The organism is Microtetraspora malaysiensis (assembly GCF_050947145.1).
Taxonomy (GTDB): domain Bacteria; phylum Actinomycetota; class Actinomycetes; order Streptosporangiales; family Streptosporangiaceae; genus Microtetraspora_A; species Microtetraspora_A malaysiensis.
In genome coordinates this window covers 7,303,950-7,530,635 of sequence record NZ_CP191998.1, presented here as the reverse complement: position 1 = coordinate 7,530,635, position 226,686 = coordinate 7,303,950, and the positions used below count along the sequence as shown (strand labels likewise).

General features: G+C 71.2%; 208 protein-coding genes, 2 tRNA genes and 5 pseudogenes (2 of these 215 running past the window's edge). 99 read left to right on the top strand and 116 right to left on the bottom strand.

The annotated features are described in order from the left end of the window. Positions 1–146, top strand: a pseudogene (locus tag ACQP1V_RS35195) (IS110 family transposase) (its annotated part extends 268 nt beyond the left edge of the window); the annotation flags it as partial. A 91-nt stretch (positions 147–237) separates the two neighbouring features. Beyond that, the gene (locus ACQP1V_RS35190) at positions 238–405 is read left to right on the top strand and encodes a TetR/AcrR family transcriptional regulator C-terminal domain-containing protein (protein WP_387413601.1); all 168 of its coding nucleotides are present in this window, start codon (positions 238–240) and stop codon (positions 403–405) included. 366 nt (positions 406–771) lie between these two features. On the opposite strand, the gene ACQP1V_RS35185 is transcribed toward ACQP1V_RS35190, so the two are convergent. Next, the gene (locus ACQP1V_RS35185; RefSeq protein ID WP_433414724.1) at positions 772–5,625 is read right to left on the bottom strand and encodes an Lhr family helicase; all 4,854 of its coding nucleotides are present in this window, start codon (positions 5,623–5,625) and stop codon (positions 772–774) included. A 529-nt stretch (positions 5,626–6,154) separates the two neighbouring features. Here ACQP1V_RS35185 and ACQP1V_RS35180 point away from each other — a divergent pair. The 5 genes from ACQP1V_RS35180 to ACQP1V_RS35160 all read left to right on the top strand — a co-directional run bounded on the left by ACQP1V_RS35180 (position 6,155) and on the right by ACQP1V_RS35160 (position 9,775). Then, a complete protein-coding gene (locus tag ACQP1V_RS35180) occupies positions 6,155–6,349 on the top strand; it encodes a DUF3046 domain-containing protein (protein WP_084258879.1) in 195 nt (64 codons plus the stop codon). A gap of 111 nt (positions 6,350–6,460) precedes the next feature. After that, complete coding sequence (locus ACQP1V_RS35175) at positions 6,461–6,907, top strand: RrF2 family transcriptional regulator (RefSeq protein WP_387413606.1); 447 nt, start codon at positions 6,461–6,463, stop codon at positions 6,905–6,907. Between the two features lie 80 nt (positions 6,908–6,987). Next, entirely contained in the window at positions 6,988–8,169 is a 1,182-nt protein-coding gene (locus ACQP1V_RS35170) for a globin domain-containing protein (RefSeq protein WP_433414722.1), read from the top strand. A 170-nt stretch (positions 8,170–8,339) separates the two neighbouring features. Beyond that, positions 8,340–8,738, top strand: a complete 399-nt coding sequence (locus ACQP1V_RS35165; protein ID WP_433414720.1) for a nuclear transport factor 2 family protein — start codon at positions 8,340–8,342, stop codon at positions 8,736–8,738. Between the two features lie 32 nt (positions 8,739–8,770). Further along, positions 8,771–9,775, top strand: a complete 1,005-nt coding sequence (locus tag ACQP1V_RS35160) for a zinc-dependent alcohol dehydrogenase family protein (RefSeq protein ID WP_433414718.1) — start codon at positions 8,771–8,773, stop codon at positions 9,773–9,775. Here ACQP1V_RS35160 and ACQP1V_RS35155 read toward each other — a convergent pair. Further along, entirely contained in the window at positions 9,737–10,072 is a 336-nt protein-coding gene (locus ACQP1V_RS35155; RefSeq protein WP_433414716.1) for a hypothetical protein, read from the bottom strand. The two genes, ACQP1V_RS35160 and ACQP1V_RS35155, sit on opposite strands and share 39 nt — an antisense overlap. A gap of 82 nt (positions 10,073–10,154) precedes the next feature. Between ACQP1V_RS35155 and ACQP1V_RS35150 the strand changes: the two genes are divergently transcribed. The 4 genes from ACQP1V_RS35150 to rny all read left to right on the top strand — a co-directional run bounded on the left by ACQP1V_RS35150 (position 10,155) and on the right by rny (position 14,719). Continuing rightward, on the top strand, positions 10,155–10,373 hold the full coding sequence (locus tag ACQP1V_RS35150) for a hypothetical protein (RefSeq protein WP_433414714.1): 219 nt from the start codon (positions 10,155–10,157) through the stop codon (positions 10,371–10,373). A 183-nt stretch (positions 10,374–10,556) separates the two neighbouring features. Continuing rightward, a complete protein-coding gene (gene recA / locus ACQP1V_RS35145; protein WP_387413615.1) occupies positions 10,557–11,654 on the top strand; it encodes a recombinase RecA in 1,098 nt (365 codons plus the stop codon). Between the two features lie 8 nt (positions 11,655–11,662). Further along, a complete protein-coding gene (recX, locus tag ACQP1V_RS35140; protein WP_433414713.1) occupies positions 11,663–12,712 on the top strand; it encodes a recombination regulator RecX in 1,050 nt (349 codons plus the stop codon). 384 nt (positions 12,713–13,096) lie between these two features. Then, positions 13,097–14,719: a ribonuclease Y gene (gene rny / locus ACQP1V_RS35135; RefSeq protein ID WP_433414711.1), complete on the top strand. Its 1,623-nt coding sequence runs from the start codon at positions 13,097–13,099 to the stop codon at positions 14,717–14,719. Between the two features lie 110 nt (positions 14,720–14,829). On the opposite strand, the gene ACQP1V_RS35130 is transcribed toward rny, so the two are convergent. Next, the gene (locus ACQP1V_RS35130) at positions 14,830–15,720 is read right to left on the bottom strand and encodes an SDR family oxidoreductase (protein ID WP_433414709.1); all 891 of its coding nucleotides are present in this window, start codon (positions 15,718–15,720) and stop codon (positions 14,830–14,832) included. A gap of 42 nt (positions 15,721–15,762) precedes the next feature. Between ACQP1V_RS35130 and ACQP1V_RS35125 the strand changes: the two are divergent. Then, a pseudogene (locus ACQP1V_RS35125) lies at positions 15,763–16,332 on the top strand (TetR/AcrR family transcriptional regulator); the annotation flags it as partial. Then, positions 16,287–16,931 (top strand): annotated as a pseudogene (locus tag ACQP1V_RS35120) (IS5 family transposase); the annotation flags it as partial. The pseudogenes ACQP1V_RS35125 and ACQP1V_RS35120, both read left to right, overlap by 46 nt. Here the strand turns inward: ACQP1V_RS35120 and ACQP1V_RS35115 are convergent. The 7 genes from ACQP1V_RS35115 to ACQP1V_RS35085 all read right to left on the bottom strand — a co-directional run bounded on the left by ACQP1V_RS35115 (position 16,932) and on the right by ACQP1V_RS35085 (position 23,458). Beyond that, positions 16,932–17,207, bottom strand: a complete 276-nt coding sequence (locus tag ACQP1V_RS35115; protein WP_433414707.1) for a DUF2079 domain-containing protein — start codon at positions 17,205–17,207, stop codon at positions 16,932–16,934. It lies immediately after the preceding pseudogene. A gap of 72 nt (positions 17,208–17,279) precedes the next feature. Continuing rightward, positions 17,280–19,181, bottom strand: coding sequence for a S9 family peptidase (locus ACQP1V_RS35110; RefSeq protein WP_433414705.1), 1,902 nt, complete (start codon positions 19,179–19,181; stop codon positions 17,280–17,282). 93 nt (positions 19,182–19,274) lie between these two features. After that, on the bottom strand, positions 19,275–20,012 hold the full coding sequence (locus tag ACQP1V_RS35105; protein WP_433414703.1) for a glutamate-binding protein: 738 nt from the start codon (positions 20,010–20,012) through the stop codon (positions 19,275–19,277). 153 nt (positions 20,013–20,165) lie between these two features. Next, on the bottom strand, positions 20,166–21,035 hold the full coding sequence (locus ACQP1V_RS35100; protein ID WP_433414701.1) for an amino acid ABC transporter permease: 870 nt from the start codon (positions 21,033–21,035) through the stop codon (positions 20,166–20,168). Next, positions 21,032–21,700: an amino acid ABC transporter permease gene (locus tag ACQP1V_RS35095; RefSeq protein ID WP_387413626.1), complete on the bottom strand. Its 669-nt coding sequence runs from the start codon at positions 21,698–21,700 to the stop codon at positions 21,032–21,034. Before ACQP1V_RS35095 ends, ACQP1V_RS35100 begins: the two co-directional genes overlap by 4 nt. Before the next feature lie 81 nt (positions 21,701–21,781). After that, complete coding sequence (locus tag ACQP1V_RS35090; RefSeq protein WP_067132705.1) at positions 21,782–22,642, bottom strand: glutamate ABC transporter substrate-binding protein; 861 nt, start codon at positions 22,640–22,642, stop codon at positions 21,782–21,784. Positions 22,643–22,702: 60 nt separating this feature from the next. After that, a complete protein-coding gene (locus ACQP1V_RS35085; protein ID WP_387413628.1) occupies positions 22,703–23,458 on the bottom strand; it encodes an amino acid ABC transporter ATP-binding protein in 756 nt (251 codons plus the stop codon). Between the two features lie 212 nt (positions 23,459–23,670). Here ACQP1V_RS35085 and ACQP1V_RS35080 point away from each other — a divergent pair, with 212 nt between their 5' ends. Then, positions 23,671–24,315 carry a hypothetical protein gene (locus tag ACQP1V_RS35080; protein WP_433414698.1) on the top strand — a complete coding sequence of 215 codons (645 nt, stop codon included), beginning with the start codon at positions 23,671–23,673 and terminating at the stop codon, positions 24,313–24,315. A 9-nt stretch (positions 24,316–24,324) separates the two neighbouring features. On the opposite strand, the gene ACQP1V_RS35075 is transcribed toward ACQP1V_RS35080, so the two are convergent. From ACQP1V_RS35075 to ACQP1V_RS35060, 4 genes are all read right to left on the bottom strand, one after another. Beyond that, positions 24,325–24,966, bottom strand: a complete 642-nt coding sequence (locus tag ACQP1V_RS35075) for a response regulator (RefSeq protein ID WP_433414696.1) — start codon at positions 24,964–24,966, stop codon at positions 24,325–24,327. Next, a complete protein-coding gene (locus ACQP1V_RS35070) occupies positions 24,938–27,076 on the bottom strand; it encodes a sensor histidine kinase (protein ID WP_433414694.1) in 2,139 nt (712 codons plus the stop codon). The genes ACQP1V_RS35075 and ACQP1V_RS35070 overlap by 29 nt, the downstream gene beginning before the upstream one ends. Before the next feature lie 72 nt (positions 27,077–27,148). Next, positions 27,149–27,787, bottom strand: a complete 639-nt coding sequence (locus ACQP1V_RS35065; protein WP_433414693.1) for a GOLPH3/VPS74 family protein — start codon at positions 27,785–27,787, stop codon at positions 27,149–27,151. Positions 27,788–27,911: 124 nt separating this feature from the next. Continuing rightward, complete coding sequence (locus ACQP1V_RS35060; RefSeq protein ID WP_433414691.1) at positions 27,912–29,306, bottom strand: APC family permease; 1,395 nt, start codon at positions 29,304–29,306, stop codon at positions 27,912–27,914. A 278-nt stretch (positions 29,307–29,584) separates the two neighbouring features. On the opposite strand from ACQP1V_RS35060, the gene miaB reads away from it, so the two are divergent. Beyond that, on the top strand, positions 29,585–31,072 hold the full coding sequence (miaB, locus tag ACQP1V_RS35055) for a tRNA (N6-isopentenyl adenosine(37)-C2)-methylthiotransferase MiaB (protein WP_433414689.1): 1,488 nt from the start codon (positions 29,585–29,587) through the stop codon (positions 31,070–31,072). Positions 31,073–31,173: 101 nt separating this feature from the next. Here the strand turns inward: miaB and ACQP1V_RS35050 are convergent, their stop codons facing one another. After that, a complete protein-coding gene (locus tag ACQP1V_RS35050; RefSeq protein ID WP_433414687.1) occupies positions 31,174–32,049 on the bottom strand; it encodes a hypothetical protein in 876 nt (291 codons plus the stop codon). A gap of 272 nt (positions 32,050–32,321) precedes the next feature. On the opposite strand from ACQP1V_RS35050, the gene ACQP1V_RS35045 reads away from it, so the two are divergent. Together ACQP1V_RS35045 and ACQP1V_RS35040 are read left to right on the top strand one after the other, a co-directional pair. Beyond that, positions 32,322–32,897, top strand: coding sequence for a hypothetical protein (locus ACQP1V_RS35045; protein ID WP_433414685.1), 576 nt, complete (start codon positions 32,322–32,324; stop codon positions 32,895–32,897). 58 nt (positions 32,898–32,955) lie between these two features. Then, complete coding sequence (locus ACQP1V_RS35040; RefSeq protein ID WP_433414683.1) at positions 32,956–33,684, top strand: class III extradiol dioxygenase subunit B-like domain-containing protein; 729 nt, start codon at positions 32,956–32,958, stop codon at positions 33,682–33,684. Positions 33,685–33,700: 16 nt separating this feature from the next. Here ACQP1V_RS35040 and ACQP1V_RS35035 read toward each other — a convergent pair whose 3' ends face one another. Next, entirely contained in the window at positions 33,701–34,624 is a 924-nt protein-coding gene (locus ACQP1V_RS35035) for a ribonuclease Z (RefSeq protein WP_433414681.1), read from the bottom strand. Between the two features lie 100 nt (positions 34,625–34,724). Here ACQP1V_RS35035 and ACQP1V_RS35030 point away from each other — a divergent pair, with 100 nt between their 5' ends. Then, positions 34,725–35,252, top strand: a complete 528-nt coding sequence (locus tag ACQP1V_RS35030; protein ID WP_433414680.1) for a methylated-DNA--[protein]-cysteine S-methyltransferase — start codon at positions 34,725–34,727, stop codon at positions 35,250–35,252. A gap of 89 nt (positions 35,253–35,341) precedes the next feature. Here ACQP1V_RS35030 and ACQP1V_RS35025 read toward each other — a convergent pair whose 3' ends face one another. Beyond that, on the bottom strand, positions 35,342–35,569 hold the full coding sequence (locus tag ACQP1V_RS35025; RefSeq protein WP_433414678.1) for a hypothetical protein: 228 nt from the start codon (positions 35,567–35,569) through the stop codon (positions 35,342–35,344). Between the two features lie 81 nt (positions 35,570–35,650). On the opposite strand from ACQP1V_RS35025, the gene miaA reads away from it, so the two are divergent. From miaA to ACQP1V_RS35010, 3 genes are all read left to right on the top strand, one after another. After that, on the top strand, positions 35,651–36,550 hold the full coding sequence (gene miaA / locus ACQP1V_RS35020) for a tRNA (adenosine(37)-N6)-dimethylallyltransferase MiaA (protein ID WP_433426062.1): 900 nt from the start codon (positions 35,651–35,653) through the stop codon (positions 36,548–36,550). A 63-nt stretch (positions 36,551–36,613) separates the two neighbouring features. Next, complete coding sequence (dapF, locus tag ACQP1V_RS35015) at positions 36,614–37,432, top strand: diaminopimelate epimerase (RefSeq protein WP_433414676.1); 819 nt, start codon at positions 36,614–36,616, stop codon at positions 37,430–37,432. Between the two features lie 82 nt (positions 37,433–37,514). Next, complete coding sequence (locus tag ACQP1V_RS35010) at positions 37,515–39,797, top strand: tetratricopeptide repeat protein (RefSeq protein ID WP_433414674.1); 2,283 nt, start codon at positions 37,515–37,517, stop codon at positions 39,795–39,797. Between the two features lie 99 nt (positions 39,798–39,896). Here ACQP1V_RS35010 and ACQP1V_RS35005 read toward each other — a convergent pair whose 3' ends face one another. Continuing rightward, positions 39,897–40,478 carry a helix-turn-helix domain-containing protein gene (locus tag ACQP1V_RS35005; protein WP_387413650.1) on the bottom strand — a complete coding sequence of 194 codons (582 nt, stop codon included), beginning with the start codon at positions 40,476–40,478 and terminating at the stop codon, positions 39,897–39,899. Between the two features lie 88 nt (positions 40,479–40,566). On the opposite strand from ACQP1V_RS35005, the gene ACQP1V_RS35000 reads away from it, so the two are divergent. Beyond that, entirely contained in the window at positions 40,567–41,874 is a 1,308-nt protein-coding gene (locus ACQP1V_RS35000) for a benzoate/H(+) symporter BenE family transporter (RefSeq protein ID WP_433414672.1), read from the top strand. Between the two features lie 60 nt (positions 41,875–41,934). Further along, positions 41,935–42,705, top strand: a complete 771-nt coding sequence (locus ACQP1V_RS34995; RefSeq protein WP_433414670.1) for an HNH endonuclease family protein — start codon at positions 41,935–41,937, stop codon at positions 42,703–42,705. An 82-nt stretch (positions 42,706–42,787) separates the two neighbouring features. On the opposite strand, the gene ACQP1V_RS34990 is transcribed toward ACQP1V_RS34995, so the two are convergent. The 9 genes from ACQP1V_RS34990 to aceB all read right to left on the bottom strand — a co-directional run bounded on the left by ACQP1V_RS34990 (position 42,788) and on the right by aceB (position 52,398). After that, positions 42,788–43,846 carry a CU044_5270 family protein gene (locus ACQP1V_RS34990; RefSeq protein ID WP_433414668.1) on the bottom strand — a complete coding sequence of 353 codons (1,059 nt, stop codon included), beginning with the start codon at positions 43,844–43,846 and terminating at the stop codon, positions 42,788–42,790. Continuing rightward, the gene (locus tag ACQP1V_RS34985) at positions 43,843–44,472 is read right to left on the bottom strand and encodes an RNA polymerase sigma factor (RefSeq protein WP_433414666.1); all 630 of its coding nucleotides are present in this window, start codon (positions 44,470–44,472) and stop codon (positions 43,843–43,845) included. The genes ACQP1V_RS34990 and ACQP1V_RS34985 overlap by 4 nt, the downstream gene beginning before the upstream one ends. A 164-nt stretch (positions 44,473–44,636) precedes the next feature. Continuing rightward, positions 44,637–45,308 (bottom strand): hypothetical protein, encoded by a 672-nt coding sequence (locus tag ACQP1V_RS34980; RefSeq protein WP_433414664.1) that lies wholly within the window; start codon positions 45,306–45,308, stop codon positions 44,637–44,639. Positions 45,309–45,405: 97 nt separating this feature from the next. Next, positions 45,406–45,621 (bottom strand): DUF2277 domain-containing protein, encoded by a 216-nt coding sequence (locus tag ACQP1V_RS34975; protein ID WP_433414662.1) that lies wholly within the window; start codon positions 45,619–45,621, stop codon positions 45,406–45,408. A 57-nt stretch (positions 45,622–45,678) separates the two neighbouring features. After that, the gene (locus ACQP1V_RS34970; protein ID WP_433414661.1) at positions 45,679–46,413 is read right to left on the bottom strand and encodes an IclR family transcriptional regulator; all 735 of its coding nucleotides are present in this window, start codon (positions 46,411–46,413) and stop codon (positions 45,679–45,681) included. A 22-nt stretch (positions 46,414–46,435) separates the two neighbouring features. Continuing rightward, positions 46,436–47,677, bottom strand: a complete 1,242-nt coding sequence (locus tag ACQP1V_RS34965) for a (Fe-S)-binding protein (protein ID WP_433414659.1) — start codon at positions 47,675–47,677, stop codon at positions 46,436–46,438. Between the two features lie 2 nt (positions 47,678–47,679). After that, complete coding sequence (locus tag ACQP1V_RS34960; RefSeq protein ID WP_433414657.1) at positions 47,680–48,957, bottom strand: FAD-binding oxidoreductase; 1,278 nt, start codon at positions 48,955–48,957, stop codon at positions 47,680–47,682. After that, positions 48,957–50,414 (bottom strand): FAD-linked oxidase C-terminal domain-containing protein, encoded by a 1,458-nt coding sequence (locus ACQP1V_RS34955; protein WP_433414655.1) that lies wholly within the window; start codon positions 50,412–50,414, stop codon positions 48,957–48,959. The genes ACQP1V_RS34960 and ACQP1V_RS34955 overlap by 1 nt, the downstream gene beginning before the upstream one ends. Before the next feature lie 397 nt (positions 50,415–50,811). Next, entirely contained in the window at positions 50,812–52,398 is a 1,587-nt protein-coding gene (gene aceB, locus ACQP1V_RS34950; RefSeq protein WP_433414653.1) for a malate synthase A, read from the bottom strand. A 172-nt stretch (positions 52,399–52,570) separates the two neighbouring features. On the opposite strand from aceB, the gene ACQP1V_RS34945 reads away from it, so the two are divergent. Continuing rightward, positions 52,571–53,251 carry a DUF4097 family beta strand repeat-containing protein gene (locus tag ACQP1V_RS34945; RefSeq protein WP_387413672.1) on the top strand — a complete coding sequence of 227 codons (681 nt, stop codon included), beginning with the start codon at positions 52,571–52,573 and terminating at the stop codon, positions 53,249–53,251. A 45-nt stretch (positions 53,252–53,296) separates the two neighbouring features. Here the strand turns inward: ACQP1V_RS34945 and ACQP1V_RS34940 are convergent, their stop codons facing one another. Then, positions 53,297–54,682, bottom strand: a complete 1,386-nt coding sequence (locus ACQP1V_RS34940) for an FAD-binding oxidoreductase (protein ID WP_433414651.1) — start codon at positions 54,680–54,682, stop codon at positions 53,297–53,299. 169 nt (positions 54,683–54,851) lie between these two features. On the opposite strand from ACQP1V_RS34940, the gene ACQP1V_RS34935 reads away from it, so the two are divergent. The 7 genes from ACQP1V_RS34935 to holA all read left to right on the top strand — a co-directional run bounded on the left by ACQP1V_RS34935 (position 54,852) and on the right by holA (position 67,262). Beyond that, positions 54,852–58,226 carry a BTAD domain-containing putative transcriptional regulator gene (locus ACQP1V_RS34935; protein WP_433414649.1) on the top strand — a complete coding sequence of 1,125 codons (3,375 nt, stop codon included), beginning with the start codon at positions 54,852–54,854 and terminating at the stop codon, positions 58,224–58,226. Between the two features lie 87 nt (positions 58,227–58,313). Further along, positions 58,314–59,717, top strand: coding sequence for a GTPase HflX (gene hflX, locus ACQP1V_RS34930; RefSeq protein WP_387413677.1), 1,404 nt, complete (start codon positions 58,314–58,316; stop codon positions 59,715–59,717). Between the two features lie 602 nt (positions 59,718–60,319). Next, a complete protein-coding gene (gene hutI, locus ACQP1V_RS34925; RefSeq protein ID WP_067132626.1) occupies positions 60,320–61,528 on the top strand; it encodes an imidazolonepropionase in 1,209 nt (402 codons plus the stop codon). An 83-nt stretch (positions 61,529–61,611) separates the two neighbouring features. Beyond that, entirely contained in the window at positions 61,612–62,466 is an 855-nt protein-coding gene (locus ACQP1V_RS34920) for a DegV family protein (protein WP_433414647.1), read from the top strand. Positions 62,467–62,859: 393 nt separating this feature from the next. Then, on the top strand, positions 62,860–63,579 hold the full coding sequence (locus ACQP1V_RS34915; RefSeq protein WP_433414645.1) for a helix-hairpin-helix domain-containing protein: 720 nt from the start codon (positions 62,860–62,862) through the stop codon (positions 63,577–63,579). Beyond that, positions 63,576–66,071: a ComEC/Rec2 family competence protein gene (locus tag ACQP1V_RS34910; RefSeq protein WP_433414643.1), complete on the top strand. Its 2,496-nt coding sequence runs from the start codon at positions 63,576–63,578 to the stop codon at positions 66,069–66,071. The genes ACQP1V_RS34915 and ACQP1V_RS34910 overlap by 4 nt, the downstream gene beginning before the upstream one ends. 228 nt (positions 66,072–66,299) lie before the next feature. Next, positions 66,300–67,262, top strand: a complete 963-nt coding sequence (gene holA, locus ACQP1V_RS34905; RefSeq protein WP_387413684.1) for a DNA polymerase III subunit delta — start codon at positions 66,300–66,302, stop codon at positions 67,260–67,262. Positions 67,263–67,273: 11 nt separating this feature from the next. On the opposite strand, the gene ACQP1V_RS34900 is transcribed toward holA, so the two are convergent. The 6 genes from ACQP1V_RS34900 to ACQP1V_RS34875 form a co-directional block, all read right to left on the bottom strand. Continuing rightward, positions 67,274–67,957, bottom strand: coding sequence for an ABC transporter ATP-binding protein (locus tag ACQP1V_RS34900; protein WP_433414641.1), 684 nt, complete (start codon positions 67,955–67,957; stop codon positions 67,274–67,276). After that, positions 67,954–68,874, bottom strand: a complete 921-nt coding sequence (locus ACQP1V_RS34895; RefSeq protein WP_433414640.1) for an ABC transporter ATP-binding protein — start codon at positions 68,872–68,874, stop codon at positions 67,954–67,956. Before ACQP1V_RS34895 ends, ACQP1V_RS34900 begins: the two co-directional genes overlap by 4 nt. Next, complete coding sequence (locus tag ACQP1V_RS34890; protein ID WP_433414638.1) at positions 68,858–71,371, bottom strand: FtsX-like permease family protein; 2,514 nt, start codon at positions 71,369–71,371, stop codon at positions 68,858–68,860. Before ACQP1V_RS34890 ends, ACQP1V_RS34895 begins: the two co-directional genes overlap by 17 nt. After that, positions 71,368–74,004, bottom strand: a complete 2,637-nt coding sequence (locus ACQP1V_RS34885; protein ID WP_433414636.1) for an FtsX-like permease family protein — start codon at positions 74,002–74,004, stop codon at positions 71,368–71,370. The genes ACQP1V_RS34890 and ACQP1V_RS34885 overlap by 4 nt, the downstream gene beginning before the upstream one ends. A gap of 374 nt (positions 74,005–74,378) precedes the next feature. Continuing rightward, positions 74,379–74,651: a 30S ribosomal protein S20 gene (rpsT, locus tag ACQP1V_RS34880; RefSeq protein ID WP_433414634.1), complete on the bottom strand. Its 273-nt coding sequence runs from the start codon at positions 74,649–74,651 to the stop codon at positions 74,379–74,381. Positions 74,652–74,810: 159 nt separating this feature from the next. Next, positions 74,811–75,803, bottom strand: a complete 993-nt coding sequence (locus tag ACQP1V_RS34875) for a hypothetical protein (protein WP_433414632.1) — start codon at positions 75,801–75,803, stop codon at positions 74,811–74,813. A gap of 122 nt (positions 75,804–75,925) precedes the next feature. On the opposite strand from ACQP1V_RS34875, the gene lepA reads away from it, so the two are divergent. The 3 genes from lepA (at position 75,926) to hemW (ending at position 79,553) form a co-directional block, all read left to right on the top strand. Beyond that, the gene (gene lepA / locus ACQP1V_RS34870) at positions 75,926–77,752 is read left to right on the top strand and encodes a translation elongation factor 4 (protein ID WP_433414630.1); all 1,827 of its coding nucleotides are present in this window, start codon (positions 75,926–75,928) and stop codon (positions 77,750–77,752) included. A gap of 177 nt (positions 77,753–77,929) precedes the next feature. Next, positions 77,930–78,250 (top strand): hypothetical protein, encoded by a 321-nt coding sequence (locus tag ACQP1V_RS34865; RefSeq protein WP_433414628.1) that lies wholly within the window; start codon positions 77,930–77,932, stop codon positions 78,248–78,250. Between the two features lie 85 nt (positions 78,251–78,335). Further along, the gene (hemW, locus tag ACQP1V_RS34860) at positions 78,336–79,553 is read left to right on the top strand and encodes a radical SAM family heme chaperone HemW (protein ID WP_433414626.1); all 1,218 of its coding nucleotides are present in this window, start codon (positions 78,336–78,338) and stop codon (positions 79,551–79,553) included. A gap of 24 nt (positions 79,554–79,577) precedes the next feature. Here the strand turns inward: hemW and ACQP1V_RS34855 are convergent, their stop codons facing one another. The 3 genes from ACQP1V_RS34855 to ACQP1V_RS34845 all read right to left on the bottom strand — a co-directional run bounded on the left by ACQP1V_RS34855 (position 79,578) and on the right by ACQP1V_RS34845 (position 81,987). Beyond that, complete coding sequence (locus ACQP1V_RS34855; RefSeq protein WP_433414624.1) at positions 79,578–80,318, bottom strand: DUF4870 domain-containing protein; 741 nt, start codon at positions 80,316–80,318, stop codon at positions 79,578–79,580. A gap of 73 nt (positions 80,319–80,391) precedes the next feature. Then, positions 80,392–81,201: a DUF3097 domain-containing protein gene (locus ACQP1V_RS34850; RefSeq protein WP_387413701.1), complete on the bottom strand. Its 810-nt coding sequence runs from the start codon at positions 81,199–81,201 to the stop codon at positions 80,392–80,394. Positions 81,202–81,291: 90 nt separating this feature from the next. Continuing rightward, complete coding sequence (locus ACQP1V_RS34845; protein ID WP_433414622.1) at positions 81,292–81,987, bottom strand: hypothetical protein; 696 nt, start codon at positions 81,985–81,987, stop codon at positions 81,292–81,294. Positions 81,988–82,148: 161 nt separating this feature from the next. Here ACQP1V_RS34845 and hrcA point away from each other — a divergent pair, with 161 nt between their 5' ends. The 3 genes from hrcA to ACQP1V_RS34830 are packed head-to-tail and all read left to right on the top strand — an operon-like array spanning position 82,149 to position 85,067. Then, positions 82,149–83,162 carry a heat-inducible transcriptional repressor HrcA gene (gene hrcA / locus ACQP1V_RS34840; protein ID WP_067132599.1) on the top strand — a complete coding sequence of 338 codons (1,014 nt, stop codon included), beginning with the start codon at positions 82,149–82,151 and terminating at the stop codon, positions 83,160–83,162. Further along, entirely contained in the window at positions 83,163–84,296 is a 1,134-nt protein-coding gene (gene dnaJ, locus ACQP1V_RS34835; RefSeq protein WP_387413703.1) for a molecular chaperone DnaJ, read from the top strand. Positions 84,297–84,323: 27 nt separating this feature from the next. Beyond that, the gene (locus tag ACQP1V_RS34830; RefSeq protein ID WP_433414619.1) at positions 84,324–85,067 is read left to right on the top strand and encodes a 16S rRNA (uracil(1498)-N(3))-methyltransferase; all 744 of its coding nucleotides are present in this window, start codon (positions 84,324–84,326) and stop codon (positions 85,065–85,067) included. A gap of 18 nt (positions 85,068–85,085) precedes the next feature. Here ACQP1V_RS34830 and ACQP1V_RS34825 read toward each other — a convergent pair whose 3' ends face one another. Both ACQP1V_RS34825 and ACQP1V_RS34820 read right to left on the bottom strand, forming a co-directional pair. Beyond that, positions 85,086–85,787, bottom strand: a complete 702-nt coding sequence (locus ACQP1V_RS34825; RefSeq protein WP_387413705.1) for a hypothetical protein — start codon at positions 85,785–85,787, stop codon at positions 85,086–85,088. After that, positions 85,784–86,263, bottom strand: coding sequence for a SigE family RNA polymerase sigma factor (locus ACQP1V_RS34820; RefSeq protein ID WP_067133127.1), 480 nt, complete (start codon positions 86,261–86,263; stop codon positions 85,784–85,786). The genes ACQP1V_RS34825 and ACQP1V_RS34820 overlap by 4 nt, the downstream gene beginning before the upstream one ends. Positions 86,264–86,510: 247 nt before the next feature. Between ACQP1V_RS34820 and ACQP1V_RS34815 the strand changes: the two genes are divergently transcribed. The 7 genes from ACQP1V_RS34815 to era all read left to right on the top strand — a co-directional run bounded on the left by ACQP1V_RS34815 (position 86,511) and on the right by era (position 92,119). Continuing rightward, positions 86,511–86,855, top strand: coding sequence for a histidine triad nucleotide-binding protein (locus ACQP1V_RS34815; RefSeq protein WP_387413706.1), 345 nt, complete (start codon positions 86,511–86,513; stop codon positions 86,853–86,855). Between the two features lie 53 nt (positions 86,856–86,908). Beyond that, positions 86,909–87,928, top strand: a complete 1,020-nt coding sequence (locus ACQP1V_RS34810) for a PhoH family protein (RefSeq protein WP_433414617.1) — start codon at positions 86,909–86,911, stop codon at positions 87,926–87,928. 61 nt (positions 87,929–87,989) lie between these two features. Continuing rightward, entirely contained in the window at positions 87,990–88,466 is a 477-nt protein-coding gene (gene ybeY, locus ACQP1V_RS34805) for an rRNA maturation RNase YbeY (RefSeq protein ID WP_433414615.1), read from the top strand. A gap of 7 nt (positions 88,467–88,473) precedes the next feature. Continuing rightward, positions 88,474–89,763 (top strand): hemolysin family protein, encoded by a 1,290-nt coding sequence (locus tag ACQP1V_RS34800; protein WP_433414613.1) that lies wholly within the window; start codon positions 88,474–88,476, stop codon positions 89,761–89,763. A gap of 457 nt (positions 89,764–90,220) precedes the next feature. After that, on the top strand, positions 90,221–90,880 hold the full coding sequence (locus tag ACQP1V_RS34795) for a hypothetical protein (RefSeq protein ID WP_433414611.1): 660 nt from the start codon (positions 90,221–90,223) through the stop codon (positions 90,878–90,880). Beyond that, positions 90,877–91,212, top strand: a complete 336-nt coding sequence (locus tag ACQP1V_RS34790; RefSeq protein ID WP_387413714.1) for a cytidine deaminase — start codon at positions 90,877–90,879, stop codon at positions 91,210–91,212. Before ACQP1V_RS34795 ends, ACQP1V_RS34790 begins: the two co-directional genes overlap by 4 nt. 1 nt (position 91,213) lies before the next feature. Beyond that, entirely contained in the window at positions 91,214–92,119 is a 906-nt protein-coding gene (era, locus tag ACQP1V_RS34785; RefSeq protein ID WP_433217818.1) for a GTPase Era, read from the top strand. A gap of 195 nt (positions 92,120–92,314) precedes the next feature. Here era and ACQP1V_RS34780 read toward each other — a convergent pair whose 3' ends face one another. The 6 genes from ACQP1V_RS34780 to ACQP1V_RS34755 all read right to left on the bottom strand — a co-directional run bounded on the left by ACQP1V_RS34780 (position 92,315) and on the right by ACQP1V_RS34755 (position 99,741). Further along, positions 92,315–92,794 carry a hypothetical protein gene (locus ACQP1V_RS34780; protein ID WP_433414609.1) on the bottom strand — a complete coding sequence of 160 codons (480 nt, stop codon included), beginning with the start codon at positions 92,792–92,794 and terminating at the stop codon, positions 92,315–92,317. 131 nt (positions 92,795–92,925) lie between these two features. Beyond that, entirely contained in the window at positions 92,926–95,250 is a 2,325-nt protein-coding gene (locus ACQP1V_RS34775) for a DUF4132 domain-containing protein (RefSeq protein WP_433414608.1), read from the bottom strand. Positions 95,251–95,415: 165 nt separating this feature from the next. Further along, positions 95,416–95,808 (bottom strand): hypothetical protein, encoded by a 393-nt coding sequence (locus ACQP1V_RS34770; RefSeq protein ID WP_067132563.1) that lies wholly within the window; start codon positions 95,806–95,808, stop codon positions 95,416–95,418. Positions 95,809–96,049: 241 nt separating this feature from the next. After that, positions 96,050–98,347, bottom strand: a complete 2,298-nt coding sequence (locus ACQP1V_RS34765) for a glycoside hydrolase family 6 protein (protein ID WP_433414606.1) — start codon at positions 98,345–98,347, stop codon at positions 96,050–96,052. Between the two features lie 40 nt (positions 98,348–98,387). After that, entirely contained in the window at positions 98,388–99,371 is a 984-nt protein-coding gene (locus ACQP1V_RS34760) for a GNAT family N-acetyltransferase (RefSeq protein ID WP_433414604.1), read from the bottom strand. Between the two features lie 124 nt (positions 99,372–99,495). After that, entirely contained in the window at positions 99,496–99,741 is a 246-nt protein-coding gene (locus ACQP1V_RS34755; protein WP_387413725.1) for a DUF2630 family protein, read from the bottom strand. A 267-nt stretch (positions 99,742–100,008) separates the two neighbouring features. Here ACQP1V_RS34755 and leuA point away from each other — a divergent pair, with 267 nt between their 5' ends. Further along, on the top strand, positions 100,009–101,733 hold the full coding sequence (gene leuA / locus ACQP1V_RS34750) for a 2-isopropylmalate synthase (RefSeq protein WP_433426060.1): 1,725 nt from the start codon (positions 100,009–100,011) through the stop codon (positions 101,731–101,733). 221 nt (positions 101,734–101,954) lie between these two features. Here the strand turns inward: leuA and ACQP1V_RS34745 are convergent, their stop codons facing one another. The 3 genes from ACQP1V_RS34745 to ACQP1V_RS34735 are packed head-to-tail and all read right to left on the bottom strand — an operon-like array spanning position 101,955 to position 104,254. Next, positions 101,955–102,887, bottom strand: a complete 933-nt coding sequence (locus ACQP1V_RS34745) for a nucleotidyl transferase AbiEii/AbiGii toxin family protein (protein ID WP_433414601.1) — start codon at positions 102,885–102,887, stop codon at positions 101,955–101,957. Continuing rightward, positions 102,817–103,512 carry a type IV toxin-antitoxin system AbiEi family antitoxin domain-containing protein gene (locus tag ACQP1V_RS34740; RefSeq protein ID WP_433414599.1) on the bottom strand — a complete coding sequence of 232 codons (696 nt, stop codon included), beginning with the start codon at positions 103,510–103,512 and terminating at the stop codon, positions 102,817–102,819. The genes ACQP1V_RS34745 and ACQP1V_RS34740 overlap by 71 nt, the downstream gene beginning before the upstream one ends. A 43-nt stretch (positions 103,513–103,555) precedes the next feature. Continuing rightward, positions 103,556–104,254, bottom strand: a complete 699-nt coding sequence (locus ACQP1V_RS34735) for a TetR/AcrR family transcriptional regulator (RefSeq protein WP_067132545.1) — start codon at positions 104,252–104,254, stop codon at positions 103,556–103,558. A 113-nt stretch (positions 104,255–104,367) separates the two neighbouring features. Between ACQP1V_RS34735 and ACQP1V_RS34730 the strand changes: the two genes are divergently transcribed. Together ACQP1V_RS34730 and ACQP1V_RS34725 are read left to right on the top strand one after the other, a co-directional pair. Next, entirely contained in the window at positions 104,368–104,715 is a 348-nt protein-coding gene (locus ACQP1V_RS34730; protein WP_433414597.1) for a YrdB family protein, read from the top strand. A gap of 129 nt (positions 104,716–104,844) precedes the next feature. Continuing rightward, a complete protein-coding gene (locus tag ACQP1V_RS34725) occupies positions 104,845–105,231 on the top strand; it encodes a hypothetical protein (RefSeq protein ID WP_433414595.1) in 387 nt (128 codons plus the stop codon). Here ACQP1V_RS34725 and ACQP1V_RS34720 read toward each other — a convergent pair whose 3' ends face one another. Both ACQP1V_RS34720 and ACQP1V_RS34715 read right to left on the bottom strand, forming a co-directional pair. Continuing rightward, a complete protein-coding gene (locus tag ACQP1V_RS34720; protein WP_433414593.1) occupies positions 105,232–106,095 on the bottom strand; it encodes a hypothetical protein in 864 nt (287 codons plus the stop codon). Position 106,096: 1 nt separating this feature from the next. Further along, positions 106,097–106,426, bottom strand: a complete 330-nt coding sequence (locus tag ACQP1V_RS34715; RefSeq protein ID WP_433414591.1) for a PadR family transcriptional regulator — start codon at positions 106,424–106,426, stop codon at positions 106,097–106,099. A 66-nt stretch (positions 106,427–106,492) separates the two neighbouring features. On the opposite strand from ACQP1V_RS34715, the gene ACQP1V_RS34710 reads away from it, so the two are divergent. Then, positions 106,493–107,410, top strand: a complete 918-nt coding sequence (locus tag ACQP1V_RS34710) for a Gfo/Idh/MocA family protein (protein ID WP_433414589.1) — start codon at positions 106,493–106,495, stop codon at positions 107,408–107,410. Positions 107,411–107,449: 39 nt separating this feature from the next. Here the strand turns inward: ACQP1V_RS34710 and ACQP1V_RS34705 are convergent, their stop codons facing one another. The 3 genes from ACQP1V_RS34705 to ACQP1V_RS34695 all read right to left on the bottom strand — a co-directional run bounded on the left by ACQP1V_RS34705 (position 107,450) and on the right by ACQP1V_RS34695 (position 111,124). Beyond that, a complete protein-coding gene (locus ACQP1V_RS34705; RefSeq protein WP_433414587.1) occupies positions 107,450–108,460 on the bottom strand; it encodes an acetamidase/formamidase family protein in 1,011 nt (336 codons plus the stop codon). Further along, positions 108,457–109,878, bottom strand: coding sequence for an APC family permease (locus ACQP1V_RS34700; protein ID WP_067132522.1), 1,422 nt, complete (start codon positions 109,876–109,878; stop codon positions 108,457–108,459). The genes ACQP1V_RS34705 and ACQP1V_RS34700 overlap by 4 nt, the downstream gene beginning before the upstream one ends. Before the next feature lie 142 nt (positions 109,879–110,020). Beyond that, entirely contained in the window at positions 110,021–111,124 is a 1,104-nt protein-coding gene (locus tag ACQP1V_RS34695) for a substrate-binding domain-containing protein (RefSeq protein ID WP_433414585.1), read from the bottom strand. A gap of 147 nt (positions 111,125–111,271) precedes the next feature. Here ACQP1V_RS34695 and ACQP1V_RS34690 point away from each other — a divergent pair, with 147 nt between their 5' ends. After that, entirely contained in the window at positions 111,272–111,787 is a 516-nt protein-coding gene (locus tag ACQP1V_RS34690; RefSeq protein WP_433414583.1) for a MarR family winged helix-turn-helix transcriptional regulator, read from the top strand. Between the two features lie 100 nt (positions 111,788–111,887). Beyond that, positions 111,888–113,468, top strand: a complete 1,581-nt coding sequence (locus ACQP1V_RS34685; protein WP_433414581.1) for an alkaline phosphatase D family protein — start codon at positions 111,888–111,890, stop codon at positions 113,466–113,468. Here ACQP1V_RS34685 and rocD read toward each other — a convergent pair. The 3 genes from rocD to ACQP1V_RS34670 all read right to left on the bottom strand — a co-directional run bounded on the left by rocD (position 113,455) and on the right by ACQP1V_RS34670 (position 116,117). Beyond that, the gene (gene rocD / locus ACQP1V_RS34680) at positions 113,455–114,666 is read right to left on the bottom strand and encodes an ornithine--oxo-acid transaminase (RefSeq protein WP_433414579.1); all 1,212 of its coding nucleotides are present in this window, start codon (positions 114,664–114,666) and stop codon (positions 113,455–113,457) included. The genes ACQP1V_RS34685 and rocD overlap by 14 nt on opposite strands. Beyond that, entirely contained in the window at positions 114,663–115,514 is an 852-nt protein-coding gene (ddaH, locus tag ACQP1V_RS34675) for a dimethylargininase (RefSeq protein WP_387413746.1), read from the bottom strand. Before ddaH ends, rocD begins: the two co-directional genes overlap by 4 nt. Before the next feature lie 162 nt (positions 115,515–115,676). After that, entirely contained in the window at positions 115,677–116,117 is a 441-nt protein-coding gene (locus tag ACQP1V_RS34670; RefSeq protein ID WP_387413747.1) for an Lrp/AsnC family transcriptional regulator, read from the bottom strand. A gap of 357 nt (positions 116,118–116,474) precedes the next feature. On the opposite strand from ACQP1V_RS34670, the gene ACQP1V_RS34665 reads away from it, so the two are divergent. Next, positions 116,475–117,386: a LysR substrate-binding domain-containing protein gene (locus ACQP1V_RS34665; RefSeq protein ID WP_387413749.1), complete on the top strand. Its 912-nt coding sequence runs from the start codon at positions 116,475–116,477 to the stop codon at positions 117,384–117,386. A gap of 30 nt (positions 117,387–117,416) precedes the next feature. Here ACQP1V_RS34665 and ACQP1V_RS34660 read toward each other — a convergent pair whose 3' ends face one another. Next, complete coding sequence (locus tag ACQP1V_RS34660; protein ID WP_433414576.1) at positions 117,417–118,244, bottom strand: helix-turn-helix domain-containing protein; 828 nt, start codon at positions 118,242–118,244, stop codon at positions 117,417–117,419. 366 nt (positions 118,245–118,610) lie between these two features. On the opposite strand from ACQP1V_RS34660, the gene ACQP1V_RS34655 reads away from it, so the two are divergent. Then, on the top strand, positions 118,611–119,096 hold the full coding sequence (locus ACQP1V_RS34655) for an ATP-binding protein (protein WP_084258867.1): 486 nt from the start codon (positions 118,611–118,613) through the stop codon (positions 119,094–119,096). Positions 119,097–119,170: 74 nt separating this feature from the next. Here ACQP1V_RS34655 and ACQP1V_RS34650 read toward each other — a convergent pair whose 3' ends face one another. Together ACQP1V_RS34650 and ACQP1V_RS34645 are read right to left on the bottom strand one after the other, a co-directional pair. After that, positions 119,171–119,884 (bottom strand): DUF5941 domain-containing protein, encoded by a 714-nt coding sequence (locus ACQP1V_RS34650; protein WP_387413751.1) that lies wholly within the window; start codon positions 119,882–119,884, stop codon positions 119,171–119,173. Beyond that, entirely contained in the window at positions 119,881–121,470 is a 1,590-nt protein-coding gene (locus ACQP1V_RS34645; RefSeq protein WP_433414574.1) for a CDP-alcohol phosphatidyltransferase family protein, read from the bottom strand. Before ACQP1V_RS34645 ends, ACQP1V_RS34650 begins: the two co-directional genes overlap by 4 nt. A gap of 231 nt (positions 121,471–121,701) precedes the next feature. Between ACQP1V_RS34645 and recO the strand changes: the two genes are divergently transcribed. Both recO and ACQP1V_RS34635 read left to right on the top strand, forming a co-directional pair. Further along, complete coding sequence (gene recO, locus ACQP1V_RS34640; protein WP_433217766.1) at positions 121,702–122,553, top strand: DNA repair protein RecO; 852 nt, start codon at positions 121,702–121,704, stop codon at positions 122,551–122,553. Positions 122,554–122,584: 31 nt separating this feature from the next. Then, entirely contained in the window at positions 122,585–123,361 is a 777-nt protein-coding gene (locus tag ACQP1V_RS34635) for an isoprenyl transferase (RefSeq protein WP_433414572.1), read from the top strand. On the opposite strand, the gene ACQP1V_RS34630 is transcribed toward ACQP1V_RS34635, so the two are convergent. The 6 genes from ACQP1V_RS34630 to ACQP1V_RS34605 form a co-directional block, all read right to left on the bottom strand. Continuing rightward, positions 123,358–123,906 (bottom strand): CGNR zinc finger domain-containing protein, encoded by a 549-nt coding sequence (locus tag ACQP1V_RS34630; protein WP_387413758.1) that lies wholly within the window; start codon positions 123,904–123,906, stop codon positions 123,358–123,360. The genes ACQP1V_RS34635 and ACQP1V_RS34630 overlap by 4 nt on opposite strands. Positions 123,907–123,988: 82 nt before the next feature. Further along, on the bottom strand, positions 123,989–124,381 hold the full coding sequence (locus ACQP1V_RS34625; RefSeq protein WP_387413759.1) for a Fur family transcriptional regulator: 393 nt from the start codon (positions 124,379–124,381) through the stop codon (positions 123,989–123,991). Then, entirely contained in the window at positions 124,378–125,211 is an 834-nt protein-coding gene (locus tag ACQP1V_RS34620; RefSeq protein ID WP_067132486.1) for a metal ABC transporter permease, read from the bottom strand. Before ACQP1V_RS34620 ends, ACQP1V_RS34625 begins: the two co-directional genes overlap by 4 nt. Next, entirely contained in the window at positions 125,208–126,002 is a 795-nt protein-coding gene (locus ACQP1V_RS34615; RefSeq protein ID WP_387413834.1) for a metal ABC transporter ATP-binding protein, read from the bottom strand. Before ACQP1V_RS34615 ends, ACQP1V_RS34620 begins: the two co-directional genes overlap by 4 nt. A 25-nt stretch (positions 126,003–126,027) precedes the next feature. Next, a complete protein-coding gene (locus ACQP1V_RS34610; protein ID WP_433414569.1) occupies positions 126,028–126,963 on the bottom strand; it encodes a metal ABC transporter solute-binding protein, Zn/Mn family in 936 nt (311 codons plus the stop codon). 113 nt (positions 126,964–127,076) lie between these two features. Continuing rightward, positions 127,077–127,538 (bottom strand): DUF6703 family protein, encoded by a 462-nt coding sequence (locus ACQP1V_RS34605; RefSeq protein ID WP_433414567.1) that lies wholly within the window; start codon positions 127,536–127,538, stop codon positions 127,077–127,079. A gap of 70 nt (positions 127,539–127,608) precedes the next feature. On the opposite strand from ACQP1V_RS34605, the gene ACQP1V_RS34600 reads away from it, so the two are divergent. Together ACQP1V_RS34600 and ACQP1V_RS34595 are read left to right on the top strand one after the other, a co-directional pair. Further along, positions 127,609–127,920, top strand: coding sequence for an antibiotic biosynthesis monooxygenase family protein (locus tag ACQP1V_RS34600; protein WP_067132482.1), 312 nt, complete (start codon positions 127,609–127,611; stop codon positions 127,918–127,920). A gap of 161 nt (positions 127,921–128,081) precedes the next feature. After that, entirely contained in the window at positions 128,082–129,467 is a 1,386-nt protein-coding gene (locus tag ACQP1V_RS34595; RefSeq protein ID WP_433414565.1) for a glycine--tRNA ligase, read from the top strand. Positions 129,468–129,568: 101 nt separating this feature from the next. Here ACQP1V_RS34595 and ACQP1V_RS34590 read toward each other — a convergent pair whose 3' ends face one another. Continuing rightward, positions 129,569–131,065 carry an alpha/beta hydrolase gene (locus tag ACQP1V_RS34590; protein WP_433414563.1) on the bottom strand — a complete coding sequence of 499 codons (1,497 nt, stop codon included), beginning with the start codon at positions 131,063–131,065 and terminating at the stop codon, positions 129,569–129,571. A 372-nt stretch (positions 131,066–131,437) separates the two neighbouring features. On the opposite strand from ACQP1V_RS34590, the gene ppdK reads away from it, so the two are divergent. The 3 genes from ppdK (at position 131,438) to ACQP1V_RS34575 (ending at position 136,842) form a co-directional block, all read left to right on the top strand. After that, the gene (ppdK, locus tag ACQP1V_RS34585) at positions 131,438–134,074 is read left to right on the top strand and encodes a pyruvate, phosphate dikinase (protein ID WP_433414561.1); all 2,637 of its coding nucleotides are present in this window, start codon (positions 131,438–131,440) and stop codon (positions 134,072–134,074) included. A gap of 158 nt (positions 134,075–134,232) precedes the next feature. Next, on the top strand, positions 134,233–135,504 hold the full coding sequence (locus ACQP1V_RS34580; protein ID WP_433414559.1) for a deoxyguanosinetriphosphate triphosphohydrolase: 1,272 nt from the start codon (positions 134,233–134,235) through the stop codon (positions 135,502–135,504). A gap of 111 nt (positions 135,505–135,615) precedes the next feature. Next, positions 135,616–136,842 (top strand): NAD(P)/FAD-dependent oxidoreductase, encoded by a 1,227-nt coding sequence (locus ACQP1V_RS34575; protein ID WP_433426057.1) that lies wholly within the window; start codon positions 135,616–135,618, stop codon positions 136,840–136,842. Between the two features lie 105 nt (positions 136,843–136,947). Here the strand turns inward: ACQP1V_RS34575 and ACQP1V_RS34570 are convergent, their stop codons facing one another. Further along, positions 136,948–137,868 carry a M23 family metallopeptidase gene (locus ACQP1V_RS34570; RefSeq protein ID WP_433426055.1) on the bottom strand — a complete coding sequence of 307 codons (921 nt, stop codon included), beginning with the start codon at positions 137,866–137,868 and terminating at the stop codon, positions 136,948–136,950. Between the two features lie 139 nt (positions 137,869–138,007). On the opposite strand from ACQP1V_RS34570, the gene dnaG reads away from it, so the two are divergent. From dnaG to ACQP1V_RS34550, 4 genes are all read left to right on the top strand, one after another. Further along, positions 138,008–140,011: a DNA primase gene (gene dnaG / locus ACQP1V_RS34565; RefSeq protein ID WP_433414557.1), complete on the top strand. Its 2,004-nt coding sequence runs from the start codon at positions 138,008–138,010 to the stop codon at positions 140,009–140,011. Between the two features lie 178 nt (positions 140,012–140,189). Then, positions 140,190–141,293, top strand: a complete 1,104-nt coding sequence (gene rpoD / locus ACQP1V_RS34560; RefSeq protein WP_387413771.1) for an RNA polymerase sigma factor RpoD — start codon at positions 140,190–140,192, stop codon at positions 141,291–141,293. A 594-nt stretch (positions 141,294–141,887) separates the two neighbouring features. Continuing rightward, entirely contained in the window at positions 141,888–143,132 is a 1,245-nt protein-coding gene (locus tag ACQP1V_RS34555) for an MGH1-like glycoside hydrolase domain-containing protein (RefSeq protein WP_433414555.1), read from the top strand. A 42-nt stretch (positions 143,133–143,174) separates the two neighbouring features. Then, positions 143,175–143,699 carry a hypothetical protein gene (locus tag ACQP1V_RS34550; RefSeq protein WP_433414553.1) on the top strand — a complete coding sequence of 175 codons (525 nt, stop codon included), beginning with the start codon at positions 143,175–143,177 and terminating at the stop codon, positions 143,697–143,699. 56 nt (positions 143,700–143,755) lie between these two features. Here ACQP1V_RS34550 and ACQP1V_RS34545 read toward each other — a convergent pair whose 3' ends face one another. Continuing rightward, a complete protein-coding gene (locus tag ACQP1V_RS34545; protein ID WP_067132459.1) occupies positions 143,756–144,070 on the bottom strand; it encodes a hypothetical protein in 315 nt (104 codons plus the stop codon). Positions 144,071–144,225: 155 nt separating this feature from the next. On the opposite strand from ACQP1V_RS34545, the gene ACQP1V_RS34540 reads away from it, so the two are divergent. Next, positions 144,226–144,301 (top strand) — tRNA-Asn (locus tag ACQP1V_RS34540). Positions 144,302–144,428: 127 nt separating this feature from the next. Then, complete coding sequence (locus ACQP1V_RS34535; protein ID WP_433414551.1) at positions 144,429–145,232, top strand: enoyl-CoA hydratase-related protein; 804 nt, start codon at positions 144,429–144,431, stop codon at positions 145,230–145,232. Between the two features lie 186 nt (positions 145,233–145,418). Here the strand turns inward: ACQP1V_RS34535 and galK are convergent, their stop codons facing one another. Beyond that, a complete protein-coding gene (gene galK / locus ACQP1V_RS34530; protein ID WP_433414549.1) occupies positions 145,419–146,540 on the bottom strand; it encodes a galactokinase in 1,122 nt (373 codons plus the stop codon). Between the two features lie 72 nt (positions 146,541–146,612). Between galK and ACQP1V_RS34525 the strand changes: the two genes are divergently transcribed. Then, positions 146,613–147,485: a 1-aminocyclopropane-1-carboxylate deaminase/D-cysteine desulfhydrase gene (locus tag ACQP1V_RS34525; protein WP_433414547.1), complete on the top strand. Its 873-nt coding sequence runs from the start codon at positions 146,613–146,615 to the stop codon at positions 147,483–147,485. A gap of 50 nt (positions 147,486–147,535) precedes the next feature. Further along, entirely contained in the window at positions 147,536–148,312 is a 777-nt protein-coding gene (locus ACQP1V_RS34520; protein ID WP_433414545.1) for a maleylpyruvate isomerase family mycothiol-dependent enzyme, read from the top strand. Positions 148,313–148,324: 12 nt separating this feature from the next. Here the strand turns inward: ACQP1V_RS34520 and ACQP1V_RS34515 are convergent, their stop codons facing one another. From ACQP1V_RS34515 to ACQP1V_RS34480, 8 genes are all read right to left on the bottom strand, one after another. After that, the gene (locus tag ACQP1V_RS34515) at positions 148,325–148,828 is read right to left on the bottom strand and encodes an HAD domain-containing protein (protein WP_387413784.1); all 504 of its coding nucleotides are present in this window, start codon (positions 148,826–148,828) and stop codon (positions 148,325–148,327) included. Positions 148,829–149,005: 177 nt separating this feature from the next. Further along, complete coding sequence (locus tag ACQP1V_RS34510; protein ID WP_387413786.1) at positions 149,006–149,416, bottom strand: VOC family protein; 411 nt, start codon at positions 149,414–149,416, stop codon at positions 149,006–149,008. 75 nt (positions 149,417–149,491) lie between these two features. After that, positions 149,492–149,974: a hypothetical protein gene (locus ACQP1V_RS34505; protein ID WP_433414543.1), complete on the bottom strand. Its 483-nt coding sequence runs from the start codon at positions 149,972–149,974 to the stop codon at positions 149,492–149,494. Then, positions 149,971–150,699, bottom strand: a complete 729-nt coding sequence (locus tag ACQP1V_RS34500; protein ID WP_433414541.1) for a DUF433 domain-containing protein — start codon at positions 150,697–150,699, stop codon at positions 149,971–149,973. Before ACQP1V_RS34500 ends, ACQP1V_RS34505 begins: the two co-directional genes overlap by 4 nt. Positions 150,700–150,703: 4 nt before the next feature. Next, on the bottom strand, positions 150,704–151,654 hold the full coding sequence (locus ACQP1V_RS34495; protein WP_433414539.1) for a helix-turn-helix domain-containing protein: 951 nt from the start codon (positions 151,652–151,654) through the stop codon (positions 150,704–150,706). 106 nt (positions 151,655–151,760) lie between these two features. Next, positions 151,761–154,031 (bottom strand): protein translocase subunit SecD, encoded by a 2,271-nt coding sequence (secD, locus tag ACQP1V_RS34490; RefSeq protein ID WP_433414537.1) that lies wholly within the window; start codon positions 154,029–154,031, stop codon positions 151,761–151,763. Positions 154,032–154,276: 245 nt separating this feature from the next. Continuing rightward, entirely contained in the window at positions 154,277–154,741 is a 465-nt protein-coding gene (locus ACQP1V_RS34485) for a hypothetical protein (protein WP_433414535.1), read from the bottom strand. A gap of 177 nt (positions 154,742–154,918) precedes the next feature. Further along, entirely contained in the window at positions 154,919–156,565 is a 1,647-nt protein-coding gene (locus ACQP1V_RS34480; RefSeq protein WP_433414533.1) for an AMP-binding protein, read from the bottom strand. A gap of 355 nt (positions 156,566–156,920) precedes the next feature. Between ACQP1V_RS34480 and ACQP1V_RS34475 the strand changes: the two genes are divergently transcribed. The 6 genes from ACQP1V_RS34475 (at position 156,921) to ACQP1V_RS34450 (ending at position 162,110) form a co-directional block, all read left to right on the top strand. Further along, positions 156,921–158,132 carry an alpha/beta hydrolase family protein gene (locus tag ACQP1V_RS34475; RefSeq protein ID WP_433414531.1) on the top strand — a complete coding sequence of 404 codons (1,212 nt, stop codon included), beginning with the start codon at positions 156,921–156,923 and terminating at the stop codon, positions 158,130–158,132. Positions 158,133–158,425: 293 nt separating this feature from the next. Further along, entirely contained in the window at positions 158,426–158,608 is a 183-nt protein-coding gene (locus tag ACQP1V_RS34470) for a hypothetical protein (RefSeq protein WP_433414529.1), read from the top strand. Between the two features lie 153 nt (positions 158,609–158,761). After that, complete coding sequence (locus ACQP1V_RS34465) at positions 158,762–160,966, top strand: carbon starvation CstA family protein (protein ID WP_433414527.1); 2,205 nt, start codon at positions 158,762–158,764, stop codon at positions 160,964–160,966. Continuing rightward, positions 160,963–161,148, top strand: coding sequence for a YbdD/YjiX family protein (locus tag ACQP1V_RS34460; RefSeq protein WP_387413799.1), 186 nt, complete (start codon positions 160,963–160,965; stop codon positions 161,146–161,148). Before ACQP1V_RS34465 ends, ACQP1V_RS34460 begins: the two co-directional genes overlap by 4 nt. A 69-nt stretch (positions 161,149–161,217) precedes the next feature. Further along, complete coding sequence (locus ACQP1V_RS34455; protein WP_433414524.1) at positions 161,218–161,724, top strand: MarR family winged helix-turn-helix transcriptional regulator; 507 nt, start codon at positions 161,218–161,220, stop codon at positions 161,722–161,724. Positions 161,725–161,759: 35 nt separating this feature from the next. Next, complete coding sequence (locus ACQP1V_RS34450) at positions 161,760–162,110, top strand: MmcQ/YjbR family DNA-binding protein (protein ID WP_433414522.1); 351 nt, start codon at positions 161,760–161,762, stop codon at positions 162,108–162,110. Positions 162,111–162,149: 39 nt separating this feature from the next. Here the strand turns inward: ACQP1V_RS34450 and ACQP1V_RS34445 are convergent, their stop codons facing one another. Beyond that, entirely contained in the window at positions 162,150–162,461 is a 312-nt protein-coding gene (locus ACQP1V_RS34445; protein ID WP_433217710.1) for an ArsR/SmtB family transcription factor, read from the bottom strand. Positions 162,462–162,521: 60 nt separating this feature from the next. On the opposite strand from ACQP1V_RS34445, the gene ACQP1V_RS34440 reads away from it, so the two are divergent. Beyond that, a complete protein-coding gene (locus ACQP1V_RS34440) occupies positions 162,522–163,535 on the top strand; it encodes a hypothetical protein (protein ID WP_433414520.1) in 1,014 nt (337 codons plus the stop codon). A 111-nt stretch (positions 163,536–163,646) separates the two neighbouring features. Here the strand turns inward: ACQP1V_RS34440 and ACQP1V_RS34435 are convergent, their stop codons facing one another. Next, positions 163,647–164,765: an RNA repair domain-containing protein gene (locus ACQP1V_RS34435; protein ID WP_433414518.1), complete on the bottom strand. Its 1,119-nt coding sequence runs from the start codon at positions 164,763–164,765 to the stop codon at positions 163,647–163,649. A gap of 14 nt (positions 164,766–164,779) precedes the next feature. After that, positions 164,780–166,567: an RNA ligase family protein gene (locus ACQP1V_RS34430; protein WP_433414516.1), complete on the bottom strand. Its 1,788-nt coding sequence runs from the start codon at positions 166,565–166,567 to the stop codon at positions 164,780–164,782. A 254-nt stretch (positions 166,568–166,821) separates the two neighbouring features. Between ACQP1V_RS34430 and ACQP1V_RS34425 the strand changes: the two genes are divergently transcribed. Continuing rightward, positions 166,822–167,328 (top strand): DinB family protein, encoded by a 507-nt coding sequence (locus tag ACQP1V_RS34425; protein ID WP_433414514.1) that lies wholly within the window; start codon positions 166,822–166,824, stop codon positions 167,326–167,328. Between the two features lie 696 nt (positions 167,329–168,024). Here the strand turns inward: ACQP1V_RS34425 and ACQP1V_RS34420 are convergent. Then, positions 168,025–169,125, bottom strand: a complete 1,101-nt coding sequence (locus ACQP1V_RS34420) for a DUF222 domain-containing protein (protein WP_433414512.1) — start codon at positions 169,123–169,125, stop codon at positions 168,025–168,027. Positions 169,126–169,337: 212 nt separating this feature from the next. Next, complete coding sequence (locus ACQP1V_RS34415) at positions 169,338–169,538, bottom strand: hypothetical protein (protein WP_433414263.1); 201 nt, start codon at positions 169,536–169,538, stop codon at positions 169,338–169,340. A gap of 1,830 nt (positions 169,539–171,368) precedes the next feature. On the opposite strand from ACQP1V_RS34415, the gene ACQP1V_RS34410 reads away from it, so the two are divergent. Next, positions 171,369–173,579: a transglycosylase domain-containing protein gene (locus tag ACQP1V_RS34410; protein WP_433414508.1), complete on the top strand. Its 2,211-nt coding sequence runs from the start codon at positions 171,369–171,371 to the stop codon at positions 173,577–173,579. Positions 173,580–173,643: 64 nt separating this feature from the next. Here the strand turns inward: ACQP1V_RS34410 and ACQP1V_RS34405 are convergent, their stop codons facing one another. Together ACQP1V_RS34405 and ACQP1V_RS34400 are read right to left on the bottom strand one after the other, a co-directional pair. Beyond that, positions 173,644–175,260: a GMC family oxidoreductase gene (locus ACQP1V_RS34405; RefSeq protein ID WP_433414506.1), complete on the bottom strand. Its 1,617-nt coding sequence runs from the start codon at positions 175,258–175,260 to the stop codon at positions 173,644–173,646. Positions 175,261–175,368: 108 nt separating this feature from the next. Continuing rightward, positions 175,369–175,689 (bottom strand): hypothetical protein, encoded by a 321-nt coding sequence (locus tag ACQP1V_RS34400; protein WP_433414504.1) that lies wholly within the window; start codon positions 175,687–175,689, stop codon positions 175,369–175,371. A 140-nt stretch (positions 175,690–175,829) separates the two neighbouring features. Between ACQP1V_RS34400 and ACQP1V_RS34395 the strand changes: the two genes are divergently transcribed. The 10 genes from ACQP1V_RS34395 (at position 175,830) to ACQP1V_RS34350 (ending at position 185,022) form a co-directional block, all read left to right on the top strand. Further along, a complete protein-coding gene (locus ACQP1V_RS34395) occupies positions 175,830–176,411 on the top strand; it encodes an RNA polymerase sigma factor (RefSeq protein WP_387417893.1) in 582 nt (193 codons plus the stop codon). After that, the gene (locus tag ACQP1V_RS34390) at positions 176,408–177,493 is read left to right on the top strand and encodes a CU044_5270 family protein (RefSeq protein WP_433414501.1); all 1,086 of its coding nucleotides are present in this window, start codon (positions 176,408–176,410) and stop codon (positions 177,491–177,493) included. The genes ACQP1V_RS34395 and ACQP1V_RS34390 overlap by 4 nt, the downstream gene beginning before the upstream one ends. 110 nt (positions 177,494–177,603) lie before the next feature. Continuing rightward, on the top strand, positions 177,604–178,185 hold the full coding sequence (locus ACQP1V_RS34385) for a hypothetical protein (RefSeq protein ID WP_433414499.1): 582 nt from the start codon (positions 177,604–177,606) through the stop codon (positions 178,183–178,185). A 104-nt stretch (positions 178,186–178,289) separates the two neighbouring features. Further along, a complete protein-coding gene (locus ACQP1V_RS34380) occupies positions 178,290–179,825 on the top strand; it encodes a cobyric acid synthase (protein ID WP_433426053.1) in 1,536 nt (511 codons plus the stop codon). Positions 179,826–179,870: 45 nt separating this feature from the next. Continuing rightward, positions 179,871–180,242, top strand: a complete 372-nt coding sequence (locus ACQP1V_RS34375) for a nuclear transport factor 2 family protein (RefSeq protein ID WP_067144219.1) — start codon at positions 179,871–179,873, stop codon at positions 180,240–180,242. A 166-nt stretch (positions 180,243–180,408) separates the two neighbouring features. Then, the gene (locus ACQP1V_RS34370; RefSeq protein ID WP_433414497.1) at positions 180,409–181,782 is read left to right on the top strand and encodes an aminotransferase class V-fold PLP-dependent enzyme; all 1,374 of its coding nucleotides are present in this window, start codon (positions 180,409–180,411) and stop codon (positions 181,780–181,782) included. Positions 181,783–181,932: 150 nt separating this feature from the next. Then, on the top strand, positions 181,933–182,358 hold the full coding sequence (locus ACQP1V_RS34365; RefSeq protein WP_433414495.1) for a hypothetical protein: 426 nt from the start codon (positions 181,933–181,935) through the stop codon (positions 182,356–182,358). A gap of 101 nt (positions 182,359–182,459) precedes the next feature. Continuing rightward, the gene (locus ACQP1V_RS34360; RefSeq protein ID WP_433414493.1) at positions 182,460–183,578 is read left to right on the top strand and encodes a PLP-dependent cysteine synthase family protein; all 1,119 of its coding nucleotides are present in this window, start codon (positions 182,460–182,462) and stop codon (positions 183,576–183,578) included. Beyond that, the gene (locus tag ACQP1V_RS34355; protein WP_433414491.1) at positions 183,575–184,843 is read left to right on the top strand and encodes an MDR family MFS transporter; all 1,269 of its coding nucleotides are present in this window, start codon (positions 183,575–183,577) and stop codon (positions 184,841–184,843) included. Before ACQP1V_RS34360 ends, ACQP1V_RS34355 begins: the two co-directional genes overlap by 4 nt. Positions 184,844–184,893: 50 nt before the next feature. After that, on the top strand, positions 184,894–185,022 hold the full coding sequence (locus ACQP1V_RS34350) for a hypothetical protein (protein ID WP_433414489.1): 129 nt from the start codon (positions 184,894–184,896) through the stop codon (positions 185,020–185,022). 18 nt (positions 185,023–185,040) lie between these two features. Here the strand turns inward: ACQP1V_RS34350 and ACQP1V_RS34345 are convergent, their stop codons facing one another. Beyond that, complete coding sequence (locus ACQP1V_RS34345; protein ID WP_433414487.1) at positions 185,041–185,565, bottom strand: ArsR/SmtB family transcription factor; 525 nt, start codon at positions 185,563–185,565, stop codon at positions 185,041–185,043. Between the two features lie 57 nt (positions 185,566–185,622). Between ACQP1V_RS34345 and ACQP1V_RS34340 the strand changes: the two genes are divergently transcribed. Beyond that, a complete protein-coding gene (locus ACQP1V_RS34340; RefSeq protein WP_433414485.1) occupies positions 185,623–186,582 on the top strand; it encodes a cation diffusion facilitator family transporter in 960 nt (319 codons plus the stop codon). 85 nt (positions 186,583–186,667) lie between these two features. Further along, the gene (locus ACQP1V_RS34335) at positions 186,668–187,150 is read left to right on the top strand and encodes an inorganic diphosphatase (RefSeq protein ID WP_387417904.1); all 483 of its coding nucleotides are present in this window, start codon (positions 186,668–186,670) and stop codon (positions 187,148–187,150) included. A gap of 250 nt (positions 187,151–187,400) precedes the next feature. Here ACQP1V_RS34335 and ACQP1V_RS34330 read toward each other — a convergent pair whose 3' ends face one another. Both ACQP1V_RS34330 and ACQP1V_RS34325 read right to left on the bottom strand, forming a co-directional pair. Next, positions 187,401–188,318 carry a serine hydrolase domain-containing protein gene (locus ACQP1V_RS34330; RefSeq protein WP_433414482.1) on the bottom strand — a complete coding sequence of 306 codons (918 nt, stop codon included), beginning with the start codon at positions 188,316–188,318 and terminating at the stop codon, positions 187,401–187,403. 31 nt (positions 188,319–188,349) lie between these two features. Beyond that, positions 188,350–188,643 (bottom strand): hypothetical protein, encoded by a 294-nt coding sequence (locus ACQP1V_RS34325; RefSeq protein WP_433414480.1) that lies wholly within the window; start codon positions 188,641–188,643, stop codon positions 188,350–188,352. Positions 188,644–188,874: 231 nt separating this feature from the next. Here ACQP1V_RS34325 and ACQP1V_RS34320 point away from each other — a divergent pair, with 231 nt between their 5' ends. Then, on the top strand, positions 188,875–190,035 hold the full coding sequence (locus ACQP1V_RS34320) for an MFS transporter (protein ID WP_433414478.1): 1,161 nt from the start codon (positions 188,875–188,877) through the stop codon (positions 190,033–190,035). A gap of 78 nt (positions 190,036–190,113) precedes the next feature. On the opposite strand, the gene ACQP1V_RS34315 is transcribed toward ACQP1V_RS34320, so the two are convergent. Together ACQP1V_RS34315 and ACQP1V_RS34310 are read right to left on the bottom strand one after the other, a co-directional pair. Then, positions 190,114–191,364: a sensor histidine kinase gene (locus tag ACQP1V_RS34315; RefSeq protein ID WP_433414477.1), complete on the bottom strand. Its 1,251-nt coding sequence runs from the start codon at positions 191,362–191,364 to the stop codon at positions 190,114–190,116. Further along, entirely contained in the window at positions 191,355–192,017 is a 663-nt protein-coding gene (locus tag ACQP1V_RS34310; protein ID WP_433414475.1) for a response regulator transcription factor, read from the bottom strand. Before ACQP1V_RS34310 ends, ACQP1V_RS34315 begins: the two co-directional genes overlap by 10 nt. Positions 192,018–192,316: 299 nt before the next feature. Between ACQP1V_RS34310 and ACQP1V_RS34305 the strand changes: the two genes are divergently transcribed. Next, a complete protein-coding gene (locus ACQP1V_RS34305; protein ID WP_433414473.1) occupies positions 192,317–193,723 on the top strand; it encodes an alpha/beta fold hydrolase in 1,407 nt (468 codons plus the stop codon). A 174-nt stretch (positions 193,724–193,897) separates the two neighbouring features. Here ACQP1V_RS34305 and cydB read toward each other — a convergent pair whose 3' ends face one another. The 10 genes from cydB to ACQP1V_RS34255 form a co-directional block, all read right to left on the bottom strand. Next, the gene (gene cydB / locus ACQP1V_RS34300) at positions 193,898–194,893 is read right to left on the bottom strand and encodes a cytochrome d ubiquinol oxidase subunit II (protein ID WP_387417908.1); all 996 of its coding nucleotides are present in this window, start codon (positions 194,891–194,893) and stop codon (positions 193,898–193,900) included. Between the two features lie 10 nt (positions 194,894–194,903). Next, a complete protein-coding gene (locus ACQP1V_RS34295; RefSeq protein ID WP_433414470.1) occupies positions 194,904–196,295 on the bottom strand; it encodes a cytochrome ubiquinol oxidase subunit I in 1,392 nt (463 codons plus the stop codon). Between the two features lie 83 nt (positions 196,296–196,378). Continuing rightward, positions 196,379–197,077, bottom strand: a complete 699-nt coding sequence (locus tag ACQP1V_RS34290) for an ABC transporter ATP-binding protein (protein ID WP_387417910.1) — start codon at positions 197,075–197,077, stop codon at positions 196,379–196,381. Further along, entirely contained in the window at positions 197,064–198,185 is a 1,122-nt protein-coding gene (locus ACQP1V_RS34285; RefSeq protein ID WP_433414468.1) for an ABC transporter ATP-binding protein, read from the bottom strand. Before ACQP1V_RS34285 ends, ACQP1V_RS34290 begins: the two co-directional genes overlap by 14 nt. Next, positions 198,182–199,075, bottom strand: a complete 894-nt coding sequence (locus tag ACQP1V_RS34280) for an ABC transporter permease (protein WP_387417912.1) — start codon at positions 199,073–199,075, stop codon at positions 198,182–198,184. Before ACQP1V_RS34280 ends, ACQP1V_RS34285 begins: the two co-directional genes overlap by 4 nt. Beyond that, a complete protein-coding gene (locus ACQP1V_RS34275) occupies positions 199,075–200,073 on the bottom strand; it encodes an ABC transporter permease (protein ID WP_387417913.1) in 999 nt (332 codons plus the stop codon). The genes ACQP1V_RS34280 and ACQP1V_RS34275 overlap by 1 nt, the downstream gene beginning before the upstream one ends. Further along, positions 200,055–201,614: an ABC transporter substrate-binding protein gene (locus tag ACQP1V_RS34270; RefSeq protein ID WP_433414465.1), complete on the bottom strand. Its 1,560-nt coding sequence runs from the start codon at positions 201,612–201,614 to the stop codon at positions 200,055–200,057. The genes ACQP1V_RS34275 and ACQP1V_RS34270 overlap by 19 nt, the downstream gene beginning before the upstream one ends. A 137-nt stretch (positions 201,615–201,751) precedes the next feature. Continuing rightward, positions 201,752–202,828: an LCP family protein gene (locus tag ACQP1V_RS34265; protein WP_433414463.1), complete on the bottom strand. Its 1,077-nt coding sequence runs from the start codon at positions 202,826–202,828 to the stop codon at positions 201,752–201,754. A 2-nt stretch (positions 202,829–202,830) separates the two neighbouring features. Continuing rightward, entirely contained in the window at positions 202,831–203,412 is a 582-nt protein-coding gene (locus ACQP1V_RS34260) for an RNA polymerase sigma factor (protein WP_387417916.1), read from the bottom strand. Positions 203,413–203,597: 185 nt separating this feature from the next. Continuing rightward, positions 203,598–204,356 (bottom strand): MgtC/SapB family protein, encoded by a 759-nt coding sequence (locus ACQP1V_RS34255; RefSeq protein ID WP_433414461.1) that lies wholly within the window; start codon positions 204,354–204,356, stop codon positions 203,598–203,600. A gap of 180 nt (positions 204,357–204,536) precedes the next feature. Here ACQP1V_RS34255 and ACQP1V_RS34250 point away from each other — a divergent pair, with 180 nt between their 5' ends. Continuing rightward, positions 204,537–205,664: an NAD(P)-binding domain-containing protein gene (locus ACQP1V_RS34250; protein WP_433414459.1), complete on the top strand. Its 1,128-nt coding sequence runs from the start codon at positions 204,537–204,539 to the stop codon at positions 205,662–205,664. A gap of 132 nt (positions 205,665–205,796) precedes the next feature. After that, positions 205,797–206,615, top strand: a complete 819-nt coding sequence (locus ACQP1V_RS34245; protein WP_433217640.1) for a phosphotransferase — start codon at positions 205,797–205,799, stop codon at positions 206,613–206,615. A 13-nt stretch (positions 206,616–206,628) separates the two neighbouring features. On the opposite strand, the gene ACQP1V_RS34240 is transcribed toward ACQP1V_RS34245, so the two are convergent. Then, the gene (locus ACQP1V_RS34240) at positions 206,629–207,453 is read right to left on the bottom strand and encodes a class I SAM-dependent methyltransferase (RefSeq protein WP_387417920.1); all 825 of its coding nucleotides are present in this window, start codon (positions 207,451–207,453) and stop codon (positions 206,629–206,631) included. A 133-nt stretch (positions 207,454–207,586) separates the two neighbouring features. Between ACQP1V_RS34240 and lpdA the strand changes: the two genes are divergently transcribed. Both lpdA and ACQP1V_RS34230 read left to right on the top strand, forming a co-directional pair. After that, positions 207,587–208,987: a dihydrolipoyl dehydrogenase gene (gene lpdA / locus ACQP1V_RS34235; RefSeq protein WP_067144184.1), complete on the top strand. Its 1,401-nt coding sequence runs from the start codon at positions 207,587–207,589 to the stop codon at positions 208,985–208,987. Between the two features lie 192 nt (positions 208,988–209,179). Next, positions 209,180–209,560, top strand: coding sequence for a VOC family protein (locus ACQP1V_RS34230; protein ID WP_067144182.1), 381 nt, complete (start codon positions 209,180–209,182; stop codon positions 209,558–209,560). Positions 209,561–209,630: 70 nt separating this feature from the next. Here the strand turns inward: ACQP1V_RS34230 and ACQP1V_RS34225 are convergent, their stop codons facing one another. The 6 genes from ACQP1V_RS34225 to ACQP1V_RS34200 all read right to left on the bottom strand — a co-directional run bounded on the left by ACQP1V_RS34225 (position 209,631) and on the right by ACQP1V_RS34200 (position 213,019). After that, entirely contained in the window at positions 209,631–210,392 is a 762-nt protein-coding gene (locus tag ACQP1V_RS34225; RefSeq protein WP_433414456.1) for an ABC transporter permease, read from the bottom strand. A 9-nt stretch (positions 210,393–210,401) separates the two neighbouring features. Further along, positions 210,402–211,181, bottom strand: coding sequence for an ABC transporter ATP-binding protein (locus tag ACQP1V_RS34220; protein WP_433414454.1), 780 nt, complete (start codon positions 211,179–211,181; stop codon positions 210,402–210,404). A gap of 50 nt (positions 211,182–211,231) precedes the next feature. Next, entirely contained in the window at positions 211,232–211,489 is a 258-nt protein-coding gene (locus ACQP1V_RS34215) for a hypothetical protein (protein ID WP_433426051.1), read from the bottom strand. A gap of 522 nt (positions 211,490–212,011) precedes the next feature. Further along, positions 212,012–212,338, bottom strand: coding sequence for a DUF1048 domain-containing protein (locus ACQP1V_RS34210; protein ID WP_433414452.1), 327 nt, complete (start codon positions 212,336–212,338; stop codon positions 212,012–212,014). 1 nt (position 212,339) lies between these two features. Then, positions 212,340–212,696, bottom strand: a complete 357-nt coding sequence (locus ACQP1V_RS34205) for a DUF1048 domain-containing protein (protein ID WP_433414450.1) — start codon at positions 212,694–212,696, stop codon at positions 212,340–212,342. Further along, positions 212,693–213,019 (bottom strand): PadR family transcriptional regulator, encoded by a 327-nt coding sequence (locus ACQP1V_RS34200; protein WP_067144171.1) that lies wholly within the window; start codon positions 213,017–213,019, stop codon positions 212,693–212,695. Before ACQP1V_RS34200 ends, ACQP1V_RS34205 begins: the two co-directional genes overlap by 4 nt. Positions 213,020–213,085: 66 nt before the next feature. On the opposite strand from ACQP1V_RS34200, the gene ACQP1V_RS34195 reads away from it, so the two are divergent. Then, complete coding sequence (locus tag ACQP1V_RS34195; protein ID WP_433414448.1) at positions 213,086–213,343, top strand: hypothetical protein; 258 nt, start codon at positions 213,086–213,088, stop codon at positions 213,341–213,343. Positions 213,344–213,376: 33 nt separating this feature from the next. On the opposite strand, the gene ACQP1V_RS34190 is transcribed toward ACQP1V_RS34195, so the two are convergent. After that, positions 213,377–214,282 (bottom strand): amidohydrolase family protein, encoded by a 906-nt coding sequence (locus ACQP1V_RS34190; RefSeq protein ID WP_433414446.1) that lies wholly within the window; start codon positions 214,280–214,282, stop codon positions 213,377–213,379. A 602-nt stretch (positions 214,283–214,884) separates the two neighbouring features. Between ACQP1V_RS34190 and ACQP1V_RS34185 the strand changes: the two genes are divergently transcribed. Further along, positions 214,885–216,231 (top strand): hypothetical protein, encoded by a 1,347-nt coding sequence (locus ACQP1V_RS34185; protein ID WP_433414445.1) that lies wholly within the window; start codon positions 214,885–214,887, stop codon positions 216,229–216,231. Positions 216,232–216,502: 271 nt separating this feature from the next. Next, positions 216,503–218,080, top strand: coding sequence for a PQQ-binding-like beta-propeller repeat protein (locus tag ACQP1V_RS34180; RefSeq protein ID WP_433414443.1), 1,578 nt, complete (start codon positions 216,503–216,505; stop codon positions 218,078–218,080). 140 nt (positions 218,081–218,220) lie between these two features. Here the strand turns inward: ACQP1V_RS34180 and ACQP1V_RS34175 are convergent, their stop codons facing one another. Continuing rightward, a complete protein-coding gene (locus ACQP1V_RS34175) occupies positions 218,221–219,108 on the bottom strand; it encodes an NAD-dependent protein deacetylase (RefSeq protein ID WP_433414441.1) in 888 nt (295 codons plus the stop codon). Positions 219,109–219,232: 124 nt separating this feature from the next. Next, positions 219,233–220,234, bottom strand: a complete 1,002-nt coding sequence (locus ACQP1V_RS34170; protein ID WP_433414439.1) for a tyrosine-type recombinase/integrase — start codon at positions 220,232–220,234, stop codon at positions 219,233–219,235. Positions 220,235–220,329: 95 nt separating this feature from the next. On the opposite strand from ACQP1V_RS34170, the gene ACQP1V_RS34165 reads away from it, so the two are divergent. Next, a tRNA-Arg gene (locus ACQP1V_RS34165) sits at positions 220,330–220,403 on the top strand. A gap of 246 nt (positions 220,404–220,649) precedes the next feature. Here the strand turns inward: ACQP1V_RS34165 and ACQP1V_RS34160 are convergent. The 6 genes and pseudogenes from ACQP1V_RS34160 to ACQP1V_RS34135 all read right to left on the bottom strand — a co-directional run bounded on the left by ACQP1V_RS34160 (position 220,650) and on the right by ACQP1V_RS34135 (position 225,748). Then, positions 220,650–221,051 (bottom strand): hypothetical protein, encoded by a 402-nt coding sequence (locus ACQP1V_RS34160; protein ID WP_433414438.1) that lies wholly within the window; start codon positions 221,049–221,051, stop codon positions 220,650–220,652. Positions 221,052–221,452: 401 nt separating this feature from the next. After that, entirely contained in the window at positions 221,453–221,971 is a 519-nt protein-coding gene (locus ACQP1V_RS34155) for a hypothetical protein (protein ID WP_433414436.1), read from the bottom strand. A 206-nt stretch (positions 221,972–222,177) separates the two neighbouring features. Then, positions 222,178–222,483, bottom strand: a complete 306-nt coding sequence (locus ACQP1V_RS34150; RefSeq protein ID WP_433414434.1) for a transposase family protein — start codon at positions 222,481–222,483, stop codon at positions 222,178–222,180. A gap of 101 nt (positions 222,484–222,584) precedes the next feature. Then, positions 222,585–222,707, bottom strand: a pseudogene (locus ACQP1V_RS34145) (type I restriction enzyme endonuclease domain-containing protein); the annotation flags it as partial. A 62-nt stretch (positions 222,708–222,769) separates the two neighbouring features. Beyond that, positions 222,770–223,135, bottom strand: a pseudogene (locus ACQP1V_RS34140) (IS1634 family transposase); the annotation flags it as partial. A 156-nt stretch (positions 223,136–223,291) separates the two neighbouring features. Then, entirely contained in the window at positions 223,292–225,748 is a 2,457-nt protein-coding gene (locus ACQP1V_RS34135) for an RICIN domain-containing protein (protein ID WP_433414433.1), read from the bottom strand. A gap of 572 nt (positions 225,749–226,320) precedes the next feature. Here ACQP1V_RS34135 and ACQP1V_RS34130 point away from each other — a divergent pair. Next, positions 226,321–226,512 (top strand): hypothetical protein, encoded by a 192-nt coding sequence (locus ACQP1V_RS34130; RefSeq protein WP_433414431.1) that lies wholly within the window; start codon positions 226,321–226,323, stop codon positions 226,510–226,512. Between the two features lie 134 nt (positions 226,513–226,646). Here the strand turns inward: ACQP1V_RS34130 and ACQP1V_RS34125 are convergent, their stop codons facing one another. After that, positions 226,647–226,686 carry the 3' portion of a GntR family transcriptional regulator gene (locus tag ACQP1V_RS34125; RefSeq protein WP_433426049.1) on the bottom strand. The gene runs 530 nt beyond the window's last position, so 40 of the gene's 570 nt are visible here — the last part of the coding sequence; the start codon falls outside the window, past its right edge; its stop codon occupies positions 226,647–226,649.

The following is a 226,686-nucleotide window of genomic DNA, read 5'->3' as shown; positions in this document are numbered from 1 at the left end:
AGGTCGACCGGCCCAACCGAAAGACCCGCCGCTTCCAGGGCAAGTCCGACCCGATCGACGCCATCGCCGCGGCCAAGGCCGCCCTGGCCGGGGACCGGACCGGCACCCCCAAGCAGCGCGATGGCCGGATCGAGGCGCTCCGCAACCTGCGCGTGGCCCGCCGCTCGGCGGTCGACCAGCGCGCGGACGTCCAACGCCAGATCAAGGGCCGCCGACTACGGCGAGGTGCTCGCCGAGGTGCTCGACCCCCAGACGTACCCGGCACTGTCGGCCATGATGGGCTCCGGGATGCTCAGGGAATCCGAAGACTGGATCGAGGACGGCGACTTCCGGTTCGGCCTCGACCTCCTGCTCGACGGCATCGAGGCGCTGATCGCCAGGCGCGCGCACCAGCCGGACGGGTGAGCCTGTCGGTTGGTGGTGGCGCGAGCTGATCGCGGCGGGAAAGCTGCCCGCAGACCCGGGCATCCAGAAGATCCGTGCGGCGCTCGGCGTCGGCGCCGACATCGCCACCAAGGTCAAGAAGGCTCTGGGTGGTGTGGCGTGAGCGCCCCGGTCCGGCACCGGCCGGTGACGGTCATCGGCCACCTGGCCGCGATCGCGATCCTGTCCACTCTGTCCTGGTGGGGCCTGTTTTTCACCGCGCTGCCCCGTCCGTCATCGCGCGGGCCTCCGGCTTCGTCGCCGGGGGAACCGCGGCGCTCCGGGCGACCCGGGCCGCCAGGTTGTTCGGGCGCGGTTGTTCAGGCCCGGTTGTTCAGGAACGGCTGCTCAGGCCCGAATCCGCAGGCCCTTCGGTGTCGGGTGGAACCCGGCGGCCTCCAGAGCCGCGGCCAGGGGGGAGTCGATGATCGCCGCCCCGTCGGCCCGTTCGACGGTGAGTTTGCCCAGTGCCCCGTCTCGCACCGCCTGGGCCAGCGCGTCGATCGCCGACTGGAGGTCGTCGCCGTCGAGGCCGCCCCCGGCTTCCCCGGCGCCGAAGGAGAGCAGCGTCTTGCCGCCGCGCTCCACGTAGAGCACGAGCCGCCCCTCGACCAGGACCACCAGCGCGCCCGCCTTGCGGCCCGGCTTGTGTGTGATCTCCCCGGGCCGGTCGGGCCAGGGCAGCGCCGCGCCGTACGGGTTGGCCGGATCGGCGGCGGCCAGCACGACCACGCGCCGGGGTGCGCGCGGCGGCGGGGTCGTCCACAGGTCTTCCAACGCGGGCGCGCCGGCCGCGGACGACGCGGCGGACCCGCCTGGGGACATGGCGCGCATCCGGTCCACCGCGCCGGGCAGCGCGAACTGCGCGCCGCCGAGCCCCTCCACGAAGTAGCCCCGGCGGCAGCGGCCGCTCTCCTCGAACGCCCGCAACACCTGGTAGACCGCGGAGAACCCGCCCGGCAGTCGCTCCGCGCCCACCGCGCCCCGCGTCAGCACGCCGTGCCGTTCGAGCAGGATCTCGGCCTGCGCGTGCGCCCGCTGGGTGCCGTCGTCGGCGGGAGCGGGCAGCGGCCACCATCGGCCGCTGACCGTCGGCGGCCCGCTGCGCGTCGGCAGCACCGCGCGCCGGGCACGGAGCGAACGACTCGCCGGGGGCCGGTGCGCGGGCCGCCCGGAGCCGAGCGCCGTCCGCAACGGGGCCAGCGTGTCGCCGGTGACCCGTCCCGACCAGACCAGGTCCCACAGCGCCGCGGCCAGGGCCGGGTCGTCCGGAACGGCCTCGCCCGGCCCGGCCGCGCCGATCGCCAGGGACGCGACCCGGTTGGACAGCTCACGGAAGAAGAGCGCGCCGCCGCCGCTCAGCACGCTCAGGATGCTCTCGTGCAGCGGCGTCATCGTGATCTGGGCGGGCTCGGGGAGCAGCAGCGGAGCCGTGTCGGCGAAGTAGAGCGACACCCAGCCGTCACCGCCCGGCAGAGATCCCTGGCCCGACCAGATGACGTCGCCGGACGCGGTCAGCTCGTCCAGGAGCGCGGGAGAGTATCCCGGCACCCGCCCGGGCAGGATCAGCGTCTCCAGCGCCGAAGCGGGCACCGCCGCCCCTTGGAGCCGCTCGATCGCGTTGACCAGGTCGTCCATGGCCCGCGTGGGGCCGCCGCGCCGCCCTCCGTCGGCGCCGTGCTCATGGGACGGCCGGGCGGGCGTGACGCCGTGCCAGGCGGGCAGGAACGTGGCCAGCGTCTCGGGCGGGACCGGCTCCACCTCCTTGCGGAGCCGGGCCAGCGACCTGCGGCGCAGCATCCGCAGCACCTCGGCGTCGCACCACTCCTCGCCGCGCCCGCCGGGGCGGAACTCGCCCGAGACGACCCGCCCGGTCGCGGCCAGGCGTCTCAGCGCGTCGCCGGCCACCGCGCCGCCGATCCCGAACCGGGCGGCGGCCGTGTCGGCGGGGAAGGGGCCGCGCGTGCGGGCATGGCGGGCGATCAGGTCGGCCAGCGGATCGGGCCGCGCGGTGGAGCCGGGACCCGAGGCGGCGGCCGGGGCGTCGAGGAACTCCTGCGGAACCCCGACGGGAAGCGGGGTGCCGAGGGCGTCGCGCAGCCGCCAGGCGTCCTCGATCGCGGCCCACTGCTCCTCGCCCGCCACCCGCACCCGGATGGCCCTGCGGGCCCGCTCCAGCTCGGTCAGCCAGGCGGGGTCGCCCTCGCGGATCGACACGTCCTGCGCGAGCAGCGGACCGTGGGTGCGGAGCAGGTCGGCCAGATCCTCGGGATCGCGGAGCGGCCGGTCCAGCCGGGCCAGCTCGCGCTCGACCTCGGCGATCACGTCGGGGTCGAGCAGCTCGCGCAGATCCGCCTGGCCGAGCAGCTCGGCGAGCAGCGCGGTGTCGAGGGCCAGGGCCTGCGCACGGCGCTCGGCGAGCGGCGCGTCGCCCTCGTACATGAACGCGCCGACGTAGTTGAACAGCAGCGACGCGGCGAACGGCGACGCCTGGGCGGTCTCGACCTCGACCAGCCGGACCCGCCGGGCCGCGATGTCGCGCATCAGCCGGACCAGCCCGGGCACGTCGAAGACGTCCTGAAGGCACTCGCGCATGGTTTCCAGCACGACCGGGAACCCGGCGTACTTGCTCGCCACGGCCAGCAGGTGCGCGGCGCGCTGGCGTTGCTGCCACAGGGGCGTCCGCCGCCCCGGCGTACGGCGCGGCAGCAGCAGGGAGCGCCCGGCGCACTCACGGAAGCGGGCGGCGAACAGGGCTGACCCGCCGAGCTCCTCGGTGACGATCTGCTCGATCTCGTCGGCGTCGAACGCCGCGACGTCCGAGGGCGGCTCGTCGAGCGTGTCCGGGATGCGCAGCACGATGCCGTCGTCGGAGTGGATCGCCTGCACGTCGAGGCCGTACCGCTCGCGCAGCCGCCGCCCGATGGCGAGCGCCCACGGCGCGTGCACGCGTGCCCCGTACGGCGAGTGGATCACCACCCGCCAGTCGCCCAGCTCGTCGTGGAAGCGCTCAACGAGCAGGGTGCGATCGTCCGGCACGTATCCGGTGGCCTCGCGCTGCTCGGCCAGGTAGGCCAGCAGGTTGCCGGTGGCGAACTCGTCCAGCCCGGCCTGGCTGACCCGGGCCGCGGCGGACGCCTCCGGCCGCCGGTCCTTTCCACCGGGCGTACGGCCGCCGTCGGCCGGGAGCCCCGCACCGGACAGCTCCCGGACGAACGCGCCGACGGCCCGGCCCAGCTCGGCGGGACGGCCGGGGGCGTCACCGTGCCAGAACGGCAGCTTGCCCGGCTGCCCGGGGGCGGGGGAGACGAGCACGCGGTCGGCGGTGATGTCCTCGATCCGCCAGGACGTCGCGCCGAGCACGAAGACGTCGCCCACGCGGGACTCGTAGACCATCTCCTCGTCCAGCTCGCCGACCCGGGAGGCCCGCTCGCCGACGAGGAAGACGCCGAAGAGCCCGCGGTCGGGGATCGTGCCGCCGTTGGTCACTGCCAGCCGCTGTGCGCCGGGCCGGCCGCGCAGGGTTCCGGTCACCCGGTCCCACACGATGCGCGGCCGCAGCTCGGCGAACTCCTCGCTGGGGTAGCGCCCCGCGAGCATGTCGAGCGTCGCCTCAAGGGCGCTCCGGGGCAGCGTCGCGTACGGCGCGGCCTGCTTGACGAGGGCCTCCAGCGAGTCCACCGTCCACTCGTCGAGCGCGGTCATCGCGACGATGTGCTGGGCCAGCACGTCGAGAGGGTTGCGCGGGTAGCGCAGCTCCTCGATCTGGCCGCTCTTCATGCGTTCGGCGACGACCGCCGTCTGGACGAGGTCGCCGCGGTATTTCGGGAAGATCACCCCGCGGGAGACGGCCCCGACCTGGTGCCCGGCGCGGCCGATGCGCTGCAGGCCGCTGGCCACGCTCGGAGGCGACTCCACGCACGCGACGAGATCGACCGACCCCATGTCGATGCCCAGCTCCAGGCTGGAGGTCGCGACGACGGCGGGCAGCCGCCCCGACTTCAGCGCCTCCTCGATCTGGGACCGCTCCTCCTTCGACACGGAGCCGTGGTGCGCGCGCACGATCTCCGCGGGCGCGCCACGGGACGCCCCGGCCTGCGCCATCATCTCGGCCGGGGTGCCGAGAGAGCCGCGGGGGCGTGACCCGGCGGCGGTTTCGTCGTCGACCGTTCCGCCGCGACCCGGTGGCGGCGCGGATGGCCCCTGTCCCGGCGGAGACCCCGGACCGCCGGGCCGGCCCGGCCCCGCCGCCGGTTCGGCGGACGCGCGCTCGTCCGCCAGCTCGTTGAGGCGGGTGCAGAGCCGCTCCGAGAGGCGGCGCGAGTTCGCGAAGACGATCGTGGACCGGTGGGCCTCGATGAGGTCGAGCAGGTGCTCCTCCACGTGCGGCCAGATGCTCCGCCGGTGCTCGGCCGGCTCGCCGTCCATGCCGGGAGGAGGAGGCGCCAGCTCCGTCATGTCCTCGACCGGGACGACCACGTCGACCTCGATGACCTTCTCCGAGGGCGGCTGGACCACTGTGGCGGGGCGTGATCCGCCGAGGAAGGTCGCCACCTCGGACACCGGCCGTACGGTCGCGGACAGGCCGACGCGCTGCGCGGGACGGGGCAGCAGCGCGTCGAGCCGCTCCAGCGACAGCGCGAGGTGGGCCCCGCGCTTGGTGGCCGCGACCGCGTGCACCTCGTCGACGATGACCGTCTCCACCCCCCGCAGGGCTTCGCGCGCCTGCGAGGTGAGAATGAGGAACAGCGACTCGGGTGTGGTGATCAGGATGTCCGACGGGCGGGTCGCGAAGCGGCGCCGGTCCTCCGCGGACGTGTCACCCGATCGGATCGCCACGGAGATCTCCGGCGCGGGGAGGCCGAGCCTGCGGGCGGTCTGCCTGATCCCGGTGAGTGGCGCGCGCAGGTTACGTTCGACGTCGACGGCCAATGCCTTGAGCGGGGAGACGTACACCACCCGGCACAGCCGTCCGGGCGCCTTGTCCGCCTCCGGTGTGGCACCGGCATGCTCGGTGGCGAGCCGGTCGAGCGACCACAGGAAGGCCGCCAGCGTCTTGCCCGAACCGGTCGGAGCGACGACCAGCGTGTTGTCGCCGCGCGCGATCGACGACCAGGCGCCCTCCTGCGCGGCCGTCGGCGCGGCGAAGGCGCCGGTGAACCACTCCCTGGTCACCGGCCCGAAGTGGTCGAGCACGTTCATCGGACACCCGCGGCGGCGTACGGGCCCGGCCCGTCGGGGCGAAGAGGAACCGCGGAACGGTCTCGCATGGTGGTCTCCAGGTTCTCCCGGCTCTCCGGTTTCAGCGTGGCTGTCGCATGGTCACGCACTGGGCCGGCGGCCGGCTCGCGGCGGGCGCTCCGGGGCTTCTCCCAGGCTATGGCCATCTCTCGCGTAACGGCTCGCCGCTGCCCGGACCCGCGCATGTGCCGCGGCCGTTACGCCACCCCATCGACCTCTGGCGCAGCGTCGTAGTCGCCGAGCCTGCGCTGCCGCGGGCGGCGAGAAGAGGCCGGGGAGCACTCAACGTGGTCCTCCTCAACAGGGGGCGGCGGGGCGTCGCCGCGGGCGAGGGATGTCAGGTCGCCATCATGCCTGCGCCCTCCGACAAAATCGGATGCGATCTTCTCCGGCCGGCGGCGCCCCGCCTCGCTGCGCGCCGCCTCGTTCGGCGAGACGCACGGCTCTCCCGGCATTTGAGGCCACTCTGGCGCGGCAGCATACTTGGGGGATGCGCCTGACGGACTTCTGGAGTCGTATGCACCGCCACTTCGGCGAGGCGTACGCCGAATCGTGGGCGAAGGACTATGTCATCGCCGATCTCGACGGCAAGACCGTCGAGCAGGCACTCGCCGACGGCGTGGCCGCCAAGCGGGTCTGGCGCGCCGTCTGCACGGTCGTCGACGTGGACCCCAAGCTTCGCTGATCAGGCGCCTCGCGCCCCCCACGTGTCTGGACGCGTCCCTGGCTCCCCACCCTGGTCGTACGTGGGACCCCAAATTGGAGCCTCAGATGCCGATTTGCTAGCTTTTATGGCGTGCGGTTGACGAAGTTCACCGACCTCGCGCTCCGGGTGACCATGCGCTTGGCGGTGATAGACGGAGCGGAGGAGCTGCCCACCTCCAGAGAGGTGGCCGCTTCCGTGGCCGCGCCGTACACGCACGTCGCCAAGGTGGTCAGCCGGCTGCAGCACCTCGGCGTCCTGGAAACCCGGCGGGGGAGGGGAGGCGGTCTTGAGATCACCGGAGTCGGTCGCGACGCCTCCGTCGGCTGGCTGGTGCGCCAACTGGAGGGCGCCGATGACGTGGTCGGATGCGACGACGAGCCGCCCTGCCCGTTGCGAGGGGCGTGCCGCCTGCGCGGCGCGCTGCGTGACGCCCAGGAGGCGTTCTACTCCTCACTCGATCCGCTGACCGTACGCGATCTGGTCGGCGACTCCTCCAGGCCGGTGCTCCTCCAGCTGCTCACCTCTCCACCCGCCTGACCCTCGTCCACACTCCTTTCCGGCTGCGGTGAACGGCGCGGCTGAAATTGGTATCTCAAAATCATGTTAAGGAGTTCGTCATGCTCTCAGCAGAATCGGCCGCCGTCGTCCGCGCGACCCTGCCCGCCGTCGGAGGGGCGATCAACGACATCACCCCGATCTTCTATCGCAAGATGTTCACCGCCCACCCGGAGCTGCTGCGCGACCTCTTCAACAGGGGCAACCAGGCCAACGGCGCACAGGGCCGGGCGCTGGCCGGCTCCATCGCCACCTTCGCGGTGGCGCTGCTGGAGCACCCGGACACCCGTCCCGAGCAGTTGCTCGAGCGCATCGCGCACAAGCACGCCTCGCTCGGCATCACCGCGGAGCAGTACGGCATCGTGCACCGCCACCTGTTCGCCGCGATCGCCGAGGTGCTCGGGGACGCGGTGACCCCGGAGGTGGCGGCGGCGTGGGATGAGGTCTACTGGCTGATGGCCGGCGCGCTGATCGCCCTGGAGGCGCGCCTGTACGCCGAGTCCGGCGTCGCCGACGGCGACGTGTGGCGGCCGTGGCGCGTGGTCGGGCGGGTCGAGGAGACCCCTGATGTCGTCACCTTCATGTTGCGGCCCGCCGACCGCGGCCCGACGCCGCCCTTCCGGCCCGGCCAGTACGTCTCGGTCCAGGTGGAGCTTCCGGACAAGGCGCGCCAGATCCGGCAGTACAGCCTGTCCTGCGCGCCGGGCGGCTCCGACCACTGGATCTCGGTCAAGCGGGTGGCGGGCGACCCCGAAGGCGAGGTCTCGAACTGGCTGCACGCGAACGTCCGCGAGGGGGACATCCTCCGCGTGAGCGCCCCCTTCGGCGACGTCGCCCTCGATGAGGGGGACTGCCCCCTGCTGCTCGCCTCCGCCGGCATCGGTGCCACCCCGATCATCAGCATGATGGCCCACCTCGCCGCGACCGCGACCACCCGGCCGGTGACCGTGGTGCACGGCGACCACTCCCCGCTCACCCACCCCTTCCGCGGCGAGCTGGAACTGCTCAGCGAGAAGATCCCCCAGGCCGTCACGCACGTCTGGTACGAGGAGCCGGGGGAGGGGTGGCCCGCCGAGCGTACGGGCCTGGTCGACCTGGGCGGTGTCGAGATCCTCGACGGCACCCGCGCCTACCTCTGCGGGCCTGTGCCGTTCATGCGCTCGGTGCGGACGCGCCTGCTCGACCTGGGCGTCCCCGCCGACCGAATCCACTACGAGATCTTCAGCCCGGACGAGGGCCTCTGACGACCATGAGCGTCGTCGACGGCTCCGCTTGATCAACAGGAAGGCCTCCGGTGTGGTGGAGATGCCCGAGTTCCACGCCACACACGGAGGTCTTCGTGTGGTTGACGAGTAGAACAACCGGTCGATATACATGGTGAGTATACCGAACGTTCTATCTCCTTGGGGGCCGTATGTCCGAGCGCACCACCGCCGACGTGATCGACCGGTTCAACCAGGCTTTCGTCCACCACGACCCGTCCGTGCTCGCGGACCTGATCGGCGACGACTGCGTGATGGAGGCCATCCAGCCGGCACCTGACGGCGCCCGGTACGAAGGCCGCGAATCCTGCCTGGCGTTCTGGCAGGCGCTGGCCGAAGACCGCGCCACGCAGTTCGAGCCCGAGGAGGTGGTGGTCGCGGGCGACCGGGCGACGATCCGCTGGCGCTACCGCTTCGGCGACGGCCCCGCCGACTCGGTGCGCGGGGTGAACCTCATGCGCCTGCGCGACGGGCTGATCGTCGAGGCTCTCGGCTACAGCAAGACCGCCGGCGAGATCCCGCTGGCCGCCGAGGCCGGTCTGGACGGTTGAGGCCGGGCGCCGAGAGTAGAAGGAACCCGTAAATGCGGAGCTATCACCTCGACAGCGGTGCCGGGCTGGACGGCCTGTCGATCAGGAAGCATGAGGACCCGGTCCCGGGCCCGGGGCAGGTGTTGGTCGCCGTACGAGCCGCATCGCTGAGCTTTCGCGAGCTGATGGTGTTGCGCGGCGACTACGTTCTGCCGGTGAAGCCGGATGTGGTGCCGGTGTCGGACGGAGCCGGCGAAGTCGTGGCGCTCGGATCCGGCGTGAGCTCAGTGCGTGCCGGCGACCGAGTGACGGCCACGCTCTTCCCCAGCTGGCAGGACGGCCCGTTCGGGGGCGAGCACCTCGCGCAACTGGGCGGTTCCCTGGACGGCATGCTGACCGAACTCGCGCTGCTCGACGAGAAGGCTCTTGTGCCGGTTCCCGGTCACCTCTCCTACCAGGAGGCCGCGACGCTTCCCTGCGCCGCGGTCACCGCCTGGAACGCCCTGACCGGCGATGGCGCCGGACTGCGCGCCGGCCAGACCGTCGTATTGCAGGGATCCGGCGGGGTTTCGCTGTTCGCGCTGCGTTTCGCCAAGGCTCTTGGAGCCCGAGTGATCGCCACGACGAGCGGTCCGGCGAAGGCGTCACGTCTGGCCGGGCTCGGCGCCGATGAGGTCGTCGACTACCGGGCCACGCCCGACTGGCCCGGCGAGGTTCGTGAGCTGACCGGAGGACGCGGCGCCGACCGCGTCGTCGACGTCGCCGGTCTGCTGGAACAGTCGCTGAAAGCGGTCGCGATAGCGGGCCATGTCGCCTGTGTGGGCTTCGTCTCCGACACCGCGCCGCCGATCGACCCTCGGGTGCTGTTCGCCTCCGGCGCGACCCTGCGCGCCGTCGCGGTCGGCAGCCGTGCGCAGTTCCTCGAGATGAACCGCGTCATCGAGGCCAATGGGCTGCGTCCGGTCATCGATCGGGCGTTCGCCTTCGACGACGCCCCCGCCGCCTACCGGTACTACGCCTCAGGGGAGGCGTTCGGCAAGGTCGTCATCACCATCTGAGGCATCCGGCCCCGGCCCGTCCCGGCCGGTACCAGAGAGCAGGTGCGTCACGGCGTCGGCCGTCTTTCCGGGGTCCTCGGCGCTCTCCTGGCCGTCGGGAGACCACAGGAACATCCAGCCGTCGATCGTCGGCGCGGCGAAGATGATCGTCTGGTTCCCGGTCTCGGGGTGCCACACCCACAGCACGGGGTCGTCTCCGCCCAGCATGCGGCCGACGAGCCCGCGCTCAGGGAGCCGTCCGGCGAGTTCCTCCAGGTGCGTACGTCGCTGCGGTCCGTAGGTGCTGGTGCTCGTCACATGGCCGCCTTGAGGAGAGAACCGGCTTTCCCTCAGGATCGCCACAGGTCACCGGCCAGGCAACAGCGGTGACGGAATGCCCATGAATGTGACTTCGTGGTTGGGGTGGGGCGGCGGCGCGGCCCAGCGGCTGTCGGGGGGCATCGATATGTGGCCAGGTGTGCGGGCCGTCTCCGTGCCCAGAGCCCACGTCGGCGACGCCGCCCGGCCGCGCGGGGCCGTGCCGTACGGCATCGGTGGACGGCACGCCGACTCGCCGGACGTTCCCGATGTGATCGAACAGTCGTTCGGCTATATTTGAACCCGCCGCCGCAGGGTGTGCCGCGTCCGCCCGGCAGCCGCAGCCGCTTTCCGGGACTCCTCGGTGCTTCCCGGGGCGTTCGGCATCGGTTTCCGGGTGCCGGCCTGCGGAACCCCGGAAAATGTCGGTGGCACCCCGTAGCTTTCCGGTGACCAACAGACCACGACCCCCAGGGGGCACCCAATGGCAATCAACGACCGCGAGAAGGCCCTTGAGACCGCCCTCGCACAGATCGAGCGGCAGTTCGGCAAGGGCTCCGTCATGCGCCTCGGCGACGACGCGCGCGCACCGGTCGAGGTGATCCCCACCGGCGCGATCGCCCTCGACGTCGCTCTCGGCATCGGCGGCTTCCCGCGCGGTCGCATCGTCGAGGTCTACGGGCCGGAGTCCAGCGGTAAGACGACCGTCGCGCTCCACGCCGTGGCCAACGCGCAGCGGGCCGGCGGCATCGCCGCGTTCATCGACGCCGAGCACGCCCTCGACCCGGAATACGCGAAGAAGCTCGGCGTCGACGTCGACGCGCTGCTCGTCTCCCAGCCGGACACCGGTGAGCAGGCCCTCGAGATCGCCGACATGCTGATCCGCTCCGGCGCGGTCGACATCATCGTCATCGACTCCGTCGCCGCCCTGGTGCCCAAGGCGGAGATCGAGGGCGAGATGGGCGACAGCCACGTCGGCCTCCAGGCCCGCCTGATGTCCCAGGCTCTGCGGAAGGTCGCCGGCGCGCTCAACCAGACCCGCACCACCGCCATCTTCATCAACCAGCTCCGCGAGAAGATCGGCGTCATGTTCGGATCGCCCGAGACCACCACGGGTGGTAAGGCGCTGAAGTTCTACGCCTCGGTCCGGCTGGACGTCCGGCGCATCGAGACGCTCAAGGACGGCACCGAGCCGGTCGGCAACCGCACCCGCGTGAAGGTCGTCAAGAACAAGATGGCGCCGCCCTTCCGCCAGGCCGACTTCGACATCCTGTACGGCATGGGCATCTCCCGTGAGGGCGGCCTCATCGACATGGGCGTCGAGCACGGCTTCGTGCGCAAGGCCGGCGCCTGGTACACCTACGAGGGCGATCAGCTCGGCCAGGGCAAGGAGAACGCCCGGAACTTCCTGAAGAACAACCCCGACATCGCCAACGAGATCGAGAAGAAGATCAAGGAGAAGCTCGGGGTCGGGCCGCGCCTGGACGCCGCGGCCGAGGCTCCCGCTCCCGCTCCGGCGGCAGCGGCTCCCTCCGGCGGACGCGGATCCAAGGCGGCCACGCCCAAGCCGGGTGATGTCTGAGCACGGCCGTGAGGCGTGACGAGTCTCCCGGCTCCGCCGACGAGCCGTGGCCGGGAGACGCCGAGTCCGGGCTTCCGGCGTCGGGTGTCCCCTCGCTGGAGGTGCTTCGGGAGGAGATCCGGGCGCGCGAGCGCGGGTTCCGCTCGGAGGGCGCGGCCCCGGGGGAGCGACCTCGTCGTTCCTCGCGCGGTGCGGATCGCGCCGCCGACTTCGGGGGCGTGGACGCCTTCGACGGTGCGGAAGCTCGCGACCGCTGGAACCCAGACGACCAGGCTGGAGCTCCTCACCTCGGGAGCCTTTTCGCCGACGGCGACTTCCCAGAGGAACGAGGCTCCGAGCGGAAGCGTCGCTCCCGCCGTGGGCGCGGTGCTTTCGGCGGGGGCGACCTCTTCGGGGAGTCCGGGCCGGAGGGTGAGGTTGGTTCGCGCCGTGGGCGCGGCGGGTCCGGCGGTGGGGATTTCTCCGAGGAGCCCGGGCCGGAGGGCGAGCGGCGTTCCCGCCGTGGGCGCGGTGCTGCCCGTGGTGAGGATCTCTCCGCGGAGCACGGGCCGTCCGCCGACCCGGAGGCCGTGGCCAGGGCGATCTGCCTTCGGCTGCTCACCATGGCGCCGAAGACCAGGGCCCAGCTCGCCGAAGCCCTGCGAAAGCGGGAAGTGCCCGAGGAGGCCGCGCAGGCCGTGCTGGAGCGCTTCTCCGAAGTGGGGCTCATCGACGACCAGGCGTTCGCGGCGGCATGGGTCAGCTCCCGGCATGCCGGGCGCGGTCTCGCACGGCGGGCGCTCGCACAGGAGCTGCGCCACCGAGGAGTGGACGAGGACACGGTCAACGAAGCCGTCGACCAACTCGACTCCGAGCAGGAGGTGGAGACGGCGCGCAGGCTGGTCGCCCGCAAGCTTTCGGGCACGCGCGGCCTCAACCCCCAGACCCGTACGCGCCGGCTCGTCGGGATGCTCGCCCGCAAGGGGTACGGGCCCGGGCTCGCCTTCCGGGTCGTCCGCGAGGCGCTGGAAGGCGAGGGCAGCGAGGTCGACGACTTCTTCGACGGCGACCTGCGGTGACGGTGCGGTAGGGCGGTGCGCCGGCGACTCGCGCTGAGGGCGCGTCGGGCGGGCTGACCGGGCCCTCGCCGCGCGCCGGACCCGGAGGCCGGACCGGTTCTGACGCCGGATCTGACCGGGGGAAGCGATTTGACGCCACTCCTTTGCTTGCCCGTTACCTCGCTGACGCTTAATCTCGACCGCAGTGAGGAGTTACTCCGCAGTGCGGATTGCCATATCGGTGGATGACAGAACGAGAGATATCGACCGGCTTGCCGGATATGACGGCAGCCCCCCGGGCTGCCGGATTTCACGACGTTCCGTTGACGTCGCCGAGTTCTGCCGTGCTGTGCGCGTTACCCCCTCGCTAGCTCGAAGTTGCGACGCGAGGAGGGGTGAGCGCGCATGAACTCGATCGTGATCGTTCTGGCGCTGGCGGTGGTGCTGCTGACGCTCGTAGCGATCGCCGCGCTCGTCATGGTGGTGCGCCACACCGGAGTCTCCCGGCGTAAAGGCCCTTCCCCTGAGCAAGTCGCCGCGGCCGAGGCCGAGGTGAACGAGGAGCTTGAGCAGGCGAGGCGTCAGGCGGAGGAGATCCGGGGGCAGGCGGAGAGAGACGCGGGCGAGATCGTCAGGAGGTCCGAGTCCGTCGCCGAGAGCGCCGCGCTGATGCGCAAGGAAGCCGAGGAGGAGGGGCGGCTCCTCAAAGGCGAGGTCAAAGAGCTACGTTCCGATCTTGAACGCCGGGAGAGCCGCCTGGTCGAGCGGGAGCAACGGCTCGACGAGGAGGCGCGCAGGCAGGCCGATAGGGCGCGCAAGCTGGCCGAGACCGAGACCGAGCTGGCCGGTCGACGGGTCGAGCTCGACCAGGTCGCCGACAACCGGAAAAAGATCCTGGAGCGAGTGGCGGGGCTCACCGCCGAGCAGGCCAAGAACGAGCTGGTCAAAGAGATCGAGAACCAGGCCAAACGCGAGGCCGCCCTGATCGTCCGCGAGATCGAGAGCGAAGCGCGCAAAGAGGGCGAGAAACGCGCCTGCAAGATCGTGACGCTGGCGGTTCAGCGGGTCGCTACCGAACAGACCACGGAGTCCGTGGTCAGCGTGCTGCACCTGCCCGGCGACGACATGAAAGGCCGCATCATCGGGCGCGAGGGCCGCAACATCAGGGCGTTCGAGTCCACGACCGGGGTCAATCTGATCATCGACGATACGCCCGAGGCGGTGCTTCTCTCCTGTTTCGACCCGGTCCGGCGGGAGACCGCCCGGCTGACGCTGGATCGGCTCGTCCTCGACGGCCGCATCCACCCGCAGCGCATCGAGGAGGCGTACGAGCGCAGCAAGGCCGAGGTGCGTGACCTGTGCGTGCGAGCGGGCGAGGACGCCCTGGTCGAGCTCGGCATCACCGAGATGCATCCCGAGCTGATCACGCTGCTCGGCCAGCTCCGCTACCGGACGTCGTACGGGCAGAACGTGCTCAAGCACCTGATCGAGTCCGCGCACATCGCCGGGATCATGGCCTCTGAGCTGCGGATCGACCGCGACCTGGTGAAGCGCTGCGCCCTGCTGCACGACATCGGCAAGGCGCTGACCCACGAGGTCGAGGGCAGCCACGCCCTGATCGGCGCGGAGATCGCCCGCCGGTACGGCGAGCACGAGGACGTCGTCCACGCCATCGAGGCGCACCACAATGAGGTGGAGGTGCGTACTGTCGAGGCGGTGCTCACCCAGGCGGCCGATGCGATCAGCGGCAGCCGCCCCGGGGCCCGGCGCGAGTCGCTTGAGGCGTACGTGAAGCGGTTGGAGCGGCTGGAGGAGATCGCCCAGTCATACGACGGCGTGGAGAAGGTGTTCGCGATGCAGGCCGGGCGGGAGATCCGGGTCATGGTCCGTCCCGACGCCGTGGACGACATCCAAGCCCAGGTCATCGCCCGCGACGTCGCCAAGCAGGTGGAGGAGGAGCTGATTTACCCCGGCCAGATCCGCATCACCGTCGTCCGCGAGTCCCGCGCCACCGAGTTCGCCCGCTAGGGCGCGTATCGAGTTGTGATCAATCTGCGGGATTCGCCCTTGTTGTGGGGCCCGATCCGGTAGGTCGTCTTGTGTGACGAGGGTCCAACTGACGGACGAGGAGTGGAAGTTCATTCGTGGAGCCCTCCTCGGCCGACGGCTCCCCTCGGGTAGTGGCGGCGCAGGTTGGCGGCGAGGACGCGGTCGAGCGTGCGGTCGGACAGCATCCGGGCCAGGCGGGTGATCAGGGCGGCATCCCGGCCGGCGGTGTAGCGGGTGCGCGGTCTGTGGGTCGTCACCGCCTTTGCGATGACCCGGGCGGCGGCGTCGGCGGTCAGGCCCGATGCAGTGCCCGAGGCCATCAACTTGTTATTCGCCTGGACCAGGCTGCCGTAGCGCTCATCCTGGTCCGGCGTCATCTGGGCGGCCAGGTGGTTCGCCGTCGCGATCCCGCGGGCGGCCATCTCCGTGCGGACGCCGCCGGGCTCGACCACGACCACCTGTACGCCCAGCGGCGCGACCTCCCGGCGGAGCGAGTCGCTGACCGCCTCCAGGGCGAACTTCGCGCCCGCGTACGCGCCGTATGTGGCCATGGCGATCTTGCCGCCGACCGAGCTGATGTTGATCACGCGACCCTTGCTGCGCAGCAGCGCGGGTAGGAGCGCCTGAGTGACGGCGATGTGGCCGAACAGGTTGACTTCGAACACCCGCCGCCACTCCGCCATCGGCAGGGCTTCGACCGGGGCGTTCACCTGGACGCCGGCGTTGTTGACGAGCGCGTGCAGCGCACGCGGGTCGCTGGCGACCCGCGTGGCGAGGGCCTCCACCTGCTCGGACTTGGTGATGTCGAGGATGACCGGCTCGATGCCGGTCGATCGGATGGCGTCGGCGTCACGGTCGCGTCGTACGCCGGCCAGGACGTGGAATCCCTGGCGAGCCAGTTCGCGGGCGGCTGACGCGCCCATGCCCGTGGAGGCTCCGGTTACGACGATCAGCTTCTGGGTCTCAGATGACGTTGTCACCTTGGCTACGCTACCCGCACAGATGACACTGTCAACTGTAAGATGGAGGCCATGGTCACTCGTGCGGAATCCGCCGCCCTCACCCGCCGCGCTCTGCTCGACGCGGCCGCCGACCTCCTCGACCTCGGCGGCCCCGAAGCGGTCACCTTGCGCGAGGTGGGCGCGCGGGCAGGCGTGACGCGGGGAGCGCCGTACCGGCATTTCACGGGCAAGGACAGCCTGCTGACCGCCGTCGCGACCGAGAGCTGGGAACGGATCGCCGACCAGGTCCACGCCCTGCGGACCGATCCGGCCCTGTCGGTCTCCGACAAGCTGCGCGGCGCTCTCCGCACCCTCATCGGCGTCGGCCGGGACCAGCCGCACCTGTACCAGATGTTGTTCAGGCGTCACGGACACCGTCCTGAAGAACTTGGTGAAGGACTCGATCGCGTCCGGCGTCAGCTGTGCACACCGGCGGGCGACCCGGCCGCAGACCGCGTCCGCACGGCCGGACGCTTCCAGGACGAGTTCCTGGCCATCGTCGCCGACCTCGTCGGGGAGCGGAACGCACGGCACTACGGCGCCCTGCTGCTCAGCAGCGCCCACGGCATCGCGGACATGGAGCTCAGCGGCCACCTCAGCACAGACAAATTGCGCACCACCTCCGACGAGCTCGTCGACACCCTCGTCCGCATGGCCACGGACGCCGGCACAAACTTCGACTGAAAGCTGCCCCTGCTCGGAGGATCGAGGGGCGGGCAGACCAGCAAGATCCACCTCGCCGCCGACCGCAAGTGCCGCCCGCTGGCGTTCGTCCTGACCGCGGGGCAGGCCGCGGACAGTCCCCAGTTCATCTCCGTGCTGGAGAAGATACGAGTCCGGGGGCCCGTCGGTCGTCCCCGCATCCGGCCCGGCGCGGTCGCCGGGACAAGGCCTACTCGTCCCGCGGAAGCCGCACCTACCTGCGGAAACGCCGCATTCAGGCTGTCATCCCGGAGAAGAGGGACCAGGTCGTCAGCCGGAAGAAGAAGGGCAGCAAGGGCGGCCGGCCCGTCAGCCACGACGTCGATCTCTACAAGGAGCGGAACACCGTCGAGCGTCTGATCAACAAGCTGAAGTCCTGGCGAGGCATCGCCACCCGCTATGACAAGACCCCTGAGAGCTACCTCGCCAGCCTCTACCTTCGCGCCGTGATGATTTGGAGCAAAGACCTCACCCTGACCGTCTCTTGATCACAACTGGCCCAGTAGTAGTCGGCCCGGCCGCCGAAGGCCGGGATGAGACGGCGCGAGCGAGGCCAGGATGGGCGACCAGTGGTCGCCGAGGACCGAGAAATCTGGGCCGAAGTCGTTGTGAACGCCCTTCGCGATCGACACCGGCAGCCCGAAACGCGAGTAGGACCTGACCGCCTGGTCGAAGATGACCAGGTCGTACGTGCCCAGGCGGAACGCGTGCAGGCGGATCAGGCCCGCCGCCGAGTAGAGCACGGCGGCGGCCGCTGTGATCACGGTCAGCGCGGTCGCCGTACGGCCGAGGAGGGGGCGACGGCCGGCCGTCCCCCCACGGGATCATGAACGTCATCAGGCCATCGCGGTGAAGATCTGCAGATAGAAGGAGAGCTCCGCGGCCAGGGCGGTGGCCTTGGTCTCCTGGCGGCGGAAACCGTGGGACTCGCCTTCGAAGGTGAGATAGGTGCAGGGCACGCCGCGCGCCGACATCGTGTCGGCGAACGCCTCCGACTGGGCGGGCGGCACCACCGGGTCGGCCAGCCCCTGCATCAGCAGCATCGGGCAGTCGATCTCGCCCGCCCTGGCCAGCGGCTCGCGGGAGCCGTACAGCGCCTCGGGGCCGACCAGCCAGTCGATGTAGCGGGACTCGAAGTCGTGCGTGACGGCGACGAGCGGGGCGAGGGCGCTGACCCCGGCGATCGACACGCCCCCGGCGAAGACGTCGGAGGCGCAGCAGGCCGCCATCACGGTCCAGCCGCCCGCGCTGCCGCCCCTGATCGCGATGCGCGCCGGGTCGGCCAGGTTCGCCGCCGCGAGCCACCGCGCCGCCGCGACGGCGTCCTCGACGTCGATGATCCCCCACTGCCCGCGCAGCCGCTCCCGGTAGGCGCGGCCGTACCCGGTCGAACCGCCGTAGTTGAGGTCGAGCACGCCGATGCCGCGGCTGGTGAAGAACGCCTTCTCCAGGCTGAGCTCGGTCGTCGCGTGCCCGGTCGGACCGCCGTGCACGAACACGACGTACGGCGCGGCGGTCGACTCGGCCGCGCCGGGACCGGAGGGCGGGTACAGGAACGCGTGGACGGAGCGGCCGTCGCCGCTCTTGATCTCGACGGCGCGCGGCGTCGGGAGGTAGGCGGCGTCGGGCAGTTCGGCGATGTCGCCGCACAGCAGTTCGAGCCGGCCGCTGCCGGCGGCGATCCGGACGACCGCCCTGGGCAGGCGTGGGCCGTACGCGATGCCGGCGACGGTGCGCCCGTTGCAGGCCAGCGCGGGGAGCCAGCCGGTGTAGGGGACCTCGACGTCGGAGAGCGTCCCCGTGGCCGGGTCGAGGATGCCGAGTCGCAGGTCGCCGCGCCCGTGCAGCACCGCGATCCGGCCGTCGCCCAACGGCTGGTACGGCCGGCCGCCGAGCTGCCAGAGCGGCCCGGCGAACTCCTCCTCGGCCGGGTGGAGCGCCCGGCGCGCGCCGCCGAGGAGGTCGGACTGGCAGAGGTTCCACCAGCCCGAACGGTCCGAGACGAAGTAGAGGGTGCGGTCGTCGCGCCAGCACGGGGCGAGCACGGACTCGTCGGTGCCGCCCGCGATCGCCACGGTGTGCCCGTCGGAGATCCGGGTCACCCGCAGCTCGGTGCCGGTCCACGGCATGGCCGGGTGGTCCCAGCAGATGTAGGCGAGGTGCTGCCCGTCGGGGGAGAGCGTGGGGAAGGCGTAGAAGTCGCTTCCGCTCACCCGCTCGACGATCCCGTCCGTCCGGCCCTCGTGCGCCGCCGCCAGGGACATGGAGACGATGGAGCGGCTGACCGCCCCGTCGTCGAGGTGGCGTTCGCGTACGCACCACAGCTCGGGGCCGTCGGGGCTCTCGTGGACGAGCAGGTCGGCGTAGCGCAGCCCGCCGGGACGGTCGGGCTCCGGCGTGAGCGGCCACGGATCGGTCTCGGCGGCGGCGAGATAGAGCCGCTGGTCGGCGTGGTCGGCGAAGACGATGCCCCGCCCCGGCGCGACGGCGTAGGAACGCCCGCCGTACTCGTGGACGCGGGTGCGCGCGTCCCAGGGGGCGGGGAGCAGTTCGTGCAGGATCCCTTCGGCGTCACGGTGGACGATCGTGCGCCGCCCGCCCTCCGCCGGCCGGTCCTCCTCCCACCACAGCTGGTCGCCCAGCACGGTGGGGAAGCCGAGTGACAGCCCCGACCGGGCGACGTCGGTGGTCGAGATCGGCGATGGCCAGGCGCCGTGCGGCATGGGCTCGGGGGACATGCCTCCCATCCTGGCGGAAGGAAGGGCGCCGTGTCCGCTCACCCCCTCCAGACACAGGAGCACAGGCAGCACCATGTCCGGGAACGGCGAGCGCTATCGCGGGTCGAGAGCGGGAGGGGTGGTGTAACGGGCGGCGAGCACGCCGAGATGGCCGATCACCGCCCGCTGCCAGGCGCCGTCGTCGAACATCCGCCGCAGGGCGGCGTCGATCTCCTCCCGCGTCTCCTCCGCGTCGGCGCGGATGCCGTACCGGTGGACGGCGAGCGAGCGGCCGCAGAGCCGGAACCTGCCGGGGTACTGCGCGTCGAGCCCCACCAGGACCGGCGCGTCGGCCACGATGGCGTCGACCGTTCCCTTCGCCAGCAGCGGAGCGCACGCGGCGGGCACGTTCGCCACGGCGAGGAACGCGGTCTTCCACGCCGCCCCCAGCTTGCGGACCAGCGGAGCCGCGTCCGCGTGGGTGCCGCACACGCGCCTGTCCCGCAGGTCCTTCGGGCCGGAGATGGTCAGGTCCCGCGCGCGTACGAGGAGGTCGGAGCCGGTCACGAGGTACGGCCCGGCGGCGTCGGGGGTGTCGGTCGCGCCGACGACGATGTCGGCCTGGTCCAGGTCGCCGGTGTAGACGGTCTGCCGGTCGCTGTAGCCGAGTTCGCGGGCCACGTACTGGGCGACCGCGATGTCGAAGCCGGTGTAGCCGCCGTCAGGGAGCCGGACGACCAGCCCGGGGTATCCGACGCGCACGCCGACGACGAGGACGCCGCCCCTGCCGCACGCGGTGAGGGAGGCGACCGCCACCGAAAGGCCCAGGAACAGGGCCGCGACACGCCGCACGAGCCCAAGGATCCGGGCGGGTCCGGCGCGAAGCCAAGCAGCGACACGACAAGGAACCGGAAAGAATCCGGCCCGCTGTTCCACGGCGTATGCCACACGGCCGCTCGATCGCGACCGCCGAGCTTCCCGCGCGGATCGCCCGACCGGCGACGATCAGGCGGGAATGCCGGCTCCGGTGTCTACGGGCGGGATGATCGGCTGCGCGGCCGTACGGTTGCTGCGCCTCGTGCGCCGCTCCAGCCAGTTCGCGAGCGCGCTGAGCGACATGTTGAGCGCGATGTAGATGACGCCGATGACGATCGCGGCCGGGATGAGCGACCCGAAGTACACCGCCGGGATGAGCTTGAAGCCCATGTTCAGCAGGTCCACGTACGCGATGATGTAGCCGAGCGCCGTGTCCTTGAGCAGCACGACGAGCTGGCTCACGATGGCCGGCATCATGGCGGTGACCGCCTGGGGGAGCAGGACCAGCCGCATCATCTGACTCTTGCGCAACCCGATCGCCTGCGCGGCCTCGGCCTGTCCGGCCGGCACGGCGCGGACCCCGGCCCGGACGATCTCGGCCAGCACGGACCCGTTGTACAGCGTGAGCCCGGCCACCAGCGCGATCAGTGTGTAGTCGCCGCCGCCGAACACGCTCGGCGCGAGGAAGAACAGGAAGAAGATCAGCAACAGCAGCGGGATCGCGCGGAACGTCTCGACGACCGCGCCCGCGACGCCCCGGACCCACCGGTGGTCGGAGAGCCGGGCCAGGCCGAAGATCGCGCCGAAGATGAGCGCGCAGACCGCGCTGATACCGGCCGCCTTCAGCGTGCCGAGCAGTCCGGGGATGATGTACTCGGTCCAGGTGGAGACGTCGAGGAAGGGCTTCCAGATCTCGCCCTCCCACTGCCCCTTGGCGTCGAACCTGGCGTAGACGTAGTACGCGGCGGCGGCCAGGACGACCACGGACAGCAGGGTCAGGATGTTGTTGCGCAACCGTCCGCGCGGGCCTGGCGCGTCGAAGAGGATGTTCGTGCTCATCGGACCACCGCCAGCTTCGACGCCAGGCGGCTGGTGACGAACCCGACCGGCAGGGTGACGGCCATGAAGGCGACGACCAGCCCGAGGAAGATGGGGATCGACACGCCCGTGTCGTCGAAGGTGTCCCTCATGCGGAAGGCCGATTCCATCAGGTAGCCTCCGGCGATCGCCACGGTGGTGTTCTTGATCATCGCGATCATCACGCTGCCCAGCGGCGCGACGACCGTCCGGAACGCCTGCGGCAGGATGATCAGCCGCAGGGACTGCAGGAACGTCAGCCCGATGGCGCGCGCCGCCTCGGCCTGCCCGAGCGGCACCGTGTTGATGCCCGCGCGCAGCGCCTCGCAGACGAAGGTCGCGGTGTACGCGGACAGTCCGAAGACCACCAGCCAGAAGCTGTTGGTGCTCGGGGTTTCGGAGAAGGTCAGCCCGATGGTGTCGCTGAGGCCGAGCGAGGAGAAGGCCAGCACCAGCGTCAGCGGCGTGTTGCGCACGACGTTGACGTACAGCGTTCCGGCGGCACGCAGAACCGGGGTCGGCGCGACCCGCGCCGCCACCAGGACCGTGCCGAGGACCAGCGCCAGGGCCCCGCAGATCAGGGAGAGCTTGACGTTCTCCAGAAAGCCGGCCAGCAGGTCCGGCGCGTATTTGATCAGATCGTCCATCGTGCTCCACCGGTGATGGAGGCCGCCGCCGGCCGGGGAACCGGCTCGGCGGCGGCCGTGTCAGGTGTCCTCAGGACACGGTCAGGCGCAGGGCTCGAACGTCGGAGCAGCGGTGGGGGCCTTGAGCCCCTGTGCCTGGCCGAACCACTTGGTGAAGAGCTGCTCCGCGGTGCCGTCCTGGTACATCTTGGTGATGGCGGCGTTGACGGCCTCGCAGGTCTTCGTGTCGCCCTTCTTCAGGCCGACGCCGTACTTCTCGTCGGTGAACGGCTGGCCGAGGATCTTGAACTTGCCCGGGGCCTGGCCGGCGAACCCGGCGAGGATCAGGTCGTCGGTCGTGACGGCGTCGAGGTTGTTGCCCCCGAGCTTGCTCACGCACTCGGAGTAGGTCGCCGCGCCGACGAGCTGGGCGTCGAGGTTGAGCTCGCCGTCCGGCGGCGGGTCGGTGATCCGCTTGTAGGAGTTGGAGCCCGCCGCCTGGCAGATCCGCTTGCCCTTCAGGTCGGTCGGCTTGGTGATCGCGCTGTCGTCACTTCGGACCATGACGTCCTGGTGGGCCACGATGTACGGCCCGCCGAAGGTCACCTTCTCCTTGCGGCTGTCGGTGATGGAGTAGGACGCGAAGATGATGTCCACGGTGCCGTTGGCGAGGAACGCCTCGCGGTTGGACGACGCGGACTCCTTCCACGTGATGTCCACGTCCTTGCCGCCGGCGAGCTCCTTGACGACGTACTTGGCGACGTCGACGTCGAAGCCCTCGGGCTCGGAGCCCTTCTTCAGGCCCAGGCCGGGCTGGTCCCACTTGGTGCCGAGGACCACCTTCTGTGATTTCTCCAGCTTCTCGGCGACGCTGGAGTAGCTCTCGTCGCCCCCGCCGCAGGCCGACAGGCTCGCGGCTGTGGCGGCGACGGCGAGAGCCGCCCAGATTCGACGTGCTCGCATATCTGCCACCTTCTTCTTCCGTGCGCTGAGCCGGGTCGCGGCTCGGGGAGGATCGCCTGATCAGTGCGTGAGGATCTTGGAAAGGAAGTCCCTGGCCCGGTCGGAGCGCGGACTGTCGAAGAACTCGTCGGGCGCGCCCTCTTCGACGACCTCGCCGCCCGCCATGAAGACGACGCGGTTGGCGGCCCGGCGGGCGAAGCCCATCTCGTGGGTGACGACCATCATGGTCATGCCGTCACGGGCCAGGCCGGTCATGACGTCGAGCACCTCCTGCACCATCTCGGGGTCCAGTGCGGAGGTGGGCTCGTCAAAGAGGATCATCTTGGGGTCCATGGCCAGCGCACGGGCGATGGCGGTGCGCTGCTGCTGGCCTCCGGAGAGCTGGGCCGGATATTTCGCGGCCTGCGAGGCGATGCCGACCCGCTCAAGCAGCTCCATGCCGCGCTTCTCGGCCGCCTCCTTGGAGACCTTGCGGACCTTTATCGGCCCGAGGGTGACGTTCTCCAGGATCGTCTTGTGCGAGAAGAGGTTGAAGGATTGGAACACCATCCCGACGTCGGAACGGAACCGGGCCAACGCCTTCCCCTCTGCGGGAAGCTCCTGGCCGTCGAAGGTGATCGTGCCCGAGTCGATGGTCTCCAGGCGGTTCACCAGACGGCACAGGGTGGACTTGCCGCCGCCGGACGGCCCGATGACCACGACGACCTCGCCGCGCGCGACGTTCAGGTCGATGTCTTTGAGCACATGAAGTGTGCCGAAGCTCTTGTTGACGCCTCTCAGGCTGACAAGCGTGCGGGGGTCACCAGGCTCGGTCATGGTCAACAACGTAGGGGCGTCGACGTCGCCGTGTCACTAGGGCACGGTACCGATCAGATCACAGGCTGCCTACGTGCTCGCATCAGGCCATTTCTCCCGCATTCCCCGGGACGGTGGCACATCCGTCCTGGGACGGCGGGCCGCTTGGCTGGATTCGTAGTGATACGTCCAGAGCGGTCGAGAGCGGCCCGGGGAGAAGCGGTGAGTCATCGATGCTGAAAGATTCCGATCTGTTCAGAAGGAATGTCGCGGGGATCGCCATGCTGGCCTGGCCGGTGATGGAGTTCCTGGCCTTCCTCACCTCGCCGCCGGGCACGGACCACACCCCGGCGGTCTTCGCGAGCCGGCCGGTGCAGGTCCAGACGAGCGCGCTGCTGTTCCAGTGGGCCGCCATGGCCCTGATCCCCGCGATACTCGGGCTCGCGCACCTGCTGCGCGGACGCATGCCGCGCACCGGCAACGTGGGCGCCGCGATCGGGCTGACCGGAGCCGCGAGCGCGGTCGCCCTCTTCACCACCGATTTCTACGACCTCGCGCTGGCCCAGACCGTGCCGGCCGACCAGGCCGTACGGGTGACCGAGGCCGCCGGCGCGCTCGGCGGCTTCGTGTACGGCATGCTGCTTCCGGGGTTTCTCGCCCACGTCGGCGTGCTCACGCTCATGGCGGGCCTGGCCCTCGCCAAGGCCGGGCCGTGGTGGCTGCCCCCGGCGACGCTCATGGGGATCATGGGACCGTTCCTGACCATGGGCCAGACGCCGGCCGTCCAGTCGATCGGAGCGCTGTTCCAGCTCGCCGCGTTCGGCTGGGTCGGGGTGCGCGTGCTGCGCATGCCCGTGGCGAGCTGGACGGCCGCCTGATCCCGGTCCTCAACCGCCGAGACCGGACTCCCTGGCGCGGATGATCGCCTCGGCCCGGTCGGCCGCCCGCAGCTTCGCCAGGATGCTCGACACGTGGTTGCGCACCGTCTTCTGGCTCAGGCCGAGCCGCGCGGCGATCTGCGGGTTGGTCAGGTGGGAGGCGAGCAGCTCCAGGATCTCCCGTTCCCGCCGGGTCAGCTCGGGGAAGACCTCCTTCTCGCCGGACCCCCGGGAGAAGTAGTCCGTCAGCCGTACGGCCAGGGCGGCGCCGAAGATGGCCTCGCCCTCGGCCACCGCCTGGATCGAGCGGACCAGCTCGGCCCGCCGCGCCCCCTTCAGCACATAGCCCCTCGCCCCGGCGCGTACGGCGGCGAGCACCGAGTCGTCGTCGTCCGACATGCTGAGGACGAGGACCCTGACGTGGGGGTGGTCCTGCACGATCCGCTCGGTGGCCGCGACGCCGCCCATGCCGGGCATCGCCAGGTCCATCAGGACGACGTCGGGTTGCACCCTCGTGACGATGGCCAGCGCCTGCTCGCCGCTGGCCGCCTCGTCCGCCACCTCCACGCCCTCGGTGGACCGGAGCAGCGCGCGCAGCCCGGCACGGAATGCGGCGTGGTCGTCAACGAGCAGCACGCGGATCGGGTTCATCGGGTTCCGGCTCTCCTTCCGTCGTCTCCCGGCTCTCCGGGGGAGTCTCTCGATCGGCGCCGAGAGGCAGTTCGGCGAGCACCCGGGTGCCGCCCTCCGCCCGCGGCTCGACCAGGCACGACCCGCCGAGCTCGGCCGCCCGCTCGCGCATCGACGCCGTCCCCACGCCCGCGCCCACTCCCCTCGAAGCCGGGTCGGCATCAGGGCCCGCCGGGTCGGGTCCGTCGTCGGTGACCTCCAGGTGCAGGCGTCCGCCGGCCGCGGACAGGCGGACCAGGGCGCGGGTGGCCCCGGAGTGCCCGCGCACGTTGGCCAGCGCCTCCACCGCGATCCGGTACGCGGCGACCTCCACCGCCGCGGGCAGCGCGGGCAGCTCTCCCGCGCACTCCACCCGCACGTCCAGCCGCGCCCGCGCGCTCCTCGGGAGGTCCGCGACGTGCGAGCGGATCGCGCCGAGCAGGCCGAGGGTGTCCAGGGCGGGCGGGCGCAGCCCCTCCACCAACGCGCGCACGTCGTTCATGGCCGCCTGGGCGTCGGTCATGATCTCTTCCAGCATGGCCTTCGCCGTCTCGTCCTCGACCATGTCCTGTAGGGCCTCCGCCCGCATGGTGAGCGCCGCGAGCGTGGGACCGAGGCCGTCGTGCAGGTCCCTGCGGAGCCGGCGGCGCTCTTCCTCCCGGGCGACGACCAGGCGCTCGCGCGACCTCCGGAGGTCGGCGGACAGCCGTACGGAGTGGACGGCGACGCCCGTCTGCCTGGCCAGGTCGGCGAGGACGCGCCGGTCCTTCGGCCCGAACCCGCTCTCGCCCGGCCGCGGGGACAGGACGAGCTCCCCGACGGGCTCGTTGTGGTAGACCAGCGGCAGTCGTACGGGATCGGGGGCGGGCACGCCGTGCGCGTGGGAGGGGCCGCCGGCCGCCTCGACCGCGACGTGCGGCAGCCGCAGCGCCTCGGCCACGGATCGGGCCACCGCCGCCAGCACGGCGGAGGGCTCCGCCGTCTCCTCCAGCCGCCGGCCCAGCAGCGCCAGGGCGGCGTACGGATCGTCACGCCTGCCGTACATGAGCAGGTTGATCCAGCGTTGGACGCGGTCGCGCAGCGGGGCGAAGACCAGCGCCACCACCCCGGCGGCCACGATCGAGACCGGCAGCGCGCCCTCGGAGTCGAAGATCGCGCCGAGGTAGCCGACCGTCGCGACGTATCCGCCGACGACGCATCCGGAGAGCAGGAGGTAGACGAACGTCCGGTTGATGACGAAGTCGATGTCGAGCAGCCGATGCTGGAGCACGGCCACGCCGACCGCGACCGGCAGGAGGGCGCCGCCCAGCGTCCCCGCGAGTTCCCAGAACGTGTCGGTCGACGGCCAGACGACCTCCGGCACGTCGTCGGTGAGCCCGGCGACCAGGCGGGCGGCGATGATCAGACCGGCCAGCCCGGTCGCGTACGCCAGCCATTTGACCTGGTCGCGCTCTCGCCGCCCGCCGTGCCGGGACCGGCGGACGAGGTCCGCCGCGCCGACGACGAACAGCACGCCCGAGAGGACCGTCGTCACCGGGTCGGCGATCCGGGAGAGATCCGCGAGAGCGGGCACGCCGAGCGGGTTGACCACCGCGGTGCCGAGCCCCGCCTGGTCGTTGGGTCCCGGCCGTACGGCGCTCAGCGCCATCGCCGCCACGCAGATCACGCCCACCGCGCCCAGCAACGGCCGCCAGCGCGGCGAGGGGAGCCGCCCGGCGGGAAAGAAGAGGGGGACCGAGGCGAGTGAGACGTTCGCCGGGATCCACAGCCAGGTCTGCGGCCAGGCCGCCGCCTCGGCCAGCGGCGCCCCGGCGGAACGCGCGAAGATCGCATACTGGCCGAAGGCGTCGAGCAGGGCGAAGGACAGGCCGCCGGTCGCCATGACGAGGCCGATCGCGTTGCCGGGCCGCCGTACGCCGATCAGCCCGCCCACGCCCCCGAAGGCGGCCACGAAGAGCAGGTGGCTCTGGGAGAGCGGCTCCGCCTCGTTGCGCACGCCGAGCAGGAGCGCGGCGACGACCAGCAGGAGCGTGGCCGCGCACACGATCCATGCCGCACGCCGCACCGTGACCTCCCTGATCGCCTGGCTCACGCTAGCGACGTCACCGCCGAGAATGATGGGACTTTGTCCCAGTTGGAGAGGGATTGGTGCGGCGGGGTGGGGTCACCGGTACATGGCGATGGCGTTCTCGCTGATGAGGGTCTCGACGACGCCGATGACCTCGTTGACCGGGCGGGGGTACTCCCGGGCGATGGCGCGCAGGCGGTTGACGAGCGGCCCGGACGGCTGAGCGAGGTGGAGCGCCGACTCCAGCCGCAGTACGCCGACCAGGCCGCACAGCGCGGCGCACCGTGCGTCCGGCTGCTCGCCGGCCTCGACCGCGCCGCGCACCCCGGCCCGCGCCCGTACGACGGGGGCGACGTCCGCCGGCTCGTACCGGGTCTGCGACATGACGCCCATGCGCCTCCGGGTCACCCGGGTGAGGACGCCGGCGGCGACCAGGCCACCGCAGGCGCGGTCGTAGACGTCCTCGGCCACCTTCTTGAGCCAGAACTTGGTGTCCCGGTTGTCGCGGTCCTTGAGGATCACCGGGATCAGGCTGTCGGCGATCATGTCCCCGGTCGGGCTGCGGTCGTAGACGGCGAGCCGTCCCTGGGTGATCTCCAGGTGCCCGCTCAGGGCCAGATCGAGCAGTACCGCGCCCGCCAGCCCGACGCCCAGCGAGGACAGGTGGATCAGGGGTTTGCCGGTCTGGTCGTGGGCGATCAGGTACAGGTCGTGATGGAGCGGCGGCCGGTTCATGACGTCGGGGGGTCCTCTGCTGGGGGCGTCCGGACTGGCGGATCGGCAGGGTGCCGTCCCGGCCGGTCCTGAGCGGGGTGCGGGCCTGTGGGCGGGCCGGGTGTCCGGCCGCCGACGGCGCCGCTCACTGGTGCTGCTCCTCCGCTACGGCGAGGCCGGACGGGGTCGGCCTGCGTCCCATGGCGTACAGGACGAGCAGGACCACGGCGCCGATGGCGAGCCAGATCAGACCCAGCTTCTGCGCCAAAATATTGGCGTTGACGACAACGAAGATCAAGATCGCCATGCCGATGAGCGGGACGACCAGGTGTCTCCAGTAGTCGGTCGACTTGCGGCGGATCACGTAGTGCGTGATGACGGAGATGTGCAGCACGATGAAGGCGATCAGCGCGCCCATGTTGATCAGGCTGCTGAGCAGGCCGACGCCGTCGTCGCGGGTCGACATCCACAGCCCGACGACGATGGACAGCGCCGCGACGAAGAGGGTGGCGTTGGCCGGCACGGAGCGCTTGACCGAGACCTTGGCCAGGAAGGACGGGAGCTGCCGGTCGCGCGCCATCGCGTAGAGGAGCCGGGAGACGGCCACCTGCGCGACCATCGTGTCGGCAACGCCCCAGGAGACGGCGGTCGCGGTGGACGTGACGTGGGCGAGCCAGCTCCCTCCGGCGACCTCCGCCGTGTCGTAGAAGGCGGTGTCGCCCGGGTCGCCGTGCGCGATCAGGCCGGCCGGGTCGGGGACCAGCAGCGCGGCGACCCACACCTGGACGATGAAGAGCGCGCCGGCCAGGATCAGCGCCAGCCGCATGGCCTTGCCGACCTGGGCGGAGCCGCCCTTGGCCTCCTCGACGAGCATGCTGATGCCGTCGAACCCGAGGAAGGACAGGACGGCCACGGAGACCGCGCCGAACACGACGGGCCAGGAGAAGGTGTCCGGATTGAACAACGGCGCGAAGCTGAACCCGTGGCCCTTGCCCTGCAGCAGGGCCCAGATGCCGGCCGCGAGGAACAGCCCGAGCACGATCAGCTCGATCGTGATCAGCGCCTTCGTGAGCGAGATGGTCATCCGGATGCCGCGCAGGTTGATGACCGTGTTGACCACCACGAAGAAGAGCAGCCACGCCCAGACGGGGATCGCGGGAATGGAGGCGTGTATGGCCATCGAGGCGACGAGGTAAAGCAGGCTCGGGACGATGATGTAGTCGAGCAGGATCGCCCATCCGGTCATAAAACCGACAGGGGGCGCGATGCCGCGGCCGGCGTAGTTGTAGACCGAGCCCGACAACGGGAACGCCTTGACCATCTGTGCGTAGGAGGCCGCGGTGAACAGCAGCGCGATCATCCCGATCGCGTACGTGAGGGCGGGCATGCCCTTGGAGATGGAGTACACCTGGCCGAAAATCGCGAATGGCGCGATCGGCACCATGAAGATCAGGCCGTAGAACACCAGGTCGGTCAGCCCGATGTGGCGGCGTAATTCCTGCCGGTATCCGTACTGCTCGACATTCTCCTGGGGCTGCACCACAGCCTCCTCATAACGTTATTTCTCAATGCAAGGGAGACATGTGACCAAAATGCAGTCAATCCGTAATGGATGTCATCTTCTGGCCAAAAAAGTCGTTTAGAGATCTTCCCGTAGCGCCCGAGCGGTCGCAAGAGGGAGGACGACCGGTATGTGGGGACGCGGCTCTGTTTCCGGCCATTGTCGGCCCCTTCGGTTTGGATCTTCGTTGTCCCGATCCGGGATGGGCCCGCGGAGGCGTTCCGGGGTCGCCGGAGCGCCTACCCTTGTTGGTTGAGATGACTGTCACCGAAGCAGGCGCCCGCACGTACGAGGTACGGACCTATGGGTGCCAGATGAACGTGCACGACTCCGAGCGGCTGTCCGGGCTGCTGGAGGACGCCGGATACGTCCGCGCCCCGGAGGGGGAGACGGCGGACGTCATCGTGTTCAACACCTGCGCCGTGCGGGAGAACGCGGACAACCGGCTCTACGGCAACCTCGGGCACCTACGGCCGATCAAGATGGCCCGGGAGGGCATGCAGATCGCCGTCGGCGGCTGTCTCGCCCAGAAGGACCAGGGCGAGATCGTCCGCAAGGCCCCGTGGGTGGACGTCGTCTTCGGCACGCACAACATCGGCTCGCTTCCGGTGCTGCTCGAACGCGCCCGCATCGCCCAGGAGGCGCAGGTCGAGATCAAGGACTCGCTGGAGACCTTCCCCTCGACGCTGCCGACCAGGCGCGAGTCCGCCTACGCCGCGTGGGTCGCCATCTCCGTCGGGTGTAACAACACCTGCACCTTCTGCATCGTGCCGTCGCTGCGCGGCAAGGAGAAGGACCGCCGTCCCGGCGACATCCTGAGCGAGATCCGCACCCTGGTCGACCAGGGCGTCCTGGAGATCACCCTCCTCGGCCAGAACGTCAACACGTACGGCGTCGAGTTCGGCGACCGGCTCGCGTTCGGCAAGCTGCTGCGCGCCTGCGGCGACGTCGAGGGGCTGGAGCGGGTCCGCTTCACGTCGCCCCACCCGGCGGCGTTCACCGACGACGTCATCCACGCGATGGCCGAGACGCCCAACGTCATGCACCAGTTGCACATGCCGCTGCAGTCGGGCTCCGACCGGGTGCTCAAGGCCATGCGCCGCTCGTACCGCGCGGAGCGCTACCTCGGCATCGTCGACCGGGTCAGGGCCGCCATGCCCGACGCGGCCATCTCGACCGACATCATCGTGGGCTTCCCCGGCGAGACCGAGGAGGACTTCCAGCAGACCCTCGACGTGGTCCGCGCGTCCCGCTTCGCCAACGCCTTCACCTTCCAGTACTCCATCCGCCCCGGCACCCCGGCGGCGACCATGGAGGATCAGGTGCCCAAGGCCGTCGTCCAGGAGCGTTACGAGCGCCTGGTGGCCCTCCAGGAGGAGATCTCCTGGGAGGAGAACAAGAAGCAGGTCGGACGCACTCTCGAGGTGCTGATCGCCGAGGGTGAGGGTCGTAAGGACGACGCCACCCACCGCCTGTCCGGTCGCGCCGCCGACAACCGCCTGGTGCACCTCGCGGCCGTGGACGCCCGTCCCGGCGACATGGTGACCGCCGAGGTGACGTACGCCGCCCCGCACCACCTCGTCGCCGACACGGTCGTCTCCGTGCGGCGGACGCGCGCGGGGGACGCGTGGGAGGCGCGGCAGGCCGCGCCGAGCGCCGGGAGCGCGGTCAGCCTGGGCATGCCGACCATCGGCCGGCCGCCGGCCGAGGCCGCTCCCTCCTCGGCCTGCTCCGCCCACCCCTGAGGCGGGCGCCCGGCGTGGCCAAGGGCCGGTGAGCGGCATGGCCGTCAGCCCGGGCGGCGGCTTCCGACCGTCCCTTTTCGCGTCGTGCCGCCGTACGGGGCTCAAGCGCGGGGCGCGATCAGGCTGTCGACGAACCGGTGGCAGAAGTCCCGGCGGAAGTCGTGGAAGGTCGCGCAGGGATCCGGGAAGAGCCGGCCACGCGGCCGGCTGCGGTCGGACGGCGTGGCGGGCCTCCGTCGCGTGGTCCCGGTCTTCCCGGTGATCGACGCACCTCCGGCGCCCGCCGTCTTCGTGGGAGCCGGTGTCGGGGTCGCCGGCTCTCCGGGCGTGGGCGACGGCCGCGCGTCGGCGGCGCTCCGGACCGGGGGAGGGAACGGCATCGGCGACATCCGTGTCACGGGACGCGACAGCGGCGGCAGCGTGAGCCGGGTGAGGGACCGCGGAGTCGTTCCCGGGTCGCCGGGGCCGAGGCGGATCGTGCCGAGCCCTCCGGGGTCCAGGACCAAGCCGTCTGTGCCGATGTGGCCCGATTGCCCGCCGTCTGTTTCGGCGGCGCTCGCCCGCGTGCGGTCCGATCCGGTCGGGCCGGTGGCGGCGGTCCCGGCTCGGGAGCCGTCCGCCGCGGAGTCGCCGCCGTTCCGGTTGGCCGGTGTACCGGTGTGCCCGCCGTGGCTCCGGCCGGTGGCCGGGCTGTCCGCGGCCCCCGGTGTGCCTCCGAGTGCGGGCCCGCCGGGCGCGGGGTCGCGGCCGCGAACGTGGCCGAGCGACGCCGGGCCGCGCGCGGAGTCCCGCGCCACCAGGGCCGCCCCGCCGGTCGAGGGATGACGCCGATGTCCGTCGTCGCCTTCCACGGGACCGCCGGCGGTGCCGAGCAGCACGCCCAGCCCGCCCAGGGCGACGACGCCGGCGGCTCCCGCCAGGGCGATGCCCGTACGCCATGGGTGCTGTCGTCGCGGGACGTCCGCAAAATCGCTCAAGCCTGACAAAACATGACTCTTTCGTGATCGGCCGACGCCGCTCCGTCACGGCGGGCGGGACCAGTGTGGTGCACCGGCCGGGCGCGTGGCGCCGATTCGGCGAGCTCGCTCTACCGGCCCGTTCCACTTGTGGGCGATTTGAGATCATTTCCGATGAAGTGATGTTATTTGTGTGGTTAATGTGCGAAAGGTGGCTTCTGCTGGCTAGGCTGGCCGGACCCTTCGGGGGCCTGGAGGTTTCCCCCGACCGGCCGCAGGGAGTTGTTGTCACCTTGGACACGCACGATCGACCGCCGCACCACGAGGAGGAGCCGACCCGGCCCACTCCCGCGAGCCCGCCGAGATCGGCGGGCCGTTCGCGATCCCGCCGCAGGAGCGGTCTGGACAAACGCGTCGTCGCCGGGGCCGCGCTCGTCGCGATCCTGGCCACCGGCGGCGTGGTGTACGCCGTCGCGGGCTCGGGAGGAGCGGGCGGGCCGGCCGAGAGCGGCCAGTCCGCGGACAGCCGCCCCACGCCGGCCGCCGACGCCGGGGCGGACGACGCGAGCCCGCCGGACGCCGACGCCGCACCGGGTGACGCGGGTAAGGACGACGCGGGTAAGGATGGCGCGCCCGATGACGCGGGCGCGGGCGGCGGCTCGACCACGGGAGGCTCCTCCGCGTCCGGCGGTGGCTCCGGCTCCGGCGGGAACGGCAGCAAGGGTGCCATCCCGAACGGGACGAAGTCGTCCACCACCGGGAAGTCGCCGGCCAAGCCGTCCACCGGCGGGACGAACGACCCGGACGGGCTGGACCGCACCGGAGGCGCCGGCGTCGTCGAGCCCGGAGAGCCCGCCGGCGGTTACTGACCCGCGCCCGTCCGGCGGGACGGTCGGCGGCCGAGGGCGCGACGGATAGCCTGGGGCGGTGCTCGTCGCCGCCGCGGTATGCCCGCATCCGCCATTGATCGTCCCCGAGCTCGCCGGATCGGCCGCGTCCGAGCTCGATCCGCTCCGTACGGCGTGCACGGAGGCGCTGCGGTCCCTCGTCCGATCCGGGCCCGACGTGATCGTCGTGCTCGGGGGCGCCGACCGGAGCGCCTCGTATCCCGGTGACGCCGCGGGCACCTTGCGACCGTGGGGCGTGGACGTCCGGGTGGGCCGGGGCGCCCCCGTCCTCCCCCTGTCACTCACCGTCGGCCGCTGGCTGCTCGACCGCGCGGAGCTTCCCGGGCCGGTTCCGGCCGTGCGGTTCGAGGCGGTCGCCATCGGCGCGCCGCCCGACGAGTGCGCGGCGCTCGGCGCGAAGATCGCCCGGGCGGGTGACCGGGTCGCGGTCCTCGCCATGGGGGACGGCTCGGCCCGGCTGACGGAGAAGTCCCCGGGATATCTGCACCCGGCGGCGGCGCCGTACGACGAGATGCTGGCGGACGCGCTCGGGAACGCCCGGGTCGACCGGCTCGCCGTCCTCGACCCGGCGGAGGCCGCGGATCTGTGGGTGGCCGGGCGAGCCGTGTTCCAGACCCTCGCCGCCGTGGCGGGCGCCCGCGACGAGTCGATCGCCGCGGGCGGGCTGCGCGGCGAGCTGCTCTATCAGGACGCCCCCTACGGCGTCGGCTACCTGGTGGCCCGATGGTCCGCCGCGGACGCCGCCTGACCGCGCCGTCGATCGATCAGCTCTGCCGCTTCGGCACCGGGACCCGCATGAGGTCGCGGGCGAGGACGATCTCGCCGCCGAACGCCTCACCCGCCTCGTCGAGGAAGCGCGGCTCGTCGTCCGCCGAATACCGCTCCGAGAAGTGGGCCAGGACGAGCCGCCGCACCCCGCACTCGGCCGCCGCCTTCCCCGCCTGGGCCGCGGTGAGATGGCCGTACTCGGTGGCCAGGGCCGCCTCGGCGGACAGGAACGTGGACTCGATGACGAGCAGATCGACGCCCTCGGCCAGCGCGTACACGCCGTCACAGAGGCGGGTGTCCATCACGAACGCCGCGCTCTGGCCGGGGCGCGGCACGCTGCAGTCGGCGAGATGGACGGTGGAGCCGTCGGGGGCGGTCACCGTGCCGTTCCGCTGCAGCTCCCCGACCATGGGGCCGGTCACGCCGTGCCTGGCGAGCTCGGCGGGGAGCATCCGTCGCCCGGCCGGCTCGTCCACGCGATAGCCGTACGAGGCGACGGGGTGCGAGAGCGGCCGCGCGGTGAGGGTCACCGGTCCCGCGGGCAGGTGCGCGACCTCGCCGGACACCGGCCGCGTCTTGATGACGGAGGTGTCGGCGAAGGCCGAGGCGTGGCGCAACCGCTCCCAGTACATCTGGCCCGCGGCGGGGTAGGCCGCCTGGACCTGGTGGCCGACGCGGTCCCGGGCGATCCGCTGGACGACGCCGGGCACCCCGAGGCAGTGGTCGCCGTGGAAGTGCGTGACGCAGATCCAGGTGATGTCATGCGCGCTCACCCCGGCGTGCAGCATCTGCCGCTGCGTGCCCTCGCCCGGGTCGAACAGGAATCCCTCGCCGTCCCAGCGCAGCAGGTAGCCGTTGTGGTTGCGCCGCCGGGTCGGCACGGCGCTTGCGGTTCCAAGGACGACGAGTTCGCGCAGCACGTCTGAAAACTATCGCGATGGGTGGGAATCCTCCTCAGCACGGCTGTACCGGGCTGAGACGGTGTCCGCAGCGGCGGAACGGACCGGAAGAATGGAACGTATGGAGACAGTCGCCTTCAGCAGTGTCCCGACGAAAGTCGGCGACGTCCTCGCCGCCGTGACGGAGGACGGCGTCGCCGCCACGCAGTTCCACGATGGCCCCGAGGTCCGGGCGCGGATCAGCGAGCGGCTGCGGATGGCCGTCGTCGAGGATCCGGACCGCACGGCGCCGGTCCGGGAGGAGCTGGCGGCGTACTTCGCCGGTGAGCTACGCGAGTTCGGCGTGGCGCTCGACTGGCGGCTGATGTCCAGCATTCAGCGCCGGGTGCTCGGCACGCTCTTCACCACGGTCCTGTACGGACATGTCGTGACATATGGCGAGCTGGCCGACCGGAGCGGCACCGGCGTTCCCGCGCGCGGAATCGGATCGATCATGGGAAGCAACCCCATCCCGATCATCGTGCCCTGCCATCGCGTCGTCGCGGGCAACGGCCTGGGCGGCTTCAGCGGCGGAGAGGGTGTGGAGTCGAAGCGCTGGCTGCTCACCCTTGAGGGCTACCTGCAGCCCACCCTCGACTGGGACCTCTGATCCGGTGCCGCTCCGGCCTCGCGGAGCGGCACCCGGGACCTTTCGGGGGCGACGACGCGGCCCCTTCGCGCCCGTCGGCGCGACCGGCCTCAGCGAGGTCCGCCTCCACCGGTTCCGCCGGTGATATCGCCAGGGCCTTCTCTCCTGCCCGACTCCTCGCCGAGCTTGCCCTTGGTGTCCTCGAACGTGTCGCGTGCGGTGTCTTTGACGTCGCGCTCCATGTCCTCGTGCATCTTGGCGTGACGCTGCTTCGGGATACTCTGCAGCCTCTCGGCCGTGTTGCTGAGTATCTCCTTGACCTTGTCGATGATCGACATCGTGAAATTCACCCCGATTCGATGCGACCGGGCCGTACGGCACCCCCTTACCCAGGAGTTGAGAGACTTATCGTTGTGGGACTGCTACCTGTCATCGCCGTTGTGGGCGCCACGGCGGCCGGAAAGTCCGACCTGGCCGTCGATCTGGCGCTCCGGCTGGGCGGTGACGTCATCAACACCGATTCCATGCAGCTTTACCGAGGCATGGACGTCGGAACGGCGAAACTGACCGTCTCCGAACGCAGGGGTGTGCCGCACCATTTGCTGGACATCTGGCCGGTGAGCCGGACCGCGAGCGTCGCCGAGTACCAGGGGCTGGTCCGGCCGTTGATCGACCGGCTCAGGTCGGCGGACCGGGCGGCGGTTCTCGCCGGCGGCTCCGGGCTCTACGTCCGGGCCGCGCTCGACGACCTGGAGTTCCCGGGGACCGACCCGGTCATCCGCGAGCGACTGGAGAAGGAGCTCGCCGAGATCGGACCGGCCTCCCTCCACGAGAGGCTCACCCGGCAGGACCCGGTCGCGGCGGCCCAGATCCTGCCGAGCAACGGCCGCCGGATCGTCCGCGCGCTTGAGGTGATCGAGCTGTCCGGGCGGCCCTTCTCGGCCACCATGCCGTCGTACGACTCGGTCTACGACAGCGTGCAGATCGGTGTCGAGGTGCCGAGGCCGATCCTGGACGAGCGGATCGCCCTGCGGGTGGACCGCATGTGGAACGCCGGCCTCGTCGAGGAGGTGCGGCGGCTCGCCGAGCACGGCCTGGCGGAGGGGCGTACGGCCAGCCGGGCGCTCGGCTACGCCCAGGTGCTGCGCTTCCTCGACGGGGAGTGGACCGAGGAACAGGCCAGGGACGAGACGATCCGGGCCACCCGCCGGTTCGCCCGCCGCCAGGAGTCGTGGTTCCGCCGCGACCCCCGGGTCGTGTGGCTGCCCTTCGACGCCCCCGACCTGACGGACCGGGCGCTCGCCCTGGTCCGGCGGTAGTCCCACGTCAGCCGGAGGCGGGCCCGCGTCCGGCGCGGTCGGCGGCGACTAAAATCCGCTGTTATGCGGTTCGTCAAGGGACACGGCACCCAGAACGACTTCGTCATCATCCCGGATCCGGACGCGGCGCTCGATCTGACGCCCGCTGCCGTCGCGGCGCTGTGCCATCGGCGCGCGGGGATCGGCGGCGACGGCGTCCTGCGCGTGGTGCGCACCAAGCTCTGCCCCGAGGTGGCCGACCAGGCGGGCCGGGCCGAGTGGTTCATGGACTACCGCAACGCCGACGGCAGCGTGGCCGAGATGTGCGGCAACGGCGTGCGGGTCTTCGCCCGCTACCTCGTCGCGTCCGGGCTGGCCGCGCCCGGCGAGTTCGGCGTCGCCACCCGGGCCGGTGTCAGGCGGGTACGGCTGGCCGCCGAAGGCGACGTCACCGTGGACATGGGCCGGCCCCGCGTCCTCGGCGAGAGCCGTACGACCGTGAACGGCCGCGAATACGGCGGCCTGAACGTGAACATGGGCAACCCGCACCTGGCCTGCCTCATCGACGACCCGGTGGCCGGGCTCGACCTCACCGCGCAGCCCGGCTTCGACCGCGACGTCTACCCCGACGGGGTCAACGTCGAGCTGATCAACCGGGTTGACGACCGTACCGTCTCCATGCGCGTGCACGAGCGCGGGTCGGGGGAGACCCGATCCTGCGGCACCGGGGCGGTCGCGACCGCCGTGGCCGCCGCGCACGCCGCCGGGGAGAGCACCGGAACCTGGGCCGTCCGCGTGCTCGGCGGCACCGTGACCGTCACCCTCGACGAGGAGACCAGCCTTCTCTCCGGCCCGGCCGTCCTGGTCGCCTCCGGAGAGTGGCCTGCCGCACTGGACCTCTGATCGACTGTTTTCCCCAACGCCCGGTTAACACATGGGTCGCGGCGTTTGGGGCATGGTCGGTGAGCTGGCAGACTGACTCCCCATGGACGTGGACATCTGGGCCTGGGTCGGCGGCACCCAGCGGGAACTGCACGAAGCCGGCAACGCCGGTCTGGCCGTGGCGCTGGGTGACGTCCCGGCGCAGGCCCTCGAAGGGCGGTACGGGCAGCTCGACATCGTGGCCCCGGCCATCGCCCAGCAGGCGGAGGTGCTCGGCAAGCCGTGGCTGGAGCTCTTCGCCCGCTATTGGCACATGATCGGCCGGGTGGGCGACCGGGCGAACGGCGCGGTCGCGCTCGACGACGCGCGGCAGCTCCTCGAGTTCGCCCAGCGGGACGACGTCCGGGAGTGCCCGGCCGCGTCCGTCGCGGTCGAGGTGCTGGCGATGGCCCAGGCGAACACGGACGGTCCCGGATACGCCGATGAGCGGCTGGCCTCCGTCGGCGCCGCGCTCGACGGCATGGAGCCGGACTCGCTCGCCTTCCCGGGGCTCATCACCCAGTACGTCGCCGCCCTGCTCGACGCGGGCAAGGCCGGCGAGGCGGTCACCTACGCCGAGGCCGCGGTCGAACGGCTGCGGGCCGCCGGCCGCGAGGCGAGCTGGGAGCTCGGCGCGATCTCCGCGCGGGCGCTGCTCGCCGACGGCCGGGCCGAGGCCGCCCTGGCCGCGCTCGACGCGGCCACCGGTTTCAAGCCGGACGACCCGGTCGCCAAGGCGCGCCGCGAGGCGCTGCTGCGCACCGCCATCCTGATCGAGCTCGGCCGTACGGACGAGGCCGTCGAGGCGCTGCCCGACCTCGACGTCGTCGGCGAGCACCCGCGCGAGTGGGTGGAGTGGGCGCTGACGATCGCCAAGCTGGCCGGCAGCGGCTCGATCTCCAACAGCTGGCAGCTCGGCCGGGTGCTGCGCCAGTGGCTCGCGTACTTCGAGACGATGGGCGGGCACCGGGCCCGGGTGGAGCTGGCGCTGGCCGCCGGCGACCTGGCCGTCGCCCGCCAGGCCCTGTGGCAGGCCCGGCTGCTCGCCGACCTGGCCGAGGCGGCGCTGGCCGACCTCAAGACCACGGAGGGCCTCCCCGAGCGGCTCGCCGAGCTGCGCGCCGCCATCGACGCGGCCCCCCTCCTGCCCGCGCCCGGCCCGCAGGAGGAGCTGGTCTCCTACTTCGACGCCGCCGACGGCCGCACGGCCGACCCGGAGCGGTGGGTGGGCTGGCTCTGGCCACTGTCCGGCCGGGACCTGGAGGCGACCCGCCGCCACGCCACCACGCTCGGCTTCCTCGGCTACCCCGGCACCGGGGCGGACATCTACTGGAAGATGATCACGGTGGACGGCGACCCGGCCGCCGCCGCCGAGGAGGACCTCGCGTACCTCACCGGCCTGCTGATCGAGGCGAACCAGGACGAGCGGGTCGAGGAACTCGCCGCCCGCCTGCCCGAGCGGCACTCCCACCTCGCCCTCGCCCGGCTGCACCGCGCCCGCGAGCGCTGGCCGGAGACCGCGGCCGAGGCGGAGCAGGCCGTCGCCGCCGGAGCGGCCGTCGAGGGCCGCCGGCTCTGGTCGGGCGCCGTGCAGCAGCTCGGCGACAACGCCAAGGGCGCCGAGGTCATGCTGCCGCTCCTCGACTCCGACGACGCGGAGGAGGAGGACATCTGGCGGATCATCGTCCTGGCCACCGCGGCCGAGAACTGGACCGCCGTCCGCGCCGCCGCCGCCAAGCTGGGCATGCCGATCCAGTCGGCGGAGGGGCCGATCGAGGAGGAGTGGCACCTCGTCCGCACCATCCTGCCCGCGCCCGACGGCAGCCAGCGGGAGGTGCTCGCCGTACGGACCGGTCCGGCGACGGCGCGCCTCGCGATCCCGCAGCCGCGCGGCATGGACTACAACGCGGGCGACGTGGTCGTGATCGACCCGCGTCCGCTGGAGCCGGTCCCGGAGGACCCCGAGGAGCGGGAGAGCTTCGTCATCCCGTTCGCGGGCGTGACGATGCTGCGCCCCGGCGGGTACACGAGCTGGTTCTTCGACGGCGCGGCGCCCTCGGAGGACGAGTGGACCGAGTTCAACGAGCTGCTCGCCGAGCGCGGCTGGCCGATGTGGGTCTACAGCGACGAGAACTACCAGGTGAACCACCCGGCGACCGGTGAGCGGCTGCCCGGAGTGTTCGGCTGGATCGCGGTGCCGCCGACGGTGGCCCCGGCCGAGCTGGACGCGGTGCTCGACGACGCGACCGAGCAGTGGGTGCACCCGCTCGCCTGGCTCGACCTCGCCCGTGAGGTCGGGATCGAGGTCGAGCGGCACGAGCGCATCTCCAAGGAGTACGGCCTCTGATTCCCGGCTCTCCGGTCACGGAGAGCTCGCGAGAGCGTGAGGGGCGTCCGCCCCGGTCTCACCCGACCGGGGCGGACGCCCCTTTCTCGTCGCGGGGCTTCAGGGCCTCTCCGGCGGCGTCGGGGAGGTGTGGCGGATGACGAGGGAGGCGTGCACGTCCTCGCCGGTCTCCGCGGCGTACATGTGCGGCATGTCGGACACCCAGCTCGCGTGGCCGCCGGCCGGGATGACGATCGGGCGGTCGAGCGGGCCCACCTTGGCGGTCCCGGTGAAGACGGTGAGGAACTCCACGGCGCCCAGCGGGTGGGCGGGGGAGATCTGCACCCGGCCCGGCCTGATCCGCAGCCGGTAGAGCTCGGTCGTGACGCGGCCGTCCACGAAGGTCTCCAGGAGCGCCGCGGAGACCGCGTCCCCGTGGACCACCTCCGGCGGGACGGTTCCCCGCGCGGGGTCGGTCGGCGCGTCCGTGAGCAGGGCCGCGAGGGGCACGTCGAGCTGGGCGGTGATCGCGTAGAGGGTCTCGACGGTCGGGTTGCGAGTGCCGGCCTCCAGTCCGGACAGCGTGGCCTTGCCGACGCCCGCCCGCAGGGCCAGCTCCGACAGGGAAAGGCCGCGTTCGGCGCGCAACCGCCGGACGCGGCGGCCGACCTCGGCGGCGAAGGCGGCGGAGTTCTCCCTCATGTGCCCAGTATCAGGCTCATCCGTTCCGTTTGCGGAACGCGACGGCATAAACTCTGTGTTCCGTATACGGAACGAACGGAGTTCTGCCATGGGGCGCGTGCTGCAGCCGATCCTCGCCGGGGTCGTCCTGGCCGTCGTGGGCTTCGCCAGTTCGTTCGCCGTCGTGCTCGCCGGGCTACGGGCCGTCGGGGCCGACCAGGCTCAGGCGACGTCCGGGCTGCTGGCGCTCTGCCTCGCGATGGGGATCCTCGGGATCGTGCTCGGGCTGCGCTACCGCATGCCGATGAGCGTCGCCTGGTCCACACCGGGCGCCGCGCTGCTGGCGTCGATCGGGTCGGACGGCGCCGATCACTGGGCCGATCACCGAACCGACTACCGGGCCGCGCTGGGCGCCTTCGCCGTCACCGGCCTGCTGTTCGTGCTGGCCGGGCTGTCCGACCGGTTCAGCCGACTACTGCACGCCATCCCCGCCCCGCTGGCCGGGGCCATGCTCGCCGGAGTGCTGCTGCCGCTGTGCCTGGCTCCCGTCCAGGCGGTCGTACAGTTCCCCGGGCCGGCGATACCGATCGTCGTCGCCTGGGCGGTGCTGTTCCGCTTCGCGCGGAGGTGGGCGGTGCCGGGCGCGCTGGTCGTCGCCGTCACCGTCATCCTGCTCACCCAGCCCCGGGCGGAGCACGGCGGCGGCCTGTGGCCCGCGGTGACCGTCGAGGCGCCCGCGTTCTCGGTCGGCGCCGTGGTCGGCATCGCGATCCCGCTGTTCATCGTCACGATGGCGTCCCAGAACGTGGCCGGGATGAGCATGCTCGCGACGTACGGCTACCACCCGAGGCTCCGGCCGATCCTGACCTCGACGGGGCTCGCCACGATCGCCGTGGCCCCCTTCGGCGGGCACGCCGTCAACCTCGCGGCGATCACGACGGCGCTGGCGGCGGGCCCGGACGCGCATCCCGACCGGGAGCGGCGCTGGATCGCCTCGGTCACCGGCGGGGTCGTGTACATCGTGCTCGGCCTGTCCATTGGGCTGACCGTCTCGCTGATCGCCGGATCGCCGCCGCTGCTCATCGAGACGGTGGCGGGGCTGGCGCTGCTGGCCACGCTCGGGTCGGCGGTCCAGGCCGCCGTCGCGAACGAGGGGGAGCGCGACGCGGCGGTGGTCACGTTCGTGGTCACCGCGTCGGGGATCGCTCCCTTCGGCATCGGGGCCGCGTTCTGGGGGCTCGCGGCCGGCCTGGCCTTCCGCGCCCTGCTGGGCAGGCGGCGCAACCCCGCCACGGCGGCGGAAGTGTCCTCCGCCACGCCGTCCGTGTCCGGCTCCGCTCCCGAGCCCGTGTCCGGCTCCGTCCCCGTTCGCGAGCCCGTGTCCGGGTTGACTGGAGAACCTGACATTTCCCGATAATTACTACTTCTTGACCCTTTGCTATACCTAGGTAGGAAATTCCTTGACCTAGGGGTGGCAATGCGGGCACGCGGATCCAGGGCGATCCTCGGTTTCTCGGTGGTGGCGGCCGTACTGGCGGGCTGTGGGCCGCTGGACGTACAGGACGCCGGAGTCGAACACCTCGCCAAGAGCGCCTCGCCGAAGGCGGGCGGGAGCGGGCGGGGGGCCAGTCCGCTGGAGAACACCGATGGGACGCGGCCGGGGCTCGCGCCCATCACGGGAGCGAAGGAGAAGGCGAAGGCCCGCGACCTCATCGAGAAGGTCGCCACCAAGAAGCGCGGCACCAAGGACGGATACAGCCGGGACAAGTTCGGCTCCGCATGGAGCGACAGCGTGGACGACATTCCCTTCGGCCGCAACGGCTGCGACACCCGCAACGACCTCCTCCGGCGGGACGGTCAGAAGCTGCAATATCGCGAGGGGTCAACCTGCATCCTCATCTCCATGACGCTGGACGACCCCTACACCGGCAAGACGATCGACTGGCGCAAGGAGAAGGCCGCCGAGGTCCAGATCGACCACGTCATGCCGCTCTCCTACGACTGGCAGATGGGCGCGTCGCGGTGGAGCGACGCCAAGCGCAAGCAGATCGCCAACGACCCGCTCAACCTGCTGCCCGTGAACGGGTCGATGAACGCGTCGAAGAGCGACTCCGGCCCGGCCAACTGGCTCCCGCCGGTCATCGAGATCCGCTGCTCGTACGCCGTGCGGTTCGCGCAGGTCGCGCTGAAGTACGAGCTGCCGGTGACCCTCGAGGACAAGACGATCATGCTGGAGCAGTGCGCCTGACGACGTGATCGCCTGATCGGGGCCCGCTCCTATGGCCGTGAGGAGCGGGCCCTCGATCAGGCGCGCGGCGGAAAGCCGGAGATCAGCCGCAGCCCACGTGCGGGTCGTCGACCTTGGGAGCCGTGTCCTCGACCGAGACCGTCAGCTGGGCCGTGGAGGCGACCAGGCTGCCGAGCGGCGCCTTGGCCTCCTTCTCGTCCACCACGATGCCGCGCTCGCCCAGCAGCTCGTACGTCTCGGGGTGGAAGACGATGTCCTCGCGGACGCCGGCAGACTCGCGCCCGACGCCGATGCCCTTGCGCCCGGCCGCGTCCTCGGCGTCCTCGGTGACGGTGACGCCGGGGATCGTCGCCGCCGCCTTGAACAGCGCGGCGCGCTGCGCGGCGGGCATGTACGTCTCCCTGAGCAGGTCGCCCACGGCCGTCCAGGCCGCGGCGTCCGCCGGTCTGTCGCCGTGTTCCCTGGAGTACAGGTAGGCGCGCATGCCCTCGGCGTCCTCCGGCAGCTTCTTCAGGCTGGTGTACGCGGTGTCGGAGACGCGGCCGCAGGTGGGCAACGCGTTCCACTCGGTGCCCGGCTTCTCCTGGTTCGCCTCCTTGGGAAGCGGCCAGCCGGGGTAGGCGCGCGGCGCCAGATTCTCGATCTTGAGCGCGCCGTCCCTCGTGCCGTCCGCCGAGAGCCAGATCGCCCGTTTGGTCCGGTAGAGGTAGCGGTTCTCATCCTCCTGAGCGCCGCTTCGAGGATCCAGATCGACGTGGAAGGCCCCGTACATCGTCTCGGACGTGACCTTGATGAACTGGTCGTCGCGCGGGTGCAGGTCGGTCACCGCGCGGGCGGCGCGGCCGAGCACCTCCTCCGCCGACACCTTCGCGATCCTCGGCAGGGTGACCGCGGCCGGCCCGCCGGCGCTCGCCGTGTTCACCGAGCCCGTCCCGGCGTCCTTCGCGCCGGGGGCGAGCGTGCCGACCGCGACGACGCTCGCCGCCGCGACCGCGAGCGCCCCGGCGAGCACGATGCCGTACGGCCGCCGCCGGCGTGCGGCCGGGCCGGTCAGGGCCCGCCGGGCGGCGAGCCTGGCTTCCTGCGAGTACGGCGCGGCCTCCGGGCGGTCCTGCCTGACCATCTCGATTTCGTCGTTCATCCGATTGGCTCCTCGGGAAGGTGAAGGTGGCGGCGGAGCTTCGCCCTGATCCGGTGCAACCGGGAGCGGACCGTGCCGACAGGGATCGTGAGGGCCTCGGCCGTCTCCTCGTAGGAGAGGTCGGCCCAGGCGATGAGCAGGAGCAGGTCCCGCTCGGCCGCGGACAGCCGCGCCAGGGCGGCGGCGAGCGCGGGCCGCATGGCGGCGGCGCTCGCGCGTTCGGCGCTGCGCTCCTCCTCGTGGAGCACCGCCCCGGGCCCGTCCGCGCCGCCCGCGGCCTTGGCCAGCGACCTGAGCCGGCGCGTCTCCGAGCGGCGATGCCCGGAGATCAGCTTGCCCGCGATGCCGTACAACCAGGGCCGGGCGTCCGGCCGGGTCAGGTCGTACTTGTGCCGCTTGCGGAAGGCGACGAGGAAGGTCTCCGCGGTCACGTCGTCGGCCTGGCCGAGTTCGGGGCCGAGACGGCGGGAGACGTAGGCGTGGATCTCGTCCGCGTACCGGTCGAAGACGCCGGAGAACTCCTCCGGCGTCTCCAGGGAGGCACGGATCAGCCCGGCGTCCGTCGAACCGTCCGGCTCGGCCGGGTCGCCGGCCGGCAGGTCCAGACGCGGAGCCGTCGAACTCACCACCCGCTCCGCCTCTCCGCCAAGGAGGGCGCGAAGGGTGGGCCTCCGGTTTCTATCAACATGAGGAGGATGGGTCCTTCCAGGGATAGGCGGGCGCCGACGCGCCCTTCATCTCCTCCTCCGCCGCTCGCGGGGATCGAGTTCCATCCCGTCCTCCTCGTGGATCAGCCGGTCTCGTGAATCAGGAACCCGTTGTGGTCCCTGGCGGTGCCTCCGCCGCGGGCGGCGATGGTCAGGGCGACCCGGCGGGCCGTCTCGGCGAGGCCCGGACCGCGCACGCCGTCGTCCACGCAGACGGAGTAGCCGGTCTCGTCCTCGTCCTCCTCTACGACGATCTCGACCGGGCTCGCGCCGCAGCTCAGCACGGTGATCCCCCCGGCCACGGCGCGGGCGGTCAGGCCGGGCAGCTCTCCGGCGAGCGCCGCGACGAGCTCGGCGACGGGGACCGGCCGTCCGCCGGTGACCTCGGCCAGGTCCGCCGGGGGTTCCGGCCCGCGCGGGTGCACCGTGCCGTTCAGCCGCTCGGCCAGGCCGGCCGCCAGTGCCATGGGCCGGTCGTACTCGCCGCCCTCCTCGTCGTCGATGTTGCCCGCGACGTAGGCGGTCTGCCATCCGGCCGGGATCCCCGCCCTCGCCGCCAGCCCCGGAGCCAACGCGATCGGGCCGCGCAGCCGCACGTTGCCGCCCACCCGCAGGCCGTCGCCGTACGGCCGGGCGTCCGGAGCGTGCAGCCGTACGACCTCCAGTACGGACGCCGGGTCGGGCACGTACGGCAGGAGCAGCGTCGGCCCCTTGCGCAGCCGCCGGGCCAGGAAGAAGTCGGAGAAGAGTCCCATGACGCCAAGTGTCGGGAGCGTGACTTGGGCCTCGCTTGTACGCCACCTGCTGACCCTCCCGGCCGTCCGCCGGGTCGTGTCCGTAAGATCGCCGGGCCTACGCGCGCGCCCCGCGGACCTCGATCGAGGCGAGCAGGTCGGTGCTGGCCCGCGTGATCTCCTCGACCGCCCGCTCGAACGCGGCGGCGTTGTGCGCGGCCGGGGCCCGGAACCCCGAGATCTTCCTGACGTACTGCAGCGCGGCGGCCCGGATGTCGTCGTCGGTCACGTCGTCCGTGAAGGGCGGGCGCAGGGTCTTGATGCTTCGGCACATGCGCCCCATCCTCCTCGTTCTCGTGCCGCCCGGCACCCCGGAGCTTCCCGTGAGCCCTCAGCCGCCGAAGACGGAGGCGCCGAAGTCGTCCGCCACCGCGCGCAGGGAGGCGGCCAGCTCCTCGCGGTCGTGCGCGTCGATCCGCTCGGCCGGCCCGGACACCGACATCGCCGCCAGCACCCGGCCGCCGCTGTACACGGGCACCGCAAGGCAGTGGACGCCGCTCTCCTCCTCGCCCAGGTCCAGCGCGTACCCGCGCTCGCGGACCCGGCCGATCTCGGTGAGCAGCTCGTCCATCTCGACGATCGTCCGGTCGGTGCGGCGCGGCAGGCCGGTACGCACGAGGACGGCCGCGGCGTCCGGCCGGTCGGCCAGCAGCACCTTGCCCACCGCCGTGCTGTGCGGAAGCACCCGCCGCCCGACCTCGGCGAACATCCGCAACCGGCGCGGCGACGGCACCTGCGCCACGTAGACCACGAAGTCGCCCTCCAGCACCGCCATGTTGGCGGTCTCGCCGGACAGCTCGACCATCTTCGCGAGGTACGGCTCGGCCCACGCGGCGACCATCCGCTCCGCCGCGCCGCCGATCCGCAGCAGCGCGCCGCCGAGGGCGTACCTGCGGTCGCTCTCCTGCCGGACGTAGCCGCGCGCGAGCAGCGTCTGCAGCAGCCGGTGGATCGTGCCGTACGGCAGGCCGGTCCGGGCGGCGATCTCCGACAGCCCGGCCGCGCCGCCCTGGCCGGCCAGGGCCTCCAGCACGTCGAGCGCCCGCTCGACGCTCTGCACGCTCACGGACGCACCGTCCTCATCCCGTTCATCGGCCGCCCAGCGCGCGGGCGCCGAGCCCGCGCAGGCTGGCATCGAGCACCTCTGCGGTGTGCGCCACCCTCATCCCGCCCTCTCCCGACCTGCGCATCGCGGCCGCGATCTGCATGGAACAGCCGGGGTTCGCGGAGACCAGCACGTCGGCGCGGGTCGCCAGAACGTGCCGGGCCTTGCGGTCGCCCAGATCTCGGGCGGGCCCCGGCTGGAAAAGGTTATATGTCCCCGCCGACCCGCAGCAGACGGCCGACTCCGCGATCTCCCGCAGTTCCAGGCCGGGGATCGCGCGCAGCAGTTCACGGGGCTGGGAACGCACTCCTTGGGCGTGCGCCAGATGGCACGCGTCGTGGTAGGCCACGGTGACCGGCAGGGGATGGCGGGGTGCCACCGGTCCCAGCTCGACCAGGTATTCGGCGAGGTCGCGCACCCGCAGCGCCGCGGCCCGCTCCGCCCAGCCTCCGGGCTCGTCCTTGAGCACCTCGGCGTACTCCTTCATGCTCGACCCGCAGCCGGCCACGTTCACGACGACGGCCTCCACGCCGGCCCGCTCGAATGTCTCGATCGTGCGCTTGGCGAACCGGCGGGCGTCCCGGCCCGAGTGCAGCGACAGCGCGCCGCAGCATCCCTGCCGCGGAGGGATCACCACGTCGCAGCCCTCCAGCGCGAGCACACGCGCCGTCGCCGCGTTGACCTGGGGGAAGAACTGGCTCTGCACGCATCCGACGAGCATGCCCACGGTCGCCCGGCGCCGTCCGACGGCGTGGACGCGCGGCGGCAGCCGTACCGGCCGGGCGGGCGGCGGGACGAGCTCGGCCATGGCGCCCAGGGAGGGATGCACCCGTTCCAGGAACGGCCGCAGCCGCGTGGCCAGCCGCATCGGCAGGCGCAGCGCGCGCAGCCGCCGCCCGTACGGGAACAGCGTGAAGACCAGCTCCCTGATCGCCCGCTCCTCGGGGGTGCGGACGTGCTCCCGCTCCACCACGGCCCGGGTCTGCTCGATGAGCCGGTCGTACCGCACGCCGGACGGGCAGGCGGTCACGCAGGCCATGCAGCCGAGGCAGGCGTCGAAGTGGCCCGCCATCTCCGGGGTGACCGGGGTGCCCTCGACGTGCTGCGCCATGAGGTGGATCCGGCCGCGCGGCGAGTCCATCTCCTCGCCCCACAGCACGTACGTCGGGCAGGTGGGCAGGCAGAACCCGCAGTGCACGCAGTCTTTGATCAGCTCGGGGTCCATGATCAGATCCCTCCCACGAACCGGCCGGGGGACATCCGGTGATCGGGGTCGAAACGGTCCTTGATCCGGCGCATGAGCGCGAGGCCGCCCACGTGCCCCCACGGGTCCACGCGCCGCGCGACGGGTTCGGGCGCGGAGAGCACGACGACCCGGCCCGCGTCCGCCAGCTCGGCGCGGAGCGCGGAGACGAGGGCCGCCGCGGCGGCCGGATCGGTCTCCGCGGGGAGCGCCACGCGGAGCACCGCCGACGCCAGGGAGCCCCGTACGGCCGCGTCTGTCCTGGCCAGGGCGCCCGCGAAGAGGCCGGGAAGCCGTGACGGCACGGTCCTGATCTCCACCAGGACGCCCCCCTCTCTGGGGTGCCCGCCGGGCTCATAAGACGGTCCGGGGCCGGGCCGTCCCGGTTCCGGAAGCCGTCCCCACCATCGCGGCGGTTCGTCCGCGACTCGTGCCTTCTCGCCCAGCAGGTCCCGTACGGCCTGGGCGCGTTCGGCGGCGGCCGCGCCCTCGACGAGCACCGCGACGGCGCAGGGACCGTCCGGGGCGAGCCGGTCCAGCTCGACCGCGCTCGGCTCGGCCTGGGACGCGGTGACGGCCGGGACGACGGTGAGGATCTCATCCGGCGCCGCGTCCGGCCATACGACCCACGCGCGGGCCGCCGGCAGCGGGTGCAGCCGGAACGTCGCGTCCGCGATCACCCCGAGCGTGCCGTACGAGCCGGTGAACAGCTTGCCCAGGTCGTAGCCCGCGACGTTCTTGACGACCTTGCCGCCCGCCTTGGCGATCGTGCCGTCCGCGAGGACGACGGTGATCCCGATGAGCAGGTCGCGCGCGGTGCCGTACCGGAGGGCGCGCGGGCCCGCGAGGCCGGCGGCGAGCAGGCCGCCGACGGTGCCGCCCTCCAGCGGAGGGTCGAGGGCCAGCTCCTGCCTCTTCGCGGCGAGCGCCTCGGCCAGCGTCTCCACCGGCACTCCGGCCTGGACGCGGACCACCAGGTCGCCCGCCTCGTGCTCCAGGATCTCGTTGAGGCGGCAGGTGTCGATCAGCACGTCGCACCGCTCGGGCGGGCGGCCCCAGTGCAGCGTGGTCCCGGCGCCGGCCACCACGACGGCGAGGTCGTGCGCGCCGCTCACCCGCATCACGGCGGCGATCTCCCGGGTGGTCTCCGGGAGGGCCACCCAGCGCGGCGGGACCCCGGCGACCGCGTCGTCCGGGCCCGCGGGCCGGATCGTCACGCCCGCCGCGGCGAGCGCGGCTCCGGGGCCGGTCGCGCCGTTCATCAGAACGGCTCCGCCCGGCCGGATTCGACGAGAGGATGGACTCCCTTGCGGACGCCCGGCACCTCGCCGCACAACCGAGGGGTGGGGAAGACCTTCCCGGGGTTGGACAGACTGCGGGGATCGAAGGCGCAGCGGACGAGCTGCATCGTGTCCAGGTCCTCCTCCGTGAACATTTTCGGCATATATCGGGACTTGTCGACGCCGACGCCGTGCTCGCCGGTGATCGATCCGCCGTGCTCGATGCACAGGTCGAGGATCCGCCCGCTGACCATGGCGGCACGCTCACCCTCGCCCGGGGTCGCGTCGTCGAACAGGACCAGCGGGTGCAGGTTCCCGTCGCCCGCGTGGAAGACGTTGGCCACGCGGATGCCGTACTCCTCCTGGAGCCGGTCGATCCCGGCCAGCACCTCGGGGAGCGCCGTGCGCGGGACCACGCCGTCCTGCACGATGTACGCCGGGCTGATCCGGCCGACGGCCGCGAACGCCGACTTGCGTCCCTTCCAGATGGCGGCCCGCTCCTCGGCGGAGGCCGCGACCCTGATCTCGAACGCGCCGGACTCCCGGCAGATCCGCTCCACCGCGGCGAACTGGTGCTCCACCTCGGCCCGGGGGCCGTCCAGCTCCACGATGAGAACCGCCCCCGCCCCCTCGGGGTACGCGCACCCGACCGCGGCCTCGGCCGCCTCGACGGCCAGCGCGTCCATCATCTCGATGGCCGCCGGGACGATGCCCGCCGCGATGATCGCCGACACCGCCGCACCGCCCCCCTCGATGCTCCCGAACGCCGCGAGCAGGGTGGTGACCGCCTCCGGCGCCCGCGAGAGCCGTACGGTGATCTTGGTGGCGATGCCGAGCGTGCCCTCGGAACCGACGAAGGCGCCGAGCAGGTCGTAGCCCGGGTCCAGCGCCGACAGCTCCACGATCTCGCCGTCGGGGGTGACGATCTCCAGGCCGAGGATGTGGTTGACGGTGAACCCGTATTTCAGGCAGTGCGCGCCGCCGGCGTTCTCCGCGACGTTGCCGCCGATTGAGCAGACCTGCTGGCTGGACGGGTCGGGCGCGTAGTAGTAGCCCTGCTCGCGCACCGCTTCGGTGATCGCCAGGTTGGTCACCCCCGGCTCGACCACCGCCCGCCGGTTCGGCAGGTCGATCTCCAGGATGCGCCGCATCCGGGACGTGACGATCAGCACGCCGTCGGTCCGGGGGAGCGCGCCGCCGGACAGCCCGGTCCCCGAGCCGCGCGCCACGAACGGCACGCCGTACTCGCCGCACAGCCGGACCACGGCGGCGACCTGCTCGGCGGTCTCCGGGAGGACGACGATCCCCGGCATCGCCCGGTGGAGGGTCAGCCCGTCGCATTCGTACGTCCGCAGGCGTACGGGATCGGTGATCACCGCGCCTGCCGGCAGCAGCTCCGCGAACCGGGCGGCCAGCCGGTCCAGGACCGCATCGGACATCGGATCTCCTTCGGCGTCGAGACGCCCGCCCTTTCACCATGATGCAGGATGAGACGCCCAACGCTTCAGCGCCATCTAGCCAGGAACCTCGGGCGTTCACGCCCGAGAGGAATGGCTTCCCTCTTCGTGGTTTTGTTGTTACGGTTCGTGTTGCAGTGGCGGGACTGAACGCACCCGGTATGCCGGGGAACGGCTCTCTGGTCTGTTATCGACATCGCAACGCGGCGTGGTTCGCCACGCTGGGCAGTGAGTCACGCTGCCGTACGCGGCCTGAACCGTCGAATCCATCGATGGCGAGGAGCTGCAAGCTCGGTCGTTTACGGCCGAGAAGCTGACTCCATCACCGCGCAGGGGAGCGCCCGGCCGGGAGCGGCCAGGCGGGCCGCGGAGCTCCTCGTCAGGGGAGCCGCGCGTACGCGGGCAGGGTGAGGAACTCGGCGAAGTCGTCGTCGAGCGCGACCTCCTTGAACAGGGCGGTCGCCTCGGCGAACAGCTTCTCGTCGTAGCCGGGCTCGGCGGCGAGCTTGTCCAGCTCCTCGCCGATGATCCGCTCGACGTGCTCGCGCGTCACGACCGCGCCGGTGTCGGCGAGCTCGATGTCGTTGTGGATCCACTGCCAGATCTGCGAGCGGGAGATCTCGGCGGTCGCCGCGTCCTCCATCAGGTTGTGGATCGCGACCGCGCCGAGCCCGCCCATCCAGGCCGCGAGGTAGCGCAGGGCGACGTCCACGTTGTTGCGCAGGCCCGCCTCGGTGATCTCGCCCGGCGTCTTGGAGACCGCGAGCAGGTCCTCGGCGGTGACCCGCACGTCCTCACGCAGCCGGTCGAGCTGGTTGGGACGGTCGCCGAGCACGCCGTCGAAGACCTCCCGGCAGATCGGCACCAGGTCGGGGTGGGCGACCCAGGAGCCGTCGAAGCCGTCGCCGGACTCACGGGTCTTGTCGGCGCGCACCTTCTCCAGCGCCACCTTGTTGACCTCGGGGTCGCGGCGCGACGGGATGAACGCCGCCATGCCGCCGATCGCGTGCGCGCCCCGCTTGTGGCAGGTGCGGACCAGCAGCTCGGTGTACGCGCGCATGAACGGCGCGGTCATCGTGACCGCGTTGCGCTCGGGAAGCAGGAACTCCCGGCCCCGGGTGCGGAACTTCTTGATGACGCTGAACAGGTAGTCCCACCGGCCCGCGTTCAGGCCCGCCGAGTGCTCGCGCAGCTCGTAGAGGATCTCCTCCATCTCGAACGCCGCCGGGTAGGTCTCGATCAGCACGGTGGCCCGGATCGTGCCGCGCGGGATCCCGCGCAGCTCCTGCGCCCGGACGAACACGTCGTTCCAGAGCCGGGCCTCCAGATGCGACTCCATCTTCGGCAGGTAGAAGTACGGCCCGCGGCCCTTGGCGATCTGCCGCTCCGCGCAGTGGAAGAAGTAGAGGCCGAAGTCGAGGAGCGACGCCGACACCTCCTCCCCGTCCACCAGGACGTGCTTCTCGGGCAGGTGCCAGCCGCGCGGGCGGACCACGATCGTGGCCAGCTCCTCGTCCGGCCGCAGCGCGTACGTCTTGCCACCGGTCTCGAAGTCGATCTCGCGGTCGAGGGCGGCCCGCAGGTTGAGCTGCCCGTTGACCGTGTTCTCCCAGGTGGGGGCGTTGGCGTCCTCGAAGTCGGCGAGCCACACCTTGGCCCCCGAGTTCAGCGCGTTGATCGTCATCTTGCGGTCGACCGGGCCGGTGATCTCGACCCGGCGGTCCTCCAGGCCGGGGGCGGGGGGTGCGACCCGCCACTCCGACTCGCGGACGTTCCCGGTCTCGGGGAGGAAGCCGAGCGTCCCGCCGGCCGACAGCTCCGCCTGGCGGGCCTGCCGCGCGTCGAGCAGCTCGAGCCGGCGCGCGTTGAACTCCCGCTGGAGCGTGGCGACGAAGTCGAGGGCCTCGGTGGTGAGGATCTCGTCGAACCGGTCCAGGAGCGGACCTCTGATCTCAACGCCTTCCATCGCGCTTCCTTTCCCCGCGTCGTATTTCCATGATGTGGAAAACGAATTCTGGATTATGGAATTGAACGGTACTCTCCGGGTGAGAGCAAGGTCAACATCGGGGGTCGTCTCAGGGGAGGGCAGGGGGCTTCCCCGATGGGCGCCATCCCCGGCCGCCAGCAAAATCAGGGGCATGAGAAGGAAGAACATTGCCGTCCTGGGGCTCGCGCTCGGCCTCGGCCTCGCCATTTCCGCCTGTGACCTGCGGTTCGGTAGCTACACCGAGCGCGAAACGCTGACGTACGACGTCGGGGAGAAGGTCACCGCGATGACCGTGCGGACCGGAGGCGGTGACGTGACGGTGAACGCGTCCGACAGATCCGACATCAGGGTCACGGAGACGGTGCACTGGTCGGGGAACAAGCCCCGCGACGGGCACCGGGTGAACGGTGACACGCTGGACCTTGAATACGACTGCAACAGGTGCGGGGTCGATTACCGCATCGAGATACCGCGCGCGCTGAATGTGAAGATCGACACTGGCGCGGGCGACATCACGCTCCGCTCGCTCGGCGGCCCGCTTGAGCTGCACTCCGGCACCGGCGACGTCGAAGCCACAGGGCTCGCGAGCCGGAAGGTCTCGGCCCAGACCGGCACGGGAGATGTGCGGCTGAAGTTCACCGCGGCGCCCGAGGACGTCAGCGCGGAGGCCGGCACCGGCGATGCCATGCTCTGGCTTCCGGCGGAGAAGTACGACGTGACCGCCGAGGCCGGGATCGGCAAGCGGACGATCGAGGTCGACAACGGCTCCTCCTCGCCCCGGAAGGTCCTCGTCACGAGCGGCGTGGGCGACGCCAAGGTGCTCAAGATCTGACCGTCCGGCCGCGCGGAGGGGAGGCGGCCGGACACGGGCGGAGACTCAGCCCAGGACAGGATGATTGGCCCGGAACACGCCCATCGGGTCGTGGTCGCGCTTGACGTCCCGCAGCCTCGCCAGCACGTCACCGGGGAACGCGGCCGCCGCGCCCTCCTCGTGCCCCAGGAACGTGAACGGCTTGCGCCCGCTCGTGTGCGGGGTCAGCGCCCGGACGATCGACGCCTGCCGCTCCCTGATCCCCGCCGCCACCTCTGGGGTCGCCGGCACGCCCAACATCCCGAGCAGGTACGGCTCCGCGACGCGACCGCAGGCCCCGACGTCCTTCGCCGGCCGCGCCAGCGCTCCGCCGAGATGCCGCAGCTGCACATATGCCAGCGGCGCTACCGAGCCCGGCCCCGCCGAGGCCAGTAGCGCCGTGGCCGCCGCGTCGTCGAGCGCCGTCAGCAACTCGCCACGGAACAGGGACGGGGTGGGCTCCGTCGGCTCGGCGCAGACGTCGCCGAGATCAGCCACATCCAGCGCACACCTCGTGTCGAGGATCACGCCCGGGACGGAGTCGAACCGGCGCAGCAGCGCCCGGCCCTCCGTCGGATCGCCGAGGAAGACGGCTTCGACGGTCACCGCCGACAGACCGCGCAGCGGCTCGGGCACGCTCGGGAACGGCGGGAACTGCAGCAGGTGGAACCACACGCTCAGCTCGTCCGGGGCCGTCGCGGTGACGGAGCGGTACGCCGCCAGCACCTCCTGCGCGCGCTCCGCCGGCCACACGAGGCGCCCGCCGTAGAGGGAGGGCGCGGGGTACAGGTCGATCTCCATCGCGGTCACCAGCGCGAAGTCGCCGCCTCCGCCCCGCAGCGCCCAGAACAGGTCGGGGTCGGAGTCCGCGGTGACCCGGCCTCGCTCGCCCTCGGCGTCCACCACCTCGAAGGCGCGTACGGCGTCGGCCGCGAAGCCGTGCGCCCGGCCGAACCAGCTCAGCCCGCCACCCAGGGTGAAGCCGGTCGCGCTCACCACAGGGGAGCTGCCCGCGAGTCCCGTGAGCCCGTGCCGACCGGCGGCCCGAAGGACGTCGCCCCAGCTCGCGCCCGCCTCGACGCGGGCCGTCCGCGCCGCCGCGTCCACCTGGACGCCGCGCATCCGGCCGGTCCTGAGCAGGATCGCCCCCTCGAACGCGGCCGGAGCGTGGCCGTACGCCTGTGCGGCCACGCCGACGCCGGCGAGCCGCGCGGCCGCCGTGACGGCCGCGGCGTCGGCGGCGTCCTCCGCCTCCACGACGGCGAGCACGTTCTGCTCGACGGCGGGGTCCCACGGTGCGCGCGCGGCGTCGAAGCCCTCGTCGCCCCTGACCAGAACCCGTCCGCGCACCGTACGGCGGAGGTCCTCGCCCAGGGTCGCCGCCACGCCGCCCGCGGTAATGCTGTCGCTCATCTCGTCTGTCCCTCTCTCACTCTTCGGGGTGTTGTGATCGAGGGTGGAGTTCGGTCCTTGCGGCATTCCTGGAGTCCGCTAGCGGACTCCGCAAGTCGCCTTCAAACGGGTATTGCGTCCCCCCTCTGACGAGGCTTTACGCTTGCGTGGCCGATTAGATAGGAACGCCATGGATTCGTTGTTCTTCCGGCTTTTCGGGCATTTTGAAGTGCTCTCCGGGGACGGCGGGCGGTTGGACCTGGGGGCGCGGAAACAGCGCGCCGTCCTCGCCCTGCTCGCGCTCGAACCCGGGCGAACCGTCTCGCTCGACCGGCTGATCGACGAGGTCTGGGCCGACGAGGCGCCGTCGAGTGCCACGGGAACGCTCCAGGCGTACATCTCGCATCTTCGGCGGGTACTCGAACCCGGCCGCGCGCCGCGTACGCCGCCCACGGTCCTGCTGACCCGCGAACCCGGTTACATGCTGGCCATCGCCCCGCGGCAGGTCGATCTCTCGTGCTTCGCCTCCTGGGCCGAGGAGGGCCGCCGGGCGGCCGCCGCACGCCGATACGGCACGGCACTGGAGGCGTTGGACCGGGCGCTCGGAATGTGGCGGGGTGAACCGCTGGCGGAGTTTGCGGACCACGAGTTCGCCCAGCCCGTGATCGCCCGCCTGGTCGAACAACGGGTCCTGGCCGAGGAGGACCGGTTCGAGGCCAGGCTCGCCCTGGGCGACAGCGGGTCATGCGTCGCCGACCTCGAGCACATGGTGGAGGCCCACCCGTACCGCGAGCGCTCCTGGGGGCTGCTCGTTCTCGCCCTCTACCGGTCGGGACGGCAGGCCGACGCGCTGGGCGCGCTCCGCCGGGTGCGCGCTCTGCTCTCGACGGAGCTGGGCATCGAACCCGGCCCCGAACTGCGGCGGATCGAAAAGGCGGTGTTCGATCAGTCCGCGTCGCTCGACGGGCCCGGGGGGCCGGGAGGGCCCTCCCTCGACGAAGTCGCGGCCCCCGGCGGGCCCGCGCCGGTCGATCCGCCTCTCCCACATGTGGCGGTCCCGGCCGCCGCGCCCAAACCGCCACGCCCCCGCTCCGAGCCGCTCATCGCGCGGGCTCACCATCTCTCCCGCGTCGCCGACCGCCTCGGCGACGTACGGCGCGGCCGGGGCGGGGTGGTGCTGGTGACCGGCGAAGCGGGCATCGGCAAGACGCGCCTCGCGCAGTCCGCCGCCGAGGAGGCCGAGGCGCGCGGGATCTCGGTCGTCTGGGGACGCTGCGTCGAGGACCACGGGGCGCTGCCGTTCTGGCCCTGGCTCCAGGCGCTGCGCGCACTCGGCGAGCGGGGAGATCGGGCCGCCGGGATCCTCGCCGGAGAGGGGACGGACGTCCCCGCCGACCCGGGCGCGGCCCTCTTCGAGCTGTACGAGCAGGTGCTCTCGGCGCTCATCTCGGCGGGCGGCCCCACCCTCGTCGCGCTCGACGACCTGCACGCGGCGGACGCCTCGTCGCTGCGGCTGCTCGGCTACATGGCGGGCCGGCTGGGCCGCGCGTCCGTGCTCGTCCTGGCCACGCTGCGGCCCGAGCCCGGCGCCGATCCGGAGCAGCTCAGCGAGACGCTCGCCGCGCTGGCCCGCGACCCCGGGACCGAGCGCATGACGCTTCCCCCTTTCACCCAGGAGGACGTGACGGCGTTCCTGGTGAGCCGCGACCTCGCCGACCCCGCGTTCGCGCGCGTCCTCTACCGGCGTACCGGCGGCAACCCGTTCTATCTGGGGGAGCTGATCCGGCTGCTGGGCAGCGAGCACCGGCTCGACACGGCGGCGCTCGGCGTGCCGGAGGGCGTCCGCGAGGTGATCGGCCGGAGGGTCGCCCGCCTGCCGGACGCCACGCGGGAACTGCTCGGCTCCGCCGCCGTCCTCGGCCGCGACGTCGCCCTCGACGTGCTGGAGGCGCTCACCGGCGTCCCCGCCGAGGAGGTGATGGCCCGGCTCGAACCCGCCGTGGCCGCCGGGCTGCTGGTGGAGACCCCGGACGGGGTCGACTATCGCTTCGCGCACGCTCTCGTCAGGGACGCCCTGTACGCGCGGCTGGGCCGTCTGGAGAAGACCCGCCTCCACCTGCGGGCCGGCGAGGCCCTGGAGTCCCTGCCGGTCGGTGGCGGCGCGGCGCGGCTGCCGGTTCTCGCCCACCATTTCGCCATGGCGGCGCGGATCGGCGGAGCGGGCAAGGCGGTGGAGTACGCCGCGGCGGCCGCCCGGCAGGCCACCGCCCAGCGGGCCTACGACGAGGCGGTCGAGCTGTGGGAAAAGGCCCTGCTCGCGCTCGGGCAGCGGGATCCGGGCAGGCGATGCCGCCTGCTCGTCGAGTTGGGCCGCGCGCGCCGCGACATCGGCGACACCGTGCGCGCCCGCGCCGCCATCGAGGAGGCCGTAGAGATCGCGGCGGGCCAGGGAGACCGGAGCGTCCTGGTGGACGCCGTGACGGTGTACGGAACGCTCAGCGTCTGGAACTGGCGGTCGTACGGCGTGGTCGACGATCGGGCGGTCGCCCTGGTGGAGGACCTGCTGGCGGGTCCGCTGGACGACGCCCACCGGGCCGCGCTGCTCGGCACGCTCGGCATCGAGCTGCACTACGGGCCGCGGCGGGCCGAGGGAGAGGCGATGGCGGTGGAGGCCGTGGAGATCGCCCGGCGGGTGGGGAAGCCCGCGCTGCTCCTCCAGGTCCTCAACAACTACCTGATCGCCGCCTGGGTGCCCGAGCGCGAGCACGAGCGGGTACGCGCAGTCGAGGAGATGCTCGCGGTGCCACGGCTCTCCTCGAGCGCCGAGCTCGTCGCCCGGATCCACCGGCTGCACTGCATGTTCAGGATGGGGAAGCTGTCGGAATGGGACCGCGACCTGGCCCGCGCGGAACGTCTGCTTCGCGAGGTCAGGAGTTCGGAGCTGACGGCCATGGTGCGGGTCGCCCAGGCGGCGCGGCTCACCCTTGAGGGCCGGTGGAGCGAGGCCGAACGCCTGGTGGACGAGTTGGGCGAGATCTTCGGCGCGAGCACGCTGTGGGGAATCAACTACGTACGGTTGTCCGTGCTCTACACCTGCCGGCGGGGGCAGGGACGGGTCGCGGAGATCCTCGACGACATGATCGCGGGCGCGGCGGAGCCCCACATGGAGCCGCTGCGCCCCATGGTCGTGCTCGCGGCCCTCGATGTGGGCGACCGCGATCTTGCCGCGAGACTGATCGCGCGCTGGGGCACCCCCGTCCCCGACGACTGGTCGGGCGAGTTCGCCGCCGTCGTCTGGTCGTACGTGAGCGCCCAGCTGGGCGTCCCCGACCCGGCGTGGCTGTACGGGAAGCTGCTGCCGTACGCGGACCGGCTGGCGGTGAACGGCAGCGGGACCGCGGGCTGGGGGTCCGTCCACCAGGCGCTGGCCCGGCTGGCCGCGGCGATCGGCGACCGCGAGAGGGCCCTGGGCCACGCCCGCCGTGCCCTTGAGGAGCACGAGCGGCTGCGGCTGCGGTACTGGTCAGAGGAGAGTTGGAGGGTCCTCGCTGACCTGGGCGGATAAGGGGATGCGTCGACGCCGGGCCGCGTGTCACCATCGTGGGGAAGACACCAGGGGTGTCGACGTGTTGGTCTAGTAGAGATGACATATATGCGCAACGAGCCCGAAGATCTTGCCAACGGCGATTACGACCTCGAAGAGCGCCAGGCGCTCCGGCGCGTGGCGGGTCTGTCGACAGAGCTCGAAGACATTACCGAAGTCGAATATCGCCAGCTCAGGCTGGAGCGGGTCGTCCTGGTGGGCGTGTGGACCAGCGGCACGGTGATCGACGCGGAGAACTCGCTCCAAGAGCTCAAGCTCCTCGCCGAGACCGCCGGATCCGAGGTCCTGGAGGGCCTGATCCAGCGGCGCGACCGGCCCGACCCTGCGACGTACATCGGTTCCGGCAAGGCCGCCGAGCTGCGTGACATCGTGGCCGCGTCCGGCGCCGACACCGTGATCTGTGACGGCGAGCTGACCCCCGGCCAGCTCCGGCAACTCGAAGATGTGGTCAAGGTCAAGGTCATCGACCGGACCGCGCTCATCCTCGACATCTTCGCCCAGCACGCCAAGAGTCGTGAGGGCAAGGCCCAGGTCGAGCTGGCGCAGCTCCAGTACCTCCTGCCCCGCCTGCGAGGCTGGGGTGGCAACCTGTCCCGCCAGGTCGGCGGACGCGCCGCGGGCGGCGTCGGCATCGGCGGCCGCGGCCCCGGTGAGACCAAGATCGAGCTGGACCGGCGGCGCATCCGCGAGCGGATGTCCAAGCTGCGCCGGCAGATCAAGGAGATGTACACCGCCCGGGAGACCAAGCGGTCCCGGCGCAGCAGCCGTCAGGTGCCCGCCGTGGCGATCGCCGGTTACACCAACGCCGGCAAGTCGTCGCTGCTCAACCGGCTGACCGGTGCGGGCGTTCTGGTCGAGGACGCGCTGTTCGCGACCCTCGACCCGACCATCCGCAAGGCGCACACGCCCGATGGCCGGCTGTTCACGCTCGCGGACACGGTCGGTTTCGTCCGGCACCTGCCGCACCAGCTCGTCGAGGCGTTCCGCTCGACGCTGGAGGAGGTCGCCGACGCCGATCTGATCCTGCACGTCGTGGACGGATCGCACCCCGACCCCGAGTCCCAGCTCAGCGCGGTGCGCGAGGTCCTGGCCGAGATCGACGGCGCCCTCGACGTGCCCGAGGTCGTGGTCATCAACAAGGCCGACGCCGCCGACCCCGTCGTGCTCGCCCGGCTGACCATGAGGGAACGGCACAGCATCGTCGTCTCCGCCCGGACCGGCTCCGGCATCACCGAGCTCATGGAGCTGATCGAGCGCGAGCTGCCGCGGCTCGACCATGAGGTCCACATGCTGGTGCCGTACGAGCGGGGCGACCTGATCGCGCGGGCGCACGAGGAGGGCGAGGTGCTCTCCGTGGAGCACACCGGTGACGGCAGCGTGCTGCACGCCCGCGTCCCCGGCGACCTCTACGCCGAGCTGGACCGGGTGGCCAAGCCGGTCGAGACCGTCTGACCCGGCGCGGATTCCGCTTTCGACGCCGCTCCCGTTCGCGGGGGCGGCGTTCGTCCGTTTCGGCGCACGTGTCCGGGACGATTCCGCGGGGCCGTATGTCACTTGCTGCACCTGTGTCACAAGCGTGACATTTCCTGACTTATTGGATATTTAGCGCGAAAGCAGTACTTAAGGGATTAGCGGCGGAAATGCTGGCTCATTCCCGTTTACCTTGCTAGGCTTTCGCAAGCCCTTATGAGACATTCCGTGCGGGTAGTATGGCGGCGCCATTAAATGCTGTTACGCGTGAAGGCCGACATGATTACCGTCTCTGACCTGCGGAGACGACATTGTCGGGTGACAGGGAGACGCTCCGGCCGTCCCGACCTTGCCGCGGCGAAGCGGCGTTCTTCCCGATAGCCCTGTACAGCAAGCCGACCTGTGAAATAACGTAACTGGACTGAAATCGCCTGGGTCCACGACCTCGGCGACAGGGTCATCGCACGAAGTGCGCGATGAGGCAGGAGACCCCCGATGACCTCCGGACACCGATCGGGCCCGGCGGGCGCTTCGCCCGCGATCGATGCCTGCTCGCTGTCCCTGGCCGCGAAGCAGGTGGTCGGATGACCGTTCGCCTCCTGACCAACATCGGCCGTCTCTGGACCGGCCACGACGTGTGCAGCAACGCGGCCATCCTGGTGCACGGCGACCGCATCGCGTGGGTCGGCCGCGCCGCGGACCTGCCGCAGAGCGTGCCCGGCGTCGTCGACGACATCGTCGACGTCGACCACGTCGAGAACCTCGGCGGCGCGCTCGTCACCCCCGGGCTGATCGACGCCCACACCCACCCCGTGTACGCCGGGAACCGGTACGCCGAGATGGCGATGCGCTCCGGCGGCTCCACCGCGTCCGCGATCTCGGCGGCCGGCGGCGGCATCCTCTCCACCATCACCGTCACCCGTGGCACCGACCCCTGGACGCTCTGCAACGGCGTCCGCGAACGGCTGCGGGAGTGGCTGCTCAGCGGCACCACCACGGTCGAGGCCAAGACGGGCTACCACCTCACCCGCGACGGCGAGCTGGCCGACGTCCGACTGCTCCGCGAGCTCGAGAAAGAGCCGATGATGCCGCGGGTGCACGTCACGTTCCTGGCCGCCCACGTCGTCCCGCCGGAATACTTCGGCCGCCAGCGCGACTACGTCGAGGCGGCCGCCGCATGGTGCGCGGACGCGTCCGCCGCCGGGGCCGACAGCGTCGACGTCTACTGCGACGAGGGACACTTCGGCATCGACGAGGCCCGCTGGGTCCTCGCCTCCGGCCGCAACGTCGGTCTGCTGCCCCGCATCCACGCCGGCGCGCACAGCAGGCGGGGCGCCGTCCAGCTCGCGGCCGAGATGGGCTGCGCGTCGGCCGACATCCTGCACCACACCTCGGACGAGGACATCGCGCTGATGGCGCGGTACGGCGTGCCCGCCGTCGTGTGCCCCGGCACCGCCCTCCAGCACGGCAGGCTCCCGGCGGTGCGCCGGATGCTCGCCCAGGGCGTCACGGTCGCGCTCGGCAGCGACCACAACCCCGGCCACTGCGGCATCACGTCGATGTCCCTGGTGATCAGCCTGGCGGTGGCCGGGTTCGGGATGAGCGTGGGCGACGCGCTGCGCGCCGCGACGCTCGGCGGCGCGCAGGTGCTCGGCGCCCCCGACCGCGGTGTGCTCGCGCCCGGGCGGCTCGCCGACATCGTGCAGTGGGACGCGGACCACGAGGGCGCCTTCGCCTGGTCGTTCGGCCTCAAGCCGCGCCGGGTGTGGCGCGGTGGCACCCCCGTTCAGTGACGTCGCCGCTCCGACGCGACCGAGGGGTGAACCGGACCGCCTTTTTCACGGGGGGAGAGATGACCTCCCGGTAACCTCGTGCCATGCCGGTCGCCGTCGTCACGGACTCCACTGCCTACCTGGACGCGTCGGTGGTCGCGGCACTCGGCGTCACGGTCGTCCCGCTCCAGGTGGTCATCGACGGCCGGGAGTACGCCGACACGGCGGACCCCGCGGTTGTGGGAGTGGCGGAGGCGTTTCGCGAGCACGCGTCCGTCACCACCTCGCAGCCCGCGCCGCAGCACTTCGCCGCCGCCTACGCCGAGGCGGCGGCCGGGGGAGCCGACGGTGTGGTCTCGGTCCATCTCTCCGGCTCCCTGTCCGGCACGGTGGAGGCCGCCCGGCTGGCCGCCAAGGAGTCTCCGGTCCCGGTCGAGGTCGTCGACAGCGGATCCGTCGGCATGGGCCTCGGTTTCCCGGTACTCTCCGCCGCCGAGGCCGCCCGTCTGGGCGGCCCGCTCACGGACGTGGCGTCCACGGCGAAGGCGTCCGCCGCCGCGACCCGCAGCATCTTCTACGTCGACACCCTGGAGTACCTCCGCCGGGGCGGGCGGATCGGCGCGGCCGCCGGCCTGCTGGGCTCCGCGCTCGCGATCAAGCCGTTGCTCGACCTCGCCGACGGCACGATCACCGTGCTGGAGAAGGTCAGGACGGCGAACCGCGCCATCGCCCGGCTGGTGGACCTCGCCGTCGAGGCGGCCCGTGCCGGCGAGGTACGCGTCGCCGTACAGCATCTGGGAGCGGCGGAGCGGGCCGGGGCGCTCGTGGACGCCCTCGCGTCCCGGCTCCCCAGGGCGTCCCGGCCGCTCCTGGTGGAAGTGGGAGCGGTGATCGGAGCCCACGTCGGCCCCGGCCTGCTCGCGGTGACGATCGCCCCGGCCCATCCACAGGCGGGCTGATTTCCACAGGCCGCGGCACGGGGCCCCGGCGGGGGCGTGACCGCGCCTAACGTCGCCTGCGTGCGAACCAGGGAGCAGCCGGACCACCACCTCGCCGCCGAGGCACGCCTCCGCCTCCTGCTCGAGCCCCGGCCGAGCCGCCCTGTTCCTTCTCCTCAGGGATCGTCGGTTTCCGGAACAGCGGGTGGGCTCGGGCGATCGGCCGATTCGGCCGCGGAGAGACGGTCCGTCGCAACGGCGCACGCGGACGAGGACCGGGAAGCCGAGGCTGAGGGGCCCCGGCTCGCGTTGGGTGACCGGTCGTCGCGGGCGGCCGACGCGGCGGGGGCGTCACCGCCCGGCCGTAGCGGTGCGCCCCGAGGACCGGACAGCGGAGGGCCGGGCGTCGGCCTGATGGCGACCATGCTGTCGAAGGGGCGAGCGTTCGCCGGGGGAAGCCGGGTGATCAGGGAGACCGCCCCGCTGCTCGACCCCGGGCGTCCCGGCCTGCGCGTCCTGGTGGTGCTCGGGGTGCTCGCGGCGGCCGTGGCGGGGATCTACGCGTGGCGGTCACAGCCGGTCGCCGACCCGCTGGTCCCGCCCGCTCCCGCGGGGGCGGCCGCCATCGGCGTCGGCTCCGCCGAAGGAGTGCCGACTGCCGTTCCGTCCGGTGCCGTTCCGGGCACCGTCGGGCTCGCCTCACCCCCGCCGACGCCGGGGGTGACGGTCCATGTCACGGGCAAGGTGCGAAAGGCTGGAGTGCTCACGCTCCCGTCGGGGTCCAGGGTCGTCGACGCCATCCAGGCGGCCGGGGGAGCCCGCCCGGGTGCGTCACCTGACGGGTTGAATCTCGCCCGCCGCCTCGTGGACGGCGAGCAGATCGTGGTGGGAGCCCCCGCCGTCGGGCAGGGCGCGGCAGCCGCGGTCGGCGGCGACGGCACGACGATGATCAGCCTCAGTTCGGCCACGTACGAGCAGTTGCAGGAGCTACCCGGCGTGGGCGAGGTGCTGGCGCAGCGGATCGTCGAATATCGCGAAGCCCACGGAGGATTTCAGAGCGTCGATCAGCTGCAGGACGTCTCAGGCATAGGACCGCAGAAGTTCGCCGACCTGAAAGGCAGGGTCACGCCGTGAGCGGTCCGGATCGCCGGCTCGGTTCGGGCACGGCCACCGAGCCGCCCGGCGAGATCTCTCCCGCGAAGGGCGGCACCCCGTGGGCGGCAGGCCACTCCCTGCGCCTGGTGTGCCCGGCGATCGTGTCGTGGCTGGTCGCGCTCGTGCTTCTCGGATGCACCGCTACGGCGGGTGCCGTCGTGGCCGTCGGCTTCGCGTCCGCCGCGCTGCTGGTCTGGGCGCTGACCAGGAGCGGCGGTCGTCCCAGGGGCGGATCGACGGCTTCCGGTGCCGGGCGATCACGCGGCCCCGTGGCCGGTACGGCTCTCGCGGTGGTGGCCTGTGGCGCGGCGACCGCGGCGGTCGTGGCCGTCAAGGTGCACACGGTCAGCACTGGACCCGTGGCGGAGCTTGCGGCTCGGCACGCCACCGTCGTCGCCGAGGTCGAGATCGGCGACGACCCGCGGACGAGACCGCAGCGTGGCGGCCTGACGCGCCGAGACAGTTTCGTGGTGGAAGCGCGGATGCTCTCCGTCCAGATCGTGGAGGGCGACCGGGGCCAGCCGGCGGGCGACCGGGTTCGGGGCGATGTGCCGGTGGTCGTCCTCGCGTCGGGCGATGGATGGGGGACTCTGCTGCCGAGCCAGCGCGTCCGCGTGCGCGGCCGGTTGGGCACGGCCGACCGGGGAGATCTGACGGCTGCCGTGCTGGTGGTGCGGGGCCCGCCGGAGGTGCTGTCCGCTCCCTCCGCGGTGCAGCGGGCGGCCGGGGCACTGCGTGCGGGCTTGCGTGAGGCGAGCGACGTGCTTCCGCAGGGGCCGCGGGGACTGTTGCCCGGCCTGGTCGTCGGGGACGTCTCACGCCTGGACGAGGAGATCAAGGAGAACTTCGCCGCCGCCGGTCTCACCCACCTGACGGCGGTGTCCGGGGCCAACCTGGCATTCATCGCCGGTGCCGCCCTGGCGATCGCGAGGCTCATGGGGCTTCCGCTCCCCGCGCGGGCGATCCTGGCGGCCCTCGCCATGGTGGGGTTCGCGATCGTCGCCCGGCCTTCGCCCAGCGTGGTCCGGGCGCTCGCCATGGGGATCGTGGCGGCGCTCGCCCTGGGCACGGGACGGTCCCGGGACGGCCTGGCCGCGCTCTGCGCCACGGTGCTCGGCCTGATCCTCTTCAACCCCGGGCTCGCCCGGCAGTACGGCTTCGCGCTGTCGGTCTTCGCCACCGGCGGCATCCTCGTGCTGGCTCCCCGATGGCGAAATCGGATGGCGGCGCGGATGCCCGGTTGGCTGGCCGAGGCGATAGCCGTACCGGCGGCGGCGCAGGTGGCCGTCACGCCGCTGTTGGTGCTCATGTCCGGGCAACTCGACGTGGTGGCGATCCCCGCGAACCTGTTGGCGGGCCCGGCCGTGGCGCCGGCCACCCTGCTCGGCTTCGGCGCGGCGATCGTCGCCCCCGTCAGCATGGCCGCCGCCCAACTGCTGGTCCGGCCTGCGGGGTTGGCCGCCGCGTGGATCATCGCCGTCGCGGAACGGGCGGCGGCGCTCCCGGCGGCGACGGTCGGCTGGCCGGGGGGTGTCCCAGGGCTCGCGCTCCTGGGTGTCACGGCCGCCCTGGGCTGGCTGATCCTGCGTCGCAGGTTCCGCCGGTACCTTGTCGCGGGGGTGCTGGCCGCCGCGCTCGTCGCCGTTCTGGTCGTCGGCCCGGCGACGTCGCCGTGGCCGCCTCCGGGATGGCTGCTCGTCGCGTGCGACGTAGGGCAGGGCGACGGCCTCGCCCTGTCCACCGGACCCGGCAGCGCTGTGGTGATCGACTCCGGTCCGAAGCCGGGATCGGCGAACCGATGCCTACGTGATCTGGGAGTCACGCGGGTGCCGCTTCTGTTCCTCAGCCATGCTCACCTCGATCATGTCGGCGGGCTGACCGGAGTGCTCCGTGGACGAAGCGTGGGCGCCGTCGTCGTCAGTCCGGGACGGCTACCCGAGGGCGAGAGCGCGCGCGTTTCCGCGGAACTGCGCGCGCGGCGCATTCCGGAGTGGGTGGTGCCGCCGGGCGGCCGGTGGAGGTTCGGCGCCACCGAGCTCACCGTGCTCGCCCCCGAGCCCGAGGCTCCCCAGGAAGGGTCCGGAGAGGGGGCCATCGCGAACAACGCCAGCGTCGTCCTGCTCGTACGGTGGTACGACGCGAGAGGCTCGCCGATCGGGTCGGCGCTGCTCGCGGGCGACGTGGAGACCGAGGCGCAGGCCAGGCTGCTGCGCCAGGGCGTCCCGCCGGTCGATGTGCTGAAGGTGCCGCACCACGGTTCGCTTCGCCAGGACCCCGATTTCCTGGCCGCGACGAGGGCGGGTGCGGCGCTGGTCAGCGTCGGCGCCGGCAATGACTACGGGCACCCCGCCCCGTTGACCATGGCCCGCCTACACCTGCTGGGGATGCGTACCTACCGGACCGACCTGTCCGGCGACGTCGCCGTCATCGAACGTGCCGGCCGTCTCGCGGTCGTTCCCCGCGGCCGATGAAGGACCTGGACCCGGCGTCCGTCGGCCGTGGTGGCGTGGCAGACGAAGGACCCGGGCCGGGCGCGTCTCGTCCCGCCCTCGCTGTTCACGGCTGCGGAGCCCACGGCGGTGCCGCCGGTCTGGAGCACGTCCAGACCGCCGGCGCGGCCAAGGGTTGTGGACACCCGACAGGCTCCGAGGCCACGTCCGATTCCCGGCGGCGGGGCTGGGCGTGGCATGCTGCCAGGCATGGCCACTGCAGCACCCGTGACCCTGGTCGTCGGCGACGAGGAACTCCTGGCCGACCGGGCGGTCTCATCCGTCGTGGCGGCTGTGCGCGCGGACGATCCCGGGGCCGAGGTCCACGACCTGGTCGGCGGGAAGGTCGAGCCCGGAGAGCTCACCGGACTGGCCTCTCCCTCTCTCTTCGGCGAGAGGTCCGTGATCGTGATCCGGTCCGCCCAGGACCTCGCCAAGGATGTCATCGCCGAGGTCGTCAAGTACGCGGCCCATCCGGCGGAGGACGCGGTGCTCGTGCTGGCGCATCCGGGCGGTGTGAAGGGCAAGGCGCTCGTCGAGGGCGTGAAGAAGGCCGGAGCGGACGTCGTCACCGTCTCCAAAATGACCAAGCCCGCCGAGCGGCTGGACTTCATCAAGGGGGAGATCAAGCGCGCCGGCCGGTCGATCTCGCCCGCCGCCGCGCAGGCGCTTCTCGACGCGGTCGGGAGCGATCTGCGTGAGCTCGCCGCCGCCTGCGGCCAGCTCGCCTTCGACACCGAGGGCAAGATCGACGAGGCCGCGGTCGCCCGGTACCACCGGGGCAGGGCCGAGGTCAGCGGATTCACCATCGCCGACCTGGCCATCGAAGGGCGGCTCGGCGAGGCGCTCGAACAGCTCCGGTGGGCGCTGGCGACGGGGGTGGCGCCCGTGCTGATCGTCAGCGCCCTCGCGGGCGGCCTGCGGTCGCTCGCCAAGGTCGGCGGCGCCCCCCGTAACCTCCGGGGCGGCCAGCTCGCCAGCCACGTCGGGATGCCTCCGTGGAAGATCGACCGGGTGAAGCGCCAGCTCGGCGGCTGGGGCCAGGACGGCATCTCCCGGGCCATGCAGGCCGTCGCCGTCGCCGACGAGCAGGTGAAGGGGGCGGGCACCGACCCGGCGTACGCCCTGGAACGGGCGGTGCAGATCATCGTCGCGAGCCGCACCGGCCGCTGATCCCGGGCGGCTCAGACGGCGGTTTCCTCCAGGATGGCGCCGTCGCGCAGCTCCAGTACGCGGTCGGCGAGGGTGATCAGCTTGGGATCGTGGGTGGCGACCAGCGCCGTCACCCCTTCGCTGCGGACCAGCGCCTGGAGCAACTGCATGATCTGGAGCGCGGTGTGCGAGTCGAGCTGCCCGGTCGGCTCGTCGGCGATGAGCAGCCGGGGCCGGTTCGCCAGCGAGCGGGCGATGGCCACCCGCTGCTGCTGCCCGCCGGACAGCTCGTACGGCCGCTGGTTCATGTGATCGCCCAGACCGACCAGGCTGAGCAGGATCCGGACCCGCTCCTCGCGCTCGGCGACCGGTGAGCGGCCCAGGCGGAGCGGCACCCCGACGTTCTCGGCCGCCGACAGCACGGGGATCAGCCCGAACGACTGGAACACGAACCCCATCACGTCCCGGCGCAGCTTCAGCAGGGCGGCCTCGGACAGCTCGGTCACAGTCTGCCCGGCGACCTCGACCCGGCCCTCGTCCGGCCGGTCCAGGCCGCCGACCACGTTGAGCAGCGTCGTCTTCCCCGAGCCGGACCGGCCGCGGAGGGCGACCAGCTCCCCTGGGTACGCCTCGAACGACACCCCGCGCAGCGCCTCGACCCCCTTGGGGTAGACCTTGCGCACGCCGTCGACGACGACCAGCGGTTGATCGGTCATGACTGCTCGTCTCCCTGGTTGGCGGGCCACACCCCGATGTGGTCGCGTTCGAGCTCCAGCCGTACCCGGCGCTCCATGTCCAGCGCGGTCATGAAGTCACGCGGGAGCTGCAGCCGGCCGGTCCGGTCGAGCACGGCGTACTCCTCGGCGATCAGGCCGCCGTCCTCGGAGGTACGGCGGAGCGTCTCGCTGGAGGTCCGCCCGTCCCGGATGCTGATCGTACGGTCCACCTCGTCGGAGACCATGGGGTCGTGCGTGACGATGACGCTGGTGACGCCGAGCTCGCGGTTGGCCCGGCGCAGCGCGCCGAAGACCTCCTCGGAGGTGTGGCTGTCGAGCTCGCCGGTCGGCTCGTCGGCAAGGATCACCTCGGGCGAGTTGGCCAGTGCCACGGCGATCGCGACGCGCTGCTGCTGGCCGCCCGACATCTCGCCGGGACGCCGTCCGGCGCAGTCGGCCACGCCGAGCAGGTCGAGCAGTTCGCCCGCGCGCGCCCGGTCCGCCTTCCCGGTGGCCAGCCGCATGGGCAGTACCACGTTCTCCTGCGCGGTGAGATAGGGGAGCAGGTTGCGCGCGGTCTGCTGCCAGATGAACCCGACCACGGAGCGGCGGAACCGCAGCCGGTCCTTGGCGGTCATCGACAGCAGGTCCACGCCGGCGACGCGGGCCAGCCCGGCGGTCGGGACGTCCAGCCCGGACAGCACGTTGAGCAGCGTCGACTTACCGGACCCGGACGCGCCGACGATCGCGATCAACTCGCCCTTGTCGATCAGCAGGTCGAGCCCCTGTAAGGCGATGACCTCGACGCCCTCGGTCTTGTAGATGCGCACCAGGTTGTCACACAGGATGTGGGCGGCCGCGCCGAACGCGGCTTTCGCCGCTCCGGCCTGTGCCTCCAGGTCAGCGAGACTTTGCACGGCTGCCTCCAAGGTAGACGCCCGCCAGGGCGACGACGGCCACCCCGCCGGCCAGCAGGGCGGGCATGACCGGGTCGATCGGATAGTCGCCGAACCGCAGCCCGGCGTACGCGGACAGGTCGATGCCGTCCCCGAGCAGCGTGGGCAGGCCGAGCCCGAGCGCGAGCCCGGCGAGAACGGCGAGGACGAGCACCGGGCCGATTTCGAGCACCGTCATGCCCTTCGCCTGGCGGCGGGTCAGGCCGATCGCGTGCAGCAGGATCAGCGCGCGGGACCGCTCCGCCGCCCCCGACACCAGCATGATCGCCACCGCCGCCAGCGCGTACGCGGCGAGGGCCAGCGTGACGACGCGCAGCCCGGTCATCAGGCTGGACGTGAGCGGTACCGAGGTGATCTCCGTGAGTGTGCCGTCCACGGTGCGGATCACCGTGCCGGCCGGCATGGCGGCCTTGACGGCCGCGGCGTCGCCGCTGATCAGCAGGGTGTTCGTGTGCTGTGTCAGAGCGGGGAGGACGATGAGCCCCAGGTTGGTGGTGTCCACCCCCGGCAGTGCCGCGATCTTCCCCTTGGGTTGTACGGTCAGCTGCTCGGGCCAGGTGATGTCGAAGCTCGCCATTGCGGCCATGTCGGAGGACACGAGGGCCCCGCTCGCGGGCGCCGTGGGGATCTCCAGCGGGCTGCCCGCCACCAGCTTCCGGTAGGCGTTCAGGTCGACCGCCACAACGGCGGTGTCCCGGCCGGTGAACCCCACCTCGGCGTGGGTCTTGCCGACCGCGGCGGGCACGACCTGGTCCACCCCGGGCGTCTTCCGGACCCGCTCGACGAGGTCCGCCGGGATGCCCTCCGACCGCTCGACCCGGATCTCGGCCCCGACCTGCTGCCAGGCGGCCAGGCGTTGCGCCGTGGCAAGGCCGTCGGCGGTGACCGCGCCGTACGCGCCGATCGCGAGCGCGGGCAGCAGCGTCAGCACCGGCAGGGTGGCGCCGGTCGCGGCCCGCGCCGCCATGGCCAGCCCCAGGTACGGTGCGGCGTCCCGGCGGCGGGCGGCCAGGTGCAGCAGCAGCCGGAGCGGGAGCGGGTAGAGGCGCAGCGCGACCAGCGCGGCGGCCACCGTGAGCAGCGCGGGCACCACCATCATGAACGGGTCGTCGCCGAGGCCGCGGCTGCGCAGGAGCTGGACGCCTCCGACTCCGAGCAGGACGACCAGGACCTCGAGGGCGATCCGCCGGGGGGACGGCCGACGCGTCACCACGTCGTCCCTGCGCTCGTTGAGGGGCTGCCGGTGGGCGTGCGCCGTCGCCCCGCACGCGTACGCGATGGCGATGACGGCCAAGGCGACGGGCCCGAGCAGCAGAATCGGCAGGGATGGCCCGGGCACCAGCAGGGAAAGCGCTGCGCCGACCAGGGCCGCGGGCGCGATGGCGAGCGCGACGACCCCGCCGCCCACGGTCGTGACCCTTGGCAGCGACGCGCCGCGTGCCCGCATCAGCGAGAGACTGCCGTGCATCCGCGAGCCGAGGAGCCGTACGGCGAGCGCGATCGTGCCGAGGCAGGCCACGGCGAACCCGCCGAGGAGGACCACCATCAGCGCGCGCGTGGTGGCGAGCCGGTCGAGGAACTCCTTGATGAGCTGGTCGAGCCCGGTGACGAGGGAGGTGCCCGCCCCCAGAATGGGGAGCCCGGTGGCGGAGGAGACGCTTTGCGGGCCGCCGGCCACCACCCGTCCCGCCTCGGCCACCCCGTCGAGCACGTCCCGCGCGTTGCGGGCGGTGACCGCCGTCGGGTTCATCTGGAAGATCCATCTGTAGAGTCGATTGATCTTCCCGCTCGCCAGGGCGTCGCCGTTGGCCAGGGCGGTGATGTGCAGGTCGTCCTCGTCGGCGAGCGGTGGGCGCTTCTTGACGACCTCAGACATGCCGGAGTGGTAGGAGTCCCAGAACGCGCCGCCGGGCGTCAGCGGCTCCCAGAGGCCGGTGATCACGCCCTGGTACCCCTCGAACCCGATCGTGTCGCCGAGCTTGATGCCGAACTCCGTGGCGGGTTCGGCCGGAAGGGCGATCTCGAACCGCTTCGGCGAGTCGCTCGGGCCGGGGGCCTCGCCCGCGACGTATCGGATCTGGGGGGCGATGTCGTTGGCCCAGGCGAGATGCAGGAACCGGTGCCGCATCCCCAAGATCTGCAGCCCGTCCGTCTCGTAGCCGAATCTCGCGGTGCTGTCCAGCACGCCCCGCACGGTCGGCGGCAGCGCTGAGCGCCAGAGATCGTTCGTCTGCGCCACCTTCTCGACGCTGTCCGGCGGGTCGAAACTGTACTTGCTCTCCAGCGTGACGGTCAGCGCCGTGGTCAGCGGAGGCGAGGTCCGCAGCATGGTCTCCGCGCTCTTGTCCAGGGACACCTCCAGAGCCCGGGGGAGCCCGGCCAGCAGCAGCGACCCGGCCAGCGTGAGCAGGGCGAGCAGGGCCGCCGTACCCCGGTGGGCCCTCAGCAGCCGGATCATCGGTCCTCCCCCGAACGCAGCACGCCGCCCGGCCCGCGCCGGTGCAGCGAGCGGGCCAGCCCGAATATGACCGCCAGCAGCACCGCCCCCACCCCGAGGCCGAGCGCGGCGATGCACGGCCACGGGATGTCCAGCACCACCGGCGGCGTCACCGCCGTCGCCTGCCCGGTCAGGACGATGGACGGCACCACCGCCAGCGCGACCCCGGCCGCCAGCAGCACGCCTCCGACCAGTGACAGCCCGATGACGAACGACTGCTCGACGGCGAGCAGGCCGAGCATCTGCCGGAAGCCCACGCCGAGCGCCCCGAGCAGGGCGAACTCCGACCTGCGCTCGCGCGCGGACACGGCGGCGTTCACCAGGAAGCCCAGCACGGCGAACGCGAGCGCGGCGACGAAGCCGAGGACCAGCGCGCCCCGCAGCCCGCCCGCCAGCGGATCGTCCCTGAGCTGCCGGCTGAGGGCGGCCACCTCGGTCATGCTCGCCCCCTGCTTCGCCAGTGCCGCCGCGGCGGCCGAGGTGTCGTGGCCGGAGGCGGCCAGCCACCACTCTGTCGTCTTGGCCGGGGCCTTGGTGACGGCGCGCAGCGCGGTCAGGTCGGCGAGGACCGCCGAGGCGCCCGCGGGCGTGCCCGGCATGGCCCGTACGGTCCCCACCACGTCGATCGGGACGGGCGACGTGCCGATGACGAGGGTGCGCTCCTCGGCCAGGTCGTCGGTGACCACGACCGGCAGCGTCGTACCGCCCCTGGCGAGGCGGGAGGCCAGCGTGGCGAGTGGCGCGTCGGACAGGTCCGGACGCAGCAGCATGACCTCCGGAAGCCGGGCCGCGTCCGCCGCCAGGAGATCGACGTCCCCGCCTCCCATGGAGGCCCGTACGCGGTGGACCGGCGTGAGCGCGGTGACGCCGGGCAGTGCGGAGAGGCCGTCCGCCGTGTCCCCCTGCTCGGCGGCCACTCGCAGGTCGGCGCCGGCCAGATGCCGGGCCTGGTCGTCCTGCGACTGCCGCCAGGTGGCCGAGGTGGCCAGGGACAGCGCTCCGATGGCGACGGCCATCGTCAGCAGCAGCGCGGGCCCCGAGTAGCGGGCGGGCCGCCTGCTCACCTGACGCACCCCGACCGCGGCCGCGAAGCCCGGCCGCCGTGTCGTCGCCCGCTCAAGGATCCGGGAGACGAGGGGCACCAGCCGCAGGCCCAGCAGGCCGCCGCAGAGCAGCGCGAGCGCCGGACCGGTCACGATGAGCGGGTCGATGCCCAGATCGCCGCCGGTAGTCTCGGTCACCGGCCCGCCGTAGCGCTGGAGCTGCCAGATCGCCAGCACCGCCACCACCAGCAGCGCCAGGTCGGCCCCGGCCCGCTGGAGGATGCCCTGCCGGTCGCCGCGCCCGCGCGCCCCCTGCTCCTCGACGTACGTCCGGCGCGCCCCGCGCACCGCGGGGAGCGCGAGCAGCACCGCGCAGGCCAGCGCCACGGCGGCCGAGATGGCGAAGGTCGTCGCGCCCGGGTTCTGCCACAGCGGAGTCCCGGTGCCGCCGACCAGCGCGAGCAGGGGCGGCGCCAGGTACGGCGCGGCCACCGCGCACGGCAGCGCGACCAGCAGCGCCTCGCCGCCCGCCAGCGTGGCGAGCCGGACCGAGCCCGCGCCGCGCGACCGCAGCAGCGCGACCTCCATCCGGCGGTGGTCGGACAGCAGCCGCGCCGTCAACGTCAGCGCGTACGCGGCGAGCACCAGAAGCTGCAACACCGGGATCAACATCGTCGAGCGGGCGACGAGCGCGGCCCGGTCGAGCTGGGTGAGCATCGCGGGGAGGCCGGTGGAGACCGTGCATCCTGTGCATCCGCCCCGGAGCGTGGCCTCGATGCCGGTGACCGACGCGGCGAGGGGACGCAGGTCCTCACGGATCAGGCCGCTCAGGTCGGGCACGGCCGTCCAGGTCGCCGAGACGCTCGTGGCGAACCGACTGACGAACGTCGTCGCGGGGACCACGAGCGGCCCGTACGTGGTGTAGTCGCCGACCTGGGTGCCGTTGCGGAGCAGTTCGTCGCCGGCCCACCGGTCACCGTCGGAGGCGCGCAGCCGGAAGACCCCGGCGACCTTGACCTTGACCGTGCGGCCGTCCAATCGGCCGACGACCGCGAACTCGCCGCCCGGGGCCACCCGCATCGCCTCGGCGGCGGGCTGGGAGAGCGCGGCCTCCACCGTCCCGGCGGGGCTCTCGCCCGGCCACGCGCCCGCGACCAGATCGGCGCGCTCCCGCAGGTCGTCGTAAGTGGCGAACCGGGTCAGGTCGGGCCGCTCGCGCCCCTCCTGGCCGGGCATCGCGTACGAGTCGGAGCGGGCGCCGCTCACCACGCGGTGCGGGACCCCGGCGTACCCGCGCGTGATGCCGTCGCGGACCATCCGGTCGATGCGGGCGTAGTCGTCGGCCTTCACCGAGGACGTGACGGTGGTGGAGGTGAGAGTGAGCGGCGCCGTCTCGACCGCCTGCCGCACGCCCCGGTCGGTCACCGAGGCGGCGTATGTCATGAGGGCGACCAGCGTGGTCGTGGCGAGCAGGATCGAGCCGAACGCCGCCGCCAACAGGAGCGGTTCGCTCAGTGCGCGCCGGAATACCAGCGGTGTCCGCCCCCGCATGTATCGTCCTCTGGCTCGTCGGATATTCTCCCGATCGCCTCACCATAGGGCGATCGGCGAAGCGCCAGAAAGATCGGTGATGGAGTCGATGCGCGGCGGCGATCCCGATGTGATATCGAAATCGGGACATTTTCCGAATAGATCGTGCGCAATTATCTGCTATAGGCCTCGGCCCCCGAAACCGCGGTAATGCCCGAAAGTGGGGGCGGTCCGGATTTACCGTCATATCGGGCGGGAGACGCGCCGGTACCCGGACACGCGTGGGCGAGCCCGGGAGCGCGAAAAGGGCGAGAGCGCCGAAACGCCGCACCCCCGGGGAGGGGATGCGGCGCGACACATCCGCGTGCCCGCGACGACGCAGGCGACGGAGTGGGCTACTTGGCGGCCTGCAGGGCGGCGGCGCGCTTGGCGATCGCCGACTTGCGGTTCGCGGCCTGGTTCTTGTGGATGACGCCCTTGCTGACGGCCTTGTCGAGCTGACGGCTCGCGGTGCGCAGGGCGGCCAGGGTCGTCTCGACGTCGCCCTGGTCAGCGGCCTCGCGGAACTTGCGGACCGCCGTCTTCAGGGACGACTTGACAGCCTTGTTACGCAGCCGGGCCTTCTCGTTCTGCCGGTTGCGCTTGATCTGGGACTTGATGTTCGCCACGAAGAAAGCCTCGGTGTGAGTCTTGGTCGGATGGGGCGCGCGGGCTCGAGAGAGGGCGCGCCACACGCAGTTGAACAGGGTACCAACAGCTCGCGATGTCGCTCAAATCGAGCGCTCGCGTGGTCACCTGCGCCGCAATCCTAACCCGGACCGGCGCCGTCAGGTGTGCGGCCTGACCCAGGACGCGTCGTATTCTCGCCAGTCCTCCTCCGTGGCCGCGAAGTCGACGTACATCGCCAGGCCCACCTTGTCGCGGGGGCCGTGGCCGGTCAGGGCCAGCCGGGCGCCCTCCGCCGCCGTCGCCACGCTCTCCGCGTAGTCGCCCGCGTGGTCGTGGTACGCCGGGGCGCCGATGAGCAGGGTCTTGTCCTCGGGCACGAGGTCCAGCGCGATGTCGGCCTGCCGTACGACGTGGCCGCCGTAGAGCGAGGGGAGGAAGGTCCAGGAGTCGTACGTCATGATCGCGACCTGGTCGGTGAGATCGGTCACCCGGCGGAAGTAGTCGCGGCTCCAGTACTTCTCGTGGCCGATCACCAGGCGGGCGGGGAGCGCGGCGCCGGGCATCGGCTCGATCTGCTGGGTGGCGACCGACAGCGGGCGCGAGCCGATGACCTCGCGGGTGGCGCGGAGAACGTCGAGGAAGTCCGGGTCGCCGTCGGGCACCGGCTCGAAGTCGTAGTGGATGCCGTCGTAGCCGAGATCGACCAGGGCCTTGGCGCCGGCCACGACCCGCTCCCTCGTCGCCGGATCGCTCAGATCGAGGAACCCGGGGTCGAGGCGCTGCCCCAGCCAGGCGGACACCCGCACCCCCGGGTGCCGCTTCTTCCACCATTTCAAGAAGTTTCCAGCATTTGGATATTTGTCGGGAGATAGCGTGCCGTCGTAGGAGAACGGACCGCTGTGGACGTACACGTCCTTCACGGAGCCCAGCCGTGCGGCCATGGCGTCGACGTCGGCGGCGCCGCGGCGGCCGTCCACCCACGCGTGCCCCATCCAGAGGGCGTCGTTTCCCGTGCTCCGGGCCCAGGCGGCCGGAGAGCCGGTGAACTGCAGGCGTAACGCCGCCGCGGCGATCAGTCCGGCGGCGAGCAGGACGGCCAGGACGATCGCAGTCCACCTGATCACCCGCTTGGTGATGGTCAAGGCAAGCATCCGGACATGCCACCATGGAGGTTGGCTGGTTCGCCAGCCGATGACGGGAGACGAGGCCGATCCGGAGACGGCGCGGCCCGATCCGTCGCTCGCAGTCACAAACCCTGTTGAAACGGACCCCGGTGCGCACTCAGCCTGGCCAGACCGACCCCGCGTTGATCCGCAACTTCTGCATCATCGCGCACATCGACCATGGCAAGTCCACTCTCGCCGACCGGATGCTGCAGCTCACCGGTGTGGTCGACGACCGCTCCATGCGCGCGCAGTACCTCGACCGCATGGACATCGAGCGAGAGCGCGGCATCACGATCAAGTCGCAGGCCGTGCGGCTTCCGTGGAACGGCCACGTGCTCAACATGATCGACACGCCCGGCCACGTGGACTTCTCGTACGAGGTGTCCCGGTCGCTGGAGGCGTGCGAGGGCGCGGTCCTGCTCGTCGACGCGGCCCAGGGCATCGAGGCGCAGACGCTGGCCAACCTCTACATGGCCATGAACGCCGACCTGCACATCATTCCGGTCCTCAACAAGATCGACCTGCCCGCCGCCCAGCCGGACAAGTACGCCGAGGAGCTGGCCGGCCTCATCGGCTGCGACCCGTCCGACGTGCTGCGCGTGTCCGGCAAGACCGGCGTCGGCGTCGCGGAGCTGCTCGACCACGTCGTGGCGACCATCCCCGCGCCCGTCGGCGACGCCGACGCGCCCGCCCGCGCGCTGATCTTCGACTCGGTCTACGACACCTACCGCGGCGTCGTCACGTACGTACGGGTCGTGGACGGCAAGCTCTCCAAGCGCGAGCGGCTGCTCATGATGTCCACCGGCGCCCAGCACGAGCTCCTGGAGATCGGCGTCATCTCGCCCGAGCCCATGCCGTCCGCCGGACTGGGCGTCGGCGAGGTGGGCTACCTCATCACCGGCGTGAAGGACGTCCGCCAGTCGCGCGTCGGTGACACCGTCACCAGCGCGACCAGGTCGGCCGTCGACCCGCTCGGCGGATACGAGCACCCCAAGCCCATGGTCTACTCCGGGCTCTATCCGATCGACGGCGACGACTACCCCGAGCTGCGCGAGGCGCTCGACAAGCTGCGCCTCAACGACGCCGCGCTCGTCTACGAGCCCGAGACGTCGGCCGCGCTCGGGTTCGGCTTCCGCTGCGGCTTCCTCGGGCTGCTCCACATGGAGATCGTGCGCGAGCGGCTGGAGCGCGAGTTCAACCTGTCGCTCATCTCCACCGCGCCCAACGTGATCTACCGCGTGGTCATGGAGGACGACCGTGAGCTGACCGTCACCAACCCGTCCGAGTTCCCCGAAGGCAAGATCGCCGAGATCCACGAGCCGGTGGTCAAGGCCACGCTGCTCGCGCCCTCCGAGTTCATCGGCGCCATCATGGAGCTCTGCCAGGGGCGGCGCGGCAACCTCCAGGGCATGGACTACCTGTCCGAGGACCGGGTCGAGATCCGCTACACGCTGCCGCTCGGCGAGATCATCTTCGACTTCTTCGACCAGCTCAAGTCGAAGACGCGCGGCTACGCCTCGCTCGACTACGAGCCCCTCGGCGAGCAGGCCGCCGACCTCGTCAAGGTCGACATCCTCCTGCAGGGCGAGGCCGTCGACGCCTTCAGCGCGATCGTCCACCGCGAGAAGGCCTACGCGTACGGCGTCGAGATGGCCAAGAAGCTCAAGGACCTCATTCCGCGGCAGCAGTTCGAGGTGCCCATCCAGGCCGCCATCGGCGCCCGCGTCATCGCCCGCGAGAACATCCGCGCCATCCGCAAGGACGTCCTCGCCAAGTGCTACGGCGGCGACATCAGCCGTAAGCGCAAGCTGCTGGAGAAGCAGAAGGAAGGCAAGAAGCGGATGAAGATGGTCGGCCGCGTCGAGGTGCCGCAGGAGGCGTTCGTGGCCGCCCTTTCGACCGAGACGTCGTCGGCGGACAAGCCGAAGAAGTGACACGGTGCGCGCGGGCCGGTGGCCCGCGCGCCCGCCCGTCGAGAACCGATCGTGGTGATCGTTCGCCGCGGGGCGGTGAGCCGGATCCGGCGATGCCGGTCACCGCGATTTAGCGGAAAAATGTCAGTCCCCTGGCATACCTTCGGATCGAACGCCTGTGCGATTCGGAGGTCGGAAATGATCGCAGATGCTCACGCCGCCGAGCGGTTCATGCGCGCCGCGATGCTCGGCGTGGCCATGGCCGTGGAGACGCAGCGGCTCCTTCGGCTCCACGCCGGGGACTCCCCACCCGACCAGGACGGCGCCGTCGGGGTCGAGATCCCGTTCCCGGACTCCACCGTGATCACGGCGGTGCTCGACGCGGCCGCCACCTGCTTCCGGCCGTCAGACGATCCGGGAGAAGATCCCCGGCAGGCCGTTCTCGCCCCGCTGCTCGAACTGGCGGCCCTCGCGAAGCCCCTCGTCCCACCCCAGCCCCTCGTGCCCGAGCGGCGGTGAGAGCGAGGTCCGGGAAACCGAGTGAGAGGGGTGGTCAGGGGGAGGAGAGGCGAGGGCACCGGCCGGATAGCGGCAGACTGGAGGCGTGCCTTCTGTTCTTCCCGACGGCGACCCGATCCCGGCCTCCGGCGAGCTGCCCTCCAGCGCTCTCGACAGCCTCGGCTCCCGCCCGTTCGGCTTCTACGTCCACGTGCCGTTCTGCCTCACCCGGTGCGGCTACTGCGACTTCAACACGTACACGGCCGCCGAGCTCGGGCCCGGCGCCTCCCAGCGGGACTACGCCTCGACGGCGATCGAGGAGGTGCGGCTCGCCCGGCGCGTCCTCGGCGACGCCGAGCTGCCCGTGGAGACCGTGTTCGTCGGCGGAGGCACGCCGACGCTGCTCCCTCCCGAGGACCTCGTCCGCATCCTCCGCGTGGTGGACGAGGAGTTCGGGCTGGCCCCGGGGGCCGAGGTCACCACGGAGGCCAACCCGGAGTCCGTCACCCAGCGGTCCCTGGAGGTCCTGCGCGAGGGCGGGTTCACCCGGATGAGCTTCGGCATGCAGAGCGCCCGCGAGCACGTGCTCACCGTGCTCGACCGCCGTCACACGCCGGGCCGGGCCGGTGCGGCCGTACAGGAGGCCCGGAAGGCCGGGTTCGACCACGTCAACCTGGACCTGATCTACTCGACGCCCGGCGAGACCGACGACGACTGGCGGGCCTCGCTCGAGGCCGCGCTGACCGCCGGTCCCGACCACGTCTCGGCGTACTCGCTGATCATCGAGGAGGGTACCCGGCTGGCGGCGCGGATCCGGCGCGGCGAGCTGCCGATGCCGGACGACGACGTGGCGGCGGACCGCTATCTCATCGCCGAGGAGATGCTCACCTCGGCCGGGTTCCGCTGGTACGAGGTCTCCAACTGGGCGGTCTCGGACGAGGCGCGCTGCCGCCACAACCTCCTGTACTGGACCGGCGGCGACTGGTGGGGTGTCGGACCGGGCGCGCACAGCCACGTGGGAGGCACCCGGTGGTGGAACGTCAAGCACCCCGCGCCATACGCGGCGCGGCTGGCGGCGGGGGAGTCGCCGGGCTACGCCCGTGAGGTGCTGACGGAGGACGACCAGGCGGTCGAACGGCTGATGCTGGAGCTCCGGCTCGTGACCGGGTTCCCGCTCGCCGACGTGCGGCCGTCCGCGCGTACGGCCTGCGCCAAGGCGTTGGCCGACGGCCTGCTCGAGGTCGAGCCGTTCAAGCGCGGCCGCGCCGTGCTGACGCTGCGTGGCCGGCTCCTCGCGGACGCCCTGATCCGCGACCTGGCCTGAGCGGGGAGCCGTCCTCGCGCGTGATCAGGTGACGAGGCGGATCGTCATCGGATAGCGGTAGTTCTCCCCGCGGTTGGCCGCCATCGCGCCCATGATCCCCACGACGAGCGTGTACACCCAGATGACCGGGAGCAGCAGGAACCCGAGGACCCCGACCAGGACCACGGACAGCACGGTCGAGACCACGACCACGGCGATGAAGGCGATCGTGGCGGTGATCCAGAAGTTCAGCGCCTCGGCCGCCTGGTCCCGGACGTACGGCGACTGGTCCTTCCGCGTCAGGTAGATCACCAACGAGCCGACCGCGCCGAGCGGCCAGGCGATGAGGTTGCCCAGCCCGGCGAGGTGGGCGAGCATCGCCATGTTGGTGTCGTCGGTGCCCGGCCGGGGGCCGTACTGCCCCGGCACATACGGCCCGGCGGCGCCATATCCGTGCCCCGGGGCGCCGTATCCGGGATAGCCGGGCGCCGCGTCGTACCCGGACGCGTACCCCGGGTCGCCGGGGGCGCCGTAGGGCATGCCCTGGCCCGGCTCGTGTCCCGGAGCACCATAACCGGGGGCGCCGTAGCCGGGAGCACCATAACCGGGAGCGCCGTAGCCCTGGTTTCCGTGATCGGCGGAGCCCTGCCCGGGGACGCCCTGAGGAGGGGTCTCGGGTTGTGCCTCGCCGGCGCCCTGACCGGGCGTCTCACGTCCGGACCCGCCCTGACCGGGGCGTTCGTGCCCGCTCTCGCCTGCGTACGGCTCCCGCGGATCGCCGGTCATGCCCGACCTCCCTTTGCGTTGTCCTTACTCGACCCTAAGCGGCCGCGGGCCGGGCCGGGCGGCCCTCCGCAAGTCATTCTCCGGGCTCCGTGACGAAGTCGATCAGCTCCTCGACCCGGCCGAGCAGCTCCGGCTCCAGGTCCGTGTACGCCGTCACGCGGCCGAGGATGTGCCGCCAGGCGTCCGCGGGCTCCATCCGCCAGCCCAGCGCGGCGATCACGCCCTCCTTCCACGGGAGGCCGCGCGGCACCTCGGGCCAGGCCGGGATGCCGAGGACGGACGGCTTGACCGCCTGCCAGATGTCCACGTACGGGTGGCCCACGACCAGCACGTCCGAGCCGGACACCCGCGCGGCGATGCGGCTCTCCTTCGACCCGGGGACGAGGTGGTCGACCAGCACACCCAGCCTGCGGCCGGAGCCGGGCGCGAACTCCGCCACGATCGCGGGCAGGTCGTCGACGCCTTCGAGGAACTCGACGACCACCCCCTCCACCCGCAGGTCGTGGCCCCAGATCTTCTCCACCAGGGACGCGTCGTGGACGCCCTCCACGTAGATCCGGCTCTCCCGGGCCACCCGCGCCCGCAGGCCCTCGACGGCGATCGACCCGGAGGCGCTGCGCCGCGCCCCGCCCGGCGCCTCGGACGGTCGTACCAGCGTCACCGGCCGCCCCTCCAGGAGGAACGCGGCGGGCGCGAGCGGGAAGATCCGGCGCCGGCCGAACCGGTCCTCCAGGGTGACGGCCTCCTTGTCGCAGGCCACCACGGCGCCGCAGAAGCGGCCTTCGGCGTCCTCCACCACGAGATCCCGCTCCGCGGGCACCTCGGGGATCTTCCCTCTGCCGGGCCGCCGCCAGTCTCCGGAAAGCACGTCCTGCCCATACATGGCGGGAACGCTAGCAAAATCGGGCATCCTCCGGCCGGAGTCCGGCGCGCGCCCGCCTTCCATGGGCACCTGAGCACGACCGCGGGCCGGTCAGCGCATCGCCTTTTTACGGGCGCCCGCGCGCCGGACCAGCACGACGATGGTGACGACGACCGCGATCAGGAAGCCGGCCGTGGGGAGGGCGATCATCGCGACCGCGCCGCCGACCACCTTGCCCACGCTGCCGATGAGCTCTTTGCCGACGCCGAACTTGACGCCCTCGCCCGTGCAGGAGACCTGGTAGTCGCCCGCGGCCGGGGCGCCGATCTGGAAGACCATCTCCCAGGTGGTCCCGTCGTACGTGATGCTCTGGGTGCCGCTCGGCCGGGTGAGGCGGACGTCCAGGCCCGGCGCGCCCTCGACCTTGCAGCTCACGTCCGCCGCCTGCTCCGCCGAGGCGTAGATCGCGGGCCTGTCCTTCGGGTCGAGCCGCACGCTCACCGACTCGCCGGTGGCGAACGTCGCGAGCGAGGCGGCGTCCTTGACGGCGGAGCCCAGCCCGCGGGCGAAACCGGCCACGCCCACGACCAGCAGCACGACGAAGAGCACCCAGGCGAGGACGATCCACAGGATTCGCGGCCGCACCGGGCCCGGCGACGGCGGCGGGCCGTACCCGCCCGGCGCGTACGGCCCGGCCTGCGAAGGGTCGTAGGGCGTGCCGACGGCGCCCAGCGGCGGCATGGCCTGCGCGTACGGCGGCGACGGCGCGTGGCCGTCACCGGGGAAGGGGTTGTGGTTGTCGGTCATGACCGGGACCCTAGCGAGGGCAACTTGTGAGGCGATTGCGGGCAGCTTGTGTAGTCGGCCCGATTGGTGTTATCGCACCCCGTGGGCGGTAGCCGTACACTTGGCACTCGGGAACACGGAGTGCCAGACAGCGTGTTCCCGATGCACAGGGAGGTGACACTTTGCTCGACGAACGCAAGCTGGCCGTGCTCCGCGCCATCGTCGAGGACTACGTGTCCACCAATGAGCCGGTCGGGTCCAAGGCCCTCGCCGACAGGCACCACCTCGGCGTCTCGCCGGCCACGATCCGCAACGACATGGCGGCGCTGGAGGAGCAGGGATACATCCACCAGCCGCACACCAGCGCGGGACGGGTGCCGACGGACAAGGGATACCGCCTGTTCGTCGACCGCCTCTCGCAGATCAAGCCGCTGTCCGCGGCGGAACGCCGGGCGATCGAGACCTTCCTCGCCGGCGCCGTGGACCTCGACGAGATCGTCATGCGGACGGTTCGGTTGCTCGCCCAGCTCACGCGGCAGGTCGCCGTCGTGCAGTACCCCTCGCTGACCCGCTCGACGGTCCGGCACGTGGAGATCGTGCCGGTGGCGGAGCGGCGGGTCATGCTGGTGTTGATCACGAACACCGGCCGGGTCGAGCAGCGGGTGATCGAGCTGCCCGAGCCGGTGGCGGACGACCGCGTCGCCCACCTGCGCGCCGTGCTGAACTCCTGCCTGGACGGCTGCGGCCTGTCCGATGTGCCGGATACGGTGGCGGAGCTCCCTGACAGGCTGCCGATCGAGGATCGGCCGGTGGCCGCGACCATCCTGTCAGTGCTGCTGGAGACCCTGGTCGAGCGGCACGAAGAGAAGATTGTTTTCGCCGGCGCCGCCAACCTCGCGGCCCCCGACTTCAGCGTGGGCCTGCGCGCGGTGCTTGAGGCGCTGGAGGAGCAGGTCGTGCTGATGCGGTTGCTCGGCGAGACCGATGACCTGCCGGGGCTGACCGTGAGGATCGGCTCCGAGAACCCGTACACCGGACTTCGCGGCACCTCGATCGTGGCCGCGGGGTACGGTGCGGGCGACAAGGAACTGGCCCGGCTTGGAGTGCTGGGCCCGACGCGAATGGACTATCCGGTGACGATGGGTGCGGTGCGCGCGGTGGCGCGCTACGTCGGCCAGATCCTGGCGGGGTCGTAAGTGGCCAAGGACTATTACGCGACCCTCGGGGTCCGGCGGGACGCCAGCCAGGAAGAGATCAAGAAGGCTTATCGCCGCCTTGCCCGCGAGCTGCACCCGGACGTCAATCCTGACCCGGAGACGCAGGAGCGGTTCAAGGACATCACGCAGGCCTACGAGGTCCTGTCCGACACCAACAAGCGCCAGATGTACGACCTCGGAGCCGATCCGTTCAGCTCCGGCGCGGGTGCCGGGGCCGGCGGGTTCGGCGCCGGGTTCCCGTTCAGCGACATCATGGACGCCTTCTTCGGCAGCGCCGGAGGCGCCCGTGGGCCGCGTTCCCGGGCCAGGCGCGGCCGCAACGCGACGATCCGGGTCGAGCTCGACCTGGCGGAGACCGCTTTCGGCACCACCCGCGAGATCGTGGTCGACACCGCGGTGCTGTGTGACGTGTGCCAGGGCTCCGGCGCCGCCGAGGGCACCCACCCCGACACGTGCGACATGTGCCACGGCCGGGGTGAGGTCTCGCAGGTGACCCGCTCGTTCCTCGGCCAGGTGATGACCTCGCGGCCGTGTCCGCAGTGCGGCGGCTACGGCAGCGTCATCCGCAACCCCTGCCTGGAGTGCTCGGGTGAGGGCCGGGTCCGCACCCGGCGTACGATCAAGGTCCGCATCCCGGCCGGCGTCGAGGACGGCACACACATCCAGCTCGCCGGCGAGGGCGAGGTCGGTCCCGGCGGCGGCCCGCCCGGCGACCTCTTCCTGGAGATCGCCGAGCGTGCGCACTCGATCTTCGAGCGGCGCGGCGACGACCTGCACTGCACGGTCCAGATCCCGATGACCGCCGCCGCCCTGGGCACCTCCCTCACGATCGAGACCCTGGACGGCGCCGAGGAGATCGACGTGCGCCCCGGCACCCAGGCCGGCCAGGTGATCCCTCTGTACGGCAGGGGCATCCAGCGGCTCAACGAGACCGGCAGGGGCGACCTGCTGATCCACGTGAACGTCGAGACGCCCAACAAGCTCGACCCGCAGCAGGAGGAGCTGCTGCGCGAGCTGTCCAAGCTGCGCGGCGAGGAGCGGCCGCCAGGGAAGTTCTCCCCGGGCCAGCAGGGGTTCTTCTCCCGGCTGAGAGACGCGTTCAACGGCCGCTGACGCCGTGCCCGCGCGACTGGTGATGTCATGAGCGTTCCCGTGTTCCTCGCCGACCTTTCGGCGGCCGCGTCCGGCGGTCAGGGCGACCGCGTCCTGCTGGACGGCCCCGAGGGGCGGCACGCCGCCGCCGTACGCAGGCTCCGCCCGGGAGAGCGGATCGACCTGACGGACGGCGCCGGCCTGGTCGCCGAGTGCGTGGTCCGCGACGTGGCCAAGGACTCGCTCACCGCCGAGGTGCTCCGTCGATACGAGGTGGAGGCGGCCCGCCCGCGCCTGGTCGTGGTCCAGGGGCTGCCCAAGGGCGACAGGGGAGAGCTCGCGGTCGAGATGATGACCGAAGCGGGCGTGGACGTGATCGTCCCGTGGGCCGCGTCCCGCTGCGTCACGCAGTGGAAGGGCGAGCGGGCCGGCAAGGCGCTGGCCCGCTGGCGCAGCACCGCGCGCGAGGCGGGCAAGCAGGCCCGCCGCTTCCATCTGCCCGAGGTGACCGAGCAGGCGACGACCGCACAGGTCGCCGAGCTGCTCTCCGGGGCCGCGCTCGGCGTCGTGCTGCACGAGGAGGCCGCCCGGCCGCTGAGCGGCCTTCCCCTGCCCGCCGACGGCGACGTCGTCGTGGTCGTCGGCCCCGAGGGCGGCATCACCGACCAGGAGATCGCCGCCTTCCGGGCGGCGGGAGCCGTACCCGCGCTGCTGGGCCCGACGGTGCTGCGCACCTCGACGGCCGGGGTGGCCGCCGCGGCCGTGCTGCTGACCCGCTGCGGCCGCTGGTGATCGGCCGCGCTCCGGCGGCTACGGCGTGGGCGACTCGGCCATCGGCTCCGGGCTGACCACGACGCTGTCCGCCGGGCTCGCAGTCGGCGAGGGCGACGGCTTCGGCGTGGGCGACGTCTCGCAGTGCCTGCCGGAGCACCCGGTCGGCGTACGGCTCGGCGTGGGACGGGGGGACGGCCCGACCGGCGGCGTCGGTGTCGCCGTCATCGTGGGGCACGGCGCCGATCCGGAGGGGTTCGGCTCGACGACCTGGCCCGTCGTCTCCGGGGACGCGCACGGGTTGCTCGGGGACGGCGACGGCGACGGAGCCACCGCCGAAGGGCTGGTACGCGGCGTGGCCACGGGCGGGGGCGAGGGCTCGTCGCCCCGAGTCGGCGGGCCGGTGACTGGGGGCGGGTCGTTGTTGGGCTTCGGAGGGCGATTCACGGACGAGGTGTCGGGGAGCCGCGAGTCGTCCCCGGTGTTGGAGACCGTGCTGTGGATCACCTGGGTGCGTAGGTCGGGGATGAGCATCACGACGGTGCCCGCCACCAGTGCCGCCCCGGCGACCGAGGCGCCGACGCGCCACCAGAACAGGCCGCGCAGGCCGCGGGCGCCCCGCTCCTCGATGCGGTGCCGGATGATGTCGAGCCCTTCGGGCGAAGGAACGACCGAGTCCGCCTCCGCCCGCATGGCGCGGCGCAGGATCTCGCCGTGCTCGTCGTCGGTGGGGAAGGTCATGAGAACTGCTCCAGTGCCATCCGTAGGGCGGCCATGCCGCGGGCCGTGTGACTCTTCACCGCGCCCTTGCTGATGCCCATCGCGTGTGCGATCTCGGCCTCGGACAGGTCACCGTAGTAGCGCAGGACGAGTGCCTCGCGCTGCCGGGTGGGCAGGAGGCGCAGAGCCTCGATGACCGCGGATCGTTCGAGCTCGCCGATCGCGCCGTTCTCGGCGCTCGGCGCGTCGGGGAGCCCCTTTGGAGCGTACTTCTCGACGACGGCGCGGTGGCGCAACACTGAGCGAGATCGGTTGACGACCGATTGGCGCAGGTAGGCGAGTGCCTTGTCGGTGTCGCGCAGCCGCCGCCAAGCCCCGTGAATGGCGACGAACGCGTCCTGCACGACTTCCTCGGCGCTGGCCACATCGCGGACCAGCAGCACGGCGAGACGCACAAGGGACCGATAGTGCGCGCTGTAGAGCGCGGTCACGGCCATGTCGGCGTCCCATCCGACAGGCACCGCCCCCAGCGACCTGTCGGCCACGAGGGTCTCGGTGGTCACGTCAGTAGGACGCTCGTCCTCCCCGGGGGGTTTACGCTCTTCCGCATCATTAGAGGGCATGACCCAGTTGTGTCCTCGCCCGACACTAGGGGTGTTTTTGTCGGTGTAGTGTCGCACATTCACACTATCTGGGGGATCTTTCAACGACATCACTGATTGGCAACGGCTACGCTTCTCGATCGTGACCGACTGCCTGTTCTGCAAAATCGTGGCCAGGGAGATTCCCGCCGACATCGTCCTGGAAACCGAGCGGGCGCTGGCGTTCCGCGATATCAACCCCCAAGCGCCCACACACGTCCTGGTCGTCCCCAAGTCGCATCACGCGAATGCCGCGGCGCTCGCCCAGGCGGACGACGGCCTCGCCGACGACGTCCTCAAAGCATGCCATGACGTGGCCCTTCAGGAGGGCGTCTCCGAGAGCGGATATCGCGTCGTTTTCAATACCGGCGAGGGCGCCGGGCAGACCGTGTTCCACGTTCACGCGCACGTACTGGGCGGCCGCGGCCTGACGTGGCCTCCCGGCTAACGGATAGCATGACCGTAGGAACTAGGGAGGCGAGCAGGCCGTAACGGCCGCCCATGTCCGAGTCACAGACCACGAACCAGACCCAGGCCAAGGTCCTCATCCCCGAGGGACAGCCGATGATCAGCCTGCTCGGCTCGCAGGACGAGCTGCTGCGGGTCATCGAGAAGGCCTTCCGCGCCGACATCCACGTGCGCGGCAACGAGATCACGATCACCGGTTCGCCAGAGGAGAGCGGCTTCGTCGTGCGGCTCTTCGAGGAGCTGGTGGAGCTGGTCGGCTCGGGCGCCGAGCTGTCCATCGACTCCGTCGAGCGCAGCATCGCGATGCTGAGGATGACCAGCGACCGCCCCGCCGAGGTGCTGTCCCTGGACATCCTCTCCACGCGCGGCCGGACGATCCGCCCCAAGACGGTCAACCAGAAGCGATACGTCGACGCGATCGACAAGCACACGATCGTCTTCGGCATCGGGCCCGCCGGCACCGGCAAGACGTACCTCGCCATGGCCAAGGCCGTGAAGGCCCTGCAGAACAAGCACGTCAACCGCATCATCCTGACCCGGCCCGCGGTCGAGGCGGGAGAGCGGCTGGGCTTCCTGCCGGGCACCCTGTACGAGAAGATCGACCCCTATCTGCGGCCGCTCTACGACGCGCTGCACGACATGCTCGACCCCGACTCGATCCCGCGGCTGATGGCGGCGGGCACCATCGAGGTCGCGCCGCTGGCGTACATGCGCGGGCGCACGCTGAACGACGCGTTCATCATCCTGGACGAGGCGCAGAACACCTCGCCCGAGCAGATGAAGATGTTCCTGACCCGGTTGGGGTTCAACTCCAAGATCGTCGTCACCGGTGACGTGACCCAGATCGACCTCCCCGGAGGGCAGGACAGCGGCCTCAAGGTCGTCCAGGACATCCTCCACGGCATCAACGACATCCACTTCAGTCGGCTGACCAGCGCCGACGTTGTCCGCCACCGGCTGGTGAGCGACATCGTCGACGCGTACGGCAAGTACGACGCGGCGATGGCGTCGGACCCGAAGGCGATGGACAGACGTCCCCGGGGGAGACGGTGAACGAGAGAACAGAACGGCGCGGCCCGCGCCCCCTGTCCGGGCCGCGGAGCGAGGAGAACCGGTGAGTGTCGAAGTCGCCAACGAGTCGGGCGTCGAGGTCGACGAGGCGGTGTTCGCGGAACTGGCCGGTCACGTCCTGGGCAAGATGGGGATCAGCCCCCTGGCCGAGCTGTCCATCCTGATCGTCGACGAGCCGGCCATGTCCGAGCTGCACGAGCAGTGGATGGGCGAGCCCGGCCCCACGGACGTGCTCGCCTTCCCGATGGACGAGCTGCGCCCGGGGCAGGGCGGCGGCCGGGACGAGGACGCCTCCCCGGACCCGGCGCTCCTCGGCGACGTGGTGCTCTGCCCCCAGGTGGCCGCCCGGCAGGCGACCGAGGCCGGGCACGGTACGCAGGACGAGCTGGAGCTACTCTGCACGCACGGCATCCTGCACCTGCTCGGCTACGACCACGCCGAGCCCGAGGAGCACGCCGAGATGTTCGGGCTCCAGGGCGAGTTGCTCGCGTCGTGGCGGGAGTCGCGCGGGAAGCGGTGAGCGACCGATGAACGGCTGGTTGTTCTCGGCCGTCGCCCTGATCGTGGTCGGCGGCCTGATCGCGAGCGCGGAGACGGCGCTGTCGCGCATCTCGCGCGTACGCGCCGAAGAGTTCGTCAAGGAGGGCCGGCGCGGTGCTCTACGTCTGCAGACGATCGTCAAGGACCCGCCGCGCTACCTCAACCTGCTGCTCCTGCTGCGGCTGATCTGCGAGCTGGGCGCGACGGTGATCGCGACCCTGCTCTTCATCGACTGGCTCGGAGACCAGGGCCAGGCGTATGTCGCCGCGGCGGTCGTGATGGTCCTGGTCAGCTATGTCATCGTCGGGGTGTCGCCGCGTACGCTCGGCCGGCAGCACGCCGACCGGGTGGCGCTCGCCGGCGCGCCCATCGTGTACGGGCTGACCCGGATCTTCGGCCCGCTGCCCAAGCTGCTGATCCTGCTGGGCAACGCGCTGACGCCGGGCAAGGGGTTCCGCGAGGGGCCGTTCACCTCCGAGGCCGAGCTGCGTGACCTGGTCGACCTCGCCGAGGAACGCCGGGTGATCGAGCCGGACGAGCGCGAGATGATCCATTCGGTCTTCGAGCTGGGTGACACGCTGGTCCGCGAGGTCATGGTCCCCCGTACGGACATGGTCATCATCGAGCGGCACAAGACGCTGAGCCAGGCGCTCTCGCTGGCCCTGCGCAGCGGCTTCTCGCGCATCCCGGTGACCGGCGAGAACGAGGACGACGTCGTCGGCATCGCCTACATGAAGGACATCGTGCGCCGGATGCAGGAGACCGGCGACGGCGCCGCCCGGGTCCAGGAGCTGATGCGTCCCGCGACGTTCGTGCCGGACAGCAAGCCGATCGACGATCTGCTGCGCGAGATGCAGGCGCGGCAGATCCACCTCGCGATCGTGATCGACGAGTACGGCGGCACCGCCGGCCTGGTGACGATCGAGGACGTGATCGAGGAGATCGTCGGCGAGATCACCGACGAGTACGACCAGGAGATCCCGCCGGTCGAGTGGCTGGACGACGGGTCGGTGCGGGTGACGGCGCGGCTGCCGGTCGACGAGCTGGGCGAACTCTTCGACGTCGAGATCGACGTGGACGACGTGGACACGGTCGGCGGGCTGCTCGCGCACGCCCTCGGCCGGGTGCCGATCGCGGGTTCCGAGGCCACCGTCGACGGGCTGCGGCTGACCGCGGAGAACCTCGCGGGCCGCCGCAACCGGATCAGCACCGTGGTGGTGCGCCGGATCGAGCCGGCCGGGGATGACGCCATGAGCGCCCGCGCCGAACAGGACTGATGTCCCAGCCGGTGCGCCGGGGATCCGCCGCTCCAGTTCGGGGTGCCCGCGAACTTTGACGGGATCGGTCCCTTCGCGGGGAGGAATCTGCGGTCCTCGCTCCCTTTCGCTCTGCTCCCTCGATCCCGGTGTACGTGTGCGGCCGGCGCACTACCGGCCGGAGACCGGGCAAGTGGGGTTCAAGTGGGCTACAAGTGGGGTCGGCGAGGATCTCCTCAGACGCCCGGGGGGTTCGGGGCGTTCTGAGGGGAACAACCGGCGCGCCGGGAGGGGTTCGCGGCGCACCGGCTCCCTTCCTCCAGGGGGAAACACGGGGGAGTTCCATGAGGCCTCTCGCCCGAATTGATCGGGTGAGAGGCCCATGTTGGTTACTCAGGGTGATTGCCGCTTTTGCCGCTGGGGAAGAAAGCCGTCGGCGGGGATCTTCCGGACCCGCCGGAGAACGGGGGACACCGGAATGCGGATCATCGGCGGTGCTGTCTGTGCGGTCGCGGCCTGTCTCGTGGCCGCCTTGGCGGGATGCGGCGGCGGTGGCGGAGAGGCGGCACAGCACGCGGCTCTGGACGCCGGACGGTTGAAGGTCCTGCTCGGCGGGATCGACGACCTGCCCCAGGGCTTCTCCGACCACCAGCGCGAGCGATGGCGACCGCCGTTCCGGGCCAAGAGCGATGCCTGCCGGGCCCTGTTCGACGCGGCGGCGGGCCGGCCGCCCACGCGCGACCTCGTCGCCGGGACCGCCACCACGTACGAGGGGCAGCACGTGGGCGAGACCGCGGCCGTCGGCCTCGCGGTCTACGGGGACAACGCGGCGGGCGGGGTGCTCGACCGGCTGGAGCGGGCCATGCGGAGCTGCCGCGTCGCCGCTGCCGGGGGCGCGGGCAAGGGCGACCGCCTGCGCACGTCACGGCTGCGGATCAAAGGCGTGGGCGACGGCGTCGAGGCGCGGCGGTTCAAGGGACGGGTCGGCGGATATCCGTACGAGATGCACCTGGTGGTGGCGCGGCAGGGGGACGCGCTGATCACCCTCGTCCACGGGGGCGTCGCGTCGCCGGATGTCAAGGGCACCGCGGCACTCGCCAGAGTCCTGGCCGGAAGGGTCAGTACCCTTGACCTGTGACTGAGACACTCGACCCCGAAGACCAAAAGATCATCACGCTGGCCAGGTCGGCCCGGGCGCGCAACGGTTCCGCCGAGGGCGCCGCCGTACGGGACGAGACCGGGCGGACCTATGTGGCGACGAACGTCGCTCTGCCCTCGCTGGAGCTGTCCGCGACGCAGGTGGCGGTGGCGATGGCGGTCTCCAGCGGGGCGGCGTCTCTGGAGGCCGTGGCGCTGGTCGGCGCGGTGGACGAGCCGGGCGAGCGGGACGTCGCCGTGGTCCGGGACCTCGGCAAGGCCCCCATCTTCCTGGCCGGTCCCGACGGTGTGGTGAAGGGCCGGTACGTCTGACGTGAGCACTCCCGAATTCCGCGCCGGTTTCGCCTGCTTCGTCGGGCGGCCGAACGTGGGCAAGTCCACGCTGATGAACGCGCTGGTCGGCACGAAGGTGGCCATCACCTCGTCCAAGCCGCAGACCACGCGGCGGGTCATCCGCGGGATCGTGCACCGGCCCGACTCACAGCTCGTCATCGTGGACACCCCCGGCCTGCACCGGCCGCGCACCCTGCTCGGCGAGCGGCTCGACAGCCTCGTGCTGTCCACGCTGACCGAGGTGGATCTGATCGGCTTCTGCGTGCCGGCCAACGAGCCGATCGGCAAGGGCGACAGGTTCATCGCCGAGAAGATCGCCGCGGTCAAGAAGACGCCGCTCGTCGCCGTGGTGACCAAGTGTGACCTCGCCAGCCGCCAGCAGATCGCCGAGCAGCTCCTCGCGGTCTCGTCCCTGGCGAACTTCGAGGAGATCGTGCCGGTCTCCGCCGAGAGTGGTGAACAGCTCGACGTGCTCGTCGATCTGCTCACCGCGCGGCTGCCCGAATCCCCGCCCCTGTACGCCGGGGGCGAGCTGACCGACGAGCCCGAGCAGGTCCTCGTCGCCGAGTTGATCCGCGAGGCGGCCCTCGAAGGGGTCCGGGACGAGCTGCCGCACTCGATCGCGGTCGTCGTGGAGGAGATGGGCCCGCGCGAGGGCCGGGACGACCTCCTCGACATCTACGCCCACATGTTCGTGGAGCGGCCGTCGCAGAAGGCGATCGTGATCGGTCCGGGGGGCGCTCGGCTCAAGGACGTCGGCACCCGGGCACGCAGGCAGATCGAGGCCTTGCTCGGCACTCGCGTCTACCTCGACCTGCGGGTCAAGGTCGCCAAGGAGTGGCAGCGCGACCCCAAGCAGCTCCGCCGCCTCGGCTTCTACGACTGAGTCCGGGACCTCTCGAACGTGGGCGGCCGTCCGGCCCCCGCCGCCACGACCTCGCGGCGGCGGGCGTCCGCCTTCAGGGCGTGGGATCGCGGTGACCGGCGCCGCGGGCCGATCGTGCGGGTGGAGGCCGCGGGCGGTCGGCCGGATGCGCGGGCGGCGGTTCGTCGGGCCGGGGCCGGGGCCGGGGCCGTGCCGTCAGCGGCGGCGCAGGAGGGCGGCGGCGGCCAGGGCGGCGACCACGACGGAGGCGATCAGAGCGGCGAACCAGCCGTACTGAACGGTGGGATGCACGTCCACCAGGCCGGGGATGCGGAAGCTCAGCCGCTCGACCCACTCCTGCGGATCGGTCAAGAACATGGCCAGCGCGAACGCGGCGACGGCGCCGGGCAGGATCGCGAACCCGGTGAACAGCCGGCTCCGCGTCATCCCGAGAACGCCCAGCAGCGTGGCCGTGACGCCCGCGCCCAGGACGAACCAGCCCGGGGCCCGGTCGACGCCGCGGATCGCCTGGGTGAGCTCGGTGCCCACCAGGCCGAGCTCCGCCGTCACCCCGGCCCAGGGAAGGACGGCGGTGACGGCGAGCGCCAGGCCGGTGACGATCACGGCCATGGAGATCAGCGTCCCCCCGCCGCTCCCGGTGGGAACCCTGTGCGGGGGCGAAGTGAGGTCGGCCACGATCACAGGCTACGGCCCGGGGCGCCGCCCTGCCATCGTTCGAGGACGCGCCCCGTGCCGGTGGTTGTGCGAGGAGCGGCATGGAGTGCGTCTCGCCGCCGTACGGCACGGCACGGGAGAGGCGTGCCGGGTCACCCCTTGATCTGCCGCAGGATGGACTCGTCCTCGATCTCGCTGTCGCGGGCCAGCAGGAACGCCTTGCTGAGGATCAGCCCGAGTCGCCCGTCCTCCTCGAACGGCAGGAAGACGTCGTCGGCCGCGTGCGGGGCGCTGACGACGCACAGGTAGACGTCGCCGGGGTCCATGAGGATGTTGGCGCTGCCCAGATGGATCCGGTAGCTCCGCAGATCGCCCCGGACCATCAAATAGCGGTCCGTCAGGACGCAGCGCTCCGCGATCGCGGTGCGCGGCAGCAGGCGGGCCAGCGCGTCCCGACGGACCTCGGCCGACGGCGGCAGCGGGCCGAAGGCGGCAGTATGCCAGTAGTCGCGGTGGCCGTCGCCGCGGTCGGCCCACCCGGGATCGGTGGCGATCGACGTGACCGCGATGAACAGGTCCACGTCCCGCATCGCCTCGCTGAACACCAGCGGCGGCACCTCGGTGAGCGCTACCTGCCGCCATTCGCCGTTTTCGTTGCGATTGAAGCGGATCTGGTCGGTGGTGGCGTGCTCGCCCGAATCGTCGGCCTCGTGGAGGAACGACGCCCGCCAGCGTCCTCCGGCGAGCACGCACTGGGCCTCGCCGTGGCGGCCACCGTCCCACGGGCCCAGCATGTCGGCCGCCCAGCCGCGCTGCTTGAACAGCGCGTACAGCTTCCGGTAGTCCACCACGTGGGCGGCGAACCGGTTGGAGTAGCCGCCGGTGCGCTCCTCCGCGGGGGTGAGCGGGTAGATCTCACGGAACGCCTGCTTGAACGGCTGCCTGATCCGTTCCTCGCTGACCCGTTCGCGCCAGGCGCGAACGTCGTCGAGAGAGGCGCGGGCCGGATGCCACAGCCGGACCGGGGCGTCGGGTGACGGCGCGACCCCGGTGATTCCGGCGATGTCGGCGTCCGAGGCGCCGCCCAGTACGCTCACCCGCCGCCCGGGGGAGACCTCGATCTCCCAGATCAGCCGCCGCGCGACGGTCCCGGCGATCGGATGGCCGGCCAGCCGCCGCCAGGTCGCGTACGGATGGGCGGTCTCGCCGGGGAATCCCGCCTCCAGCGCGCGGATCAGCGTGGTGAGCTGCCGGCGGGCTCGCCCGGTCAGGTCGCGCAGGCGCTTGACCTCGTCGGCGTGGTCTCGCCGTACCGCCGCGGGCACCCCTTTGAGCCGTTTGTCACCCTGCCACCAGGTCAGCTCGACGTCGTCGCCGACGGAGATCACGGCCGCGTGCCCGCCGAGGGGCACGCGGAGCCGCCCGCCCGGCTCGAACCCGAGGTCCGGCATCCGGAACGCCACCTCGACCCGATCGGCCAGCGCGCGTTCGATCCCCTTGGTCGTGCGGTCGAGTCGCTTGGGCACGCTCGCGTGCCGCGTCACCTCCCGCGCGGCCCGCAGCGCGTCGATCGCCTCCGGGGTCGGGAACTCCACGGCAGCGCGGGCCATCTCGTACAGCAGGCCCTGGGAGGGCAGCGTCCGCGCCGCAGTGGGCGCCACGGCCACGCCGCGCACCAGCCGGTCGAAAAGGTCGGGCAGCCACGGTTCGTCCTGCCGCAGCGCCAGCCGTACGGCCCGGCCGAGCACGTCCTTCTCCTTGTCGTCGAAGGCGCGGTCGGCGCGATAGGGGATCTCGCCCGCGTGGATGGCGGCGACCCTGGCGTCGGCGGCTTCCAGCGCGGAGCGGGCGAAGGCCGCGTACTCCGGGATCGCGGCCAGCCGCTCCCAGGCGTCGGGCAGCGGGGGAGGGCAGCCGTAGTTCCTCTCGGTGACCTCGGCCAGCAGGGCCCGGCGCTCCGCCTCCCAGCCGAGCAGCAGGTCGATCTCGCCCACGGCGATCGAACCCGGCCCGTCCCTGAGCACCGCGGCCACCTCCTCGTCCAGCCCGGCGAGCCCGGCGACCACCAGCAGCGCGTGCGGGTGCTCGACGCGGTCCGCGGCGAGGTGGAAGCGCACCAGCTCCCGCGCGGGCTCGGCGAGGTCGGCATGCGGCGGGCCGCCGGGGCAGCGCACCAGCGCCGCCGCCGCCAGGGGAAGGTTGGACCACTTGCGTTCCGGCAGCCCGTCCATGAGGGCCAGGAACAGGTCGGCGCACGCCTCCGGCGTGAACGACGGCTGGCGCTCCTTGACGGCGTCCTCCACCACGAACCTCGCCGACATCGCCGGGCCTCCGCTCCCGGACGTCCGGTACGCGTACGGCAGGAGCGAGCCCAGGTCGGAGGTGGTCAGGTAGGACTGCTCGAACCACGGGTCGCCGGCGGCGGCCGGGTCGGTCATGAGTGCGCGCAGGGCCAGCGCGGAGGGAGAGAGGGGCATCAGGATCATCCCTTGATGTGGCGGGCGACGGCCGGATCGGCTGCGGCGATGTCGTTGAGGATGTCGTCGAGGAGGAACTCCGTGGAGAGGATCACAACAGCATGCGGTCGCCCTTCTCGAACGGCGGGCCGGACCGGTGGGCAAGCTCGTCGACGACGCCCACGGTCAGCCCCCGACCAGGGGAACGAGCTTGACGAAGGACACCACGGGGTCGGCCGTCAGGTCGATCTCGTCGGCCAGGTCCTCGATCTGCCGGTCGCCGACCAGGAGGATGAAGCCGTTGCGGGCGAACGCCGCCTCGGCGGCGTCGGCCTGCCGCTCCCAGTCGAGCCTGCGGGCCGCGCGCATCCGGTAGCCGTTCAGCTCGGCCTCGGCCTCGGTCGGCCGGACCAGGCCGCGGAAGTGAGCCGACGGAGCCGCGTTGTATCGGGCGACCTCCTCGCGCACGCGCAGCCGTACCAGCTCTCGGGCGGTGATCCGCTCGGGCAGGCCGGGCAGGACGAACTCGTCCAGCGACCTGCCGGTCGCGGTCTCATCGCGGAAGGTGACCAACGCCATCGGACGTCCCTTCGCTCGTCGGGGGCGATGCGAGATTCTTAGCATCCTGGGCCGACAGAACCCCGTCCTCCGCGACCTGGATACCGGCGGTCCTGCCGGCACCCGACCTGATCAGCCGGACAGCGGGTAGCCGCCCGGGGATCGCCGTCGCGCAGCGGCTCGCCCACGTCGTCGTTCGTCATCGGTCCCATCCGTGGGTCGCTGCATGATCGTGATCGGCCGGCCGCGGAGGTCGCCGTCGTCAGGACAGGGGCGGGACGGCGTCCTTGGCCCGCTGGAGGGCGAGGTCCGGCCAGAACTCGCCGCCGCGCGGCGCCACCAGCCCGTAGACGGGGTCCTCCGGCCCGGAGGTGCCGCGTGTACAGGTGCCGTTCGACTTGGTGGGGTCGCGGATCCACAGGTAGGCGTCGGCCAGCCCGCTCGCGGTGTCCGTTGCGGGGCGCGGGCCGAGACCCCGGCCGGGCGGGTTGCACCACTCCTGGGCCTGCTTGTATTTCTTGGCCGGCGGACGCCACCCGCCCCTGCCGTTCCTGCCGGTGTCGATGACGAAATGGGGCAGTCCCGGGGTGTCGTCGGGAACCGCGTCCACCTCGGGCCCGAGGCAGCGGCTCCCGCCGCCCGTCTTCGTGAGGTGCACGCATTTCGCCAGCCGCACGCCGTACGCCTCGACGGTGTCGGTCGGCTGGAAGCCGGAGGCGTTGAGGAAGAATCCGTCGGCCTGATCCAGGCCCGCCTTGATCAGGCGGCTCGCGGCGTCCTCGATCGACGGCCAGTACCGCTGTCCGCCGTCGAGGTAGACCGCGGTCCGCGGGAGCGCGCCGAGCCGCTTGACCGCGCTGGAGAGCTGGTCGTAGCGGGTCTGCTCGCCGTTCGGGCCACCGAGGGCGCAGCCCGGCGTGCCCGGGACCTTGCTCAGGCTGTTGGGCTCCAGGACGACCACGGCCGGGCGGTCGCCGATGGCGGTGGCGATCGCGCCGATCCAGGACGCGTACGCCCGCGAGTCGGGCGCGCCGTTGGGGTAGCAGTCGCGCAGCGGCAGGCGGTCCGTGACGAACACGGGGACCGCCCCCTGCTTCCCTGCCGCGTCGAGCGCCGTGTTCACGATCCGGGCGGCGTCGGCGTCGGTCATGCGCGCCTCCAGCCAGACCGACCGCGGGACTCGGGCGAGCGCCCGCATGAGGGCGGCGTCGCCGTGCCGCCCCGCTGCCTGCCAGGCCGACGCCTGGCGGGCCGGGTCGCCGTCGGGGCTCACATAGAGCCGTACGGCACGGCCGGTCAGCGGGTTGCCGTCCTTCGCGCCGTCGTTCGCGTCGTCTGTCGTGTCGCCTGTCGTGTCATCTTTCGCGTTGTTTTTCACATCGTCGGACTCCCCGCCGGTCCCGCCTCCCGCCGCGGAGGGGGAGGCGGCGGCGGTGGCCGCGGGCGGCGCGGACGCGCTCCGCGAGGTGATCGCCTGTCCCGGCGAACCGTCGTCGCCGCCCGCCGCGCCGATCCGCAGGGCGACGACCACCCCGGCCGTCAGGAGCGCGACGGCGGCGGCCGCCGCCCCGGCGAGGACCCCGGTCCTGCGTCGTGCGACGACCGTGCCCTCGTCCGCCGTACCGCCTGTGCTCGCCGTGGAGCCGGTCCCACCGGTCTCGTGCGTCCCACTGGTCTCAACGGGCTCGGCGCTGTCCCGCACGTACGGGGCCTGACCGGCGGGGGTGCGGCGGGTGAGGGCGTCGAGGAGCTGCTGCGCGGTGGGGCGGTGGGCGGGGTCTTTGGCGAGGGCGTGGGCGACGGTGGCGCGTAGGTGGGGTTCGAGTGTGGTGAGGTCGGGTTCGTGGTGGACGATGCGGTAGAGGACGCTGGGCGGTGGTCCGTCGCCGAAGGGGGCGTGGCCTGAGGCGGCGTAGGCGACGAGGGCGCCCCAGGCGAAGATGTCGGAGGCGGGGGTGACGTGTTCGCCTCTGGCCTGTTCGGGGGGCATGTAGGCGGGGGTGCCGACGATGGCGCTGCTGACGTGGGCGCCGGCTTCGGCGAGCTGGGCGATGCCGAAGTCGATCACCTTGGGGCCGAGCGGAGACAGCAGGACGTTCCCCGGCTTGAGGTCGCGATGGACGATCCCCGCGGCGTGGATGGCTTGCAGTGCGACCGCGACGCTCACCGCGACGCTCTCGAGATGCGAGCCGCTGAGCGGCCCGTGGTCGCGTACGGCCTGCTGGAGGGTGGGCCCCGGGACGTATTCGGTGACGAGATAGGCGGTGTCGCCCTCGACGTCGGCGGCCAGGACGGGGGCGGTGCAGAAGCGGGCGACGCGCTGGGCTGCGGAGATCTCGCGGGTGAAGCGGCGGCGGAAGTCGGGGTCGGCGGCCCACTGCGGGTGGATGAGCTTGATCGCGACCGGGTCGCCGCCGGGGGCGCGCCCGAGGTAGACGGTGCCCATCCCGCCCTGGCCGAGCCGGCGGAGCAGGGCGAACGGCCCGACCTGGCGAGGATCCCCCTCGCGCAGGGCGTCACCTATCGGGGATTCATCGGGATTTCCACCGTTTGACGCCACTGCGGGATCATAACCAGCGACCCGGGGCCCAGCCAGCCGTTCAGACGCGGAGCTGCCACGCGTTCCAGGTGTCCAGCAGGCGGAACCCCATCAGCTCGTTGATCCGCAGCATGTACGCGTTGTAATCGGCGTTCCAGGTGATGATGCGCTCGACAGCCGGCTCGCAGGCGTGCAGCCAGGCGGCGTTGGCCAGCTTGAGCACCGCCCCGAGCCGGTGGCCGCGGTGCGCCCGGAGCACGCCGGTGTCCACCTGCCGCGCCCAGCCGCGGTGCTCCTCCGCGTCCACCAGGATCCGGGTGAAGCCCGCCGGCTCGCCGCCGACGGCATGCCGGGCGATCATCGTGTAGGCCGTGAGCCCGGCCCGCGCCACCTCCTCGTCGCCGGCCCGCATCCGCTCGGCGGTCCAGTGGTGGCCCTCCATCTCCAGGTCGCCCAGCGGCTCGTCGTTCATGGACGCCGCCAGGAGCGCCAGGTCGTCGAGCAACTCGTCACTCGCCGGGCCGGTCCACCGTTCGAGCATGTACCCCCGTGCGTGACGCGCCGCGTCGGCCCGCATGAGCTCGAAGGACGCCCAGTCCACGGTGCGCAGGTCGAGGACGCGGCGCGCCTCCGCCGTGGCCTTCGCGAAACCCTTCGCCTTCGCGAAGGCCGCGCCCGGACCGCCCGTCGGCGTCTCGCCGATGAGGAGACTGCGCCCCTCGTCGCGGGCTCGGCCGATCGCGTGGTCCAGCAAAGCCCCGCCCAGGCCCCGGCGGTGTCGATCGGGGTGGACGAGGAGGAAGACCAGGTTCGCGATATGGGTGTTGTCCTCCCGCGGGTAGTACAGGGTGTAGCCGCCGGCGATCTCGCCGTCCACCCTGACGACCCAGCTCTCCCCGGGCTCACCCGTCCAGCCGCTCTCCAGCATGGAGGAGAAGTGCCGCGGCGACATCGGGGCTCCGGGGTCGTCCACGGCCTGGTGGATCGCGTACAGGCCGGCCACCCGGTCGCCGGGGTCGGAGAGGCGGAGGCGCTCGAAGTGCATGCGCACCAGGAAACCGCACGGGCCGGTCGGGGTGCGACCGATTATCCGGACGGAGCGTCCGGGCCGCCCCAGCGCGGCGGCAGGACGGCCCCGGCGCTCGCCTATGTGCGCCCGCGGACGCGCGTCACCGCTCGTAGTCCTCGATCTCGTCGACCGGCCGCGGTATGCCGATGTCGGGGTCCTCTCCGGCGTCCCTGCTGGCCCGGCGCTGTCTGAGCAGGTCCCAGCACTGGTCGAGCGCGCTTTCCAGCGTCCGGATCCGCTCGTGCTCGTCCTCGGTGGTGAGCTCTCCCGCCGCCAGCCTTCCGCGTAAGGTGTGCTCCTCGTCGATGAGCTCGCCGATGCGGCGGAGGATCTCGTCGTCCCTCATGTTCGCCCCCTTTCCAGCGGAAGGCCGGTTATGTGTCCGGCCCCTCACCGTCCGGAGCATTCGACGCCGTCTGCTAGTCTCCATGGCGTGCTGCGCGGGCTTCTTCTTATCCGCCGCGGCGAGGGCCTGTAAGAGGTCGGCTCCCTCGCCGCGGAGACTGCCGTGCGCGTCGGCCGCCCCAGGTCATTTACCGGTGGCGAGCCCCTTTTTCCTGATCGGGATGCCCGTCTTTGCACGCTCGCACCGGCGCGTCCATCGAGGAGCATGATGTACCCGCAACAGCAGCCCAGCCCCATGCCCTACCACCGCTACACGCCGTTCGAGCCGATCCGGCTGGCGGACCGCACGTGGCCGGACAAGGTCATCGAGCGGGCGCCGCAATGGTGCGCCGTCGACCTGCGCGACGGCAACCAGGCCCTGATCGACCCCATGGACGCCCACCGCAAGCTCAAGATGTTCGAGCTGCTGGTACGCATGGGCTACAAGGAGATCGAGGTCGGCTTCCCCGCCGCCTCCCAGACCGACTACGACTTCGTCCGGCAGATCATCGAGGAAGGCCGCATCCCCGACGACGTCGTCATCCAGGTCCTCACCCAGGCGCGGCCCGAGCTGATCGAGCGCACCTTCGAGTCGCTGCGCGGCGCGAAGCAGGCCATCGTCCACCTGTACAACTCGACCTCGACGCTGCAGCGGCGGGTCGTGTTCGGTCAGGACAAGGACGGCATCACGGCCATCGCCGTCGAGGGCGCCAAGCTGTGCAAGAAGATGGCCGCCGAGATGGAGGGCACCGAGATCTTCTTCCAGTACTCCCCGGAGTCCTTCACCGGCACCGAGCTGGAGTACGCCGTCGAGGTCTGCAACGCCGTCAACGACGTCTGGCAGCCCACCCCCGACCGCAAGGTGATCGTCAACCTGCCCGCCACGGTCGAGATGGCCACGCCGAACATCTACGCCGACCAGATCGAGTGGATGAACCGCCACCTGGCCTACCGCGACTCGATCGTGCTGTCGCTGCACCCCCACAACGACCGCGGCACCGCCGTCGCCGCCGCCGAGCTGGGCTACCTGGCCGGGGCCGACCGCATCGAGGGATGCCTGTTCGGGAACGGCGAGCGCACCGGCAACGTGTGCCTGGTGACGCTGGCCATGAACCTGTTCTCCCAGGGCATCGACCCGCAGGTCGACATCCGGGACATGGACGAGATCCGGCGCGTCGTCGAGTACTGCAACCAGCTCCCGGTCCACCCCCGCCACCCCTGGGGCGGCGAGCTGGTCTACACCGCCTTCTCCGGCTCCCACCAGGACGCCATCAAGAAGGGCCTGGAGCACCTGGAGCGCGACGCGGCCGCGGCCGGCACCCCGGTGGACGACTTCACGTGGGCCGTGCCGTACCTGCCGATCGACCCGAAGGACATCGGCCGCAGCTACGAGGCGGTCATCCGGGTCAACAGCCAGTCGGGCAAGGGCGGCGTCGCCTACATCATGAAGGCCGACCACCAGCTCGACCTGCCGCGCCGGCTGCAGATCGAGTTCTCCCGCGTGGTCCAGGCGCAGACCGACGCCGAGGGCGGTGAGGTCACCCCGGCCGCCATGTGGGAGGCGTTCGCCGACGAGTACCTGCCGAACCCCGCCAAGCCGTGGGGCCGGCTCGGCCTCCTGGCGCACCGCGGGGCCTCCGCCGTGGACGACAAGGACGTGATCAACGCGGACATCCGCGTCGACGGCGAGATCCGTGATATCGAGGGGGTCGGCAACGGCCCGATCTCGGCCTTCTGCGACGCCCTGCGCGGCATCGGCGTGGATGTGCGGGTGCTCGACTACACCGAGCACGCGATGAGCGCGGGCGCCGACGCCAAGGCCGCGTCCTACGTCGAGTGCGAGGTCGCCTTCGAGGGCGGCTCCCAGACCCTGTGGGGCGTGGGCATCGACGCCAACACCACCACCGCGTCCCTGAAGGCGATCATCTCCGCCGTGAACCGCGCGAGCCGCTGACGCCCGCGCACCGATGACGGGAGCGCGGGCACGACCTGCCCGGCTCCCGGGACCGACGACATCCGGTCAGGCCCACGAGGCCGCGACGACCGGGCGCCAAAGCCATGGGAGGGGCGGTGGCCGTGCGACCCACGGCCACCGCCCCGTTCCGTTCCGTACCGATTTCGTTGGCGGTCACGCCAACAGCATGGTCGTGTGCTGCCCGTATCAGGGTCTGAATGCTAGGGCTCCCAGTGCAAGGCAGTCGGGTTCCACCGGCCCGTGCGCATCGAGCCGTCGAGCACCGGATTGACAAGGGCCCGGGCGAGTGAGAGAGCGGCGTCCAGATTCCGATAGCCGTCAAGTCCGGGTGCGTTTCCCGAGACCTTGGCATAGCCGGCGCGCCACATGATCTGATCTGGGACGTCGAGCGACGTATGCCTGCCGCTCTTCCGCAGCAGGCGTTCGGAGGTCAGCGCGGCACTCAGCACGGCCGCTTCGATGGAACGGCTCCTGGCGATGAGGACGATGTCGGCGAGGTCGCGGAAACGGGTGCTCGGCCGGTCGCCGTGCCGTTCCATGATGGCGCACACCTTGTCCGCCAGGGTGTCGCACAGGGGATAGAGCTGGTATTTCGGCTGGCACAGTCCGGGAATGCCGACCGGCACCAGTGGGTCGGCCTCCTCCAGGCTGCCGGTGACGGTCGCCCCCACCACCACGTCCAGGTGGAAGCGCTCGTATGGGCGAGGGCCGAGGAACGCCACCACGGGGACGCGCACTCCCTCGATGCCCTCGATCAGTCTGAGGCCGTGCCCCATCTGGAACGAGAAGTGGTCGCCGAGATCCTGCTGAAGTGACTCGTCCAGCAGTTGCGTCGCCTGTGCGGTGTCCTTCGCGTCGGCGGCGAGATCCAGGTCGGCGGAATGCCGAGCGTCTCTGAGCAATGCGAGCAGGGATATTCCGCCCTTGAGTACCCACCGATCGCCGTACGGGCCGGTGAAGCACCGGGCGAGCGCGCGATCGTAGGCGAACTGCCGACGTATCTGGGAGATGGAGTGAGGACGTGCGGCCGAGAGCTTCTTGAACCGGGCGGTGAGTGCCGCGTCAAGCGCACGGGGGGAGGCATACGGCAGATCGCTGTGGGCTTCCGTGAGCCTTCCGGGGGGTGGGAGCACGGGTGAGAGATATCAGGTGGTCGAGGAACTCCCGGGCGGGTGTCACGCCGTAGGCGGCGGCGTGCGGAGCCGCCGCGTCAGCGAGTTCCTTCCTCGTGGCGAGTCCCTGATCGAGGATGTCCGTCACGACATGGGAGATGTGCTGGCCGTCGTGGCGGTCCGCGAGAAGATCGCCGACCAGTCGTGCCGGTGCGGTGACCGGGAGCTGGTCATGCCACACGATGTCGCAGCGCCGGACGGGCGAGGTGTGGAACGTAACGTCGGCGCGCCGGGACCGCTTACGTTTGGGACACGTGAACTCGTGGACATCTCCGGTGAAGTCACCCACGCCGAGGACGAGCGAGGCGCTGCCGTGCGAGACGACGCCGGAGTCGATGTCACGGGCTTCCGCCTCGGTGCCGGGGTCGAGCTGGAGCCACGCTGCGCGAAGCTCGGTGAGCGGGCCGGAAGGCGAGCCGGGCAGGCGGTAGACGCCGAATGCGACACGATCAAGAACCCCGTCGTCCGTCAGGCGCGTCAGTTCCGCTGCGGAGACACCGTTGCGCATGGCCTGTCTTGCTGTGACGAGACCCCATTGTGCCTCGGCTATCGCACCGAGGGTGGCGATTGCGTGACTTCTTGTCATGGCACGACCCTTTCACATGTGAAAGGGTCGTGCCATGGCGCGGTCAGGCCGGGAGGCCGAGGAGGCGGGCGAGGCCGGTCATGTTGTGCTCGAAGAACTCGGCTCGGTGGTCGATCGTGCCGACGAACTGGCCGAACAGCTCGAAGCTCACCATGCCGAACAGGCCGGTCCAGGCGGTGACCGCCCGCGTGATCACGTCGTCCGACACCCCCGGGATGAGCATGCGGATCGCCTCCGCGTCGGGGGCGATGATCGCCGGCGGCTCGGGCAGGATGGCGGGCGGGACGAGACGCCCGGCGGTGTTGGCATCGGCGAGGATCCGGCCGTACACCGCGGTGTCCCGCGCCGCCGGGGCGATGGTGTCCTCGGGGGCGCGGTAGCCCGGCACCGGCGAGCCGTAGAGAAGGGCGTACTCGTGCGGGTGGGCGAGCGCCCATCCGCGTATGGCGTGGCAGACCGCCAGCCAGCGTCCCGTGTAGTCGTCCCGCGCGCAGGCGGCGTCGGCCTTCTCGGCGGCCTCCCCGAGGGCGTTGTATCCGTCGATGATCAGCGCGGTGAGGAGGTCGTCCCGGCTCGGGAAATAGCGGTAGATCGCCGAGGAGACCATGCCCATCTCCCGTGCCACCGCGCGCAGGGACAGCCCCGTCGCGCCCTCGGTGGCCAGGTGGCGGCGGGCGATGTCGGTGATCTCCCTGATCAGCTCGGCTCTGACTCGTTCCCGTGCGGTACGGCTCGCGCTCATGTCCCGGAGGCTACCAGAGCGGCGACAGAATTCGAGAGCACTGCTCTTGACGATAGCCGCTCTCATAAGAGAGCATTGCTCTCGAACGAGAGCGACAATTCGAAGGAGTGCCGATGCTCGCCGTGGCCAAGGGGGCCAACCTCGCCCTGATGTTCTTCCTCGAACTCGGTGTCCTGGTCGCGGTGGGGTACTGGGGGTTCACCCTCTCCGCCCCTCTCGCGGTCCGGATCCTCGCCGGGCTCGGCGCACCCGTGGTGTTCGGCACCCTCTGGGGACTCTTCGCGGCGGCGAACGGCGCGAGGTTCAAGCTGCACGGCCTGGCCAGGGCGGCGTTCGAGATCGCCTGGTTCGGCGGCGGCGCGGCCGCCCTCGTCGCGTCCGGGCTGGTCACGAGCGGTGTGGTCTTCGCCGGCCTCTACATCGTCAACGGCATCCTGCGCCTGGTCTGGCACCAGGTCTGAGGATCACCACCCGCCCGTAGGAATGAACAGGAGGAGGTACGCGGTTCCGACTACTTCGGTCCGGGCGCGTCGGACCAGTCGTTCCTCGGGGGGCGCTTCGTCGGGCCACTGCTCGCGGGACGGCACGCGATGGTCCTGAGCGACCCGGACATCCCGCACAGCTGGACCTACCTTCCCGACGTGGCGGCGGCTCTGGTCACGGTGGCGACCGACGAGCGCGCCTGGGGCCGGGCCTGGCACATCCCCACGAGCCCGGCGCGGGGCATGCGGGCCATGGCGGAGCGGCTGTGCGATCTGGCGGGGGCGCCCGCTCCCAGGCTCAGCCGCCTGCCGGGCTGGGCGCTCACGGCCGCGGGCGTCGTCTCGCCGCTCCTCAACGAGATGCGGGAGACGCGTTACCAGTTCGACCGGCCCTTCGTCGTGGACTCGTCGGCCTTCACCGCGACCTTCGGCGTCACCGCCACCCCGATGGACGAGGCGCTGGAGGAGACCATCGCCTCGTGGCGAGCCCGCTGATCAGGCGGTCGCGGGCTCGGGGAGCCCCGGAGGCCGGGGCGTGGACAGCGCGAACCGCGCGACCGCGACGCACATCGCCAGGCTGATCAGCACGCTCACCGCGACGGGGATCAGGAACCAGAGCGACATGCCGGACGCCCCCGACACGGTCAGTGCGATCGCGGGGAGCCAGCCGAGCGCGGTCACACCGGCTGCCAGCGCGGTGGCCTTCCCCGCCCAGCGCGCGGCACGCTCGAACGCGGGGACGGATCGCGCCACGTGGGGCAGGGCGAGTGCGAGTGAGAGCGCCGCCGGGGCGAGGAACCCGCCCCAGATGCCCTTGCCGAGCGGTCCGCTGGGGAAACCCATGCCCATGCCATAGGTGTCGGCGATCTGGGCGAAGGCGAAGACCAGCATGCCCAGCATGGTCAGTGCGGCCGGGGTCGGGATCGGGGTCGCCTGCTTCGACAGGGCGACCCGCCACAGGACGCGCGCGTGAAGCGGCACCGACCCCAGGATCGCCAAGCAGACCCCAGCGGTGAAGGCGATCGAGGACGCGGAGGCGAGAGCGGGGGCGAACCCGGTCGTCTCCACCGCGGCAGTCCATCCCTTGTTCAGGCTGGAGACGTCCCGTGTGGCAGGGTTCCAGAATGCCCACAGCGTGCACGCGCCGATCGCGAGCAAGGGCACCGGCTGGAGGAACGAGCCCCGACCCGACGGGATGAGCTTCGGGTGGGTCCACGCGTCAAGCGCGGCGAAGCACAGATCGGCCAGCGTGCGAAGGCGCACGGGCCGCGCGGCCAGCAGGTCGCGCATCTCGTCGCCGTAGCGGTCTCGCCAGGCGCGCGGATAGAGCCGGAGCAGCAGGTACGCCAGCGGTCGCATCTCAGACCACCCCCCATGACGGCCGGACCCGCTTGCTGCCGGCCGCCTCGATGCGGCGCAGCGTGGCGAGCTGCTCGGCCAGGGCCTCGCGGCCCCCGGGCGTGATCCGGTACGGCCGGCGCCGCTCGGCCACCGGCAGCGCCTCGATCCATCCGCGCTCCTCCAGCCGCATGAGCGCGCCGTACAGGGTGCCGGGTTCGAGTGTTGTGCCGGAGAACTCCTCGATGTCCTGAATCATGCGATAGCCGTGCTTGTCGCCCTCGGCCAGGCTGACGAGCACCAGCAGGGCGACGTCGGTGAAACGTCCCAGATCGGGTTGGCGACGGGCCATAGAGCACCTCCTCTATTCAGTTTCGCTTACTAAGTGAAACTTAGCAACGGCGATAGGCTCCCGTCCATGAAAATTGGGATCATCGGGCTTGGGGACATCGCCGAGAAGGCCTATCTGCCGGTGCTCGCGGCCACGCCGGGGATCGTGCCGCACCTGTGCACGCGCGACGAGGCCACGCTGGCCGCCCTCGGGGCGGCGTACCGGATCGACCGGCTCTTCACCGGTGTAGAGGAGCTGCTCGAATCGGGCGTCGAGGCGGCGTTCGTCCACGCCGCCACGAGCGCGCACGTGCCGATCGTCGAGGCACTCCTGGAGGCGGACGCGCACGTCTACGTGGACAAGCCGCTCAGCGACACGTTCGCGGACTCCGAGCGGCTGGTACGGCTGGCCCGGACGCGGGACAGGTCGCTGATGGTGGGGTTCAACCGCAGGTACGCCCCCGGCTACACGGCGCTGCGCGACCTGCCGCGAGACCTGGTGATCCTGGAGAAGAACCGGGTGGGAGCGGCGGCGGTGCCGCGCGCGGTGGTCTTCGACGACTTCATCCACGTGGTCGACACGCTGCGGTTCCTCGTGCCCGGCGAGGTCGCCGACGTCCGGGTGCGCACCCGCGTGCGGTCCGGGCTGCTCGAACACGTCGTGCTGGAGCTGGGCGGCGACGGCTTCACCGCCATCGGCGTCATGAACCGGGTCGGCGGCGCGACCGAGGAGACCTGCGAGGTCATGGGCGGCGGGCGCAAGCGGCGGGTGCTCGATCTCGGTGATGTGGTGGATCACGACGGCGGCGAGATCCTGTCCCGGAGGCCGCCGTGGACGCCGGTCGCGCGGCAGCGTGGCATCGAGCAGATCTGCCACGCGTTCCTGGACGCGGTCCGCGCGGGCCGCGTGATCCACGCCGACGACGCGCTCGTCACTCACGCGATGTGCGAGGACGTGGTCTCCGCCGCGCTCGCCGACGCGGATCTGGTGGCGCGGACGAGCTGATCCCGCCCCCCGAAGGGGACGGGATCGGGTCACGGAAGGTCAGCGGGAGGAGAGGTACTGCGCGCCGAGCGCGCGCAGGCGCGCGTGGGCCGACTCGTACACCTCGGGGCGGCCGAGGTAGGCCTTGGGCAGCTTGGCGACCATCGTGTAGTTCGTGTCGCACACGTTGCCCACGGGCGCCTCGCCGCCCTGGCTGACGAGCTGGTACGCGTCGAGCTCGTCCAGCCCGGTGAGCGCGGCCGACCAGGTGACCAGGTCGTGTTGGCTGATGCGGTAGGCGTCCTCCAGGGGACGGGCCGAGCCGGTGGACATCAGGTGGTCGTCGTCCTCCAGGCGCGGCCACGGGGTGCCGACGCCCTTGACCAGCTCGACCGCGACGACCGTGTTCATCGCGGCCTCGACCGCGGTGCCGCAGACCTCGCCGTGGCCCTGGCGGCAGTGCCCGTCCCCGATCGAGAACAGGGCGCCCTCCACGTTCACGCCGAGGTAGACGGTGACGCCGGCCCGCAGCTCAGGGGTGTCCATGTTGCCGCCGTGGGCGTCCGGGGTGATCGTCATCCGCGCCTCGGAGGCGGCCGGGGCGACGCCCACGGTGCCGTGCATCGGGTCGAGCGGCATCTCCACGCTGAAGTCGCTGTTCCGGGCCTGGTAGCGGACGGTCCGCTTCTCCACGTCCACGTCGTACATCCAGACGACCTCGTCGAGGGGAGGCTGGAGCGTCGCGGTGGTGTGGGTGCCGGTGAGCGCCCCGAAGTGGGGGAACGTCGTGGAGACGGCCCAGTCGCGGGCGGGCTCGATGGAGACGAAGTGCAGGGCGAGGGTGTCGCCCGGCTCGGCCCCCTCCACGTGGAAGGGGCCGGTGACCGGGTTGAGGAAGGGGAACTCGCACACCTTCGACGGCAGGTCCTCGGGGCCGCGCACCCGCCCGCCGAAGCAGTCCTCGGTGAAGAGTTCGAGGACCGTGCCGGGGGCGATTCGGGCCACGGCGGGCCGCCCGCCGAAGGTGTAGGCCAGGTCCTCGGCCTTGGGCCGGAAGGAGACGACGTTCACTCGGAGACCTCCGTCTCGTCGGGAAGAGTGGGGCGACGGCCCATGAGGATGAAGCCGATCAGGATCAGCACGCCGATCGCCAGCCAGGTCAGGCCGACCGCCTGGGCGGCGACCTTGGCGTTGATGACGACGTACAGCAGGATCAGGAAGCCTATCGCCGGGGCGATCAGGTGCCGCCACCAGTCCCGGCTGCGCTTCCGTACGACGTAGTGGACTACGACGGAGACGTGGAGCGCGAGGAAGGCGGTCATCGCGCCGAAGTTGATGAGCGAGGCGATTTGCCCGATGCCCTTGTCGTTGTTGGCCAGGATGAGTCCGAGGACCAGCGAGACGGCGGCGGTGAGGAACGTGGCGTTGACCGGCACCTTGTGCTTCGGATGGATCTTGCCCAGGAACCGGGGCAGCAGCCGGTCGCGGGCCATGGCGAACAGCAGGCGCGAGGTGGCGGCCTGAGCGACCAGCGAGTTGGCGAAGCCCCAGGCGATCGCGGTGGCGACGGCGGTCAGCACGCTCAGCCAGGGGCCGCCGGCGTACTCGGCGATGTCGTAGAACGCGTTGTCCCCGCCGTTGGCCAGCAGCTCCTCGCGGTTCGGTGCGAGCAGCGCGGCGACCCAGGTCTGCGTGATGAACAGCAGGCCGGCCAGCACGAGCGCGCCGACCATGGCGCGGCCGAGCTTGCGGGCGTCCTCCCGGCTCTCCTCGGCGAGCATCGAGATGCCGTCGAAGCCGAGGAAGGACAGTACCGCGACCGAGACGGCGCCGAACACGAGCGGCCCGGAGAACGTCGAGGAGTCGAAGATCGGGCTGAACGCGTCGCCGTGGCCCTTGCCCTGGGCGAGGGCGATGACGCCGACGACCAGGAAGATCGCCAGCACGATCAGCTGGGCGACCAGCATGATCTTGTTCATCCGCGCGGTCATCTGGATGCCGAAGTAGTTCACCGCCGTGTTGAAGACGATGAACATGATCAGCCAGGCCCAGATGGGAATCGCGGGCACGAACGACGCCATGGCCGCGCTCGCCACGAGATAGAGCAGCGTGGGCACGAGGATGTAGTCGAGCAGGATCACCCAGCCGGCGAGGAAGCCGACCGGGGCGCCGATCCCGCGGCCCGCGTAGGTGTAGACCGAGCCGGCCATCGGGAACGCCTTGGACATCTGGGCGTACGACAGGGCGGTGAAGGCCATCGCCACCATGCCGATGATGTAGGCCAGCGCGACCATGCCGCCCGAGCCTTGGAAAACGTCGCCGAAGATGCCGAACGGCGCGATCGGCACCATGAAGATCAGGCCGTAGATGAGCAGGTCGGTGAAGCTCAGCGAGCGCTGCAACTCCTGCTGATATCCGAACCGCTCCACGCCGGTCGCCGCGCTTTGCGGCGCCGCCGACGAGGAGGGCGTGGTGGAGGGGGAAGACATCGAGACTCCTTCGCACGCGGGGGGCAGAGCGTACGATAGGACTATTCCTTGAAAAGGAAAAGATTTCGTTTGTAAATCTTTGTGGCAGGCCATGACGGCGACGGTCAGACGGGCGTCATGCGGCGTCCCGGCACAGGTGGCGTCATCGTCCGGGGGAGGAGGTCACGAGATCGAAATCCAGGCCGTCGGCGCGCCCCACGTACACGCGTTGCGACACCTGCCGGTCCCAGAGCGTGAGGGGACCCCGGCCGGTGATGACGGTGGTCCCGTCGGCGATCGCCTCGACCGCGGGCACCGCGAGCGAGCCCGCGCGAGCGGCGAGGGCGGCGAGCATGAGCACGCCTTCGTAGCACCCGTGCCCATGTCCGTTGAGCAGCGGCGCGTCCGGCCCGAACCGCCGCGTGTAGCGTTCGTACAGCCCGAGGTTGTCGTCGGTGGCGATGCCGCCGAAGTACCCCATCGCGGTGTACAGCTCGCCGCTGAAGTCGCCTCCGATCGCCAGCAGGCCGTGCTCCTCCAGCGCGCCGCACAGGCGGGCGCAGCCCAGCCCGCTCGCCGCGAACGCCCGGTTGAACTCGATCAGGTCGCTGCCGATGAGGTTGAGCAGCACCGCGTCCGGCCGTGCGGCGGCCAGTTCCTCGATGACCCGTCCCATGTCGCGGGTGCCGGCGGGCAGGAACCGCTCGCCGACGACGCGCGCGGAGCGGGACGTGAGGTGCGCCCGCGCGGACGCGTGGACCAGATACGGCCAGATGTAGTCGTTGCCGAGCAGGAACCAGCGCCGTGCCCGCCGGTGGCCGACCAGCCAGTCGATGCCCGGGGCGACCTGCGAGGACGCCTGCTCGCCCAGGAAGTAGACGCCCGGAGAGCGCGGGCCGCCCTCGTACGGGGGCGTGTAGACGAACGGGGCCGCGCCGCGCAGCGCGCGCTCGATCCCGACGCGGACGTCGCTGGCGTGGGTGCCGACGACCGCTTGCACGGCTCCGGCCCGCACCAGCTCGGCGACCTCCGCGCCGACCTCGGCCGGGGCGCGGCCGCCGTCCACCAGGACCAGTTCGATCGGCCTGCCGAGCAGCCCGCCCGCGTCGTTCACCTCGGAGGCGGCCAGCAGCGCGCAGTTGATCGCGCCCGGCCCGACGAGGCCCAGCACGCCGGAGACAGGCGCCACCAGGCATACGCGCAGCGTGTCGGCCCTGAGCAGGTGCGCTTCCAGGGGGTCGATGACCATCGCGGCCGGATCGGTCACGGGGGAAAGTATCGTCCATCCGCCCCCGTGAAGGGAACCATCGGAAAGTGGGGGACGTCACGGCAAAGTACTGCCGAACACACGAAAGGGGCCCGCAATGGTCATGATGACGGTGCCGCGCCACGTCGCGGACGGGGCGGGGGCCGCGTGACGGCGGCGGGATCCACCGGCGAGAGCCGGGTCGTCCTCCCGGTCCAGAGGCCAGGGGGGCCGGAGGGGCCGGTCGGGGCGGCCGCGCCGTCGGGCCTCGCGTCCTCGCTCGCGTACCTGCTGAGCCGGGCCGAACGCGCGGTCAACCGCGAGCTGTCGGCGGCGCTCACGGCCGAGGAGGTCAGCGTCGAGCAGTGGCGCATCCTCCAGGCGCTCGCGGACGGGCGCGGCCACTCGATGGGCGGCCTCGCCGAGGCCGCGCTGATGCCGCACCCCACCCTCACGAAGGCGGTCGACCGACTCGTCGAGCGCGCCCTCGTCTACCGCGGGCACGACCCCGTCGACCGCCGCAAGGTGGCGGTCTTCCTGGCCGACCGCGGGCGTGGCCTCCTCGGCCGTCTGCAGGAGGGCATCGACGAGCACCGCCGGGCGGTCCTCGCGGTGTACGGCGCGGAGCGCACCGCGCGGCTCATGCGCGAGCTGGACGACCTGGTGCGGGCCCTGAACGCCTGACGGCCGCCGCGATCAGCCGGTCACCTGTTACGGCAGGAGATGATCGCCAGGCGCGGACGCCCCCTCGCGCCCGGCGCCGCGCCGCAGTAGATCTGTAGGCGTGGCACATCTGGTGATCGGCCCCATGCTCCGCCACGTCGACGCGGCGAGCGCGACGATCTGGGTGGAGACGAGCGAGCCGTGCGCGGTCACGGTGCGGGCGGGCGAGGCGCGTTCGGAGGAACGCACCTTCACCGTCCACGGGCACCATTACGCGGTCGTCGACGTCGCCCTCCCGCCCGTCCCGCCGCCCGGAGGCGTGCCGTACACGGTGGAGCTGGACGGCGCGGACGTGTGGCCGCTCCCGGACCTGCCGGCCACCGCGATCCGGCCGCTCACCCGGTTGCGCCGCCTGGTCTTCGGTACCTGCCGGACCAGCGTGCCGCACGACGGGCCATACGCGCGGACGCACGGCGTGGACGTCCTGCGCGCGTACGGGGCGCGGCTGATGGAGTCGGGGGAGCCGCCGGACCTGCTGATCATGCTCGGCGACCAGGTGTACGCCGACGAGCCGTCCCCGGACATGAAGGAGTTCATCGCCGGGCGACGCGGCGAAGGGCCCGAAGAGGTCGTGGACTTCGACGAGTACGCCGAGCTCTACCGCCGAGCCTGGTCGGACCCGGCCGTGCGGTGGCTGATGGCGGCGGTGCCGACCCTGATGATGTTCGATGACCACGACATCAGGGACGACTGGAACACTTCGGCGGTGTGGCGTGAGCACATGGCCGAGGCGCCGTGGTGGCGGCGGCGCATCGTGTCCGGGCTGGGCGCCTACTACGTCTACCAGCACCTCGGCAACCTCACGGCCGCGGAACGCGCGGCCGACCCCGTGCTCGCCGCGCTCAGGGTGGGCGACGGCGGCGCGGCGCTCGACGCGTTCGCGGAGCGGGCCGACGCCGCCCCCGGATCGGCCCGCTGGAGCTACCGCCGCGACATCGGGTCCACCCGGCTGATCATGCTGGACAGCAGGTGCGGCCGCGTCCTCACCCCGGGCGCCCGCCGGATGCTCGACGACGCCGGACGCTCGTGGCTGGAGGAATCGGCCGCCGGCGATGTCGACCACCTGATCGTCGGCTCCTCGCTGCCGGTGCTCCTGCCCCCGGCCATCCACCACGTGGAGAGCTGGAGCGAGGCCGTCTGCGACGGCGTGTGGGGGCGCCGGGCCGCCCGATGGGGCGAGCGCCTGCGCCGGTTCCTCGACCTGGAGCACTGGGCGGCGTTCCGCGGGTCGTTTGAGCACCTGGCCCGGCTGCTGACCGACGTGGCCGCGGGCGGCAGGGGACGGCCGCCGGCCACGGTGCTGCTGCTGTCCGGCGACGTCCACTACTCCTATCTCGCCTCCGTACGGCCGCCGCGCGGCGAAGGAGGCTCCCGGATCCACCAGATCGTCTGCTCGCCGATCCGCAACCCGCTGAGCCGGGCGCTCCGGGCGGCCAACGTCGTGGCGGCCGTCGCCGCGGCGGGCCCGCTCGGGCGTCTGGCGGCGCTGGCGGCCCGGCTGCCCCCGCCCCCGATCCGGTGGCGGCTGACGGCCGGGCCCTGGTTCGACAACGCGCTGGCGACCGTGGACTTCGCCCAGGACGCCGCCACCGTGACCTGGCGGACCCACGACGCCGAGCTGGGCTCGGTCAGGCTGCCCTGAGCTCCCGCAGGGCCTCGACGAGCTGGTCGACCGCCCAGTCCAGGTCCTCACGGGAGACCACGATCGGCGGGGCGAGGCGGATCGTCGAGCCGTGCGTGTCCTTCACCAGCACGCCGCGGCGCAGCAGGGCCTCGCTCACCTGGCGGCCGGTCCCGAGCGAGGGGTCGACGTCCACGCCCGCCCACAGGCCGCGCCCGCGTACGGCGACGACACCCGCGCCGACCAGCTCGCGCAGCCGGCCGTGGAGGTGCTCGCCCAGCTCGCGCGCCCTGGCCTGGAACTCGCCGGTGCGCAGCAGCCCGACGACCGCGGCGCCGACCGCGCAGGCGAGCGGGTTGCCGCCGAAGGTCGAGCCGTGCTGGCCGGGCCGGATGACGCCGAGGACGTCGGCGTTCGCCGCCACGGCCGAGACCGGCACGACGCCGCCGCCGAGGGCCTTGCCCAGGATGTACATGTCGGGCACGACGCCCTCGTGGTCGCAGGCGAAGGTGTGGCCGGTGCGGCCGAGCCCGGACTGGATCTCGTCCGCGATGAACAGGACGCCCCGCTCTGAACACAGGTCGCGTACCGCGCGCAGGTAGCCGTCCGGCGGCACGAGCACGCCCGCCTCGCCCTGGATCGGTTCGAGCAGCACGGCGACCGTGTTCTCGTCGATCGCCTCGCCGATCGCCTCCGCCGAGCCGTACTTCACGACCCGGAACCCCGGCGTGTACGGCCCGAAGCCGTCGTGCGCGTCCGGATCGGTGGAGAAGCTCACGATCGTGGTGGTGCGACCGTGGAAGTTGTCCTCCATCACGATGATGTTCGCCTGCTCGGCGGGGACGCCCTTGACCTCGTATCCCCACTTGCGGGCCACCTTGATGGCCGTCTCGACCGCCTCGGCGCCGGTGTTCATCGGCAGGATCATGTCCTTGCCGCACAGGTCGGCGAGACCGGCGGCGAACTCCGCGAACCGGTCGTGGAAGAACGCCCGGCTGGTCAGCGTGAGCCGGTCGAGCTGCTCCCGGGCGGCGGCGAGGATCACCGGGTTGCCGTGCCCGAAGTTGAGCGAGGAGTAGCCCGCCAGGCAGTCGAGGTAGCGGCGGCCCTCGACGTCGGTCACCCAGGCGCCCTCGGCCGACTGGATGACCACCGGCAGGGGGTGGTAGTTGTGCGCGCTCCGGCGCTCGCTCAGTGCGATGAGGTCGGCGGCGTTCATGCTCCCGTGGCCTCCCGGATCTCCAGCGTGCAGCACTTGGGTCCGCCGCCCGCCTTGCGCAGCTCGGACAGCTCGACGCGGACGACGTTGTAGCCGAGCCGCTCCAGCTCGCGGGAGAGGCCGGTCGCCTCGGCGTTGATGACCACGTTGGCGCCGTCGCTGACCGCGTTGAGCCCGAGGACGGCGGCGTCCTCCTCGGTGGCGATGACCGCGTCGGGGAACATCCGCCGCAGCACGTTGCGGCTCCCCTCGGAGAACGCCCCCGGGTAGTAGGCGACGTTGTGGCCGTCCAACGGGAACAGGGCGGTGTCCAGGTGGTAGAAGCGCGGGTCGATCAGCCGCAGCGTGACCACCGGGCGGCCGACGAACTCCTGCGCCTCCACGTGCGCCGCCACGTCGGTGCGGAAGCCGGTGCCGGCGAGCACCACGTCGTCGAGCGTGAGGAAGTCGCCCTCACCCTCGTTGGTGTGCGTCGGCTCCATCGTCTCGAAACTCCGGTCGGCGAACCAGCGCAGGTAGGCCGGCCCCTCGGCGGTGCGCTCCGCGTGGGTGAACTTGGCGCCGTAGACCCGGCCGTCCACCACGAGGGCGCCGTTCGCGGCGAAGACCATGTCGGGCAGGCCGTCCACCGGGTCGATGAGGCTCACCTTGTGGCCCAGCCGCTCGTAGGCCGCGCGCAGCTCCTCCCATTGCCGGACGGCCTGAGCCGTGTCCGCGCCCTGGTCCGGGTCCATCCACGGGTTGATCGCGTACGTCACGGCGAAGAACTCGGGGCGGCACATGAGATAGTGGCGCGCCGTACCCGTCCGGTCGCCGCTCGTGGCGGCGGGCAGGGTCGCAAGAGGCATGCGGAACTCCAGGGAGAAGGCGGTTGGACTGCTCCTCAGCCTAGAAACACGGACATGGCCGGCCAATGCCGCGCCATTGCGCCATACCGTGGATCGGTTGCGTTATTCCCGGCTTTTGTGGCAATCCGTTAACCGTCCGCCCGGCCCGGCGCGGCGAGGGGTTCAGGGCTTCTCGTCGATCAGCCGGGAGAGCACGATCGCGCTCTTGGTGCGGACCACGAACGGCTCCGCCGCGATGCGCTCGATCACCCGCTCCACGTCCCGTACGTCGGTGGTCCGGATGTGCAGCAGCGCGTCGGCCTCGCCGGTCACCGTGCAGGCGGAAACCACCTCGGGGTGCCGGGCGATCGCCACGCCGATCTCGGCGGGGGACGTCTTCCCCCGGCAGAAGAGCTCGACGTACGCCTCGGTGGTCCAGCCCAGGGCGGAGGGCTCGACCCGCGCGCTGAACCCGGTGATCGCGCCGCTGGCGAGAAGCCGGTCGACCCGCCGTTTGACCGCCGGAGCGGACAGGCCTACCCGAGCACCAATTTCGGCATATGTCGCCCGAGCGTCCTCCACGAGAACCCCGATGATGGCGCGATCCAATCCGTCCAACTTCACGCGGACCTGTATATCGCGAACCGGACGGGAACCCGCGATCGGCGCCGTGGTGCGCCCCGTCGGCGCGTGGCGGGGACGCCGCCGTCCCGAGCGGGCGCGTTCCCGCCGATACCGTCTGCTTTAGGCGCGCTCGACCTCCTGTCCAGGCTCACGCCTTTCCGGTATCTTGTCGAAGCCGTTCGCGAGCTGTTTCTCCGGCTCGTACGTCTCGGCGCCCGTCCTGTGGGGGACCGTGAGCGCGGCCGTCGGCAGACGGGCCTTCCAGTGCGAGAACGCCTGAAACGCGAAAAATCCAGCCGGAACCGCGACGCAGCCTTGAAGTGATTTCTGCGAGCGCCCTACGGTCAGGAGGTCACAATGGGTGACGTGGCGGACGTCAATTTCACACTCGTCCAGCTGCGTTACTTCGTGACAGCGGCCGAGCTGGGAAGCATGACCGCGGCCAGCCGGGAGCTCATGGTGGCGCAGTCGGCCATCTCGGCGGCCATCGCGCAGGTTGAGCGGGAGCTCGGCGTCCAGCTCCTCATCCGGCACCACGCCAGAGGTCTCTCACTCACCCGCGCGGGCGAGCGGTTCCTCGTCGAGGCCCGTGACTTCCTCTCCCACGCGGCGGCGCTCGCCGAGTCGGCGCGCGGCCTGGCCGGCTCGCTGAGCGGCGAGCTCGCGGTCGGCTGCTTCACCACGCTGTCGCCGTTCTACCTGCCCAAACTGCTGCGCCAGTTCGCCGACCGGCACCCGGGCGTGCGAGTGACGCTCTCCGAAGGGGAGATCTCGGCCGTCCAGCGCGCCCTCGTGGACGGCCGGTGCGAGGTCGCCCTGCTGTACGCCATCGACCTCGCCCTCGACCTCGACGTCCGCGTCCTCACCAGGGTCCGGCCGTACGTGCTGCTGCCGTCCGGGCACGCGATGGCCGACGCGGAGACGGTCTCGCTCGTCGAGCTGGCCAGTGAGCCGATGATCCTGCTCGACCTGCCGCACAGCCGGGACTACTTCCGCGCGCTGCACCCGGTCGAGCCGCGCGTCCGGTTCCGCAGCTCCAGCTACGAGACCGTGCGGGCGCTGGTCGCCGGAGGCCACGGCTACTCCATACTCAACCAGCGCGCCGTGACGGACCAGACGTACGACGGCGGCTACGTCGTCTCCCGGCCGATCAGCGAAGAGGTGCCGTTCCTCGACATCGTCCTGGCCTCGATGCGCGGTGTGCGGCTGACCGCCCGCGCCACCGCGTTCACCGAGACCTGCGAGGCGTTCTTCGCGAACCTCTCCTGACCGACCGGGCTCCCACCGCGAGGAACCGGATCACTCCAGGTCGGAGAGGATCTCCTCCAGATAGGCGCGGGTGGCGGTCGCCGGCCGCGCCTCCACGCACAGCGTGTTCATCACCTGCCGGTACGCGTCGGCCTCCTCGGGCTTGTCGAGGTAGAGCGCGCTGGTGAGCTGTTCGAGGTAGACGACGTCGGGCAGCTCGGTCTCCTCGAAGCGCAGGATCGTGAACGGCCCTCCCGCCGCCGAGTGCCCGCCGCGGTCGAAGGGGACGATCTGCACTGTCACGTTCGGGTTGGCGGTGGCCTCGATCAGATGCTCGATCTGGCCGCGCATGACCTTGTTCCCGCCGATCGGGCGGCGCAGCGCGGCCTCGTCCACCACCGCCCACAGCCGGACCGCGTCCGGGCCGGTCAGCCGCTCCTGGCGGCGCATCCGCAGGTCGAGGCGGCGGGAGATCTCGTCTTCGGGCGCGCCCGCGTTCCCGAGCAGGATGACCGCGCGGGCGTAGTCGGGGCTCTGCAGCAGGCCGGGCACGAACTGCAGCTCGTACGTCCGGATGACCGAGGCGGCCTCCTCCAGGCCCACGTAGACCTCGAACCAGTGCGGGAGGACGTCGTTGAACTTGTGCCACCAGCCGGGGGCGTTGGCTTGCCGGGCGAGGTCGAGCAGCGTCGTCCGCTGGTCCGGGTCGGTCAGGCCGTACAGGGTGAGCAGGTCGGCGACGTCGCGCTCCTTGAAGCTGACCCGGCCGAGCTCCAGGCGACTGATCTTGGCGTGCGAGGCCCGGATGGCGTGGCCCGCCTCTTCCGGCGTGATGTTCCTCTCCCGCCGGAGCCGGCGAAGCTGGGCTCCGAGCAGCATGCGCAGCACGGTCGGCCCGCCTCGGGGGCGCCCCGTTAATCGGGGATCGGCGTGGGCGACCTGCAGGGATTTCACATGGACTCCATTGCGCGGACGGATTCCTACGGACAGATTCCTACGACTTTGTGCTTTGACGGTTCCTATGGCAGTCGGCTTCCGACGACAGTCAACCAGTGTCTCATTTCGTCAGAGTGACGAGTAGATGATCGCGGTTCCGGCCGGACAACGTCACGGTTTCGATAAATCAACGCAGGACACGGCTAAGTTCCCGCAATTGCGAGTGCGGGCGCGCTTGCCCTGACAAGGCTCAGGGAACGATAGACGGCGGCAGCGCACCCATGTGACACCAACTCGCGTAGGGATCCGATGACCGCAGACCTGGCAGGCAGAAGAGCCGGCGCCGCACCTTCGTGGGCCACGCCGGCGTTCGGTCCTGCCAGCACCGGCCCGTCATCCGCACCGCTCGCGACCTGTGCGCTCCACGGGGCCTCCGCCTCCGCCTCCGCCGCTCGCGACTTCACCGCCCACACTCTCGGCGGGTGGGGCCTGGGCGGCCTCATCGACGACGCGCAGCTCGTGGTCTCGGAACTGGTCACCAACGCCCTGCGCCACGCGCTGTCCGCCGTTCCGGACGCGCACATCCAGCTTCGGCTGCTCACCCAGGGGCCGCACGTGCTCTGCGCGGTACACGACCCCAGCGAGCGGGCGCCGTTGCCGGGGCCGAGTGACGACGAGTTCGCGGAGTCCGGCCGCGGCCTCCACCTGATCGAGGCGGTCAGCCTCACCTGGGGATGGATCCTGATCAGGGGCCGGGGAAAGATCGTCTGGGCGCTGCTCGACCACTCCGCCTGAGCGCGCCGTCCGGAAAAACGCGCGGCCCCGCGCGATCGGCGATCGCACGGGGCCGGACATCGAGGGGGCAACGGTCAGACGTGCTCCGCGTCTCCGGTGACCTGCTCGGCGGCGTCCTCGGGGGACTGCTCCAGGTCCTGCTCGTGGTCGGCGTTGGCCTGCGCCGACGCCTTGTCCAGGCGGACCCAGCTCACCACGCTCTCGATGGAGAACAGCAGGAGCAGGTAGACGGTGAGGATCGCCGTGACCAGGGTGAGCTGCCCGAGGGCCGCGCCCACGCCCAGGATGAGCAGGCGCACCTCCCAGCCGAGCCCGGCCAGGAAGATCCAGGCGGGCGGCCAGATGCTCTGCCGCGTCCGGTAGACCGTGTCGTACGTGTGGTAGCCGACGACGTAGAGCAGCACGAACAGCAGCCACTTGGGCGTGCCCGCGGCGATGCCGAGCAGGATGATCGTGAGGAACTCGGTGCCGCGCAGCAGTGGCGGCGTCAGCCAGTCGAGCCGGCCGAGGTGGTCGCGCGGCGCGCTGGGCACCACCAGCAGGACCAGCACCAGCGCCGGGACGAGCAGGATCGGGCCGTCCTTGAGCGAGCCGGTGACGGCCAGCGCGATGATCGCGATCAGCGCGACGAGCACCGCGGGCACGGGCGGCAGGCCACGGCCGAGACGGCCCTTGAGCGCGGCGACCAGGGGGCCGTCGTCGCGGTAGGCGAGCAGCCGCTCCGTCTGGATGCGGCGCCGCTCCTCGTCCGGGTCGGGCGTGGGGGTGACCTGTGGCTGGGTGATCATGCGAGAGACCTCAGGATGCGTCCGGTGAGGGTGTAGGTGGCCGCGACGCCGCCCCAGATCAGCAGCGTGATGAAGGTGACGCGGGGGTCGAAGAGGGCCGCGGTGATCGCGATCGCGGCGAAGCGCTCGCCGATGGGGAAGACGATCATCTTGCGGGCCCAGTGCACGGGACGGAACTTCCCGGCCTTGGTCCAGAGCTTGAGCAGGCCACGCACTCCGGTGCTGCGGCTGGCCCGCCGCTCCTCCAGGGCGACCCGCAGCGGGCCGTCGTCGGCGACGTGCAGGTCGAGCGTCGGCAGCGGGACGGGCGCCTTGCGGCGGTTGGCCGCGCCGAACGAGAAGTCCAGGAGGTGCTTGACCGACTGGAGCGCGATCGCGGCGAGGGCGAGCGTCCACACGCCCTCGCCGTCGCCGAACTGGCCGGAGACGGTGGCACCGATCGCCAGGCCGACGAAGACCGCGTACTCCTTGAACCGGTCGAACGTGGCGTCCAGCCAGGCGCCGAGCACGCCGAACTTCCTGGCGTACCGCGCCACCTGCCCGTCCACGCAGTCGAAGACGAAGGCGAAGTAGATGAGCACCCCGCCGGCGATCCACCCCGGCCGCGTGCCGGTGGCGAACGCCGCGGCCGACAGCAGGCCGAAGAAGATCGAGACGAGGGTGATCTGGTTCGGCGTGAGCCCGCGGCGAGCCGCCCAGCGCGCGATGAACCGGGAGTACGTGCTGACGAAGAACGTGGTGAAGAAGCCGTCGGCGCCCTTCACCGCGTTGTCGAGGCGGGCCCGGTCCTCGTCGAAGCCGGCGAAGTCCCGCTCGGCCTCGGTCGTGTCCTCCAGCGTGTGGAGGCGGCGGTAGAACAGGTCGCGGCGGCCGCGGACACCGACCGAGACGCCACGCCGGACCAGGCCGAGAACGAGCAGCTCGGTGACGTCGTCCTCGGGGCCGAACAGGTGCGCCATGCCGGCCAGCTCGCGGGCGACGTCGGCGAGCACCGCGGCGTGCCGCTGGTGGAGGTGGATCGGCCCGAGCAGCGCCGCGTTCGGCCGGGTGACGGCGTGGTACGACGTGCCGACCGAGATGACGCGGCCGCGGCCGGCGCGGGTGCGCTGCGGCAGGCCCTCCAGGGCGTTGCGCCCGATCTCGGGCTCGGCCTCCTCGATCGGGGGCGGCTCGGGCGCGTTCTCGTCCCGCTCCTCGCGGAGGATCAGCGCGAGCGCGGCGCGCTTCGCCTTGGTGATCTGGTAGATCAGCTCGTCGTGGACGAGCGAGTTGGCCGGCATGATCAGCACGTTGTCGGTCGTGTGCTCGACCAGGTCGGCGAGGGCCCACAGGTCTTCGGCGACGCCGGCGCTCTCGACGACCCGTCCGCCCTGCTCGCGGTACGCGTACGCGTCGGCCGGACGGGCGATCGTGACCGGCTGCGGGCCGAGCGAGGACATCTGCCCCAGCAGCCTGCCGTACGCCGTGGGGGCGCCGGGGAGTGATGTCAGCTTCAGGTCCGTCGGCAGGACGGGGCGGCCGCCGGATCCCGGCGGCAGAGAACCGATCGGGCCGGGCGATGAGCCCAGCAGGACCACGAGGGTCATGGCACCCTTTCAAACACGGGGGCAGGGCCTTTTAGAAGAGGCGCGGGGAAGTCCGCCAGGGGGCAAAGCTTAGTGACCTTTCGGTCAAGTCGGTGCATCCAGCCTCCCGGGAACGTTCCGAAATGTCCATGTTGATGGCGATGTCCAGTTAGCGTCGAGTCCGCACCATTACCGAAATTTCACTGTTTGTGATCTCAGGGGGGAGTCAGCGGGAGGTCATACGATGGCCTGGTGAGCCTGTACCGGGATGAGGGCGTCGTGCTGCGCACCCAGAAGCTGGGCGAGGCCGACCGCATCATCACGGTCCTCACCAAGCGCGCCGGAAAGGTGCGAGGCGTGGCCAAGGGGGTGCGCCGGACCACCTCGCGCTTCGGCGCGCGGCTGGAGCCGTTCAGCCACGTCGACCTCCAGCTCCATGAGGGCCGCTCCCTCGACGTGATCACCCAGGTCGAGACCATCCGCCCGTACGGCGAGGCGCTGGTCGCGGACTATCCCCGCTACACCGCCGGGACCGCCATGCTGGAGACCGCCGACCGGCTGACCCTGGGCGAGAAGGAACCCGCCCTGCGCCAGTTCCTGTTGCTCGTCGGAGGGCTGCGCACCCTCGCCGAGCGCGAGCACGAGGCCCGGCTGGTGCTCGACGCCTACTTCCTGCGCTCCCTCGCCGTGGCCGGATACGCGCCCGCCCTGTCGGAGTGCGCCCGATGCGGCGCCGAGGCCGTACGCGCCTTCGCGATCGCGGCGGGCGGCGTCGTGTGCGGAAGCTGCCGGCCGCCGGCCGCGACGGTGCCCGCGGCGGAGACGATCGCCCTGATGATCGCGCTGCTGCGCGGCGACTGGCCCATGGCCGACGCGTCCGAGCCGCGGCACCGCACCGAGTGCAGCGGCCTCGTGGCCGCCTACCTGCAGTGGCACCTGGAGCACGGGATCCGTTCGCTGCGCCATGTCGAGCGCGAGCAGGCGCGGGAGCCCGGCCGTGAGTGGTGGCCGTCGGCGGGTGAGCCCGGAGCGGCGTCACCGCCCGGGGCAGCGCGCGGATTCGACCCGAAATCCACACCGAACTCTCACATTTTCCGCGCCTGAGGACCCTGTCACACCCAATACGCTCGTGGCCATGGTTCGTCCTCCGTCTCCGCACCCCTCGGGCGCGACGCCGCCCGCGATCCCGCGCGACCTCGTGCCACGTCACGTCGCGATCGTCATGGACGGCAACGGCCGCTGGGCCAAGGCGCGCGGCCTGCCCAGGACCGAGGGACACAAGATGGGCGAGGCGTCGCTCTTCGACGTCGTCGAGGGCGCGATCGAGCTCGGCATCCCCTACCTGTCGGCGTACGCGTTCTCGACCGAGAACTGGAAGCGCTCGCCCGACGAGGTGCGCTTCCTCATGGGCTTCAACCGGGACGTGATCCGCCGCCGCCGCGACCAGCTCCACGCGATGGGGGTGCGGGTCCGCTGGGCCGGCCGTCCCGGACGGCTGTGGAAGAGCGTCATCTCCGAGCTGTGCGACGCCGAGGAGATGACCAGGGACAACACGAAGATGACGCTGCAGTTCTGCGTCAACTACGGCGGCCGCGCCGAGATCGTGGATGCGGCGGTCAAGCTCGCCCAGGACATCGCGTCCGGGCGGGTCAAACCGGGCAAGGTGTCGGAGAAGGTCTTCGCCCGCTATCTCGACGAGCCCGAGATCCCGGACGTGGACCTGTTCGTGCGCTCCTCCGGCGAGCAGCGCACGTCAAACTTCCTCATCTGGCAGGCCGCGTACGCCGAGATGGTCTTCCTCAACCAGCTCTGGCCCGACTTCGACCGCCGGGACCTGTGGCAGGCCTGCGAGATCTACGCCAAGCGCGACCGCAGATACGGCGGAGCCATCCCCAACTCGGTCGCTCCTTAGGCGCGGCGGCGGGCCCGGTAGGCGGCCACGTGCATCCGGTTCCCGCAGGTGCGGCTGTCGCAGTACACCCGGGAGCGGTTGCGTGACTCGTCCACGAAAACGTGGGCGCAATCGGGCGCCGCGCAGGTGCGCAGCCGGTCACGCTCGTCCTCGACCAATACGTGGGCGAGCGCGACCCCGCAGTCGGCGGCCAGGTGCTCGGCCAGCGACGCCCCCGGGGCGAAGTAGTGGATGTGCAGCGAGAAGCCGTCGTGCTCGGCCAGGCTCGGCGTGATGCGCGTCCGGCCGAGCAGCGTGTTCAGCAGGGAAACCGCGGTCTCCCGATCCGGCGCGGTGAAGACTTCGTAGAACTCGTCACGCAGCTCGCGCACCTCGACGAGGTCGCGGTCGTCCAGGTTCTCCACATCGCTGATCACGCGGCGGCCCACGAACGTGCGGAGGTCCTCGACGCTGGTCAGGCCCTCGTCGCCGCCCGCCGCGGGCGAGGTGTTGAGCAGATCGACCGCGGTGGTCAGCGAGTACACCATGTCATGGCTGAACGGCACGGCATCTCCCTATGTCGGCGGGGGCAGCGTACCCCGCGGAGGGGGCCGGCGGGCGGCCGAGCGGCGGATCGACATAAACCGGTCAGCGGCTCCCGGCGGCGGCGGACGCGCAGTCGGGGCAGGTGCCGAAGACCTCGACCGTGTGGGTGACCTCAATGAACCCGTAATCGGCTCCGACGGCCTCGGCCCAGCGCTCGACGTCGGGCCCGGCGACCTCGACGGTGTGGCCGCAGCGGCGGCACACCAGATGGTGGTGGTGGACGTCGCTCTCGCAGGCGCGGTAGACCGACTCGCCGTCGTCGGTGCGCAGCATGTCCACCCGGCCGTCGTCGGAGAGCGACTGGAGCGCCCGGTAGACGGTGGTCAGTCCGATCTTGGCGCCATCCGCCCGCATCTTGGTGAAGATGTCCTGGGCGCTTCGGAACCCTTCGCTCTGCCGCAGGATCGCGTGAACGGCGTCACTGCTCTTACTCATGGTGTCGACTCCCAGGTACGGCTTCGCCGTACGAATCTACCTATCAGCAGGGAGAGCACAAACCCGGCGAGCGCGATCAGCACGATCGCCGAGCCCGGGGGAACGTCGATGTAGAACGCGGTGGTGAGGCCGCCGACCGTGGCGACCACGCCGAGCGCCGTGGCGAGGACCATGGTGCCGCGGAAGCTGCGCATGATCTGCTGGCTGGTCGCGACGGGGACGACCATCAGGGCGCTCACCAGGAGCAGGCCCACCACGCGCATGGCGATGACGACCGTGAGGGCGGCGGTCACCGCGAGCAGCAGGCTGAGGAAGCGCACCGGAAGGCCGCTCGCCCGGGCCACCTCCTCGTCCTGGCAGAGCACGAACAGCTCGCGTCCGAAGAGGGCGACGACGCCGAGCACGGCCACCGCCAGGCCGCCGATCACCCACACGTCCCGCTCGGCCACCGTGGAGATCGAGCCGAACAGGTAGGACGTCAGCGTGGAGTTGCTCTGCCCCGGCGACAGGTAGATGAGCAGCACGCCGCCGGCGATGCCGCCGTAGAACAGCAGGGCGAGGGCCACGTCGCCGCTGGTCCGGCCCCGGGCGCGCACCATCTCGATGGCGACGGCGCCCAGCACGGCCACGATGATGGCGGTCACCAGGGGCGCGGTGCCGGTCAGGAAACCGAGCGCGACACCGGTCAGCGCCACGTGCCCGATGCCGTCGCCGAGCAGCGCCAGGCGGCGCTGGACGATGAACGTGCCGACGACGGGGGCGGCGAGGCCGACGAAGACGGCCGCGACCAGCCCGAGGACCATGAAGTCGTACTGCAGGATGCCGCTCATGCCTCTCCCGTCGCGCCGGCCTCGGCGGCCGCCGCCCGTGATCCGATGACGTCCGGCCAGCCGTTCAGCACGCCGGTGTGCGCGTGGGCGTGGGCGTGGACGTGCCCGGCCGTGTCGACCCCCGCCTCGGCCGCGGCAGGAGGCGCGCCGTCGTAGGCGATGCGGCCCTCGCGCAGCACGATGGCGCGGGTGATCAGCGGTTCGAGCGGGCCCAGCTCGTGCGCGACCAGGACCACCGTCTTGCCGCGTTCCCGCAGCCCGGCGAGGGTGTCCGCGAGCAGGCGCTGGCTGTCGGCGTCCACGCCGGCGGTCGGCTCGTCCATCACGAACGCGTCCGGCTCGCCGGCCAGCGCGCGGGCGATGAGCACCCGCTGCTGCTGGCCTCCGGACAGGGCCTGTACGGGATATCCGGCCCGGCCGGCGAGCCCCACGGCGTCGAGGGCGTCGGCGACGGCGCGCCGGTCCTCCGCGGCGGTCCGGCGGAAGCGGCGGCGCCGGGCGATGCGACCCGACGAGACCACCTCGCGGACCGTGGCCGGCACCCCGCCTCCGACGGACAGGCGTTGCGGCACGTAGCCGATCCGCCCCCAGTCGCGGAACTTGCCGGGCGGCGTTCCGTACAGCTGGACGGAGCCGCCGGACAGCGGGACGAGCCCGAGCAGGGTGCGGATGAGCGTGGACTTGCCGGAGCCGTTGGCGCCGAGGACGACGAGGAACTCCCCGTCCCGCACCGTCAGGTCGACGCCCCGCAGAATGGGCCGGCCGTCGAGGGCGACCTCGCCGCCGGTCATCGTGAACGCGGCACTCACCGCACGCTCACCCTTCCGTCGTGGGGCATTCCAGGGCCTTCCTCAGGGCTTCCAGGTTCTGCTTGGCCGCGGAGAGGTAGTCACCGCCATCGGGCTCGCTCTCGATGGGGTTGAGCACGGCGGTCTTGGCGCCGACCTCCTTGGCCAGGATCTCGGCCACCTTGGGGCTGACGAGCTCCTCGGTGAAAATGGTAGTCACATTCTCTCGCTTGGCGACGTCGGCCACCTGCGCGAGGCGTGTGGGGGAGGGCTCGGCGTCCGGGTCGAGACCGCTGACCGCGATCTGCTCCAGGCCGTACCGCGCGGCCAGATAGCCGAAGGCGCTGTGGCTGGTCACGATCGCCTTCTTGCCGCACCCGGTCAGGCCGGTCCGGTACGCCTCGTCCAGCTTGTTCAGCTCTGCGGCCGTGGTGGCGGCGCGCTGCCGGTACGCCGCGGCGTGGGCGGGGTCGGCCTCGGCCAGCCGCTCGCCGAGCTTGCCGGCGACGGTGGCGAGCCGGCTCGGGTCGAGCCAGATGTGCGGGTCGTAGGAGACGTCGGCGTGCCCGTGCTCCCCGTGCTCGTCGTGCCCTTCCTCCCCGGCCGTCGCGGGCAGGGTGGCCACGGTGGAGGCGGCGTCGAACGCCTTGGCGGACGCGTGGCCCTCGACCGCCTCGTCCACCGCCGGCTGGACGCCCTTGATGTAGACGACGAGCGAGGAGTCCTGGATGTCGGCGACCTGGCGCGCGGTCAGCTCCAGGTCGTGCGGCTCGGTGCCGGGCTTGGTGAGGCCGGCGACGGACACGTCCGGCCCGCCCACCTGCTGCGAGATCCACTGGAGCGGATAGAAGGCGGCCATCACCGCGGGCTTGCCGTCGCCGGTGGCGGCGCCTCCGGAGCCACAGGCCGCGGCGGTGGCGGTAGTGGCGCTCAGCAGGGCGCCGGTGAGGACGAGAGAGCGCATACGGGACATCACGCCACAAGTATCCGGCAAAATGAAAACCATTGTCAAAATCGACAGTGTGCGTCGAACCGGTTCAGGGCCCCTCCGAGCGCCCTGAACCAGGGCAGCCGCTGTCAGAACAGGCCGAAACGGGTAGCTGTGAGCAGGGCGAGGAAGGTGACCAGTGCCACCCGCAGCAGGCGCGCGCCCGGGCGCAGCGACGGCCACGACATGTACGCGAGCCACAGCACGAACGCCAGCACCGGCAGCACCGCCAGTCCGCCGCGCCAGTCGGCCACCACGACGCCGGTCAGCATCAGGACGACCATGACGACCGGGACCACCCAGCGCGGGAGCTGGAAGAGGAACACCAGCGCGGTCGCGCTCCTGGTCTCCACCGCCCGCCGCAGGCCGGTCGCGCCCGGCGTGAAGAACTGTTCGCCCGGCGGGAGCGGACGCCCGGCCCCCTTGCCCCCCGGCCGTCCCGGACCGCGTCCCCCGACGCGCGCCGGATCGCCGGCCGGCTTCCTGGCCAGGGGATGCGCCGAAACCTTCGGCGCGCCCGGCCCCTTGTCCTGCCCTGTGTCACCTGCCACGTGCCGAGCCTAGTCACGCGAGCCGCCCCGGCGCACCCGCTCACCGCCGACCGCGTGGGATGCTGGGCCCATGCTCGCCCTGATCCGTTACGCCGTGCCCGCCGCGCAAGCGGACGAGTTCGTCGCGCAGGCCCGCGACATCCTCGACCTGTTCGCCGCCCAGCCCGGATATCTGCGCGGCCAGCTCGGCAGGTCCGTCGACGAGCCCGACCTGTGGGCCCTGGTCAGCGAGTGGGAGGGCGCCGGCTTCTACCGCCGGGCGCTGGGCGCCGCCCGGATGGCGATGTATCCGCTGATGACCCTGATGATCAACGAGCCGAGCGCGTTCGAACCGGTGGACGCGTCCCCGGCCGCCCCGTCGGCGGTGCTCGATCAGACCTGAGCGAGCTATGAGCGAGCCGGGCCGAGGTTCCCCTAAGCTTGGAGGAGATCGAGCAGGTAGCGGGCGCGACTTTCGCCCGGGCGACGACAGACCCGTCGGCGCGGCCCCGCACATGCGCGCACGATCCCAACCCGACACCCAGCCGGATGGAGTTCTCACCAATGGCACGTCGCACCGACGTCATGGAAACGATCGTCAGCCTCTCCAAGCGCCGCGGGCTCGTCTACCCGTCGAGCGAGATCTACGGAGGCCTGCGCGCGTCGTGGGACTACGGGCCGCTCGGTGTCGAGCTGAAGAACAACGTCAAGCGCGAGTGGTGGAAGGCCGTGGTGCAGGGCCGCGACGACGTCGTCGGCCTCGACTCCTGCGTCATCCTCGCGCCTGAGGTGTGGCAGGCCAGCGGCCACGTGGAGACCTTCAGCGACCCGCTGACCGAGTGCCAGTCCTGCCACAAGCGCTACCGCGCCGACCACCTCGTCGAGGCGTACGAGGAGAAGCACGGCAAGGCGCCCGCGGGCGGCCTCGCGGACATCACCTGTCCCAACTGCGGCAACAAGGGCGCGTTCACCGAGCCCCGGCAGTTCAGCGGCCTGCTGAAGACGTACCTCGGCCCGGTGGAGGACGAGTCCGGCCTGGCCTATCTCCGCCCGGAGACCGCGCAGGGCATCTTCATCAACTACCTCAACGTGCAGCAGTCGGCACGCAGGAAGATCCCGTTCGGCATCGGCCAGATCGGCAAGTCGTTCCGCAACGAGATCACGCCGGGCAACTTCATCTTCCGCACCCGCGAGTTCGAGCAGATGGAGATGGAGTTCTTCGTCAAGCCGGGCACTGACGAGGAGTGGCACCAGTACTGGATCGACGAGCGCCTGCGCTGGTACGTCGACCTCGGCATCAACAAGGACAACATCCGGCTCTATGAGCACCCGAAGGAGAAGTTGTCCCACTACTCCAAGCGCACGGTGGACATCGAGTACCGCTTCAACTTCACCGGCTCTGAGTGGGGCGAGCTGGAGGGCATCGCCAACCGCACCGACTTCGACCTCACCGCGCACGGCAAGGCGTCCGGCACCGACCTGTCGTTCTTCGAGCAGGATTCCGGCGAGCGCTTCGTGCCGTACGTGATCGAGCCGGCGGCCGGTGTGGACCGGGCGACGCTGACCTTCCTGCTCGACGCGTACACGGTGGACGAGGCGCCCAACTCCAAGGGCGTCATGGAGGAGCGGACCGTCATGCGCCTCGACCACCGGCTGGCGCCGGTCAAGGTCGCGGTGCTGCCGCTCTCGCGCAACGCCGACCTGTCGCCGAAGGCGCGTGACCTCGCCGCCCAGCTCCGCCGCCGCTGGAACGTCGACTTCGACGACGCGGGCGCGATCGGCCGCCGCTACCGCCGCCAGGACGAGATCGGCACGCCGTTCGCGATCACGGTGGACTTCGACACCCTGGAGGACAACGCGGTGACCATCCGCGAGCGCGACTCCATGGCGCAACAGCGGATCTCCATCGACCAGGTCGAGTCCTACCTCCGGACGCACCTCAACGACTGATTGCCCGCCCCGCCGCCCGCGAAGAGCGGGCACGGGGCGACATCGGAACAGCGAAAAGCACCCGCCGGCCCGTCCGGCGGGTGCTTTTCCGTGTGTGAAGGTCAGCCGCAGATCAGACCCTTGGGCGGGACCTTCCCCTCCAGCAGGTAGGAGTTGACGGCGTTGTCCACGCACGGGTTGTTCTGCCCGTAGGCGCCGTGGCCCTCGCCCTTCAGCGTCACCAGGACGGCGCTGCGCAGCTGCTGGGTCAGCCTCGGCGCCCACTCGTACGGCGTGGCGGGGTCGTGGGTCACACCGACGACCACGATCGGATTGGCTCCGGACGCGTCGATGTGCCGGTTGGTGTTCTCACCCGGGACGGGCCACACGCTGCAGATGGCCGAACTGGCCGCGGTGATGGCGAAGATGGGCGACCGGTCCTTGAGCTCACGCGCCACCTTCTCCGCCTCCTCGACGTTCGGCCGTTCCGTGGTGTCCGCGCACAGGATGGCGGGCAGCGACATCTGCAGGGTCGAGTACGTCCCGTCGGGTTGGCGCCCGCCGTACTGGTCGGCGAGGGCCAGCAGCCCGGCCATGTTGCCCTTCATCCCCTGCTCCAGGGCCTCGGTGAGCAGCGGCCAGGCCATCTGGCTGTAGAGCGCCTGGGCGACGGCGGTCCTGGCCACGGTGGCGGTGACCTCGCGGTCGCCCGACTTGGCGGGGTGCGCCTGCAGGCCGTCGATGAGCTTGAGCACGGCCGCGTTCGCCGCCGCGGTGGTCTTGCCGAGCGGGCACCCGTGCGGCTGCTTCACGCAGGCGGTGAGGTAGTTCTGGTACGCCTTCTGGAAGCCCTTGATCTGGGTTCGGGCCGTATCCAGCATCCCCACGGACGGGTCGAGCGCGGAGTCGAGCACCATGCGGCCCGTGTGCTTGGGGAACTGCGTCGCGTAGAGGGCGCCCAGGTGGGTGCCGTAGGAGAAGCCGAGGTAGTTCAGACGCTCGTCGCCGAGCGCGGCGCGCATGACCTCCAGGTCCCGGGCCGCGTTGAGGGTGCCGACGTACGGCAGGATGTGCCCGGCGTTCTGCTCACAGGCCTTGGCGAACTGGGTGAGCAGGTGGGTCTCCTCGACGGTGTCGGAGCTCGGCTCGCGGGCGAGGTACCGCTCCAGCTCGGCGCTGTTCAGGCACCTGATCCCGCTGCTGCGGTCCACCCCGCGGGGGTCGAAGCTGACCAGGTCGTAGCGCTTGTTGAGCGTGGAGAAGGCGCCCGCGGCGTCGAACAGGGTGGACACGCCGGAGCCGCCGGGCCCGCCGAAGTTGAAGACGAGCGAGCCGATCCGGTTCTTCTTGTCGGTGGCGGGGCGGCGGACGAGGGCGATGCCGACCGTCTCGCCGGACGGCTTCGCGTAGTCGAGCGGCACTTTCAGCGTGGCGCACTGGAAGCCCGCGGAGGAGGGCACTCCCTCGCACGCCCCCCACTTGAGGGTCTGGGGGGACGGGTCGATGGTGGAGGCGCCGTCCACCCGCGTGGGGGAGATCTCGGTCCGGCCGGCCCCACAGCTCATCACGGCGAGTGCTACGACCCCCGAGATAGCGATATGCCGGAACTTTCGTGACATGCAAACACCCTCCGCTACAGATCATCTTTGGAGGGGTGGATCAATCCTAGGCCCCGTGGCTCCGGTGTTCCCGTTACCCGGCCGCCGTGTCCCGTCTCCGAAAGCCGTACGCCACTGGAAGGTGTAATGGTCTACACCAATTAACGCGAGATGAATGATCTCCAATGTCGGATGGAATTGGTTTACACCACTCTTTGATGATCCGAGAAAAATGCTCATTTTTAATCGAGGGTGGAGTGGATTAGACCTCCGCATGCCTGTCTAGCTGGGTAAACATGATATCTCGTGAGTGGTGATGTTTCGTCGGGTTGTTGCTCGGTACAGTGCGAATGCGGACGGACCCGTGTAATTGAAGTGGCCGAAGGAGCTCGCGTGCGCAAGTTTGTTTATGACTTCACCGAGGGCAACAAGGATCTCAAGGATCTTCTCGGTGGAAAGGGCGCCAATCTTGCGGAAATGACCAATCTCGGTCTCCCGGTCCCCCCGGGATTCACGATCACCACCGACGCCTGCCGGCACTACCTCGCGGAGGGCGACGTCCCCGACGGTCTCGCCGCCGAGATCGCCGTCCAGCTCGAGGCGCTGGAGACGAGGATGGGCAAGCGCCTCGGCGACGCCGCCGACCCGCTGCTCGTCAGCGTCCGGTCGGGCGCCAAGTTCTCCATGCCCGGCATGATGGAGACCGTCCTCAACATCGGCCTCAACGACGCCTCGGTGCTCGGACTGGCCAAGCAGTCCGGCCACGAGCGCTTCGCGTGGGACTCCTACCGCCGGCTGATCCAGATGTTCGGCAAGACCGTCCTCGACATCGAGGGCGAGTTGTTCGAGGCCGCGCTCGACGAGCTGAAGGGCTCCCGCCAGGACACCGACCTCGACGCGGGCGACCTCCAGCGCCTCGTCGAGACGTACAAGGGGATCGTCCGGGAGCAGAAGGGGCGGGAGTTCCCCTCGGACCCGCGCGAGCAGATGGAGCTGGCGATCAGGGCCGTCTTCGACTCGTGGAACGCGCCGCGGGCCGTCCTCTACCGGCGGCAGGAGCGCATCCCGGCTGAGCTCGGCACCGCCGTCAACGTCGTCGCGATGGTCTTCGGCAACATCGGGATGGACTCGGGCACCGGCGTCGCCTTCACCCGCGACCCCGGTTCCGGCCACCAGGGCGTGTACGGCGACTACCTGCAGAACGCGCAGGGCGAGGACGTGGTGGCCGGCATCCGCAACACCGTGCCGCTGCAGGAGCTGGAGCGGATCGACCCCGCCTCCTACCGTGAGCTGCTCGACATCATGAGCACGCTGGAGAACCACTACCGCGACCTGTGCGACATCGAGTTCACCATCGAGCGCGGCAAGCTCTGGATGCTGCAGACCCGGGTCGGCAAGCGTACGGCGGGCGCGGCCTTCTGCATCGCCACGCAGCTCGTGGACGAGGGCCTGATCGACATGGACGAGGCGGTCAGCCGCGTCTCCGGCCACCAGCTCGCGCAGCTCATGTTCCCGCGCTTCTCCGCCACCGCCGGCAACACCCGGCTCACCACGGGCATGAACGCCTCGCCCGGCGCCGCCGTGGGCAAGGCCGTCTTCACCTCGGCCAAGGCCGTCGAGCTGGCGGGCCGGGGCGAGCCGGTCATCCTCGTCCGGCGGGAGACCAACCCGGACGACCTGGCCGGGATGATCGCCGCCCAGGGCGTGCTCACCTCGCGCGGCGGCAAGACCTCGCACGCGGCCGTGGTCGCCCGCGGCATGGGCAAGACCTGCGTGTGCGGCGCCGAGGAACTGGTCGTGGACACGCGCGCCGGCCGCTGCACCGCTCCCGGTGGCGTCGTCGTCAGCGAGGGCGACGTGATCTCGATCGACGGCAGCACCGGCGCCGTCTACCTGGGCGAGGTGCCCGTGGTGGCCTCACCGGTGATGGAGTACTTCGAGGGCGGCCCGGTCGAGGACGAGCTGGTCGTCGCGGTGGACCGGATCATGCGGCACGCCGACGCCGTACGGCGCCTCGCCGTACGGGCCAACGCCGACACACCGGAGGACGCCGCCCGCGCCCGTGCGTTCGGCGCCCAGGGCATCGGGCTGTGCCGTACGGAGCACATGTTCCTCGGCGACCGGCGCAAGCTGGTCGAGGACCTGATCCTGGCCTCCACCGGCGAGGAACGGCAGGCGGCGCTGGACGCGCTCGAACCGCTGCAGAAGGCCGACTTCGCCGGCATCTTCGCGGCGATGGACGGCCTGCCGGTCACCATCCGGCTCATCGACCCGCCGCTGCACGAGTTCCTGCCCGACTACACCGAGCTGGCCGTCAAGGTCGCGCTCGCCGGTGACGCGGCCGACGAGAAGGACCGCAGGCTGCTCGACGCGGTCAAGCGGCTGCACGAGCAGAACCCGATGCTCGGCCTGCGCGGCGTGCGGCTCGGCCTGGTCATCCCCGGCCTGTTCGCGATGCAGGTACGCGCGATCGCCGACGCGGCCAAGGAGAGCGCCGACCCCCGGGCCGAGATCATGATCCCGCTGGTGGGCGCGGTGCAGGAGCTGGAGAGCGTACGCGAGGAGGCGCTGCGCATCCTCGCCGACAAGGGCGTGGACGCGATGGTCGGCACGATGATCGAGGTGCCGCGGGCGGCGCTGACCGCCGGGCAGATCGCCGAGGCGGCCGAGTTCTTCTCGTTCGGCACCAACGACCTCACCCAGATGACCTGGGCCTTCTCGCGGGACGACGTGGAGAGCGCGTTCTTCGGCAAGTACCTGGACCTCGGCATCTTCGGCGTCTCTCCGTTCGAGTCGATCGACCGGGACGGCGTCGGCCGCCTGATGCGGATCGCGGTGGAGGAGGGCCGGCGCACCCGTCCGGACCTCAAGATCGGCATCTGCGGCGAGCACGGAGGCGACCCGGCGTCGGTGCACTTCTGCCACGAGATCGGTCTCGACTACGTGTCGTGCTCGCCGTTCCGGGTCGCGGTGGCCCGGCTGGAGGCTGGGCGCGCGGCGCTCGCCTCCGACGGCTCCGACACCCGCTGAAGCCGCCCGCCCGCGCCCGGTGCGGTGGAGTGCGGGCGGGCTCCTTGGCGGGCCCTCGAATGGCCTCCGGTCATTGAGAGTTTCTGGGGTATTTGTCGTGAAATGAGGTCCAAAGGGGTACTCTCCTGCTTCCCCGATACGTCGGGGAAGGAGGACAGATGATCCGCTACGACGAGCACGACCAGGCACGGTGGGTGCCCGAACCCGCGGGCAACCCCGAACGTGGCGCCTTCGAGCGCGACCGGGCCAGGGTCATGCACAGCGCCTCCCTCCGCCGGCTCGCCGCCAAGACTCAGGTGGTGACGCCGTCCGATCACAGCCTGCACAGCAACCGCACCCGGCTCACCCACTCCCTCGAATGCGCCCAGATCGGCAGGGAGATGGGCAAGCTCCTCGGCCGCGACCCCGACCTCGTCGAGACCGCCTGCCTCGCCCACGACCTCGGGCACCCGCCGTTCGGCCACAACGGGGAGGCCGCGCTGAACGAGGTGGCCGCCCCCTGCGGCGGCTTCCAGGGCAACGCGCAGAACCTGCGGCTGCTCACCCGGCTGGAGGCCAAGGTCCTCACCGAGGACGGCCGCAGCGCCGGCCTCAACCTCACCAGGGCCGCGCTCGACGCCGTCTGCAAGTACCCCTGGACGAGCGGTTCCCACCGGGTCCCCGGGCTTCCCCACGCCCGCGACGACGGGCCGTACTGCGTCTATCCGGAGGAGGCGGAGGTCTTCGCCTGGGTGAGGGAGGGCAGCCCCGGCTACCGGGTCAGCTTCGAGGCGCAGATCATGGACTGGGCCGACGACGTCGCCTACTCCGTCCACGACCTGGAGGACGCGCTGCACTGCGGCCACGTCACCCCCGAGGCGCTGCGCGACCCCGAGGAGCGGCTGGAGGTCTGCCGCCAGACCCGGCAGTGGTACGCCCCGGACGCCGATGTCGCCGAGCTGACCGACACGTTCGCCCGGCTGGTCGCCGACCCGGTCTGGCCCGCCGGCTTCGCCGGTCCGTTCGTCGGCGGCATCGACGACCTCGCCGCGCTCAAGCGCCTCACCAGCTCGCTCATCGGCCGCTTCTGCCGGTCGGCCCAGGACGCCACCCGCGAGGCGTACGCGTACGCGGAACCGCCGGCCGGACGGCACACGGCGGACCTCGTCGTCCCCAGGACCACGCGCCTCGAGTGCGCCCTGCTCAAGGGCGTCACCGCGCACTACGTGATGTCCCGCGCGGCGCACCACGCGGCCCAGGCGCGGCAGCGGGAGCTGATCGCCGAGCTGGCCGCGCTGATCTGGGCGGGCGCGCCCGCCACGCTCGAACCCGCGCTGCGTCCCGCCTTCGAGCGCGCCGCCGACGACGCCGGCCGGCTGCGCGCCGTGGTCGACCAGATCGCGTCGCTGACCGACGCCTCCGCCGTCGCCTGGCACCGGCGCCTGTCCTGACGAGGAATCCGGACGCCGTTCCCGGGCACCTGGTACCCGTCCGGCGCGTTCCGGTCGACTCGGGCGGAGTGCGGGCGGATACTGCGCGAAAGCCGGGAGTGAGAGGTGCAGATGTCGACGTACGCGATAGTGGGGGCGGGCCTGGCGGGGGCGAAGGCGGCCCAGACGCTCCGCGAGGAGGGCTTCACCGGCGAGATCGTGCTGATCGGGGCCGAGCAGGAGCGCCCCTACGAGCGGCCCCCGCTCTCCAAGGGCTACCTGCAGGGGACCACCGAGGTGGCGAAGGTCTACGTCCACGAACCGGACTGGTACGCCGAGCACGACGTGCGGCTGCTGCTGGGCGTGGCCGTCACCGCCGTCGACCCCGCGGCGCACGAGCTCCACCTCGCCACCGGGCAGCGCCAGCCGTACGACAAGCTGCTGCTCGCCACCGGGGCGACGCCGCGCCCGCTCCCGGTCGAGGGCGCGGACCTGGAGGGCGTCCACTACCTGCGCACGCTCGCCGACAGCCAGGCGCTGCGCGCCGCGTTCGCCCACCAGGGGAACGTCGTCGTCATCGGTGGCGGCTGGATCGGGCTGGAGACCGCCGCGGCGGCCCGCCAGGCGGGATGCGCGGTGACGATCGTCGTGCCCAGCCCGACACCGCTCTACCGGACCTTCGGCCCCGAGATCGGGGAGATCTTCGCGGCGCTGCACCGGCGGCACGGCGTCGAGGTGCTGCTCGGTGTCTCCGCCGCCCGCCTGGAGGGCGACGGGCACGTCCGCACGGTGGTCACCTCGGACGGCCGCTCGCTGCCCGCCGACGACGTGGTGGTCGGCATCGGCGTCGCCCCGAACCACGAGCTGGCCCGCAGCGCGGGGCTGGAGGTGGCCGACGGCATCGTCGTGGACGCCTCCCTGCGCACCTCGCACCCCGACATCTACGCCGCCGGCGACGTCGCCGAGGCGATGAACCCCCTGCTCGGCCGCCGCGTACGGGTCGAGCACTGGGCCAACGCGCTGAACGGCGGCCCGGCCGCCGCCCGGGCCATGCTCGGCCAGGACGTGGTGTACGACCGCGTGCCGTACTTCTTCACCGACCAGTTCGAGCTGGGGATGGAGTTCTCCGGCGACATCGCCGGCCACGACCGGGTGGTCTACCGGGGGTCCGCGGAGAGCCTGGAGTTCATCGCCTTCTGGCTGCGGGAGGACCGGGTCCTCGCCGGGATGAACGTCAACGTCTGGGACGTGACCGGCGACATCCAGGCGCTCGTACAGGCGGGGCAGCGGGGCGCCGCCGTGGACCCGGCCCGGCTTGTCGACCCCGGTGTCCCGCTCGGCGACCTCCTGCCGCGCTGACCTCCCGCTGTGCTGACCTCTTTCCGCGCTGATCTTTTCGCGCTGATCTTTTCGCACCCGGCCCCGACCTTCTACGCGGCCGGGCGCTGTGCGGGCCGTGCGGATCTACCCCGGGGTGACCATGGTCGGCTCGTCCTCGGGTTGGTTCTGCCGCCTGACACTGGCCCGTGTCTTCGTGGTCGCGTCGGCCTTCTCGGCCGCGCCGCTCTTCGTCGTGGGGGGCGTCTTCGCGGTGCACAGCCGGTCGCAGGCGGGTAGCTTGCCCACCCGCTTGCGCAGCGCGAACACGGCCTTCTTCGGGGAGAGCGTCCGGTTGCCGTCGTACCAGGCGTCGAGGTAGTCCCACGGCTCGACCATGCCGCGCCTGATCCACCAGTACTCCGGCGGGGCCGGCCAGGAGATCGCGAAGTAGAGGTTGCTGGCGGTGTCGCGGGCGTTCCCGGAATTGCCCAGGCGGCCGAGCCGCTGGCCCGCCTTCACCGTGGCGCCCGGCCGCACGTCCGGCTCGATCGAGTCGAGGTGGCCGCCCAAATAGACCACGCCGTCCTCGCCGAGGACCGTCACGTACCGGCCCTCGCGGTCCTGGCCGCGGTCCGTGGACGGGACCCACCGGTTCTGCACGTTGACCTCGCGGACCACGCCGTTCACCGGCGAGACGAACGCGCAGCCCTTGCCCGCCCAGATCACGGTCTTGGGCAGCACGAGAAGCTGCCGCGCGTACGACACCCGGCACCCCTTGACCGGGAACGCGTACGTGTAGGCCGACACCTTGGGCGGCGGGAGCCGTACGGGGTCGGGGGCGGGGGGCGGGACGACGGAGCGCATGTGGTCGCTGTCGCCGACGGCGCCCCCTCCCTTCGGGGCGGCGACGGCGCCGTCCGGGGTTTCGGGGGGCGGATCCTCGGCGCGGGGCACGGACGGCAACGAGCTCACTCCGGCGACCCCGGCCGGCGCTCCGCAGGCGGCGGTCAGTCCGGCGACGGCCATGGCGGCGGCCGCGACGGCGGCCAGTCTGCCCGATCGCATGATCTCCACCCGCTCGACGTTAGCGAGATCCGACCGTTCCTTTGTAACTGACGCGGATTTCGGTCACGACCCGTTACCGAGATTCGGTCCTGGGACACCCACGCCCGAGACCTCCCTTCCAGGGCCTAAACTCGCGAGCGTGGCAGGGCGTAGCGGTGCAGGGCGGATCAGCGACGAGGACATCGCGCTCGTGCGGGAGCGCTCGCCGATCGCCGACGTGGTGGGGGAGCACATCCAGCTCCGGAACGCGGGCGGCGGCAACCTGAAGGGGCTGTGCCCCTTCCATGACGAGAAGTCCCCGTCGTTCAACGTGACGCCCGCGCGCGGCTACTACTACTGCTTCGGCTGCGCCGAGGGCGGCGACGTCATCACGTTCGTCCGGAAGATCGAGAATCTGACCTTCTCCGAGGCCGTCGAGCGCCTGGCGCAGCGCGCCGGGATCCAGCTCCGGTACGAGGAGGGCGGCTACGTCCCCGGGCGCGAGCAGGGTGAGCGGGTCCGGCTGATCGAGGCGCACCGCGCCGCGGCCGAGTTCTACGCCGAGCAGCTCGCCACGCCGGACGCCGCGCCGGGCCGGCGATTCCTGTCCGAGCGCGGCTTCGAGCGGGTGGACGCCGAGCGGTTCGGCGTCGGGTACGCGCCCGCCGGGTGGGAGGCGCTGTCCCGGCACCTGATGGCCCGCGGCTTCACGTCGCAGGAGCTGATCAAGGGCGGCCTGGTCCGGGAGGGCCGCCGAGGACCGATCGACCGGTTCCGCGGCCGGCTGGTCTGGCCGATCAGGGACATCACCGGCGACGTCATCGGCTTCGGCGCGCGCAAGCTGCTCGACTCCGACGACGGTCCGAAATACCTCAACACGCCCGAGAGCCCGATCTACCACAAGAGCTCCGTGCTGTACGGCGTGGACCTCGCCAAGCGGGAGATCGCCCGCCGCTCGCAGGCGGTCATCGTCGAGGGCTACACCGACGTCATGGCCTGCCATCTGGCCGGGGTGCCGACGGCGGTGGCGACCTGTGGCACGTCCTTCGGTGAGGAGCACATCAAGGTCCTGCGGCGGCTGCTGCTCGACCAGGCCGAGTTCCGCGGCGAGGTGATCTTCACCTTCGACGGCGACTCCGCCGGGCAGAAGGCCGCGCTCCGGGCGTTCCAGGACGAGCAGAAGTTCGTCACCCAGACGTTCGTCGCCGTGCAGCCCGACGGGCTCGACCCGTGCGACCTGCGGCTGAAGCACGGCGACGCCGCCGTCCGCGACCTGATCGCGAGCCGTGAGCCGCTGTTCGCCTTCGCCATCCGCAGCGTCATCTCCCGCTACGACCTGACGACCAACGAGGGGCGGCTCGGCGCGCTCGACGCCGCCGCCCCCGTCATCGCCTCGATCAAGGACCCCGGGCTGCGCAAGACGTACGTCGTGGACCTGGATCGCTGGCTCGGCTTCATGGACGAGGGGTTCGTGATCCAGCGTGTCCAGCAGGCGATCGGCCAGGGCGGCCAGGGGGGCCAGGGCGGCGACCGCGGCCGGAACGGGCACCAGGACCAGCCCGGCCCGTACGGCCGGCAGCAGGGGTCCCAGCAGTACGGCCGGCGGCAGGGCCGTCCATACGGCGGGCCGGACGAGGGGCGCTACGGCGGCCCCGCCCAGGGACGCGCGACGGCGCAGGAACCGCGGGAGAAGGCCGATCCGGTCGCGATGCTGGAGGCGGAGGCCCTGAAGCTCGCCGTCCAGCGGCCCGCCCTGCTCGGCCCCGAGTTCGACGCCCTCGGCGGCGAGGCGTTCACCCGGCCCGAGCACGCCGCGCTGTACGGCGTGATCGTGGCGGTGGGCGGCACGGTCGCCGGCGGTCCCGGCGGGCAGGAGTGGGTCGAGCGCCTGCTCGCGGCGGCCGGTGACGAGCTGCGGCCCGCGCTCACCCGGTTCGCGGTCGAGGAGCCGCGCGTCGAGACGGGCGGCGAGGAGCGGTACGCCGCGGCCGTGCTCGCCCGGCTGCTGGAGACGGCGGTGGGCCGGTCGGTCGCGCAGATCAAGTCGCGGCTCCAGCGGCTCAACCCGGTGGAGGAGCAGCAGGAGTACAACCGCCTCTTCGGCGAACTGGTCGCGCTGGAACAGCAGCGGCGGGTGTTGCGTGAGCGCGCCGCCGGGGCATGAATTACTTTCCTTTCCAATCTCAACAACCGGCAAACGCCGATTTAGATTGCGATCGGGTATTGACTTCTGCCTTACCTTGGGTGACAAAAATAGGCCTGCCGCTTTGTGGTACTCATACCGCAGACTGTGATGCGTGGGTGCATCGGTGCTACCAAGTGGGCCGCCATCGGTAGACCAGGTGGCGGACCTCGTTGCGAAGGGAAGGGAACGCGGCAGCGTCACGGTGGACGACGTGGCCGCCGCGCTCGACAGGTCCGAGCTTCCGTCTGACGCCCTGGAGCGCGTCGTGCGGATGCTCGCCGAGAACGGGGTCGAGGTCCTCGAACCCCAGGGTGACGACGAACCGGCCAAGGGGGAGGACGACGACGGCCGGCGCGCTCCGACCAGCGATCTTGTCCGCATCTACCTGCGGGAGATCGGCCGGGTTCCGTTGTTGACGGCCGAGGAGGAGGTCGAGCTCGCCAAGGCGATCGAGGCCGGACTGTTCGCCGAGGACAAGCTGTGTGACGGCTCGGCGGTGCGGCTCGGCCGCTTCGATCTTGAGGATCTGGTCTGGGAGGGGGTGCGTGCCAAGCAGCGCCTGATCGAGGCGAACCTGCGGCTCGTGGTTTCGATCGCCAAACGTTATGTCGGTCGTGGAATGCTCTTTCTTGATCTCATCCAGGAAGGCAATCTCGGGCTGATCCGCGCGGTCGAGAAATTCGATTACGCCAAGGGATACAAGTTCTCGACCTACGCCACGTGGTGGATTCGCCAGGCGATCACCCGGGCCATCGCGGACCAGGCCAGGACGATCAGAATTCCGGTCCACATGGTTGAGACGATCAACAAATTGGTCCGGGTGCAGCGGCAACTCCACCAGGACCTCGGCCGTGAGCCGGTGCCCGAGGAGATCGCGGCCGAGATGGACCTGCCGATCGACCGGGTGGTGGAGATCCAGCGGATCGCGCAGGAGCCGGTGTCGCTGCAGTCGCCCATCGGCGAGGAGGACTCCGACCTCGGCGACTTCATCGAGGACGGGGACGCGGTGGTGCCGATCGAGGCCGCCGCGTTCATCATGCTGCAGGACCAGCTCGACGACATCCTCGCGACTCTCTCCGAGCGTGAGCAGCGGATCATCCAGCTCCGGTTCGGGCTGTCCGACGGCCACCCCCGCACGCTGGAGGAGGTCGGCCGGGAGTTCGGTGTGACCCGTGAGCGGATCCGCCAGATCGAGTCCAAGACGCTGGCCAAGCTGCGCCATCCGACCCGGGCCCAGATGCTCCGCGACTACCTCGAATAGCGCGTCGTGCGCGCGCCCCCGGTCTCCGCCGGGCCAGGGCCGTTCGGCCCGGCCGGCCCGGCCGTCCGGGTGGCCGGATCCGTTGTCCGGCTCGATGAGCCGCGTGCGGGGCCGGTCTCCAGTACGTCCGGAGGCCGGCCCGCTCCGGAGAAGAGACCAGGCGGCTGTGCTCGCGACCTGGTGCCGAACCCCGGCAGGCGGACGCCGGACACTCGGTGCGTCGCCGGCGCTCCGCGATGCGGACTATGCCGACATTGAGCATCAAATGCCGCATTTGCCGTGTATGGGTTATATAACTCATCAATCCGGTGTGGCTACATGTCAAGAAAGTCAGTTAATATCCCCATGCTTGATGCAGAGGGCATTTCACCCCGCTTCCGGGCTTCTTGGCGCGCACCGGTTCCGGCGGTGTGACCTGCCCTTCCGGGTGGCGGCGAAGGATCGGCCACGGCCTTCGCCGCCGCTCAGAGCGTCGCGGGGCGTGTGCCCCCCGGCAGGCGGCTCGTGCCCCGGCCCCGGCGCACGCGAGCGGCTGACGAATCCGGCCCCGCCATATCCAGTGATTTTCCGGCTTTAGGGGATTAATCTGGATCGATGGAGGGGCGTCCTGCTGTTGACGACGCCGCGCTCGGGCGGGCCTCCCTGGCCGTCCTCGACGCGAACTGGACGGGCGTCTCCACCGTGCCCGCGCCCGGCGTCTATCCCCATCAATGGAGCCTGGACTCGGCGTTCGTGGCGATCGGCCTCGCCCGGCACGACGCCGCGCGGGCCGGGCAGGAGCTGCTCTCGCTGCTCGCCGGCCAGTGGCGTACCGGGATGATCCCGCACATCGTCTTCCACCACGCCGGCGGCTACTTCCCCGGGCCGTCCATGTGGCGCTCGGCGGAGGCCCCGGACGCCCCGCTCGGCACGCACACCTCGGGCCTCACCCAGCCGCCCCTGCACGCGTACGCCGTCTGGCGGGTCTGGCGGCAGGCCGCCGACCGCGACCTCGCCGCCCGGTTCGTCCGGCTGGCCTGGCCGTCCCTCGTGGCCCAGCACGCGTACCTGGAGACCAGGGACGCCGGAGGGGCGGGGCTGGCCGCGATCGTCCACCCCTGGGAGTCCGGCATGGACGACAGCCCCGCCTGGGACGAGCCGCTGGCGGCGTCGCAGGCGGGCCGGTGCGGGGACGGCTACCACGACCGGTACTTCCGGCTCGCGGTGCTCTGCCGGGACCATGGCTACGCGTCGTCCTACTACCGGGACGAGCACCCGTTCGCGGTCGAGGACCCGCTGTTCAACGGCATCTGGCTGCTGTCCTGCGACGCGATGGCGCGGCTGGCGTCCGAGGTCGTCGGCGCCGACCCCGAGCCCTTCCTGGAGGCCGCCGCGCGGATCAGGGCCGCGCTGCTCGACCGGCTGTGGGACGGCGCCTTCTACGCCCGGGACGTCCGCGCCGGGCGGCTGGTCCCGGTCTGCACCATCGGAGGCTTCGGTCCCATGCTCGACCCCGGGCTGCCCCGGCACGTCGTCGAGGCGCTGACCTCACTCCTGGAGTCGGCCAGTTTCATGGGCGCGGCCGGATATCCCGTGCCGAGCTGCGACATCAGGGCGCAGGAGTTCGACCGCGGCCAGTATTGGCGCGGCCCGTCCTGGATCAGCACCAACTGGCTGCTCGCCCAGGCGGCCGCCGCGCACGGCCTCGACCGGCTGAGCGAGATCCTCGTCGCGAGCACGCTGCGGCTGGTCCGGCAGGGCGGGTTCCGCGAGTGCTTCGACCCCTTCGACGGCACCGGGCACGGGTGCCGGGACTTCTCCTGGTCGGCCGCGCTCACCCTCGATCTGCTCGGGAGATAGCCTGCCGCTGTAGCCATTGTCGCGATTGTCGGGCGGTGCCCCTTGGCTGGATCCTCGTTCTCCCGCGCGCTCTCCGGTCTCGCCGGAGCCCTCCTGGGCACCCGCCTGCCCTCCGAGGTGCGTACGGCCCTGGCCCTGGAACCGGGCGAGCGGCTACTGAGTCACGCGCGCACCGCGGACGGCGGGGGATACGCGGTCGCCACGACGCTGGCCCTGCACCTGCCCGGCGGTACGCGGCTGCCCTGGCATCTGGTGGACAAGGCCACATGGGACGAGAACGGCCTCATCGTCGTCATGACGGACGGCGAGACCCACGCGGTGGCGCTGCCCGAGCCCGGCCTGCTGCCGGAGACGATCCGCGAGCGGGTCACCTCGTCGATCGTGGCGAGCAGGCACGTGACACTCGACGCGCGAGGAGGGGTGCGGCTGGTCGCCCGGCGGGTGCCCGGCTCCGATCAGCCGCGCTGGGACTTCGCCTTCGACCCCGGCCTCGACGCGGACGACCCGGGACTGCGCGCCCTCGCCGAGCAGGCGCTCGAGGAGGTGCGCCGCAGCCTCGGCGTCTGAGGCGCCGGCGGTCGGGGAGAGCGGCCGGCGCGCGACACGCGGACGGGACGGCCGGATCAGGTTGTTCCGGGGTCGGGCCAGCCGGCCCCGCTGGGCACTCGCTCCGCCATCCATTCCTTGGGCTCGTGCTCGGTCTCGGGCCTGCGCATGAACGGGACCTTGCCGCTGAACTTGTCGCCCATCACGCTTTTGGCCTTGTCCGCGACTCGGGCCGCCTGGGCGCCCACCAGGCCCGCAGCCTCCTGGATCGTCGGGTTATCCGCCACCCGCTGTGCCAGGCGCTTGATCTCCTCGTACCGCTCCCGCCCGGCCCGAGTGCCAAGGACGTAACCGATGGCCAGTCCGGCGGCGAACATCGCCTTGTAGCGCATCTTCCACCTCCCCACTCAATGTCTCCGGCCTCCTACCCTGGGGGCCACGCTCTATCCAAGCGCAACCGATGTGACAAGAACCCCTCGGAGTGCGCTAATCTAGTTCCGCGCCGCAAGGAAGGCCGAAAGGCCCGAAAGGCGGAGCAAAGCTCCAATCCCGTGTAGCTCAATCGGCAGAGCAGCCGGCTGTTAACCGGCAGGTTATAGGTTCGAGTCCTATCGCGGGAGCCATCGGCCGAGGCCGGGTGATCAAAAGATCACCCGGCCTCGCGGCGTTTTCCGGCCCGATCCGGCGTCCCCGAGGTCGATCGACCACCTCACACTGGTGTAGAACATAGTTCTGCGCAGGGAGGTCGACATGCCGATGCTGTCCGAGAACCACGACCTGGTGCTGTCCGAGAGCCGTGGCGCCGTGCGGATCCTGACGTTCAACCGGCCGGAGCGGTTGAACGCCTGGACTCCCGATCTGGGGCGGCGCTATTTCGATCTCCTTGAGGAGGCCGACCGCGACCCCTCCGTACGGGTCGTCGTGGTCACCGGCGCGGGGAAGGGGTTCTGCGCCGGGGCCGACTTCCAGGCGCTCGCCGCCGTGGGCGCGGGCGAGGTACCGGACGGGCCCGGGTTCGAGCTCGACCCCCGGCCCACCACTTTCCCGATCACCCTCCGCAAGCCGGTCATCGCCGCGGTGAACGGCGCCTGCGCCGGGCTCGGGATGGTCTACGCCCTCGTCTGCGACCTCGTGTTCACCGCCGAGGACGCCAAATGGACCACCGCGTTCTCCCGGCGCGGCCTCATCGCCGAGTACGGCCTGGCCTGGATCCTGCCCAAGCTCGCCGGACAGGCCCGGGCGATGGAGCTCCTGCTCTCCGGCCGCACGTTCCCCGGCTCGGAGGCGTACGCGCTGGGGCTGGCGTGCCGTGCCGTACCGGGGGAGCGGGTGCTCGACGAGGCCCTCGCGTACGCGGAGGAGCTGGCAACGCACAGCTCGCCCGCGTCGATGGCGGTCATCAAGCGGCAGGTGTGGGACGACTGGGAGCGGGGGCTCGACGAGTCGCGGGACCGGGCGGTCATGCTGATGCGAGAGTCGTTCGGGCAGCCCGATTTCGCCGAGGGTGTGGCCAGCTTCCTGGAGCGCCGGGCGCCGGGCTTCCGGCCACTCTGACCGCCTGCCGACTTCCGGGCGCGCTGTGACCACCCTCCGGGGCTTCCCGGCCCCTCTGGCCGCCCGCCGGGACCTCCGGGACTTCCCGGGCGCGCTGTGACCGCGCGCCGGGCTTGCGGGCGCGCTGTGACCGCGCGCCGGGCTTGCGGGCGCTGTGAGGGCCGCTCGCGCGGGCTCCGGCCGTCCTCAGCGGAGGCGGCGGGCGCCGGGCGCGGGGACGGCCTCCAGGAACGTGGGGGCGGCCCAGCCGCGCGCCTGGTAGGACCGCAGCACCTCGTCGCGGACCGCCGCCAGGCGCTCTTCCGGGACGAGCGCGATGGCGGAGCCGCCGAAGCCGCCGCCGGTCATCCTGGCCCCGCGCGCGCCGCCCCTGACCGCCGCCTCGACGGCCGTGTCCAACTCGGGGCACGACACCTCGAACTGGTCGCGCAGCGACAAGTGGGAGGCGTTCAGGAGCGCGCCGATTTCGCGTACGGCGCCCGCCCGCAGCAGGCCGATCAGCGCCTCGACCCGGTGGTTCTCGGTGACCACGTGCTGGGTGCGCCGGCGCTCGTCGCCGCTCAGCCGCGCCAGCGCCCCGGCCAGGTCGGTGACGTCCCTGAGCGCGGGCACGCCGAGCCGCTTGGCGGCGTTCTCGCAGTCCTGGCGGCGCTTCGCGTACTGCCCGTCGGCCAGCTCGTGGTAGACGCCCGTATTGATGATCAGCAGCCGCAGGCCGTTCGCGGCCAGGTCGAGCGGCACGGTCCGGCTGCCCAGCGTGCGGCAGTCGAGGAACAGCGCGCGCCCCTCCTCGCCGAGCGCCGACGCCGCCTGGTCCATGATCCCGCACGGCATCCCGACGAAGGCGTTCTCGGCCCGCTGCGCGATCTTCGCCAGCTCGATCCTCGGGAGGGCCAGGCCGTACAGGTCGTCGAGGGCGACCGCGACGGCGACCTCCAGTGCGGCGCTCGACGACAGCCCGGCTCCTCGGGGGACATCGCCGTCGATCATGATGTCCGCGCCGCCGACCCGATGACCCGCCTCGCGCAGCGCCCACACGACACCCGCCGGGTACCGGGCCCAGCCGTGCGCCCGGTCGAGGTCCTCGACCGTCTGCTCCTCGCCGGGCGCCTGGAGCGACGCGAGCCGTACGACGCCGTCCGCGCGGGGGCTGACTGCGGCGGTCACACCCCACGGGACGGCGAAGGGCAGCACAAGGCCATCGTTGTAGTCGGTGTGCTCGCCGATCAGGTTGACCCGCCCCGGCGCGTGCCAGACCCCCGTGGGCTCGTCACCGTACGCCGCACGGAAAGCCTCAAGAATCCGCATAATCAAACACTCCTCAACAAACGGCCTGAACGTAGGGTAGCGAGTCCCCGCACCTGTGCCAGCCTTGACGATATGGAAGTCGCGGCAGGTCTGGAGGCGCCGGCGGCGCGGATCTCCTCGCCGATCGAGGAGGTGCTCGACGAGCGCCTCAAAGGGGTCCGGTTGCTGCTCAAGCGCGACGACCTGATCCACCCCGACATCCCCGGCAACAAGTGGCGCAAGCTGAAGTACAACCTGGGACCCGGCCCGGTGCTCACGTTCGGCGGGGCGTACTCCAACCACATCAGGGCCGTCGCGGCGGCCGGGGCGCGCTACGGGTTCGCGACCATCGGCGTGATCCGCGGCGAGGAGCACCTGCCCCTCAACCCCTCCCTGGCGTACGCGGTGGAACAGGGGATGCGGCTGACCTACCTGGACCGGTCGGCGTACCGGCGCAAGCACACCCCCGAGGTGATCGACGCGCTGCGCGCCGAGTTCGGCGAGTTCCGCCTCCTGCCCGAGGGAGGCAGCAACGCGGCCGCCGTACGCGGGTGCGCCGAGATCGCGCCGGAGCTGGACGCGCAGCTCGGCGGGCGGTATGACCTGGTCTGCTGCCCGGTCGGCACCGGCGGCACCCTCGCGGGCCTCGCGGCCGGGCTCGCCCCCGGCCGGAAGGCGGTCGGCTTCTCGGTGCTGAAGGGCGGCGAGTTCCTGGGCGGAGAGGTCGCCCGGCTCCAGCGTGAGGCGCTCGGCCGGGTGACGGACAACTGGCGGGTCGAGTGCGGCTTCCACTTCGGCGGCTACGCGCGGGCCACGCCCGAGCTGCGCGCGTTCGCCGAGGACTTCACGGCGCGGCACGGCCTCCGCCTCGACCTCGTCTACGTCGCCAAGATGATGTACGGGATCTACGCGCTGGCGGGCGAGCTCGCGCCCGGCACGGTCGTCGTCGCCCTGATCACCGGTTGACCGGGGCGGGGCCGTACCGCTTCCCGGACGGGAGGGGTACGGTCGGCGACATGACTGAGTTGGTCTACGGCGACCGGTCCCATGAGGAGTACTGCGCCGCGATCGAGGCGGACGCGGCCCGGCTGGTCGCGCTGGTCGCGGAGGCCGACCCGGCCGCTCCCGTGCCCACCTGCCCCGGCTGGACGATCGCCAAGCTGGCCAGGCACGTGGGGATCACCCAGCGCTGGGCGGAGCATCTGGTGCGCACCCGCGCCCCTGAGCGGGTCACGTCCCGCGACGTGCCGATGGACCGGCTGCGCGAGGGCGACGACCCCGCGGCATGGCTCGCGGACGGGGCCGAGCGGCTCCTCGCCACCCTGCGCGCCACCCCGGCCGGCACGCCGGTCTGGTCCTGGGGCGGCGATCACCGGGCGGCCTTCTGGTCCCGGCGGATGCTGCACGAACTGGTGGTCCACCTCGCCGACGCCGAGCTGGCGCTGGGGCACGAGCCGGAGATCGACGCGGCGACCGCGATCGACGGCGTGGACGAGTTCCTCGGCATCCTGCCGTACGCCGAGTGGATCGCGGAGCGGCTCGCGACGCTGCGGGGCGACGGCGAGACGCTGCACCTGCACGCGACGGACGCCGACGGCGAGTGGATGATCACCCTCGGGCCCGAGGGGTTCACGTGGGCGCGCGGACACGGCAAGGGCACGGTCGCGGTGCGCGGAACGGCGAGCCACCTGCTGCTGCTCATGTACGGGCGGCTGCGGCCGGACGGCGGCAGGTTCGAGGTCTTCGGCGACGAGACCCTGCTCGCCCGCTGGCTGGAGAACACGCCGATCTGAGGGACCCCGGGTTCAGGGGCGGGCGGCCAGCCAGTCCCGGGCGCGGTCGATGTCGCATCCGGACAGCCCGCTCCGGGGGTCGACCTCGATCAGGAGGAACTCGCCGACGTCCGGGTGGCCGGTCAGGTACTCCCAGTCGGCGGGCGTGAGTTCGTCGTCGAACCACACGAACGGGCGGCCCCGGACATACTCGGCGACCGGCCCCGTCTTGAAGAGCGGGCCGTCGGCGGCGCGCGCTCCCGTGGTCACCTCGATCACGGGGAGCCGGGGCAGGCCGAGACGCGGGCCGATCTCCTCGTTGGCGTTCTCCTCCCAGGTGGTGGCCCAGACCAGCTCGGCGCCGGTGTTCTCGGCCAGGTCGCGCAGCTCCGCGCCGTGCCGTTCGTCGAGCAGCACCTGGTACGTGAGGCCGTCCACAACGCACTCATGCCTGGCGAATCGGGAGGAGGGGCGGTGGAACGGGTTGAGCACCCCGTCCACGTCGAGCAGCACCAGGGGACGGGCGGACGTCGTCACGATCTCCTCCAGGACGGCCGGTACTGCGCGACCAGTACACGCTACTCAAACGGCCACTCCTGGGACATAAGTCATTTGTGGGAGTTTTGTGAGATTTGTGCTGACCGGGGCGGCGGCGCGCGCGATCGACGTCGCGCACCGCCGCCCCGGTGGCCTGCCGGCTCGGGTCCCGCGCGCTCACCCCTTGCGCGGCTCTCCGCGGTAGGTGCCGAACGACCAGAGGTTGTCCTCCGGATCGCGGACCGCGAACTCGCGCGAGCCGTAGTCCGTGTCCTGCGGTTCCTGGAGGACGTGCGCGCCCGCCGCCGTCGCCCGCGCGTAGAGCGCGTCCGGATCGTCCGTGACGACGTACGCACCGAAGGTGCCGGGCTGCAGCGACCACTTGTCGCCCGGCGTGTCCCGGTCCGAGCCCAGCATGATGCCGCCGCCTAGAGGCCACGAGAGCTGGGCGTGATCGACCCGCTCGCCCTCGCCGTACACGGCGGTCTCCTCGAAGCCGAACGCGTCGACGAGGAAGCGGATGAGGCCGCGCGCGTCACGCGCGCGCAGCGTGGGCCAGACCTGGGGTGCCGGTGTGTTGTCCGTCATGCCGCCAGTCTCCAGCCGCACCCCCGCCCGGGCTTGGACGTTTCGGAATTCCTCAGCGAGCCGCCGGCTCTGCCGTCAGGAGAACTCCGGGAAGCGGGCGTCGGCTTCCGAAACGCCCGCGACCGCCCGCGGACCCCAGCCGAAGCAGTCGAGGGTGAGACGGTCGAGACCGTGCAGGGCGAGCCGGTGTACCCAGGGCCCGGGGACGGTTGCGAGCCGATGGATCTCGGGGAGATGCCGCTCGAAGAACTGGGTCATGGCGCGCATGGTCATGTTGTTGTTGCCGAAGACGACGTAGCGCGCAGCGCAGAGGCAGATCGCGTGACGTTCGAGCGGGTTACGGACGATGTTGCGGTCGGCGCCGATCAGGATGCGACCGTCGAAGCTGGCGTCCACGATCCACTCGGTGTCGGGAACGGTCTCGGCGGGCTTGGTGCCGTACCGATCGTTGATGGTCTCCACGTCCTCGACGAGCAGCCGTACGGCATCGGTGAAGCGTCGGCCCTGTGTGCTGCGGTCGAGGAAGAGCCGAAGAGGGGGAAGGGCATTCGCGCTCACGCGGCCAGGAGCCCCTCCCGCTGCGCCACCTCGGTGACCTGGTCGACGGGCAGATCGAAGTCGTGTGCGACGTCTTCGATCTCTTCGCCCGCCCTCAGCATGCCCTGCACGACGTACAGAGGTGTGCCGCTCTGAGTGAAGTACGGCTTGCCGAAATTGGTGGAGGGGTCGGCGGCGATCTCGGCCACCTCGTAGCCGGGAAGGAGGATCCTGCGGGCGTACTCGTCGTCGTAGGTGATCTGCCGGAGATACTGCTCGATGATCTGGCGGAAGACGTATTGATCGTCTTTGAGCACGATGAGGTCGCGGGCGCTGTGCCGGGCGTCCTCGTCGATCTCGCCCTCCGCGCTGACCTCCCACAGCAACTGGGCGCCGGCCACGTAGAGCTTCCGTGAGGCGAGTGCGTGCTCGACGCCAATCCGCGTGCGAACGAGTTCAAGGGCGGGGCGGATCTGCTGGAGCGGCATGCCCGCCTTGCGCAGCGCGGAGAGGAACATGCCTTCGGCGAGGCCGATGAACGGGATCGAGGGCCGGCCAGGGCCGGCGGACGGCAGATCCGTGATCAGGGGAGCGCCTTGGACGGGCGGACGACCGGCGACCTCCCGGCGGTATCCCCTGACCCATCGGCGGAACGTGGTGTCGCGTACGTCGAGGTAGCGCGCCGCTTCCGACGCCGTGTAGAGCGGCATGGTGAACCTGACGTCGTCGGGCTTCGCGTACGGCATGTGATCAGCGTAGTGCAGTGGGTGATCGGCAGGTGGGGCGATCGGCGGTGGGGGAGCCGGCTGTGAAGCTCTGGGACTCCTCGTCGAGCCAGCGGCTCGGGGAGCATCCGGCGAGCACCCCGAACTCGCGGGCGAGATGGGCCTGGTCGTAGTAGCCGAAGGACGCCGCGAGCGTGGCGAGGGTGGCAGAGGAGCCTGCCGCGGCCTGGCGCTGCAGCGTACGGCGGGCACGGTCGAACCGCACCACCCGGGCCGCCTCCTTGGGGCCGAGGCCGATCTCCTCCCGGAAGCGCCGTCTCAGGTAGCGCGTGCTCCACCCGACTTCGCGGGCCAGGTCGGACACGCCGAGCCCGCCTCCGGTCTCCAGCAGCCGCCGCCACGCCCACGCGACCTCGGCGGGCAGGGCGGTCTTCGTGCCGCTTCCCGGCCGCCGTCCGCGACCGGGGCCCGCTCCCGGTTCCGGCGCCGAGCCGGACAGCCTGGTGAGCATCGTGTCGAGAACGGCGAAGCGCTCGGGCCACCCGGTCGCCTCCAGGAGGCGCTCGCGCAGCTCGTCCGCGGCGCCGCCGAGGACGTCCGTTCCGTCGAGGTCGGCGCCGGACAGCTCTCCGGCGGGTACGCCGAGCAGCGCTTTCGCGCCCAGCGGCGTGAGGGCGAGCTGGACGCCCGACTGGCGGCCGTCGTGACTGATCAGCGCGGGTGTGGTGTGCAGGCCGCCGACGAGGGTGTCGTACGTGCCGGGCGCGGCCAGCGGGTCGGGATGCGCGTCCACCACGAGCGGGTCGTCGAGCGTGACGATCAGCGTGAGGTACGGCGAGGGCAGCCCCCGGTGCCGGGCCGGGGGAACGCCGGCCTCGCGATAACCGATGTAGTCGGCGACGAATCCGCGCAACGGCGGTGCGGGACGCTTTCTTACGAACTCGGCCGTCGGGCGGCCGATGTCCGGATCAGCCATGGTGTCCATTCTCTCCCGCCAGTTCTACCGATGCGCTGAATTGGGGGAGCGCCGTTTTGAGCGCCCGGGTCGGCGGGGGCGTCCCGCCGACCCGGGGGTCGCCGGCTCAGACGACCGCGCCCGAGCCCTGGCGCGAGGGGGAGGCGCGCTTCTTCGCCGGCTGCGGCGGAGGCGCCGAGCTGCGCCGCTCGAACTCGACGGAGAGCGGAGCCGCCACGAAGGCGGACGAGAGCGTGCCCACCACGACGCCGATCAGCAGCGCGACCGCGAAGTCGGTGAGCGAGTCGCCGCCGAGCAGCGCGAGCGCGGCCAGGATGAACAGCGCGCCGAGGCCCGTGTTCACCGTACGCGGCACCGTCTGCACCACGGCGGTGCTGACGATCCGCGCGAAGGGCGTCTTGGGCGATGCGCCCCACATCTCGCGTACCCGGTCGAAGACCACGACCTTGTCGTTCACGGAGTATCCGATGATCGTGAGCACCGAGGCCAGGAACACGCCGTCGACCTGCTTGCCCATCCAGGCGAACGCGCCGACCACGACCGCCACGTCCACCGCCAGCGCGAGCACCGCCGCTGTGCCGAAGGACCAGCGGAAGCGGAACGCCAGGTACGCGAGCTGCGCGGCGAGGGCCACGCCGAGCGCGATGAGGGCGTTGCGCCGCAGCTCGTCTCCGAGGCTCGGCCCGACCAGTTCGTCACGCAGCTTGGTGATCGGCCCGGCCACGCTCTCCAGCGCCGACTCGATCTTCGCCGCGTCGTCCGCGGTGATCTGGCCGGTTCTGACGGTGAGGCCGCCGTCCGATCGCTGGACGACCGCGCTCGGGAAACCGGCGTCCGAGACGGCCTGCCGCGCGGTGTCGACGTTCGCCGGAGCGGACGTGGAGTAGTCGGCGATGCGGCCGCCGGTGAACTCCACCCCGAACTCGAGCCCGCGTACGAACACCCCGGCGAGCGCGACGGCGGCGACCGTGCCGCCGATGGCGAGCCAGAGCCGGCCGCGCCGCATGAGGTCGGGGTCCTTCTTCGTCAGCCAGGTCCGGAGGCGGCCCACCGAGCCGAGCCCGGACAGAAGGGGACGCGAGCCGACGGCATGCCGCCCGACGGCCCACTGGGCCAGCACCCGCGTGATCAGCATCGCGGACACGAGCGAGGCCAGCACACCGAGGGAGAGCGTCACGCCGAAGCCGCGCACGGGACCGGAGGCGAGGAAGAACAGCAGTCCGGCCGCGAGCAGCGTGGTGATGTTGGAGTCGGCGATGGCGCTCCACGCGTGGTGGAACCCCTTCAGCAGCGCGGGACGCAGCCCCTTGTCCGGGGCCTCGGTGTACTCCTCCCTGGCGCGTTCGAAGACCAGCACGTTGGCGTCGACGGCCATGCCGATGGCGAGCACGAAGCCGGCGAGGCCGGGCAGGGTGAGCGTGGCGCCGACCGCGACCAGGGCGGCGTAGGAGATCAGCGCGTAGCATCCCAGGGCGATCGTGGCCAGGAGCCCGACCAGCCGGTACGCCAGGACGAGGAAGATCGCCGTGAGCGCCACGCCGATGATCGCGGCCTTGGCACTCGCCTCGATGGCGGCGGCGCCGAGGGTCGGGCCGACCGTCCGCTGCTCGACGATCTCCACCGGCACCGGCAGGGCGCCGCCCTTGACGAGCATGGCGAGGTTCTGCGCCTCTTCGGTGGTGAAGGATCCGCTGATCTCGGTCTTCCCGCCGGTGATGCCGACGTTGCACGGCACGCTGTTGATCACCTGGGGCGAGGAGATGACCTCGTCGTCGAGGACGATGGCGATCCGGCGCTTGGGGTCGCCGGCCGGAGCGCAGGCGGCCTGGCCGGTCAGCTTCTCCCAGGGGCGGTTGTCGCGGAAGTCGAGCGAGACGAACCATCCGCTGGCGCGCTCGGGGTCGATCCCGGCCCTGGCGTCGCCGACCGCGGCGCCGGTCAGCCCGGCCGGGCCGAGGAGCAGCTTGTGACCGTCCTCGTCGGGAAGGATCCGCTCGCCTTCCTTGGGCTTGGCCGAGTCGTCCGGATGGTCGAGCACGGGGTGGAAGGCGAGCTGCGCGGTCGTGCCGATGGTCTCGGCGGCCTTGCGCGGGTCGAGCACGCCGGGCAGCTCGACGATGATGCGGCGCTCGCCGGAGCGGGCGAGCGTGGGTTCGGCGACCCCGAGCGCGTCCGTGCGGCGGCGGAGCACCTCCAGGGCCCGGTCGGTCGCCTCGGCGTCGGCCTTGGTCGTGGGCGAGTCCCGGGTTTCGAAGACGAGCTGGGTGCCGCCGCGCAGGTCGAGACCGAGACGCGGCGACATGGTGAGAGCGAGGACGAGCGATGTCGCGATGACGGCGAGCGCCGCCAACGCGCGTACCACGGGGGCACGCGACATGAGAGCCTCCACAGGCGGAGTGGGATGACGCGCCGCGCAGGGCGCGTGCAGGCATACCGGCATCGGGACACGCCGCGCCGGGTACGCGAACGGCCGCGCGGGACCAGGGCGGGGCGGACCGGCGTGACGCTCACCCGCGTCGTGGACGGCGCGGGGAGCCGGAGCGTCGGCGTTCACCGATCGGAGATCGTCGCGCGACGAGGGCGCGCGGGCATACCGGGATCGAGAGCGGGTGGTGGTCGCTCTCAGCCTGTGATGGGTGGCGCGCGCCCGGGAGAGACGCCGGGGGCGGCCAGCGGGTCCGCTCTGCCGTCGGACGACGGCGCGGCGTCGATGCGCGCCGGCGCCGTCGTGGGACGGCGCCGGTCGGCGAGCACGGCAGTCTGACCCGCTCCCGTGATGCCGCGGTTCGCTCCGATGACCGCCTTGTGCGGCCGGCGGGAAAGATCGTGCGGGGGCGGGGTGTGGTCGTTCGGGTCGGGACTCGAGTGGGGAGAGGCCGAGGCGTGGTCGTCCGGCTCGGCGGCGTGGAATGCGGCGGTGCGCGACTTCGCGGGGGAGAGGACGGAGGACGCGGACGTGGCCGCGACGGCGGCCTGGGGGAGCGCGCCGAGCACACCCGCTGCCGGGACGCCGCTGACCAGGAGCGGCAAGATCAGACAGATCAGCCATCTCGCGGGCCCGGCGAGGAGCGGTGGTCGCTGGCGCACGGCTCCCCTCCTCCCCCAGGTAGATGTTCCGGTCAGACTAATCAGGGCCACGAGTGGCAGAGAGCCGCAACGCCGCCGCGGAGGCCGCTGTGGCTGTTCCGTTCTCGTCCCTTGTCCATCAGTTTTATCTGCGGTTTTATCTGCGGCTTTATCTGTGGCCGGTGAGAGGTCAGCCGGTCATTGCTCCGGGGGAGCGGATTCGAGGAGGCGGTAGGACGGGGGCGTGCCGTGCCGTACGAACACGGGGTCGGCGGTGTGCCACCCCTCGTCGCGCAGCGGCCGCTTGACCACCTTGCTGGTGGCGGTGCGCGGCAGTTCGCCGGTGATCCGGACGTACCGGGGCGCCCACTTGGTGCCGAGGTCCGGCTGGCGGGCGAGGAACCCGGCGAAGCTCTCCGGGTCGAAGGCGTGGCCGTCGGCGAGCACGACCGCGGCCATCACCTGGTCGCCCACCACGGGGTCGGGCACGGCGTAGACGGCGACGTCGGCGAACGCCTCGAATCGGGCGAGCAGCCGCTCGACCGGGGCGGCGGCGAAGTTCTCCCCGTCCACGCGGAGCCAGTCGCCGTTCCGCCCGGCGAAGTACCAGAAGCCCGCGGCGTCGCGGTAGGCGAGGTCGCCCGACCACACCCAGCCGTTCCGCACCCGGGCCACGGTGGCCTCGGGGTTCTTGTAGTAGCCCTCGAAGGCGGCGACCCCGACCGTGTTGACGATCTCTCCGATCGCTTCGTCGGCGTTGAGGAGGACGCCCGCCTCGTCGAACTCCGCGCGCGGGCACTCCCGCAGCGTCTCCGGATCGACGACGACGGTGCCCGCCTCGGCCACCCCCAGGGAGCCGGGCGGGGTCCCCGGTACGCGGTTCAGCCGCACCTCGCCCTCGCTGGAGCCGTACGAGTCGATGACGGCGCAGCCGAACCGCCGGGCGAACTCCTCGATGTCGCGGTCGGCCGCCTCGTTCCCGAAGGCGATGCGCAGCGGGTTGTCGGCGTCGTCGGGCTTCTCGGGCACCGCGAGGATGTAGTTGAGCGGCTTGCCGACGTAGTTGAAGAATGTCACGCCGTACTTGCGCACGTCGGGCAGGAACGCGGACGCGGAGAACCTGCGCCGCAGCACGACGCACCCGCCCGAGGCGACGGCCGGCGCGACGCCCGCCATGATGGCGTTCGAGTGGAACATCGGCATCACGACGTAGAACACGTCGTCGGGGCGGAGCCCCCGCCGCTGCCGCTGCTGGAGGGCGATCCGCCCGAGCCGGCCCTGGCTGCAGATCACCGCCTTCGGCGCGGACGTGGTCCCCGAGGTGAAGATCAGCGAGAAGTACGCCCCGGGGGCGATCCCGTCCCCGCCGGGGGCCAGGGGAGCGGTCCCGGCCAGCGCCTCGGCGTATTCGCCCGAGTCGACGGTCAGGATCCGGTCGCGGCAGTTCAGCGCGAGGCCGTCGAGTAGGCCGTGCCGCCCGGTCTCGGTGACCAGGAGCCCGCAGTCGGTGAAGTCGATGTCACGGGCCAGTTCGGCGCCGCGGCGGGTCGGGTTGACCCCGACCACGGTCGCCCCGGCCAGGGCGGCGCCGAGCAGCCAGAACAGGTGCTCGGGGGTGTTCTCCAGGAACAGGCCGATGTGCCAGGGGCCGGGCCGTCGCAGGTCGCGGGCGATCCCGGCGCGCCGCCGGGCCTCGGCGACGACCTCCCGCCAGCTCCAGCTCCGGTCCTCGAACCTCAGCCCCGGCCGGTCGTCGTCCGCCCGCGCCGCGACCAGCTCGGCGAACGTGATCGGGCGGCCGGGACGGTCGTCGGCGAGGAGGGGCTGGCTGGTGTCCTCGGGCACTGGCGTCTCCTTGGCGGGTTATCGCGATTTATCCGCAGCCATGTGGATCGGGGGGATCGGGGGGGGATCATGCTGGGGCGGCGTCCCGTGCCGTGCTGTGGCGGGCCGGCCGGTTCGGTGGTCGTCAAGTCGATTACCAGCCCGTATGTGATCTTGTGGGCCTGATGTCCCGCTCAGTGGGACCTCCCTCCACGACGACGCCGCCGGGACCCGGACCGCGCGTTGTCGGTCCCCGGACGCACCCGCCGTTCCGATTCCGGGCGTAACCGCGACTCCGGCCTGACCCGAAAGTCGCACCAGCGGATGGATCCCAGGGCCGAGGTGATCGCGTCCGGGCGCCGGAAGCATCGTGGTCATGTCAAAGACGATCATCCGTGGCGCGCTCGCCGCCGGCGTCGCGTCGGTCGCGCTCGCGATGTCCACGACGGCGGCCGGCGCCGCCGAGCCGGTTCCCTCCGCGCCCTCCGCGGCCCCGGCCTCCACCCCCGCACCGAGCCCGTCCACGACCCGGCGCGCCGCCCAGGCCCCGGTACTGCCCCGGCCGACCGGCCCGCACCGGGTCGGCACGACCACGCTGCACCTGGTGGACGGCTCCCGCCCGGACCCGTGGGTACCGTCGGTGAAGAAGCGCGAGCTCATGGTCTCGCTGTGGTACCCGGCGAAGCCGTCCGGCGGGCGGCGGGCGCCGTACATGACCGCCGAGGAGTCGACGCTGCTGCTGAAGGAGCAGAAGATCACCGGCGTGCCCAGCGACGTGCTGAGCCGGACCCGCACGAACGCGATCGCCGACGCCGCGCCCACCGGCCGCAGGAACGGCCTTCCCCTTGTGGTGCTGTCGCCGGGGTTCACCTGGCCCCGCTCGTCGCTCACGACCCTGGCCGAGGACCTGGCCAGCAGGGGGTACGTCGTCGCCGGGATCGACCACACCTACGAGTCGTTCGGCACGAGCCTTCCGGGCGGGCGTACCGCGACCTGCGTGGCCTGTCCCGGTGCGTCCGGGGACCCTATGGTGTTCGGCGCGAAGGCGGCCAAGGGGCGGCAGGCGGACGTCTCCTTCGTGCTGGACCGGCTGACCGGACGCCATGCCGTCTGGAAGGGGAGCGAGCTGATCGACCGCTCCCGGATCGGCATGGCCGGGCACTCGCTGGGCGGCGCCAGCACGTCCTGGACCATGGTCAACGACTCGCGTGTACGCGCGGGGATCAACATGGACGGCACGTTCTTCGTCCCGATCCCGAAGAAGGGGCTCTCCCGGCCGTTCCTCATGCTGGGCGCGAGCGGCGGTGTCCCCGGAGAGGACCCGACGTGGGACCGCGCCTTCGAGCGCATGACGGGCTGGAAGCGCTGGCTCAGCGTCGAGGGAGCGGGCCACGGGTCCTTCACCGACTATTCCCGTCTCTCGGAGCAGATCGGCGTCGATCTCGGCACCCCGCTGAAGGGCGCCCGCGCTGTGGAGATCACCCGCGAGTACGTCGCCGCCTTCTTCGACCAGCACCTTCGCCGGCGGCCGCAGTCGCTGCTCGACCGTCCGTCCCGGCGCTATCCCGAGGCGAGGTTCTGGCGCTGACGGACGCCGGGGCGGGATGTTGCGCCGGGCCCTCGGTCGGTAGAGCGAAATTTCCCCGATAAACGGGGTAATCCAGAACGCTGGTGTCCGCGGCCCCGCATCTGATCGCGGGACATTCGCGCGGGAATAGTGGTGAAGCCGTGTCGGATGGTGCGGAAGATTCCCGCTGAGGTCTGCCCCGCGTTTTCTTTGGCGGTGCTCATTTGGGTACCTTGGTATTCCCACGATGTGCCACATTTGTCCGGAATGTGGTCTTTCTTCTGGTGTCAGATTGCCGGGTGCCGGGGAGTGTCGTGTTCATGGTCGCCGCGTACGCGTCGCGACGCGATCGGCCCGCCGAGACCGTCCTGATCAGGACGGTCATGGTGGCCGGGCTGATCGCGACGGGCGAGAAAACGGTGTCCACCAATTACGTGATCAATGCGATCGGCCATGCCCACCGCGCGCGGCGCGGGCATGGCCAGAACGCGCGCTGATCGTGAATGCGCCGCGCGCCGCCCGTAATGCCGTAATTGCGGAGGGGTGCGGCACGGTAAAGCGGCTCCGCCTCAACCCCCGGGAGGCTGATCCGATCTTTTCCGGCGATCTCCGCGGCGTTCAGCCCTGCCCTGATTTCAGAAGGATCATCCATGTCCAGAATCCGCCTCGCCGGCGCGAAAGCCACGCCCAGATCCATCTTCCTGTGGACCGCCGTCGCGGCGGTGGGCGCGGTGGCCTGGGGCGTCCTCGCCCTGTCCCGAGGCGAGAAGATCTCGGCCATCTGGCTGGTGGCCGCCGCCCTCGGCTCGTACGCGATCGCGTACCGCTTCTACTCCCGCTTCATCGCCCGCCGGGTGCTCGGCGTGGACGACCGCCGGGCCACCCCCGCCGAGCGGCTCGACAACGGCGTCGACTTCCAGCCGACGGACCGCCGCGTGCTGTTCGGCCACCACTTCGCCGCCATCGCGGGCGCCGGCCCGCTGGTCGGCCCGGTGCTCGCCGCGCAGATGGGCTATCTGCCGGGGACCATCTGGATCATCGTCGGTGTCATCCTGGCCGGCGCGGTCCAGGACATGGTGACCCTGTTCTTCTCGATGCGCCGGGACGGCAAGAGCCTCGGTCAGATGGTCCGGGAGGAGGTGGGCCCGGTCGGCGGCGCCGCCGCGCTGCTCGCGGTCTTCTCCATCATGATCATCCTGCTCGGTGTGCTCGCCCTGGTCGTGGTGAACGCCCTCGCCTCGTCGCCCTGGGGCACGTTCTCCATCGCGATGACCATCCCGATCGCCCTTTTCATGGGGATCTACCTGCGTGTTCTGCGTCCCGGCCGGGTCATGGAGGCCAGCGTGATCGGGGTGGCGCTGCTCCTGCTGGCCATCGCGGGCGGCGGCTGGATCGAGGGCTCGCCGCTGGCCGGCGCGTTCACGCTCAGCCCGCAGACCCTCGTCGTCTGCCTGGTGGTCTACGGGTTCTTCGCGTCGGTGCTCCCGGTCTGGCTGCTGCTCGCCCCCCGCGACTACCTCTCGACGTTCATGAAGGTGGGGACGATCGGGCTGCTCGCCGTCGGCGTGCTCGTCGCGGCCCCGCACCTGCGGAACGAGGCGGTCACGTCCTTCGCGTTCAACGGCGACGGGCCCGTCTTCGCCGGCTCCCTCTTCCCGTTCGTGTTCATCACCATCGCCTGCGGCGCGCTGTCGGGCTTCCACGCGCTCATCGCCTCGGGCACCACGCCGAAGATGATCCAGAAGGAGTCGCAGGTCCGGCTGATCGGGTACGGCGCGATGCTGACGGAGTCGTTCGTCGCCATCATGGCGCTGATCGCCGCGTCCGCCCTCGAACCCGGCCTGTACTACGCGATGAACGCGCCCGCGGGGCTGCTCGGCACCACCGCCGAGAGCGCGGCGGCCGCGGTGGGCAAGCTGGGATTCGTCATCACCCCGGACGACCTGCGGGCGGCCGCGGCGGCGGTCGAGGAGCAGACCGTGATCGGGCGCAGCGGAGGCGCCCCCACGCTCGCCGTCGGGATCTCGGAGATCCTTTCCGGCATCTTCGGCGGGGCGGGGTTCAAGGCGTTCTGGTACCACTTCGCGATCATGTTCGAGGCGCTGTTCATCCTGACCACCGTGGACGCGGGCACCCGCGTCGGCCGGTTCATGCTGCAGGACACGCTCGGCAACATCTGGAAGCCGATCGGGCGGGTGAGCTGGAAGCCCGGTCTGTGGGGCACCAGCGCACTGGTCGTGCTCGCCTGGGGCTACTTCCTTTACTCCGGGGTCAGTGACCCGCTGGGCGGGATCAACCAGCTCTTCCCGCTGTTCGGCATCGCCAACCAGCTCCTCGCCGCCATCGCGCTGACCCTCTGCACCACGCTCCTGATCAAGTCGGGCAAGCTGCGGTGGGCGTGGGTCACCGCCGTCCCGCTCCTGTGGGACGTGGCGGTGACGCTGACCGCGAGCTGGCAGAAGGTCTTCCACGACGACCCCAAGATCGGCTTCTTCGCCCAGCGGGCCCGGTACGCGGACGCACTGGCGGCGGGCAAGGTCCTCCCCCCGGCCAAGAACCTCGACCAGATGCACACGGTCGTCGTGAACTCCACCGTCGACGGCGTGCTCGCCGCGATGTTCGCGCTGCTCGTCCTCCTGGTCATCGGCAACGCCCTGGTCGTCTGCGTGCGGGCCGTACGCGCCCGGGAGCCGCTGCCGACCGCCGAGGCGCCGTACGTCGAGTCGCGCATCGTCGCGCCGTCCGGGCTGTTCTCCACCGCCGCCGAGCGGCGCGCGCCGGCGTACGCGGGCGCGGCCGAGGGTCCGGGGGCCGGCGCCGCCGGGCGCGACGGCGAGGAGGCGCAGACGCCGTGACGCCGCGTTCCCTGCTGAGCTTCGTCCGGTGGTACGTCCGGGAGGTCACCGGGGAGGCGGAGTACGACCGGTACCTCGAACGGCACCGCGCCCACGCGTCCACACCGCCGCTCTCCCGGCGGGAGTACGAACGGCTGCGGATCGACCGGAGGGACGCCGACCCCGGCGCCCGGTGCTGCTGACGCGCGGATCTCGCGCGGGGCGGTTGCCGGACTTCGGTGTAGTTGTGACAGTGCTGTTACATTGGCCCTATGGAGACGATGCCGGAACACGCCGCCCTCGGGACCCTGCTGCGCCACGTGCTGGAGCTGCTCGACGGCGACGTGGCGAAGGTCTACGACGAGCTGGGCCTGCCGGGCTACCGGCCCCGCTTCTCGCCGTACGTCCGGGTGCTGGTGATCGACGGGCCCGCGTCCATCCGTGAGCTGGCCGCGAAGGTCGGCGTGACGCACTCGGCCGCCAGCCAGACCGTGGCGCAGCTGGCCCGCTCCGGCCTGGTCGTGCTCGAACCGGGCGCGGACGCCCGTCAGCGGATCGTCAGCCTCACCCCGCAGGCCCGCGAGATCCTGCCGGTCATCGAGGCGGAGTGGGCCGCGACCGCGGCGGCCGCCCGAGGGCTCGACGCCGAGCTGCCGATGCCCCTCGCCGACTTGCTCGCGGAGGCCGTACAGGCGCTGCGGCGCATGTCGTTCCGGGACCGCATCGCCGAGTCCGGACTGGACCTGCCGCCCGCACCCGGCCACTCTGCTACGGAGTGAGCCGCGCGGGGCGGGCCGGAGAGGACGGACGACAGATGATCACTGTGGACGATGTGCGCCAGGTGGCGCTGGCGCTGCCGCGCACCACCGAGCACCTGATCAGGGACCGGATCAAGTTCCGGGTCGGCCGGATCGTCTACGTCGCCTTCTCCGCCGACGAGACGACGATGGGGTTCGCCTTCCCGAAGGAGGAGCGCGCGGCGCTCGTCGCGGCGGAGCCGGAGAAGTTCCATCTGCCCCGCCCGTCCGACATGCGGTTCAACTGGGTCGAACTCACCACGGCCGCCGTCGGCCGGGCCGAGATGCGGGAGATCGTCGTCGAGGCGTGGCGCATGGTCGTCCCCAAGAGTGTGGCCGCCGCGCATCTCGGCGTCGTCGTCCGGTAGTCGTCCGCGGCCCTCGCGGGCAGGGGTGCGGCCTATGTGTCAGGCGTGCCCGGCCGGGGCCATGGCGGCGGGTCCGGCCGCCGATCCCCCGGCGCCGGCGAGCCGCTGCATCTCGGACGCGACCCCGGCCAGCGTTTCCGGCACGAGCGAATAGCAGATGGTGGTGCCCTCGCGCCGCGTACGCACCAGACCGGCCTCGCGCAGCACCTTGAGATGGGCGGAGATCGTCGGCTGGCTCACCGCGAACTCGTCGGTGAAGTCGCACGCGCAGATGTCGGGCTCGGCCGCGAGCCTGCGCACGATCCCGAGCCGAACCGGATGGGCCAGCGCCCGGAGCACCTCAACGTCCACGGGGGATAGTATATCGCCTGGAATCTATATAGGCTTGTCTCTATATAGAAGGGAAGCGATATGGATCATCTCGATGAGGCGCTCGTCCGGCTGGCGCCCACCGGCCCCGAGTACCGCGGCGGCCTGTCCAACCACGGCCCGATGGTCGTCGAGGCGCTGGTACGGCTCGGCGCGGCGGAGACGATCCCCGGCTGGGTCTCCGGCTATCTGCCGGAACTCGAAGACGGCCCGAGCCGGGGCGACCGGATCGCCGACTGGCGGGCCGCGCTCGGTGACCGGCGCCGGATCGGCGACTGGACCGCCTACTTCACCGAACGCCTCGCCGAGGCGCCCTGGCGCGAGGTGCTGACCGAGTGGTGGCCGCGGCTCACCCCCGGCCTGGCCGCCGGCGCCACCCACGGCGTGATCCGCACCTCGCACGCCGTCCGGGCGCTCGCCGAACGGGAGACCCCGCCCAGGCTCGTCGAGCTGGCCCAGGCGCTGGCGTACTGGGCGGCCGGATACGTCGAGCTGCCGGGACGGCCACTGACCGGCGGCGTGCGCACGCTCGACCAGGCCGTCGCCGTCCTGCCCATCCTGGAGCTCGCGCCGACCGAGCGGATCGTGGCACACCTCGCGCACCTGCGGGACCTGCCGGGGTTCCCCGCGACCGTCTCGTCCCTGCGGCCGCCGACGGACGTCGCCACCGACCTGACCGAGCTGACCCGGGTGTTCGCCGGGGTGTTCCTGACCCACGGCAGGCACGCGCCGATCGACTTCATTCACGCGGTGACCGCGCCGGTGGCCGTGTCGTCGGTGCTGGAGCACCTGCCCGCCGAACAGTGGCGTCCCACGTACGACGCCTTGTGGCAGGTGGCCGCCGCGCTGTACAGCGGGTACGCCTACCGGGCGACGGTCGAGCCACTGCCGGCCGACGCTCCGCAGGCACCGGAGGAGCTGGCCGGGCGGGCGGCCGAGACCGGCGACGCCCACGCCATCAAGCTGACCGAGGCGGCGCTGCGCCAGCACGCGCTCACCGGCGACCCGGTCTTCCTCCACGCCGCCGCCCGTTCGGTGGAGCTGCTCGGCAGGTGAGGCCCGGACGACCCCGGACGATCTCAGACGATCCCGGTCGGCCAATGCGGGCTCAGCCGTTCTCGCGGTCGCTCTCGTAAGCGCTCTCGTAAGCGCTCTCGTAGCGCTCTCTCAGGAGCTCTCGCAGGCGACGAGATCCACGGCGACGCCGTAGTGGTCGGACACGAACAGGCCGTCCGGGGTCGCGGGGGAGTCGCCGCGCAGTTCCGCCGTGACGGCGCGCAGCCCACGGCCGCGCAGCAGCACGCGATCGATCCGCACCGCCCGGCCGGTCAGAGAGGAGATCGCCGCCAGCGGGTTCGCGCGCGGATCGAAGGTCGGCGTCCGGTCGTCGACGCCGTACACCTCGGTCCAGGCGTCCCGCAGGCCGAGCGCGTCGGCGGGAGCGTTTCCGCCGTCGTTGAAGTCGCCCAGCAGGACGAGGTCGCCCTCCACACTGCGCAGCGCGTCGGCGAGACCGGCCAGCTCGGCGTCGCGCCGGGACGCGGCGTCCTCCGCGTGGTCGCTGGTGAGGTGCGTGGCCGCCACCACGATCGGGCCCGCGCCCGACTCAACGGTGACGGCGGTGACGGCCTTGTGCGGGCCGAGGACGTGGTGAGCCGCCTCCCGCACCGGAAGGCGGCTGAGCAGGAGCAGCCCGGTGTCGTGCACGTCCCGGCCGGTCGGGTCCGACCCCAGTGTGTACGCGGAGCGGACCCACGGCGCGCACAGCAGCATGCCGAGCAGTTCGCTCTCCACCTCCTGCAGCGCGATGACGTCGGCGTCGGCCCATTCGAGCGCCTCCAGCAGCAGCGGCCTGCGCCGGGACGTGTGGATGCGGTCGCCGTCGTAGCGGTCCCACAGGGTGTTCCAGGTCAGCATGCGCAGCGCCGTCCCCGGGCGCGTCCCCTCGCCCCGCACCGGGGGAGCCGGACGCCACCCGGCCACCGGATCCCAGACGTACGGCGGGCAGGCGGTGAACGACGGCTCGCGGAGTCGGCGTGGCTCGCGCACCCGCCCGGCCAGGGTCTCGTCCAGCCGGTCCACGCCGGAGGCGCGGTCCCAGACCGTCTCGCCGTCCGCCTCGATGAAGACGACGCGGTGCCAGGGGATGTCGCCTCCGGCCACGAAATCGGGAAGCGGCACCCGCGCGGGCGCGGCCCCGCGCACGTTGATCCCCAGCACGAAGCGCGCCGGATCGAAGCGCGGATCCCAGCGCACCCGGTGATAGATCTCTTCGCTCGTTCGCATCGGCTCAGTCCGTGTCAGTCCGTGTCAGTCCGTGTCAGTCCGTATCGGTCCGTACTGCCGAGAGCTCCGCAGGTGTCCCGGACGCCGCCGTCCGGATCGGCGTACCAGGTGCGGTGCGCCTCCCACGGATAGGGCGGATCGAAGCGCCGGAGTTGCGCCGTGAGCACCTCGGGAGGCACCGCGTCCGCTCGTACGGCGTTGCGCCGGGCCAGCTCCTCGCCGCCGACCAGCATGACCGCGTGCGTCGTCAGCGCGTCGCGGCGGCGGGCGACCGCGTGGACGAGGGAGCGCTGCCGCCGGTTGAGGGAGGTGGCATCCCACACAATCGTCTCTCCACCGGCCAGCAGCGCGTCGAGCCGGCGCAGGCCCTCGGCGAGGATCGCGGGATTCGCCCGCTGGTCCGACCGCGATCCGCGGGCCTCGCGCAGATCGTCGAGCGAGACCACCACGGTGTCACGGCCACCGGACGCGATCTTCCGGGCAAGGGTGCTCTTCCCGCTGCCTGACGGCCCCACCATGACGACCAGCCGGGGAAACCGGCCCGACCGCCACCGCCAGGTCGCCGCCACGGCCTCCTCGGCGGTGGAGATCCGGCCCCGCGCGTACGCGTCCCGCGACTCGGCCCAGCAGCGGTCCGCCGCGTCCGGGGCGCAGCCGTCGAGCGCGTCCCGCAGTCCCTCGGCGAGCGGGCGCAGCGGGTCCTCCGCGAGCAGCCCGGCGTCCTCGGCGTGGAGCTCCGACCAGGTGATCTGCTCGCGCGCCTCGGCGGCGTCGCCGTCACGGCGGCCGGTCAGCGCGGCGGCGGCGACCGCGTGCAGGACGCCCAGGTCGGCCGCCGCCGCCATCCGTGCCAGACCGGCCCGGCGCTCGTCGTCGGGGAACGGGGTATGCAGGCGGGCGTGCAGGCCGACGAGGTCGGCCACCCGCCGCGCGAGCCCCATGCCGAGCGGGGCCGCCAGCCGGGGCGCCAGCCACGCCCGGCGCGTGCGGTTGAACAGCGCCGCCAGCACACCCGCGAGCCGCGCGTCGCCCGTACGGCCCAGCACATCGAGGCGGGCGGTGACCTCCGCGACCGCCGCCTCGTCCGGCACGGCTGTCGCGTGCTCGGTCGTCGCCATCCCCAGCGCGGCGAGGAGCGACGGCGCGGCGGGAGCGCCCCCCGAACGGATCTCCCACAGCGCGGAGGCCGGGCCCAGGCCGTTGGGGACGACGGGCGCGAGCATCCAGTGCTCGTCCGTGCGCACATGGCTCGGACGCACCCACTTGGCCACGCGATGGGGGAACTCCTCCCGGCGGAACCCCTCGACGGTCCGCACCACGTATCCCTCGCACCGCGCCGTGTCCAGGCGCAGGGCCCGCAGGACGCGCTCGTCGAAGACACCGCGCCACAGCACCGGAGGGACTGGGAGCCCCAGCCGCCGCGCGAAGCGTACGGTCGCGTCCCAGTCCAGGCAGCGGTCGCCGTCCCAGACCGAGAAGGCGTAGAACCAGCTCTCCAGGTCGGCGTACGCGATCGAGTGCCGGGCGTACAGGCTCTCGCCGCAGACCCGCCACCCGGGCGGGATCGAGCGGGCGACCCTGCCGTGCAGGGCCTTGACCCAGCCGCGGGACGGGTGGTGCCCGGAGTCCGGCGACCGCGCGTGGACTCCGCCGGCGTGCATGGTGGTGTTCTCGCCGTCGAGCTTCTCGGTGACGACGATCTCCCGGCCCACCAGACCGGACACGCCGCCCGCCCGTACGTCGTCCGCCGTCGTTCCGGGCGACCAGGGGAGGTGCGGGGTGCGAGGGTAGTGGACGCGCATGTTCTCGCTCTCCTGCTGACGACGCCCTGGCCTGGGTGACTGGCCGGGTGACTGCCCCGGTGACTGTACGAGAGCGGGCACGGGCCGGGCCATCGAATAATCCGTGCGCCTCCGTCCGGGAATAGCGTTATCGGCCGGGCTACGGATCCGGGGAGCGAAGCGCCGTCGGCGGGGGATTCGACACGCCGGAACGGAAGCGGCGATACGCCGATAATCCATCCATAACCGGATAAGTTGCTCTGTACTATGCGGGCATGATCGACGACCGTGTGCCTCCTCCGTTCATCGGCGACGAGCGGGCCATGCTGAACAACTGGCTCGACTGGCATCGCGGCACGCTCGCCGTCAAGTGCGCCGGGCTCTCCGAGGAGCAGCTCCGCGAGCGTTCGGCGCCGCCGTCGAGCATGTCGCTGCTCGGACTGGTCCGGCACCTGGCCCACGTGGAGCGGGTGTGGTTCCGCATCATCCTCGACGGCGAGGACATCCCCCGGCTGTGGGGCAAGGACGCCGCCCCCAACGCCGACTTCGACGACGTGGACGACGCGTCGGCCGAAGAGGCGTTCGCCACGTGGCGAGCCGAGATCGAGCGCGCCCGGGAGATCTCGGCCGGTGTGCCGCTCGACGCGGTGAGCAAGCGGCAGCGCCACGGCCAGGACTGCTCCCACCGCTGGATCCTCGTCCACATGATCGAGGAGTACGCCCGCCACAACGGGCACGCCGACCTGCTGCGCGAGCGCATCGACGGCGCCACCGGCGAGTGACCGCGCGCCCCCAGCGCTGAGGCCGAAAGCATCGGAACGGCGGCGAAAGGCTTCGGCCGGCGGCGGCCGCGGTATGCGGGCGCTGTGCAGGGTCGGCCGCGGGCGTGCGGGCGCTGTGCCGGGTTGGCCGCGGGTATGCGAGCGGTGGCGCGGGCACGGCGACTGGATGATCGCCTTCGCGGCCGAGTTGGTGTCGCCGCGGCCGACGTTCGACATCTGCACTTCCTGCATTCCCTGATCGTCGAGGTCTGGCGCGGGCAGGTGTCGCAGCCGGCGGCGAAGGAGGGGCCCGGTCGGCTGCCCTTCGTGGCGAGAGCATCCTGCGGCTCCTGGTGGACGCCCTCCAGGCCGAGGCGGACAACGGCACTTACCGCCAGATGTGGCGGTCCCTGATCACAGTGCTGTCCGCGCTGCTCACGACCGTGGGCGGTCGTCCCACAGGTGCCCTATCGATCTGGTCGCCCTGGCCATCCGCCTCGCGCGTTGGTCGCAGGCGCAGCGGTGAGGTCCTGGGGGTCTCGGCGTTCGCCGATGGGGCCGGATCACCGGGTGGCCGCCGCGATCAAGCTCGTCGATCACGGCTGGCAAGTCACGGCTCGCCGATCGCCGATCATGGATCAGGAATCGCGGCTCGCCGTTCGCGGGTCGCGGATCACTGACCACGGATCGCGGGAATTGTTGTTCAGTGATGGTTGGTTACCGTCTGTCGGTCCAGCGTCGGGGGCGGAGCTTGGAATACCGGTAGAACCGCATCGATACGGTCCCGTCCCCCTGATCGATCACTTCTACCCGGTCGGGGTGGCGGGACTTCCACTTGTTGTCCGCCGCGCACAGCGGTGCGAGGTTGTCCAGGTCGGTGCGGCCGGTCGGGTACCAGGGTTCGATGTGGTCGATCTCGGCCAGGTAGGCGGGGACGTCGCATCCTTCGCGGCAGCAGGTCCGGTACGTGGCCAGGATCGCTTCCCGCTGGTCGGCCGAGGCCAGCCGGCGTGCCCGCCCGAAGTCCTTCATGATGCCGTCGGCGTCGCGGAGCACCCGCCGTAGTTCAGCGGTGTAGGCCATCCGGCGCGCATCCTGCGCCGGGATAGCCGTGCCGTCCTCCAGAAAGGCTGGTTCTTCCGATTGGCCGGTCAGGGTTTGCTCGGTGACCGATACGTGCATCACGGTGCGCCTGCCGCCCTGCGATAGGCGGATGGCGAGGGCGTCGGCCATGCGGCGGCCGTGGTTGCGCAGGTCGGTGCTGTCGGTTTTGACTGCCAGCGGTTCCAGCCAGGTTTTCAGCTGCATCTTCAGTTCTGGGTCGAGCAGTCCGCGCAGGCGGCCCATCCCATCGGTGGTGTCGGAGATCGTCAGGTGCTGGCGTTCGGTCTTGGCCGCCGCCCGCGCCAGCCTCCCGTCCGGGTCGATCGTCTCGATGATGGTGTGGCCGGCGCGGGCCACGTCCTCGACCGTGGACGCCGACGCTTGTGCCAACTGGACCAGGATCGGTTCGGCCAGTTCGGTTTCGGCGTCGTCCAGATGCCGGGTGGCGGACGCGATCGTCGCCGCATACCCGAACGACAGACGGCCGGTGGCGAACAGACCAGCGGTGTGGGGTAGGCGCGGGAGTTGCCGGGCGAGTGTGACGCGTTCTCCGGCGCGGGCGGTGCGTGAGCCGGTGGCTGCTGCCAGCCATGCTCCGATCGACCGCCGCCCGAACAGGTGGTGGCCCTTCCCGGCCTCGGCTATCGGGAGGCGGGCGGCGATCGCGGCTTCGGCCAGATCGATCGCCCGGGCCAGGGCGACGATCTCCGCCATCGCCACCTCAACCTCGGCACCGGTCTCGGCACCGGAGCCAGTCCTGGCACCGACACCAGCGCCGGTGCCAGCCCTGGCCTCGGTCCCAGCCTCTGCTCCAGCCTCGGTATCGGTTCGGCCCGGAACCGTCCCCGCAGCCGCGGCCAGCCGCTCGGCACGAGCCAGCAGGTCGATGACGTCGCGTCCGGCCAAGTTCAGATCGGGCCAGTCCGCTACCCGGCTATCACCAGCAGCATCCGGGCCTGTGGGGTTCTGGCCGTCACTGCCAGCACTGCCTGCACCAGCGTCTCGGCGGTCGGTGGAAGAGCCCCGGCCAGCAGCGTCCTGGCCATCCCGACCAGCGCCCCGGCGGTCACCACCAGCGGCTGGGTCATCACCGCCGATGCCCTGGCCGTCGGTGGCAGCATCGCCACTGGCCCACCGGTCACAGCCACGCCGACCCGAGCCCTGTGCGTCTGTGTCCTGCGGGGCGCGGCCCGGACGCTGCTCATCCTCGCGAACGCGGCCCACGCCCAGCTGATCCTGACCCCGCCGGTCCTTGCCCTGCCGGCCCGAGTCGTTCTGCTGCCGATCATCCCGACCAGCCCGCAAGGGACGGTTCGCGGGCGACTCGTGGGTGGGGCGGCGGCCCTGCCAGATCCCGTCCCAGGCAGACAGGTCACCACGGTCAAACCCGGGCCGCGGCTCGTCCCGACCGGAAAGAACACCGCCACCGCTGCCGAGGCCCTGCGACCCCTCCCCGCCATCAGGCTTCTGCTCTTCTGCCGCCTCCGGGAGGCCGAGCAGCCGCCGAGCCCAGGAAAGCATCTCGTCCGGCTCGCGTCGCGCAGCTCGCCCGTCAGAGCGCGCCGCGTCGCCCGGCCCACCGCTCCGCGCAACTCGCTCGTCAGGGTGGGCCGGGTCGTGTAGGGCGGGATGAGCGGCTCCTTCGCGGCCGCCGGAGCTGCGGGCGCGATCGAGGAGCCCGGCACTGCGAGCACGGTCGAGAAGCACCGCACCGTAGGAGTCACCAGAGAAACGATCGGATCCGATGAACGGCGTGTGCCGCCTGGACCCGCGCCGACGTGGGGACGTGGAAGGCGCGTCGGATGCGCGGGGCGGAGGAGCGTCCTTCGGTCGGCGCGACAGCAGCACACCACCCGCAAGCATCATCTCTTCGCACCTCCTCTCCCGGTCTGGTGGTCGACCCTCTGCGAGGATATCGTTCACGCGTTCGATAGGCAACTCTAAGTAGTCACGCTTGTACTATTTGCGACCGCTGTGTACGGCATTCCGTTTGGTGGGTATTCGCGAGAGGTGCCGCCATGCCGCCCGAACGGGGCCTGTGACCGGAGGGGGCGCGCAAAGGTCGGCGTCTCCGGTGTCGGAGTCTTTGGCGTCGGGGGCCCCTGGTGTCGGGGTTTCCGGTGACGGCGTCATCGCTGCCGACTCCACGAGTTGGCGGCGGGCGAGGGTGGGGCGCCTGCGCAGTAGCGGTCGGCGAATGCCTCGGTCGCGCGTGGCAAACTCATGGACTACGCGCTGCACGAATTGCGCATCGGTGATTACATAGAGTGCATAAAAGGTGGTTTGGCCGATATATTCGCGCCGATTGAGCTGTCGGGACGCGCAGAGAGACATCCGGCGTCCCATTCGGGTGGCGTGCCGCTGTCGCGCCGACCATTTGATTTTGTGTCACCATCACGACTCGCGTCACCATCACGACTCGCGTCACCATCACGACTCGCGTCACCGTCACGACAGCGATTTGCGTCACTGTTACGACGGTCGCGCCTCGGTGAGCCGCGAGGACTCCGGTCCGGCACCTCGCGCCTTCGGGTGTCGTGCGCCGGGGGTGACGGTGTCCGTCCATCGGCAGGGGAGCCCGTTGGTCCGCTGATTGGGGCGCCTGCGGTGGCGTTCCCAAGCCTGCCGGTCCTCCGGTCGGAGCACTTACGGCGGCGTTCCCAAGACCGCCGGTCCTCGAGTTCGCCGGTCCGCCGACCGGAGCACTTGCGGCGGCGTTCCCGAGACTGCCGCTTCCCGGCGCGATGACGGTGGCACCCCCGATCGGTGAAGGCCGAGGGCAGGCGGACGGCTTCGCCGTCGATGGAGACGACAAGTACGGCGATACCATCCCGCACTGCGCACTCTCCGCGAAGTTGCACATTGATTCCATCTCGCCTATAGGTTTAGGGCTTCGTCCTAAAGGCTGATAGGGGGAGAATCATGGGTACGACCGCCACGAGTCTCGGGGCGGGCCGGTGAACATCTTCGACGAACCCGGTCAGGCTCACGTGGCGAACGGACGCCGCACGGACGAGAAGAAGGCCCGCGCGTCGGCGGGCATCAGCATCGTCAGCCTCCTGGGAGCGGGTGCAGTCGCGGGCGTGCTGGCCGCCGCTCTCGCGTTGCCGGCCGTCGGCGGCACGGGCGCGGCGATCCTCACCGCGTCCGACGGGCTCAATCTCAAGGCGGCGGATCTGAAGGAGCCCCCGCTGGCCGAGAAGACCACCGTCCTCGACGCCAGGGGCAACCAGATCGCCCAGTTCTACGAGGAGTATCGCGAGGTCGTCCCGCTCGACAAGGTGGCCGACGTGATGCAGAAGGCGATCGTCGCCATCGAGGACTACCGGTTCTATGAGCACGGCCCCATCGACCTCGAAGGCACCGCGCGAGCCCTGGCGAAGAACGTCACCTCGGGCGGCGTGAGCCAGGGCGGTTCCAGCATCACGCAGCAGTACGTCAAGCAGGTCGTCCTCAACACGGCGGTCACCAAGGAGGACAAGAACGCGGCGCTGGCCCCGAGCTACGCCCGCAAGCTGAACGAGCTGCGCTACGCCATGGCGGTCGAGCAGAAGTACTCCAAGGACCAGATCCTGGAGAAGTACCTCAACATCGCCTACTTCGGCGCGGGGGCCAACGGCGTGCAGGCCGCGGCCAAGCGCTTCTTCGGGGTCAACGCGTCCGAGCTGAACCTCTCGCAGGCGGCGACCCTGGCGGGGGCGGTGCAGATGCCGAACAGCACCGACCCGGAGGCGGGCCGGAAGGCACAGAAGCAACTCCTCAAACGGCGCAACGTGGTGCTCGACCGGATGGCCGAGCTGAAGAAGATCACGCCGGAGGAGGCCAAGGCGGCCAAGGCCAAGAAGCTGGGCTACGTGGGAACGCCCCTGCCCGGCGGCTGCGGCGCGAGCCCCTATCCGTACTTCTGCATGTACGTCCGGAACGAGATCCTCAACAATCCGCGCTTCGGCAAGACGGAGAAGGCCCGCACCCGGTTCCTCAACCGGGGCGGCCTGACCATCAAGACGACGATCGACCCCAAGATGCAGGCCGCGGCCGAGCGGGCGATCCGGAAGCGGGTGCACGCGTCGGACAACGCCGTCGCGTCCGAGGCGCTGATTCAGCCCGGCACCGGCATGATCAAGGCGATGGCGGCGAGTCGCAAGTACGGCAACAACGAGCGCAGGCACGAGATGTCGTTCAACGTCGTGGCCGACAAGGCGCACGGCGGCGGCATCGGCTTCCAGGCGGGCTCGACCTTCAAGACCTTCACGCTGATCACGGCGCTGAAGAAGGGAATGAGGATCACCGACGGCTTCAACGTCGGCTCCGGATACACCGCGCCAGGCTACTCCGCGTTCAAGAACTGCAAGGGGGAGAACGTCGGCGCCCCGGAACACACCGTCACCAACGACGAGGGCGGCGGCGGCTTCAAGTCCCTGCAGACGGGCACGTGGGGGTCGGTCAACACCTTCTTCATGACGCTGGAGCAGCGCGTCGGCCTGTGCGACACCGTGCAGACCGCCAAGTCGCTGGGCATCAAGCGCTCCGACGGCACCCCGCTGCAGGAGTTCGAGACCTTCACCCTCGGCATCAACGAGATGGACCCGGTGACCGTCGCCACCGCGTACGCCGCAATCGGGGCGCGCGGGAAGTACTGCGCTCCCATGGCGATCTCCCAGATCACCGACCGGAACGGCAAGGTGACCGACTACCAGCCCCAGTGCCGCGAGGCGCTGGACCCGGAGGTCGCCGACGCGACGGCGGACATCCTGTCGGGGGTGTTCACCAAGGGCACCATGCGCGGGGTGGGCGGCATCGGGCGGCCCGCCGCCGGCAAGACCGGTACCACCGACGACCAGGCCACCGCGTGGTTCGCCGGTTTCACGCCGGACCTCGCCGGCGCGGTGAGCATCGGCGACCCGCGTGGCTCGACGGCGCACAAGCTGAACGGCGTCACCATCGGCGGCACGTACTACGGATCGGTCTTCGGAGCCACGATCCCCGGCCCGATCTGGAAGGACACCATGATGAGCGCGTTGCGTGGCATCAAGGCGACCCCCTTCGAGCCGATCAACAAGAGCCGCTTCGGCGGTGGCGGTGGCGGTGGCGGCGGGGTCATCGGCGGCGAGCACGGCGACCGTGCCGGCCGCGACAAAGTGGTGACGGTGACACCGGGCGACCAGTGACCGTCCGGGCGCGGCGAGCGACGTGAGGGCGGGGAAGGCGATGCCTTCCTCGCCCTCACTGTCTTCAGGCGGCCGCGGGAGGGGAGACCCTGCCGAGGATGAGATCCGCGGCGTGCCAGGCCATCGCCATGATGGGCCCGTTGAGGTTGCCCGACACCATGACCGGCAGCACCGAGCAGTCGACGATTCGCAGGTTGTCCACGCCTCTCACCCGCAGCTGCGAGTCCACCACGTCGCCCTCGTCCGGGCCCATGGCGCAGGTGCCGATCGCGTGGTAGCCGCAGTAACCTCCGCCCAGCGCGGCATCGATGATCTCCTCGTCCGACCGCACCCCGGTCCCCGGGAAGGTCTCGTGCGCCAGTCGCGAGGCGATCGGCTCCTGCGCGAAGAACTCGCGCATCCGGCGGAACAGGTCGGCCGCCACCTGACGATCGTGGTCGGTGTCGAAGTAGTTGGGATCGACGCGTAGCGGCGCGCCGGGGTCCGCGGACGTGATGGCCACGCTGCCCTCCGAGGTCGGGCGGAGCACCTCCGCGACCACCGACACGCCGGGCGGCCTCTCGACGGTGACCGTCTCGCCTGCCTTGTACGTGGCGACGGACCACGGCCCCATCAGCAACTGGGCGTCCGGCCGGTCCAGGTCCGGGCGGCTCTTGAGGAAGGCGATCACGTCGTACGCGGGCGCGGCGAGCGGTCCCTTGCGGTTCAGCAGGTACTTCAGCGCGGTCGCGCCCTGCCGGGCTGGCGTCGAGAGCGACCGGTTGTAGCCGAGGTCCTCATTCAGCCGGAACTTCAGGGCGAGACACCGGTGCTCGCGCATACGCGAGCCGACGGCGGCGCGATCCAGCCGGACCCCCACACCGGCGGCGCGCAGCACCTCCGACGGCCCGATTCCCGACGACTGCAGCAGTTTCGGCGTGCCCAGACTGCCGAGGCAGAGGATGACCTCTCGGTCGGCGCGGTACTCCACCACACCGCCACCGGCGTTCCTGGCGCGCACGCCGACGGCCGTGTCCCCGTCGAACAGCAGCTCGGTCACCAGCGTGCCGGTGACGACGGTGAGGTTGGGCCGATCGCGTACGGGCCGCAGGAACGCCCTGGCCGCGCTGACCCTCCGTCCGTCCTTGATGGTCGCCATCGCGTGCCCGACGCGCTCGCCCTCGGACTCGTTGACGTCTCGCATGGCGGTCAGGCCCAGCGCGGTCCCGGCGGCGATCATCTCCTCGCACAGCGGATCCGGGTCACGCGGGGGCGACACGTGCAGCGGGCCACCCGCGCCCCGGGTCTCCGACGGCCCAAGCGCGTTGTCCTCGATCGCACGGAAGATCGGCAGGATGGTGTCCCACCCCCAGCCCGGGTTGCCCAGCCGTACGAGCTCGTCGTAGTCGGCGCGCTGGCCGCGGTTGTAGACCATCCCGTTGATCGAACTGGATCCGCCGAGGACCCTTCCCCGGGGCCAGATCTCGCCCTGGCCGTCCGGGCCGAACGGGAGCGTCGGGTAGTGCCAGACCTTCCCCGGGTCGTCGAAGAGTTTCCCGAATCCCTTCGGGACGTGGTACAGCGGGTTGCGATCGGAGCCGCCCGCCTCGATCAGCAGCACCCGGACGTGTGGGTCTTCGGACAGCCGGGCGGCCAGTACGCACCCGGCCGATCCTGCTCCGATGATCAGATAGTCGGCCATGTGGGTCATCGTCCTATCTCCAGCAGCCCGGCCGGCACGGTTGGGTCATGGTCGGGCATCCGCAGTATGCCGGGATCGATACGATCACCGCCATACTGCCGCAAATGATCACGTTGGTCCGGAGCCGCCGTACTGGCGGCTCAGGCCCCCGCGTCCGCGCGCTCCTCGCCCAGCGCCGTACGGACCCCGGGTGGTGATGCGGTCGATGTCCGCGCGCTCGGCGGGGGCGGGGGAGGGGGTGCCCGACGCCCGCGACGCGGCCGCCGCGCCCAGGAGCCGGGCGGCGCGTCCGTGGCGTCCGGCGAGGGACAGCGCCCCGGCCAGACCGTCGAGGTCGCCGGTCATCTCGGCCAGCGCGCCGAGCCAGCAGTACGGGGCCGAGGGCGAGGACGGCGACACCGCGGGCTGATCGCGCGGGATGTCGTTCAAAACGGGATAAGGCGGGACCAACCTGACAGGGGCGTATTCGGGAGAGTCCACGGATACGCCCCGCCGTCTTGTGGGCTGTAAGAACCGGCACGGTTCGCTCATTCCCCTGATGAAGGCACATGTAGGGGAATGGAGAACGCATGATCGAACCTGGTCCTCGGGACCGGTTCACCGCCCTGTACGACGCCTGCTATCCCAGCGTGTACGCGTACGCGGTGAGCCGCGCGGGGCGGCAGCTCGCGGAGGAGGTGGCGAGCGAGACATTCTGCGTCGCGTGGCGGCGGATCGACGATGTGCCGGACGAGGCGCTCCCGTGGCTGCTCGGCGTCGCCCGTAACGTCCTGCGAGAGTCGTACCGCGCGGACGCCCGGCGCCAGTCGCTGGAGAGCGAGCTGGCGGCGTGGGCCGCGGCCGGGGAGCACACGACGGGCGACGTCGCCGACGCGGTGACCGAGAGGGCGGCGGTCCTGCGGGCGCTAGCGACGCTCTCCGACGGAGACCGTGAGCTGCTGACGCTGGTCGCCTGGCACGGTCTGCGGGCCGCGGACGCGGCGAAGGTCGTCGGCTGCTCCACCGCCACGTATTTCGTCCGGTTGCACCGCGCCCGGCGCAGGCTGGAGCGTGCGCTGGTCGTGGCGGCGGTCGGGGAGCCCGACGCGGTCGACGGCGCGAGCGTTCTCCCGTCCGAGTCTCTGGAATCCGTGAAGGAGTCGTTCCGGTGAAGAAGCCCGATCTGATGGAAATGCTCGCCGACGTTCGTCCCGCCTCGCTCACGCCGGAGGACGATCCGCGCCGGCTCGACCGGATCATCGCCGCGGCCGCGCGGCCGTCCGTCGGGGCCGAGCCCGTTCCCCGCCGCGGCCGAGGCCGTCCGGGGTGGGGCTGGGGAGCCGGAGTGGCGGCGGCGGGCATCGCGGCGGCCGCGATCCTGGTTCCCGGCGCCGTCGGCGACCGGTCCGCCGAGCTCGCCGCGCGCGGCCTGCTGCTCGCCGCCGCGGAGCAGACCGTGAACGCGCCGACCGGCGCGGGCCGGTACTGGCACGCCCGCGGAGTGAACAGCTCGTCCCCAGCCGACCGGACGTCCGACGGTCTCTGCCGGGACGAGACGTGGGTGGCGCGGTCGCCCAAGGACCCGAGCTGGTGGATCGTCCATTCCTGGACCAGGCTCGGCGCGGTCAAGGGCGCCCCGCGGCCGGAGAAGGGCGTGTGGAGCTCGGAGCAGGCCCACTTCACCTGCACCCGTGGCCGCCGGGCGGTGCACGAAACCGAAGGCACGACCCCGTATTTCCAGCGGCTGAACGTCTTCGCGGAGCCGGGGTCGAGCTGGCCCAACGTCAACGGCAGGGCGGTCACCCTCGCTGAAATCGACGCCCTGCCCACCGACCCGGAGTCGCTGAAAGAGGTGCTCATCCAGTGGCAGGGGCCGGGACCGGTGAGCGACGAGAGGCGGGACGAGATCCTTTTCGAGCAGGCGGCGGAGATGCTGCTCGAACTCCCCGCCCCCTCCGGTGTCCGGGCGGCGCTGTTCCGGCTGCTGGCCGATCTGCCCGAGGTTCGTTCTCTCGGCGGCGTACGGGACCCGCTGGGCCGTGACGCGGTGGGGGTCGCGCTCCGGAGCGACTGCGATCTGGTGTACGGCGACGAGTTGCAGGTCCTGTTCGACAAGGACACCGGACGGCTGCTGTCCGTGAAGCGGCTGCTCGGCGAGCGGGGCTGTGCGGACCTCCGGCCGGTCAGCTGGAGCGCCGTCCAGGAGTCCGGCTGGACCGACGAGTCGCCGAAGGTCCCCGCGGACCGCTCCTGAAGCCCGGTCTCGGCTTATAGGCCCGGCGAGGAGCGACGTTTCTGGCCGGCGTTTCTGGCGGGCGTTTGTGGTTTCCCAAGATCGATACGATCACCGCCATGATACGCAAAATGATCATATCGGCCGTGGTGGCCGGGGTCGCCGTGCTGGCGGCCCCGGCCCCCACGTCCGCTGCCGTTTCTTCTTCCTCGACCGCCGCCACCACGCCGTTGAGCGTGCGCGGCGTCCTGACCCTGACCCTGCCGGGCACCTGGCACGTGTACGGCGGCGGCGACCAGATCCGCGTGGTGACCGGCGCCTGCGCGCGGCCCAGGGGCCACTATTACGAGCCCAACTGCCAGAGCTTCTGGCTGTTGGGCGGGCAGGCGCTCAAGACCGGAGGCGAGGGCTTCCAGCCGTACAACCCGAGGCGGGGGCCGTTCTATCCGGCGGTGGACGTCCCGCCGTGCGCCACCGACCCCTCGCTCGGCCAGGTCTTCGGCAAGGCGGTCGCGGCCGGGTACCGCGCCGTCGGGGCGGGACACAAGGCCCGCTACCGGGTGTGGCCGGGCCGGTGCGTCCGCGGCAACGGCGAGCAGAAGTCCACGTTCAGCCAGCGCGAGTGGTACCTGCCGAAGGAGCGGATCCTGATCGTCGACCAGTGGAACACACCGGGTCTGACCACCGTCCTGAAGAACGCCACCTGGAGCTGACCGTCACGCCGACCGGGCGGAGGCGCGATCTCCCCACGGCCCACCCCGCCGGCGTCGCGGGCCCGGCCGATAACGTGAGCACTTCCGATCACGAGGAGGACGGGTTGAAGGGCGCGCTGCTGGTCGCGGGCACCACCTCGGACGCCGGGAAGAGCGTCGTCACCGCCGGGATCTGCCGGTGGCTGGCCAGGCGGGGCGTCCGGGTCGCCCCCTTCAAAGCGCAGAACATGTCGCTCAACTCGTTCGTCACCGGTGACGGAGCCGAGATCGGCCGCGCGCAGGCGGTCCAGGCCGCCGCGTGCGGCCTGGAACCGACCGCCGACATGAACCCGATCCTCCTCAAACCGGGCAGCGACCGGCGCAGCCAGGTGGTCGTGCTGGGCCGTCCCATGGCCGACGTGGACGCGATGGAGTACGGCGCGCTCAAGGACCGGCTGCGCACGGTCGCCGTCGAGTCGCTCGACCGGCTGCGCTCGCGGTACGACGTGGTGGTCTGCGAGGGCGCGGGCAGCCCGGCCGAGATCAATCTGCGCCCGGGCGACATCGCCAACATGGGCCTGGCCCAGGCGGCCCGGCTGCCGGTCATCGTCGTCGGCGACATCGACAGGGGCGGCGTCTTCGCCTCCATGTACGGCACGCTCGCCCTGCTCGACGCCGCCGACCAGGCGCTCGTCGCGGGGTTCGTCGTCAACAAGTTCAGGGGAGCCCGCGAGCTGCTGGAGCCGGGGCTGGACATGCTCCGCGGCCTGACCGGCCGCGAGGTCTACGGCGTGCTCCCGTGGCTGGACGGCCTGTGGATGGACGTGGAGGACTCGCTCGCCCTGGACAACCGGCCGCCGGCCGCCGCCTCGGCGTCCGGGCGGGGAACGTTGCGGGTGGCCGTCGTCCGGCTGCCCCGGATCTCCAACTTCACCGACGTGGACGCGCTGGCCAGTGAACCGGGGGTGGTCGTCCGCTTCGTGACCTCGGCCGCCGAGCTGGACGACGCCGACCTGGTCATCCTGCCCGGCTCCCGCGCCACCGTCTCCGACCTCGCCTGGCTGCGCTCGACCGGCCTGGCGGACGCCGTACGGGAGCGGGCGGCCAAGGGGCGGCCGATCCTCGGGGTCTGCGGCGGCTACCAGATGCTGGCCCGGACGATCAGGGACGACGTCGAGTCCGCCGCCGGGCTGGTGGAGGGCCTCGGCCTGCTGCCCGCGTCGGTCGAGTTCGCGTCCGAGAAGACCCTGTCCCGGCCGGTGGGGGAGGCGTACGGCTGCCGCGTCTCCGCGTACGAGATCCACCACGGCACGGTGACGGTGGACCCGACCCCGACCCCGCCCCTGGTCGCGTCCGCCGGGAACGGGGAGCGGCGGGCCGAGCCGTTCCTCGACGGCTGCCGCCTCGGCCCGGTGTGGGGGACGACCTGGCACGGAGCGTTGGAGAACGACGCGTTCCGCCGGGCCTTCCTCGCCGACGTCGCGATCGTCGCGGGGCGGGACTTCGCGCCCGCGCCGGACACCTCGTTCTCCGCGCTCCGCGAGGCCCGGCTGGACGCCCTCGGCGACCTCGTCGAGCGGCACATGGACACCGGCGCGCTGGCCCGCCTGATCGACGGCGGCGCCCCCGACGGCCTCCGGACGCTGCCGCCCGGCGCGTGACGGCCGCACGCCGTCCCGGCCGTGCGGTTGACCTACGATCGCGGAGTGACGGACGAGACGCTTCACACCCAGGCCATCGACGCCTTCATCGCCGCGACCGAGACCGCCGATCCCGACCAGCGGGCCACGCTGCTGAGCCGTGCGCTCGCCCCCGACATCGTCTTCTGGGGGCCGCTGGGCCGCGGGGTCGGCCGGGAGGCCGTGTCGGACTTCATCACCGAGGTGGTGCGCAGCCACCCGTCGGGGCCGTGCCGCATGGTGCGGACCACGCGCGTGGACGCGCCGGGCGAGTGGGCCAGGTTCGGCTGGTGCTACGAGGACGCCGAGGGCCGGGTCCTCCTGTCCGGCACGGACGTCGTCCACGTCACCCCCGCCGGGGACATCGACGAGATCGTGGTCTTCGCCGGACCACTGTGACCGGCCCGTTGACGGGCCCGTCGACAGGCCCGTCGACAGGCACGCCGACGGGCGCGCCACGCCTGGCCCGGAGTGGATGCCGGTCGCCGGCGCACGTCCCCCGCAGACTGGGACGCGATCTCTGCGTTCCGGCGCAGTCGCCGTCCGGGGGAGGAATCCGATGGTCATGTCCAGGCGACAGATGGTGGCCGGGCTCGGCGCGCTGGCCGTGCCCCTCACCCAACCGCGGTCCTTCATGAAGACACTCGCGCCGCCCGGCGCGGCCGCACTGCCGCCCGTGTCGCCCGTGCCGCCTCCGGCCGCCGAGCCGGCGTCCCCGGACCTCGTCGCCGCGCCGGCCGGTGTCCCGCCCGAGCGACTGGCGGAGGACGAGGGCTTCTGGCGGAACCTGGCGCGTCAGTTCCGGGTCAGCCCCGACTTCGTCAACCTGGAGAACGGCTACTACGGGATCATGCCGGAGCCGGTCCGCCGGGAGTACCACCGCAACGTCGACCACCTGAACGAGCGCAACTCCTACCTGCTGCGCATCGAGTACAAGCCGCGGGCCGACGAGATCAGGGGACGCGTCGGCCAGGCGCTCGGCGCGGCCAGGGAGGAGATCGCGTTCACGCGGTGCGGCACCGAGGCGCTGCAGAACCTGATCGGGGGCTACCGGCGGCTGCGCCCCGGCGACTCGGTCATGTACTCCGACCTCGACTACCACAGCGCGCAGTACGCCATGAACTGGCTCGCGGACCGGCGGGGCGTCCGGGTGGAGCGCATGGTCGTCCCGGAGCCGCCGACCCGCCAGGCCACCCTGGACGCGTACGCGCGGGCGCTGCACGACCACCCGAACGTCAGGTTGCTGCTGCTCAGCCACATGAACAACCGGACCGGCCTCGTCCTGCCGGTGCGGGAGATCGTCGCGATGGCCCGGGAGCGGGGCGTGGACGTGATCGTGGACGCGGCCCACTCGTGGGGGCACCTCGACTTCACCATCGACGACCTCGGAGCCGACTTCGCCGCGTTCTCGCTGCACAAGTGGATGGGCGTGCCGCTGGGCTCGGGGTTCCTCTACATCCGCCGCGGCCGCCTGGACGACGTCGACCTCGCCTACGACGATGAGACGTATCCGGCCGGCGACATCCGCTCCCGCGTCCACTCCGGCACCCTGGACGTCGCCCCGGTGCTGTCGATCCCGACCGCGCTGGACTTCCACGACGCGCTCGGCGCCGCGGCCAAGCAGGCGCGGCTGCGCTATCTGCGTGACCGCTGGGTCCACCAGGTGCGGGACATCCCGAATGTGGAGATCCTCACGCCCGAGGAACCGCCCATGTACGGGACGATCACGGCGTTCCGGATCAGCGGGCGGGTGTCCGAGGCCGACAACGTGGCGATCAGCGACCACCTGTTCGACCGGTACCGCATCTTCACCGTCCGGCGCGGCGGGCCCGCGCGCGGCGACTGCGTCCGGGTCACCCCCGCGCTGTTCACCTCGCGCGACGATGTCGACCTGCTCGCGCTCGCCGTACGCGACGTCGCGCGGCGGTTCTCCGCTTGACGCCCGCCCGACACCCGTCTCACGCCCGGGAGGCGACCCGGGGACGTCCCGGGCGTGCGGCGATGGAGAGGTAAATTGTCGGGCCGCGGCGCCTCCCACCCGCGTTTCGCCCGCATGGAAGGTGCTGTGACCTGGGCACATCTTCCCGCGATGTGTGACAGGACTTCCCCGGACGCCGCCGCCGTGCCGTCTCGCGGCCGCATGTGGGCGCGGGTGGGCCGGATGCTCGTCGTCGTGATGGCGGCCCTGGGGCTCTTCTCGGCGAACGCCCCCTCCTGTTGCACGCTCGACCAAGCGCATCACGTCCATCACCACCACGCCGCCGCCGGGACGCCCTGTCCCGACGACGACGACGGCGGCGGCTGCGGTGACCTGCCCCACCACTCCGAGTGCTGCGACGAGGCCGTGGCGCTGTGGGCCCGCACCGTGGACGGCTACGACCCCCTCCACGCCACGGCCGCCACCGTGGTCGTTCTGCCGGTCGCGCCGCGCCTTCCGTCCCGCCCCGCGCCTCCGCCGTCGCTCCGCGTACCGTGCGGGGGCGACCGGGTCGCGCTCTGCGTGCTGCGCATATAGGCCCACCGTTCCGCGCGAGGAACCTCGCGCGGGGAAGCGCAGACGACGTCATCCGGTGCCCCGGGAGGGGGCGCCGCGGACCTTTGGTGGGTTGGTCAACAGTGAATTCTCTCGTCAGTTCCACGCTGCCCGCGTTCGACGGCTTCGCGCCGGTGCGGCAGCCGTACGTCCCGTCGCACGTCCACACGCACGTCCGGGTCGGCGACACGCCGGTCACCTGGATCCCCGCGCGTGGCCCGGCTCCGGGGCGGGGCTTCTGGGCGAAGCTGGAAGGGTTCAATCCGGGCGGTATCAAGGACCGTCCGGCGCTCAACATGGTGCGCTGCGCCCGGCGGCGCGGCGAGCTGGTCCCCGGCGGCACGATCGTCGAGTCGACCAGCGGCACGCTCGGGCTCGGCCTGGCGCTGGCCGGCATCGTCCACGGTCACCCGGTCACGCTCGTCGCCGACCCCGGTCTGGAGCCGCTCATGGCGCGGCTGCTCCGGGCGTACGGCGCCCGCCTGGAGATCGTGACCGAGCCGCACCCGACCGGCGGATGGCAGGAGGCGCGCAAGGAGCGGGTCCGGCGGCTGCTCGCCGAGCTGCCCGACGCCTACTGCCCGAACCAGTACGACAACCCGGACAATGTGGCGGCCTACGCCACGCTCGCCGCCGAGCTGGTGGCGCAGCTCCCGCTGATCGACGTCCTCGTCTGCTCGGTGGGTACGGGAGGGCACAGCGCGGGAATCCTCCGGGCGCTGCGCCATACCTTCCCGGACGTCTCGCTGGTCGGGGTGGACACGATCGGCTCGACGATCTTCGGGCAGCCCGCCCGGTCGCGGCTGATGCGCGGGCTCGGCAGCAGCATCCATCCACGGAACGTCGACTACGCGGCGTTCTCCGAGGTCCACTGGGTCAACCCGGCGGAGGCGGTGCACACCTGCCGGGCGCTCGCCGCCGCGCACTACGCCACCGGCGGGTGGAGCGCGGGCGCGGTCGCCATGGTCGCCGACTGGGTGGCCAGGACCTCGCCGAAGGGGACCGCGATCGTGGCTGTCTTCCCCGACGGCCCCTGGCGGTACTGGAACACGGTCTTCGACGACGAATACTGCGCGGCCAACGGCCTGCTCGGCGTCGTCCCGGCCGACGATCCGGACGAGATCTCCCACCCGGCCGAGCGGGAGGTCGCCCGATGGACCCGCTGCTCGACCGTGGTCGACCCGCTGGGAGCCGCCGTATGAGAGCGCGGTTCACGTCGTTCGGTCCGGCCGTGCGGCTCCTCATGGTCAACCAGTTCGGCATCAACCTGGGCTTCTACATGCTCGTGCCGTACCTGGCCGACCACCTGTCGGGGCGGCTCGGGCTGGCCGTCTGGCTGACCGGGCTGCTGCTCGGCCTGCGCAACCTCAGCCAGCAGGGCATGTTCCCGATCGGCGGCACCCTGTGCGACCGGTACGGCTACAAGCCGCTGATCATGGCGGGGTGCGCGCTGCGCACCGTGGGGTTCGCCCTGTTCGGCGTCTCGACGTCGGTGCCCGCGCTCATCGTCGCCTCGGTGCTGACCGGCCTCGCCGGGGCGCTGTTCAACCCGGCGGTCCGCGCCTACATCGCGGTCGAGGCGGGGGAGCGGAAGGTCGAGGCGTTCGCCCTGTTCAACGTCTTCTACCAGGCGGGGATCCTGGCCGGGCCGCTGGTCGGCGTGCTGCTCGTCGCGGTCGACTTCCGGCTCGCCTGCCTGGCCGCCTCGGTCGTCTTCGCGGTGCTGACGCTGCTGCAGGCCCGCAGGCTGCCCTCGCGGCAGGGTACGGCGCAGGGCACGGGCCGGCCGGTGCCCGCCGACTGGAAGGAGGTGCTCGCGAACCGGCCGTTCGTGGCGTTCTCGGCGGCCATGTTCGTGTCGTACGCGCTCTCGTACCAGGTCTATCTGGGGCTCCCACTGGAGCTGGGGCGCGCGGGCGGGGGCCAGGCCGCGATCGCCGTGATGTACACCTTCACCGCGCTGCTCGCGGTGGCCGGGCAGGTCCGGCTGACCGCCTTCGCCTCGCGCCGGTGGCGGCCGGAGCAGGCCATCGCGCGCGGGCTCGCGGTCATGGGCGCGGCCTTCGTGCCCGTGCTGCTCGCGAGCCAGTTCGCCGCCCAGCCCGAGCGCCTGCCGTACGGGCTGGGGGCGGCGCCCGCGGTGCTCAGTGCGATCCTGCTCACCGCCGCGGGGATGCTGATCTTCCCGTTCGAGATGGCGATGATCTCGACCCTGGGGAGGCCGGAGCTGACGGGCACCTACTACGGGCTCTACAACGCCTTCTCGGGGGTCGGCATCCTGCTCGGCAACCTGGCCAGCGGCTGGGCCATCGACGTGGGGGCGGCCCACGGCGTCCCTGCGCTGCCGTGGCTGCTCCTGCTGGCCGCCGGGCTCGCCTCGGCGTACGCGATACGGCGGCTCGACCGTGCCGGGCGGCTCCGGCCCGCGCCGCCCCCCGGCCGCCTGAGCGAGGAACCGGTGAGCTAGGGAGCCGCGGGCTCCTCGGGCACGCGGGGCGGGGTGGCGGCTACCTGGCCGTGTCGTTGTCGGGCGGGCTGGGAGCCCTCGCGCTCGGAGGGGGCGCGGCCCGCCTGCCGTACCTGGCCGCCGCGCTGACGCTGGCCGACGCGGCGCTCACCTTCGCCGGCGGGCGTTCGCGTCGATGACGGCCGGAGCCCGGGGGCTCACTCGTGGCGCGGCGTCCCGGACACCTCGTGATCAGCGTGGGAGAGCGCCTCGGCGATGAGCGTGCGGACGTGCGTGTCCGTCGCCCGGTAGAGGACGCGGCGGCCGTCCCTGCGGGTGCGCACCAGCCCGGCCATGCGCAGCTTGGCGAGGTGCTGGGAGACCGAGGGGCGCGCCACGGCCACCATCCGCGACAGCGACGAGACGTCGTACTCCCCGGAGGCCAGCAGCCACATCAGGCGCAGCCGGGTCGCGTCACTGAGCATGCGGAACGCGGCGACCGCCGCCTCCACCCGGGCGCGGTCGGGTTGCTCCTGCGACATGGTCGTACCTGATTCGTTGTCGCGTGCGTACATGAATACATATAGTCGGCCGGAGAGCCGTCCGACGCAAGCGAGGCACTCATGTCCGAGCCGCACCAGGGTCAGGATCACCACCACGGCCACCCCTCCGGCCATGCCCACGTCACCCGGCGCGGGCCGGATCAGGGCCACGGTCACGAGCATGGGCACGGGCACGGGCACGGGCACGGGGCTCGGGACGGAGCGGGCGGCGGACGGTTCGGGGCGTGGGCGGCCCGGATGCGCCACGTCATGGTGCCGCACACGCACGACAGCGCCGCCAAGACCGACGCGGCCCTGGAGTCGAGCGCCCGCGGGATGCGGGCCCTCGCCGTCTCGTTCGCGGTGCTGGCGGTGACCGCCGTCGTCCAGGCGGTGGTCGTGGCGTTCTCCGGGTCGGTCGCGCTGCTGGGTGACACCCTGCACAACGTCGCCGACGCCCTGACCGCGCTCCCGCTCGGGATCGCCTTCTGGCTGGGGCGGCGCGCGGCGACCCGGCGCTTCACGTACGGCTACGGCCGGGCCGAGGACCTGGCCGGCGTGTTCATCGTGCTGGCCATCGCCGCATCCGCCGGGCTCACGGGCTACGAGGCGATCCGGCGGCTGGCCGACCCGCACGACATCCGGGCGGCGGGCTGGGTGGCCGTCGCCGGTCTCGTCGGGTTCGCCGGAAATGAGTGGGTAGCCCGCTACCGGATCAGGGTCGGCCGGGAGATCGGCTCGGCCGCGCTGGTGGCGGACGGGCTGCACGCCAGGACCGACGGCTACACCTCCCTGGCCGTGCTGGTGGGGGCGGGCGGGGTCGCGATGGGCCTGCCGCTCGCCGACCCGATCGTCGGCCTGCTGATCACGGGCGCGATCTGCTTCGTGCTGCGCGACGCGGCCCGGCAGATCTGGCACCGCCTCATGGACGCCGTCGATCCGGCCCTGGTCGAGGAGGCCGAGCGCCTCCTCGCCGAGGTCCCGGGTGTACGGCGGGTCGGCGCGGTGCGGCTGCGCTGGATCGGCCACGCGCTGCGCGCCGAGGTCGAGATCGTCCTCGATCCCGGCCTGACCCTGGTCGAGGCGCACGCGGTCGCGGTCGAGGCCGAACACCGGCTCATCCACGGCCTGCCCCGGCTGCGGGCCGCCACCGTCCACGCCGACCCGGACGGCCCCGCCGGGGTCGAGCACCACGCGGTGCTGGTCGCCCACCGGTAAGCCCCCGGCCTCGGCCGTCACGGAGCGTCCGCGCTGCTCAGCCGTACGATTGGGAGAGCGGCCGTCCCCGGGAAGGGGGCATGAGGTGCGTTTCGATGTGATGGTGGAGACGCCGCGCGGCTCACGCAACAAGTACGAGATGGACGCCACCCGGCAGCGGATCCGCCTGGACCGGATGCTGTTCACCGCGACGTCCTATCCGTACGACTACGGCTTCCTGCCCGGCACCGTGGCGGAGGACGGCGAGCCGCTGGACGCGCTGGTTCTCGGCGACATGCCGACCTTTCCCGGCTGCGTGATCCGGGTCCGCCCGGTCGCCGTCTTCTGGATGCACGACGAGATGGGGCCGGACGCGAAAGTGCTGTGCGTCCCGGCCGACGACAGTCGCTACCAGCGCCTCCAGAACCGCGAGGACGTCCCCGAGCACGTGCTGAACGAGATCGCCCACTTCTTCGACGTCTACAAGGATCTGGAGCCGGGCAAAAGCGTGGACACCTGGGGCTGGGAGGGTCGCGAGCGGGCCGAGGCCGTGGTCGCCGACGCCCAGGCCCGGGGCGTCGAAGCCTGACAACCGAAGGACGCCCCCGCCGGACGCGAAAGGAGTCGATTCGATCGAGGTCCGAGGCTTCGATCTGAGGGAGTCGTGTCCGCGGACGTTCGCCGAACCTCGTCCTCGTTCGCTCTCGTGGCCGTGCAGCCAGAGAACTATCAGCCTGGGAAAGCTCTCAAGATCACGCGTTCGCCGAAGGCGTGGGTAAGCATGTTTGCTTTGAGAGTCGCGCCGCTGGACGTCCGCGCGACCGGCGTGGACGGTCTCATCACTTGCAGATGGCCGTGTCGACCATGCGCATGACCTGCATGGCCTTCTTCATGGCGTCCTTCTGCATGGCCTCCATCGAGGGCTGCTTGGAGATGATCGAGCCCGGCAGGGCGTTGACGGCCACCGTGACCTCACGGCCGTCGGTGGTCACGCCACCGCGGGTCTCGTAACCGTGGATGTCGCCGCCGTGGCCCCACAGAGTGCCGCACGACAGGGTGATCTTGTCGAGGCCGAGCCCGAACACGGTGTTGGGCTCTTCGTTCGGCGATTCGACGGTCTTTTGCATCTCCTTCAGCTGGGCGGCGGGCACCACCTTGCCGCCGACCAGGCCGGCGAAGAAACGGTTGAGGTCACGCGGGGTGGAGATCACCATGCCGGCGGACCCGGAGAGCGAGGGGTCGATCTCGGTGGCGTTCTTCAGCTCCCCTCCGATCGGCGCGATGTACCCCTCCATACGCGGCTTGCGGACGTTGCGGTCCCCGGGCTCAGGCCAGTAGGTCTGCTCCAGGCCGAGCCGGTCGATGACCCGCTCGGTGACCGCCTCGCCCACCGGCTTGCCGGTGATCTTTTCGACGAGTATCCCCGCGATGATGTAGTTGGTGTTGCTGTACTGCCGCATCTTCCCGATGGGGAACGCCGCCTTCTGCTCCAGCGCCGGCTTGAGCAGTTCCTTGTCCGTGTAGGTACCGGTCGGGACCTTGCCGGTGTCCGTGTCCATGAACTCGGTGTAGTCGGGGATGCCGCTGGTGTGCCCGAGCAGGTTCCGCACGGTGATGTTCTTGCCGTCGTAGTCCGGTCCTTTGACGACGCCCGGCAGGTAGGTGTCGATCGGCTCGTCCAGCTTCACCTTGCCCTCCCCGACCAGCTGGAGGACGGTCGCGGCGACGAACGTCTTGGTGTTGCTGCCGATGCGCATGTACCCGTTCTTCGGGGGCCTCTCGCCCGTCTCACGGTTGCCGGCCCCGGCCGTAGTCGCGGGTCTTGCCGTCCTTGCCCTTGACGGAGACCATCACACCGGGGAATCCGGCCTTCACCAGCTCCTGCATCGCCTTCCGCACGGCGATCTCGTTCTTGGCCGCGCCGATCTCCGCCGTGGGATCGCCCTCGTCATCGACATCGCAGCCCGTCAAGCCGCCCACGATGAGGGCGCCGGCCACCGTCACCGCGGCGATCTGCGGCAGCCTCCGGCGACGCTTGGGCGGGACGTTCGGACGAGCGGCGGGCTGGAAGTGCTCGGACACCATTACTCCTCAAAACCACCTGGTCGGTGGAGCGGGGGCGTTTCTCAGGAACACCTCAAGAATCTCGATCCAGAGCGTCCGATCCCATGCCGCACGCAGGAAAGATCATGGTGTAGCCGGCGCTACCGTCCCGGTACAGCGAACACGACGGCCCGGAACCTGGCGGAGGCGATTAATTAACTTGCACGCGGAGACGACGCACGATAAAGATCTTGCGTTATGCCTTTCTGGTTGTTCGGTCTATTGTTCGCCGCATTCGTCTTCTATACCGATGACTACGTCATCGCGGGGGTGCTTCCAGAGATCGCGGCCGACCTCGGGGTGAGCGAGAGCGTCGCAGGTCAGCTGGTCACCGCGTTCTCGGTGGCCGTTGCGGTGGCGGCACCGGTCGCGGCCGTCGCGCTGGCGCGACGGCCGCGCCGCGCGGTATTTGGGATCGCCTTGACGGCGTTCACCGCCGCCAACATCGTGGCGGCGTTCGCCGAATCGTTCCCGCTGCTGCTGGGGCTGCGGGTGATCGCCGCGCTCGCGGCCGCGATGGCCACCCCCGCCCTGTTCGCCGTCGCCGCGGCGCTGGCCCCGGAGGAACGGCAGGGCAGGTTCATCGGCACCGTGGCGCTCGGCGTCACCGGCTCGATCGCGATCGGCGTCCCGCTCGGCACCTGGATCGGTGGCCAATGGGGATGGCGCGCGACTTTCGCGGCGATGGCGGTGGGCGGCCTGGTGGCGCTGGTGGTGCTGGTGGCGGCGCTGCCGCCCACGCCGCCCGGCCCCGTCGTCGCGCTGCGCGAGCAGGTGCGCGTGCTGACGTCGAAGCCGATCCTGCTCGGTCTCACCGCGAACGCGCTGACAATCACCGGGTCGATGATGCTCCTGACCTATCTCGCGCCGTACCTCACCGACCTCGCCGACGCCGGCACCGAGGCCCGGGCAGCCATCTTCGCCGCCTCCGGGTTCGCGGCCATGGCCGGTATCTGGCTGGGCGGGCTCGCCACGGACCGGTGGGGGCCCGACCGCACGCTCATCGGCGGGATCGGCGCGTTCGCGGCGGTGATGGCGGTGTTCACGATCCTGTGGCCGATGCGTCCGGTGTCGATGTGGATCGTGGCCCCGCTGGCCATCGTCTGGGGCGGCGCGGCGTTCTGGAACTCCCCGGCGATCCAGGCTCGCCTGCTCCGGCTGGCCGGTCCGGTCGGCGGGCAGGCGCTCGCGCTGAACACCAGCTTCACCTATATCGGCGTGGCGGTCGGCGGCGGCCTGGGCGGGGTCCTGTTGTCGGTCTTCACGAGCGCGGCGCTGCCTCCCGCGTCGGCGATGCTCGGCCTGCTCGCGCTCGGGGTCTTCGGCCTCGCCGCGGGGGCCGCCCGGCGCGGCGCGCCCGCCGTCCGCTGATGGCAGGCGCTCGACGCGCAGCCCTTCAGCCGCCTGATCGGCGCCCGGATCGTCGAGGTCGGATGAGATGTGGAGTAGTTACTGACCGGCGACGACCGGGAGAACGTCGAGGTCTCTGCGCCGGCGCTGCACCTGATCGCCGCCGCCCGTCGCTATCGGGTTGTGCGGGAGGTCGATGGTGATGTCGAGGCCGCCGCCGGTGCGGGTGGTGACCGCGAGCCGTCCGCGGTGGGCGAGCGTGACCGCGCGTACGATCGACAGTCCCAGTCCCAGGCCGTCGGTGCGGACGCGGGTCCCCTGCCCGTGCACGAACGGTTCCAGCAGCGTCTGCACCTCCTCGGGCGGAATGGAGCGGCCGGTGTTGGAGATCCGCAGTATGGCGCGTCCACCCGCGGTGCCGGTGTCGACGGCCAGGTGTCCGCCCGCCTGGTTGTAGCGGATCGCGTTGTCGATCAGGTTGCCGATCATCCGTTCCAGCAGGACGGGTTCGCCGCTGACCGGCGCCGGCCGGAGCTCGGATCCTACGGTGAGGCCGGCTGCCGCCGTCCGCGCCGCGGCGGCGTCGAGGGAGGCGGCCACGATGGCGGCCAGGTCGGCCGGTTGTCGTGCGGTGAGCCCGGCCTGGCTGCGGGCCAGCAGCAGCAGTCCGCCCAGGACGCGCTGCATGTGATCGACAGCGTCGCGGACGTCGCCGGCCATGGTGAGCAGTTCGGCGCGGCTGGGGTGTCCGTCCAGGGTGACGTCGATCGCCGTACGCGCGGTGGTCAGCGGTGTACGCAGCTCGTGGGCGGCGTTGGCGGTGAACAGCCGCTGGCTGTCCAGGATCCGGTCCCGTTCGGCCACGCCGCGCTGGATGCGGTCCAGCATGTCGTTGACCGTGTGCGCCAACGCGGACAGCTCGTCGGCAGGGGTGGTGACCGGGACCCGCTCGGTGAGGTTCTCGGCCGACAGCCGCCGGGCAGTGGAGGAGATCACGCGGATCGGCCGCAGCACCCGACCGGCCACCACCCAGCTCAGCACGGCGGCCAGGGTGGTCACCACGATGAGCGCCAGACCGGCCTGGGTCAGCAGCGCGGACAGGGTGTCGGCCTGCACCCGGTCGGCCAGAGCGCGCAGGTCCCCGGCCTGCGGTGGCATCGGCTGGGGCGTGCCCGGCAGGGCAGAGCCGGTCAGATCCAGGTGGGTGAAGAACGCGCGGCGCGGCATCAGCAGGTAGGTCAACCCGGTCAGCGCGGCGCCGGCGGCCAGCACCAGGGCGGTCTGCAGCGATGCGAGCCGGGCCCGGGCGGTCAGCAGCAGGGTGAGCCGGGCGCGGGCGGTCAGCCGCATGTACGGATCCGGTAGCCGGCGCCGATGACGGTCTCGATCAGCGGCGGGTTGCCGAGCTTGCGGCGCAGCGTGCCGACGGTGATCCGGACCGCGTTGGTGAACGGGTCCGCGTGCTCGTCCCACACCTTGTCCAGCAGGGTTTCCACGCTGACCACGTCACCGCCGGCGGCCAGCAGTCGTTCGAGCACGCCGAACTCCTTGGGCGTCAGCCGCAGCAGCCGCCCGTCCCGTTCGGCGGTACGCCGGGCCGGATCCAGGGCCACGCCGGCGGCGCGCAGCACCGGCGGGCGGGCCGGCGCGCTGCGCCGCACGAGGGCGTGGACCCGGGCGACCAGTTCGGAGAACGCGAACGGCTTGCCCAGGTAGTCGTCCGCGCCCAGCATCAGCCCGCCGACCCGGTCCTCGACGGCGTCGGACGCGGTCAGCATCAGCACCCGCGACTCGCCGCGCTGGGCGAGTCGGCGGCACACCGCGTCACCGTGCACGACGGGCAGGTCCCGGTCCAAAACCACCACGTCGTACGGGGTGATCTCGCACTTGTCCAGCGCGCTCTGGCCGTCGAGCGCGACGTCGACGGTGAAGCCGTGCTTGTGCAGCCCGGCTTCGATGTACCCGGCGAGGGGCTGCTCGTCTTCGACCAAGAGCACGCGCATCCGGGCAGTATCGCAACGCCCGCATATGGAACACATATGGTCCGCCGATCGCCCGCCGATAAGTGCCGGCCGGTAGATGTGATCACCCTTGAAGTCGCGTGGAGAGAGGGTCGAAGATGAGGCGTGCAAGAACGGCCGGTATGGCCGGGGTGACAGGAGCGGTGCTGGCGTTGAGTTTCCACGCCCCCGCGACCGCGACCGCGCAGGCCGGCCCGAGCGCAAGCGCTGTCGCGAACTCCCGCTTGAGCTCCGGTGCGGCGTCCGTGCAATGGACATCCTGCCCGACCTACTCCGATGAGGTGATCCGCAGCCTGGGCGTGACGGAGGACAAGGTTGCGGCCTTCCGCTCCTTGATGAAGCGCCTGGAGTGCGGGACGGTCAGCGTCCCGCTGAACCACCATGACTCCGACGGGCGGGAGATCGACATCGCGGTGACCCGGCTGGCCGCCACGGACGAGGCCCACCGGCTCGGCGCCATCGCCGTTCTGCCGGGCGGGCCGGGCAACAGCGGATACCTTGACCCGGTCCTGCGGGCCGCGCTCAGGAACGAGGAGATGGCGGGGCTCAACGAGCGATACGACGTCATCGGCCTCGACCCCCGCGGGGTGGGCTACAGCACCAAGGTCGCCTGCGAGCCCGGCCCGAGAGGCCCGGACAAGCCGGGCCCGCTGACCAAGGAGTCGGCCAGGAAGATCTACGACGCCCAGGTCGCCGCCAACCAGAAGTGCGCGAACTCTGACCCCGCCTTCCTCGGACAGCTCACCACCGACAACGTGGCCAAGGACCTGGACCTGGTACGGGCTGCACTGGGTGAGCGCAAGCTCAACCTGCTCGGCTTCTCCTGGGGCACCTCTCTGGGCATGGCGCATCGCAGTCTGTTCCCCGCGCACACCGGACGGGCCTTCCTGGACAGCGTGGCGCCACCGTGGACCGATCTCGTCAGGCACACCAAGGGCAGCGCGGAGGCGGCCGAGCGCAACTTCGGGCGGATGGCCGCATGGCTGGCCCGCCGCAATGAGACCTACGGTCTCGGTGCCACAGCCCGGCAGGTGCGCGAGCAGGTGGCGAAGCTGGTCACCGACTATGACAAGAGCCCCACGACCTACACCGACCTGCAGCGTCCCATCGACGGCTCGGCCGTCGCCGACCTGGCCAAGCGCAATTCGACCGAGTGGCCGCGCGCGGGCAAGGCGCTGGCCGAACTGCGGACGGCGACCGGAACCACAGCTCCGCCCACCGTCAAGGAGATGTTCAGCGGCGGTCAGATGATGGGAGAACCTGTGCCCGGCGCGCCGGAAATGATGAACATGACCATGAACTGGGCGGTCGCGTGCAACGAGGACAGCAGCCGGCCCGATTTCACCACCGCGTGGCGTGCCTACCAGCAGCTCGTGAAGCGCCATCCGGCGACCGGCCGGTCTTGGGGACCGCCTGTCATGTGTCCCGGCTGGCCGCTGCCGGTGCAGGAACCCACGGTGAAGCGGGGCAGCGGGTCACTGGTGCTGGCGGGGCACGTGTATGAGTTCATGTCCGCCTATGACTGGACGCTGCAGACCCGCCGCGCCATCGGCGGCACCGTCTACACGGTCGCCGACGACGTACACGTGTCGACCACCCGGGTTCCCGAGTGCGCTGCCGACGTGGCGAAGTACTTCGAAACGGGCCGGATCGACAGCGGTTGCGCGGGCAGCGCAATCCCGAACTGACCACCGATTCACGGGGCTCGACGAACCGACGTTGTTTCGCCTTCAGGCTGCTTGTGCGCCTTGAGTCGGCTGCCCTTGCTCACGATGCCGCCCGACACCCCACGAGGTGGGGAAAGGCCGGGAGACGGCCGGTGAAGGCGTCTCCCGGCCCTTGCTTCCGCAGGCCGTCCCCGGTCACTGGGCGATAGGAGTACGGGTCAGACGCTTGCGGAAGACCCAGTACGTCCATGCCTGGTAGCCCAGCACCACCGGGGTGAAGATCGCCGCCACCCACGTCATCACCGTCAGCGTGTACGGCGAGGAGGCGGCGTTCGTCACGGTGAGGCTGTACAGCGGTGAGGTGCTGGACGGCATGACGTTCGGCCACAGGTCGAGGAAGAGCGTGGCCGTGGCGAGCACGATCGTGACCGCCGTGCCGGTGAACGCCCACCCCTCCCTGCCGCGGACCGCGGCGACGACCCCGCCGATCAGCGCTCCGGCGGCCAGCGCGGTGGTGGCCCAGGTGAGCGGCTTGCCGTGCATGATCTGGGTGATCACCAGGAACGCCGCGGCGACCGCGACGACGGCGGGGGAGATCCGCAGGGCCAGGGCGCGGGCGCGGGCCCGCAGGTCGCCGCCGGTCTTCAGCGACAGGAAGACCGCCCCGTGCAGCAGGAACAGGCCGAGGGTGACCAGCCCGCCGAGCAGCGCGTACGGGTTGAGCAGGGTGAACAGGTTCCCGGTGTAGATGTGCTGGGCGTTGATCGGCACCCCGGCGACGATGTTGGCGAAGGCGACGCCCCACAGGAAGGCGGGGAGGAGGGAGCCCCAGAAGATGGCCCGGTCCCAGCCGCGCCGCCACCGGTCGGAGTCGTGCTTGCCGCGGAACTCGAACGCGACGCCGCGAATGATGAGCGCCAGCAGGATGAGCAGCAGCGGCAGGTAGAACCCGCTGAACAGGGTGGCGTACCACTCAGGGAAGGCGGCGAAGGTGGCGCCGCCCGCCACAAGCAGCCAGACCTCGTTGCCGTCCCACACCGGGCCGATCGCGTTGATCATGATGCGGCGGTCGACGTTGTCCCGGCCGAGGATCGGCAGCAGGACGCCCACGCCGAAGTCGAAGCCCTCCAGCACGAAGTAGCCGATCCACAGCACCCCGATGAGGACGAACCAGACGGTGGTGAGTTCCATGACGTGTTCCTCAGTAGGTCAGGGCGGGGATGGTGGGGTCGGCGGCTTCCTTCTGCGCCGTCAGGTCGGGCGGTCCCGCCTTGACGTGCCGGGCCATGATGATCGCGGTGATCACGGCCAGTACGGCGTAGACGATGGTGAAGGCGGCCAGGGAGATCGCCACGGTGGGCACGTCCACGCCGGGGGAGACGCTCGCCGCGGTCCGCAGCACCCCGTACACCGACCATGGCTGGCGGCCCATCTCGGTGAAGATCCATCCGGCGGCGTTCGCGAGGAACGGCAGCGCCATCGCGGCGAGTGCGGCGCGGTAGAACCACTGGCTGCCCGGGGTGCGTCCCTTCCTGGTCAGCCAGAGGCCGACCAGGGCGAGCAGGCTCGCCAGCGCGCCGAACCCGATCATCAACCGGAAGGTCCAGTACGTCACGGGGATGGACGGCCGGTAGTCGCCCGGACCGTACTTGGCGACGTACTCCTTCTGCAGGTCGTTGATGCCCTCGACCGAGCCGTTGAGGTCGCCGGTGGCCATGAAGGACAGCACGTTCGGTACCCGCAGGCTCCACAGCTCCTCGCTGCCGTCCGGGGTTCCGAGGGTGAACAGGGAGAACGACGCGGGCGCGGACGTCTCGTACAGGGCCTCGGCGGCGGCCATCTTCATCGGCTGCTGCTCGGTCATCAGGCGGGCCTGGAGGTCGCCGGTCGCCGCCACGGCGATCCCGGACGCCAGCGAGACGGCGAGCCCGATCCGCATCGCCTTGCGGAACAGCGGAACCTCACGGCCGCGGGCGAGATGCCAGGCGCTGACCCCGATCAGGAACCCGGCGGCGGTGATGAACGCGCCGAAGAGGACGTGCGGGAAGGTCACCAGCGTGGTCGAGTTGGTGAGCACGGCCCAGATGTCGGTCAGCTCGGCCCGGTTGGTCTCCGGGTTGATGCGGTAGCCGACGGGGTGCTGCATCCACGAGTTGGCGGCCAGGATGAAGTACGCCGAGAGTGTCGTTCCGACGGCCGCCAGCCAGATCGTGGCGAGGTGCAACCGGGGCGACAGGCGGTTCCAGCCGAAGATCCACAAGCCGAGGAAGGTCGATTCGAGGAAGAACGCCAGCAGGCCCTCCATGGCCAGCGGCGCCCCGAAGATGTCACCCACGAAGCGGGAGTAGTCACTCCAGTTCATCCCGAACTGGAACTCCTGCACAATTCCGGTGACCACCCCCATCGCGAAGTTGATCAGGAAGAGCTTCCCGAAGAACTTGGTCATCCGCAGATAGGTCTCGTTGCCGCTGAGGTGCCAGGCGGTCTGCATGGACGCGACCAGTAGGGCCATGCCGATCGTCAGCGGAACGAAGATGAAATGGTAGACGGTGGTGATCCCGAACTGCCATCGCGACAGATCCAGCACGTCCATGGGGGCTTCCTCCTAATTTCCCCCTAAACGTTCCCGTACGAAGCCTTTGCCGGGCAGGGACCTTTGTCATCCATCCGAAGGTCCTACGTACGGGTCCAAGTGCCGCTCATGGCGTCCGCCTGACCCGGGCCGGGCTCCGCGGGGCCGAATCGGTGGACGGTGGAGCCCGGCCCGCACCACCGGTCGAGCAGCTCGGTGTCGTGGCTGATCGCGAGCACGCCCGCGCCCGACTCCCGGCGGTACTCCTCCAGCCGCGCGACGAGAAGGGCCTGTGTGGAGGCGTCGAGCATGGTGGTCATCTCGTCGCAGATCACGTAGCGCGGTCGGAGGGTGAGCGCGCGGGCGACGCAGGCGCGCTGGAGCTGCCCGTCGGACACCTCGTGCGGACGCCGCGTCAGCAGGTCCGGGGTGAGGCCCATCTCCTCGGCGAGCCGCTCCGCGCGGTCGAGCGGCCGCCGCGCCACACGCAACGGCTCGGCGACGACGTCGAGCAGGGTGAAGCGAGGATCGACGGCGAGTCGCGGCTGCTGGAAGATCAGGGCGATCCTCGTGCGCAGGGCGGGCGCGGCCCGGTGCCGCCAGCGGCGGACCTCCTCACCGTCCACGCTGACCGTCCCGGCGGCGGGCCGCAGCAGCAGGGCGAGGACCCGGGCCAGGCTGGACTTTCCGCATCCGCTCGGCCCGGCCAGTCCCGTCACTTCCCCGGGCGGAACGGAGATCGTCACCCGGTCCAGCACCCGGTGGCGGTCGTAGGCGACGGTCACGCCGTCAGCGCGCAGCATTGCGGTCCAGCTCCAAGGGGTGTTCCAGGGGCTCCAGGGGATGGTGGCAGGCCACCTCCTGCCGGTCTGAGACGGGCGCGACGCGGCCTCCGGATCCCTGCGGAACCGGGGGTTCCGGCAGCTCGGCGAGCTCCGGAACCCGCTCGCAGGCGGCGGACGCCCGCTCGCAGCGCGGCAGGAAGGCGCAGCCGTCAGGCAGCCGGGTCAGCTCCGGTGGCCGCCCCGGGATGGGCGTGAAGCGGCGGGACGGCAGCGCGTCCAGCAGCCCCGCCGCGTACGGATGACGGGGCCCGGCGAAGAACGCCGCGGCCGGGGCGACCGACACGACGCGGCTCGCGTACATGACGGCGACGCGGTCGGCGACCTGCTCGGCGGCGCGCAGGTCGTGCGTGATGAGCAGCACGGCCCGCCCATCGTCGGCCAGGCGGCGCAGCTCGGCCATGGTGGCGTCCACGAGCGGCCGGTCGAGGCCGCTGGTGGGCTCGTCCGCGAGGATCAGCCACGGGTCGCCGGCCAGCGCGAGCGCGTTGGCCACCCGCTGCGCCATGCCGCCGGACAGCTCGTGCGGGTAGCGGTCGAGATCGGCCGGGCGCAGCCCGGCCCGCGCGGCCAGGTCGTCGGCGCTCGCCGGATTGCCGAGCTCCCGCAGCGCCTCCTCCAGTTGCGACCGGGCGGTGCGGACCGGGGTGAGATGCGTGGCGGGGCTCTGCGGGACCAGCCCGATCCGGCGTCCGCGTACGGACCGGGCGAGGACCTCCTCCGGGGCGGCGACCAGGTCCACGGGTGGGAGAGAACCCGACGCAGCGAGCGCAGTGGGGGACCGAGGGACGAGGTTGTCCGCGGAGTGAGCGAGGAGCGGTGACCGACCGATTGGCGCGCCGTCCCCGGACTCCAGCCACGCGGAGCCGGTGACCTCGGCGTTGCCCGGCAGCAGGCCGAGCAGGGCGTGTGCCATCACCGACTTGCCGCAGCCGGACTCGCCGACCAGGGCCAGGCACTCGCCCTGCCGCACCTCGAACCGGGCGTCGGTGACGGCCTGGACGGTCGCGCCGGAAAGGTGGAAGCGGACCGTGAGGCCGTCCACCCGCAGGCGGGAAGGGGCGGTCATAGCTGGAGCTCCGATCGTCGCCGGGGGTCGGTCCGGTCCCGCCAGCCCTGGGCGAGGGTGGAGATCGCCAGCGTCGGCAGGAGGATGAACAGGCCGGGGAAGAGCGAGGGCCACCAGTCGCCCGCGAGCAGCGACCGCGCCCCGTCGTTGATCATGTTGCCGAGCGAGGCGAGGTGGGGCGGCAGTCCCAGCCCGAGGAAGCTCAGCGCGGTCTCGTGCCAGACGGCGTGCGGGACCATGAGCACCGCGGCCAGCGCGACGTGCGGCGCGAGGTGGGGCAGGAAGTGCCGCAGCACGATCCTGGCCCGCCCCGAGCCCCCGGAGATCGCGGCGTCCACGAACGGACGGGACCGCAGCGTGAGCACCTCCGAGCGGACGATCCGCGCCGCGGTCATCCAGTGGGTCAGCCCCACGGAGACGACGACCGCGGTCGCGCCGGGCGAGAACAGCGCGACGATGAAGATGCCGAACAGCAGGTGCGGCACCGAGTTGAAGCCGTCCACGACCCGCATCAGGATCCGGTCCGCGGCCCCGCCGAGCGTGCCGGCGGCGAGCCCCACCAGCGTGCCGACCGTCGCGGACACCGCCGCCGCCACCAGCCCGACCAGCAGCGACACGCGCAGGCCGTACACGACGCGGAGCAGCACGTCGCGGCCCAGATCGTCGGTGCCGAACGGATGCGCGAGCCCCGGCGGGAGCGAGGCCGACGCCAGATCCACCTGGCTCTGGTCGAGGCGGGCGAACAGCGGGACCAGCAGCACGGCCAGCCCGAGCGCGGCGAGGGTCGCGGCCGCCAGGCGGCGCGAGCGGTCACGGCGTCGCCGGTCACGCCGCCGGTCATGTCGGTCCCGCGCGCCCGCCGTGGGACGCGTCCGGGTGCCGGTCGTCATCAGCTCACCCCCAGAACCCGCACGCGCGGGTCGGCGACGACGTACGCGGTGTCGGCGAGCAGGCTGCCCACCAGCACCGCGAGGGTGGCGAGTAGCGTGAGCGCCGCGAGCAGCGGGAAGTCCGCCGACAGCGCCGCCTGCACGGACGCGGAGGCGACCCCCGGCCAGGAGAAGACGGACTCGACGAGGATCGCCCCGGTCACCAGCTCGGGCACCCGCGCGCCGAGCAGCGTGATGAACGGCAGCAGCGCCGAGCGCAGCGCGTGCCGCAGGATCACCGTGCGCTCGCGCAGCCCGCGCGCCCTGGCGCCGACGACGAAGTCCTCCCGCAGGGTGCCGATCAGCGACTCGCGCACGAACAGCACCAGCCAGGACGACTGGGAGAACGCCAGCACCACCACCGGCAGGATCATGTGCCGCAGCACGTCGCCCGGCTCCACGGTCGTCGCGGCGGCGTCCGTGAGCCCGCCCGAGGGCAGCCAGCGCAGCTTCACCGCGAAGATCCAGATCACCAGCAGCCCGGTCCAGAAGACCGGCGCGGCCTCGTTCGCGTACGCCGTTCCGGTGATGACGCGGTCCAGCCACGAACCGCGCCGCCAGGCCGCGAGCACACCCGCGACCAGGCTTCCGGCGAGCATCAGCACGAGGGCGCAGCCGACCGCGAGCAGCGTCCAGCCGAGCCGGTCGCCGATCACCTCGGCGACCGGCCGGTGCAGGCTCCGGGAGTCGCCGAGGTCGCCGCGGACCAGGTTGCCCAGCCAGGTGAGGTACTGCTCGGCGAGCGGGCGGTCCAGACCCCAGTTCGCCCGGATCCGCTCGGCGACCTCGGGACTCGTCGTCAGCGCGCGGTCGCCGAGATACTGCCGGACCGGGTCGAACGGCGACGCCTTGGCCAGCGCGAACATGCCGATCGTGACCGCGAGCAGCAGCGGGACGGCGAAGACCAGCCGCCAGACGGCCATCCGGGCGAGCGCGCGGATCACGCGGCCGGCCTCCACTCGGCCAGGTTGCGGAACAGGCCGCCGGCCGCGTGCTCGTGCGCCTCCACGCTCGGGGCGACGCCCGTCCACGCGCCGCGCACGACGTACACGTGCTCAAGGAAGACCAGGTACGCCCAGACCTCGTCGTCGCGGATGCGCCGCTGCACGGCGTCGTAGGCCTCCTTGCGGGCGGCCGGGTCGGTCTCCGCGCGGCCCTTCTCCAGCAGCGCGTCCACCTCGGGCGACTTGTAGTGGCCGGGGTTGAAGAAGCCCTTGCCGGCGAACTGGGAGTGGAACGTCTCGAAGTTGGTGTAGTCGGGGTCGAACGGCGTGCCCATGCCCATCATCAGGGCGTCCTTGCTCATGCGCGGCTCGATGGCGTCCCAGTCCAGGCCGGTCGGCCGGATGTCGATGCCGACCTTCTTCGCGTCGGAGGCCGCCGCGAGGGCGAGCTCCTTGCGCAGCGAGTCGCCGGCGGGGTACATCAGCGTGAACCGCGCGGCCGTCCCCTTCTTCGCCCGTACGCCGTCGGCTCCCGCGACCCAACCGGCCTCCTCAAGCACCCGTACGGCCTGGGCCTGGTCGGCGGCGGGGGAGCCCTCGACGGCGGGGTTGTGCCAGGTCGTATCCGGAGGGATCGGTCCGAAGGCGGGACGGCCGGCCCCGGCGAGGATCGTCTTCACCATGGCGGCCCGGTCCACGGCGAGGTTGACCGCCTTGCGGATGGCGAGGTCGCCGGTGACCGGCTCGTTCATCGGGAACATCACGCCCCGGTAGTCGGCGCTCGGCACCCGGTGGACGGTCAGACCGTCGGTGTTCTCGAACCGCGCGGCGGCCTTGGGCGGCAGCTCGACCGCGTCGAACTCCCCGGCCGCCATGCGGGTGGCCCGGACGTTGTCGTCGGAGGAGAACGCCAGCACGAGCTTCTTGATCGCCGGCGCGCCGTCCCAGTAGGACGGGTTCGCCTCCATCACGATCTTGTCGCCCGGCGTCCGGGACACGAACCGGTACGGCCCGCTGCCGACCGGCTTGGCTTCGAAGCCGGAACGTTCCAGGCTCCCGTCCGGCACGATGCCCAGCGTGGCCCGCTGCAGGATCGGCGCGTAGGGGTACTTCAGGTGGAAGACGACGGTCGCCGGGTCGGGGGCCTCGACGGACTCGATCGCCGCATAGTCGCCCCGGAGGGCGGAGTCGTTCTTCTCGTCCAGCACCGCGCGGTAGGTGTAGGCGACGTCCTTGCTGGTCAGCGGGGTGCCGTTGTGGAAGGTCACGCCGGAGCGCAGCGTGAAGGACACGGTCTTCCCCTTGACCTCCGGCACGCTCGTGGCGAGCACGGGGCGCAGGCTCAGGTCGGCGTTCCTGCTGACCAGGCCGTCGAACATGAGCGACCCGCCGTCCGCGGCGTATCCCAGCACCGGGTTCAGCGAGTCGGGTTCCGAGCCGAGCCCGGCGACGAACGTGTCCGTTCTCGCGGGGCGGTCTGCGGCGGGGGCGGCCGAGCAGGCGGCGGACAGTCCGACGGTCGCGACGAGGGCGAGCCGGGTCAGGGCGCTTCTCATGACGCCGAAGGTAGAACGCCGCGGCGTGTAATTACAAGTTCACCGTAATTGCGAGGAGTTTGCGATAAGTCCGCGTGACGCCCTGCGGGCCGGGAGGCTCCCCTGGGAGAACTCGTCCGGCCCGCGGGGCGCTCCGGTTACCGGCTGTCGCTCGCGATCCGCTTGAACAACTGGTCAGCCTCCGGCTGCTTCCAGACGAGGCGGTTGGGGTCGGCCGGGTAGGGCTTCCACGGGACCGTGACGAAGCGGGTGTCGCTCGGCTTCATCCCCGCCAGGCCGCGGGCGAGGGCGACCATCTCCTCCACGTTCAGCCCGGGCTCGGTCTTGACCGAGGCCTGCACGGCCTTCAGGAAGGCCGGGAGCCGAACCGGGTCGGCGGGCAGGTCCGCGGCCTTCTTGATGATGGCGCGCATCAGCACCTGCTGGCGCTTGATCCGCATGAGGTCGGACCCGTCTCCCAGTGCGTAGCGGAGCCGGGCGTATCCCAGGGCCGCCTCGCCGTTGACCACCTGCCGGCCGGCGGGCAGGCGCAGCTTCGCCTTGTGGTCGTCGACCGCCTTCGGCACGGTGATCTCCACGCCCCCGAGGGCGTCGATCATGTCCTTGAACCCGGAGAAGTCGATCGCCATCGCGTAGTCGACCGGGACGCCGGTCAGCGTCTCGATCGTCCTGCGGGCGCAGACGAGCCCGCCATCCGCGTACGCCGAATTGATCATTCCGAAGTGGGCGGGGGCCTTCCTGCCGTCGCTCGCCCGGCATTCGGGGATTAGGACCATCGAGTCCCGGGGGATGCTCACCGCCTCGGCGCTCTTCCGGTCGGCGGCCAGGTGCACCAGGACCAGCGTGTCGCTCCGCGCGCCGTCGCCGGCCATGTGCTGGCCGTACTTCCTGTTGTCCCCGGCCCGGGTGTCCGACCCGACCAGCAGCACGTTGAGCGGCCCGGTGGGCGCCTCCACGCCCGCCCCGGTGAGGGAGCCGGCGGGGCGTCCGGTCCCGGATCCGCTGAGCAGCACGGTCGGCACGGTGACGACGGCCGCGGTGAGCCCGGCCGCCAGGGCGACCATCGCCCAGGTGCGCGTACGGCGGGACCCGGCGCGCGCGGACCGGCTCCGGGCGGACGGGTCGAGCAGGCGCCGCCGCTGGTGCGCGAGCGAGGCCGGGGGCTCGTGCTCCAGCTCGCGGCCGAGGTCGCGGAGCAGATTCAGGTCGTCCATGGTCACGCCTCCTCGTGCATCGGGTCGGTATTGCCGAGAGCGGCGCGGACCTTCTTCCTGGCCCGATTCAGGCGGGAGCGCACGGTGCCGATCGGGATGTCCAGGGCCCGCGCGACCTCCTCGTACGACAGGTCGCCCCAGGCGAACAGCAGCAGGACGTCTCGATCACGCGCGGGCAGCGCGGCCAGGGCGCGGGCGAGCGCCGGGCGGGCGGACCTGGCGGTGACCCCGGCGGCCACCCGGTCGGCGGGGGAGTCGACCACGTCGTCGGCCGGGCTCCGCAGCAGCGCGCGATAGCGGGCGGCCTCGGTGCGGCGGTGCCGCGAGACGAGTTTGGTGACGATGCCGAAGAGCCACGGCCGCGCGTCGGGATAGGCCGCGTCGTAGCGGTCCCGCCGGGCGAAGGCGATCAGGAACGTCTCGCCGACCAGGTCCTCGGCGACCTCCGGGCCGAGCCGCTGGGAGACATATCTGTACAACATCCTGGAATAGCGATCAAAAAGGGCGGCGAACGCCTCCGGATCGGTCCGGGATTCGCCGATGAGGTCCGCGTCGCGGACCGGGTTCGCCGGCAGTGCGGTCAACGGATGCACCATGACACGTGGACGGCCTTCCATGGGGGACAGGGACATCCTGTCTCGCCACGAAGCCGGGTCCGGGTTCACGCGGGGCCGGAGCGGGTGCGGACGGGGGCTCGATCGCTCGTTCGGGGACGGCCGGGACGGCCGGGGGCGACGCGGGAGGTTCGGGCAGGCGCCGCCGGTCGCGGTCAGTCGCGGTCCGAGCCGTTGCCCGCGCTCACCGCGAGCACCGCGGGCAGCTCGCTCAGCTCCGCGGTCAGATCGGTGACCGAGCCGCGGCCGAGCAGCCCGAGGGTGACCGCGACGGTGCGCCCGCCCACCGGGCCGGGCTCGGCGCGCTCGCGCCCGTCCGCGCGGCCCGCGTCGGGGATCTCGCCGCCGGCCCGCTCCGCGGCGACCTCGGTCACCGCGAAGCCGCGCCGCGTGCACGTCATGAGCGCGTCGCGCAGCGTGCCGGTTCCATCGAGGTAGACGAGGCGTAGGTGGGACATGGTGTCGGCGCGCATGGGGAGGCGGCGCACGATGAGGCCGAGGCCGAGGATGACCAGGAAGTGCCCGGCGGTGACCGCGACCGCGAGCACCGGCAGGCCGGCGCCGCACGCCATGCCGATCGCCGCTGTCACCCAGACCACGGCGGCGGTGGTGAGCCCGCGTACGGCGTCGCGCCGGACGAAGATGAGCCCGCCGCCGATGAAACCGATGCCCGTGACGACCTGGGCCGCGACCCGCGACGGGTCGAGGGAGACGTTGTCGCCGAGGACGTCGAAGAAGCCGTATTTGCTGACCAGCATGAACAGGGCGGCGCCGAGGCCGACCAGGGCGTGCGTGCGCAGGCCGGCGTTCTTGAAGCGCAGCTCGCGTTCGAGGCCGATGGCCGCGGACAGCACGATGGCCAGCGCGAGTTCGCCTATCTGGGGGAGGCCTTGACCAGATGACAGGACAAACATCTTTTCAGTCCTACCCAGGAAACCGCCGGATATCCGGGGATCACCCGGACGATGCCGTGGTCCTGGTCAAGACCCGGTGAAGGCGACCGCCCGCCGCCTGCGACCCAGACGTTCCGGAGGAGGAGGCCGCGACTCCGTCCGGGCAGGCCGGCGGACGAGGGAAGGCACAACGCTTTCCGCGTGTTGACCACCGGCGTGAGCACCATGGTCGACGCCGTCGTCATCGGCGCGGGACAGGCGGGGCTGTCCGCCGCGTACTTCCTGCGCCGGTTCGGGATCGAATTCGTGATCATGGACGCGGACGCCGGACCGGGCGGGGCATGGCGGCACCGTTCGCCCACCCTGACCATGGACAAGGTTCACGGGATCTTCGACCTGCCCGGCGCGCGGTTGTCCCCGCCGGACGACGGGGGACTGCCGGCCGCCCGGGTCGTCCCCGCGTACTTCGCCCGGTACGAGACCCAGATGCGGCTGCCGGTGCTGCGGCCGGTTCAGGTCCGCTCCGTGCGCCGCGACGGCGACCGGCTCCTGGTCACGAGCTCGCGCGGCGAGTGGGCGGCGCGCGCGGTGGTGAACGCCACCGGGACGTGGAGCCGCCCCTACTGGCCGTTCTATCCGGGGGCCGCCACGTTCGCGGGCCGGCAGCTCCATTACGTCGACTACCGGGGCCCGGAGGAGTTCGCCGGGCGGCGCGTGGTCGTGGTGGGCGGCGGAAACTCGGCGGCGCACGTGCTGTCCGAGGTCGCGGGCGTCGCCGAAGCCACGCTCTGGGTGACCCGCCGCCCGCCGGTGTTCCGCATGGACGACTTCGACGCCGAGGAGCGACGGGCCGTCGTCGCACTGGTGGAGGAGCGCGTCCGGGCCGGGCTGCCGCCGCAGAGCGTCGTCAGCGTGACCGGCCTCGGCTACACCACCGTCGTACGCGAAGCCCTGGCCAAGGGCGCGTTGAACCGGCTGCCGATGTTCGCGCGGATCACGCCGGGCGGTGTGGCGTGGGACGACGGCCGGACGGAGGACGCCGACGTGATCGTCTGGGCCACCGGGTTCCGCTCCGCGATCGACCACCTCGCGCCGTTGCGGCTGCGCGAGCCGGGCGGCGGTATCCGGATGGACGGCACCCGCGTGGTCGCCGAGCCCCGGCTCCACCTGGTGGGGTACGGCCCGTCCGCCAGCACGGTCGGCGCGAACCGCGCGGGACGCGAGGTGGCGCGCGAGGTCCGCCGGCTGCTCCTCGGCTCCGGTGGCTCCGGCGAGTCCGGTGGCTCCGGCGGGCCCGCGGTCGCGGCGCCGCTCGCCCCCACGGCGTGACAGCGGCGGTTCAGCACGCGGGCGCGTGACCCTGTCCCGACGGGGTGGCCGGGGGCGTACGGCCATGACGGCGCGGATGACCATGCCGAAAATCGGTACATCGGCGGACCGATGGGTCTAATCTCGAAGGCTATGTTCGTCAGCGCGGCCCCCGTAGAGATCGCCTTCGACACCGAAGAGGAAAGGATCGTACGGGTCGGGACCACCGTGCGGCGCCCCATGACGGCCGCCTCGCCGTCCGTACACGCCCTGCTCGCGCACCTTGAGGCCGTGGGATTCGACGGCGCCCCGCGCGCGCTCGGAGTCGACGGGCAGGACCGCGAGATCCTGACCTTCGTCGACGGGGAGACGGCCACCCGGCCGCTGCCCGCCTGGGCGGTGTCCGACGAGACCCTCGCCGGGCTGGCCCGCCTGCTGCGCCGCTTCCACGATGCCGCCGAGAGCTTCGTCCCGCCGCCGGACGCGGTCTGGGAGCAGGGGTCCCAGGCGGACGAGTCGCCCGAGCTGGTCGGCCACTGCGACGTCACCCCGGAGAACGTCGTCTTCCGCCCCGGCCCGTCCGGCCGGCCGGTGCCGTACGCGCTGATCGACTTCGACCTGGCCCGGCCGACGACCCGGCTGTTCGACGTGGTCACGACGCTGCGGCACTGGGCGCCGATCGCCGACCCCATCGACCGCGATCCCCGCCAGCGCGGCCTGGACGTCGGCCCCCGGCTGCGGCTCTTCTGCGACGCGTACGGCCTCGCCGTACGGGATCGGCTACGACTGGTCGACACGGCGCGGACCCGGCTCGGCCGCTCGTACGTCGCGACCCGGACGCGTGCCCTGACGCTCGGCGGTGACTGGGCGCGCCGATGGGCCGAGGGGGCGGGGGAGCGCATCCGCAGGGCGGGCGCCTGGCTCGACGCCCACGAGGACGAGCTGCGCCGCCACCTCGTCGAGGGCGCCTGACGCCCCGGCGGGTTCAGTCCGAAAAGCGGTAGCGCACCAGCACCCCCAGGCGGCGCAGCGGAGGGACCAGCCGCATGACACGGCAGGCCAGCCGATAAGGGAACGGCAGCCGGTCGATCCAGGGCAGCTCCACGGCGGCGACCTCGGCGACCAGGCGGAGCCGCGGATCCCAGCCCTCCAGCCGGCGGGGATCGCCGAGCCCCCAGGTGAGGGTGGCGCCGGAGGTCCGCAGGATGCGGTTCAGCCGCTGTAACCGCACGGCGAGCGGGCTGACCGCGTCGAAGGCCGCCTCCCCGCCCGCGTCGAAGTGATTGGCGACGCGGTGGACGAGCGTCTCCATGGCCGGCCCGGACAGGTACATCGTGAGCCCCTCGGCCACCACGAGCGCGGGGCGGTCCCGGGGGATGTCCGGCAGCCACGCGGGATCGGTGACCGAGCAGCCGATCAGCCGGTACCCCTGACGTCCCGGATAGAGGCGGCGGCGCAGCTCGACCACCTCGGGATAGTCCACGTCGAACCACTGGACCCCGGCCGGGGGAGCGACCCGGAAGACCCGGCAGTCCAGGCCGCAGCCCAGATGCGCGACGACGGCGTCCGGATGGTCGGACAGGAACGCGCGCGTCCACTCGTCGAGCTGCCGCCCCCGCATGGCGACGACCGCCGCCTCGCCCGGGGTCAGGCGGAACCTCGTGAAGTCGAACGCGATGCGGCGGACGGCGTCCTCGGCCATCCGGTCCCCGAGCACGGGCCGGTCCGCGCGGCTGTCCAGCGCCCTGCCGTACAGGGTGGCGAGGAGGGTCTGCCGCACGCCGGTGAAGGCGACCTTCTCGGTGGTCATCCACATCCGCTACCCAGGGGCGGCGCGTCCAGCCGGACCCGCCTCAGGACCCGCCTCGGGCCCGTATCCGCGCGGGTACGGCGACGGCTCGGCGGTCGGAGGGCGCGGTCCGGCGGCGTCCTATTGTTGGCGCATGAGTAATCACTTTGATGTGGTCGTGCTGGGCGCCGGCCCCGGGGGATATGTCGCCGCGATCCGCGCGGCCCAGCTCGGGCTGCGCACGGCCGTGATCGAAGAGCGCTACTGGGGCGGCGTCTGCCTCAACGTGGGCTGCATCCCGTCGAAGGCGCTGCTGCGCAACGCCGAGCTGGTGCACCTGTTCGCCAACGAGGCCAAGACGTACGGCATCAACGTGGACGGCCAGGTCGGCTTCGACTACGGCGTGGCCTACGAGCGCAGCCGCAAGGTCGCCGACGGCCGGGTCAAGGGCGTCCACTATCTGATGAAGAAGAACGCGATCACCCAGTTCGAGGGGCGCGGCCACTTCACCGACGCCAACACGCTGCAGGTGACGTTGAACGGCGGCGGCACGGAGACCGTGACGTTCGACTCCTGCATCATCGCGGCGGGCGCGAGCGCGCGGCTGCTGCCGGGCACGTCGCTCAGCGAGCGGGTCGTGACGTACGAGGAGCAGATCCTCGCCGACGCCCTGCCGGACAGCATCGTGATCGCCGGCGCGGGCGCGATCGGCGTGGAGTTCGGCTACGTGCTGAACAGCTACGGCGTGGACGTCACGATCGTGGAGTTCTTCGACCGGATGGTGCCGCTTGAGGACGCCGACGTGTCGGCCGAGCTGGCGCGGCGCTACCGGCGGCTCGGCATCAACGTCATGACCTCCACCCGGGTCGAGAACATCGACGACAGCGGCGAGAAGGTCCGGGTCACGGTGTCGCACGAGGGCAAGCAGCAGGTCCTGGAGACCGACAAGGTGCTGCAGGCCATCGGCTTCCAGCCGAACGTCACCGGATACGGGCTGGAGAACACCGGGGTTCGGCTGAGCGACCGCGGCGCCATCGAGGTCGACGGGCGGTGCCGTACGAGCGTGCCGCACATCTACGCCATCGGCGACGTCACGGCCAAGCTCATGCTCGCGCACGCGGCGGAGGCGATGGGGGTCGTCGCGGCCGAGACGATCGCGGACGCCGAGACGATGGAACTGGACTACGTCATGATCCCGCGGGCGACGTACTGCCAGCCGCAGATCGCAAGCTTCGGCTGGACCGAGGCGCAGGCGCGCGAGCAGGGCTTCGACGTGAAGGTGGCGAAGTTCCCCTTCAGCGCGAACGGCAAGGCGCACGGCCTCGGCGACACCGTCGGCTTCGTCAAGATCCTCAGCGATGCCAAGTACGGCGAGCTGCTCGGCGCCCACCTGATCGGGCCGGACGTCACGGAGCTGCTGCCGGAGCTGACCCTGGCCCAGCAGTGGGACCTGACCGTCAACGAGGTCGCGCGCAACGTCCACGCGCACCCGACGCTGGGCGAGGCGGTCAAGGAGGCGATCCACGGCCTGGCCGGTCACATGATCAACATGTGACCGAGGATCGCGTTCGACCCGCATGCTCTGATCGGTCGCGACGACCCGGCCGGGCGAGGCGAGGGCCCCGAAAACCCTTCGCACCCGCTCGCCTCGCCCGGTACGGTCTCGAGCGTGTTCCCACTGCGGGGAGCCCAAGAGCTCCGCGCGCGGCCGCCCCGGCAGTTCCCACGCTGAGAGTAGGTTTCGTCGATGGCATGTCGTATCAGTGAGCTCGTGCTCGGTTGCCGCGACCCCGAGGTGCTGGCGCGCTTCTGGTGCGAGGTCCTGGACTTCGTCGTGCTCGATCGCGAAGAGGACGGCACCCTCGAGATCGGGCCGCGCGAAGGGTTCGGCGGCCCGCAGCCGACGATCATCCTCAGCCGCAGGGACGAGCCGGAGCAGGGGAAGCCCCGGCTGCACATCGACGTCAACGCCACCGACCGCGATCAGGACGCCGAGCTCGAACGCCTCCTGAAGCTCGGGGCGCGCCCGGCCGACATCGGCCAGACCGGCGAGGAGCCCTGGCACGTTCTTGCCGACCCCGAGGGCAATGAGTTCTGCCTGCTCAGGGCCCGCCTCAACCCGCTCTGACGGCTCCGCCCCCCGGTGCGGCCCGGTGGGCGCGGGTGTGACCCGGAAGAGCGGATAAGGGGATAGCTGCCTAGGCGGTCCTGCGGCGGTAGGTGTTCATGGCGAAGGCGAACGCGATGATGAGGATGCCGACGCACCAGGCGAGGGCGATCCAGATGTCGGTGCCGACCGGCTGCCCGGTGAACAGGTCGCGGATGGCGTTGACGATGGAGGTCACCGGCTGGTGTTCGGCGAAGGCGCGCACCGGGCCGGGCATGGTGTCGGTGGGCACGAACGCCGAGCTGAGGAACGGCAGGAAGATGAGCGGGTAGGAGAACGCGCTCGCGCCGTCCGCGGACTTCGCGGTGAGGCCGGGGATGACGGCGATCCAGGTCAACGCCAGGGTGAACAGGATCAGCATGCCGGCGACCGCGAGCCAGGCCGGCGCTCCCGCCGTCGAGCGGAAGCCCATGAGGAGGGCGACGAGCACGACGACCACGAGCGAGATCAGATTGGCGACCAGCGAGGTCAGCACGTGCGCCCACAGGACGGACGAGCGTGCGATCGGCATGGACTGGAAGCGCTCGAAGATGCCGCTCTTCATGTCGGTGAAGAGCCGGAATGCGGTGTAGGCGATGCCCGAGGCAACGGTGATGAGCAGGATGCCGGGCAGCAGGTAGTTCACATACGACTCCGACCCTGTGTCGATCGCGCCGCCGAACACGTAGACGAACATCAGCATCATGGCGATCGGCATGATCGCGGTGGTGATGATGGTGTCCGGGCTGCGCGCGATGTGGCGCAGGGATCGTCCCAGCAGGACGGCGGTGTCGCCGAAGAAATGCTTGGTCATCATGGTTCCTTACGCCTTCGTACCGACGTTGCGGTCATGGCCGTTCTTGCCGTTGTCACCGACGAGCGCGAGGAAGACGTCCTCGAGAGTCGGCTGCTTCTCGACGTATTCGACCTTGGCGGGCGGGAGCAGCTGCTTGAGCTCGGTGAGGGTGCCGTTCACGATGATCCGGCCCTGGTGCAGGATCGCGATCCGGTCGGCGAGGTGTTCGGCCTCGTCCAGATACTGCGTGGTGAGCAGCACCGTCGTACCGTGGTGGGCGAGTTCCTTGACGGCCTGCCACACCTCGATGCGCGCCTGGGGGTCCAGCCCGGTGGTCGGTTCGTCGAGGAAGATGACCGGCGGATTGCCGATGAGGCTCATCGCGATGTCGAGGCGGCGGCGCATGCCACCCGAATACGTCGACACCTTCCGTGCGCCCGCATCCGTCAGCGAGAAGCGCTTCAGCAGGTCATCGGCGATCGTGCCCGGATCCTTGAGGTGCCGTAACCGGGCGACCAGCACCAGGTTCTCCCGCCCGCTGAGGATCTCGTCGACGGCGGCGAACTGCCCGGTGAGGCTGATGGACTCCCGCACGTTCGCCGGTTGCGTGGCGACGTCGAAGCCGTTGACACTGGCCGTGCCCGCGTCGGCCTTGAGTAGCGTGGACAGGATTTTCACGACCGTGGTCTTGCCCGCCCCGTTGGAGCCGAGCAGGGCGAAGATGCTGCCCCGCGTCACGTCGAAGTCCACGCCGCGCAGTACCCGCAGCTCCTTGTACGACTTCTCCAGGCCCTGCACGTGGATCACAGGCCCTCGGACTTTATTGGCTGTCATTCAGATATCCGTTCTCTGTTCGGTCACGGCTTGTCGCCCGTGGCGCGATCGATGGTGTTGGTCAGCCGTTCTCGCTCGCGGCCGATCCACTGACCCGGCGGATGGTTCGCCAGGAATGCCTCGGCGAACTCCACCCAGTCCTGCCCGGCGATTTCGCGGACGGGAGTTCCGTCCGCCGCGCTCTGCTCGACCAGGTCGGCGAGATCTTCCGGCATCGCCGGCAGGCTGTCCGCCTTGTCCGGCGGCCTGGGGGATTGCGGGTACCGCTGCCGCGCATTGATCGCCGTGTGAGAGGTGGTGGGAAGCCGCTGCGTGCGCGCCTTGCGTGGCCGATGGCGCCGCAGTCCTCAATCGGCGCGGTGAGTGTCTCCAGGGCTACTGGTAGCGCCGCTTCGGCTCGCTCGCCCGGCTGATTACGTAGGTGAGTAGCGACAGTGTTTGTCGATGAGTTCGGACAGCGCTGAGGTCTTCGCCTCCCGATGTTGGGGTGCTGGCCGGCGTTCCTACGACCTGCTCAGCCCGTCGACCTCAAGCGGGGTTGCTCAGCGAGGGTTCCCCCCCGCGGTCGAGGATGTCATCTATCCCGCGGTGCCCGGCGGCTACGAGGCTCTGGTGACGCTGCCGCGCGAGTAAAGGCCAAGGGATCTTCATATCGGCGGCACAGGCAGCGCGTGTTCAAGGCATCCGGCACCGACCACTACCGCACGGGCTTGATTTGGAGTTCGGGTCGACCAACACCGTGCATGCGCCGATGATGCGGGCGCCGGCGCTGATCAAGCGGTATAAGGCCGGGTCGACGGGTGTTACTTCTCGGCCGTGCCGGGTTTTCCGTTGATGGATTCCTGATAGATGTCCGCGTAGGTGCGCGAGTCCTTGACCAGGTCGTCGCAGAAGGCGGCGACGTCGTTGCCGATGAGTTCCAGGACTCCCTTGCCGGCCGCGACGCCCTCCTCGAAGAAATCGATGATCCCTGAGAGCAGGGGCCCGTCATGCAAGTCGATCGGGCCAACCTTGAAGAAGTACCTCTGAATCTCCTTGTAGACGATCTGATAGTCCGACGGAAGCGCCTTGACCCGCGCCATGTGCGCCCGCCACTGCTTCTTGCCCTCGATGATGTCGTGGATGCCCATGTCAGCCTCCTAGCCGGCCCAGTTTCCTTGCGACGTTCCTGTTCAACTGCTCGCGCCACCGGTCGCGAAAGTTCCGAGCCCCTTCTCCGCCGGCCAGCGCCGCGCAGAAGCCCTTGATGTCGTCACCCAGCACCTCGTGAATGCTCCGCCCATCGGCCGCTGTCTCTTCGAGCAGCCCCAGAGCACCGTCGAGAATCGGCATCAGGTTTCGACCTGTGAAGTCCGAGTAGAGAGAAAGATGGCCCTTGATCTCTTCCCACGCCGCCCGGTGGTCGGCCGGCAATGCCTCGGCCCGAACTTCGAACGCCTTCCATTCCCTGGTGAGATCGCTGCCTGTCATGGTCTCCCAGAAGTTCATCTGCCGCCCTCCTTGAGCTTGTCGATCCGTGATTTGATGTACTCCCATTTCGCCCAGAACGTCGCGAGTTCTTCGCGCCCCGCGTCGTTGAGCGCATAGAACTTGCGCGGCGGGCCCTGCCCGGACGGTCGTTTCGTCGCCTGGACGAGCCCGTTCTTCTCCAGCCGCAGCAGGATGGTGTAAACCGTCCCCTCGACGACGTCGGCGAAGCCGAGTTCGTTCAGCCGGCGCGTGATGGCGTACCCGTAGGTCTCCTCGCTGCCGATGATTTCAAGCACGCAGCCCTCAAGCGTGCCCTTCAGCATCTCCGTCAGGTCGTCCATCGTGGGTCCTCTTCGATCTCTTGGTATCTTGTAGTACCGAGTACCACTACACGGTACCACCGAGTAGTGAACCGTGCCAAGCAAGCGGCGAGCACAGACCAGGAAACGATTCGAACCATCGGCGCCGCACTCGGGCCGCAGGTGGATCTCGACGCGCTGGTGGAGGCGATTGCCCGCTTCACCCCCGCCGACATCGGTCACGCGGCGCGCACGGCGGCGCAGACCGCGTTCGAACGCCATCTCGCGCGCGGGGGACCACCCGGAGCCGTACCGGGCTCACGGACGACTACCTGGACGCGATCGGGAGCACCCGCGGCACGCTGACGGATGGGGACATCCCCGCCTTCGAGCGCGACCTCAGTATCGCGGCGCGGGTGTGACCCGGAAGAGGCGGGCGGCGTTGTCGTGGCAGACCGCGCGCAGCCAGCCGTCCCCGAGGCCGAGCCGGGCGAGGGCCTCCAGCGCCTCCGCGTACGGATAGGGGATGTTCGGGAAGTCGCTGCCGAACAGGATCCGGTCCTCCAGGTCGAGCAGCCGGGGAAGCTCGCTCCGGGGGAAGGGCGTGGCCTCCTCGGTGAAGTCGGTGAACGCCATCGTCGTGTCCAGGTGGACGTACGGGTACCGGGCGGCCAGGTCGAGGAAACCGGAGTACTCCGGCAGGCCCATGTGCGCGACGATCAGCCGCAGCCGGGGGTGGCGGGCGAGCACGGCGCCGATCGGCCCCGGCCCGGTGTGCCGTCCCGGCGCGGGACCCGAGCCGCAGTGCGCCACGACGGGGACGCCCGCCTCCGCGAGCAGGCCCCAAACGCCGTCCAGCAGCGGGTCGGCGGGATCGTAGGCGCCCACCTGGAGGTGCGCCTTGAACACCCGCGCGCCCGCCTCGATCGCCTCGGCGACGTACCGCGTGACGCCGGGCTCGGGGAAGAAGGTCGCGGTGTGCAGGCAGCCGGGGGTGCGTTCGGCGAAGTCGGCGGCCCAGCCGTTCAGCCAGGTCGCCATGTCCGGCTTGTGGGGATAGAGCATCGAAGTGAAGGTCAGGACGCCGAAGGACCGCAGCCGCGCGACACGGTCCTTCTCCTCAAGGCGATAGGCGATCGGCCAAGGTCGCGCGGTCAGCGGGCCCACGGCGTCGAAGTACGCCCAGACCTTCGCCAGGACCCGCTCCGGCATGAAATGCGTGTGCACGTCGATCAGCCCGGGAAGGCCGAGGCCCCGCCAGAAGGCGGTCACCCGGCGGATCTCCTCCGCACTCGAATCGGTCATAGCGCTTTACGGTAGCTCGAACCGTGGTTGCCCATTAAGCGAGGTTCGCCGCCGGCCGCTCCCGCAGACGCGGGGCCGGTTTCCAACGCCGCAATTGCGGGAGTTTTGGTGATTTGTCCGGCTAGTCCGGGATTTCGGGTGACTGGTACGATCTTTGCCCTTTGAAACCTACAACGGTTAACGGGGCACAAGTGATGAGTGAGCCCAGTTATCACCAGGGGTATCAGCCTGGACCGTCTCAGTGGCAGGGGCCGCCACCGGGGCAACCGCAGGCTTTCCCACCGGGCGAGTGGCAGGGCGGGCCGCCGGCGCCGCCGTACGGGCATCCGCAGGCGCCGCCGTACGGGCCCGCCTCGGCACCACCGCCGGGGCCGCACCAGGGCCTTCCTCCCGACGTCTCGCAGGGCTCTCCCCACGGCTTTCCGCAGGGACCTCCGCCCGGCGTCTCGCAGGGGCCTCTTCCCGGCCCGCCCGTCGGCCCGCCGCAGGGTCCTCCCGCGGGGCCTTTCGGAGCGCAGTGGCAGCAGCCCTGGCAGGGCGGGCCCACGCCGCCACCCCCGCCCCCTTCCAAGCGAGGGCCGGGGCGGTGGGTGATCCTCGGCGTGCTGTCCCTCGTCCTGGTCGTCGGGGGCGGCGCGGGCGTCGGCTTCATCCTGCGGGACAAGGGCGACGAGCAAGCCCAGGAGCAGGGGAAGGGGAAGGGCGCGACCGATCCCTCCACGATCACCGTCACGGACGAGGAGATCAAGGCGCTGCTCGATCAGCACAGCAAGGCGCTCGCCGCCGGCGACGCGGCCGCGTTCACCTCGATCTTCGACAAGAAGAACGCCGCCCTGGTCCGCGACCAGACGCGCGTCCTCGCCAACCTGCGCAAGATGCCCCTCAGTGAGATGTCCTACAAGGCGCGGCAGCGTGACGGCCGCGCCGAGGACAGCTTCGGGCGTGGGGTGAAGTTCACCCAAGACGTCGCCTTCGTCCACCGCTTCGCCGGGATCGACCTGCGTCCGGTCTCGGAGTGGTACCGCTGGACGATCGAGAAGGCGTCGGCCGACGCGCCCCTGGTCGTCACCAAGGTGACCGGCGCCCCGCCCCCGTGGACATCGAGCGGTGGGGCATCCAAGACGGTGTACTACCCGGGGCCGTGGGACATCTGGCCGGACGTCACCGTGGTGAAGGCGGGCGGCAACGTGATCCTCGCCCGGCCGCAGGACGCCGCCCTGGCCCAGCGCGTCGCCCCGGCCGTGGCCGGGGCCGCCACGGCGAACCTCGCGTACTGGAAGCGCAACGGCGACCCCGACGCCCAGGTGCCCGCCGGGTTCGTGGTCGCGCTGGTGAAGGGCAAGGCACAGCTCGGCAACCTGTTCCGCAAGACGAAGGCGAACGAGGCGGGCGTCTCCATCGGCATGCCGACCTGGCAATCGCTGGGAGACACCGTAAAGATCGGTGGCACCCGTGTCGTCATGGACACGACGTCGGCGTTCTTCGACGACGCGGAGGGCATCTCCGAGATCAGCAAACACGAGCTGGCGCACTCGCTGATCGCCGGCCTGGACAGTGCCGAGTTCTCCCTGTTCGGCAAGCCGAACTGGATCGTTGAAGGCTTCGCCGAATACGTCGCGAATCGGGACCGACCGATCGAACGGAGCCGGCGCTTCGGGGAGGGGCGGGCCTACCTGGCCGGGCAGCTCGGCCAGCCCTTCTACGGCGGGCTGCCGGACAACCCCACCTGGGACAGCAAGGGCATGACGAGCGTCCACTACCTGATGGGACACCTCGCCATGCGGTACATCGCCGAGCGATACGGCGACCAGAAGCTGGTCGCGGGCGTGGTCGCCGCCTACCGGGCGAACGGCGACGACAGCGAGGCGGCGCTGTTCCAGGAGTTGGGCGTGAGCAAGACGGACTTCGAGCAGCAGTGGGCGGCCTACGTCCGCCGTGTGCTCGCCTGATCGGGGAGCGAAGATGACGGAGCAGCACACCGGGGACCCCTACGGCGACAGGCCGGCGCCCTCGCCCTGGGGGCCGCAGTATCAGTCTCAGCCCGGCCAGCCGATGGATCCGAGCTACCAGTCTCAGCCCGGCCCGCCGGTGGGCCCGAGCTATCAGCCGCAGCCCTCTGCGGGGACGTGGCCGAACCCGCCTGCCGGAGATCCGCAGTCGCCGTACGGGCAGCAGATCCCGCAGGGGCACCCTCAGTTTCAGCCTCCGCCGGGGCAACCGGTGGATCCGCGCTACCAGCAGCAGCCCATGCAGCCGCCCCCGCCCGGCTATTCTCCGCAGCCGCCGCAGGGGTACGCGCAGCCGCCGTACCAGCAGCAGGCAACGGCGCCCTACCCGCAGCAGGCGACGGCGTCCTACCCGCAGCAGGCGACGGCGCCTTACCCGCAGCAGCCGCCGCCCGGATATGCGCAGCCCCCGTACACGCAGCAGGGACCGTTCGGTTATCCGCAGCAGGAGGGCCCGGCGGGGCCGGCGGGGCCGGAGGGGCCGGCCAAGAAGAAGGGCAAGACGACGCTGTTCGTCGCGCTCGGCCTGGTGGTGCTGCTGGCGGCCGGCGGCGGCACCGCGTGGCTGGTGGCCAAGGGAGGTCCGGGAGGAGGCGGCGGCGCCTCCGCCGGAGGCACGGCCTGGGACGTGCCGCTGCCCAACGCCGGAAGCGGGGACTTCACCTCGGGCTACGCCTACGGAACCTGGATGACCGACACCGCCGTCATCCGGGCCCAGCGGGACGGCGTGCTCGCGTACAACCTGAAATCGGGCGCGCGAGCCTGGGGCATCCCATCGCCCGGTGAGGAGCTGTGCGGCGCGACCCCCGAGCTCACGGAAGGCAAGGGCGCCATCGCCTACGGCACCTCCGGACTGTGCGACCACCTGACCGGTCTGGACGCCGCCACGGGCAAGCTCACCTGGAAGGTCAAGATCCCTGCGGAGAAGTCCCGGCTCGCCAACTCGCGCACCGTCCCTCGGATCATGAGTGCGGGCGGCATGGCCATCCTGTACGTGGACCGCGCACTGTACGGCTATCGCCTCTCGGACGGACGGAGGACGTGGGGCCTGAAGTCGGACGCGGCATGCGGCGCCAAGGACGTCAACGCGAATGGTGACCGGGTGGCCGTCCTGCTGAGGTGCTACACCGGCGGCGGTTCGAGCACCAGAGTCATGACGCTCGATCCCGTCACCGGCAAGCTCGTCCGGGAACACAAGATCGGCGACGTGGGCCTGATGGGCTCCGTGCTGTCGGCGGTGCCGACGATCATCCAGCGCGAGGAGGGCGGGGGGAACGTGTTCACCGTGCTCGACGACAAGGGCGGGAATCCGGTCGAGATCAAGACCGGCCATGTGGACATGCTCGCCATGAACAGGGTCGCCTTCATCGACGGCGCATTCGAACTTCGCAGGTACGCCGTGCACGGCAACCGGCTCTATCTCGCCACCTTCGCCCAGAACGTGCCGGGGCAGATGCGCTCGGCGGACAAGGCGCTGGCCTTCGACCTCACCACCGGAAAGCAACTGTGGCAGTCGTCGGGCACGCACGCCACGAAGCTCAACTACGTACGGGCCGACGACCGGGGGCTGCTCGCGCTGGAGGCGGGCGACCGTCGCGATCTCGCCCCGCGCCTGGTCCGCCTTGACGCCGCCACCGGCGCCGCCACGTCGGTCGCCGAGCTGCCGCAGAAGTACGGCACGGACGGTGATGGGGCGCGGGTGTTCGAGCGGAACGGCACGGTCGTCATCGTGCCGTGGACGTCCGTCGCCACGAAGTTCTCGGTCATCTGCGTCGACACCAAGGGGGATTGACGCCGCGCCGGGCCCGCTCGAGGGGAGATCGAGACGGTGCCCGGCGGCCGCTCTCCCCGGTGTCGTGCCGCCCGCGCATCGCGATCGCGTGCGGCCGGCCACCATCTACGCCACGCCGTGGCGTAGATGGTGGGCGCGGGTCATGGCTCGGGGTCGAGCCGGGCGAGGAGCGCGGTGAGGGTCGCGCCCAGTGGGGCGTCGAAGGTCAGGAGGGCGTCGGTGTCGCCCCGGGTGGGCCCCCGATTGATGATCACGATGGGGATGTCCCGCCCGGCGGCGTGCCGTACGAACCGGTAGCCCGACATCACGGTCAGCGACGAGCCGAGGACCAGCACCATGCCGGCGCGCTCGATCAGCCGATAGCAGTCGTCGACCCGCGTGCGGGGCACGTTCTCGCCGAAGAAGATCACGTCCGGCTTGAGTACGCCGCCGCAGCCGGGGCAGCCCACGACCTGGAAGGCGTCGACCCGGTCGTCGGCGAGCACGGCGTCGCCGTCCGGGTTGATCGCGCCGACCTCGGCGTGCCAGTCGGGGTTGGCCGCACGCAGGCGGTCGTCCAGCGCCTGGCGCGGGGTGCGCGCGCCGCACCCGAGGCAGCGCACCCGATCGAGGCTGCCGTGCAGTTCGATCACGTCCCGGGCGCCGGAGGACTGGTGCAGGCCGTCCACGTTCTGGGTGATGACGCCGGCGAGCAACCCGCGGCGCTGGAGGCCGGTCACCGCCCGATGGCCCGCGTTGGGGGCGGCGCGGGCGATGTGCCGCCAGCCGAGGTGGCTGCGCGCCCAATAGCGCCGACGCGCGGCGGCGCTGCCGACGAAGGTCTGGTAGGTCATGGGGTCAGCCCGCCGCCTGCGACCGCTTTCGCCGCGATAGTCGGGGATGCCGGACTCGGTGGACAGGCCGGCCCCGCTCAGGACCACCACGTCGCCGTCCGCGACAAGGTCGGCCAGCAGGCGGAAGTGCGTGTCGGTGACCGCGTCCGTCTCGCCGGAGCACGTTCCGGGTGAGCCGAGCAGTGTCCCGGACATACCACCCGATTCTGCGCCTACCACCCGAGTCATTCCTCTATGGTGCCGGACTTCCTCTGATGCCGTACGGCCGAGGTGGTGAAGGTCATCGCTGCACCGGTGTGCGGTCTCGGCGCGCCCGGTGTCAGATCCGGTCGCCGGGGGAGAGGCGGGCGTGCGCCTCCCGGGCGCGGCGCTCGGCGGTCGCCGCGCTGTAGCGCTGAACCATCGCCAGGGAGTTCCACCCGCCCACGCGCATCAGGTCGATCGGGTCGCCTCCGGCGTCGAGGAACGACTCCGCCATGGTGGTCCGGAACCGGTGGGTATGGACGCCGGAAATGTCCGCCTGCTTGGCCCGGCGCTTGAGCATCTGCAGGATGCCCGTCGTCGTCAGCCGCCGATCACCCCCGGCCGCCGTACGGCCGCGCTCGGGCAGCCACAGCCACGGGCTGCCCGCGTGGGCGTGCCGGGCGCGGGCGCGGATGTAGCGGTCGATCGAGGCGGCCGTCTTGCGGCCGATGGGCGCCAACCGCATCCGGTCTTCCTTGAGCCGGATCCGCAGCGCGTGCTGGCTCAGGAACACGTCGGTGAGCTCGTCGTCCTCGGGGTGGTAGCGCAGCCCGGCCAGGCTCGATCCGCGTACGCCGTTGTCCAGCAGGACCCGCATGATCGCGGTGTCGCGGCGGTCGATGAAGGTGGCGCCCGAGCAGGTCATGAGCATCCGCTTCAGCTCGTGCTCACTGAGGGGCTCGGCGGGCCGCGTCACGACCTCGGGCGGTGCGACGCCGACCATCGGAGAGACCCCGTCCAGCTCCTCTTCGGCGATCAGCCAGTTGAACAGAACCCGCAGGTTGCGGAAGTGCTTGTGTGCGTCCCCGGGGCTGTGTGCGGTGAGATCCCCGCACCCGCAGGGGCGTGTGCGCTCGCCGTCGGTCCAGCAGCCGTACAGGCGCGCGGCGAGGAAGGCGCGCAGGTGCTCGGCCCGGATCTTGGAGATCTGCTGGGGCATGTCATGCTTAGCGAGGTACTCGGTGAGCAGCCGTGCCGAGTGGAGGTAACTGGTGATCGTTCCAGCGGCGAGCTCCTCGCTTTCGAGCGCCAGCCTCCATGAAGGCATGAGGTCGCAGAGGAGTGGGGATCTACCCATCGGGGTTGCTCCAAATCCGATGCTGTTTCATCGGTGCGCGGCTATGCTACCTTATGCCATGGTCAGCAAAAGTGCTGGTCAATCCCATTAATCCAGCGCCCTTAGCTCAGCCGGATAGAGCATCGGACTTCTAATCCGACGGTCGGGGGTTCGAATCCCTCAGGGCGCGCTCTTCATACCAGGTCACATCCCGTGTGACCTGGTCTTTTTACTTGGCACGGCATGTGCCGCCCATTCAGCCGTAGGTCACTGAGAGCTGCCGTTTGTCGCTGATCGCGGGATATACGCGGGATGGAATCGCTGACGTTTCCGCAGGTCGAGGGCCAGTTTCCGGATGTCTGCGGGATGAATCCAAGGTACGCCGAAGGGTCCCGGAGTGATCCGAGACCCTTCGTATTCTCGTGCTTGCGTTGGATCATGCGACGAGAGCATCCATGATCCGTTGGTTGGCCACATCGCGTTGCCCATCGATGCACTTGGCGTAGACCCTGAGCATGACGTCGACTCCGTGACCGGCCCGTTCCGCGGCTTCCGGGGCGTGAACCCCGGCGTTCAGCCAGAGCGAGACGGCCGCGTGCCGCAGGTCGTACGGCCGGGCCGCCAGGGGAGAAGCGACCTGGTCGGGTGCGAGCGCGTAGGTTCGAGCTTCCTTCCAGATCTTCGCGTAGGCCGAGCCGGAGATCACGCCGCCCGTCCGCGTGCGGAACAGCCGCCCATCGTCGCCGACGCCGTACCGGTCGAGGTGGTCGCGGGCCGTCTGCGGGGACGTCGTGGCCGCCGTCAGGGCGTCCGGCGGATCGGCGGGTGCGGGCGGCAATCCAGCACGTAGCTCTCAGCCGGAACTGTTCGGCCATGTAGCCTACGACCCGACCGTCTCCCGCTGGACGACCGCCGCACCTGGCCGCGACAGTTCGTTGCCTGTCGCCGTACCGGGGCCGTCCTCCCGGCCGGCGATGGCGCTTGGCTGCTGTGGCGGTCAATCCTCCGAGGGCTCGGGGTGGTTCTTGCCGTCCAGGCCGGGGCCGTAGGAAGCATGTCCCCGAGGCAGCGACGGATCAAAGGCTGGGCTATACCCCTGTGTGGGCCGTCCGCCGTTGCGCTTCTTCAATCCGGCGAGATCATGACGTAGCCCCGCGAGAATCGACCGCAAGCGTCCCTTCACGGCATCGTCCTTCCTGCCTTGTGTTTTCAGGTTAGCAGGCGGACATGCGGATCGTATTAGCAGGTGACACGCAGATAATTGAGAGACTGGACGCTCTTGTGATAAGCGCCGTTCACCGCGTATCCATCCGTGACTACGCGGTACTCTTCATTTCCGGTTCCGGAACAGTCGTATATTCCGTCGCGCTGGAGGAAGTCGATGTAGGCGTTGCCGGAGTCGACGACTTTCTTGTTCTGCCATAGCCCCGCTCCCAGGTAGCGCTGGAGGGTCACCTTGACTCGCTGGGGAGACCACCCCGTCCCCGTGCACGACTGGAAGCCTTCGAACTCGATGGTGTTCGCGAACTTGCTCGGGTCGCTGGCGTAGACCGTGCACACCCACGGAGCGGCCGCCACCTCCGAAGCGGCTGCTGCGGGGCCGTGCTGGGCGCCAGAGAGCGGAAGGTCGTCGCTGAATGCCGGAATGAGCTCGACCGTCGGCTCCGCCTGCGATTCCGCGTATGCGATCGCTCCGGTTCCAACCGGAAGAGCGGCGGCGAAAAGAAGGACAGCTGAGCTCGCGAGGAGGCGTCGCATGGATTCCCTTTCGCTCTGGTGAGACTGCTGAAATCGCAAAATCTCACAGAGCCGCATTGCGGTCACAAAGAATCGAGAAATTGCGAAATCAGGAAATCAGGAAATCGGGGCATCCTGATTTCCTGATTTGACGCCACCTCGCCAGCAGCGAACTTTACCTCAACGCGAATTGACCGATACTGCCAGTGACGTTTTCTCAGTGAATTTCAGCTGATCCGTCGATGTTCGAAGTGGACGAGAACGAGTGCGGCGCGTACAAGGTCGCCGATCCGGCTGGGGCTGAGCGTGGTGTGTTTCAGGGCCGTCCAGCGTTCGGTGAGGAGGGCGAAGCCGCGTTCGCCGAGGCTGCGTAGCGCTCGTTGTAGGGCGTTGCGGGCGCGGTTGTCGACGCTGAGCATGTTGCCATCAGCGGGTTGCTTGAACGGAACGACGATGCCGTGACCTGCACCTTGATAGCCGGGGTCGGCCAGGACGGGCATGGCCTTGGCGTACGGGTAGACGGCAGGAAGCACGTGACGGCGAGCAGCTTCGATATCGACGACACCGCCGGGACTGTAACCAGCGCGCGGGCGATCTGCGCGAGGGCGTCGTCACCCATCAGTGCCTTCGCGAGGCCGTGGTTGGCCACCGCGTCGTAGAAGGCCAGCTCGGCGTGGTTGAGTGGAGGGTCGAAGCGCTCGCCGCGCCGGGCCTCCGCGGAGACCTCCTTGGCCATGGCGACCAGCTCGGCAATCATTTCGGCGCTGCTGAGCTGCTGCCGCATGTAGCGGATCATCAGGTCTTCGAGTTTCTCGGCGGGTCGATGATCTGCTTCATGTCCCGCCAGCCACGCTCGACCTCCAGCAGTTGCTTGTAGCCGACGGCGATGTCGGCGGTGCTCAGTGTGGGATCGGAGCAGCGCAGCTGGTACTTGCCGTCCAGGTTGGCTTCGGCCTTGATCGCGGCGTGGTCGATGCGCAGCAGACCGCCGGGTGTGGTGCGCAGGTAGCGGGCCAGGTCTCGCTTGGTGGAGATGACCCCGCGCAGCTCAGCCCGCTTGGTTGCGCTCAGCTTGTCGGAGCCGTCGATCAGTTCGTGGAGCTGGGCGACCAGGCGGGCGCGGATGGCGGCGTCCCGGATGGCGCCGTCGGGGTTGAAGCAGATCACGAACCGGTCGGTGTGTGAGGTTCCCCGCAGCCGTCCGCCGCGACTGCCGCAGTCCTTCTTCGCACCAACCTGCGAACTGTCAACTCCCTTCCGATGGCGATCAGCGAAAGGCCCCGGCATGTCCCGGGCGGTGTGCGCGGGACATGCCGGGGCCGGCTGCCAGATCCGTGAAAGTTAGCAGCCCGGCGGGCTGGTCGGCGGGCGCCAGCCGTCACACCAGTTCGCCGGCGGTCCCCAGATCTGCCCGACCGAGGGAAGGCCAGTTCCGGTGGTCAGGTCCTTCACCTCGTAGGTGACGAGGTAGACCTGGTTACCGATTTTCGGGTAGTAGACTCCGCCGACAATGGGTCCCCAGAACATCCAGCGCTCATTTTTGCCGGCGCTTGAGGGCTTGCTGGCGTCGTAGTAGTGATCATGGGTGAATACCGTCAGGTCCCTGAAATCGTAGCTGACGACCTGCAGATGCATCGTGACCGCGCACTTGGGGCCGTTGAGATATCCGGTGGCGAAGAGGAAGGCACCACCGATGGGCCCGCTGCCGGGCCTGGCGGATGCTTGCTCCCAGTCGCCCTGGAATCTGCACCTGCCGTTGCTGACGTCGACCAACCGCTTCGGATGGGTCACCGAAACCCACTGGCCGGCCGCCGCCGCCGCGAGCGCCGTCTTCCCCACCGGGGCTGGGCTCGCCGCGGTGCCTGCCATGGTGGCCGTGGATGTGCTGGTCACCGAGGTCGTTGTGTCCGGGCCCGGCGAGTAGGTGGTGGCGGTATGCAGGGTCCACGATTCGTTGGGGAGGTTACGGGCCACGACGGCGACTGCCTTGGCGCCTGCGAGGGTGCTGGCGTTGGAAATGGAGAGCACACAGGTGCTACAGAAGCTGATGGCGCTCTTGAGCTGGATCTCTGAGCTGGCCGGGCCGACCTGCTGGATCCACTGCTGCTCGGCGCCGGATCCACAGGGCGCTTGGAAGGCCTGCGCACTGCTGGGGGTGTTGGTCGTGCCGATCGACAGGCACAGCCCGCTGTTGGTGTTCTTGAGTTGCCGCCCTGTGGTCCCGTACCAGGTCCACTGTTGTTCGGTTCCGCTGGAGCAGGGCTGCTGTACGGCAAGGGCGCCGGCGGCGGTGCTGGCTCCGGCGATCGCCAGGCAGCTGCCGCTGTTGGCGTTGCGGATCCGGTAGCTGGGCGCTGCCGGGTCGGCAAGCGCCCGGTCACCGCCGCCGCAGGCTTCCGGTGCCAGAGGAGTGAAGCCATAGGTCTCGATGAGCCCGGTGTTCCGGCAGATCAGCGAGTCTTTGCCGGTGAAGGCCTCCCGCCACGGGCTCACCCGCTGCTTCTCCGCGGGGACCACGTTGTACAACCGGTGCACCAGCGGCCGGCCGTAGCCGGTGTTGAGCACGAACGGCCGCTTCACCACCCCGCCGCCCTGGACGAGCCCGCCCAGCGTGAGTGCGTTGCGGTTATCCGGGACCGCCACGCCGTTGTCGTACCCGAGCATTTGACGGATGTACTCGGCGATGGAGTAGGGCATGATCTGATTGCCCCACTCCTGGAAGGACCCTGTATTGGGCTGGATCGGGACGCTGCCGTGAGTGGTGGTGCTGATACACGGGTAACGGCCCGCGGACATGTCGGCCTCGGTGATGCCCATCATCTTCAGCCACGCCGTCCGGACCGGGCTCGCGACTGGCAGCAGCGGATACACCGCTTTCCCGTCGACCTGCGTCATCCGGCACTGGTAGATGTCCTTCAACTCATCGAGGGTCAGGTCCCGTTGGTACTGACTGCGGATGGTGTAGCTGACCCCGTCAGGGAACGCCGCCGTGTTGGGCACCACAGGACCCTGCCCATTGGTCTCCGGCGCCCCGATGATGTTCCCCAGCCGGTAGTTCCACGTGTGCTTCGCCCACTGCCCGATCGAATACGGCACGATCGCGTACTCGTCCGATGTCAGCACGCTGGGGTCATTCTCGGAGATCGGACGCCCATTGAGGGTGGTGTCCTTGACGCACGGGTACTTCCCGTTGCTCAGGTCCGCCTCGCTGATATTGAGGGCCGCCAGCCACTCACTGCGCAGCTGCGACCCCGATGCCGGAAGCAGAGGATGGTACTGCGTCGTAGTAGCCGCACAGGTATAGATCGCGCGCAGGTAATCCAAGCTCGGCTCGTGCAGCGGGCTCCTCTGGTCCACCACATACGTGATCCCGTCCAACGCGTACGGCAGGTAGGTCACATTGGCGACCGGGGAGTTCAACTGCGGGGTGGTGGGCTCGCCTGCCAGCCGGGCGAAATCAAGACACCCGTCGGCCACCGCCATCGAGTAGCCCAAGGCGCCCAGCCCGCCGGCGTCGCCCGCCGGGCGGTTCAGCGTGCAGTACGGATTCGTCGTGGGGCTCTTGGTGGTGAACGTGCTCGACAGCTGGCTGCTGGCCGCCTCGTAGGAGGCCAGCACCTTCTGCCCGTTCACCGTCACCGCGTCCGCCATCGCGTTCATCAGTTCCTGTGTCGTCGCCGACCCGCCGCCGGCGAGCGCTCGGTAGGTGGGTGCTCCGGTCGGATCCGCATGTGCGCTCTGGACGGGCATCGCGCTCATCAAGGTCGCAAACATGGTCACGCCCAGCGATGCGGCCAACAATCTGAACCGGCCGGTCTTCCTACTTTTCCGCCATAAGCTATTCAAGCGCTTTCCCCTTATGTTCACATGTCGGACGGAAACCAGCCATCAAAGAAAATGATCTTGGCATTGAGGAGGCCGGAGCGGTTGAGCGTGACCACGCAGTTGGAGCTGCCGTCGTAGGCGAGTTAGATCGTCGCCATGAGGCTTCCCCGCCCTGCGTTCAGGTCGTGGTGGTCGATGACGGAGTAGCGGGAACCGCACACCGTCGCGGGGTTGCAGGGGGTCGTCGCCGCCTGGGAGGGGGTGGCGGCGAACAGGGCGCACGCGGCAGCGCCGGTGAGCGCCGGCGTCTGGACGATCTTATTTATTCGGGCCGCCCCTTCTGGACGGTGAATGGAAGATGATCACAAGTTGATGAGAAAATAACGTTTTCTCACCGAGATCGACTCGGACAGTAGTGCTTTCCTGGGCAGGAACAGGCATGCTCGTGCAGATACTCGGATGAATGCCAGGAGTCCCAAAAAAGGACGTGGAGCCTCCAGTAGAAGGGGTCTCACCACAAGATCCTCGCACCGAGAAAGCTCCACGTGATCGCCTATCGAGCCACGCTCGACGTCTCCCGTGAACTGGTCCGCTACGTCGGCCGCCTGCTGTACGCCGAGCGACGCCGCCGCGGGACACCCAAGGGCTCGCGGCGTCTGACCTGCTTCCACCATGCCCTGTTCGCCCTGGCCTGGTTCCGCTCCAAGCCCAACATCCGCCTGCACGGCATCGCATGACAGCCCGTCCCGGCGGGCCCGGGAGCCGGCCGGCGCGGCGCACTTCCAGGATCGACACCTGCCGATCGGCACGATCAGCTGAGGGGCTGCCAAGAGGTGTTCGGCGCCCTGCGGATGCGCCTGTGTGTGGGCGATCAGCACGTCGCGCCCTGGAGCACGTGCTCGGTCATCAGC

Excerpts from the sequence above, each read along its gene's own strand:
- ACQP1V_RS34440 (WP_433414520.1), top strand. The coding sequence starts at position 162,522 with ATGGATCATCTCGATGAGGCGCTCGTCCGGCTGGCGCCCACCGGCCCC.
- ACQP1V_RS34900 (WP_433414641.1), bottom strand. The coding sequence starts at position 67,957 with ATGACCGATCAACCGCTGGTCGTCGTCGACGGCGTGCGCAAGGTCTAC.
- ACQP1V_RS35170 (WP_433414722.1), top strand. The coding sequence starts at position 6,988 with ATGCTCTCAGCAGAATCGGCCGCCGTCGTCCGCGCGACCCTGCCCGCC.
- ACQP1V_RS34475 (WP_433414531.1), top strand. The coding sequence starts at position 156,921 with ATGTCAAAGACGATCATCCGTGGCGCGCTCGCCGCCGGCGTCGCGTCG.
- ACQP1V_RS34855 (WP_433414624.1), bottom strand. The coding sequence starts at position 80,318 with ATGACCGGCGATCCGCGGGAGCCGTACGCAGGCGAGAGCGGGCACGAA.
- ACQP1V_RS34845 (WP_433414622.1), bottom strand. The coding sequence starts at position 81,987 with ATGACCGACAACCACAACCCCTTCCCCGGTGACGGCCACGCGCCGTCG.
- ACQP1V_RS34740 (WP_433414599.1), bottom strand. The coding sequence starts at position 103,512 with ATGACAAGAAGTCACGCAATCGCCACCCTCGGTGCGATAGCCGAGGCA.
- ACQP1V_RS34330 (WP_433414482.1), bottom strand. The coding sequence starts at position 188,318 with ATGCGCATCGGCAGCAACACCAAGACGTTCGTCGCCGCGACCGTCCTC.
- ACQP1V_RS34665 (WP_387413749.1), top strand. The coding sequence starts at position 116,475 with ATGGGTGACGTGGCGGACGTCAATTTCACACTCGTCCAGCTGCGTTAC.
- leuA (WP_433426060.1), top strand. The coding sequence starts at position 100,009 with ATGTACCCGCAACAGCAGCCCAGCCCCATGCCCTACCACCGCTACACG.
- ACQP1V_RS34615 (WP_387413834.1), bottom strand. The coding sequence starts at position 126,002 with ATGACCGGCGGCGAGGTCGCCCTCGACGGCCGGCCCATTCTGCGGGGC.
- ACQP1V_RS34730 (WP_433414597.1), top strand. The coding sequence starts at position 104,368 with ATGCTCGCCGTGGCCAAGGGGGCCAACCTCGCCCTGATGTTCTTCCTC.
- ACQP1V_RS34580 (WP_433414559.1), top strand. The coding sequence starts at position 134,233 with ATGATCCGCTACGACGAGCACGACCAGGCACGGTGGGTGCCCGAACCC.
- ACQP1V_RS34875 (WP_433414632.1), bottom strand. The coding sequence starts at position 75,803 with ATGCTTGCCTTGACCATCACCAAGCGGGTGATCAGGTGGACTGCGATC.
- ACQP1V_RS35090 (WP_067132705.1), bottom strand. The coding sequence starts at position 22,642 with ATGCGAGCACGTCGAATCTGGGCGGCTCTCGCCGTCGCCGCCACAGCC.
- ACQP1V_RS34200 (WP_067144171.1), bottom strand. The coding sequence starts at position 213,019 with ATGGACGACCTGACGGAGATGCTGAAGGGCACGCTTGAGGGCTGCGTG.
- ACQP1V_RS34960 (WP_433414657.1), bottom strand. The coding sequence starts at position 48,957 with ATGAACGGCGCGACCGGCCCCGGAGCCGCGCTCGCCGCGGCGGGCGTG.
- ACQP1V_RS34310 (WP_433414475.1), bottom strand. The coding sequence starts at position 192,017 with ATGCGCGTGCTCTTGGTCGAAGACGAGCAGCCCCTCGCCGGGTACATC.
- dapF (WP_433414676.1), top strand. The coding sequence starts at position 36,614 with ATGCGGTTCGTCAAGGGACACGGCACCCAGAACGACTTCGTCATCATC.
- ACQP1V_RS34575 (WP_433426057.1), top strand. The coding sequence starts at position 135,616 with ATGTCGACGTACGCGATAGTGGGGGCGGGCCTGGCGGGGGCGAAGGCG.
- ACQP1V_RS34980 (WP_433414664.1), bottom strand. The coding sequence starts at position 45,308 with ATGGGACTCTTCTCCGACTTCTTCCTGGCCCGGCGGCTGCGCAAGGGG.
- ACQP1V_RS34770 (WP_067132563.1), bottom strand. The coding sequence starts at position 95,808 with ATGGCGTTGGTCACCTTCCGCGATGAGACCGCGACCGGCAGGTCGCTG.
- ACQP1V_RS34965 (WP_433414659.1), bottom strand. The coding sequence starts at position 47,677 with ATGGACCCCGAGCTGATCAAAGACTGCGTGCACTGCGGGTTCTGCCTG.
- ACQP1V_RS34645 (WP_433414574.1), bottom strand. The coding sequence starts at position 121,470 with ATGACCCTCGTGGTCCTGCTGGGCTCATCGCCCGGCCCGATCGGTTCT.
- ACQP1V_RS34225 (WP_433414456.1), bottom strand. The coding sequence starts at position 210,392 with ATGACCAAGCATTTCTTCGGCGACACCGCCGTCCTGCTGGGACGATCC.
- rny (WP_433414711.1), top strand. The coding sequence starts at position 13,097 with ATGAACTCGATCGTGATCGTTCTGGCGCTGGCGGTGGTGCTGCTGACG.
- ACQP1V_RS35065 (WP_433414693.1), bottom strand. The coding sequence starts at position 27,787 with ATGAACCGGCCGCCGCTCCATCACGACCTGTACCTGATCGCCCACGAC.
- ACQP1V_RS34850 (WP_387413701.1), bottom strand. The coding sequence starts at position 81,201 with ATGTATGGGCAGGACGTGCTTTCCGGAGACTGGCGGCGGCCCGGCAGA.
- ACQP1V_RS34830 (WP_433414619.1), top strand. The coding sequence starts at position 84,324 with ATGAGCGTTCCCGTGTTCCTCGCCGACCTTTCGGCGGCCGCGTCCGGC.
- ACQP1V_RS34620 (WP_067132486.1), bottom strand. The coding sequence starts at position 125,211 with ATGAGCGGCATCCTGCAGTACGACTTCATGGTCCTCGGGCTGGTCGCG.
- ACQP1V_RS35080 (WP_433414698.1), top strand. The coding sequence starts at position 23,671 with ATGCTGAAAGATTCCGATCTGTTCAGAAGGAATGTCGCGGGGATCGCC.
- ACQP1V_RS34500 (WP_433414541.1), bottom strand. The coding sequence starts at position 150,699 with ATGCCGTACGCGAAGCCCGACGACGTCAGGTTCACCATGCCGCTCTAC.
- ACQP1V_RS34935 (WP_433414649.1), top strand. The coding sequence starts at position 54,852 with ATGGATTCGTTGTTCTTCCGGCTTTTCGGGCATTTTGAAGTGCTCTCC.
- ACQP1V_RS34865 (WP_433414628.1), top strand. The coding sequence starts at position 77,930 with ATGATCGCAGATGCTCACGCCGCCGAGCGGTTCATGCGCGCCGCGATG.
- secD (WP_433414537.1), bottom strand. The coding sequence starts at position 154,031 with ATGTCGCGTGCCCCCGTGGTACGCGCGTTGGCGGCGCTCGCCGTCATC.
- ACQP1V_RS35075 (WP_433414696.1), bottom strand. The coding sequence starts at position 24,966 with ATGAACCCGATCCGCGTGCTGCTCGTTGACGACCACGCCGCATTCCGT.
- ACQP1V_RS34625 (WP_387413759.1), bottom strand. The coding sequence starts at position 124,381 with ATGAGTAAGAGCAGTGACGCCGTTCACGCGATCCTGCGGCAGAGCGAA.
- ACQP1V_RS35110 (WP_433414705.1), bottom strand. The coding sequence starts at position 19,181 with ATGTCCCCCGAGCCCATGCCGCACGGCGCCTGGCCATCGCCGATCTCG.
- aceB (WP_433414653.1), bottom strand. The coding sequence starts at position 52,398 with ATGGAAGGCGTTGAGATCAGAGGTCCGCTCCTGGACCGGTTCGACGAG.
- ACQP1V_RS34340 (WP_433414485.1), top strand. The coding sequence starts at position 185,623 with ATGCGCCACGTCATGGTGCCGCACACGCACGACAGCGCCGCCAAGACC.
- ACQP1V_RS34210 (WP_433414452.1), bottom strand. The coding sequence starts at position 212,338 with ATGGGCATCCACGACATCATCGAGGGCAAGAAGCAGTGGCGGGCGCAC.
- ACQP1V_RS34175 (WP_433414441.1), bottom strand. The coding sequence starts at position 219,108 with ATGTCCGGGACACTGCTCGGCTCACCCGGAACGTGCTCCGGCGAGACG.
- ACQP1V_RS34280 (WP_387417912.1), bottom strand. The coding sequence starts at position 199,075 with ATGACGACCGGCACCCGGACGCGTCCCACGGCGGGCGCGCGGGACCGA.
- ACQP1V_RS34535 (WP_433414551.1), top strand. The coding sequence starts at position 144,429 with ATGCCGATGCTGTCCGAGAACCACGACCTGGTGCTGTCCGAGAGCCGT.
- ACQP1V_RS34810 (WP_433414617.1), top strand. The coding sequence starts at position 86,909 with ATGTCCGAGTCACAGACCACGAACCAGACCCAGGCCAAGGTCCTCATC.
- ACQP1V_RS34315 (WP_433414477.1), bottom strand. The coding sequence starts at position 191,364 with ATGCGGCTGACCGCCCGCGCCCGGCTCACCCTGCTGCTGACCGCCCGG.
- ACQP1V_RS34555 (WP_433414555.1), top strand. The coding sequence starts at position 141,888 with ATGGAGGGGCGTCCTGCTGTTGACGACGCCGCGCTCGGGCGGGCCTCC.
- ACQP1V_RS34720 (WP_433414593.1), bottom strand. The coding sequence starts at position 106,095 with ATGCGACCGCTGGCGTACCTGCTGCTCCGGCTCTATCCGCGCGCCTGG.
- ACQP1V_RS34545 (WP_067132459.1), bottom strand. The coding sequence starts at position 144,070 with ATGCGCTACAAGGCGATGTTCGCCGCCGGACTGGCCATCGGTTACGTC.
- ACQP1V_RS34825 (WP_387413705.1), bottom strand. The coding sequence starts at position 85,787 with ATGACCTTCCCCACCGACGACGAGCACGGCGAGATCCTGCGCCGCGCC.
- ACQP1V_RS34230 (WP_067144182.1), top strand. The coding sequence starts at position 209,180 with ATGGCATGTCGTATCAGTGAGCTCGTGCTCGGTTGCCGCGACCCCGAG.
- ACQP1V_RS34795 (WP_433414611.1), top strand. The coding sequence starts at position 90,221 with ATGCGGATCATCGGCGGTGCTGTCTGTGCGGTCGCGGCCTGTCTCGTG.
- ACQP1V_RS35085 (WP_387413628.1), bottom strand. The coding sequence starts at position 23,458 with ATGACCGAGCCTGGTGACCCCCGCACGCTTGTCAGCCTGAGAGGCGTC.
- ACQP1V_RS34520 (WP_433414545.1), top strand. The coding sequence starts at position 147,536 with ATGACTGAGTTGGTCTACGGCGACCGGTCCCATGAGGAGTACTGCGCC.
- ACQP1V_RS34155 (WP_433414436.1), bottom strand. The coding sequence starts at position 221,971 with ATGCGACGCCTCCTCGCGAGCTCAGCTGTCCTTCTTTTCGCCGCCGCT.
- ACQP1V_RS34590 (WP_433414563.1), bottom strand. The coding sequence starts at position 131,065 with ATGTCACGAAAGTTCCGGCATATCGCTATCTCGGGGGTCGTAGCACTC.
- ACQP1V_RS34715 (WP_433414591.1), bottom strand. The coding sequence starts at position 106,426 with ATGGCCCGTCGCCAACCCGATCTGGGACGTTTCACCGACGTCGCCCTG.
- ACQP1V_RS34355 (WP_433414491.1), top strand. The coding sequence starts at position 183,575 with ATGAGAGCGCGGTTCACGTCGTTCGGTCCGGCCGTGCGGCTCCTCATG.
- ACQP1V_RS34285 (WP_433414468.1), bottom strand. The coding sequence starts at position 198,185 with ATGACCGCCCCTTCCCGCCTGCGGGTGGACGGCCTCACGGTCCGCTTC.
- ACQP1V_RS35000 (WP_433414672.1), top strand. The coding sequence starts at position 40,567 with ATGGGGCGCGTGCTGCAGCCGATCCTCGCCGGGGTCGTCCTGGCCGTC.
- ACQP1V_RS34205 (WP_433414450.1), bottom strand. The coding sequence starts at position 212,696 with ATGAACTTCTGGGAGACCATGACAGGCAGCGATCTCACCAGGGAATGG.
- ACQP1V_RS34610 (WP_433414569.1), bottom strand. The coding sequence starts at position 126,963 with ATGCGCTCTCTCGTCCTCACCGGCGCCCTGCTGAGCGCCACTACCGCC.
- ACQP1V_RS35025 (WP_433414678.1), bottom strand. The coding sequence starts at position 35,569 with ATGTCGATCATCGACAAGGTCAAGGAGATACTCAGCAACACGGCCGAG.
- lpdA (WP_067144184.1), top strand. The coding sequence starts at position 207,587 with ATGAGTAATCACTTTGATGTGGTCGTGCTGGGCGCCGGCCCCGGGGGA.
- ACQP1V_RS35180 (WP_084258879.1), top strand. The coding sequence starts at position 6,155 with ATGCGCCTGACGGACTTCTGGAGTCGTATGCACCGCCACTTCGGCGAG.
- ACQP1V_RS34885 (WP_433414636.1), bottom strand. The coding sequence starts at position 74,004 with ATGCGGGGGCGGACACCGCTGGTATTCCGGCGCGCACTGAGCGAACCG.
- ACQP1V_RS34755 (WP_387413725.1), bottom strand. The coding sequence starts at position 99,741 with ATGAGGGACGACGAGATCCTCCGCCGCATCGGCGAGCTCATCGACGAG.
- ddaH (WP_387413746.1), bottom strand. The coding sequence starts at position 115,514 with ATGCCTCTTGCGACCCTGCCCGCCGCCACGAGCGGCGACCGGACGGGT.
- ACQP1V_RS34385 (WP_433414499.1), top strand. The coding sequence starts at position 177,604 with ATGATCATATCGGCCGTGGTGGCCGGGGTCGCCGTGCTGGCGGCCCCG.
- ACQP1V_RS34265 (WP_433414463.1), bottom strand. The coding sequence starts at position 202,828 with ATGGACGACCTGAATCTGCTCCGCGACCTCGGCCGCGAGCTGGAGCAC.
- recA (WP_387413615.1), top strand. The coding sequence starts at position 10,557 with ATGGCAATCAACGACCGCGAGAAGGCCCTTGAGACCGCCCTCGCACAG.
- hflX (WP_387413677.1), top strand. The coding sequence starts at position 58,314 with ATGCGCAACGAGCCCGAAGATCTTGCCAACGGCGATTACGACCTCGAA.
- ACQP1V_RS34940 (WP_433414651.1), bottom strand. The coding sequence starts at position 54,682 with ATGAGCGACAGCATTACCGCGGGCGGCGTGGCGGCGACCCTGGGCGAG.
- ACQP1V_RS35030 (WP_433414680.1), top strand. The coding sequence starts at position 34,725 with ATGGAGACAGTCGCCTTCAGCAGTGTCCCGACGAAAGTCGGCGACGTC.
- ACQP1V_RS34595 (WP_433414565.1), top strand. The coding sequence starts at position 128,082 with ATGGCACGTCGCACCGACGTCATGGAAACGATCGTCAGCCTCTCCAAG.
- ACQP1V_RS34990 (WP_433414668.1), bottom strand. The coding sequence starts at position 43,846 with ATGAACGACGAAATCGAGATGGTCAGGCAGGACCGCCCGGAGGCCGCG.
- ACQP1V_RS34240 (WP_387417920.1), bottom strand. The coding sequence starts at position 207,453 with ATGACCACCGAGAAGGTCGCCTTCACCGGCGTGCGGCAGACCCTCCTC.
- ACQP1V_RS34635 (WP_433414572.1), top strand. The coding sequence starts at position 122,585 with ATGGTTCGTCCTCCGTCTCCGCACCCCTCGGGCGCGACGCCGCCCGCG.
- ACQP1V_RS35100 (WP_433414701.1), bottom strand. The coding sequence starts at position 21,035 with ATGAGCACGAACATCCTCTTCGACGCGCCAGGCCCGCGCGGACGGTTG.
- ACQP1V_RS34975 (WP_433414662.1), bottom strand. The coding sequence starts at position 45,621 with ATGTGCCGAAGCATCAAGACCCTGCGCCCGCCCTTCACGGACGACGTG.
- ACQP1V_RS35160 (WP_433414718.1), top strand. The coding sequence starts at position 8,771 with ATGCGGAGCTATCACCTCGACAGCGGTGCCGGGCTGGACGGCCTGTCG.
- ACQP1V_RS34650 (WP_387413751.1), bottom strand. The coding sequence starts at position 119,884 with ATGATCACCCAGCCACAGGTCACCCCCACGCCCGACCCGGACGAGGAG.
- ACQP1V_RS34405 (WP_433414506.1), bottom strand. The coding sequence starts at position 175,260 with ATGGCCGACTATCTGATCATCGGAGCAGGATCGGCCGGGTGCGTACTG.
- ACQP1V_RS34465 (WP_433414527.1), top strand. The coding sequence starts at position 158,762 with ATGTCCAGAATCCGCCTCGCCGGCGCGAAAGCCACGCCCAGATCCATC.
- ACQP1V_RS34735 (WP_067132545.1), bottom strand. The coding sequence starts at position 104,254 with ATGAGCGCGAGCCGTACCGCACGGGAACGAGTCAGAGCCGAGCTGATC.
- ACQP1V_RS34420 (WP_433414512.1), bottom strand. The coding sequence starts at position 169,125 with ATGGCGGAGATCGTCGCCCTGGCCCGGGCGATCGATCTGGCCGAAGCC.
- ACQP1V_RS34660 (WP_433414576.1), bottom strand. The coding sequence starts at position 118,244 with ATGCTGCTCGGAGCCCAGCTTCGCCGGCTCCGGCGGGAGAGGAACATC.
- rocD (WP_433414579.1), bottom strand. The coding sequence starts at position 114,666 with ATGAACGCCGCCGACCTCATCGCACTGAGCGAGCGCCGGAGCGCGCAC.
- ACQP1V_RS34955 (WP_433414655.1), bottom strand. The coding sequence starts at position 50,414 with ATGTCCGATGCGGTCCTGGACCGGCTGGCCGCCCGGTTCGCGGAGCTG.
- ACQP1V_RS34800 (WP_433414613.1), top strand. The coding sequence starts at position 88,474 with ATGAACGGCTGGTTGTTCTCGGCCGTCGCCCTGATCGTGGTCGGCGGC.
- ACQP1V_RS34920 (WP_433414647.1), top strand. The coding sequence starts at position 61,612 with ATGCCGGTCGCCGTCGTCACGGACTCCACTGCCTACCTGGACGCGTCG.
- ACQP1V_RS34170 (WP_433414439.1), bottom strand. The coding sequence starts at position 220,234 with ATGGGTAGATCCCCACTCCTCTGCGACCTCATGCCTTCATGGAGGCTG.
- ACQP1V_RS34255 (WP_433414461.1), bottom strand. The coding sequence starts at position 204,356 with ATGTTTGTCCTGTCATCTGGTCAAGGCCTCCCCCAGATAGGCGAACTC.
- ACQP1V_RS35185 (WP_433414724.1), bottom strand. The coding sequence starts at position 5,625 with ATGAACGTGCTCGACCACTTCGGGCCGGTGACCAGGGAGTGGTTCACC.
- ACQP1V_RS34700 (WP_067132522.1), bottom strand. The coding sequence starts at position 109,878 with ATGTCTTCCCCCTCCACCACGCCCTCCTCGTCGGCGGCGCCGCAAAGC.
- galK (WP_433414549.1), bottom strand. The coding sequence starts at position 146,540 with ATGCGGATTCTTGAGGCTTTCCGTGCGGCGTACGGTGACGAGCCCACG.
- ACQP1V_RS34295 (WP_433414470.1), bottom strand. The coding sequence starts at position 196,295 with ATGGACGTGCTGGATCTGTCGCGATGGCAGTTCGGGATCACCACCGTC.
- ACQP1V_RS34820 (WP_067133127.1), bottom strand. The coding sequence starts at position 86,263 with ATGGCCGTGACCGCGCTCTACAGCGCGCACTATCGGTCCCTTGTGCGT.
- ACQP1V_RS34710 (WP_433414589.1), top strand. The coding sequence starts at position 106,493 with ATGAAAATTGGGATCATCGGGCTTGGGGACATCGCCGAGAAGGCCTAT.
- ACQP1V_RS34455 (WP_433414524.1), top strand. The coding sequence starts at position 161,218 with ATGGAGACGATGCCGGAACACGCCGCCCTCGGGACCCTGCTGCGCCAC.
- ACQP1V_RS34495 (WP_433414539.1), bottom strand. The coding sequence starts at position 151,654 with ATGGCTGATCCGGACATCGGCCGCCCGACGGCCGAGTTCGTAAGAAAG.
- ACQP1V_RS34525 (WP_433414547.1), top strand. The coding sequence starts at position 146,613 with ATGGAAGTCGCGGCAGGTCTGGAGGCGCCGGCGGCGCGGATCTCCTCG.
- ACQP1V_RS34190 (WP_433414446.1), bottom strand. The coding sequence starts at position 214,282 with ATGACCGATTCGAGTGCGGAGGAGATCCGCCGGGTGACCGCCTTCTGG.
- hutI (WP_067132626.1), top strand. The coding sequence starts at position 60,320 with ATGACCGTTCGCCTCCTGACCAACATCGGCCGTCTCTGGACCGGCCAC.
- ACQP1V_RS35005 (WP_387413650.1), bottom strand. The coding sequence starts at position 40,478 with ATGAGGGAGAACTCCGCCGCCTTCGCCGCCGAGGTCGGCCGCCGCGTC.
- ACQP1V_RS34370 (WP_433414497.1), top strand. The coding sequence starts at position 180,409 with ATGTCCAGGCGACAGATGGTGGCCGGGCTCGGCGCGCTGGCCGTGCCC.
- ACQP1V_RS34775 (WP_433414608.1), bottom strand. The coding sequence starts at position 95,250 with ATGCCCCTCTCTCCCTCCGCGCTGGCCCTGCGCGCACTCATGACCGAC.
- ACQP1V_RS34245 (WP_433217640.1), top strand. The coding sequence starts at position 205,797 with ATGTTCGTCAGCGCGGCCCCCGTAGAGATCGCCTTCGACACCGAAGAG.
- ACQP1V_RS35010 (WP_433414674.1), top strand. The coding sequence starts at position 37,515 with ATGGACGTGGACATCTGGGCCTGGGTCGGCGGCACCCAGCGGGAACTG.
- ACQP1V_RS35165 (WP_433414720.1), top strand. The coding sequence starts at position 8,340 with ATGTCCGAGCGCACCACCGCCGACGTGATCGACCGGTTCAACCAGGCT.
- ACQP1V_RS34290 (WP_387417910.1), bottom strand. The coding sequence starts at position 197,077 with ATGCTGCGCGCTGACGGCGTGACCGTCGCCTACGACCGCCACCGGGTG.
- ACQP1V_RS34430 (WP_433414516.1), bottom strand. The coding sequence starts at position 166,567 with ATGCGCGTCCACTACCCTCGCACCCCGCACCTCCCCTGGTCGCCCGGA.
- holA (WP_387413684.1), top strand. The coding sequence starts at position 66,300 with ATGGCCACTGCAGCACCCGTGACCCTGGTCGTCGGCGACGAGGAACTC.
- ACQP1V_RS34365 (WP_433414495.1), top strand. The coding sequence starts at position 181,933 with ATGTGTGACAGGACTTCCCCGGACGCCGCCGCCGTGCCGTCTCGCGGC.
- ACQP1V_RS34890 (WP_433414638.1), bottom strand. The coding sequence starts at position 71,371 with ATGATCCGGCTGCTGAGGGCCCACCGGGGTACGGCGGCCCTGCTCGCC.
- ACQP1V_RS34570 (WP_433426055.1), bottom strand. The coding sequence starts at position 137,868 with ATGCGATCGGGCAGACTGGCCGCCGTCGCGGCCGCCGCCATGGCCGTC.
- ACQP1V_RS35150 (WP_433414714.1), top strand. The coding sequence starts at position 10,155 with ATGAATGTGACTTCGTGGTTGGGGTGGGGCGGCGGCGCGGCCCAGCGG.
- miaB (WP_433414689.1), top strand. The coding sequence starts at position 29,585 with ATGACTGTCACCGAAGCAGGCGCCCGCACGTACGAGGTACGGACCTAT.
- ACQP1V_RS35095 (WP_387413626.1), bottom strand. The coding sequence starts at position 21,700 with ATGGACGATCTGATCAAATACGCGCCGGACCTGCTGGCCGGCTTTCTG.
- ACQP1V_RS34395 (WP_387417893.1), top strand. The coding sequence starts at position 175,830 with ATGATCGAACCTGGTCCTCGGGACCGGTTCACCGCCCTGTACGACGCC.
- ACQP1V_RS34425 (WP_433414514.1), top strand. The coding sequence starts at position 166,822 with ATGATCGACGACCGTGTGCCTCCTCCGTTCATCGGCGACGAGCGGGCC.
- ACQP1V_RS34510 (WP_387413786.1), bottom strand. The coding sequence starts at position 149,416 with ATGACGGACAACACACCGGCACCCCAGGTCTGGCCCACGCTGCGCGCG.
- ACQP1V_RS34725 (WP_433414595.1), top strand. The coding sequence starts at position 104,845 with ATGGTCCTGAGCGACCCGGACATCCCGCACAGCTGGACCTACCTTCCC.
- cydB (WP_387417908.1), bottom strand. The coding sequence starts at position 194,893 with ATGGAACTCACCACCGTCTGGTTCGTCCTCATCGGGGTGCTGTGGATC.
- ACQP1V_RS34945 (WP_387413672.1), top strand. The coding sequence starts at position 52,571 with ATGAGAAGGAAGAACATTGCCGTCCTGGGGCTCGCGCTCGGCCTCGGC.
- ACQP1V_RS34270 (WP_433414465.1), bottom strand. The coding sequence starts at position 201,614 with ATGAGAAGCGCCCTGACCCGGCTCGCCCTCGTCGCGACCGTCGGACTG.
- ACQP1V_RS34760 (WP_433414604.1), bottom strand. The coding sequence starts at position 99,371 with ATGCACTTCGAGCGCCTCCGCCTCTCCGACCCCGGCGACCGGGTGGCC.
- ACQP1V_RS34600 (WP_067132482.1), top strand. The coding sequence starts at position 127,609 with ATGCTCGCCCTGATCCGTTACGCCGTGCCCGCCGCGCAAGCGGACGAG.
- ACQP1V_RS34450 (WP_433414522.1), top strand. The coding sequence starts at position 161,760 with ATGATCACTGTGGACGATGTGCGCCAGGTGGCGCTGGCGCTGCCGCGC.
- ACQP1V_RS34435 (WP_433414518.1), bottom strand. The coding sequence starts at position 164,765 with ATGCGAACGAGCGAAGAGATCTATCACCGGGTGCGCTGGGATCCGCGC.
- ACQP1V_RS34995 (WP_433414670.1), top strand. The coding sequence starts at position 41,935 with ATGCGGGCACGCGGATCCAGGGCGATCCTCGGTTTCTCGGTGGTGGCG.
- ACQP1V_RS34655 (WP_084258867.1), top strand. The coding sequence starts at position 118,611 with ATGACCGCAGACCTGGCAGGCAGAAGAGCCGGCGCCGCACCTTCGTGG.
- ACQP1V_RS34915 (WP_433414645.1), top strand. The coding sequence starts at position 62,860 with ATGGCGACCATGCTGTCGAAGGGGCGAGCGTTCGCCGGGGGAAGCCGG.